138 protein-coding genes, 11 tRNA genes, 1 rRNA gene, 1 pseudogene and 2 riboswitches are annotated in these 164,630 nt (G+C 54.6%); of the genes and pseudogenes, 34 read left to right on the top strand and 117 right to left on the bottom strand.

The annotated features are described in order from the left end of the window. Positions 1–107 precede the first annotated feature (107 nt). From CJP46_RS32975 to CJP46_RS32945, 7 genes and pseudogenes are all read right to left on the bottom strand, one after another. Positions 108–455 (bottom strand): annotated as a pseudogene (locus CJP46_RS32975) (sigma-70 family RNA polymerase sigma factor); the annotation flags it as partial. A gap of 127 nt (positions 456–582) precedes the next feature. After that, positions 583–1,251, bottom strand: a complete 669-nt coding sequence (locus CJP46_RS32970) for a nitrite/sulfite reductase domain-containing protein (RefSeq protein WP_094599856.1) — start codon at positions 1,249–1,251, stop codon at positions 583–585. 54 nt (positions 1,252–1,305) lie between these two features. Further along, a complete protein-coding gene (locus CJP46_RS32965; RefSeq protein ID WP_094599855.1) occupies positions 1,306–2,199 on the bottom strand; it encodes a hypothetical protein in 894 nt (297 codons plus the stop codon). Next, positions 2,196–4,676 carry a heavy metal translocating P-type ATPase gene (locus tag CJP46_RS32960; RefSeq protein ID WP_094599854.1) on the bottom strand — a complete coding sequence of 827 codons (2,481 nt, stop codon included), beginning with the start codon at positions 4,674–4,676 and terminating at the stop codon, positions 2,196–2,198. The genes CJP46_RS32965 and CJP46_RS32960 overlap by 4 nt, the downstream gene beginning before the upstream one ends. A gap of 28 nt (positions 4,677–4,704) precedes the next feature. Next, the gene (locus CJP46_RS32955) at positions 4,705–4,905 is read right to left on the bottom strand and encodes a cation transporter (protein WP_094599853.1); all 201 of its coding nucleotides are present in this window, start codon (positions 4,903–4,905) and stop codon (positions 4,705–4,707) included. Between the two features lie 311 nt (positions 4,906–5,216). Next, entirely contained in the window at positions 5,217–5,552 is a 336-nt protein-coding gene (locus CJP46_RS32950) for a metal-sensitive transcriptional regulator (protein WP_179281432.1), read from the bottom strand. A 149-nt stretch (positions 5,553–5,701) separates the two neighbouring features. After that, entirely contained in the window at positions 5,702–6,775 is a 1,074-nt protein-coding gene (locus tag CJP46_RS32945) for a lactonase family protein (RefSeq protein WP_094599852.1), read from the bottom strand. Positions 6,776–7,160: 385 nt separating this feature from the next. On the opposite strand from CJP46_RS32945, the gene CJP46_RS32940 reads away from it, so the two are divergent. Next, on the top strand, positions 7,161–7,910 hold the full coding sequence (locus CJP46_RS32940; RefSeq protein ID WP_094599851.1) for an SDR family NAD(P)-dependent oxidoreductase: 750 nt from the start codon (positions 7,161–7,163) through the stop codon (positions 7,908–7,910). Between the two features lie 92 nt (positions 7,911–8,002). Then, positions 8,003–8,413 (top strand): GNAT family N-acetyltransferase, encoded by a 411-nt coding sequence (locus CJP46_RS32935; protein ID WP_094599850.1) that lies wholly within the window; start codon positions 8,003–8,005, stop codon positions 8,411–8,413. 41 nt (positions 8,414–8,454) lie between these two features. On the opposite strand, the gene CJP46_RS32930 is transcribed toward CJP46_RS32935, so the two are convergent. The 6 genes from CJP46_RS32930 to CJP46_RS32905 all read right to left on the bottom strand — a co-directional run bounded on the left by CJP46_RS32930 (position 8,455) and on the right by CJP46_RS32905 (position 16,167). Continuing rightward, positions 8,455–9,060, bottom strand: coding sequence for a pentapeptide repeat-containing protein (locus tag CJP46_RS32930; protein WP_094599849.1), 606 nt, complete (start codon positions 9,058–9,060; stop codon positions 8,455–8,457). Between the two features lie 412 nt (positions 9,061–9,472). Further along, positions 9,473–11,674, bottom strand: a complete 2,202-nt coding sequence (locus CJP46_RS32925) for an alpha-L-rhamnosidase-related protein (protein ID WP_094599848.1) — start codon at positions 11,672–11,674, stop codon at positions 9,473–9,475. 42 nt (positions 11,675–11,716) lie between these two features. Beyond that, on the bottom strand, positions 11,717–12,556 hold the full coding sequence (locus CJP46_RS32920; RefSeq protein WP_094599847.1) for a carbohydrate ABC transporter permease: 840 nt from the start codon (positions 12,554–12,556) through the stop codon (positions 11,717–11,719). 14 nt (positions 12,557–12,570) lie between these two features. Then, positions 12,571–13,467 carry a carbohydrate ABC transporter permease gene (locus tag CJP46_RS32915; protein ID WP_094599846.1) on the bottom strand — a complete coding sequence of 299 codons (897 nt, stop codon included), beginning with the start codon at positions 13,465–13,467 and terminating at the stop codon, positions 12,571–12,573. Positions 13,468–13,586: 119 nt separating this feature from the next. Continuing rightward, positions 13,587–14,912 carry an ABC transporter substrate-binding protein gene (locus CJP46_RS32910; protein WP_094599845.1) on the bottom strand — a complete coding sequence of 442 codons (1,326 nt, stop codon included), beginning with the start codon at positions 14,910–14,912 and terminating at the stop codon, positions 13,587–13,589. Positions 14,913–15,156: 244 nt separating this feature from the next. Next, positions 15,157–16,167, bottom strand: coding sequence for a LacI family DNA-binding transcriptional regulator (locus CJP46_RS32905; RefSeq protein ID WP_094599844.1), 1,011 nt, complete (start codon positions 16,165–16,167; stop codon positions 15,157–15,159). Positions 16,168–16,392: 225 nt separating this feature from the next. On the opposite strand from CJP46_RS32905, the gene CJP46_RS32900 reads away from it, so the two are divergent. From CJP46_RS32900 to CJP46_RS32865, 7 genes are all read left to right on the top strand, one after another. Then, positions 16,393–18,009 carry a response regulator transcription factor gene (locus tag CJP46_RS32900; RefSeq protein ID WP_094599843.1) on the top strand — a complete coding sequence of 539 codons (1,617 nt, stop codon included), beginning with the start codon at positions 16,393–16,395 and terminating at the stop codon, positions 18,007–18,009. Then, on the top strand, positions 18,006–19,805 hold the full coding sequence (locus CJP46_RS32895) for a cache domain-containing sensor histidine kinase (protein WP_094599842.1): 1,800 nt from the start codon (positions 18,006–18,008) through the stop codon (positions 19,803–19,805). Before CJP46_RS32900 ends, CJP46_RS32895 begins: the two co-directional genes overlap by 4 nt. 5 nt (positions 19,806–19,810) lie before the next feature. After that, entirely contained in the window at positions 19,811–20,794 is a 984-nt protein-coding gene (locus CJP46_RS32890; protein WP_094599841.1) for a substrate-binding domain-containing protein, read from the top strand. A gap of 29 nt (positions 20,795–20,823) precedes the next feature. After that, complete coding sequence (locus CJP46_RS32885; RefSeq protein WP_094599840.1) at positions 20,824–22,119, top strand: extracellular solute-binding protein; 1,296 nt, start codon at positions 20,824–20,826, stop codon at positions 22,117–22,119. A 691-nt stretch (positions 22,120–22,810) separates the two neighbouring features. Next, positions 22,811–24,193, top strand: a complete 1,383-nt coding sequence (locus CJP46_RS32875; protein WP_094599838.1) for an ABC transporter substrate-binding protein — start codon at positions 22,811–22,813, stop codon at positions 24,191–24,193. Positions 24,194–24,285: 92 nt separating this feature from the next. Further along, positions 24,286–25,188, top strand: coding sequence for a carbohydrate ABC transporter permease (locus CJP46_RS32870; RefSeq protein ID WP_094599837.1), 903 nt, complete (start codon positions 24,286–24,288; stop codon positions 25,186–25,188). 27 nt (positions 25,189–25,215) lie between these two features. After that, a complete protein-coding gene (locus CJP46_RS32865; RefSeq protein WP_094599836.1) occupies positions 25,216–26,061 on the top strand; it encodes a carbohydrate ABC transporter permease in 846 nt (281 codons plus the stop codon). Between the two features lie 156 nt (positions 26,062–26,217). On the opposite strand, the gene CJP46_RS32860 is transcribed toward CJP46_RS32865, so the two are convergent. Further along, the gene (locus CJP46_RS32860) at positions 26,218–27,918 is read right to left on the bottom strand and encodes a DUF4127 family protein (RefSeq protein ID WP_094599835.1); all 1,701 of its coding nucleotides are present in this window, start codon (positions 27,916–27,918) and stop codon (positions 26,218–26,220) included. Between the two features lie 468 nt (positions 27,919–28,386). Here CJP46_RS32860 and trhO point away from each other — a divergent pair, with 468 nt between their 5' ends. Next, entirely contained in the window at positions 28,387–29,289 is a 903-nt protein-coding gene (gene trhO, locus CJP46_RS32855) for an oxygen-dependent tRNA uridine(34) hydroxylase TrhO (protein WP_094599834.1), read from the top strand. Between the two features lie 190 nt (positions 29,290–29,479). Here the strand turns inward: trhO and CJP46_RS32850 are convergent, their stop codons facing one another. The 4 genes from CJP46_RS32850 to CJP46_RS32835 all read right to left on the bottom strand — a co-directional run bounded on the left by CJP46_RS32850 (position 29,480) and on the right by CJP46_RS32835 (position 37,657). After that, complete coding sequence (locus tag CJP46_RS32850) at positions 29,480–31,426, bottom strand: DUF2207 domain-containing protein (RefSeq protein WP_179281429.1); 1,947 nt, start codon at positions 31,424–31,426, stop codon at positions 29,480–29,482. Between the two features lie 369 nt (positions 31,427–31,795). After that, complete coding sequence (locus CJP46_RS32845; RefSeq protein WP_143813071.1) at positions 31,796–32,890, bottom strand: hypothetical protein; 1,095 nt, start codon at positions 32,888–32,890, stop codon at positions 31,796–31,798. A gap of 224 nt (positions 32,891–33,114) precedes the next feature. Next, complete coding sequence (locus CJP46_RS32840) at positions 33,115–36,441, bottom strand: DEAD/DEAH box helicase (protein WP_094599831.1); 3,327 nt, start codon at positions 36,439–36,441, stop codon at positions 33,115–33,117. A gap of 118 nt (positions 36,442–36,559) precedes the next feature. After that, positions 36,560–37,657, bottom strand: a complete 1,098-nt coding sequence (locus tag CJP46_RS32835) for an undecaprenyldiphospho-muramoylpentapeptide beta-N-acetylglucosaminyltransferase (RefSeq protein WP_094599830.1) — start codon at positions 37,655–37,657, stop codon at positions 36,560–36,562. Between the two features lie 272 nt (positions 37,658–37,929). Here CJP46_RS32835 and CJP46_RS37460 point away from each other — a divergent pair, with 272 nt between their 5' ends. Both CJP46_RS37460 and abc-f read left to right on the top strand, forming a co-directional pair. Next, positions 37,930–38,079 carry an RAxF-45 family protein gene (locus tag CJP46_RS37460; RefSeq protein ID WP_306431114.1) on the top strand — a complete coding sequence of 50 codons (150 nt, stop codon included), beginning with the start codon at positions 37,930–37,932 and terminating at the stop codon, positions 38,077–38,079. A gap of 90 nt (positions 38,080–38,169) precedes the next feature. After that, positions 38,170–40,143: a ribosomal protection-like ABC-F family protein gene (gene abc-f / locus CJP46_RS32830; protein WP_094599829.1), complete on the top strand. Its 1,974-nt coding sequence runs from the start codon at positions 38,170–38,172 to the stop codon at positions 40,141–40,143. Between the two features lie 226 nt (positions 40,144–40,369). Here abc-f and CJP46_RS32825 read toward each other — a convergent pair whose 3' ends face one another. The 3 genes from CJP46_RS32825 to pulA all read right to left on the bottom strand — a co-directional run bounded on the left by CJP46_RS32825 (position 40,370) and on the right by pulA (position 44,349). Continuing rightward, positions 40,370–41,002: a 50S ribosomal protein L25 gene (locus CJP46_RS32825; protein ID WP_094599828.1), complete on the bottom strand. Its 633-nt coding sequence runs from the start codon at positions 41,000–41,002 to the stop codon at positions 40,370–40,372. Positions 41,003–41,366: 364 nt separating this feature from the next. Continuing rightward, complete coding sequence (locus CJP46_RS32820) at positions 41,367–41,828, bottom strand: cupin domain-containing protein (protein WP_373558064.1); 462 nt, start codon at positions 41,826–41,828, stop codon at positions 41,367–41,369. A gap of 187 nt (positions 41,829–42,015) precedes the next feature. Beyond that, positions 42,016–44,349 carry a type I pullulanase gene (gene pulA, locus CJP46_RS32815; protein ID WP_094599826.1) on the bottom strand — a complete coding sequence of 778 codons (2,334 nt, stop codon included), beginning with the start codon at positions 44,347–44,349 and terminating at the stop codon, positions 42,016–42,018. 347 nt (positions 44,350–44,696) lie between these two features. Between pulA and CJP46_RS32810 the strand changes: the two genes are divergently transcribed. Then, a complete protein-coding gene (locus CJP46_RS32810) occupies positions 44,697–45,098 on the top strand; it encodes a GtrA family protein (protein ID WP_094599825.1) in 402 nt (133 codons plus the stop codon). Positions 45,099–45,303: 205 nt separating this feature from the next. On the opposite strand, the gene gcvH is transcribed toward CJP46_RS32810, so the two are convergent. From gcvH to CJP46_RS32790, 4 genes are all read right to left on the bottom strand, one after another. Further along, a complete protein-coding gene (gcvH, locus tag CJP46_RS32805; RefSeq protein WP_076169681.1) occupies positions 45,304–45,696 on the bottom strand; it encodes a glycine cleavage system protein GcvH in 393 nt (130 codons plus the stop codon). A 47-nt stretch (positions 45,697–45,743) separates the two neighbouring features. Further along, a complete protein-coding gene (gene sdaAA, locus CJP46_RS32800) occupies positions 45,744–46,664 on the bottom strand; it encodes an L-serine ammonia-lyase, iron-sulfur-dependent, subunit alpha (RefSeq protein WP_094599824.1) in 921 nt (306 codons plus the stop codon). Positions 46,665–46,672: 8 nt separating this feature from the next. Next, positions 46,673–47,347 (bottom strand): L-serine ammonia-lyase, iron-sulfur-dependent subunit beta, encoded by a 675-nt coding sequence (gene sdaAB, locus CJP46_RS32795; protein ID WP_094599823.1) that lies wholly within the window; start codon positions 47,345–47,347, stop codon positions 46,673–46,675. A gap of 219 nt (positions 47,348–47,566) precedes the next feature. Next, a riboswitch (glycine riboswitch) is annotated at positions 47,567–47,679 on the bottom strand. Positions 47,680–47,789: 110 nt separating this feature from the next. Then, on the bottom strand, positions 47,790–48,626 hold the full coding sequence (locus tag CJP46_RS32790) for an ROK family protein (protein ID WP_094599822.1): 837 nt from the start codon (positions 48,624–48,626) through the stop codon (positions 47,790–47,792). A gap of 266 nt (positions 48,627–48,892) precedes the next feature. Then, positions 48,893–48,989: riboswitch (glycine riboswitch) on the top strand. Between the two features lie 280 nt (positions 48,990–49,269). On the opposite strand from CJP46_RS32790, the gene gcvT reads away from it, so the two are divergent. The 3 genes from gcvT to gcvPB all read left to right on the top strand — a co-directional run bounded on the left by gcvT (position 49,270) and on the right by gcvPB (position 53,243). Continuing rightward, complete coding sequence (gene gcvT, locus CJP46_RS32785) at positions 49,270–50,376, top strand: glycine cleavage system aminomethyltransferase GcvT (RefSeq protein WP_094599821.1); 1,107 nt, start codon at positions 49,270–49,272, stop codon at positions 50,374–50,376. Positions 50,377–50,457: 81 nt separating this feature from the next. Next, positions 50,458–51,789 (top strand): aminomethyl-transferring glycine dehydrogenase subunit GcvPA, encoded by a 1,332-nt coding sequence (gcvPA, locus tag CJP46_RS32780; RefSeq protein ID WP_094599872.1) that lies wholly within the window; start codon positions 50,458–50,460, stop codon positions 51,787–51,789. Next, a complete protein-coding gene (gcvPB, locus tag CJP46_RS32775; protein ID WP_094599820.1) occupies positions 51,786–53,243 on the top strand; it encodes an aminomethyl-transferring glycine dehydrogenase subunit GcvPB in 1,458 nt (485 codons plus the stop codon). Before gcvPA ends, gcvPB begins: the two co-directional genes overlap by 4 nt. Before the next feature lie 150 nt (positions 53,244–53,393). Here the strand turns inward: gcvPB and ptsP are convergent, their stop codons facing one another. The 4 genes from ptsP to CJP46_RS32755 all read right to left on the bottom strand — a co-directional run bounded on the left by ptsP (position 53,394) and on the right by CJP46_RS32755 (position 57,529). Then, on the bottom strand, positions 53,394–55,103 hold the full coding sequence (ptsP, locus tag CJP46_RS32770; RefSeq protein WP_094599819.1) for a phosphoenolpyruvate--protein phosphotransferase: 1,710 nt from the start codon (positions 55,101–55,103) through the stop codon (positions 53,394–53,396). Beyond that, on the bottom strand, positions 55,096–55,371 hold the full coding sequence (locus tag CJP46_RS32765) for an HPr family phosphocarrier protein (protein WP_094599818.1): 276 nt from the start codon (positions 55,369–55,371) through the stop codon (positions 55,096–55,098). Before CJP46_RS32765 ends, ptsP begins: the two co-directional genes overlap by 8 nt. A 272-nt stretch (positions 55,372–55,643) precedes the next feature. After that, on the bottom strand, positions 55,644–56,498 hold the full coding sequence (gene glcT / locus CJP46_RS32760; RefSeq protein ID WP_094599817.1) for a glucose PTS transporter transcription antiterminator GlcT: 855 nt from the start codon (positions 56,496–56,498) through the stop codon (positions 55,644–55,646). A 101-nt stretch (positions 56,499–56,599) separates the two neighbouring features. Continuing rightward, positions 56,600–57,529, bottom strand: coding sequence for a LysR family transcriptional regulator (locus CJP46_RS32755; protein WP_094599816.1), 930 nt, complete (start codon positions 57,527–57,529; stop codon positions 56,600–56,602). A gap of 128 nt (positions 57,530–57,657) precedes the next feature. Between CJP46_RS32755 and CJP46_RS32750 the strand changes: the two genes are divergently transcribed. Then, positions 57,658–59,130, top strand: a complete 1,473-nt coding sequence (locus CJP46_RS32750; protein WP_094599815.1) for a carboxylesterase/lipase family protein — start codon at positions 57,658–57,660, stop codon at positions 59,128–59,130. Continuing rightward, the gene (locus CJP46_RS32745) at positions 59,127–59,894 is read left to right on the top strand and encodes a sulfite exporter TauE/SafE family protein (RefSeq protein WP_094599814.1); all 768 of its coding nucleotides are present in this window, start codon (positions 59,127–59,129) and stop codon (positions 59,892–59,894) included. Before CJP46_RS32750 ends, CJP46_RS32745 begins: the two co-directional genes overlap by 4 nt. 287 nt (positions 59,895–60,181) lie before the next feature. Here CJP46_RS32745 and CJP46_RS32740 read toward each other — a convergent pair whose 3' ends face one another. Continuing rightward, positions 60,182–61,717: a flotillin lipid rafts scaffold protein FloT gene (locus tag CJP46_RS32740; protein WP_256992642.1), complete on the bottom strand. Its 1,536-nt coding sequence runs from the start codon at positions 61,715–61,717 to the stop codon at positions 60,182–60,184. Then, the gene (locus tag CJP46_RS32735; protein WP_094599813.1) at positions 61,717–62,253 is read right to left on the bottom strand and encodes an NfeD family membrane protein; all 537 of its coding nucleotides are present in this window, start codon (positions 62,251–62,253) and stop codon (positions 61,717–61,719) included. Before CJP46_RS32735 ends, CJP46_RS32740 begins: the two co-directional genes overlap by 1 nt. A 289-nt stretch (positions 62,254–62,542) precedes the next feature. Between CJP46_RS32735 and CJP46_RS32730 the strand changes: the two genes are divergently transcribed. Further along, positions 62,543–63,118: a TetR/AcrR family transcriptional regulator gene (locus tag CJP46_RS32730; protein WP_094599812.1), complete on the top strand. Its 576-nt coding sequence runs from the start codon at positions 62,543–62,545 to the stop codon at positions 63,116–63,118. 86 nt (positions 63,119–63,204) lie between these two features. Next, positions 63,205–64,755 carry a serine hydrolase domain-containing protein gene (locus tag CJP46_RS32725; protein ID WP_179281427.1) on the top strand — a complete coding sequence of 517 codons (1,551 nt, stop codon included), beginning with the start codon at positions 63,205–63,207 and terminating at the stop codon, positions 64,753–64,755. A 206-nt stretch (positions 64,756–64,961) separates the two neighbouring features. On the opposite strand, the gene CJP46_RS32720 is transcribed toward CJP46_RS32725, so the two are convergent. The 4 genes from CJP46_RS32720 to CJP46_RS32705 form a co-directional block, all read right to left on the bottom strand. Next, a complete protein-coding gene (locus CJP46_RS32720; RefSeq protein ID WP_094599810.1) occupies positions 64,962–66,125 on the bottom strand; it encodes an iron-containing alcohol dehydrogenase in 1,164 nt (387 codons plus the stop codon). 137 nt (positions 66,126–66,262) lie between these two features. Then, a complete protein-coding gene (locus CJP46_RS32715) occupies positions 66,263–67,852 on the bottom strand; it encodes a UDP-glucose--hexose-1-phosphate uridylyltransferase (RefSeq protein ID WP_094599809.1) in 1,590 nt (529 codons plus the stop codon). Positions 67,853–67,864: 12 nt separating this feature from the next. Next, entirely contained in the window at positions 67,865–68,854 is a 990-nt protein-coding gene (gene galE, locus CJP46_RS32710; RefSeq protein ID WP_094599808.1) for a UDP-glucose 4-epimerase GalE, read from the bottom strand. Position 68,855: 1 nt separating this feature from the next. Beyond that, the gene (locus CJP46_RS32705; RefSeq protein ID WP_094599807.1) at positions 68,856–70,034 is read right to left on the bottom strand and encodes a galactokinase; all 1,179 of its coding nucleotides are present in this window, start codon (positions 70,032–70,034) and stop codon (positions 68,856–68,858) included. A gap of 173 nt (positions 70,035–70,207) precedes the next feature. Here CJP46_RS32705 and CJP46_RS32700 point away from each other — a divergent pair, with 173 nt between their 5' ends. Then, a complete protein-coding gene (locus tag CJP46_RS32700) occupies positions 70,208–71,104 on the top strand; it encodes an AraC family transcriptional regulator (RefSeq protein ID WP_094599806.1) in 897 nt (298 codons plus the stop codon). 296 nt (positions 71,105–71,400) lie between these two features. On the opposite strand, the gene mgrA is transcribed toward CJP46_RS32700, so the two are convergent. From mgrA to CJP46_RS32680, 4 genes are all read right to left on the bottom strand, one after another. Next, positions 71,401–72,405, bottom strand: a complete 1,005-nt coding sequence (gene mgrA / locus CJP46_RS32695; protein ID WP_094599805.1) for an L-glyceraldehyde 3-phosphate reductase — start codon at positions 72,403–72,405, stop codon at positions 71,401–71,403. A gap of 453 nt (positions 72,406–72,858) precedes the next feature. Beyond that, positions 72,859–73,602, bottom strand: coding sequence for an NAD-dependent protein deacylase (locus tag CJP46_RS32690; RefSeq protein WP_094599804.1), 744 nt, complete (start codon positions 73,600–73,602; stop codon positions 72,859–72,861). Positions 73,603–73,802: 200 nt separating this feature from the next. Beyond that, a complete protein-coding gene (locus CJP46_RS32685; protein ID WP_094599803.1) occupies positions 73,803–74,471 on the bottom strand; it encodes a bifunctional 2-keto-4-hydroxyglutarate aldolase/2-keto-3-deoxy-6-phosphogluconate aldolase in 669 nt (222 codons plus the stop codon). Between the two features lie 79 nt (positions 74,472–74,550). Continuing rightward, positions 74,551–75,519 (bottom strand): sugar kinase, encoded by a 969-nt coding sequence (locus tag CJP46_RS32680; protein ID WP_094599802.1) that lies wholly within the window; start codon positions 75,517–75,519, stop codon positions 74,551–74,553. A 359-nt stretch (positions 75,520–75,878) separates the two neighbouring features. On the opposite strand from CJP46_RS32680, the gene CJP46_RS32675 reads away from it, so the two are divergent. Both CJP46_RS32675 and ilvD read left to right on the top strand, forming a co-directional pair. Further along, positions 75,879–76,121 carry a KGG domain-containing protein gene (locus CJP46_RS32675; protein ID WP_094599801.1) on the top strand — a complete coding sequence of 81 codons (243 nt, stop codon included), beginning with the start codon at positions 75,879–75,881 and terminating at the stop codon, positions 76,119–76,121. Between the two features lie 254 nt (positions 76,122–76,375). After that, the gene (gene ilvD, locus CJP46_RS32670; RefSeq protein WP_179281426.1) at positions 76,376–78,061 is read left to right on the top strand and encodes a dihydroxy-acid dehydratase; all 1,686 of its coding nucleotides are present in this window, start codon (positions 76,376–76,378) and stop codon (positions 78,059–78,061) included. Positions 78,062–78,268: 207 nt separating this feature from the next. Here ilvD and CJP46_RS32665 read toward each other — a convergent pair whose 3' ends face one another. Next, positions 78,269–79,681 carry a polysaccharide deacetylase family protein gene (locus CJP46_RS32665; protein WP_094599800.1) on the bottom strand — a complete coding sequence of 471 codons (1,413 nt, stop codon included), beginning with the start codon at positions 79,679–79,681 and terminating at the stop codon, positions 78,269–78,271. Positions 79,682–79,878: 197 nt separating this feature from the next. Here CJP46_RS32665 and CJP46_RS32660 point away from each other — a divergent pair, with 197 nt between their 5' ends. Continuing rightward, complete coding sequence (locus tag CJP46_RS32660; RefSeq protein ID WP_094599799.1) at positions 79,879–81,033, top strand: AI-2E family transporter; 1,155 nt, start codon at positions 79,879–79,881, stop codon at positions 81,031–81,033. On the opposite strand, the gene CJP46_RS32655 is transcribed toward CJP46_RS32660, so the two are convergent. Beyond that, entirely contained in the window at positions 81,002–82,777 is a 1,776-nt protein-coding gene (locus CJP46_RS32655; RefSeq protein ID WP_306431113.1) for a peptidoglycan D,D-transpeptidase FtsI family protein, read from the bottom strand. The genes CJP46_RS32660 and CJP46_RS32655 overlap by 32 nt on opposite strands. A 204-nt stretch (positions 82,778–82,981) precedes the next feature. Then, positions 82,982–85,180, bottom strand: a complete 2,199-nt coding sequence (locus CJP46_RS32650) for a methyl-accepting chemotaxis protein (protein WP_256992641.1) — start codon at positions 85,178–85,180, stop codon at positions 82,982–82,984. A gap of 431 nt (positions 85,181–85,611) precedes the next feature. Between CJP46_RS32650 and CJP46_RS32645 the strand changes: the two genes are divergently transcribed. From CJP46_RS32645 to CJP46_RS32630, 4 genes are all read left to right on the top strand, one after another. Then, a complete protein-coding gene (locus CJP46_RS32645; RefSeq protein ID WP_094599797.1) occupies positions 85,612–86,811 on the top strand; it encodes an MFS transporter in 1,200 nt (399 codons plus the stop codon). Positions 86,812–86,911: 100 nt separating this feature from the next. Beyond that, a complete protein-coding gene (locus CJP46_RS32640) occupies positions 86,912–88,150 on the top strand; it encodes an aspartate aminotransferase family protein (protein WP_094599796.1) in 1,239 nt (412 codons plus the stop codon). Positions 88,151–88,192: 42 nt separating this feature from the next. Next, a complete protein-coding gene (locus CJP46_RS32635) occupies positions 88,193–89,230 on the top strand; it encodes a zinc-dependent alcohol dehydrogenase (RefSeq protein WP_094599795.1) in 1,038 nt (345 codons plus the stop codon). A gap of 45 nt (positions 89,231–89,275) precedes the next feature. Next, the gene (locus CJP46_RS32630) at positions 89,276–90,001 is read left to right on the top strand and encodes an HAD family hydrolase (protein ID WP_094599794.1); all 726 of its coding nucleotides are present in this window, start codon (positions 89,276–89,278) and stop codon (positions 89,999–90,001) included. 149 nt (positions 90,002–90,150) lie between these two features. Here the strand turns inward: CJP46_RS32630 and CJP46_RS32625 are convergent, their stop codons facing one another. From CJP46_RS32625 to cymR, 12 genes are all read right to left on the bottom strand, one after another. After that, entirely contained in the window at positions 90,151–90,753 is a 603-nt protein-coding gene (locus CJP46_RS32625) for a DUF1349 domain-containing protein (protein WP_094599793.1), read from the bottom strand. 168 nt (positions 90,754–90,921) lie between these two features. Beyond that, entirely contained in the window at positions 90,922–91,989 is a 1,068-nt protein-coding gene (gene mltG / locus CJP46_RS32620) for an endolytic transglycosylase MltG (RefSeq protein WP_179281425.1), read from the bottom strand. A 111-nt stretch (positions 91,990–92,100) separates the two neighbouring features. Next, positions 92,101–92,412: a DUF1292 domain-containing protein gene (locus CJP46_RS32615; RefSeq protein ID WP_094599792.1), complete on the bottom strand. Its 312-nt coding sequence runs from the start codon at positions 92,410–92,412 to the stop codon at positions 92,101–92,103. Next, positions 92,405–92,716 (bottom strand): DUF1292 domain-containing protein, encoded by a 312-nt coding sequence (locus CJP46_RS32610; protein ID WP_094599791.1) that lies wholly within the window; start codon positions 92,714–92,716, stop codon positions 92,405–92,407. Before CJP46_RS32610 ends, CJP46_RS32615 begins: the two co-directional genes overlap by 8 nt. A gap of 11 nt (positions 92,717–92,727) precedes the next feature. Then, positions 92,728–93,144, bottom strand: a complete 417-nt coding sequence (gene ruvX, locus CJP46_RS32605) for a Holliday junction resolvase RuvX (protein WP_094599790.1) — start codon at positions 93,142–93,144, stop codon at positions 92,728–92,730. A gap of 9 nt (positions 93,145–93,153) precedes the next feature. After that, a complete protein-coding gene (locus CJP46_RS32600) occupies positions 93,154–93,414 on the bottom strand; it encodes an IreB family regulatory phosphoprotein (protein ID WP_076169644.1) in 261 nt (86 codons plus the stop codon). 201 nt (positions 93,415–93,615) lie between these two features. Then, positions 93,616–96,240: an alanine--tRNA ligase gene (gene alaS / locus CJP46_RS32595; protein WP_094599789.1), complete on the bottom strand. Its 2,625-nt coding sequence runs from the start codon at positions 96,238–96,240 to the stop codon at positions 93,616–93,618. Positions 96,241–96,632: 392 nt separating this feature from the next. Further along, positions 96,633–97,664, bottom strand: coding sequence for an AI-2E family transporter (locus CJP46_RS32590; protein WP_373558067.1), 1,032 nt, complete (start codon positions 97,662–97,664; stop codon positions 96,633–96,635). Between the two features lie 414 nt (positions 97,665–98,078). After that, positions 98,079–98,285, bottom strand: a complete 207-nt coding sequence (locus tag CJP46_RS32585; protein WP_076169641.1) for a hypothetical protein — start codon at positions 98,283–98,285, stop codon at positions 98,079–98,081. Positions 98,286–98,298: 13 nt separating this feature from the next. Beyond that, on the bottom strand, positions 98,299–98,820 hold the full coding sequence (locus tag CJP46_RS32580) for a PRC-barrel domain-containing protein (protein ID WP_094599787.1): 522 nt from the start codon (positions 98,818–98,820) through the stop codon (positions 98,299–98,301). A gap of 156 nt (positions 98,821–98,976) precedes the next feature. After that, positions 98,977–100,119 (bottom strand): cysteine desulfurase family protein, encoded by a 1,143-nt coding sequence (locus CJP46_RS32575; protein ID WP_094599786.1) that lies wholly within the window; start codon positions 100,117–100,119, stop codon positions 98,977–98,979. A gap of 311 nt (positions 100,120–100,430) precedes the next feature. Then, on the bottom strand, positions 100,431–100,850 hold the full coding sequence (cymR, locus tag CJP46_RS32570) for a cysteine metabolism transcriptional regulator CymR (protein ID WP_094599785.1): 420 nt from the start codon (positions 100,848–100,850) through the stop codon (positions 100,431–100,433). Between the two features lie 308 nt (positions 100,851–101,158). Here cymR and mnmA point away from each other — a divergent pair, with 308 nt between their 5' ends. Next, positions 101,159–102,283, top strand: a complete 1,125-nt coding sequence (gene mnmA, locus CJP46_RS32565) for a tRNA 2-thiouridine(34) synthase MnmA (protein WP_143813070.1) — start codon at positions 101,159–101,161, stop codon at positions 102,281–102,283. 153 nt (positions 102,284–102,436) lie between these two features. Here mnmA and CJP46_RS32560 read toward each other — a convergent pair whose 3' ends face one another. From CJP46_RS32560 to CJP46_RS32425, 29 genes are all read right to left on the bottom strand, one after another. Next, positions 102,437–103,747: a replication-associated recombination protein A gene (locus tag CJP46_RS32560; protein ID WP_094599784.1), complete on the bottom strand. Its 1,311-nt coding sequence runs from the start codon at positions 103,745–103,747 to the stop codon at positions 102,437–102,439. A 119-nt stretch (positions 103,748–103,866) separates the two neighbouring features. Beyond that, complete coding sequence (locus CJP46_RS32555) at positions 103,867–104,430, bottom strand: GNAT family N-acetyltransferase (RefSeq protein WP_179281424.1); 564 nt, start codon at positions 104,428–104,430, stop codon at positions 103,867–103,869. A 155-nt stretch (positions 104,431–104,585) separates the two neighbouring features. Continuing rightward, complete coding sequence (locus tag CJP46_RS32550; RefSeq protein ID WP_256992640.1) at positions 104,586–104,909, bottom strand: DUF6092 family protein; 324 nt, start codon at positions 104,907–104,909, stop codon at positions 104,586–104,588. After that, on the bottom strand, positions 104,890–105,411 hold the full coding sequence (locus tag CJP46_RS32545; protein ID WP_094599782.1) for a nitroreductase family protein: 522 nt from the start codon (positions 105,409–105,411) through the stop codon (positions 104,890–104,892). The genes CJP46_RS32550 and CJP46_RS32545 overlap by 20 nt, the downstream gene beginning before the upstream one ends. A gap of 19 nt (positions 105,412–105,430) precedes the next feature. Then, the gene (locus CJP46_RS32540; RefSeq protein ID WP_256992639.1) at positions 105,431–106,303 is read right to left on the bottom strand and encodes an NADPH-dependent oxidoreductase; all 873 of its coding nucleotides are present in this window, start codon (positions 106,301–106,303) and stop codon (positions 105,431–105,433) included. A gap of 47 nt (positions 106,304–106,350) precedes the next feature. Then, positions 106,351–107,301: an aminopeptidase gene (locus tag CJP46_RS32535; RefSeq protein WP_094599781.1), complete on the bottom strand. Its 951-nt coding sequence runs from the start codon at positions 107,299–107,301 to the stop codon at positions 106,351–106,353. A gap of 45 nt (positions 107,302–107,346) precedes the next feature. Then, the gene (locus CJP46_RS32530) at positions 107,347–108,018 is read right to left on the bottom strand and encodes an AroM family protein (protein ID WP_094599780.1); all 672 of its coding nucleotides are present in this window, start codon (positions 108,016–108,018) and stop codon (positions 107,347–107,349) included. Between the two features lie 265 nt (positions 108,019–108,283). Beyond that, positions 108,284–109,219, bottom strand: coding sequence for a DUF1177 domain-containing protein (locus CJP46_RS32525; protein ID WP_094599779.1), 936 nt, complete (start codon positions 109,217–109,219; stop codon positions 108,284–108,286). Positions 109,220–109,271: 52 nt separating this feature from the next. Next, positions 109,272–110,330 (bottom strand): S-methyl thiohydantoin desulfurase family protein, encoded by a 1,059-nt coding sequence (locus CJP46_RS32520; protein ID WP_094599778.1) that lies wholly within the window; start codon positions 110,328–110,330, stop codon positions 109,272–109,274. A 13-nt stretch (positions 110,331–110,343) separates the two neighbouring features. After that, positions 110,344–111,954: an OPT/YSL family transporter gene (locus CJP46_RS32515; RefSeq protein WP_094599777.1), complete on the bottom strand. Its 1,611-nt coding sequence runs from the start codon at positions 111,952–111,954 to the stop codon at positions 110,344–110,346. A gap of 265 nt (positions 111,955–112,219) precedes the next feature. Further along, positions 112,220–112,870 carry an aspartate/glutamate racemase family protein gene (locus CJP46_RS32510; protein WP_094599776.1) on the bottom strand — a complete coding sequence of 217 codons (651 nt, stop codon included), beginning with the start codon at positions 112,868–112,870 and terminating at the stop codon, positions 112,220–112,222. A 148-nt stretch (positions 112,871–113,018) separates the two neighbouring features. Then, the gene (locus CJP46_RS32505) at positions 113,019–114,557 is read right to left on the bottom strand and encodes a PucR family transcriptional regulator (RefSeq protein ID WP_094599864.1); all 1,539 of its coding nucleotides are present in this window, start codon (positions 114,555–114,557) and stop codon (positions 113,019–113,021) included. Between the two features lie 267 nt (positions 114,558–114,824). Then, the gene (locus CJP46_RS32500) at positions 114,825–115,016 is read right to left on the bottom strand and encodes a hypothetical protein (protein WP_179281423.1); all 192 of its coding nucleotides are present in this window, start codon (positions 115,014–115,016) and stop codon (positions 114,825–114,827) included. A gap of 49 nt (positions 115,017–115,065) precedes the next feature. After that, complete coding sequence (locus tag CJP46_RS32495) at positions 115,066–115,380, bottom strand: CD3324 family protein (protein WP_094599774.1); 315 nt, start codon at positions 115,378–115,380, stop codon at positions 115,066–115,068. Between the two features lie 357 nt (positions 115,381–115,737). After that, positions 115,738–116,331 (bottom strand): TetR/AcrR family transcriptional regulator, encoded by a 594-nt coding sequence (locus CJP46_RS32490; protein ID WP_094599773.1) that lies wholly within the window; start codon positions 116,329–116,331, stop codon positions 115,738–115,740. 36 nt (positions 116,332–116,367) lie between these two features. After that, complete coding sequence (locus tag CJP46_RS32485; protein ID WP_094599772.1) at positions 116,368–117,303, bottom strand: SDR family oxidoreductase; 936 nt, start codon at positions 117,301–117,303, stop codon at positions 116,368–116,370. A 168-nt stretch (positions 117,304–117,471) separates the two neighbouring features. Further along, positions 117,472–119,637 (bottom strand): HelD family protein, encoded by a 2,166-nt coding sequence (locus tag CJP46_RS32480; RefSeq protein WP_094599771.1) that lies wholly within the window; start codon positions 119,635–119,637, stop codon positions 117,472–117,474. 210 nt (positions 119,638–119,847) lie between these two features. Further along, positions 119,848–120,432 (bottom strand): DUF5044 domain-containing protein, encoded by a 585-nt coding sequence (locus CJP46_RS32475; RefSeq protein WP_094599770.1) that lies wholly within the window; start codon positions 120,430–120,432, stop codon positions 119,848–119,850. Further along, complete coding sequence (locus tag CJP46_RS32470) at positions 120,429–120,917, bottom strand: hypothetical protein (protein WP_143813068.1); 489 nt, start codon at positions 120,915–120,917, stop codon at positions 120,429–120,431. Before CJP46_RS32470 ends, CJP46_RS32475 begins: the two co-directional genes overlap by 4 nt. 293 nt (positions 120,918–121,210) lie before the next feature. Continuing rightward, complete coding sequence (locus tag CJP46_RS32465) at positions 121,211–122,176, bottom strand: 3'-5' exoribonuclease YhaM family protein (RefSeq protein ID WP_094599768.1); 966 nt, start codon at positions 122,174–122,176, stop codon at positions 121,211–121,213. Positions 122,177–122,320: 144 nt separating this feature from the next. Continuing rightward, the gene (locus CJP46_RS32460; protein ID WP_094599863.1) at positions 122,321–123,580 is read right to left on the bottom strand and encodes an NCS2 family permease; all 1,260 of its coding nucleotides are present in this window, start codon (positions 123,578–123,580) and stop codon (positions 122,321–122,323) included. Positions 123,581–123,727: 147 nt separating this feature from the next. Continuing rightward, on the bottom strand, positions 123,728–124,483 hold the full coding sequence (locus tag CJP46_RS32455; RefSeq protein ID WP_094599767.1) for a tRNA threonylcarbamoyladenosine dehydratase: 756 nt from the start codon (positions 124,481–124,483) through the stop codon (positions 123,728–123,730). 23 nt (positions 124,484–124,506) lie between these two features. Continuing rightward, positions 124,507–126,294, bottom strand: a complete 1,788-nt coding sequence (gene aspS, locus CJP46_RS32450) for an aspartate--tRNA ligase (RefSeq protein ID WP_094599766.1) — start codon at positions 126,292–126,294, stop codon at positions 124,507–124,509. 30 nt (positions 126,295–126,324) lie between these two features. Further along, positions 126,325–127,590 (bottom strand): histidine--tRNA ligase, encoded by a 1,266-nt coding sequence (gene hisS, locus CJP46_RS32445; protein ID WP_094599765.1) that lies wholly within the window; start codon positions 127,588–127,590, stop codon positions 126,325–126,327. Between the two features lie 612 nt (positions 127,591–128,202). Next, entirely contained in the window at positions 128,203–128,661 is a 459-nt protein-coding gene (locus CJP46_RS32440) for a hypothetical protein (protein ID WP_094599764.1), read from the bottom strand. Between the two features lie 72 nt (positions 128,662–128,733). Then, positions 128,734–129,240, bottom strand: a complete 507-nt coding sequence (locus CJP46_RS32435) for a type 1 glutamine amidotransferase domain-containing protein (protein WP_094599763.1) — start codon at positions 129,238–129,240, stop codon at positions 128,734–128,736. A 584-nt stretch (positions 129,241–129,824) separates the two neighbouring features. Continuing rightward, positions 129,825–129,986 carry a hypothetical protein gene (locus CJP46_RS36750; RefSeq protein WP_179281422.1) on the bottom strand — a complete coding sequence of 54 codons (162 nt, stop codon included), beginning with the start codon at positions 129,984–129,986 and terminating at the stop codon, positions 129,825–129,827. A gap of 72 nt (positions 129,987–130,058) precedes the next feature. Then, on the bottom strand, positions 130,059–130,505 hold the full coding sequence (gene dtd / locus CJP46_RS32430) for a D-aminoacyl-tRNA deacylase (RefSeq protein ID WP_094599762.1): 447 nt from the start codon (positions 130,503–130,505) through the stop codon (positions 130,059–130,061). A 96-nt stretch (positions 130,506–130,601) separates the two neighbouring features. After that, entirely contained in the window at positions 130,602–132,779 is a 2,178-nt protein-coding gene (locus CJP46_RS32425; protein WP_094599761.1) for a RelA/SpoT family protein, read from the bottom strand. A 280-nt stretch (positions 132,780–133,059) separates the two neighbouring features. On the opposite strand from CJP46_RS32425, the gene uraA reads away from it, so the two are divergent. Next, complete coding sequence (gene uraA / locus CJP46_RS32420) at positions 133,060–134,382, top strand: uracil permease (protein WP_094599760.1); 1,323 nt, start codon at positions 133,060–133,062, stop codon at positions 134,380–134,382. Between the two features lie 151 nt (positions 134,383–134,533). Here the strand turns inward: uraA and CJP46_RS32415 are convergent, their stop codons facing one another. From CJP46_RS32415 to CJP46_RS32360, 12 genes are all read right to left on the bottom strand, one after another. Then, on the bottom strand, positions 134,534–136,114 hold the full coding sequence (locus CJP46_RS32415; protein ID WP_256992638.1) for an FAD-dependent oxidoreductase: 1,581 nt from the start codon (positions 136,112–136,114) through the stop codon (positions 134,534–134,536). A gap of 54 nt (positions 136,115–136,168) precedes the next feature. After that, positions 136,169–136,870 carry an N-acetylmannosamine-6-phosphate 2-epimerase gene (locus CJP46_RS32410; RefSeq protein WP_256992645.1) on the bottom strand — a complete coding sequence of 234 codons (702 nt, stop codon included), beginning with the start codon at positions 136,868–136,870 and terminating at the stop codon, positions 136,169–136,171. Positions 136,871–136,913: 43 nt separating this feature from the next. Then, positions 136,914–138,458 (bottom strand): DUF4127 family protein, encoded by a 1,545-nt coding sequence (locus tag CJP46_RS32405; RefSeq protein WP_094599758.1) that lies wholly within the window; start codon positions 138,456–138,458, stop codon positions 136,914–136,916. A 39-nt stretch (positions 138,459–138,497) separates the two neighbouring features. Further along, positions 138,498–139,256 carry a carbohydrate ABC transporter permease gene (locus CJP46_RS32400; protein ID WP_373558066.1) on the bottom strand — a complete coding sequence of 253 codons (759 nt, stop codon included), beginning with the start codon at positions 139,254–139,256 and terminating at the stop codon, positions 138,498–138,500. A gap of 86 nt (positions 139,257–139,342) precedes the next feature. Beyond that, positions 139,343–140,224, bottom strand: a complete 882-nt coding sequence (locus CJP46_RS32395; RefSeq protein ID WP_094599756.1) for a carbohydrate ABC transporter permease — start codon at positions 140,222–140,224, stop codon at positions 139,343–139,345. Between the two features lie 74 nt (positions 140,225–140,298). Next, entirely contained in the window at positions 140,299–141,618 is a 1,320-nt protein-coding gene (locus CJP46_RS32390) for an ABC transporter substrate-binding protein (protein ID WP_094599755.1), read from the bottom strand. Positions 141,619–141,935: 317 nt separating this feature from the next. Beyond that, positions 141,936–142,454: an adenine phosphoribosyltransferase gene (locus CJP46_RS32385; protein ID WP_094599861.1), complete on the bottom strand. Its 519-nt coding sequence runs from the start codon at positions 142,452–142,454 to the stop codon at positions 141,936–141,938. Positions 142,455–142,598: 144 nt separating this feature from the next. After that, positions 142,599–144,998 (bottom strand): single-stranded-DNA-specific exonuclease RecJ, encoded by a 2,400-nt coding sequence (recJ, locus tag CJP46_RS32380; RefSeq protein WP_094599754.1) that lies wholly within the window; start codon positions 144,996–144,998, stop codon positions 142,599–142,601. Positions 144,999–145,054: 56 nt separating this feature from the next. Then, positions 145,055–146,011 carry a cation diffusion facilitator family transporter gene (locus CJP46_RS32375; RefSeq protein WP_094599860.1) on the bottom strand — a complete coding sequence of 319 codons (957 nt, stop codon included), beginning with the start codon at positions 146,009–146,011 and terminating at the stop codon, positions 145,055–145,057. A gap of 187 nt (positions 146,012–146,198) precedes the next feature. Continuing rightward, positions 146,199–147,104, bottom strand: coding sequence for a protein translocase subunit SecF (gene secF / locus CJP46_RS32370; RefSeq protein WP_094599753.1), 906 nt, complete (start codon positions 147,102–147,104; stop codon positions 146,199–146,201). After that, positions 147,094–148,377, bottom strand: a complete 1,284-nt coding sequence (secD, locus tag CJP46_RS32365; RefSeq protein ID WP_094599752.1) for a protein translocase subunit SecD — start codon at positions 148,375–148,377, stop codon at positions 147,094–147,096. The genes secF and secD overlap by 11 nt, the downstream gene beginning before the upstream one ends. Before the next feature lie 141 nt (positions 148,378–148,518). After that, the gene (locus CJP46_RS32360) at positions 148,519–148,761 is read right to left on the bottom strand and encodes a post-transcriptional regulator (protein WP_373558065.1); all 243 of its coding nucleotides are present in this window, start codon (positions 148,759–148,761) and stop codon (positions 148,519–148,521) included. A gap of 276 nt (positions 148,762–149,037) precedes the next feature. Here CJP46_RS32360 and spoVB point away from each other — a divergent pair, with 276 nt between their 5' ends. Beyond that, positions 149,038–150,672, top strand: coding sequence for a stage V sporulation protein B (gene spoVB / locus CJP46_RS32355; RefSeq protein ID WP_094599859.1), 1,635 nt, complete (start codon positions 149,038–149,040; stop codon positions 150,670–150,672). A gap of 17 nt (positions 150,673–150,689) precedes the next feature. On the opposite strand, the gene CJP46_RS32350 is transcribed toward spoVB, so the two are convergent. After that, positions 150,690–151,550, bottom strand: a complete 861-nt coding sequence (locus CJP46_RS32350; protein WP_373558063.1) for a YetF domain-containing protein — start codon at positions 151,548–151,550, stop codon at positions 150,690–150,692. Between the two features lie 176 nt (positions 151,551–151,726). On the opposite strand from CJP46_RS32350, the gene CJP46_RS32345 reads away from it, so the two are divergent. Together CJP46_RS32345 and CJP46_RS32340 are read left to right on the top strand one after the other, a co-directional pair. Next, the gene (locus tag CJP46_RS32345) at positions 151,727–152,128 is read left to right on the top strand and encodes a TIGR04086 family membrane protein (protein WP_094599750.1); all 402 of its coding nucleotides are present in this window, start codon (positions 151,727–151,729) and stop codon (positions 152,126–152,128) included. A gap of 54 nt (positions 152,129–152,182) precedes the next feature. Continuing rightward, a complete protein-coding gene (locus CJP46_RS32340; RefSeq protein WP_094599749.1) occupies positions 152,183–153,013 on the top strand; it encodes a phosphatase PAP2 family protein in 831 nt (276 codons plus the stop codon). 208 nt (positions 153,014–153,221) lie between these two features. Here the strand turns inward: CJP46_RS32340 and yajC are convergent, their stop codons facing one another. From yajC to CJP46_RS32300, 8 genes are all read right to left on the bottom strand, one after another. Beyond that, the gene (gene yajC / locus CJP46_RS32335) at positions 153,222–153,566 is read right to left on the bottom strand and encodes a preprotein translocase subunit YajC (protein ID WP_094599748.1); all 345 of its coding nucleotides are present in this window, start codon (positions 153,564–153,566) and stop codon (positions 153,222–153,224) included. Positions 153,567–153,610: 44 nt separating this feature from the next. Next, a complete protein-coding gene (gene tgt / locus CJP46_RS32330) occupies positions 153,611–154,750 on the bottom strand; it encodes a tRNA guanosine(34) transglycosylase Tgt (RefSeq protein ID WP_094599747.1) in 1,140 nt (379 codons plus the stop codon). Positions 154,751–154,788: 38 nt separating this feature from the next. Continuing rightward, entirely contained in the window at positions 154,789–155,817 is a 1,029-nt protein-coding gene (gene queA / locus CJP46_RS32325; protein ID WP_094599746.1) for a tRNA preQ1(34) S-adenosylmethionine ribosyltransferase-isomerase QueA, read from the bottom strand. A 7-nt stretch (positions 155,818–155,824) separates the two neighbouring features. Further along, positions 155,825–157,945 (bottom strand): SpoIID/LytB domain-containing protein, encoded by a 2,121-nt coding sequence (locus CJP46_RS32320; protein WP_094599745.1) that lies wholly within the window; start codon positions 157,943–157,945, stop codon positions 155,825–155,827. A 71-nt stretch (positions 157,946–158,016) separates the two neighbouring features. Continuing rightward, the gene (gene ruvB / locus CJP46_RS32315; RefSeq protein WP_076176979.1) at positions 158,017–159,021 is read right to left on the bottom strand and encodes a Holliday junction branch migration DNA helicase RuvB; all 1,005 of its coding nucleotides are present in this window, start codon (positions 159,019–159,021) and stop codon (positions 158,017–158,019) included. A gap of 36 nt (positions 159,022–159,057) precedes the next feature. After that, positions 159,058–159,672, bottom strand: a complete 615-nt coding sequence (gene ruvA / locus CJP46_RS32310; RefSeq protein WP_094599744.1) for a Holliday junction branch migration protein RuvA — start codon at positions 159,670–159,672, stop codon at positions 159,058–159,060. Further along, positions 159,669–160,172, bottom strand: a complete 504-nt coding sequence (gene ruvC / locus CJP46_RS32305; RefSeq protein WP_094599743.1) for a crossover junction endodeoxyribonuclease RuvC — start codon at positions 160,170–160,172, stop codon at positions 159,669–159,671. The genes ruvA and ruvC overlap by 4 nt, the downstream gene beginning before the upstream one ends. A gap of 118 nt (positions 160,173–160,290) precedes the next feature. Further along, positions 160,291–161,184 (bottom strand): LysR family transcriptional regulator, encoded by an 894-nt coding sequence (locus CJP46_RS32300; RefSeq protein WP_094599742.1) that lies wholly within the window; start codon positions 161,182–161,184, stop codon positions 160,291–160,293. A 127-nt stretch (positions 161,185–161,311) separates the two neighbouring features. Here CJP46_RS32300 and CJP46_RS32295 point away from each other — a divergent pair, with 127 nt between their 5' ends. Then, positions 161,312–162,379, top strand: a complete 1,068-nt coding sequence (locus CJP46_RS32295) for a branched-chain amino acid aminotransferase (RefSeq protein ID WP_094599741.1) — start codon at positions 161,312–161,314, stop codon at positions 162,377–162,379. A 137-nt stretch (positions 162,380–162,516) separates the two neighbouring features. Here the strand turns inward: CJP46_RS32295 and CJP46_RS32290 are convergent, their stop codons facing one another. From CJP46_RS32290 to rrf, 13 genes are all read right to left on the bottom strand, one after another. Continuing rightward, complete coding sequence (locus CJP46_RS32290; RefSeq protein WP_256992637.1) at positions 162,517–163,185, bottom strand: BofC C-terminal domain-containing protein; 669 nt, start codon at positions 163,183–163,185, stop codon at positions 162,517–162,519. Positions 163,186–163,288: 103 nt separating this feature from the next. Then, a tRNA-Pro gene (locus CJP46_RS32285) sits at positions 163,289–163,362 on the bottom strand. Positions 163,363–163,385: 23 nt separating this feature from the next. Then, positions 163,386–163,465 (bottom strand) — tRNA-Leu (locus tag CJP46_RS32280). 17 nt (positions 163,466–163,482) lie between these two features. Then, positions 163,483–163,556 (bottom strand) — tRNA-Arg (locus tag CJP46_RS32275). A 17-nt stretch (positions 163,557–163,573) separates the two neighbouring features. Beyond that, positions 163,574–163,648: transfer RNA gene (locus CJP46_RS32270), tRNA-Gly, on the bottom strand. 17 nt (positions 163,649–163,665) lie between these two features. Next, positions 163,666–163,741 (bottom strand) — tRNA-Lys (locus CJP46_RS32265). A 153-nt stretch (positions 163,742–163,894) separates the two neighbouring features. Continuing rightward, a tRNA-Asp gene (locus tag CJP46_RS32260) sits at positions 163,895–163,971 on the bottom strand. A gap of 33 nt (positions 163,972–164,004) precedes the next feature. After that, positions 164,005–164,078 (bottom strand) — tRNA-Met (locus tag CJP46_RS32255). A 35-nt stretch (positions 164,079–164,113) separates the two neighbouring features. Then, positions 164,114–164,189: transfer RNA gene (locus CJP46_RS32250), tRNA-Val, on the bottom strand. Between the two features lie 51 nt (positions 164,190–164,240). After that, positions 164,241–164,312, bottom strand: a tRNA-Glu gene (locus CJP46_RS32245). 19 nt (positions 164,313–164,331) lie between these two features. Next, a tRNA-Ser gene (locus CJP46_RS32240) sits at positions 164,332–164,423 on the bottom strand. 5 nt (positions 164,424–164,428) lie between these two features. After that, positions 164,429–164,504, bottom strand: a tRNA-Asn gene (locus CJP46_RS32235). Positions 164,505–164,513: 9 nt separating this feature from the next. Further along, positions 164,514–164,630: ribosomal RNA gene (gene rrf, locus CJP46_RS32230) — 5S ribosomal RNA — on the bottom strand.

Genomic DNA, 164,630 nt, shown 5'->3' with positions numbered 1-164,630 from the left:
ACTTACCCAAAAAATCAAACAATTAACTATCTTGATATTCATGACAGTTTAATAGCAAAAAAATAAAACCCCCGTTTATTCGGGAGTTCTATATGCACCTCTATAGTCAGTAAGTTCTCATTTTCGATGCAGCGGGCAGCGAAAGTTGCCAGCTTCGTACCTTTATTCGCCTGAAAGCTCTCAATGGCTTTAATGAGCCCGATGGTACCGATCGAGATCAGATCCTCCAGATCCTCGCCGGTATTATCGAATTTCTTGACAATGTGCGCGACCAGCCGCAAGTTATGCTCGATCAGCATATTGCGGGCGTGGGCGTCTCCTTCCGCCATCAATTGAAGGTACTTACTTTCCTCTTTCTCTGTCAGCGGCTGCGGAAAGGCGTTGTTTTTGACGTACGATACCAGCAGCGTTAATTCTTTAATAAAAAGGGCGATAAAGCTGAAAAGTCCGGGCAAAGATGACACCTCCTGCTGAATGACTGGGCACCGCGAAAACATGGCTGCTGCTTCCTGTTGTTGGCCTGCGGTCTGTTCATTCTATGTGGGCGAAGGCCCATCTGTGCCTGTACGTAGAAAAGAAATCCTATCCTGCCGCTTTAGGCCCGCCTTGCTTTCCAGGCACTCGCCCGGCGGCATCCTCTGCGGCTTCGCGCAGCTTATCGAGGGTGAACCGCTGGACAAAGCGGCGGTAGGACTCCTTCCTTTTTCCATGCTCCCGAAACTGGGCAACGAGCCGCGTGACGGCCGGAATCAATTGTTCCGCCTGAAGGCCGGTCAGGAGCAGCGTGGCTAACCCGGCCTTGATCCCTTTCGGCTCACCCCCGACATAGAGATCGTAGCTGTCTTTCATCTTCACGACGGCGATGTCCTTAAGCAGCGGTTCACTGGTCCCAAGCGCGCAGCCGGCATATCCGATCCTCAGCGGGCTCGGTACCTCAATGCCCGTGGTCGCAAGATCCAAAGCTCTTGCGACCTCCAGTCCGGCGTCTTCCGCCCCGCGGCAGAATTGGCAGGCGATTAAGCTCTTGGTCACAAAACCTGCCGGATGAATCTGAAGCCCGGCGGCCTGGAGTTCTTCCTGAACCTCGGCCAGACGTTCTTCCTCTGCCGTCACGTACAGCTGTTTGAAGCCGGTCATTTCCACATCTATGATCTTTTCGGCAATGCTGCCGATCGCTGCGAGCTGCTTTGGGGAGAACACGGTTCCCCCGACCCCGAAGCCGGGGGTGACCGCAAATTTACGCTGACCCAACCTTCCTCACTCCTTATCGAATCGATTATTCTCCCGCGACCGGTCGTCTGCGGATCACGGCACGCTCACGACGAATGGGACGGTAATGACGCGTCCATCACGCTGGAACTGCCCCCATATTTTATAGACGCCGGCGTGCGGAAAGGTTGTCATAAACTCGGCCTTCGGCCCAGAGCCTTTCTCGTCCATCGGATGGACGTGCAGATACTGCTCCGCATCCTCGGACAGGATGACCACGTGTCCAACCGCACCCAGGTACGGCTGCAGGTCGGTGACCGGCTCGCCGGTTCCGGCATCTTCAATCGTGTACGTGAGCATCAGTTCCTGCCCTGCCGCAAGACGGTCAAAACCCAGGGTTACCTTTAGTCCGTCCACCGTTTTGACCCGTTCCACGTCCGGCTTCACGGGAGCAGCTGGCAGCGGTGCGCCTTTTACCTGGAGCCACGTCGTTTTGTTCATCGCGCCTCCGCCTTCCGGAACAAAGTCGGCGATCAGCTTGTAGTCACCGCCGGCCGGAAAGCGGTTGTTGACCTCAAACACACCGCCTCCCAAATACTCCGGATGAATATGGTGAAAGTAAGACAGATCCTTGCTGACGATAATGAGATGCTCTTTCTGCTCATGCGTCGTTTCGAAAGATTCAATGGCTTTCCCGCCATGCGTAAATGCCATGCGAATCTTCGTATCCACGCCGGCTGCCGGTTCTTGGCCGTCGGCGTAAGTCCAACTGACGTTCACGTCATTCGCTTGGATGTCTCCTGTTTGTCCGCCGCCGTGCTCATGCGCGGTTTCCCCTGCGCCGTTCGTCTTTGCCGACCCATGTGCCGAATGATGATCATGTGACATGTTCATATTATCTCCATCTCCTTTTATGGTTTTTGTTTCGGATTCGCAGGCTGTCAGCACCGCGAGCCCGAGCAGTACGGCGAGTCCAAATGAACGTTTCATGCGGCTTGCTCTCCTTTCGGATAACTCTGCAGCTTCATCCGCTGCAGTCTGAGCGCATTCAGGACGACCGAGACCGAGCTGAGCGCCATCGCCGCCCCGGCAACCCAGGGAGCGAGCAGCCCAAAGGCTGCGACCGGAATACCCAGGGTGTTGTAACCGAGCGCCCAGAATAGGTTTTGGCGGATGTTGCGCATCGTTTTCCGGCTCATTTCGATGGAATCGGCAATGCTGTTCAAATCTCCGCGCATCAACGTCACGTCCGCTGCTTCCATCGCGACGTCCGTTCCCGTTCCGATGGCCATGCCGATGTCGGCTTGCGCCAAGGCCGGTGCATCGTTGATGCCGTCGCCGACCATCGCCACTTTTTTGCCAAGCGACTGCAGCTTTTTGACTTCATCGGCTTTGCCTTCCGGCAGCACCTCGGCAAGCACTTCGCCAATGCCCGCCTGCCGGGCGATCGCTTGGGCCGTACGCTCATTGTCCCCGGTGATCATGACCACTTGAATCCCCATGCTTTTCAACCGGCCGACCGCCGCCTTAGAGCTATCCTTGATCGTATCCGCAACAGCGATCAGTCCTGCGTACCGGCCATCCACCGCGACCAGCATCGCGGTTTTGCCTTCCTCCTCCAGCTTCGTCATGCTTCCCTCGGCATCCCTGGCAAGGATGCCATGCTTCTCCATCAGCTTGCGGGTTCCGGCGAGCACCTCTCGGCCGTCCACGACGGCCCGGATTCCGTAACCTGGGATCGCCTCGAATTCCCCTGCTTCGGTGAGCGCAATGCCGCGGTCCTTAATGCCATCCACGATGGCCTCAGCGAGCGGATGCTCCGAAGGCTTCTCCGCCGAACCGGCCAAACGCAGAAACTCGCGCTCATCCATCGCCTCGGGCAGCACATCGGTCAGCTCCGGCTGCCCTTTGGTGACCGTACCCGTTTTGTCCAGGATGACCGTATTGATTCTATGCGTCGACTCGAGGTACTCGCCGCCCTTGAACAATACACCCAGCTCGGCGGCGCGACCCGAACCGGCCATGATCGACGTTGGCGTCGCGAGTCCGAGGGCGCATGGGCAGGCGATAACCAGAACCGCGATCGCCTTCTCCAGCGCGCTGGCAAAGTCGTTTGGGGCAACCCAGAAATACCAGACGACGAAAGTCAGGAGAGCAATGCCGACCACGATCGGGACGAAGATGCCGGAAATGACGTCGGCCACCCGCTGGATCGGCGCCTTCGAGCCCTGCGCTTCCTCCACCACTTTGATAATTTGCGCTAGGGCCGTCTCTTTGCCGACCTTCGTCGCTTGAATTTTCAGCCGTCCGTTTTTATTAACGGTCGCTCCGAATACGGAATCCCCGGCTTTTTTCTCAACCGGGATGCTCTCGCCTGTCAGCATCGATTCGTTGACGGCCGACGCCCCTTCGAGCACGAGTCCGTCAACCGGGATTTTTTCGCCCGGCTTCACGAGGACGATGTCCCCGGTCAGAACCTCTTCGACCGGTATCGTGAGCTCCCCGCCGTTTCTGATCACGACGGCGCTCTTCGCCTGCAGTCCCATCAGCGTCTTGATCGCTTCGGACGTCCGTCCTTTAGCGAGCAGCTCGAACAGCTTGCCCATAATGACCAGCGTGATCAGCACGGCGCTTGTTTCATAATACATTTCCGGACCATGATGAAGGCTTCCGCCTCGGGCGGCCCACTCAAACGTTAAGTAGAGGCTGTAAAAGTAGGCGGCCGACGTTCCCAAGCTGACCAAAACGTCCATGTTGGCGCTTTTGTTGCGGAGGGCGTTGAACGCCCCCTTATAGAACTGCCTTCCGATATAAAATTGCACCGGGGTGGCGAGTGCCAGCTGAAACCACGGATTCATGAACAGTTGCGGCATCCAGATCCAGGACAGGAAGGAAAAGTGACTGACCATGGACCACAGCAGCGGCAGGGACAGCAGCGCGGAGACCAGCAGCTTGCGCTTCTGCTGCGAAATCACCCGGCTGCGCTGCTCCGCCGGATCGGCGGTTTGCTCCCGCTTGGGGGACGCCTTGTAGCCCAGCTTGCCGATCCGGTTCTCCATGTCGAACGCAGTGACTTCCAGCGGGTTGAATTCCACTCTGGCCGTCTCCATCGCAAAATTGACATTGGCGCTCTTTACGCCAGGCATCTTGTTCAGCGTTTTTTCGATTTTGACCGCGCAGGCCGCGCAATACATCCCGGTAATGTCAAGATCCACCACTTCTTTGGCCGTATCGTACCCCAGCTTCTTGACGGCTTCCTCCATATGATCCGTACTGACCCGATTCGGATCGTACGTGACCGTGGCCCGCTCCATCGCAAAATTTACATTCGCCTCGGACACGCCATCCATTTTTTTCAGACCTTTCTCAATCCGGTTGGCGCATGCGGCACAAGTCATGCCCGTGATCTGTAAAGATGCCTGTTCCTGCTGCTCTAACTGCTCCTGTTCCCTACCGTAAGTTTCCATTGCATCGACACCCCGTTTCCTTTATTCGTTAGGCGACCTCATAACCTTGATCTTCAATCGCTTCCTTAATGGACTGAAGAGACAGCTTGCCGCTGTCGTACGCAACCGTTACCGTTCCGTCGGCCAGGTTGACCTTGGCGTTCGCCCCCAGCGCCTTCATCGCGCCCTCGATGGAATTGACGCAGTGCATGCAGGACATTCCGTTCACCAGTAAAGTAACTTGGTTCATATATCATCTCTCCTCGGATCGTTTTTATGGAGGATGGCATCTGGCACAAGCTTGAAGCATTACGATCACCATCTCCTTGTTTTGTAGTATACCCCCCTACCCTATAAATAGTCAATCATAATTTTACTATACCCCCCTAATCTATATTTTCGCCCATAAAAAAACGTCTATCGACGTACCTTCAAAGAAGACAGACCGCTTTAATGGTAATTTTTCTTGCAATATCAGGAAGCAATGGCTCTGGAGTTTATGCTTTCTGATATTATAAAAAAAAGGATTCTTCCGAATCCTTGGATCTTTGCCGTATTGGATTATCTCATCAACTTATTGATGGTGACGAGCAGTTCATCGATCACTTCATTTTCCCCGTCCTGAATGCGTTCGACCAGGCAGCTCTTCATATGGTGCTCCAGCAGAAGCTTGCCTACCCCGTTCAAGGCGGATTGGACCGAGGAGATCTGGTTCAGGACGTCGTCACAGTAAGCATCCTTCTCGATTAAGCCTTTTATGCCGCGGATCTGCCCCTCGATCCGGTTCAACCGGCTGATCAGGTTGTTTTTCGTTTTTGGGGAATGGTGGCTCTTCCGTACGCCTGTTCCGCAAGACTCATGCTTGACGGATTCTTCCATGGTCTCTTCCATACGCATCCATCCTTTCATACTGGCTATCTCTATTGTACCATCCCTTCCCCCGAATGATGAGTCCGGATCATGCATTCGATGCCCGGCCAGGCAAAAGACCTTTGCAGCCGGACATCTCAGCCCGCCCGGACCTTTATTTTAAGGGGAAAATAAATTTAATAGCGGACAGCCCACACGCAAACTGGCTTGGACACCTCTGCCGAATAGCCGGTGTAGGTCAATTTGCCGGTATCCTGATCGACGGTGAAGAGCGTCAGGTTATTCGTATCCCGGTTGGCCGCAATCACATGCTTCCCGCCCGGAACGATGGAAAAATGGCGCGGGTGCTGGCCTTCCGTCGACACGTGCTGTACCGTCGTCAGTCTGCCTGACTCCTGATCGACCCCATAGACGACAATGCTGTCATGTCCGCGGTTCGAGCCGTACAGGAACCGGCCGTCGGCAGAAATTGTAATTTCCGCGCAGCCGTTATCCCCTGTCCACTCCGCGGGCAGCGTCGGCACGGTCTCCAGCGTTTCGAGCGTTCCCTGATCCGCATCGTATTGAAAAGCCGTAACCGTCGAATTCAGTTCATTGATGACGTATGCGAATTTTCCGTTTGGATGGAAGGTCAGATGGCGCGGCCCTGCGCCTTTCTCCACCCGGACGTCGCTCACAGGGACGAGCTTGCCTTCGGCTTCGTCAATCCGGTATGTACGGATGAGATCCAGACCGAGGTCGCACGCGAGCAAATAGCGCTGATCCGGGCTGTAGAACGAGGAATGGAGATGTGGAGCCGTTCCGCTGTACTCACCCTGTCCGACATGCTGCTGAATGTCCAGCACGTTTCCCACCTTGCCGCCCGCGCCAAGCTCCACCAGGCTGATCGTCCCTTTGTGATAGCTGGTCAGCGTCAAATATTTGCGGTTTGCGCTCCGCTGGATGTGGCAGGCGGGACCGTTCAGCGCATAGGCCCGGCTGGCTTCGGTCAGCTTGCCTGCTGCCGGATCGATCGTATAAGCGACGGCATCGCTCGTCTTCGATCCGTCTTCGTCCGCGGTTTCGCTGATGGCGTACAGCAAGTTTCCCGCCTGATCCACGTTCAGGAACGTCGGATTTTTGTTGCCGTCCACCCGGTCAAGCAGCGTCAGCTCACCTTCCCCTTCATTCAATTCGTATACATAGATTCCGTCGGATGCCGCTTCGGCATAAGAACCGACGAACACCAGCATGCGATCGTTAGCTGTCATGGTCACTTCGCCTCTCTCTTTGTGTTTGTATAAATGATTGTATCATTGTTAGTGGAATACGGCAAAAGGGGCTTGGCCCTCATTTCACCCCTCCATAGGGGCACGGACGGATCATCGGATCCATGGTGTAATTATCCTCCGGAACGAACATAGTAATACGGTCGGCATTATTTGCCGGATGCGTACAACCGTATGTCCTGTAAGCACCGTCATCCACGCCATGCCGTATCACCGGCGGATTCGCTCAAGCGTCATGAGGTCATGATGATGCGAATGACATCATCCTTATACGTATGTAAACCCGGGATTCCGAGCCGCAGTAAAATATTCAGGCGCTGCCGGATGAAGCGCAGCAAACCCCAGCATCAGGAGGCTGATCACACCAATGAAATTAGCGGATCATACGATTCTCGTCAATGGAGGCGCCGCGGGCATCGGTAAGGGCGTCGTTACGGCTCTGGCCAAAGAGGGAGCAAAGGTCGCCTTCTTTGACAGCAGCGAAGAAAAGGGGCACGCAACGGAGAAGGAGTTCAGTGAAAGAGCGGAGTGCATGTTTGTTAAAGTCAATCTTCTCGATAAAGACGAGGTTGTTCAAGGCTTCAAGCAGGTCATCGGAAGGTTCAAAACGCTCCACGGACTCGTTAACTGCGCGCAGGCTTCAAGGAACGTGCCTTTTCTGGATACGACCGAGGAAGAGTTCAGACTGGCGCTGCACACGGGCTTCCTTCCTGCTTTTCATCTGATGAAATGGAGCTATCCCTATTTAAAAGAAACGCAGGGCTCGATCGTGAATTTTGCATCCGGGGCGGCACTCGAAGGCATGCCCACGCAAACCTCCTACGCGGCAGCCAAAGAAGCCCTGCGCGGCATTTCCCGCGTGGCGGCCAAAGAATGGGGACCGGATCAAATCAACGTCAACATCGTCTGCCCGATCGCAGCCTCGGAAGGCGTGCTGGAATGGAAAGAAAAGATGCCCGACGCCTATGAGAAAATGGTCAACAACATTCCGCTGCGGCGCCTTGGCGACTGCGAGCACGACATCGGGCGGGTCGTCGCTTTTCTGCTAAGCAGGGACGCTAAATTTATTACCGGGCAAACCATCATGGTCGACGGCGGCACCATGATGCTGCGGTAGCGCCAGCCTGATTCCTTGCCGACGGGTGTTCTTTATGGTCGTGACGCCTCCCTAAGCTTCAGATATACTTTGGGGAGCAAAGGAGTGAGATTATGAATTCGAACATTCAACTTGAACACGATGTCCCGGAAGCCGAGGAGTACAACGCGCTGCGGGAAAAGGCCGGACTCAGCCCCAAAGATATCGAAGCCTCCCGCAAAGGACTGCAGGGCTCCCTCTTCATCGTCACCCTCCGCCTGGATGGGAAACTGATCGGCATGGGCCGCGTCATCGGAGACGGAGGCTGCATGTACCACGTCGTGGACATTGCCGTTGATCCAGATTATCAAGGCCAAGGCCTCGGCAAGCGGATCATGGCCGACATTACCGATTACCTGGACCATAACGCTCCGCCTACCGCCTATGTCAGCCTGATCGCCGATGTGCCGGCCGACCGGCTGTACCGGCAGTTCGGCTTTGAGGATACGGCGCCGGCATCGGTCGGCATGTACAGGCGTTTCTAGGCCGCGGCGGCCATCGGCGGCTGTCGGTCGGAGCTAAGGCCTTAGTCCACCTTGGCGCCGTAGGCACGGGCTACGCCGACCGCCTGCTCAAGGTCGATCCGCACCCCGGTGAGATTGATCGACCGGAAGTCAAAGCGGTCCAGCTTCGCTCCCCGCAGATCCGCTCCGCTTAAAGTGGCCTTGGCCAGCCGGACGCCACTTAAATCCGCCTCACGGAGGTCCGCCTTTTGCAGGTTGCATTCGGACAAGTCCGCCTCCACGAAACGGATGCCCCGCAGCTGCTGCTTGACGAGATTGGCGTGGCGCAGATTCGTGTACGACCAATCCCCGCCCTGGATCGTAATGCCGTCCAGCGATGCACCCGAGAAGTCGCTGCCCGTCATTTTGCATTCCTCAAACTTGCTTACGAACAAATTGGCCCCCGCAAATCGGCAGTTCGTAAACGCCGACCGGGCATGAATCGAGGCGTTCAGCGTCGCTCCCCCGAAGTCGCATTCGATGAACCGGCAGCCGGTCGTCCAGACCTCATCCAGCGCCGCCCCGCGAAAGCTGCATTGTTGAAAGGTGCATCCCTTCAATTCCCCTTCCTTCAGATCGGCTTGGCCAAAGTTCACCTTAACGTATTCCTCATCTATGTACTGATACATTCGCTCTCATCCCCCGTTAAATTTCTCGTTTCGCTAACCCATGTTTCGTTTGGGCCGTTTATTATCTATCCTATCAAACGTATGTTCCTTTCTCAATTGTTGTGATCTGTAAGGCCGCGATAAAATGAGGATCGGCTTAGTCTATGAAGGTAAAATAGATGCACTTTTGCATCTAACCCAACATTCTTAGGAAGAAATCCAATAGAAAGCTCAACAAAACGAAAAACAGACGGCCCAGGTCCTAACCTGCGCCGTCTGTTCTCTCGCCTGCGTATGAGTTTGTTGGAATCAGCGCATGCTGATCCGTACTTTTATAAGGCCCCACCTAGACCCCGTTAAGGTCCATAAAGCCCCGCCAAGCCCCATTCGGGATACCTTCACCGTGCAGTGCACCAGAGAGCTGCCTCAGTGCCTATAGCGTCACCCGAATATGCGGCTCATCGCTGATCACCGTCTGGCCGGCCCATTCGAGGATGACTTTCAGCCCGCCGGGATTCGCGATGTCGGCATGCAGTTTACCCGCCTCGGAGCGAAGCTCCAGGTCGATGACCGCCTGGCCGATATGAAGCTGCTGAAGCGTCATCTTTTTCCCGTCCCAGACGGACGGAATCAGCGGCGCTACGTGCACGGTGTTCAGATGCGCATGCGGCTTGACGCCGAAGAAGTGCCCGATCAGCGGAACGGCCATCGCATACAGCGTCCAGGCCTGGACCGCGCAGCCGTAATCCGGCGACATCTCGTTCATCGAGCCCGGCAGCGCCATCGAGAACGTGCGCATCATCCGCCGGAGCAGATCAAGCGCCTCATCGGCAAAGCCGTATACCGCCTCCGCCACGGCGTGCACACCCGTGGAAATCGTCATCGTTTCGGTCCGGTATACCCCCGAGAGGTATGTGCCGTACGGACCGATGAACTCCTCGTTTCTCATGTTGCCGAGAGCACGGACCGCCTTCTCGCGCTCCGCGATCCCGGTTTCCATCGGCGTCACGATCACCCAGTTTTTGTTCAGCAGCCAGCCGCGGTCTTCCCGATCATCCTGCACCCGGTCCAGAATCCGGTTCAGAACGTCCCGGTAACCTTGGACGCCGTGCTTCTCCGCAACGGACACCAGATGGTCGACCTTGGGCACAATGTCGCTCTTCGGAGCGACCGCATCGGCGTACAGGCCGTCCTCCTCGGACCAATACACCCGGTTGATGGCTTTCTTCATCCGGTCAGCCAGTGCTTCGTACGCTTCCGCCCGCTGCCTTTCGCCCAGCGCCACGCTCATGCTGGAGAGAGCCCCGGCCGCCTGCGCCGAGTACACTGCGGAATCGATCAGTTCCATGTTCAGGCCGGAAATTTCAATGATTCCGTAGCCGGATGGGAACAGATCGCCGTCCGGGTCCATTTCATGCAGCAGCCAATCCATGCCCTGCACGCAAATATTGTAGTTCTCTCTCAGCATCTCCAGGTCTCCGGTCCAGGTGAACAGATCCCAGATCATGGCGATGAAATGGGCGGTTTCCTGCGTGTTCCCCGGATTGGCGACCACTCCCATCGTCGTAATTTCATGAACGATTCGTCCGTTGCCATTGGCTTCCTGCGAGATGCTGCGGAGGATATCCACCGTATCCCTGGCGAGCTGAAAATCCCCCACGGCGGCAAGTCCCTGCACGGTATAGGAGTTGTCGCAGCCAAACCACCACGGATAATGCGGCGAGCCTGCGGTCAAACCGCGCCCGATAAAATCGACCTTCTGCACGAGCCACTGCGTATTCCATTTCGTCCAGGAGAAGATCTCATTCAGTTCGTCTTCCCCCTCAATGGCCAGCTTGGACTTCCGGTCGATGCTCTCCAGAAGGCGCAGCTTTTCCTCAAACAGCTGTTCATGATCCTGCTTGAGGCGGTCGAACGTGGCGATGCATTCATCCCGGGATGTATAGGAGCCCGCGATAAAGGCGTGAAAAGCAAAGGTTTGGCCTGGTGCCAGCCTCAGGGAAGCGGTGAACGAAGCTCCTGAACCGCCGCCTGCCGTCAGCTCCGGGCCGAACAGGGAGCGGTCCGCATTTCTTTGCACCGATTCGATGCCGGGCATTTCCGCACCAACCATCACGTACCATTCGCTGCCGCTGTCTTTGGCGATAAAGGCCGATTCCGACACCGCCTCAAACCGGTCCTCCTCCCCGTCCTCAATACCGATTTGTTCCGAATACCACACCGGGCGAAGATCGGAGCGGAAAAGCATTTCCAGCTCCAGCACCGTTTCCTCTGCCGCGTAGTTCGCGATTTCGTACCGGATGACCATGCCCTTCTCCCCGTCCGGCGAAAACTGGACGCGCTTCATCGATACCGGGATATGCCCCAGGCCATGGTCGTAGCGGAATTCTGCGCCCCAAGGATGGTTGATGAACTCGTCCGCCTTGGACCAGACGGAAATGTTCCGGCGGTGATCGGTCAGCCGGAGCCAAAAGCCGTCCAGCAGCTTGATGGGATGAAGCCATACTCCTCCCATCTCGCCGGCGACGTGATGCCCGAAATCCGGGAAATAGCCGTCCTGCGTGCCGACCGCCTTGATATATTCTCCCGCCGTCAAATAAATCGGAAATGGATGCCTGCTGCTTTGCTTTATCATTCGAATCTCCTCTTCTTCTTGTGTAATGGTCTTTCGCGAAGACTATCCCTTCATCGCGGACGAGAGGGAAATCCCCTCGATGAAATACTTCTGCAGGAAGAAAAACACGATGATCGCCGGCAGCATGATCAGCACCGTGGCGGCCATCAGCATGTTCCATTCGACGTTATAGAGCCCCTTGAACATGGACAGCCCCAAGGCCAGCGTATATTTTTCGTTCGAATTCAAATAAATCAGCGGGCCCTGGAAGTCATTCCACACGCCCATAAACGTAAAAATCGATACCGCGATGAGCGGCGGTTTGCTGAGCGGAAGCATGATCCGCGTAAAAATGCTCCACCGGTTGGCCCCGTCCATATAAGCGGCTTCATCGAGGTCACGCGGAATTCCCCGCATGAACTGCCGGATCAAAAAGATGTTGAAGGCGCCCCCGCCAAAAAAGGACGGAACGATCAGCGGCAGGAACGTATCGACCCAGCCTGCCTCCTTGAACATGATGAACATCGGGATCATTGTCACCTGGCCGGGAAGCATCATCGTCGCCAGCAGCACGAGAAACAGCCAGCGCTTGCCCTTGAATTTGAAACGGGCGAAGCCGTAAGCGCATAGGGCCGAGGTAAACACAGTTCCGATCATGACCGGTATCAGGATCAGCACCGTATTTTTCAGGAACAGAAAAAACGGCACCGCGGTTACCGCATCCCGGTAGTTCCCCCATTTCCACGTTTTGGGGAAGAACGAATCCTGAAAGACCTCAGCCGGCGTTTTCAGCGAGGTGGATACTGTCCAGAGCAGCGGCACTAGTACGACCGCGGCGCCTGCGGCCAGCAGCAGCAGCGTCAGGATCCGGGACAAACTCCATTTTCGAATTGTCGTATGCATACGCCATCCCTCCTTTAATCCCGGTCGTCATCGCCGTTGTAGTACACCCACATGGAGGAACTGCGAATGACAATCAGCGTGAAGAACAGGATGATCGCAAATAAAATCCAGGATAAAGCCGAGGCATAGCCCATTTCGTAGTTCACGAACGCCTTGTTATATAAATAAAGGTTGTAGAACAGCGTAGAGTTGAGCGGCCCTCCGTTCGTCATGACAAAAGCCTGGGTGAAATACTGAAAGCCTCCGATAATTCCCATGATCAAATTGAAAAATATCGTGGGGGAAATCATCGGCATCGTCACGCTGAAAAAGCGGCGGATGCTTCCCGCCCCGTCCAGCTGCGCCGCCTCATGCAGCTCTTCGGGAACGCCCTGCAGCCCGGACAGGTAAATGATGATCGTGTTGCCGACGCCCCAGATGCCCATGACGATCAGCGCCCCAAGCGCATAGCTCGGATCCTGCAGCCAGGCCGGCCCCTGAATGCCGAACCACCCCAGCGCCCGGTTCAATATGCCGTATTCCGGATTGAAAATCATAATCCACATCATCGACACGGCTACGGCCGGAATGACCGACGGCATGAAATAGATCAGGCGAAACACCTTCATGCCCCGGGTCCGCATGTTCAACAGCAGCGCGATGAGAAGAGAGACAATCTGATACAAAGGGACGGAGACGAGGGCAAAGATGAAGGTGACTTTCAGGGACTGGTAGAACAGTTCATCGTGAAAAATCGCCTTGAAGTTGTCCAGGCCGACGAATTCGATCGATCCGATGCCGGTAATGATGTCCCATTTGCTGAAAGACAGGACAAACGAAAAGAGCATCGGACCCAGCGTAAACAGCACCAGGCCAAGAAACCAAGGAAGAATAAACAAGTATCCCGCCCTTTCCGACCGTGAATTCCGCATAAAGTAACCTCCTTGATGAGTACGGATGGCCGCCCGGTTCTGCTGCGGGCTGTTACATCCGATTGGTTCGACGAAGGAGGAAGCCATGAATCGGGGACTCATGGCTTCCTTTGCCTTCCTTACTTCGCGATCTTGCTGTCGACATTTTTGGCAGCCTCATCCAAGGCATCCTTCACCGTGGACTTCTTCAGCAGCACCTTTTCAACCGCCTTATTGAATTCCTCCGTAAAGGTCGGCGCATTCGCCGAACGCATGGAAATCGGCTTCTTGGCATAATCCATCATTTCGATGACCGGTTTGTCGACGACTTCCGTACTCTTCACCTGATCCAGCTCCGCTACGGTAGCCGGGAGCACCTGACCTTTTTCGGAGCGGGCTTTTTGCGCCTCGGTGCCGGACAGCCATTTCATCAGCTCATAAGCTTCCTTCTTGTGCTTGCCGTTTGCGTTCATCGCCCAGCCGGCGGCGGCAATAATGCTTGCTCGTTCTCCGTTTGCCCCTTTCGGGATCAATGCCGAACCGTACTGCACGTCGGATTTGTCGAGATCGCCCTTGACCCACCGTCCGGTAATCATCATGGCCAGCTTGTCGGTCATGAACATCGACGAGTCCCCGCCCAGCGTTTCGGTGTCCTGCGGTGTCGGGGATACGCGGTCGTCGCCCTGTGCCAGTGCCACGTATTTTTCCATGGCCGCCACCGTCTTGTCGCTGTTCATGAACCCTTCCGCTTTCGTGCCGTCTTCATTGCCGATGTCGGTTCCGTTCAACCACAGGTAAATGTAGATCGGATATTCCCATTTGGTTGCGTTAAAGCCGAATTCCTTGATTTTTCCGCCGCCGTCCTTTTGCGTCAGCTTCTTGGCCGCGCTGATCATGTCATCCCAGGTCCAGTCGTCGGTCGGATAAGAGATCTTGGCCGCGTCGAACATGCGCTTGTTGTACCATAAGGCGAGCGGGTTGAAGTCCTTCGGGAGATAGTACAGCTTGCCGTCGATTTTGCCCATGTTCAGCAGATCCGGCTGGAACATATCCGTCTTGAAGGAGCTGTCCTGGCTGATGTACTCATCCAGAGGCTCCACGACGCCCTTGTCAACATATTTAAAATAATCCCCTTCGCCGATCAAGAAGACGTCCGGCGCCTGCCCCGCCGCAAGCGAAGTCGTCAGCTTCGTGGCATATCCGTCTCCCGGAACCGGTTCAAACGTCACCTTGATATCCGGATGGGATGCATTGAATTCGTCGGCCAGCTTTTTCTCTACCGAATCGGCCGTCAGCTCTCCCCAGGTCGTAAATTTAAGCTCAACCACTTTGCCGGATCCACCGCCATCGGCAGAACCGCTCCCCTTCGCGCTGTCGTCCGCCTTGGAACCCGAGCCGGATGAGCAGGCGCTCAGAATGACGCTGAACATCAAAACGAACGCAAGACTTGCAGACCATTTTTTCATTGGTTAGACCTCCCTGTTTTTTTCACTAGAAACTGTGAAAGCCGCGCAACCCAATCCCTAAAAAATGAGTGCTGGTGCGGGTCCAAATCGATTTCGGAACCTCAAAAAAAATATTCACCTTTTCCTGCAGGCAGCCTCGTGGCAACCTTTTAGCATGAAGGTGAAAACCATTGATACCATTGACTCGAAATCGATTTCGATCTCCGTAAAAAAATATGAAAATTTGAAAGCGCTTCCGTGCAAATTATAGCACCACCGTCGTTTCCCTGTCAACCACATGAAATGGAATTTTTAGATGTCTTCCTGTGCCGCTATGCTCCAGCAGATGTATGACCTGTTCGAATGCCGTAAAGGCCATCCGCTTAAAATCTTGCCTTACCGTCGTCAGCTTGGGAGACGTGTAGCTGGACAGAACGATATCGTCAAACCCGATCACGGACAGCTGCTCCGGAATGCGGACATTCAGCTCGCGGCAGCGGTTCATGAAACCGATCGCCATCAGATCGCTTGCGAAGAATACGGCCGTCACGTCTGGATGCTCCTGAAGATACGACTTCGCCGAATCATAGGCATACTCCTCCGTGTAATCCCCGTTAACGACTAGCGCTGGATCGAATTCGATGCCGTTTGCTTTCAATGCCTGGCGGTATCCCTTCAAACGCTCGTTGCTGACCACGGCAAAATTATGCCCGTTGACCATGCCGATCCGGCGGTGTCCGAGATCGACCAGATGCTGGATAGCCGCCCGGGCCCCCCCGACGTTATCTGTCATCACCGAACTGGTGTGGCTTCCCGTAATATCGGCGTCAATGACGACGCACGGAAAGTCGCTGTCCACGATTTCCAGAAAATACGGATCGGTCGTCTTCAGTCCCGTTATGACCGCGCCCGATACCTTGTGTTCCTTGCAGAACTGCCAATACGACTTGTCCTGCTGCTCCGACAGGTTCCGCGTGTACAGCAGCACCTCGTAATTGTAATGCGACGCCGCTTCGAAAATCCCCGTCATCATCTGAAACAGCACGCCATCCTTGCCGCTCGAACCCTCGAAATTGGAGAAGATGAGCGCAATGGATTTCGTCACCTTTTGCTTCAGATTTTTAGCCAGCATGTTGGGGGAGTAATTCAGCTCCTCGACCGCTTTCAGCACCTTCTTCCGCGTCTCCTCGCTCACATCCGTATATCCGTTCAGCGCCTTGGAGACGACCGTCGTCGATACGTTGGCAAGCTTGGCTACATCCTTGATCGTTGCCATGTTTCTCTCACCTCCCGTCCCGTCTTAATATTTTCATATTAAAGCATAGTGCCGGGATCATGTCAAAATACGGGAATTCGGGCGTTCGATCTTTGGTGCTTAACATTCCCCATATCCACAAATCCGCTTTTACAGTATAATTATTCCAGAATTATTACGTTTTTATGAACAAGGATCCTGGGTCCGGAAGCCTTAAGGCATCGAACAAAAGACAGGGGGCATACCATGTACAAAGTATTCATCGTCGACGATGAAGCGGTTGTCCGCGACGGGCTGAAGCGAACGATCGGCTGGCAGGAGCTCGGCTTCGAACTGATCGGCGATTACGCCAACGGCCGCGAGGCGCTGGAGGCGATTGATCTGAACATGCCGGATCTCATCATTTCGGACATCTCTATGCCGTTTATGGACGGTCTTGCGCTGACGGCATCCGCCAGCGCCAAATATCCGCATATCAAAATCATTATCCTGACGGGTTACGACGAGTTCGAATACGCGCAGCAGGCCATTCGCCTCAAGGTCTCCGACTTCATTTTGAAACCGATTACAGCGCAGGAAATCCGCGGACTGCTTCTGAAGGTCAAGGCTGAGATGGACGAAGAGACGCGCAGGCGTGAGGATTTTAGCCGGCTTTACAGCCAGCTGAAACAGAGCCTGCCCCTTCTGAAGGAACGCTTCCTGGAGCGGCTTGTCGTCACCGGGGTGAAACCTGAGGAAACGCAGGAGCGCTTCCTCTATTTCGGCCTGACTCCACTAACTTCGCCGTGCCTGACCATGGTGGCCGATATCGACGATTTCGGTTCCCGTCAAATGCAGGGCGTGAGCGGACAGGACACGGAAATTCTCCGCTATGCCGCTTACAACTTGTTCGAGGAAATCGCTCTCCGCGAAGAACTGCTGCTTTTCCGCACGCGCAAGGAGCGTATCGCCCTTGTTGTCTCGGGAGGCGCCGAAGATACCGACTTGTACGAAAAGGCGTTCCGTGTCGCCGAAGAAGCCCGGTTTTACATCGACAAATATTTGAAATTCACCGTTTCCATCGGCGTCGGACAAGCCGTACAGACTGCGCAGCAGCTTCCCGCATCGTACAAAAGCGCCCTTTCTGCGTTAGATTACCGCTTTTTACTCGGCAAAAACCGGGTGATCAGCCTGCTGGACATGGAGGGCAGGCCAGCCCTTGCCGAGACGCTCCGCGCGGATTGGGACCGCCAATTGGCGTCCACTGTCAAAACCGGCTCCCTGGAGGAAATCCACCAGCTGATCCGGGAATTCGTCTGCGACCTGAAGCAGGGCATGGCACCGATGGATTCGTGCATTTTCCACATTCAGAAGGTCATCCTTTCCCTCATGAATACGATCCAGGAGCTGGGACTGCACGAGCAGCGTCCGATCCTGCTGACCGACGTATACCATTACAAAACGCTCGACGAAATCGAAGCCTGGCTTACGGAAACGGTCACCTCCGTCATGAACGCCGTTGCCGAAAACCGCAATCATTTTACCCATATGCAGATCTGTAGGGCCGTCGATTACATCGAGATGCATTATGCCGATGAAAACATCTCGCTGCAGCACCTGTGCCGCCACGTCCTGATGAGCACCAGCTATTTCAGTCTCGTCTTCAAGCAGCATACGGGCGAAACCTTCGTCGAGTACCTGACCCGCATCCGGATGGACAAAGCCAAGGAGCTGCTGACACATACCAGTCTCAAGTTTTACGAAATCGCCGGCCAGGTCGGCTACAACGACCCGAACTATTTCAGCATCCTGTTCAAGAAGCAAGCGGGCATGACCCCGCGGGAATTCCGTGACAGGCAGGCCAAGGAGAGCTCGCGGCCATGAACAGACAGCGCGCCTCCCTCCTTCCTTTTTTGCCGTTTAAAAGCATTCAGTCGAGCATCTTTTTCACCTTTTCCTGCCTGATCCTGATTACCGTCCTGGTCATCAGCCTGAACAGCTACAATCTGTCGGTCGACGCAATGGAGACCAATTCGGAGAGCTACGTCCAGGAAATCATCACGCAGGTCAACTCCAACATCCAGTCTTACATCGACAACATGGAAAACATTAGCCTCTTGGCCATGACCAACAAAGACGTCAAGTATTACATTTCCAACAACACGTTTATCAGCACGAGCGACCGGCGGCCGTACGAAAAGCGCATCTCCGACTTGTTCCAGGCCATCCTTTACTCGCGCAAGGACATCTCGGCCATCATGGTGTTCGGATACAATGGCCATTACGTGTCCGACCGCCGGATTACCCTCCTCAACCCGAGCACCAAGCTGGAAGACCAGTCCTGGTACAAGGAAGCCAAGAGCAAGGGCGGACAGTCTGTCATATCGCCGCCTCACGTGCAGAACATCATCCAGAACGAATACCGCTGGGTCGTCTCCCTCAGCCGCGAGTTGAAGAGCACGGACGGGATCCGGGGCGAGGGTATTTTTCTTGTGGACCTGAACCTGAGCATCATTAACGATATTTGCAGCAAAATCAACCTTGGCAAAAAGGGCTACGTGTTCATCGTCGACCAGAACGGGAACATCATTTACCACCCGCAGCAGCAGCTGATCTACAGCAACCTGCGTACCGAGCAGATCGCCAAGGTCACCGAGGCCAAGAGCGGCACCTCCTTTACGATCAACGACGACAAGGGCAAGCGCATCTATTCGGTGCATGACACGAACTTCGGCTGGAAAATCGTCGGCGTGGCCTATGCGGACGACCTGATCGCAAACGAAGGCACGATCCGCAGGTCCATCCTGCTGTACGCCATCATGGGCATCCTCTTCTCCCTGCTGCTGTCGCTCGTGCTGTCCTACCGCATGTCGAAGCCGATCCGCATCCTGCAGCGGGATATGAAAAAGGTCGAGCGCGGCAACTTCGACATCCGGACGAAGATCGACCAGCCGAACGAAATCGGCCAGCTCGGACGTTCTTTTAATTTGATGCTGGCCCAGATCAAGAACCTGATGCAGGAAATCATCCACAACCAGGAGAACAAGCGAAAAAGCGAGCTGATGCTGCTCCAGTCGCAGATCAACCCGCACTTCCTGTACAACACGCTCGATTCGATCGTTTGGATGGGCGAGCAGAAAAAGCATGAGGAGGTCGTCCTGATGACCTCGGCATTGGCCAAGCTGTTCCGCGCCAGCATTACGAAGGACAAGGAGCTGGTTCCGATCAAGGTGGAGGTCGAGCATATCACCAATTACCTGCTCATTCAGAAGATGAGGTACAACGAACAGTTGGAATACGACATCGACGTACCGGAGGAAGTCAAAGGCTTCCTGACGCTGAAAATTTTGCTGCAGCCCTTTGTGGAAAACGCCATTTACCACGGCATCCGCAACAAGCCCGAGCCGGGGAAAATCACTATCCGGGCCCGGGACCTAGGCCAGGTTATCCAATTTGAAGTGGAGGACGATGGGCTGGGCATGACGGAGGAGCAAATCCGGCGCATCTGGAACCCGCCGGAAGGCAAGACGTCTGGCCGGACCCGTTCCGGCGGCATTGGGATTGCCAACGTCAACGAGCGCGTAAAGCTGTACTTCGGCGATGCGTACGGCATCCAAATCCGCAGCGAGCTGGAAGAAGGCACCTGCGTCACCATCACCATCCCCAAAATGAAGGAGTAGCACCCATGCGCATACAACGTGCCACGCTGCTGTTGGCCATCATTTTTGTCATATCCTGCGTCTACATCATCCTGTACTTCAAGCTGTTTATTCCGACGCCCGCACAGGAGAGGAGCGTGGCGGTGATCCTCAAGGAGCACAACATCCGTTCCGAATTCTGGCAGACGGTGAGCGCCGGGGCCGAAGCGGCCGCCAAGGAGGCCGGAGCCAGCATCAGCGTCTCCGGCCCGCTCCAGGAGACGGACGCCGAGTCTCAGCTCCAGCTGCTGGACGACGTCCTTAAGCAAAAGCCCCAGGCCGTCGTGGTCGCCCCGATCAACGACGATCGTATCCTGGACGAGCTCAAGAAAATCCAGGAAGAGGACATTCCGCTCGTCATTATCGATACGCCCCTCAGCCTGAAATCGCCGCCGGCCTTCGTGTCGAACGACCATGTCACTGCCGGCGTTCAGGCCGGCAAAGTGGCGCTAGAGCAGACCGGCGGTTCGCTCCAGGCGGCGATCATCAGCGATTTCATGACGTCCGGCGTATCAGCCGAGCGGGAAAAGGGCATCCGCCAGGCGCTGGAGGCCCAGGCCTCCACCATCTACGGTACGTTTTACTCCTCCGATTCCGAGGAGCGTTCGTACCTGATCGCCAAGACGCTGATCCAAGACCATCGCGACATGAACGCTATCGTCGCGCTGAACGAATCCGCGGCCCTCGGTGCCGCCAAAGCGGTCAAGGAGGCCCATCAAACGGGGCTCGTCAAGCTGATTGGCTTCGACACGTCCGCCAGCGAAATCCGGCTGCTTGAGGAAGGCACCCTGAACGCGACCGTGGTGCAGCAGCCTTTTAACATCGGGTATTTAGGCGTGCAAACCGTGCTCGACCTCGTCAACGGCAAAAAGGTCAAACCGGAAACCTACACCAACTCGATCGTCGTCACGAAGGCCAACATGTATTCCCCGGAAAATCAGAAACTACTCTTTCCATTTATCGATAAATAAACAACACCCATCGAAAGGTGCGAGAGCCGATGACTTCCCGTTTCCTGACCCGGCTTGCCGGGATTTCCTTCTGCCTGCTGGGCATTCCGGCGCTTATCATCTCCTGCTCCGGCCTGAATGAATCCAGACCTGTGATGAAGCCGCAGGAGGAGCAGACGGCGCTTATCAATTTTGTCGCCTCGGAATACAGCTCGGAGACGCGTCCGCTGCTGGAAAACCTGGTGCAGGACTTCATGCTGAAAAACCCGTCGATCGTCATCAATTTGCAGGTGGCCAACTGGGACATCCTCGACGGCATCTATACCACGATGATCAGCAAAAACCAACCGCCGGACCTGCTGAACACGAACGTGTACACGCATTTTGCAAGCGACGGCCTGCTGAACGACATGGACGAAATCATTTCGCCGGAGCTGAAGCAGAAATTTTATCCGGACCTGATGAAGCTCGACCAGTGGGACGGCAAGCAGTATGCCATTCCGTACGTCTCCTCCACCCGGAATATGTATTACAATCGGGACCTGTTCGAAGCTGCTGGCATATCCAAGGCCCCGGCCACCTGGTCGGATCTGAAGAAGGATGCCCTCAAAATCAAAAACACCGGCAAGGCCCACGGCTTCGGCGTCGATTTGAGCGATAACGAAATCCAGGCCTATCTCTCCTACTTCTTCCTGGGAGCGGGCGGCGGATGGTTCCGTGACGGCAAATGGACGATCAATTCGCCGGAAAACGTCGAGGGCCTGGCCTTCCTGAAGGACTTGTACGATGAAGGGTTAACCGATCCCGAGCCGACCGTCACCACCCGGGACGAGAAGCAGCGCATCGTCGGAGACGGCAAGCTCGGCATGATGATTTCGGGCAACTATTTCGGCACCGTCATGCCGAGGGAGTTCCCGAATCTGAAATGGGGATCCGGTCCCATCCCCGTCAAGGACGGCCACAAGCCGCTCCTTTTCGGCGTGCATGACAACCTGGTCTCGTTCAAAACGGACCATACCAACAAGGAGGCGCTCTCCGCGTTCCTGGATTATCTGTACTCCAGCCCGGTGTACGAGGAAATCATCGCGCAGGAAGGCTTCCTGCCCGTGACGGAAGAGGTCGGGGCCAAGTTGTCGGCCAACGATTCCGTGGTGAAGCAGCGGCTGGCGGAGCTGCGGAAGTCCAGCTTTTATCCGATCCAGCAGCCGGAATGGCAGTCGATCATGGATACCGCGCGAAAAATGGGCGACGCAGTCCTGCACGACCATGTCTCGCCGAAAGAGGCGCTGGACGAGCTGCAGCATTACGCCGAGAAGGTACAGAAGGAGGTTCACGGGACGGAGTGAGCCGGGGGTGGCATGGGTGGCGGCACGGCCAAATGGCCCTTTAATGGTCACAAGGTGCGGCCCCTCCCATGCTTAATTAGGGCGCCCCACACAACCTGCCCAGCAAAGAGTGCAATCGTGCAACTCGTCCGATCAGAATAATGCACTCTTGCCACTAATTCCACCTTCCACGCTCCCCCACCACAAATAAGTGCGATAGTGCATCTAATTTCGCCTACTTGCCCCTTTTCAGTACAAATAGCTGCAATTCTGCATCTATTTCAGGCTAATTTCCGTTTTTCGGCTATTTCGCTCCAAATTAAGTGCACTTTTGCAGCTGTTTTCTGCTCAAACGAGCTGAACGCGAGGCGCGATCCCCTCCACATCGCTGCCATCATGCGGCCTGCAAGCTTCCCCTTAAACTTCACTTTCGCGCACTACCATTATTTTGGATACCCGGTTCGTCTCGCCCGCTTCCGACTCTTCCCTTCGGAACTTCCCTCCCGGCACTTTCCCCTCGATCCCCTTCCCGATCCTTCCCGAGTAGAAGATTGTTCCTCCTTTTCCCCCAGGAACAGAAAATAACAAAGAATTCATGGAAGATATTCGATAGAGCCGCTCTCCCCGAGTCTTTATGATGGTTCTAGGCGCTGTAATCCAACATAGACAACCACTATGGCGTTGCACAATCACTTAAGGAGGGTTAGCTTTTATGAAGTTCAAGAGACATTTGGCGGCACTCAGCCTAGCGGCTTTGATGATCGTCGCCCCGCTGGCCGGATGCGGCTCCAAGGACTCGTCCACTTCGACAAAAACCGAAGACGCGTCCTCCTCAACCGCCACCACAACGACCAACACCGATTCCAGCTCGACCACCACGACCGATGACAGCACCAAAAAACTGACCGGAGACTTTGAAATCCAATACTTCGTCGGCGGCTACGGCGACAAGTGGTGGAAAAAGGTCATCGCGGACTTTAAAGCGGCCAACCCCGATTTGAACGTAAAAGAAAGCGGCGGGCCAAAAATCAACGACCAAATGAAGCCCCGCTGGGTCGGCGGCAATCCGCCGGATTTCGTGTACATCGACGGACCGAACCTGAACGACCGCCAAATGGTGGAGGACGGCCAGCTTGAAGATCTGACGGATTGGATCAAGGATGCCACGAATATCGACGGCACCAAAATCAGCGACATTTTGGCGCAGCCGCCGCAGCTGTTTGACGGCAAAGTCTACGACATTCCGCTCGTTTTGAACTCCTGGGGCGTGTTCTGGGATAAAGCCCTCTTCCAGGAAAAAGGCTGGGAAGAGCCGAAAGACTGGCAATCTTTCATGGCCGTCAGCGACAAAATCAAAGCGGCGGGCGTCACTCCGTTCATCCATACCGGCAAATATCCGTACTACATCAACGGCGCAATTCTCTATCCGGCGATCGTCTCCGCCAACAACAACGACATCTCCATTCTGCAGGACATGGCCGATTCCAAAGTGGAAGCTTTTCAACAGCCGGCCGTGCTGACCGCGCTGAATAAAATCGTCGAGCTTCGCGACAAAGGCTTTATTGACAAAGCTTCCATCCAGATCAACCACACGGACTCGCAAATGCTGTTCCTGCAGCACAAAGACGCCTTCATCCCGAACGGCCTCTGGCTGCCTAACGAAATGGCCAAAGACGTACCGGGCGGGTTCTCCTTCGGCTTCATTCCTTCGGTGACGCAGGAGTCGGGCGGCAAAGTCGTCGCCAACACTTCCACCGCCAACGTGGCAATCGCCAAGAACGCCAAAAACAAGGATGCGGCCAAAGCGTTCCTGCAGTTCATCTTCTCCGAAGCCCAGGCTTCGCAATGGGCCGAGCTGAGCGGCGCTCCGTCCAACATCAAGGGCGACATCAGCAGCTCCAGCGCGCCGAGCCATGTAAAAGACGCAGCGCGGTATTTGACCGATTCCAACACGGTCGTCGTGCCGGCCATTACCTTTAACGCGGACGTGGATAAAGCCATGCAGGATGCCACGGATGCATTGACCATCGGCAAAATCACGCCGGAAGAGTGGGTACAACGCGTGGTGGACGTCGCCAAGAAAGTGAAAAAATAATGCGATAGACTGCATGGAACGCGGAGGATGACAGGGATGAACGCTCTCTGTCATCCTCCGTAAATTTTATGTGAAAGGCAGGGAGAACGAAGATGAAATTGGGGACGAACGCCTGGCAGCGCAACCTGTTTATCGCGACCTTTATCATTCCCACGTTTCTGTTCTTCTGCGTGTTTACGGTTTATCCCGTACTGCAGGCAATGTACTACTCGCTGTTTGACTGGTCCGGTTCCTCGGACAATAAAACGTTTATCGGACTGGACAATTTCAAGGACATGCTCCATGACCCCATCATCTGGATCGGGATGGGCAACGATTATTTTCTCGTCGCGGGCAAAATCATCGGCATCATGATTCTGGCAACGTTTTTTGCAGTCGCTTTGACCCGCTTCAAGTTTCGGCTCGCTAATTTTTTTCGCTCGATTTTTTTCATTCCGAACGTCATTTCCGTCGTCGTCATCGGCGTCCTATGGAATTTTATCTATAATCCGCAAATCGGCTTTCTGAATTCCTTCCTGTCCTTGTTTACCAAAGACAAAGTGGACATTACGTGGCTCGGCTTCACCAGCCATACGATCTGGATGCTGCTTCCGCCTGCCATCTGGGCCGGCATCGGCTTTTACATGATCCTCCTGATCGCCGCGATCCAGGGGATCCCGGAATCCTACTACGAAGCCTCAAGCCTGGAGGGCGCAGGCCAGTGGCATCAATTCCGCCATATCACGCTGCCGCTGATCTGGGAGCAGATGAAGGTATCCATCCTCAACATCATGATGACTACGCTCAACGGTTCTTTTGTCATCGTAATGATTATGACGAGCGGCGGGCCGGACAACACCACTCAGGTCATGGGATCCTACTTGTACCAAATGGCTTTCACGCAGTACCACTTTGGCTATGGTGCGGCCATCGGCGTGCTGATTCTGGTCTTATCGATGATCACGACGGTGGTCCTGCAACGGCTCATGCGCCAGGAAACGATCGAAATCAGCTGATTTAACAAGGCACAGGAGGAACGAATGATGAAATCAGGCCTTTCCAATCCGATTGTCAAAATTGTGTTTTACGCCATCTTGATCCTGTGGGGCGTATCGGTAATTTATCCGCTGCTGTGGACCCTGCTGGACTCGCTGAAAAACAACGATCAATTTTTCCGCAAAATGCCCTGGTCTCTGCCGGACTTTCCACTGCTGTGGAGCAACTTTAGCTATGTATGGCGGGAGTTCAGCTTCGGCGATTATTTCCTGAACTCCGTCGTGGTGACGATCGGTTCCACGCTGCTCGGTCTGCTGCTGTCGGCCACCACCGCCTATGTTCTGGCCCGCTACCCGTTCAGGGGAAGCACGGCACTGTTCCTGCTCTACATCGCGTCCATGATGATCCCGTTCAGCCTGGCGCTCATCCCGCTCTTTTTCCTGATGAATTCCATGCATCTGACGAATTCGTCTTTTGGGCTCATCCTTGTGTACGCGTCAACGCTGATTGCTTTCGGCATTTTCGTGCTGGTCGGTTTTTTCAAAAGTCTGCCCAAAGAGCTGGAAGAAGCCGCCGCCATAGACGGAGCTTCCTACTTCGGAATCTTCTTCCGGGTGATGCTGCCACTCTCACAGCCGGGGCTCATTACCGTGGGCATCGTCAACGTCCTGAACATCTGGAACGAGTACATTATCGGCACGATTATGGTCAACGATCCGAAGCACTACACTCTGCCCGTCGGCATCGCGATGATGCAGGCACAGATGCAGTACCGTACCGAATGGGGCCCCCTCTTCGCCGGTCTGCTCATCACCCTCGTCCCCGTCCTGATCATGTACATGTTCTTCCAGCGGCAGATCGCCAGTGGAATTACGGCTGGAGCCATCAAGTGATCCATCCAAGCTTAGGGCCCCGCATCCATAACATCCTGCCCCACCCCTTCCCCTTCGCTCATTGCCATGCAAAAAAAAGCCCGGGATCCTCCGGGCTTCTCTTATACCTTCACAGCAGAAAGCTTTAACTTGAATTTCAAGCACTCCGCTCCTGCCTTAGCACTCCTTCAGCGTCACTTCCGGCCCCAACGTAATCTCAAACGCCCGCCCCCAAATGAAATCCGGATTCTCGTAGTCCAGAGATGCGCACGCATACGTCGCATACGACCAACCGGACGGCATGATCTGCCGCACGCTCTGCGCTACGCCCAGCTCGAATGCCTTTCTGGCGGCGAGTGCCTTCGTGTTCGTCTGCATGCGTTCGCGGAGCATCTCGTCCAGGACCTGATAGTCGTCCGGAGAGTTAAACAGACGTAAGTTTTGGTCCGCATACGGCACGTTGGTGTATAGGCTGTGTGCCCGCGAGTACGTGCGAATTTCGGCGATCGTGATCTTTTTATAGTAATAGTCCTTAAGGAATCGCTTGAACAAAAGCGATCCATGTGCATTTACTGCTTCATGCAGCGCCGGCGCCCGCTTCTCCGTGCGAAGATACACGAATCGTGCCTGAGCCATGCCGAGGGCCATGCCGATTTTGTTGCCGGCCGTGTTCCACGCGCTGTAGCCGAGAAGCTGTCCGGTGGACACGTTGTCAAGCAGCGCTTCGGTCACGGTCGCATCGGCAGCCCCTCCCCCGACAAAATCAATCACGAGCGTCGGGACCCGGCCGGCGCTGTTCGCCTCCATCCGGCTCACGGCCGCACCGATCTCACTGGCGCTGGTAACCGCGACAATTTCGATGTCATAGGATGCCGCGTCAGAGAACTCCCCGCCGACGATGTCCACATGATGCCGGATATTATCGTGCACGCTCATATACTCGTAGGGATTGACGATGGTCGACCCGTCCGGCCCAAAATATGTGACGCCGTATTTCGGACGGGAACCGTACCGGTACAGCTCCTTCGCCATCCGGCCGAGCAGGGAGTATCCCAATGCGTCGGCATCAGGCAATATGATCGTTTTGTCCGGATTCTGGCCGTCAGTGCCGCCCAAATGCTCGTTCACAAAAGCTTCGAGGTAAGCAATTTCGTTAGCCTGTACCCCTTGGGTGTAGGAGTCATCCACCCCGACGGCAAGAAAATCCACGTATCCCTCGCGGACGAGCCGATCGATGATGTATCGGTTGGTCTTGAATTTATGCCTTCTGGCGTTGTAATACTGCTCCTTGTTAAAAAGGGCAGGATCCCCGAACGGGGTACCGTCGGGCTTCGTATCGTAACCTTCCAAAATGCCCTCGAACGTGGTTGCGACCGCCCGGGGTTGTTGGGCAAAAGCTCTGGCTTCATCGTATGCGGCCTGGGTCAGCCCTTCCACAAACACGGTGGTCGCCAGGCGCATGATCGTATCCAGCACATAGACCGGCTTACGCGGGTAGGCCCGCTTGACTTCGCGAATGACATCCAGCAGCTTGGTGATCTCGGAATCGTAATCAGGGTAGGATCCACCCGCGCTTGAACGAAGCCGCCTGCTGCCGATCAGTCCGCCGTAGGCCAGCATATCCGTCGAAATGATAAATCCGTCAGCTTGAGCGGCGTGTTCCTTAATAAAACGGCGGATATTCCTCGTCTTTCCGTAGGTCGGCGAAGAGGTGCTCACCAGTTGACCGTCTTCGGCCACGGCCTTGGCGTCGAGGCGATTTTTAATATCCTCCCGGCTCGGGACAATCAACTGAATCCCGGCGGATCTCCCCTGCACAATCACGTCATCCAAATTGGCAGGACGGTCGTCCAGCGGCACATAGAGCACTTTTTTCATAAAGAACATCTCCTTTGCATGCTTGATTTGTCGTATTACGTGGTGTTGCTGAATACGGATAAACTCAAGATGACTTGTCATGCTGAAGGATCACTTACTCCAAGGATAGCTGTATCGGATCTCCGGATATCCGACGCTGCCTCATCGTTCATTACAGGGAGGCAGCTTCCATCTTCGGCTGATTCGGATCCGTGAACCTATAATATCATATAACGTAACGATACGCAATATAATATTAGGTTTTTCTTTTCTCCAATCCAAAAAAGTTATCCTCGTTATATGAGCACGGCAGGCAGAATATTTTCCAATATTTCTCGATTTATTTTCATGTTCAAACTGTATGGATCCCTCGTTCAAAAGTACGCTAATAGGTAATCCTCCGGTCACTTACTATACTTTCAAGTTGACTATGTATGCCCTGTTCATCTACAATATATAAGGTAAATTTACAAGAACAGGTGAAGAGCAATGACAACGAAGCAAGACTACCGTATTTTGTTATATTATAAATTCGTCAACATCCCTGATCCTGAGCTGTTCACTGCTGAGCATCTGCAGTATTGCAAGGATTTGGGCGTCAAAGGCCGCATTTTGATCGCTGCCGAAGGCATCAACGGCACGCTGTCCGGTACTGTGGAACAAACCGAGAAGTATATGAACGATCTGAAAGCGAATCCGCTATTTGCCGACACTGTCTTCAAGATCGATGATTCGGAAGGCCACGCGTTTAAGAAAATTTTTGTCCGTCATAAGAAGGAACTCGTCACTTTCCGTTACGAGGAACCGCTTGATCCCAACGTGCTCAGCGGGCAGCGCCTGTCCCCGGAAGAGTTCCATGAACTGCTTCAGCAGGATGACGTCATCGTCCTGGACGGACGCAACAATTACGAGTACGAAATTGGACATTTCCGCGGTGCCATCCGTCCGGATGTCGATTCGTTCCGCGAATTCCCGGAGTGGATCCGCGACAATATGAGCCAGTTTAAGGACAAGAAAATCCTGACTTACTGCACAGGTGGCATCCGCTGCGAGAAGCTGACCGGCTTCATGATCAACGAAGGCTTCACGGACGTTGCCCAGCTTGAGGGCGGCATCGTTACTTACGGCAAGGATCCTAAAGTCAAAGGTCATCTGTGGGACGGCAAATGCTACGTCTTCGACGAGCGCATTTCGGTACCCATCAACCGCACGGACGAAGATGTCGTGATCGCTACATGTATCCACTGCGGAAAAACGCAGGACCGCTATATCAACTGCGCCAACCCTACCTGCAATAAGCAGCATGTTTGCTGCGAGGAGTGCGAAGAGATCCATCAGTCCTTCTGCTCCGACGAGTGCCGGGACGTCATCATGGCGGCCAAAACCAACTGATCGGGTCCATCCGATAGAACAAAAAGGCGGCAGGTTCCTCTACCCGGAGGAACTTGCCGCTTTTTCATACTCCGGGCCTGAAAACAGCCCGTCCCTCAATTCCAAGGAACGGGCTGCTCAACGGATTTACCCGGTAAGTTTAACTTCGCCAGTATTTTCAGGGCCGAGGCAGTCAGACGCTGCCCTGACGTTAGAACGCTCCGGTTCCCCCGCCTCCCCCTCCGCCGCCGTCGCTAAAGCTGGACGAGGAGCTGCCGCTGCTGCTGCCTCCGATGCCCATCGGCTTCAAAAGCAGGTGATTTTGCGTATAATTCAAGGATTCCAAAATCTCCGCGCTGAACAGGACAGGAACGACCGCGGCTGCGGCCAATGCGGCGTCTGCAGAGCCGGTCTGCTTTCGATGTTTGATGTACCGCGGAACGGTACCCAGCAGCGCGGCATACTCCGCAGCCTGCTCCGATCCGAGCGGCTCGCCTGCGTAGGATGTCTCTCCTTTTCCAAGCGTATTCCGAAGTGCCTTAAGGGCAAAACGGTAGCGATGCGTCTCCCAGGACAGTACATGAACGGGAATGCTCCACACGAACAGAGCGGAACAAACCGTCAGGATCAGGTAGTCACCCGAAATATCATGCACGATTTGGGAGCCCATGATAAAGCATGCGAGCAGATACAGAAAGATCCACAGCTTCTTCCGGAAGCGGATGGACGCCCAAACCGCTCCGGCACCAAGCAGCACCGCAGTCAGCACGATCATGAGCGTAGACGCCGCGTCGGTAAACAGCAGATACAGCAGAAGACCGTAATACACCGCAGCCGTCAGCGGAATAAACAGCTTGAGCAGCGGATTGGTCCGGACCTGACCCGAATATGGCTGGGTACGCGACAGCAGCCTGATCCACTTTCTCAGCCGGTCCGCATGCTTAACCGACTTTGCCCGGTACTGGCTGACGATTCTTGAGCTCTGCCGCTCCTTAAACGTAGGCCCTGCCAAGGAATCCAGCTTGAAAGTAAGACTGCCGTTGATTTCTTCGAACAGCCAACCGACAAGATGCTTCTCAGCCGGGTTGAGCTGATCCATCCGGCCCTTAAAGGTGAACAGCAGCGTAAATTCGGGAGCCGTCGGCTCTTCCTGGAAACGTTTTGAAGCAGGTACCTGCTTCACAGTCACGTAACCCTTCTGGCGCAGAGATAACAATCCGGCCATAAAGTCTTCCCTTTTTAACCGGCCTTTGCGCAGCATATACATGAGAAGCAGCGGATCTGCTTCATCGATGTCCTGCCGGGTGACGTCACCGCGCCGCAGCCAGGCCGAAATTTTTCTCCACGACAAGGCGTACAGCAGCGCACCAACGATGAAAACAACCATGCCGATTTGAATAACCGGGCGGATGGCGTTCATTCGATCGTCACGGGCAGCAAGCCGGTCCTGGTATTTCTGCTCGGCAGACAGCTGCTTTTGCAAAGAAACATGTTCCTCGGTAGCCGTCATTTGGGATAGCTGCTCGGTTGGAAAATAGACCACCATATGCGCTGTTCCGTCACTCGTCAAATCATCGTTTTCATAGTGGACCGCAGGCGGCCCTTCGCTCGTAATCTTTCCGCCCGAACGGTCATGCAAAAAGGCATGAACGTCTTCGTTCTTATAATCGCCGGGCATAAACAGATCGACGGACACCTGGTGAAGATCCTCTTGGTTATTTTTGAAGAAGCTCCATTCCAGTTTGCCCGTTTCGTCATACTTGACCGCCGCATGGTCAATCCGGTAGCGGTAATAGACCTGTTTCGTTTCATTCTGCGCGGCATCGTATATGTAATACGTATCATTGTCGTTGTCCCATTGGACATCCAGGCGCTGCAAGTTTTCGTAGGAGAAACTGCCCAGCTTCGGATTTTCCGGGGGTACATAGGCTTCAAAAAATTCAACCCCATTCTGGTCCGCCCGATCAATCGCACGCGTCATTCCGTTGAAACTGCCCTTAAAGGTATACGTAAACAGTTCTTCGACATACAAGTCCCCATCCGGCCCGAGGTAAGCCCTTGATTCCACGCGATCCATCGAGTAACTCTTCTTGTCACCGCAGCCGGTTATCCCAAGGACCAAGACAAGGATGCCCAGCAGTAGCCACCATTTCCTCATGCGCTCACTCCCATCTCCATACTTCATGCTCTCTCTACTGATCTATGTACAGATTAAAATGCCGCCTCCCTGTCAGTAAAAAACGATCTTCTTTAGGTTGCCGCAGCTGTCATAGACGTTTTCTATTATATTAACAAATGTCCCCTGGTGGTAAACAAGTGCATATGGTACCAATATATGAGCTTTTTCGCCATTTATTGTTGAAAAATAATTCTTCCGTCGCATACGAAAACCGTTTATTGACATGTATTTCATGAATGGACAGACGACTTCAGTTATGTTTTGCAGCTAAAAAAGACTGTCCCCGGATGATCCACCCGACACAAACGGTCGGTCACCCAGAGACAGCCTATGACATGAGCATGCCGGTTACAGAAGTTCGTCAACCGGTTCAAAACCGGTTCCGGGATCGTACGCTATCCGGTGAGGACAATGCGTCAACACCTCCAGGGATCGTTCACGTCCTGTATGATGGCCGGCAATAAATTTGCGGTCGATACGGATCGACAGCACCGTAAGGTATTCCTCCTGACCGGTCTTTCCGTTCATTTTAGTGTCTCTTGCCTGTACGACGACCGTATCCAGCGGGAGCAGGGCAAACAGCTCGCCTGCGATCCGGAGGACGGAGCCGCAGATGTAATCCAGCTCCAGATCATTGCGTTCGGGGGCGGATAGTTCAAGCGAAGCCACGCCTCCCTCCGTGCGGACTTTCGCCTCGCGCGGGATCACCTGCTGTGAATTGACATCCAGTTCCACCTCCACCTCGGAGCTGCTCCGGACGCTGAACTCGAGGCCGCTCCCCAGCATGGCCAATTCCTGCAGCGGGGCCATCTCTTCCAAAACCCGCAAATAGGCGGTGCGGTTGCCGTCCAGGATGTCATGGGCAAAATCGTTTGCTGCTTTCCATTGCAGATAGTCTTTGCGGTCCTCTTCCCGCGCCAGCTGAACTTGTCTTTCCAGCTCCTCCCGGATCATGGCGTCCTGCTTGAGGAGCTTCTGGATGCGGGTCGGCTGGAAAGCCGCCAAATTATGCGCGGCCAGCTTCTCCTTCGGTCCCTCCTCCCCTCTCGGGAACGGAGGAGCCATAGCGGCAATAATATCCCAGAATACCGGCTCCCCGTGCATTTGATGGATCGTCGCAATCCACTCCAGCTGATTGTCGTACCAATCGGCCTCAAACGATAATTTCTCCGCTTCGTCCAATGCAATCTGCCCCTGCTGCTGCAAATGTTGCCGGTTTATAAGTTCACTGCGCTTGAGACAAGCGCTGCTGTAGGTCGGTTGGCTAGAAAAAAGACGTGTTATGGAGCCGGCTGCCGCTGACGCAGCCGCACTTTCGTCACGAGGCATATATCCGCTTACCGGTGGCGCATCAGCGCCCTGTTCGCGGCTTCCCCCTGTATCCATGCTGTACAGATGAGGCCCTGAATTGGTTAGGATACCGTGATTGTATCGATTTCGCATACATTCTTCTCCTCATTCCCAAGTCCGTGATTGGTTTACAAGCAATAGGTCATTTATACTATAGCATAGAGGTAAATTTCGCCATTGCCGTTCATATTCCTGCATCCTCTTCATGAAAATTTACCGAAAAATAATGGAGACCCGGCGGATTCCACAGCCGAACAAGAAAAAACCGGCCCCTCCCGGGTCCGGCTCATGGTGCTTCCATGATATAAAATGACTTTCTATATAGCGAGCAGCTCGCGGATTTCCTGTTCGGTCAAGGTCGTGACCGTATCATCCGCCGACTCCATCACTTCGCGGATCAAATCCTTCTTCCGCTGCTGCAGCTCCAACATCTTTTCCTCTACCGTGCCCTTCGTAACCAGGCGAATGACTTGGACCACGTTTTTCTGTCCCATCCGGTGGGCGCGTCCCGCGGCCTGTTCCTCCACCGCCGGATTCCACCACAAATCGTACAGGATGACCGTGTCCGCTCCGGTCAAATTCAGACCCGTCCCTCCTGCTTTGAGCGAGATCAGGAACACGTCGTTCTCTCCCCGGTTAAACCGCGAACAGGTGTCCACCCTCTCCTTGGCCGGAGTCTGTCCGTCCAGATAAAAGACCGGAATCCCCCGCTTACCCAGTTCGCTGCGGATAATACGAAGCATGCTCGTAAACTGGGAAAAGATCAAGATCCGCCGCCCGCTGCTGAGGCATTCGTCGACCACGTCCAGCAGCTGGGAGAGCTTGCCGGCCGGACCTTTGTACCCGTCCACAAACAGCGAGGGGTGGCAGCATAGCTGACGGAGTCTCGTGATGCCGGCCAAAATTTTCATCCGGCTCTTCTGGAATCCTTCCATCTCCAGGTCACGCATCGTCTCTTCTTTGAATTCCTCGAGATAAGCGGCGTACAGCTTCTTCTGCTCAAGGCTCAGCTCCGAGTGCTGAACCGTCTCAATTCGTTCCGGCAGCTCGTCCAGCACATCGGCCCTTAACCGGCGCAAAATGAACGGCTGCACAATTCGGGAGATCTGACCCCGGGTCAGACCGCGGAAAGCTTTCTGCCCCGTAAAAAGGCCCGGGAATACCGCTTCGAAAATCGACCACAGCTCGTCGACCGCGTTTTCGATCGGGGTGCCCGTCAATGCAAACCTCCGCTCCGCACGGATTTCGCGCACTGCCTGGGCGGTCTGCGTCGCGTAGTTTTTGATCATCTGGGCTTCGTCAAGGAACAGGGTGCTGAAGCCCATTTCCTGGTACAGCCGGATATCTTTGCGAAGAGACGGATAGGACGTGATAATCACATCCGCTTGCTCCGCAGCAATGCCGTTTGGAGATTCCGTTTCTGCGCCTGCAGCCGCGATGCGAATCAGGGAATCGCTTCGCTCCTTCCGTGCACCCAAGGCCACGTGAACCTGAATGGACGGAGCGAATTTTTGGAATTCGCTCTCCCAGTTGTATACGAGCGATGCCGGAGAGACGATCAGGACTGGCAAATGTCCTCCGTCCCCATTCTTCTCCCTGCACTCGGACACAATGTAGGCAATGCTTTGCAGCGTTTTGCCAAGCCCCATATCGTCGGCCAGAATCCCGCCGAACCGGTAATTCCCCAGCGTCTTCAGCCACTGGAAGCCGTCCCGCTGGTAATCCCGGAGCACGGCGGCAAGCTCATCCGGCAATTCGAAGTCCATATGCTCGGGATGCGTCATATGATCAATCAGCTGCCGCAGCGCTTTCCCCATCTGGATCCCGTAAGCTCGCCCTTCCTTGTCACGGAGCTGCAGACCCTTGACCAGAGGAAGATGGATGCGGCTGCCGGTAATATCGCCTTTTTTCATGCCGAGCTCGTCATACAGCTCGCCGAAGGTTTGGAAGGCTTCCTTTTCCAAGGACACATAAGCACCGCCGGGAAGACGGTAATACTTACGTTTCTCGACCACGCTTAGCAGCAGCTTACGGATTTCCTTATCGCTCACGTGATCCAGCTCAAAATTGATCTCGAGCCAGTTGGTCGTATGGTCGGTGTCCGCATTGATTTTCGGAGGCTTGTTCGGATTGTGCATCAGCTGCTTGACGGCTGGAGTGGCGTATACTTGAACCCATTTTTCCAGCTTGGGCAGCAAGTGAAACAGGATATCATAGACACTGTCTTCTTCCGACAGATCCAGCACCATTTCGCGTCCGCTCTGCACAAAGTCCGTCTCTCTCAAGGCTGCGATAATCCGCCGTTCCTTCTCAGTATCCCGGACCAGAATAAAGTCTCCGTCTTTCCGGGCATCCGTATCGGCAAAAGCATCGATCACAACCCCGTCGTACACGAATTCCAGCCTCGCGGTCAGCTCGGTTTCATCCCGGTCCAAGTACAACTTGGCCACCAGGTCCGGCTGCACCAGCTGATCGCGGACGCTCGCGTCCATGCCGACCCTGCCGATGCGCCGCAGGCCGGGAACTACCTTCTCCATCAGTGCGTCCATCTGGTGGGGGGATACGTTAATCCGCTTATGGTCATAGCGGTATATCAAGGTTTTCATCTCTGATAAAAGGAGCAGGTCGCGAGCCGGCAGCTGGTAAATCATGCCGTCAACGGCCGCACAGCCGTATGCAGTCATCACGGCGACCCGCTTCAGTCCGTTGATTTCCAGGTGATAAGCCTCTCCGCTATCCATGCTGCCCACATGGAACGACAGCGGGATCTGGCCTTCGCCCAGCTGCATCGGCAGGGGTGGAGCATACTCGCGCTCCATCGCGGCCCCGGCCTTGACCAGCAAAGGCAGCAGCTCGCTCCAGCCAAGCGGCGGGATGGTCAGCATCCGCTGGCTGCCCGAGGCTGCGAAGCCAGGAATGGACCGGCCTGTTTCATCATACGCGAACTCGCTGCCGCAAATCCGGATCAGCATCTCGATGACCGCCCAGTCCTCAGTCCGGAACGTATGCTGCTTCGGACTGTATGTGAACAGCTTAGTAAAGGGCAGGCTTCTACCTTCCTCGATGTGAAGCAGAAACTGCCTAACATTTTGCACGACGTACAGCCGATTCGGCCCGACCTTCATCTCGATCCGGAATTTCGGTTCCGGTTGATACTCGTCCGTTACTTTGCAGATCCATTCCACAACCAGCGTTTCCTTGAGCGCGCTCGCTGCTTTTTGGCCGGTCTTCAGCCGTTCGCCTTCCGCCATCTGGTCAAACAGCTCGATCAGCCCGTTGGTGAGGCGCACGTCCCTGGAGGAAACCGCAGGCGTCGGAATGGGGACGACCTCCCCCCGCCGCTGCAGGCGGTCCGCCCCGCCCTTTTCTTCCTCCAGCAGATAGATCAAGACGGCGGCAATATGCTTGCAGTAAGGATAATATCCGCCGAAGCCCGCACAGTGACAGGTCGCGCTGAAATCCGCACCGTCGATATCGACCTCCACCCGGTAGATGTCCTCGTCCTGAACCACCGCTTCGATGTAGCGATTATCGTCATCGCGTTCCACGATCATGACCTGACCGTAGGCGCAATATTCCTCACCCCGTTTAAAGGCGGATGCGCCGCATAATGATCTGATTCTTTGCGAAGTAAATGCCAGCATGTCTTCCGTCCTTTCCGGCCCTGTCCTAAAATCTCGTGTACTCAATATACCATAGTTCCGGTCAGGAAAGCGAAAAATTAGGAACTCTTGTTCTCCATCAGTTCAGGTTAGATGGGGTTCATTTCCTCCGTGCAGACCATCCTTGCCGGCGCCTTACGGTTTCTTTGATCAGCTTGAACACTTCCGCAAGCGCGTCCGTCTTTTGGCTGTCGGCCATAGCCGATATGTAGGCATCCCGACTGGCATGCAATGCCCGAATCCGCTCAAGCAGCGTGACCGGGGACAGTCCCCTCTCTTCCAGCATTTCAGCATAACCCGCCTTTACGAACGAACGCGCGTTGAGGATCTGATCGCCCCGGCTCTGCTGCCGGGTCAACGGGATGAGCAGCATCGGCTTACGTAAGGAAAGAAACTCAAAGATCGAATTGGATCCGGCACGGGTAACCACCAAATCCGACATGGCCAGCACATCCGGCAGTTCTTCACGAATGTATTCGAATTGACGGTAGCCGGGAACCGTCAATTCCGGATCCAGCTGCCCTTTCCCGCATAAATGCACGACTTGAAAAACTTCCGTCAGCTCAGGCAGCGCCTGCCGCACCGCCCGGTTAATGCTCTGCGCGCCGAGGCTGCCGCCCATAACCAGCAGGACAGGCCGCCCCGGGGTGAAGCCGCACAGCGCCCGGCCGGCGGCGGCGCTGCCCCGTTTCAGCTCATCCCGGATGACGGCGCCTACATGTCGGCCCTTGCCCTTGCCGATATGAGCCGCTGCTTCCGGGAACGTCGTGCACACCGCTTCGGCCATCGGGATGGCAATCCGGTTCGCCAGTCCCGGTGTAATGTCCGACTCGTGAATAATGACCGGTACCCGGTTCAGCCAGGCCCCGATAACGACAGGCACGGATACGAACCCGCCTTTTGAGAACAGAATAGCCGGCTTCCGGCTGCGGATGAGACGGTATGCCTGATAGACGCCCTTAGCGATCCGGAACGGATCCTTGGCGTTTTGCCAGTCCAGATATCTGCGCAGCTTTCCCGTCGATATCGGAAAATACGCGACATCCGAAAGCGGTGACACAAGCTCCCGCTCGATCCCGTTGACCGAGCCTATGTATTCCACCGTCCAGCCTTCCTTGCGAAACAACGGGATCAGCGCCAGGTTGACGGTGACATGTCCGGCGGATCCCCCGCCGGTAAACATTATTTTTTTCTTCATGGGGCCCTCCACTCATTTCAACGACTGTTTCTTATTGTATTATAATGCCGGTCTGGAGATAAATGCCCGCCCCCTTTAACAAATGAGCCCCGTTAACACTAACACCGCCTCGGTGGCTCAGAAGTCCAATGGGATCACACATCCAAAGCCTGCTGGGGACCTATTCAGGGTTAGATGACCATTTTTAAAAATAGTTTTCATCCGCTGCTTGCTTTTGGCATCCATTGTGTATACAATGAAGCTAACTTTTTTTACAGGGAGGTGAGGTAGAAGTGGTACGTAATTTTGCAAACGACCGGATCAATCAACTGCCGATGGCTTTGTCCGGCATTTTTTACAGAGTTTCCGTTAACGGGATTCGTCTGTCCATTTTTAACAATCCGGTTGTTTTACAAAATTGCGAAATGCCGCTCCTACCTTAACTTCAACGGATAAGCGTTGAACGTTCAAGCCGCGGGGACATTTCCCTGCGGCTTTTTTCTGTAGATGCGGCATCTATGGAGGAAAATACGATGATGATTCAATGCAAAAACATACAAAAGTACCATGGTGCCCAGCTCGTTCTGTCCGATGTATCCTTTGAAATCCGCGAAGGGGAAAAAGCGGCGCTGATCGGCCGTAACGGCTGCGGAAAAACGACGCTGCTCCACTTGTTGAACGGCGGCGATAAGGCCGACAAAGGCGAGATCTCCATTTCGCGGGGAGCCAAGACCGGCTTCCTCGCCCAAATTCCCGAAGCCGGAAACGGCGAATCGGTGTACGACGTAATGCTGCGCGCTTTTGCCGCGCCGCTCGAATGGCAGCGGCGGATGCGCGAGCTGGAGGCGTTGATGTCGGGCCCTTCCGCTTCCGGCGGCAAAGAATCGGAGCAGTGGCTCGCTGAATACGGCAGGCTGCAGGAACGGTTCGAAGCGGCCGGCGGCTATGAAATGGAGGCGACCATTGACCGCATCGCCGGCGGCCTCGGCATCCCCGCGAGCCAGTACAGCCGCCCCTTCGCCTCCCTCTCCGGCGGAGAGAAGACGAAAATCGGGCTCGCCTCCCTGCTGCTTGAGCAGCCTGATGTGCTCCTGCTGGATGAACCGACCAACCATTTAGATATGGCGGCAATTGAATGGCTGGAGCAATTCCTGAAGGAATACCGCGGCACAGTGCTCACGATATCGCATGACCGTTATTTTCTCGACAAACTCGTGACCAAGGTGGTCGAGATTGAAGACGGGGAAGCTTTTACCTACCATACCGACTACAGCGGTTATCAGAAGGAAAAGGAAGCGCGGCTGCTGCAGCAGTTTGCCGATTACCAGGAGCAGCAGAAAAAAATCAAAAAGATGCAGGAAAGCATCAAACAACTGATCGAGTGGGGCAACCGTTCCAATCCGCCGAACGCCGGATTCCACCGCCGGGCCGCCTCCATGCAGAAGGCGCTCGACCGGATGGTGAAGCTGAAGCGTCCAGTGCTTGAACGCAAGACGATGGATTTGGCACTGCAGCAGGAAGACCGTTCCGGCAAGCAGGTGCTCGTGTTCGAGGAGTTGGCCAAATCATATGGCACGCGCACCTTGTTCAAAAGCGTAAACGAAACGCTGCGGTACGGGGAAACCGTGATGCTGCTCGGCGGCAACGGAAGCGGCAAAAGCACGCTGATCAAGCTGGTCCTTGGCCAGCTCGATCCGACGGAAGGCAGCGTGGCCGTCGGCTCGCGCGTCAGCATCGGCTACCTCGCACAGGAGGAAACGCCGGAGTCCGTCAAGCAGAACGTGCTGCAGTACTACCGGGAACAGGCCGGTATCGAGGAAGGTGAAGCCCGCGGCAGGCTGGCGCGCTTCCTGTTCTACGGGGCCGATGTATTCAAAGACATCCGCAGCCTCTCCGGCGGGGAGTGGACGCGGCTGCGCTTCGCCATCCTGATGGAGCAGAAGCCCAATCTGCTGATTCTGGATGAACCGACCAACCATCTGGACATTGACGCCAGGGAAGCGTTGGAAGAGGCACTGGAGGAGTTTCCTGGCACCATTTTCGGCGTGTCCCACGACCGGTATTTTATCAACAGACTGGCTAGAAAAATTTGGAGCCTGGATCACGAGCGTGTCCGCTCCTTCATCGGTAACTTTGAGGATTACAAACAGGAAATCCGCAAACAGAGCGAGGTCGAATTGGCAGCGCAGCAGCGGAAGGAAGAAGCCCACGGCTCGCGTGGCGCGGCAACCGGCATAACGGGCGAAGAGCCGGGATCCAAGCCGGCTGCTGCCCGCGCCAATGCCGGCGAGCGGCGTTCCCGGAAGAACGACGCCCCCGCTTTCGCTTCGCTTGAGCAATCGATCAAGGAGCTCGAAGCCCAGCTCGGACAGGTCGATGCCGACATGCTGAAGGAGAGCGCCGCATCCGATCTGGCGCGCCTGCAGGAGCTTCATGCAGAGCGGGAGCTGCTGCAGGCGAAGCTGGATGCGGCATATGAGCGGTGGATGGAGCTGCAGGACGCGTAAGCGAGCGAAGCTGAGACCCGCTTGGCAGGTGGGTTTGCGGCGAGGTCGCGGGCGGAAAGGTGCCCTGGGTTATGGGTGGGGCCGCGGCCTCACCGGCCACATACAGCTGCAGCTCTCGGTTTTTACGTTTTTGACCGCGCCCTCTCACACGCCGCACGCAACAAAAACCCCCTGATCATGAATGACCAGGGGGTTTTCCCTATAAGCATGTATATGAAAAGCCGTTCTATTCGTTGTTGTCTTCTGCAGCGGGTTCCGCCGCTTCTTCACCCTCCGCAGCCACGGATTCGTCCGCAGCCTTGGCCTCAGTCGCCATGCGAGATGCCGTTACGGAAGCGACCAGCTCTTCGGACGAAGCCACGAGCGCTACACCGGATGGCAGCTGGATATCTCCAGCCACCAGCTTGTCGCCGATTTCCATATGCGATACATCCACCGTAATCGAGGAAGGCAGGTTTGCAGGAAGCGCCTCGACTTCAAGCTCGGTCTCCTGATGCTGAAGCACGCCGCCCACCTTGGTGCCGGCAGCCGTACCTTGGAAATCGATCGGAACGCGAACCTTGATCGGCTTGTTGGCGGAGATATGCATGAAGTCCACATGCATCCACTCGCCAGCTTTGCGCTGATATTCCTTGATGATCACGTCAAGATCCGACGAGCCTTCCACCTTCAGCTTGAACACTTCAGACCGGCCAGTTCTGGCAACTTTGGCCAGCTCCTTCGCATCGACACTGATCGGCATGCTCTCGGTCTGCGTCCCGTAAACCACAGCCGGAATGCGTCCACTTTGTCTCAAGCTGCGCAAGCCCGAATGCTTCGTGTCGGTTCTTCGTTCTGCTGTAAGAGAATGAGATGTCATCTTTTACAACCTCCTCTGATATTTAATCTGTCTGCTGCAGTGCACAGGCATATCTATGTATTACCCATTTTTGGCGAAATCAAAACACTGCAGCTGGAAAACAGCCGACTCAAGCGAAGCAAAACGGAGTGTATCGCCCAGCCGCGATGCCTCCAAGAGCTGGAGCATTATATCTAAACAAAAACCTCTATCGACGCATCTTCAAGGTAGTCAGACCGCCTTTAGCGCTGGTTTATCTTGCGATATGAGGAAGCCCAGACTCCGAGCTTACACGTTCTTATATCATAAAAATCCCGCAGCGGTTATCGCAACCGTGCGGGACTTTGTGCTAATCGGCAAAGCGGACGTGCCGTTGCCGAACCTTTTATTTTCCGGATATCATCGTAAAATCGTCGAAATGAAAGCCGGGGGAAACAATGCACGAGACGAACACCGGCTCATCGCCCAGCGGTTTAGCCGCTTGCCATACATTGGCCGGAACGAGCGCCTGCGGCACCTCGCCTTTCTCGACGTCCATTCCCAGAATGATTTTTTTCTCTTCGCCCGGCTGTTCCCCATCGCCTCCGAGCAGCAGCTCGAGCGGGCTGCCGGAGTGCCACAGCCACAATTCATCGGAATAAACGCGGTGCCACGCGGAGGATTCCTCCGGATGCAGCAGGAAATAAATCGATGTGGCCGAAGGGCGCGAACCCGAATACTTGGGGTCCAGCACGTCTTTCGGGATTTCAAAGGACGCCTTCCATAGCTCCTTGTACCACCCGCCCTCGGGATGGGGCAGCATGTCAAAGGTTTTCACCAGAGGCGACAGCAGTTTCTCGGTCATCATAAGCCTTCTTTCTCTTTTATATATCACCCTATCCAAGGGAATCTCATTTTACTTTATAGGAATCACCCGTTTTTGTAAAATGCATGCATCCCCATCCCTGGATATAGCAAGAAGGTTCTGATGTTTCCGTCATACTGCCGCCCGAACCGCCACCTTACATAGACGAACTCCGCCCGATCCCCGAGCCTCAGCTGATCTTCTTCCAATCGTCCGTTCCGCTCCGGACAAGCACCTTCAGCTTGCTGTGATGCCAACCGAGCTTGATAAACCGGTCCTGGTCGCAGTCCTTCGCTTCCCACTCGTTCAGTCGCACGATATATCCGATTTCCTGCACGTTCAGAGGAACATATATCGTCGCCACCGCGCGTCCATCCTCCATCCGGTCAAAATCAACCCGGCGTTCCCGCATGCCGCTGCCCCATACCCACAAGTTCCAGCCGTCGTATTTGCGGTCCTGGCGCTCATAATGCAGCTCCACCGTCTTGAGCGGGCGCGGACGTCCGCCTTCCTCCTCATACAGAACCATGACCGACAGGCCGGGGACATTCACCGTTTCGTCGACGATCAGCTCCAGCGCCCCGTTCCGCGCCTGAAGATTTTTGACGGCGACCTTCCAGCCCGTAATGGAAAATGGAATGTCGACCTTTGCCTCCCGCACGTTTGCGTTGTAGATGACGATGATATTTTTCCACGTATCGCCGTTGGCATGATCCTTCAGCCGGTAAGCGACGACGTTGCTGTCGCAGCGCATAACCTCCAGATGCCGCTTGATTTGCTCCTTGTCCGTCATACGGAACGCCCGGTGGGCGCGACGAAGTGCGATCAGCCCCCGGTAATATTCGAACACCGGCAGGAATCGTGACTTGTTGCTCCAGCGGATGGCATTGATCGCATCCCCGCTCCGGTAGCTGTTGTGGTCACCGAACTTGCTGCGGAGCAGCTCGTCGCCCGCAGCGATGAGCGGAATGCCCTGCGAAGTCAGCACGATGCCGTTGGCCAGCAGCGCTCTCCGCACCATTTCGTTCTCCAACAGCCGGTCCCGGTCGATGCACCGGTAAGGGTCGACAGCCGCGACCGCTTCCTCAAGGCTCCCCCCTCCGGGCAGTTTACCGTTAACGATGTCGCGGATCAGGTCGTTTCCCAGTCCCTGCGTAACCAGCACTTTATCCCACAGGTTAAGGTTGTCGTGGACCGTGACGTAGTTGATCGTCTCCGTGGGCGATCCGGCGAAATCGTCGATCGCCCCCTGAACGCCGACCCATACCTCCTTTTCCATACCGGGCTGCCCCGTGGCGAAGCCCCTTCCCGCACCGTCGCTGTCTCCCTTGACGGCTCCCCGGAAGTTGTCGTTGAAAACGGCAAATTCTTTGCCCCTCTGGGATCCTTTCAAGGTTTGCTGCTTCAGCGGCGTTTCACCGCCTGTCCAAGGCTCTCCATAGATCAGCAGTCTCGGGTTCTCCCGGCGGAGCTCCTCGGTAATTTGCGCGATCGTGTCCGTGTCGATCAAACCCATCAGGTCAAAACGGAACCCGTCGATATGGTATTCTTCCGCCCAATAGCGCAGGGAATCCTTGATGTACTTGCGGACCATCGGGCGCTCGGTTGCGAGCTCATTGCCGACGCCGGAGCCGTTGCTGAACCGCCCTGATGCATCGGTCCGGTAAAAATAACCCGGCACAGTCTTCTCAAACAGGCTGTCCCCCGAGGAGTAGGTATGATTGTATACCACGTCCATCACGATCCGGATTCCTTTGCGGTGCATGGACATGATCATCTCCTTGCACTCCCGGATCCGGATTTCGGGGCTACGCGGGTCGGTCGCGTAGGAGCCTTCCGGCACGTTGTAATGCTGGGGATCATAACCCCAGTTGAATTTGGGTTCTGCTGAATCCGGATCATCAACCTCCAGCTCGTTCACCGTCGAAAAATCAAAGATCGGCAGCAGATGGACATGCGTCACGCCGAGCTCAACCAAATGATCGATGCCAAGCCGATTACCGGATGCGTCTGTCACGCCTGTCTCCGTAAACGCCTTGAACTTGCCTTTATACTGGAGCCCTGAATCCGGGCTGATCGAAAAATCCCTGACATGCAGTTCATAGAGTACCGAGTCTTCCACCCCGAGAAGATCAGGGCTTTCATCCTCCTCCCAGCCCTCCGGGCTCGCAGCCTTCACATCGACGATGGCCGTCCGCTGTCCATTGACGCTGACCGCCCGGGCGTACGGATCGACCACATACGATTCCTGCCCGTCCGGGTGCTCCACTTTGTACATATAATATTTTCCGGCCAAATCGCCGCTGAAACGAAGAAACCAAACACCGCCTTCGCCGCGTCTCATGCCGATTTCGAACCCTCCGGCGTGATCAATAAGCGCTCCGCCGTTATGAGTCCCTGCATCTTCGTACAAGGCGAGGGAAACCTTCGCCGCCGTCGGCGCCCAAACTTTGAATATACTTTCAAGATGCGTATAATGACATCCCAGGTCGCCGCCTTCATATATTTCCACGTTATTCATCATGATTCATCTCACCACCATGGTTTACCTGAATAAATGCCAAAAAAAATCGCTTTCACTACATCCTATGTTACTTTCTTGCCATTTGTAAGGGGTTCTATAAGCTTTTCCCTGCCCAAATTTCCCGGGCAGGTGTAACTGCATCCTTAAATCATTATATGCTTGTACGCTACCAGTAGCCCCATAGTTGCACGGCACTTTAAAATCATAGGATAATAGAAACAGGGCACATTCCTTTTAGGTTGCGGATGCATCCCATCATACTCGTAACGACAAATCGAATTCCGATCATTATGAATTAGCAAGCTGGAGGGAATTGTTATGAAAATATCCCGCGCTGCAGGTGCCGTATGAAAGCGCCGGTGCAGTTCATCCGTTTCGGCATCGTCGGCATCCTGAATACCGCCGTTGATTTCGTCGTATTTCTGATCGTGCAGCCTTTCCTAGGCAGCGTTCTCGGCCAGGTCGTTTCCTATGCCGCCGGGATGCTGAACAGTTATGTATGGAACCGCCGCTGGACCTTTCAGCGGACAACCCGCAGGGACCCCGCCGAGATGATCCGTTTTGCCGCGGTAAATATAGCTATCGCCGGTTTAACCGCCCTCCTGCTGCATGTGCTGGACGGCCGGATTCCGCTCATTGCCGCCAAGCTGGCCGTCACCGTACTCGGCGTCTTCGTCAATTACTTTATGAGCCGGAAGTGGGTCTTCCGCGATCAAGGACAAAACAGGGCCAGCACGACGCCGGAGTAACAGGAGCAGCTACCGGGTCTGCGGATCCGATTCGCAAGAAAAACGTCTATCGGCATACCTTCATAGAGGACAGACCGCGTTTAGCGGTAGTTTTTCTTGCGATTATAGAATGGGTTCAGCTCCGCTGAACATTTATAAATTCTATAATCTTAAAAACAAAGGGGCCGCGGCACGAAGTGCCCCAGCCCCTTTTCTTGTATGGTTATTACTCGTTCAAAAATTGCTCGTACTGCTCTGCCGTCAGCAGCGATTGCAGCTGCTCGTCCAAGTCTCCTTCAACCTCTACCTCGATCATCCAGCCTCCGTCGTACGGCTCGCTGTTGACCAGCTCCGGTTCACTTTCCAACGCATCGTTGATTTTGGTCACCTTGCCGCTCACCGGACTAAACAGATCCGAAACGGTTTTGACCGACTCGATCGTTCCGATGCTCTCTTCGGCCGCCACGTCGGCGCCGGCTTCCGGCAGCTCCACAAACACGATGTCCCCCAGCTGGTGCTGGGCGAAGTCGCTGATCCCGATGCGGACCACAGATCCGCCTGCCTTTTCCACCCATTCATGATCCTTGCTGTACCAACGGTTCTCCTTCACATTGCTCATCGATTTCGCGTCTCCTTTGATTTCAATTTTGGGATGCGGTACATCTTCTAGTCTTCCTTGGCAGGCGCTTTGGCTTCTTTGGCCTTTCTACGACGTTGTTCCACCAGTTCCTTGGTCAGCTTGCGGCCCGTTGGCGTCTGTGCGAGTCCGCCCTTACCTGTCTCGCGGTGCTTGGCCGGCATGGCGCTTCCAACTTCCAGCATGACGCCGATCACTTCATCGGCCGGGATGACGCTGCCCACGCCGGCAAGAGCCATGTCCGATGCCGCCAACGCGGTGACGGCCCCCAGTCCGTTGCGGACGATGCAGGGGATCTCCACCAGCCCGGCCACCGGATCACAGATCAGTCCAAGGCAGTTCTTCAGCGCCAGGCCTACGGCATGTACAGCCTGCTGGGCCGTGCCGCCGCGCAGCTCGACCATGGCGCCCGCGGCCATGCCGATCGCCGAACCGACTTCCGCCTGGCAGCCGCCTTCCGCCCCCGAGATCGAGGCGTTATTGGCTATAACATAACCTATGGCACCGGCGCAGAACAAGCCCTTGACCAAATGTTCGTCTTCCCAGCCGAAGCGTTCCTGGGCGCTGACGAACACCCCGGGGATGATTCCGCATGAGCCGGCCGTCGGCGTCGCGATAATGCGTCCCATCGAGGCGTTCACCTCCGATACCGCCAGCGCGTAGGCCATCGCCTCGGCCGCAGGACCGCCAAGCGATGTCTCCCCCTGCTGCATGTAATCGGACACCTTTTTGGCATCGCCGCCGGTGAGTCCGCTCCGCGACTTGGTGTTGCCGGTAAGCCCCTGGCGCACCGCTTCCTTCATCACGCCGTAGTATTCAGCCATTTGCCGGAACACTTCCTCGGGGGAAACGCCCGTTTCCCGAGCCTGATCCTCAAGCATAACCTCGGCAATCGTCTTGTTCTCCTGGCGGCAAATGTCCGCCAGCTGTTCGAGGGTCTCGAATCTCATATGACGTTTTATCTCCTTTTGGTCAAATCGATCATCGTTACTTCTTTGATGTGGGGCAGCTTGCAGATGTCCTGAATGGTGCTCTCCCCCGGAGCGGAGTCCAGCTCGAACACGGTCATCGCATCCCCGCTGCGTCCCTTGCGGTCCACATCCATATATCCGATATTATATCCGTCCCGGCTGAGCAGCGCGGTCATGTTGGCCAGAACTCCCTGACTGTCGGAATGCTTCACCGCCAGGGTCGGGTATTCCCCCGTAATCTGCACGTCAAATCCGTTCAGCGAGTATACCGCGATCGTCCCGCCGCCAATCGAGGCGGCTACGATTTCAGCTGTCCGACCGCCCCCGGTAAGCTGGATTTTGACCGAGTTCGGATGCGGTCCGTTGCCCCGGCCCTGCACCCATTCCAGAGTCATGCCAGCCTCTTCGGCCAGAACGTCCGCCTGCGGAATCCGCTGATCATCCGTTTCATAATCCATCAGCCCGGCGGTCAGTGCCAAATCGGTTCCATGCCCCCAATATGTCTCCGCAAAGGAACCGAACAGCGTCATCTTGGCTGTCTCCGGCTGGCAGCCCAGCAGCTGCCGCGCCACTCTGCCGATGCGTACCGCACCCGCGGTGTGCGAGCTGGAAGGTCCCACCATAGAGGGACCGATGATGGAAAATACATTTTTAAATCTCACTTGGTTCTACGCTCCCCGTTAGCTATTTTCGACGCGCTTGGCGATGGGTTTGAATCGTCCTTTTTGAAGTATTGCTGTAATGGTCCTTGCCCCTGACAATAGAAAAAAGGACAGCAAAAAAGGCATTAGCACCTTTTCTCTGTCCCTTGTACCTGAGAGTTTGTGCGGCAGTGTATGCCGCGTTCCCCTTGGGTGGCCGTATAGCTCTCTCCAGAGCCGCGTCCCGCGGCGGTTCCTTGTACCTGAGAGATTAGCTGCCTGCATGTGCCTACCTGCAGCTTGCTCCTTCGGTGCCGCCCTTATACGATGGGCGGTCTCTCCCGCGCGCGTTCATCCGCTGGATATTCATTTCGTTTCCAAGCGATCCGTCTTCTTTTCTAAACTCTGAACTAAGAATAAAGCAGAGCGAATACGGGTGTCAATACAACATATGCCGCCCCGCCTAAAACTCCATTCCCGTGCGCAAATATTCCATCGCTCCGAGCGCCACGATCCGCTTGCCGTCTTTCGGGAATGTGAAGGAGCAAGCTTTGAACATGTCCGGCAGCGTATGCTTCTCGGCCGTCCGCAAAGCGCTGTCCATATACCCCGGGTAAGTGGATGTGCTGCCGCCTATCACGAGAACGTCCGGGTTAAACAGATGCAGCACGTTGGTGATCGCCAGCCCGCAGTAAAAGCCGGCGCGTTCCAGCAATGCCAACGAATCGCCGTCTCCATCCCGGACCTTGGAGAGGAAGGCATCGATATCACAGCCGGCCGCAGCGAGAATTCCAATACCGCCCGCCAATTCGTCCACCTTGCGCGGTCCGGCTTCGGTTGCAATGACGGTGTATCCCAGCTCCCCGGCAAAACCGCCTGCGCCGGTATACATTCGCTGTTTGGAATAGACTCCGAGCGCCAGCCCCGAACCGGCCATGATGACCGCGACCGTATCCTTCTCCGGATAGTTCACCGACTCGGCAACCGTCGCCGCTTTCACGTCATTGATAAGCCGGCAGGTAAAGCGTCCCTTGGCAAAATCGTCTGCCGTCACCCCGCACAGCGCGCGGATATCGGAAAACTGCAGACGGCGATCTCCTTCAACGAGCCCCGGAAGCGCGATGCCCAATCCTTCCGGCTCGTACGGAAGTTTTGAAATAAAACGGTCAATCTCACCCGCCAGGTACTCCAGCGAACATTCCAGCCCGGTAGGGACCTTATGCTCGACAAGCTGTCCATCCACCTCGGCAACCATCAGCATTTTAGTGCATCCCATATCAACGCCTACAACGTTCTTCATAACAACGACTCCTCCCCAATAAATCCTGATTTGCGGCTTCCGGTGGGGGGCGGCTCGGGGACGATTAAATATCCCCGGATGCTCCCCACAGACCAAAACACTCAAAATCGAACATTATCAGTATATATTCATTGTAATATTCGTGAATAGGCGTTATGATAATGTTGTTGACACGGGTTTGTACTTTGAGTATTAATAATATATAGAACGAACTCGAACATTTGATTCGAGCTTTATGATGTCGTGAACAAACAATCGTATAGCGGATGATGGTAATGGGAGAGATTACTGCCGAGCAGTAACGCCGAAGGAGTAAGCCCGGACCCGGGTGAATCTCTCAGGCAAAAGGACGATTACCGGACGCATCTCTGGAGAGAATTCTGAACGTAAGAATCACCCAAGGGGAAACTTGCTGGTTGCCCGGGGTTGATGTGGAGCGCGAATTTCGCCTGTGAAGTCCCGGGCAGCTTCATTCACCGGAATCAGTAAGGTAACTCTCAGGTACCAAGGACAGAGCTTGAAAGAAAGTGTGCGCAGCGCATGCTTCTTCTTTCGCCCTGTCCTTTTTTGTGCTGCATGAATGAAATTGTCGTGATGAAAAGCCTGACTAATTCGTGGAAACACGTGAAAACCGAGGTGACTCATGTCCGAATTGAAAAGAACACCGCTTTTTCCCCTCTATGCGCAGATTCCCGGCGTCCGCTGCATCGATTTTGGCGGATGGGAGCTTCCCGTCCAGTTCAGCGGCATCCACAAAGAGCATGAGGCGGTCCGCGAGGCTGCCGGGCTCTTCGACGTTTCCCACATGGGCGAATTCAAGGTTGACGGACCGGGATCGGAGGACTTCCTCCAGCTCGTGACCGTCAATGACGTATCGGTTCTCGAGCCAGGTCAGGCGCAGTACAGCGCCATGTGCTATCCGGACGGAGGCGTGGTCGACGACCTGCTCGTCTATAAGCTCGGCGAGGAGTCCTACATGCTGGTCGTAAACGCATCCAACATCGACAAGGATTGGGCCTGGCTTCAGGAACACCGGCCGGCCGGCGTGAACATGGTGAACGAGTCCGACGGAACCGCGCTGCTGGCTCTTCAGGGGCCGAACGCCGAAGCGGTGCTGCAGCCGCTGGTCGATACCGATCTCCAGCAGCTTGCTCCATTTCATTTTATCCGGAATGTGAATCTGTTCGGTGCAAGCACCTTGATTTCCCGCACCGGTTATACCGGGGAAGACGGCTATGAGATCTATCTGGCCGCGCAGGATGCACCTGCGGTCTGGAGCGGATTGCTTCAGCAGGGCGAGAGTTCGGGTCTGATCCCGGCAGGGCTTGGCGCCCGCGACACGCTCCGCTTCGAAGCGAAGCTGCCGCTGTACGGACAAGAGCTGTCCAAGGACATCTCTCCGCTCGAAGGCGGCATCGGCTTCTTTGTCAAGCTGGGCAAAGCGGCCGATTTTATCGGTAAGGCGGCCCTGCAGCAGCAAAAAGAATCGGGTGTTCCGCGCAAGCTGGTCGGCATCGAAATGATCGACCGGGGTATCCCCCGCTCCCATTATCCCGTGTATGCGGGGGACGAGCAAATCGGCGAAGTGACTACGGGAACCCAGTCCCCGACACTGAAGCGCAATCTCGGTCTCGCGCTCGTGCAAAGCGGCTATTCCGCCCTCGGAACCGAAGTGGAAGTCGACGTCCGGGGCAAGCGGCTCAAAGCCAAGGTCGTAAGCGCCCCGTTTTACAAACGTCAACGCAAATAAAATAGCAGGCAACCGCAGCACGGTACGTTTTTCAACCTAACCTAAAGGAGCTGACTCCACTTGAAACACCGTTATCTGCCCATGACCGAACAGGACCAGCAGGAAATGCTGGCGACGATCGGGGTCTCTACCCTGGAGGACCTGTTCAAGGACATTCCTGAGGAAATCCGATTCAAAGGGGAGCTGCCGGTTTCCCCGGGACTGAATGAATATGCGCTGACGACGCACCTGTCGGAGCTTGCCGCAAAAAATGCCAATACCGACCAATATGCCAGCTTTCTAGGCGCGGGCATTTACGACCACCACATTCCTTCGGTCATCAACCATGTCGTGTCCCGTTCCGAATTTTACACGGCCTACACGCCGTATCAGCCCGAAATCAGCCAGGGCGAGCTGCAGGCGATCTTTGAGTTCCAGTCCTACATTTGCGAACTGACCGGCATGGCCGTCGCCAATGCCAGTATGTACGACGGGGCCACCGCCCTCGCCGAAGCCGGCTCTCTGTCCAGTGCCGCCACAAAGCGCAAGCAGCTGCTCGTGTCCAGAACGGTGCATCCGGAAGCCCGTGAGGTCGTCCGCACGTATGCCAAAGGGCTCGGTCTTGACGTCGTGGAGGTCTCTTCCGATAACGGCGTTACCAATCTGGTCGAGCTGGCTGAAGCCGTATCCGACCAAACGGCAGCCGTGCTCGTGCAGAGCCCGAACTTCTTCGGGGCGATCGAGGATTTGGCCGCTATCGGCGACCTCATCCATGCCAGCAAAGGGCTGATGGTCGTCAGCACCAACCCGATTTCCCTCGGCATTCTCGAAGCGCCGGGCAAGCTCGGGGCTGACATCGTTGTAGGGGACGCGCAGCCGCTCGGCATCCCTTCTTCCTTGGGCGGGCCAACCTGCGGATTCTTTGCCGTGTCGCAGGACCATATGCGCCGCATGCCCGGACGGATCGTGGGCCAGACGGTCGACCGTAACGGAAAGCGCGGCTTCGTCCTGACGCTTCAGGCCCGCGAGCAGCATATCCGCCGCGAGAAAGCGACGTCCAACATCTGCTCCAACCAGGCGCTGCTCGCCCTTTGCGCATCCGTGTACCTGTCGGTCATGGGCAAGCAGGGCATGATCGAGGTCAGTGAGCTGAATCTGCAGAAGAGTCATTACGCCGCGCGCCGGCTCGGAAGCGTTCCCGGGGTAAGCTTACCGTTCACATCCCCGTATTTTAACGAGTTTGTCATGAAGCTGCCGGAGGGAACCAGCGTGGCCGAGGTCAATTCGAAGCTGCTGCAGAAAGGCATCCTCGGCGGCTACGATCTCGGCAGAGCCTATACCGAGCTGGAAGGACATATGCTGATTGCCGTCACGGAACGACGCACCAAAGAACAGATCGACCAATTCGCTCTAGCGCTGGAGGGCTGCATATGATTCAGGAAAAAGCGTTGATTTTCGAGTTGAGCCATCCCGGACGGATCGCTTACTCTTTGCCGGAGTTTGATGTCCCTGTAGAGGAAACCGAAGAGCTGATTCCGAGCTCGATGCTGCGGTCGGAGCCGGCTGCATTGCCGGAAGTGTACGAAGTGGACGTCATCCGTCACTACACCGAGCTGTCCCGCCGCAATTTCGGGGTGGACAACGGATTCTATCCGCTCGGTTCCTGCACGATGAAATATAATCCGAAAGTGAATGAAGATGTCGCCCGTTATCCGGGCTTCGCCAAAATCCATCCGTACCAGCCGGAAGACAGCATCCAGGGCGCGCTTGAGCTGCTCTACCGCCTGCAGGAAGATTTGGCCGGTCTGACCGGCATGGACGCCGTGACCCTGCAGCCCGCCGCCGGCGCGCACGGCGAATGGACCGGTCTCATGATGATCCGCGCCTACCATGAAAGCCGCGGTGAGCAGCGCGACAAGGTGATCGTGCCGGATTCCTCGCATGGCACCAACCCAGCCAGCGCCACCGTCGCAGGGCTGAAGACGATCACGATCCCGTCGACGGACAAAGGCCTCGTCGACCTTGACGCCCTGCGTACCGCCGTCGGCAGCGACACTGCGGCGCTGATGCTCACCAACCCGAACACGCTCGGCCTGTTCGAGGAGCAAATCCAGGAAATTGCCGCCATCGTCCATGAGGCCGGAGGCCTGCTGTACTACGACGGAGCCAACTCCAACGCGATCATGGGCATCACCCGCCCGGGAGACATGGGCTTCGACGTCGTGCACCTGAATTTGCACAAAACGATGAGCACGCCGCACGGCGGCGGCGGTCCGGGTGCTGGTCCGGTCGGCGTGAAGAGCCGCCTGATTCCGTTCCTGCCCCGCCCGCTCGTATCGAAGACGGCAGAGGGCAAGTTCACGCTCGAAGGCGCCAGCGATCAGTCCATCGGGCGGGTCAAAGCGTACTACGGCAACTTCGGCATTCTCGTCCGTGCCTACACCTATATCCGCAGCTACGGCCCGGAAGGGCTTCGCCGCGTATCGGAGTGCGCCGTGCTGAACGCCAACTATATGATGAGCCGTCTCGCCCCTTATTTCGACATTCCGTATCCGGGCGTATGCAAGCATGAATTCGTCATGTCGGGCTCCCCTCTGAAGCAATACGGCATCCGTACGTTGGACGTGGCGAAACGCCTGCTCGATTTCGGCTATCACCCGCCGACCATTTACTTCCCGCTTAACGTGGAGGAGTGCATCATGATCGAGCCGACCGAAACGGAGAGCAAGGACACGCTCGACGCCTTTATCGACACGATGATCCGCATCGCGAAGGAAGCGGAAGAGCAGCCGGAGCTGCTGCTGAACGCACCGTACGACACGCCGGTAACCCGGCTGGACGAAACGACCGCGGCGCGCAAGCCGGTGCTGAACTGCGCTTGCAGCTAATCTTTGAATTGGAGAGCACCCTTTCAGGGTGTTCTTTTTTTGTATTCTCCTGCAAGTCGGGATATACATAAATGAAAAAGGCCGGCATTCCGAAGAATACAAGCCGAGCTAGGATAAAGATATGCGCGTTATGCTTGTAAAAACCGTGCGTTACCGGATGCTCTCCACCAGCTGCGTCACTTCCTCCGCCGTGCCCAGCTGCAGCGCCTGTTCGGCGAGCCGCTCCATGTCCGCCCGGGACAGCTTGGCGATCTGGCTGCGCGCCGGAAGAATGGACGAGGCACTCATGCTGAACTCGTCGAGCCCGAGGCCGAGCAGAACCGGGATCGCCACGGCGTCCCCGGCCATTTCGCCGCACATGCCGACCCATTTGTCCTCGCGGTGCGCGGCGTCAATGACCATTTTGATCAGACGAAGAATCGCCGGATTATATGGCTGATACAGGTAAGATACCTGTTCGTTCATCCGGTCGGCCGCCATCGTGTACTGGATCAGGTCATTGGTCCCAATGCTGAAGAAATCCACTTCCTTGGCGAATACGTCCGCCAGAACGGCCGTTGACGGAATTTCGACCATGATCCCGATCTGGATGTCTTCTGCGACGGTGATGCCCTCCGCCGCCAGCTTTTCCTTCTCTTCCAGAAGAACGGCCTTGGCTGCCCGGAACTCGGTTAGCGTGGCGATCATTGGGAACATGATGCGGAGGTTGCCGTGCACGCTGGCCCGAAGCAGAGCTCTCAGCTGGATCCGGAAGATGTCCTGGCGGTCCAGGCAGAGGCGAATCGCACGGAATCCGAGAAACGGATTCATTTCCTTCGGCAGATCCATATAAGGCAGCTCCTTATCGCCGCCGATGTCCAGCGTGCGCACAACCACCGGCTTGCCGTTCATCTGCTCCAGCACGTTTTTGTAGGCGTTGTACTGCACGTTTTCCGAAGGCAGCTTGTCGCGGCCCATGTAGAGAAACTCGGTCCGGTACAGCCCCACCGCTTCGCCGCCATTGTCAAGGACGCCCGCCACGTCGTTCGGCGTACCGATGTTGGCCGCCAGCTCCACGTTAACCCCGTCCTTCGAGACCGTCGGTTCCGTACGGAGCTTCTTCCACTCCTCCATCTGCTTGGCATATGCCTGCTGCTTCGCCGTATATTCGGCGATGACCTCATCCGCCGGACTGATGATGACGTTTCCTTCAATCCCGTCCACGATCACCAGCTCGCCGCTGTGCACCGATCCCAGCACGTTTTTCGTGCCGACCACCGCCGGAATTTCGAGCGAACGGGCCATGATGGCCGAGTGCGACGTCCTTCCGCCGATATTCGTCGTAAAGCCTTTCACGAACTTTCGGTTTAACCCGGCCGTGTCCGATGGAGTCAAATCCTCGGCGATCACAATAACTTCCTCGTCGATCTCCGATGGGCTCACGTATTGAAGGCCGAGCAGATGCTTCAGGATGCGCTTGGTCACGTCCCGCATATCCGCGGCGCGTTCCTGAAGATAAGCGCTTTTCATATTTTCGAACATCTGAATGAACTGCCCCGCCGTCTCATTCAGGGCATATTCCGCATTGACCGCTTCGCTCCGGATTTTGTCCTTCACGGGATCAATAAGTTCCGGGTCGCTTAAAATGAGCAAGTGCGACTCGAAAATTTCTGCTTTTTTCTCGCCCAATTCCGCCAGCGTCCGCGCTTTGATGGCTTCAAGCTCCACCCGCGACTTGGCCAGCGCATCATCCAGCTTGGCAAGCTCGGTCTGGACGTCATCCGCCTGCTTGCGGGTTACCGCGTAATCCGGGTGCTCCAAGATGAATGCGCGGGCGATCGCGATTCCCGCCGATGCCGCGATTCCCTTGATATTATTCATGAATCTCGCCCAGCCCTTCGCCGACCATGACCTTTTCAAGCGCTTCCAGCGCTGCGCGCTCATCGCCGCCTTCCGCGATCAGCGAAATGATATCGCCCTGTTCCAGGTCCAGGGACAGAACGCCCAAAATCGACTTAAGAGTGACCTTTTTACCGCCGGATTCGGCAAAGCATTCCGTCTCCTGGAATTTGGTTGCTGTATTGACAAGCGCTGTCGCCGGACGCGCATGAATTCCGTCTTCATCGATAATTTTAAACGTTTGCTGCATGATGATCATCCTGCTTTCTACTAATATTTTGTGGAATGCCAAAAAGGCATGAGTATCCGCTCGGGATCCTGGCTGTTTCTATCGCTAAGCGTTAGATTGCCCGAGTAATGGGCAAAACAACCAAGATCTACAGGTTTACTCATGCCTGATCGTATCAGTAACACGTATGCTTGTTCAATTGGGTTGATTACAGACAGTATTGTAGCACCCCTCCCACCAAGTTGCAAGCGCTTGATATCCGTTAGCGGGGTTAAGTTCTGCTCCGCCTTCGATCAGTCCACGCGTCCCTGCTTTTTGTGAACCAGACGCTGGAGATGGATGGTCAAATATCCGGCTTCCGCCGGATATACGGGCCGGCCGAGACGTTCCTCCATCACTTCGGTCAGCTTTTGGGCGAGACGGTACGTGTCCGGATATTCCCGCTTCATTAAGGCGTCCAGCGTGTCCGTTTCTTCCACGGCCTCGCCTCTGCGGATCCGCTCCAAGGCAAATCTGAGGTGCGTAATCAGGCGGGAATAGTCCAGCGAATCCCGGGGGGCCCGGAAGTCCATCTCCGTTTCCACGATGTGGACAAGATCACTGATCAGTTCGGAGTGCTTGCGCACTTCGGATATATGCTGGTTGGTCAGCGCGCCGTGGATATGCAGGGCGATGAATCCGGCTTCCTCTTCACCCAGATCCACGCCGAGTTTTTGATGAATCAGCCGGACGGCGAATTCCGCCATTCGAAACTCCTCGGGATACATTTCTTTCGTCTCGTACAAAAAGGGATTATGGATATGAATGCCCTGCTGCATGCGCTTGATCGCAAATGCGATGTGATCCGTCAGTGCGATATGGACATGCTCGTTCAAAGCCCCGGAACTGGTCTGGTCGGCATGCAGCAAAATTTCGTTGACGGCTTCAATCAGTTTCTCGTCTACCTGCGGCAGCAGCTGCTTGTACTGCTCCTGCTCCTCCGGTTTGGTCAAAATAAACATCTTTTCTACTTCCGCCAGCGGAATGGCCTGCCCCGTCTTCCGGTTAAATCCGATCCCCTTGCCGATGACCACTACCTCGCCGTGCTGGGGATGCTCGGCAATGATGACATTGTTATTTAACACCTTGCTCACTTGCAGACTGCTCACACTATGCACCTCATTTGCTGACGCCTGATAAGTTTATCATCTCTGACAGACAGCAAAAATATCAGAAATCGGCCGATTCGTCAAACGAATACTTGTCAAAATCATGCATTTCCTGGTCCCCCGCTTTGTTCCCCTCGACCAAAATTCTGATGATGCGATTCAGCCAATCTGGCAAAATAGGCAACGGCAAAATCGCGAAACGCCACAGCGGTATGCGTCAAATACCGTTCCAGTGGCCAAGACAAGGCAATCGAGCGTCTGCACCAGCTTTCTTTGAGCCGCAGCTGCACGACATCCGGCCCGGTCGAGCCGCCCCAAGTGATGGCCGGCAGAAAAGCAACACCCTGCCCGGCCCGGATCAGACCGCGAACCATGGCAGGATCGTCGCTTTCAAACCGGATGCGCGGGGTAAATCCGGCAAGGCGGCAAAACGCATCCGTCGTTTCGCGCAGCGATTTGCCCGGGGGCAGCGTGATGAAGCTTTCTCCCCTTAGCTCTTTCAAGCCGACATGCTTACGGTCAGCGAGCGGATGGTCTGCGGGAACCGCAACGAAAATTTCCTCCTCAAGCAAGGAAACCGACGTTGTTCCCGGCGGCAGTTCGGCCCCGTCGGAAAGGCAAAGGTCGAAGCTCGCCGCCCCTTCAAAAGTTGCGGAATGCTGCAGCAAATGGAAATCGGCGATCGGACAATCTTTGCGGAAATCGGCTAATAGGTCCGGCAGCAAATGCGAGGAGGCGCGAACGTCGAGCGTAACGGCGGGAAAAGCGGAGCCGCCGAGGTCCTGCAGCTGAAGTCTGCCGTCCTCAAGGGCTTGTAGGGCGATATCCACCTGATGCAAAAATAACTTGCCGTGCTCGTTCAACCGTATGCTTTTTCGCTCCCGTTCAAACAGCTTCAGGCCCAGCTCGGCTTCCAGCGAGGCGATCATTTTGCTGAGTGCCGGCTGCGAAATATGCAGGCTGCGGGCCGCCTGGGTCATATGCTGCATTCGGGCAGCAACCTGAAAATATTTTAACTGCAGCAGCTCCATTTCGGTTCCCTCTTTCTGTTTCAAACATAACCCATAAGTTATGATAAATATAATTCAATATATATTATAGTTCATGGAATAAACAAGATATAATAGTCACAAACCGATAGGGATAGGAGACGAACACCTTGATCGTACAAACAGCATCAGGCAAAGTTTCAGGAGTATCCTTAAGCGGGATTTATGTATTCCGGGGTATTCCCTATGCAGCCCCACCGACGGGCAAACGGAGATTCATGCCCCCGGCGCCTCCGCATTCATGGTCGGACGTGAAGAAATGCGATCGCTTCGGCCCTCACGCCCCCCAAAAAACCGATCCACTAGGCGGTGGCGAACGTATACAATCCGAGGATTGTTTGTATTTGAATGTGTGGACTTCGGGATCCGGTAATGAACCAAAGCCCGTATTGGTGTATATCCACGGCGGCGGATTCGTATCAGGCAGCGGTGCCGACTGCGATGGTTTGCGGCATGCGGCCGAGGATGGAATCGTCTATGTATCGATCAATTACCGCCTTGGAGCGTTAGGCTTCCTCTACCTGGGTGAGGTGCTCGGCGAGGAGTATGCGGCCTCGGGGAACAACGGCCTGCTCGATATTGCGGCTGCGCTGCAGTGGGTCCAGCATAACATTTCCGCATTTGGCGGCGATCCGGCCCGCGTGACCGTCATCGGAAATTCAGCCGGTGCCAAATGCACCGCTTCGCTCTATGCCATGGAAGCGGCACGCGGATTATTCCATCGCGCTACCCTTCAGAGCGGCGCCACCCAAGCGATTCGGGATCGGCGCACCGCAAACGTCACCACTATCCGGCTCCTCGAAGAGCTGGGGCTGTCCGGTGCAGATCCAAAACAGCTGCTGGAGATTCCGTTTGCGCGAATCATCGAAGCGCAGTCCGCTGTCGGACCGGATACGCCGCGCAGCCTGCACATGTTCGGTCCGGTGGCGGACGGACAGGTCATTCCCTTGGATCCTTTGGCGAACATTGCCGCCAGCGCCGGTCTGCCGCCGCTGCTGATCGGGACGAACGAAGACGAAGCGTCGATTTTCATCCGTGATGATTCCTCGCTTCAATCCCCCGGCATGGAACCGCTCGACAGACTTTTTGGACGGAATGCTCCCGCCGTATGGGATGCTTATCAGCTTTATGCCGGGACGATGTCCCCAGCCGATGCATGGCGCACCGCATTAACCGAGCATTTGTACACGATTGGAGCTTTGCAGTTTGCTGGGGCTTTGGCTTCCTCGGGAACCCCGGTATGGATGTACCGGCTTCGCGCAGGCGGCTCTCTCGGAGCGACGCACGGCTATGAGGGCAGCCTTGTTCATTGGGCGCCGGATTCGCAGCCTCCAGCTGCTCCTCCAGCCGATGATCCGTACGCGGTACCAGCCGAGCAATACCCGCTCGCAAGGAATATGCGGGAGGCCTGGATCGCGTTCATAAGAAACGGAGATCCCAATATCGAAGCGCTGCATGCATGGCCTGTCACTGGAACGAAACCGGCCATCATGGTTCTGGACACCGTCAGCCGCGTTTGCGAAGACCTGCCGAACCCGGCTGGAATCGGCGTTCCCCACCAGGTGTGGAGGATGGACCGATGAAGCTGATCGATATTTCTGTCGTTATGATTCTGCTAGGCCTGCTCCTGGGCTTCGTAGGTGCGGGCGGCTCCGGTTTTATCATCTCGATTTTGACCGTCGTGTTCGGTTATCCGATTCATATCGCGCTCGGAACCGCGCTGGCGGCAATGTTCTTCTCGTCCCTTTCCGGTTCGGTCAGCCATTACCGCGAAAGAAATATGCTGCTGAAATCGGGAGCCGTCGTCGGTTTGGCCGGTGCGGCGGGAGCGTGGATCAGCTCCGGCTGGTCATCGCTCATTCCGGAGGCTAATTTGGGCTTGATGACTTCCGGCATGCTGTTCGCCTCGGGGCTCGCCCTGTGGCTGCGGATGGCGGTCGTTTCGCGTCGGCCGATTGCGTCCGTGGAACAGGCTCCGCCCGCCGCCAAAGGACTGCGGTATTGGTCGTGCGCTCTGCTGATCGGCCTTGTTACCGGCATGCTGTCGGGTCTGTTCGGCATCGGCTCCACACCGTTCATCCAGTTGGGGCTCATGCTGCTGCTTGGCATGCCGATGCGCTATGCGGCGGGAACAACCATGATGGTCATCATTCCGATTGCGCTGGCGGGCGGAGCAGGCTACTTCACGATCGGGTACCTGGATTTCCGGCTGCTCATTGCGGTAGTGAGCGGAACGATGATCGGGTCTTACGTCGGAGCGAAGTTTACAAAACGCGTTCCTGCCGGTTGGCTGAAAACATGCATGGTCATCACACCGATGATGGGTGCGGCGATATTGCTGCTGTAGTGTGAATCGATGAACATGTCATCTTATAACCCTCGAAGCCGGTCCGCTGCTGCGGACCGGCTTCTTTTCTAAGTGTGTATGAAAATGATCGTCGGCAGCCCGGTTGACCGGTACCTGAAAGCCCCCAACAAAGTCAATCCAAACAAAAACGGCGGCTTCTCTCTGGTAAAGTACCCAAAAGCAAGCCGCCGTTTTTTTCATTGTCTGATCTATGGGGATACTCGGCTCTCTCTTCACATACCGACGAATCGGCATGCTGATCGCCGGTTATCCCGCATAAAGTTCCTTTATTCCTTCGTTGCCCCCGCTTCCAGGGTAACCAAATCCTGCTGAGCCGCCGCAGGCGCAGCAGCTGCGGCAGCCGGGGACGTTTTCGGTCCGGTCAAGCCTTTAATGAGGCTTTCCACGTCGATGCCGGACACGTTCTTGAGCATTTCCGGGGCTGTCGACATCAGCTCCGTGACGTAATTGCTCACGCGTGCCGCGCCCTCTCCCTTGCCGGTGTCCACCACCGTCAACTTGTCGATGGAAGCGATCGGCTCGGCAATTTTGCCCGCCAGATCAGGCAGCATTTTCACGATAATATCGAGGATGGCCGCTTCGCCGAACTTTTGGAAGGCTTCAGCCAGCTTCTCTTTCGCATCGGCCTCCGCGAGACCCCGCAGGCGGATGACTTCTGCCTCGGCGGTACCTTTGGCCCGTTCCGCGTCGGCAATGGCCTGGCCGTCCAGCCGCTTCTGCTCGGCCGATGCCTTGGCCTGGGTTTCGATGGAGTACTGCAGCGCTTCGGCCTCCAGCATTTTTCTCGCCTTGTCGGCTTCGGCCGCGACTTCGACCGCATACCGGTCGGCGTCCGCCTTCTTCTTCACTTCCGCATCGTACTGCTTCTGCCGCACCTGGATTTCCTTCTCCTGCAGGTCGATCTCTCGCTCCTTGCGGACCAGCTCGACCTTCATCTGCTCTTCCACCATCGTCTGCTTGGCACGCGCCTCCTGAATATGGTACGCCTGATCCGCTTCTGCCTTGGCAGTATCCTGATCCTTCTTGAAGGAAGCCACCTTCAGTTCCTTTTCCTTCGTCGCTTCGGCGATGTTCGTATCGCGCAGCAGCTCGGCCTTCTGCCCCTGTTCCTCGGCGTTCGCCTTCTGGATGCGGGCGTCACGCATCGCTTCCGCTTCGGCGATTTCCGCGTCCCGCTTCACCGCCGCTATCCGCGGTTTGCCGAGCGCATCGAGATAACCCTGCTTGTCGCGTACGTCCTTAATCGTAAAGGAGACGATCTGCAGGCCCATTTTCTTCAAATCCCTGGCCGCCACGCCCTGAACCTCCTGGGCAAACTTGTCGCGGTTCCGGTACACCTCTTCCACGGTCATCGAACCGAGAATGGCCCGCAAATGGCCTTCCAGCACTTCCTGCGCCTCGCCCTTCAGAGCCTCGATCGGCTTGCCGATGAACTGCTCCGCGGCGGTCGCGACATCTTCAATCGTACCGCCGACCTTGATAATCGCTACGCCGTCGGCAATGACGGGCACGCCCTGCTCCGTATACACTTCCGGCGTTGACACATCCAGCTTGTGGGAGAGCAGCGATATGAATTCCGACTGCTGGAAGACAGGCAGGATAAAAGCCCCTCCGCCCCGCACGATTTTGATTTTTCGTCCGGATTCGTCCTCCGATATGTTCTTGTTCCCCAGAAAAGATCCCGTCACGATCATGGCTTCATCCGGTCCCACCGTTTTGTAACGGGCCCAAAAAGCCAAGCCAAGCACAACGATTACCCCTATGACGATCAGCGGTATTACTAAGTATTCAGGCACTGACATCAAACCACATCTCCTTTTCTCTCTTCAAGTCCGGTCACGCGCAGGACGCCGTCCAGCACATCCACAACGACGACGCGGGTTCCGGCGGGCAGAGGAAGGTGCTCCAAACTGGAGGCGATGTGCAGGGTATTACCCGCTCCCAGCCTCACCATCACCTCGCCGTAGCCTTCCGGCGGAATCGGAATCGTAACTTCGCCGATGCGTCCTTCGAGCTCGCGGATGGAATATCCCGTGGAATTCTCGCTGTTCTCCATCGGCCTGACATACGCCACATAGACGACACCCGCCATAGCAATGGCACCGATCCCGGCGATGAGCGCGGTCAATCCCTGATGCAAACCGGTGTAACGCAGCAGCAAAATGCCTGCGCCTCCGAATACGGTCACCGCCGTCGCAATCACCATCGGCTTCAGCACGTCAACGGACAGAAAATCGAGAAATCCATCCAGCGCATTGCTCAAAATATCGCCGAGCACCACGCTGACCACCGCAAAAATAACTCCGCCTGCCAGGCAGCTCCAATAGAGCGTTTCCATCCACCGTTCCCCCCTGCATGTGTTCCAGACTGTCTATATAAGGGTATACGCTTGAAGTGCCTAAATTGTTTCAAAATTTCCCTTTTTCGTTAAGATCCCGGGAATTTTCCGTCAAAATCCTCCTTTTATCCCTTCTGGCTCACGGCCTCATCTCCTCCGGCGCCATTCCCGTCTTCTTCAGCCAGGTGACCAGCCCAAATCTTTGGATATGTTTGACAGTCCGGTCATCTGTATGATTTAATGTGAATGAATTTAAAAATATTCATTCTAAAGGTTGAGGGCTAATCCAATGGATATCAAATCAGACATATTTAAACACGGAAAGAATCTGTTCAGTACAAAGGGATTCAAAAAAACGAATATTAAAGAAATAGCCCAATCCGCCGGTATCGGCGTTGGAACTTTCTATAACTACTATTCATCCAAAGAGCGGCTGTTTTTGGAAATCTATATCGAGGAGAATGAGAACCTCAAGAAGCAGCTGATCGAATCGGTTGATTTGGATCAGGAGCCTGTGAAAGTCATTAATCAACTGATCATGAGAAATATCGAGGCTGTTCACACCAACCCGATTTTGAAAGAATGGTATAGCCGGGATTTCTATAAGGAGCTTGAACAATACTATAGAAATGAAGGCAGCAAAAATATCGATTCTTTTCGTGCTTTTTACATGGAATTATTTAAAAGCTGGAAGGCACAGGGAAAGATCAGAGAAGACATCGACGATGAGCTGCTGCCCGTTTTCCTTGATTCGCTGGTCTACATCGATACTCATAAGGAAGAAATCGGAATTCAATATTTCCCAAAAGTCACCCAATATTTAGCGGAATTTATTATGCAAGGACTAACAAATCATCATAAATGATTCAAGTTGGTCTTTTTTTTAGCTTGATGTGAATGAATTTAAAATTATTCATTTATGAAAACATGATCAAGAGAGGATGGGATATCATGAACATGAGAATGAGGATCATGGCCATCATCTTGTGCGGTTTGTCCATCTTCCCCCTATTCGTTTCAGCGCGAGGTGGGGAAAGCACAAAAGCAGAGCAATCCGGCAACTCAATCTTTTCCGAAGTAGATGCGTATATTGCTCGTGAAATGAAGCGGCAGCATCTTCCGGGGCTGGCTCTCGGGATTGTACAAGGCGATCGGATCCTTTTCCTTAAAGGGTATGGTCAAGCCGATTCTTCAGGTCGTCCTGTAACCCCTGAAACACCTTTCGGATTAGGCTCGATCGGCAAATCGATTACCGCTATGGCTGTTCTGCAGCTTGCCGAATCCGGAAAAATCGACCTGGACGCACCTATACAGCGCTATATCCCCACCAAGTATAGCGGTGCAAAGTCCATTACTGTACGTCAGTTACTCAATCAAACGAGCGGGTTCTCCCAAATCTCAACGTTTAGCAACACGCTGTCAAGTATCAGCGACCTCAATCAAGACGCCCTCGAGAAAAACGCCATGTCCTATGCGGAAAAGTTTTTGAAGCAATCCAACCAAACCGAACACCCTTACAGGTATTCGAACGCAAACTATGTACTGCTCGGCTATATTGTGCAGCAAGTATCCGGCCAGTCCTATGGCGACTATGTAAAGGAGCATATTTTCAGCCCACTGTCGATGCATAACAGCTTCGTTACTCTCGATGAAGCAGCTGAACACGGACTGGCTGCGCCCTACCGCCGGATATTCGGATACAACGTTGCCTACGACGGTCCCTATATTTTTATTCCAGGGGATGCGCCGGCAGGCTATCTCTATACGAGCGCGGAGGACATGAGCCATTACTTGATTGCCCAAATCAACGGCGGCCGATTTGAAAAGGATTCCGTCCTCTCTCCGGAAGGAATTCGGCTTATGCAGACCGAACCTGTTCCGGGAACGTACGCCATGGGTTGGATGACGGGCCGTATTAACGATATGCCGGTGATCGGTCAGCCGGGCGGCTCGATCGGCTTCCAAGCCCAAGCTTATATCGTTCCGGAACAACAACTGGGAGTTATCGTGTTCTCTAACGTACTTGACGCGATCGATTCCACGTTATTCAAATCACACATCATCACGACGACCCATATCGCTTCCGGGGTCATCAATATCATGAATGAACAACCAGCAGGTGGATCTTTTCTAAGCATGACGCAAAAATACTTGCTAGTTGATGGGATCATATTCATACTCAGCGTATGGTTGTTATACACTCTCGTTCGGTCTGCCAAGCGCTGCATTGGGCCGTTGAACGCTGACCAATCCCGTCATCATGGAATTTCAATCAAAGTGATATCAGGCATCGTTCTGAATTTTGCAGGTTTGTTTATCATCCTGATCTTGAGCATGACCCAGGTCGTGCCGGTTTGGCATATTGCCACCATTTATCAGCCGGACGTCATCTTTTGGGTGAAGACGATGACCGTGCTTATGGCACTGAAAGGAATCTTGGAAACGATTCGGTTGGTTCGGCTGAGCATTTTGGTACGGCGGAGCCGCCCGGTTAATCATTAAGGACTCGGTTCATCCCAACCGTCAATGAGGGATAAAAGGACAGGCTCCGGGGTGCAGCACCATCATTACCGTCAATGCCGGATACATGATGCCGCAACGGCAAAAGGGGCTTACCCGGGTCATATCGACCTTGGGAAAGCCCCTTAGCTATTTTTTCGCAGGTAGGAAAGTTCCTGCCTCACTCTCGCTGACGGTCCGCGCGCGGTTTACAGCGACATTTTGTAAATTTCGATGACGTCTTCCTTGTTCAACTTGCGGAAGTTGCCGAACGGACCGAAGCGGACCGATTTCTCGGCCATCACTTCAATTTGGCTGTCGTCGATGTCGTAATCGGCCAGACGAGCTGGCGCACCGATGGAGCTCCAGAATTCGCGAAGCGCCTGGATGCCCTCTTCCCCAACCTGCTCGTCGCTCTTGCCGGCCGGATCTACATTAAATACGTTGACGGCAAGGCGCTTGAAGCGGCCCGGATCCACGTTCAGGTTGTATTTCATCCAGTTCGGGAACAGAATAGCCAAACCGCCACCGTGCGGAATGTCATACACGGCCGACACGGCATGTTCAATATTGTGGGTCGCCCAGTCGCCGGACATACCCATGTTGAGCACCCCGTTCAGTGCCATCGTGCCGCAGTACATGATCGTGGAGCGATACTCGTAGTTCTCCAAATCGTTAATCAGCTTCGGCGCCGTTTCGATGACGGTACGAAGCACCGTTTCGCAGAAGCCGTCCTGAACCGGCGTATTGGTCTCCTGGTGGAAGTAATGCTCCAGCACGTGGGACATCATATCCACCATGCCGTAGACGGTTTGGTCCTTCGGCAGCGAGTACGTGTTCACCGGATCCAGAATGGAAAATGCCGGGAAAGCATGCGGGCTGCCCCAGCCCATCTTCTCTTTCGTTTCCTCGTTCGTAATGACCGAGCCACCGTTCATTTCCGAGCCCGTCGCAGCCATCGTCAGTACCGTGCCGAGCGGAAGGGCCGCCTGTGCTGCGGCTTTGCGTTCCACGAAGTCCCACATATCGCCGTCATATTTGGCGCCGACCGCAATCGCCTTGGAGCAGTCGAGCACGCTGCCGCCGCCAACCGCAAGAATCAGCTCGATGCCGTTCGCCCGGCACAGGTCTACCCCTTTATGTACAGTCGATAAACGCGGATTCGGCTCTACGCCGGCCAGTTCGGTCACCTCGGCGTCGATTTCCTTAAGCAGCGCAAGCACGTTGTCGTACAAGCCGGAGCGCTTGATGCTTCCGCCGCCGTAGACTAGCAGCACCTTTTTCCCGTATTTCGGAACTTCGGTCTTTAATTTATCCAGCTGACCCTGGCCGAAAATCAGCTTGGTCGGGTTATGAAATTCAAATGCTTTCATTGTCGGATTCGCCTCCATGATGTAATGAGTTGCCCTAAATATTATAACCCTCCGGCCGCAGAAGAAACAAACCGCCCTTCCCTTACAGGGAAAAAGCGGTTTGATTTGATTGGGGGTGCACCCCCAACTATAAGAAATTACGCCTCGGCATACCCCATCGCAGCGAGGAAGCGTCGGAACGCCAGCTGCCCGGCCTCCGTCCGTTTGTAGACGCCGGCATGGCCCAAAATTTCTACAAAAATGCGTCCAACCTCCTGTTGCACCCACTCCGAGGCCTCGGCTTTGTCCCGCTCCATGCCTTGTTCTTCCACCAGACGGATGATCCACGGTTTGTGCACCTGAAGCGGGTGGTTGTCGCCTTGAAGCAGCTCTTCGTACAGACCGCGATTTCCAGAGAGGATATCCGCGACCTGATCCAGCTCTTCTTTCAGTCGCCCCGGCAGAATCGCCAGGCCCATCACTTCGATCAGGCCGATGTTTTCCTTCTTGATATGGTGCATTTCGGCATGCGGATGGAAAATCCCCGCCGGATGCTCCTCGCTGGTCCGATTGTTGCGCAGCACCAAATCCATTTCGTAAGCGCCGTCCGGCGTCCGATGGACGATCGGAGTCACCGTGTTATGCGGCACCCGTTCTCCGTCCTCTTCCGTAAAAGCGTAAATCCCGGCTTCCGGATCGCTGTACTGCTTCCATGCTTCGTAGATGGAATCGGCGCATTCCAGCAGGACTGCGCTGTCCGCCGACGCAAGCCGCAGCACGGACATCGGCCATTTGACGATGCTGACCGTCACGTCCGGGAACTGCGGCTGGGCGAAGGATGCTTCCTTCGGCGCGTTCTGGATCGGGAACGTGTGGCGCCCGCCTTGGAAGTGGTCGTGGGTCAGAATGGACCCGCCCACGATCGGCAGATCGGCATTCGAGCCGATAAAATAATGCGGGAAGACGTCCACAAAAGCGAGCAGACGCCGCAAACTGTCCTTCGTCAGCTTCATCGGCACGTGATCGTGGTGGAACACGATGCAGTGCTCATTGTAGTACACATAAGGCGAATACTGAAAGAACCAGTTTTCGTTATTCATCTTGAGCGGAATGATCCGCAGGTTTTGGCGCGCGGGATGGTTGACCCGGCCGGCGTAGCCAACATTCTCGCGGCACAGCTGGCATTTTGGATAGACCGGCGGCGGCAGCAGCTTGGCCATGGCGATTTCCTTCGGACTTTTCTCCGGCTTGGACAGATTGATGGTCATCTCGATGTCGCCGTATTCCGACGTATACGTCCAGTATACGTTCTTGCTGACCCGGTCCATCCGGATGTAGTTCGAGTCAATCGACAGCCGGTAAAATCGGTCGGTCGCCGCTTCAATTCCTTGCTTCTGGGCCGTACGCTCAAATTCTGCGATCACTTCCGAAGGCCGCGCCATGAGCAGGCCCATAATCTTGGCGTCGAGCAGGTCGCGGTAAGTGTCGGTATTTTCCGACATCAGGCCGATCTCAAACGCATAATCCAGCAGCGTGTCGATCATCGGCTGCGGACTGTCCGCGGCTTCCGGCTCAGTTCCGCTAAGTGAGGGCTCGCTTACGCCGAACATATCCAGCAGCAGGTTGCGGCTGTAATCGGTGTCTTCAGCCTGAATGAGCCGGTGGTCCAGGGCGAAACGCACCAAGCGGTCGATCGCCTGCAAGGCTTGTTCTTTCAAGGGATTCGTGGTGTCGGTTTGTGGATTCAATGCGCTTCCCCCTTATTCTTTGCCATATCCGTCAGGATGGCTTTGATGCCAGCTCCAGGCGCTCTCGATAATGTCCTCCAGCTTAGTCCGCGAAGGGTTCCAACCGAGCACGGTGCGGGCTTTTTCCGACGAAGCGACGAGCACGGCGGGATCTCCGGCGCGGCGGGCTTGCACGACGACAGGAATGTCCAGTCCGGTGACCTTCTTGGCCGTCTCGATGACTTCTTTCACGGAGAAGCCTTCGCCAATGCCCAGGTTAAACACGTTGCTGGCCTCACCCTTACGCAAATAGTCGACCGCCCGCAAATGCGCGTCCGCCAGGTCGCTCACATGGATGTAATCGCGTACGCAGGATCCGTCGGCCGTCGGATAGTCGTCGCCAAAGACGGCGATGCTCTCGCGCTGCTTTAGCGCGGTTTGCAGCACGAGCGGAATGAGATGGCTTTCGGGACGGTGATCCTCGCCGATTTTGCCGCTGTCATGCGCCCCGGCCGCATTGAAGTAACGCAAAGCCACGTATTTGATGCCCAGCACCTGGTCGAACCAGGACATCATGCGCTCCATCATCAATTTGGTTTCCCCGTACACGTTCGTCGGCTGCGTGCGGTCGCTCTCGACAATCGGCACGCGTTCCGGTTCACCGTAAGTCGCTGCCGTGGAGGAAAAGACGATCCCGCGCACGTTCGCCGCGTCCATCGCTTCCAGCAGGCAAAGCGTGCCGTAGACGTTGTTGTCATAATACTTCACCGGCTTCTGCATGCTCTCGCCTACGAGGGAATTTGCTGCAAAATGGATGACTGCGTCGATCTCGTTCTCGGCAAACAGCTTCGCCAGCAGCTCCTTGTCCCGCAGATCCCCTTCGTAGAGCTTACCGCCGAGCAGCGCTCCACGGTGTCCGGTCTGCAAATTGTCAAGCACGACAACTTCCTCGCCGCGCTCCAGAAGAGCCGCTACCGTATGCGACCCGATATATCCTGCTCCACCCGTTACGAGAATAGCCATCTTAGTGATCCCCTTTCAGTTCTTTGACTCCGTCTCCTGCGCTGCACACATAGAAATCGGCCTTAAGGCCCGTTCTCGCCTGATACGCTTCGCCGACCTGCTGAATAAACCGCTCCACCGCATCTTCATGCACAAGCGACACGGTGCAGCCGCCAAAACCGGCTCCGGTCATCCGCGAGCCCAGCGTGCCTTCGATCCGCTGTGCTTCTTCAACCATGACGTCCAGCTCTTCGCAGCTGACCTCATACAGGTCACGCAGTGATGCATGCGAAGCGTTCATCAGCTGTCCAAAGGACTGCAGATCGTTCTGCTTCAGCGCTTCCACCGAGTCCAGCACCCGCTGGTTCTCTTCGACCACGTGCCGGGCGCGCCTTACGACTGTCTCATCGGCGATGGCATCCTTGAGCGATTCGAATTGATCCGGTGTCAGGCCGGCCAAATACTGAAGCGAAGGCATCTTCGCCTGCAGCTGGGCTAAGGCCGTTTCGCACTGCGAACGGCGCTCGTTGTAGGCCGAATCCACCAGGCCTCTGCGCTTGTTCGTATTGCCAATGACCATCTTGTAAGCCGCGGTGCGGAACGGAACATGCTTGTATTCCAGCGTGTCGCACATGAGCAGGATCGCATGGTCCTTCTTGCCGTTCGCGACGGCGAATTGGTCCATGATGCCGCAGTTGACGCCCACGTACTGGTTCTCGGCTTTTTGCGACAGGAGCGCGATCTGCACCGTGTCCGTACTGCAGCCTTCCATCGACTGCAGCGCATACGAAGTAACCACTTCGATCGAAGCGGAAGAAGACAATCCAGCACCGTTTGGAATATCGCCGTGATAGAGCAGGTCATACCCTTTCGTGACCGGACAGCCAATATTGGCGTTCTCGACCATGACGCCGACGGCATAGTCGACCCACTCGCCAGTTTTGCTGCTGCCGATTTCCTTAACGGCTAATTTGTACTCATAAGGCAAATTTGTGGAGGCCAGCTGAATCAAATCGTCCCCGCGTTCCCGTACGAGCAGCGTCGTGCCAAACTCCAGCGCCGCTGGAAGAACGTAACCTCCGTTATAATCGATATGCTCTCCGATCAGGTTGACCCGGCCCGGAGCATGAAACACCCGTACTTCCTGGTTGCTGTCACCGTATTTCGTCATGAATTGCTGCAATAAAGTTTCCGATTTCATAGAGATATGCACCCATCCTTTCCTTATGGTCCTGCTATTTCATTATAAAAGGACTTCCTGTTCACGTTAATGCAATTATGTTGACTCCATATGGATTTATGTGACCTTGGGGATTATAATGGTGTAAGAAAGACTGCAATTATTTTGAAGTCTGTGAAAGGATCGATGAATCCATGATTCCGCAGGAGACCTACTCCGTTGCTTCAAACCCCGTATATCATGACGACGGCCCGCTGCACGTGCTGTTCGCGGGAGAAAGCCAGACCAAGCCGGTGCATGCCGTCGGGCCGAAAATTTACGATTACTATCTGCTTCATTATGTAGAAGAGGGAAAAGGGACGTTTCGAACCGAGCAGCGGACCTATGAGCTCGGGGAAGGAAGCTGCTTTCTCATTCATCCCGGCCAACTGGTCAGCTATGCCTCCGACGCCGACGAACCCTGGCGTTACCGCTGGACTGCCTTTTCCGGCAGGGAAGCGCAGCAGCTCCTTGCGAACACCGGCTTCGATCCGCTGCATCCGGTGCTCTTTACCGACGGGAACACCATGATCCCCGGCTCCATCGAACGGATGCAGGATGCGTTCTATACGAAGCAAGAGAGCGCCGATCTGGCGTCGCTTGGCTATCTGTACCTCATCTTCTCCGAAGCGCAGAATATTTTGTCAAGCCATTCCCGGCTGACGGGAACGGAATCGCAGGTGCAGCGAACCGTCAAGCAGATGATCCACTATATGTCCGCACAATACGCCCATCCCGTCTCCATTGAGCAGATGTGCGACAGCCTCGGTTATAACCGCGCCTACCTGTCGCGGATATTCAAGAAGGAAACCGGCTGCTCGCCGGTAACCTATTTGCTTAAGCTCCGCATCGACAAGTCGCGCCAGCTGCTTCGCGAGCGGCCGGAGCTGTCGATCGAGCAGGTGGCCGCTTCCGTCGGGCTGACGGACGCCCTGTATTTCTCCCGCCAGTTCAAACGGCTGTGCGGGCAGTCTCCCACAGCGTACCGCACCGTGGTGACGGCTCCGGATCCCGTAGCGTCGGCCCGGCCGGATTCCCTGCGCGGATCCTAGGCGCCATGATACACAATAACCCGCCTGCCCTGCCCTTTGGCAGACAAGCGGGTTATTATGCGTTAGCTCCATGACAAGCGGGTATTCCCCTTAAGTTCAATGACAAGCGAGTTATATTATACTGCGTGTGTTCCATGACAAGACAGTTACTCCGCGTATGGTCAATGACGTGACAGTTATTGATCGTAAGCTTAATGATACACGGATATGAGAGTTATGGTTCGTAAGATCAACGATATGGACTTAAGTTTCCGTCAGCGGAACCAGCCTATCGTTTATGCGCAGGATAGACAGGATCAGGATTCGCTTTCCGTCTTCAAAATCGCTTCGATCCGGTCCAGCTCCTCCTTGCTGAATTCCTGGTTCTTCAGCGCAGCCACATTATCTTCGATCTGGCTGACGCGGCTGGCTCCGATAAGTGCCGAGGTGACGCGTCCTCCGCGAAGCACCCAGGCCAGCGCCAGTTGAGCCAGGCTTTGGCCGCGGGCGGCGGCAAGCTGGTTCAGCGCCCGAATCTTGCGAAGCACATCCGGCGTAATGTTGCTCTCGTTCAGGAAGACCGACGGACTCGCTGCGCGCGAATCTTCCGGAATGCCGTTCAGATATTTGTTCGTCAGCAGCCCTTGAGCCAGCGGAGTAAAAGCAATCGTGCCGATCCCCTGCTCGTCCAGCACGTCCTGCAGGCCGTTTTCGATCCAGCGATTCAACATGGAGTAGCTTGGCTGGTGGATCAGGAGCGGCGTTCCCAGCTGCTTCAGGATGGCGGCGGCCTCGGCCGTCTGCTCCGCAGTATAATTCGAAATGCCGACGTACAGCGCTTTGCCGGAGCGCACAATATGGTCAAGCGCCATCATCGTTTCTTCCAGCGGAGTGTCGGGGTCAAAGCGGTGCGAATAAAAAATGTCGACGTAATCCAGCCCCATTCGCTTTAAGCTCTGATCCAGGCTGGAGACGATATACTTGCGCGATCCCCACTCCCCGTAAGGTCCGGGCCACATGTAATATCCGGCTTTGGACGAGATAATCAGTTCATCCCGGTGGCTCTTAAGGTCTTGGGTCAGAATCCGGCCAAACGTCTCTTCCGCCGAACCGGGAGGAGGTCCGTAGTTATTGGCCAGATCGAAATGGGTAATCCCTAAATCAAACGAGCGGGTGACCATGTTCCGCGCATTGTCATACGTATTGATTCCGCCAAAATTATGCCAGAGTCCCAGCGATATGGCCGGGAGCTTCAGTCCCGTACGGCCACAGCGGTTATAAGTCATCTCTTCATAACGTGATTCGCTTGGTGTATATGCCATTGATATCCGCCCTTCTCTCTCACGGTTAATAGACTGCTAGAACCATCATAAATCCTCGGCAAGGCATTTGACAAGAAACCGATTACACGGGCTGGAGGTCCCGGCCGGTCCCCTTCCTAGTTGTACTATGGAATGCAGCTGTAACTGGGATTCCCCATTAATGGATTCAACCTGTAATATCGAAATCAAACTTGCGGGAAGCCCAATGGCGATAGGTTGAATGAGCAGACCCCTGGGTGTCTGTTCACGATACCCGTTTAACTTTGTGTTGATCCTGGGTGTCAATGCATTGAGCACTACCTGGTCTAGCCCTGTTCTGGTACCCGTCATCTTGTGCGCTGTATCTGGCCGGCTTACCGATAAATAACTGCGAGTGACATGAATCCGGCCCCTAACTACTTTGCACTTATTTGCAACCGCGTGGCATCATGCATCGATAACATCCTCCACCAACTAAATACCCAGTTTCCGCTCCACCTGCTCCATCACTTCGCCGATTTTTTCCGCGATCAGCAGATCCGCTTTGCGGTCATATGGAGTGGGGTCCATATTCAGGAGAACGGTGCGGTTTCCCTGAAAATAGGACACCAAGTCCGCCGCCGGCTGAACAGTCAGAGAGGTACCGCCAATGATGAGCAGATCCGCCCGGGAGATCGCCTCCACTGCACCGAAGAGCACCTGCTGGTCCAGCGGCTCCTCATAGAGAACGACATCCGGCTTGATGATGCCGCCGCAGCTTGGGCAGCGCGGAACGAGCTTGTTCGTCGCCATAATGTGCTCCAGGTCGTAGAATGCTTCGCAGCCCATGCAGTAGTTGCGGTGTACCGAACCGTGCAGCTCCAACACCTCTTTGCTTCCCGCCTTCTGATGCAGTCCGTCGATATTCTGGGTCACAACGGCCTTCAGCTTGCCGGCCTGTTCCAGCTTAGCCAGCACCTGGTGGCAGCCGTTCGGGACCGCATCGGGATGCAGCATTTTGCTGCGGTAAAAGTCGAAAAACACCTCGGGCAGCTTCATAAAAAAGGACCGGCTCAGCATTTGCTCGGGCGGATAAGGCAGGTGCTGCTCAGTCTGATACAGCCCGGCGGCGGAACGAAAGTCGGGAATGCCGCTTTCCGTGGACGTCCCCGCTCCCCCGAAAAAAACGATATTGCCGCTTTGTTCAATCCAAGAGGCAAGTGTATCTATTTTCTGCACGATATTGGTGCACCTCCACAAGTGATGGTCCTCTTTGATCCTATCCGCGGCTTATCGCTTCATAAGGAATAAAGGACCAGCCCGCCTCCACATTCGGGACGGCAGGCTGTATGCTGTAGTACCCTATACTAAGGGGTTTGATTCAAAAATATCCGGGCTTTGATTTTAGATATGATTCCGATCAAAAATTTCCGACCTGCTTACAGCTCCGACTTCGCCTTGCGGTATGCCTCCATGTACTGCTCCGCTTTTGTGCGAACATGGCTTAAATCCCCGGTCTTTACAGCCTCGTTCGTCAAGTCCGATCCGATGCCGACGGCCACCGCTCCGCCTTTGATCCAGTCGCCGAGATTAGACAGCGATACGCCGCCCGTCGGCATAAAATCTGCTTGAGGCAGCGGACCCTTCATCGTCTTGATGATGGACGGATCGTACAGGCTGCCAGGGAACAGCTTTACAATATCGACCCCGAGCTCGAGCGCCTGCTGAACTTCGGCGATCGTCATAACGCCAGGCAAAATCGGTACGCGGTACAAATTGCACAGCTTGACCGTTTCGGGATTCAGCGAAGGACCGACGACAAACTGGGCTCCCGCCATAATGGAAGCGCGCGCTGTCTGAGGTTCCAGTACCGTCCCCGCGCCGATGATGGCGAATTTGTCCGGGTCGCTCGTCTCCCAGCTGTACATCCGGCTGAGCTTCTCGATCGCATGCAGCGCTCCCGGCACGGTCAGCGTTACCTCGATCACCTTGATGCCTCCGGCGATCGCCGCCTCCGCCATATCAAAGACCTGATCGGCCGAATCTCCGCGCAGAACGGCAACGACGCCGCTATCGATAATTTTTTGCAAAAGCTGGATTTTTTTCACAATGACCGCTCCTTTGTGTTCATTATATGGAAAAGCCTGAAGGATGTCTATTTCCAGGATGCTCCTGAAAACTTTCCCGTTATCTTTCGATGTGCGCCTTATTCCCGAGCTTTGCCTCGACCTGCTCCCAAGTGGGAAGCGCTTCCCAATCGCCCATGGCCTGAATGACCATGGAGCCGTTTAAGTTCCCGAGACGGGTCGCTTCGACCGCGCTGTCGCCCTTCAATAGTCCGGCGATAAAACCGGCGCAGAAGCCGTCCCCCGCTCCAACGGTATCCAGTACATTATCCGCTTTGAAGTACGGAACCTCCGTAACGTTCCCCTGCTCCAGCACATAAGTCAGGTCGGGTCCGCCTTTTACGATCGATACGGCTTTAAGTTTGGAAAGGCTTGCAAAAATCTCCGCATCGTCATCCGTATCGTACAGCAGCTTCAGCTCGTCGAGGCCCGGTAAAAAGTAATCCGCCTTTTCGGCTAAACGCAGCAGCACTCCCCGCGCCTCTTCCAGGCTCCACAGCTTCAGCCTGAGGTTCGGGTCGAAGCTGATTTTGACGCCAGCTGCCGCAGCGATTTCCATAGCCGCTTCGACGCAGGCCAGTCCGGACGGGCTGATCGCTGCCGTAATGCCGGTCACGTGCAAAATTTTGGCCCCGGCAATATAGGAAGCATTCAGCTGATCCGGATGCATCCGGCTTGCGGCCGAACCTTTCCGGTAATAATACACTGATGAACGGCCCGCCGTATTTTCACGAATCATCATGCCTGTCGGCGCGTCACCGCCGCGTACCACCTGCGACACATCGACGCCTTCGCCGCGGATCGACTTGTAAATCATGTCCCCGAGGGGATCTTTTCCCAGCGCCCCAAACCAGCCGGACGTGTGACCCAGACGGGCGACGCCGATGGCCACATTGCTCTCCGCTCCGCCAAAGGATTTATGTAAGGTGGAAGCATACTCCAGGCCGCGGGAATCCTGCGCCGTGAACAGCCCCATGCTCTCTCCGAACGTGACTAGCTCGGGTGATCCAGGTAGGTTACTTTCCTGCATGTTTTCTTCCCCTTTCCGCTTACTTGGTCTGTCCCTATTGTCAGCGGAGGAAGAAGGGTTGTCAATATGTAACAATTTATGTTTTACTGGATGATCAACCCTTTATCGCCGCTGGATTCCCCCCAGTCCTCCTCCTGGAAAGGCCGTATCCAAGTAAGTTATTTACCAATGATTTCATAATTTCATTGTTTCACTCCAATTGGGCCGTGGTAAGTAAAGGATGCGCGCAACTAATATAGAGTGAGCTAAGGCTAACGGCATCCACGCCTTCTTCGAAAGGCGGGTACGGAGTTTTGGACCGTACACTTTAGTTCAATCTATATAAACCCAAAAAACTACTTTCCAAGGAGTGATTTGAAATGGCACGTAACAACGGTAAAATGAGCAGAGAAGAAGCAGGTCGTATGGGCGGGGAAGCAACGGCCAAAAATCATGACAAGGAATTTTATCAGGAAATCGGCCGCAAAGGCGGGGAATCCACTTCCAAAAGCCACGACCGTGAGTTCTATCAGGAGATCGGTCAAAAAGGCGGCGAAGCCACTTCCGAGTCCCACGACAAGGATTTCTATAAAGAAATCGGCCGCAAGGGCGGCAAAAACTGATCCCTGCCTGACGAGCAGACAACAACGGATGAACAATTGACATAATCCAAGAGGCACCTCCATTCCCAGTGAATGGAAGGTGCTTTTTCCTGTTTGCCTGCCTAGGCCTATAGTTCCCCGAATCTTTCGAACCATTGCTAGAAAAAGCTTTCATTTTGTGATAGACTCATTTAAAACCGTTTCGTTTTATACGGGCACTTTCATAGTTAACCGCGCTAAAGCGCGATACTTACAGTTAGGGGGAAAAAGACATCATGGCAGCTAATAAAATGCGCTCTGACATGATCAAGAAGGGTTTTGACCGCGCGCCTCACCGCAGCTTGCTCCGCGCGGCGGGCGTGAAAGAGGAGGATTTCGGCAAACCGTTTATCGCCGTGTGCAACTCATACATCGATATCGTTCCCGGCCACGTCCATCTTCAGGAATTCGGCAAATTGGTCAAGGAGGCCATCCGCGAAGCCGGCGGTGTACCTTTTGAGTTCAACACGATCGGCGTCGATGACGGCATCGCCATGGGGCACATCGGCATGCGCTACTCCCTGCCGAGCCGCGAAATTATCGCCGACTCGCTCGAAACCGTCGTCTCCGCTCACTGGTTTGACGGCATGGTCTGCATCCCGAACTGTGACAAAATTACGCCGGGCATGCTGATGGGCGCGCTGCGCGTCAACATCCCTACGATCTTTGTCAGCGGCGGTCCAATGAAGGCCGGCGTAGACAGCAAAGGACGCCGCCTGTCCCTGACATCCGTATTTGAAGGCGTCGGTGCCCACCAGGTCGGCAAAATAAGCGACGACGATCTGCTGGAACTCGAACAATATGGCTGTCCTACCTGCGGTTCCTGTTCGGGCATGTTTACCGCGAACTCGATGAACTGTCTGGCGGAAGCCCTTGGACTGGCTATGCCGGGCAACGGAACGATTTTGGCGGTCGCCGAAGAGCGTAGAGAATTCGTAAAACAATCCGCACGCCAGCTTATGGAACTCGTGAAGATGGATCTCAAGCCGCGTGACATCGTGACTAAGGAATCCATCGACAACGCCTTTGCGCTTGACATGGCGATGGGCGGCTCCACGAACACCGTGCTTCACACCCTGGCCCTCGCTCAGGAAGCCGGCATCGACTATCCACTGGAGCGGATCAATGAAGTGGCCAACCGCGTGCCGCATATCTCCAAGCTCGCTCCGGCTTCGGATTACTTCATCGAAGACGTTCATATAGCGGGCGGCGTAAGCGCCGTACTGAACGAGCTGCTCAAGAAGCCGGACGCATTGTTCGGCGACTGCATGACGGTTACCGGCAAGACGCTGGCCGAGAACGTGGCCGGCTGCGAAATCCAGGACAAGAACGTTATCCACCCAATCGACCAGCCATACTCCGAGCGCGGCGGACTTGCCGTACTGTACGGCAACCTGGCACCGGAAGGATCCATCATCAAAGTCGGTGCCGTGGATCCATCTGTCGGCGGCTATCATAAAGGGCCTGCCATTTGCTTTGACTCCCAGGAGGAGGCACTGGAAGGCATCGCGAACGGCAAGGTTAAAGAAGGCCATGTCGTCGTCATTCGTTACGAAGGACCTAAAGGCGGCCCGGGCATGCCTGAAATGCTGGCACCTACGTCCCAAATCGTCGGCATGGGCCTCGGAGCCAAAGTCGGCTTGATCACCGACGGACGCTTCTCCGGCGCATCTCGCGGAATCAGCATCGGCCACATTTCGCCGGAAGCGGCTGAAGGCGGTCCGATCGCTTTCGTCGAAGACGGAGACATCATCGAGCTCGATCTGAACAACCGCAAAATCGAGCTTCAAGTCAGTGACGAAGTGCTGGCCGAGCGCCGCTCCCATTGGAAAGGCTTTGAGCCGAAGGTGAAAACAGGCTATCTTGCCCGTTACTCCAAGCTCGTCACCAACGCCAGCCAAGGCGGCGTCATGAAAATCTAATTCATCCTGCATCTAGAGATGTATCAGAGGTGCTCCATAAAGTCGCTCCGGCTTGTGGGGCACCTTTTTTATATGAAGCCTGAAGCTCGAACGGGAAGGCTGTTTGTTTCATCCAGTTCCGATTCACATTAAAAAGGGCTGTCCCAGCTATGGTCTTTAGCCACAGCCGGGACAGCCCCGATCAATGTTCATATAAGTGCTGTTTGATTAGATGGCAGGCGGTGTGCTGCCAATGCCTTGCGATGAAGTAACCAGGTTCAGGTCAAGCATCTCGCCCTTCTTCTCCTCTTGCGGATCGGACGGCTCCTTCACCTGCGGCCGGCGATGAGATCCGCTCTCGGAAAACCGCCCGATCAGCACGTCGACCGGCATCACCAGCAGCTTCGGTACCATTTGCTCCGCATGATCTTTCAGCCGCTCCTCGCCGGACGGATTAATAATTCGCAGCAGGAACTTCAAGTACAGCTTCGTCGATTTGGCGAACAGACCGTCTTTTAAATCGACAATCTTGAAGCCGAAGTGCTTCGGCCCCCGGTTAATCATTGTGATTCCGTAAATAGCCTTCACCTGCTGCAGTTCCGGGTCGCTCAGGATGATCCGGGCCAGTTCCGGCAGCTGCTCTTCAGTCCCGCGAATCATCTGAATGGCCAGATGAACCATCGATCTGGACCTGACACCGAGCCGGAACAGCCTCTCGTTATCGAAGTGCAGTTCGATCACTTTATCTCCCTTGGACAGTGTCACGCCGTCTCCCATCTCCACCGTTTGTCCCTTATAAGTGCACAGCCGGTAATGCATGAACGGATCATAAGGACGGATCGTTTTCAGCCGAAACATGGCATGGAACAGCGTCTCCCACAGCAACCAGACTTTGACCGTAGCCCGCTTCAGCCGCGGTAGACTCCGCTCGGGCGCTTTCTCCTTCGCTTCGATCATCTCGTCGATACGGATCGCTTTCATGCCGCGGCGCTCCGCTTCCTCCAGCACCCGCTCCAAGGCGATCAGCATCTGCTGCGGCGCATCCGGATTGGCTCCGGCCGTCAGGCCGCAATCATGCAGCAGCATCACTTCTCCGGGCTGAAGCTTGTTCAGCATCCGCTCCGTCAGCCGGTCCGCACCGATGCGCTCCCGCCAATCGCCGAACATGGACGACCAAAGGACGATCTTGAACTGGCTCCGCTTGGCAAAATCGAACAAATTCACGATTCCCCATGGCGGACGGTAATAAGAACTGCGCTCTCCGGTAATCGTATGAATAACCTTATCGGTCTTCATAATCTGCTTCTTGACCGTCCCCGGCCGCATCAGCCAGTTCGATTTATGGACATAATTATGAATGCCGATCAGATGGCCTTCGTCATAGATCCGCTTGACGATTTCGGGATGTTTCTCCGCATGCGAACCGACGACGAAGAAGGTGGCCTTGGCATTGTACCTCTTCAGCAGGTCGAGCAGTTTCGGGGTGTATACCGAATCGGGACCGTCATCGAAGGTCAGCGCATATTCATGGTCCGTGATTCCTCTGCGGAATACGCGGAACCCGAAAATCCGGGTGATCAAGCCGGGAATAAACGCGTAAAACGATGAGATGTAAAATAACCAAAGCAGCAAAGTCTGCATGTCATATCCCCACTTTTCTCTGTATTGACTTTGACTTGCCGAAAGGCATGTGTGATTCATTATTTTGATTTTCATAGACACCCTATAAAAATCGCTACCTCTTATTTTATCACAGTGGCTCAAGAAATAGGCGTTTTTTTATAAATCATGTACAATGAAAAAATAAACTGTTTTTGAAAAGGAGAGATCCGCCCGCGATGCTTCCACTGTACAAAAAATACTGGCGAACCTTTGTGGATATCGGGTTCATCGTACTTACCGTATTCCTCATCATGTACATATTCAGCAAGCTGTACCAAATTGCCGCTCCCGTTTTTTTATCCTTCGTCGTCTTCTTTATGATCGAACCGCTGGCCAAGTTTTTGAACAAAAGGGGCATGCCCAAGCCGCTTGCTTCTGCCATATCTGTGCTGCTGTTCATTCTGGTGATCCTTGGGATCCTATTCGGGGTTGGACTGATCGTCGTCTCCCAGTTCGCCCAGGTCCAAGATAATTTGCCCAAGTACACGCAAATGATTCAAACGGAATTTACCAGGCTGACGCAATTTCTACAGGAAAAAATCGCTGCTCTGCCTCCGAACGTCACCGCTAAAATGAACGAATATTTTACGACGTTTACGGATTATGCCAGCGGCTGGGCAACCACTTTCTTTAAATATATGGTCGGACTGTTCAGTTCGTTCTCGTCCTTTATGGGCAACTTCGGCATCGCCATCATTCTGGCGTTCTTCCTCAGCACCGAAATCGGCAGCTGGAGAAAAGTGATGCGGGAAAAGTCGCCGAAGACGCTGAAGAACGCCTACACGTTCCTGAAGACATATGTTCTGAAAGCGATCGGATCCTACATCAAGGCCCAGCTGATCATGGTGCTCATCACCTTTGTGCTCGTGTATGCCGGGCTGCTGATTCTGCGCACAGGCAACGAGCTTGCGCTCGCCTTGGTTTGCGCCGTATTTGATATTCTGCCGCTCGTCGGGGTTCCGGTCGTCCTGATCCCATGGATCATCTACCTGTTCATCGTCGGCAATATCAGTCTTGCAATCGGCCTGTCGGTCCTGCTCGTCGTGGTGCTTCTCACCCGCCAGCTGCTTGAACCGCGAATCACTGGCAATTCGATCGGCGTATCATCGGCTTTCCTTATGCTCTCATTCATGATCATCTCCCTGTCGATCTTCGGAGTCGCGGGATTGATCTTGTCTCCCGTGCTGCTGATCCTGATCAAAGAGCTGCTTCAGCAGGGATATTTGCGGAGCTGGATCCGTCTTCCCAAGGAGGAGTTTGACGTCTCGCCGTTTGATATGACGACCCGCACGCCGGAATCTACGCCGGATGAGCCGCAAGCAGGTTCATAATGCGTCCGAACAGCACCGTCGCCTGGTTGCGGGAGGACGGCGACATATTTTGATACAGTACTGCAGCCGCGTATTTCGGTTCGTTTACGGGTCCGTACCCGATGAACCACTGATGATTACGCGGCTGCCCGTTTATGGTCACCTGGGCCGTTCCTGATTTGCCGGCAAGCCTCCATGTCGTGCCGCGGATCGACTGCCCCGTTCCTTCGGTGACCACCTTTTCCATCCAGCCGGTAATCAAATCCGCGGTGCCCGGCTGAAGGGATCCCTGGGATGAAGGAGCCAAATGGGGCTTAAGCTCCTTCATCAGCTGGCCGTTCGCATACGAAACGCTCTCCAGAATGCGTGGCGCATGGACTTGTCCTTGTTGAAGCAGCGTCACGATCATGTTGGCGGCCTGCAAAGGGGTCATCTGAACGTCGCGCTGCCCGATCCCGGTCTGGGCGCGGATCCCCCCGTCCCGATCGGCCGCATTCGGATCCGCGAAGATCTTGCCGCTATCCTCATGATCAAACGGACGAAGAAGAGGCAGGCCGAGAATATCTTTTTCCTCCCAGCCCACCGTTCTATCCAGGCCCAGCTTGTGGGCAGCCGATTTGATCTCGCCCGCGGACAACCGCTCCGCCAGTTCGGCGAATACGGCATTGCACGATTCGGCATAGGCCTCCCCCAGCGTGATCACGCCATGCTCTTTGGGGCAGGAGAGTCCATATTTACCGTATGCGCCAGTGCACGCAAAGGTTTCATCCGGAGAGGTGACACCCGCCTCCAGGGCCGCTGCCGCGATGACTGTTTTGAATATGGAGCCAGGCACGGATGCTTGTAAAGCGCGATTATTCCAGGCCCTCTGCTGCGGATGAACATCCATGGGATTGTAAAACGGCAGCGATACCATGGCCACCACATCAGCCGTATGCGCATCAAGAAGGACAACGGCCCCCTCCTTCATTCCAGACTCCTTGGCCAACTGCTCGATCTGCCGCTGCAGCGACAGATCGACGGTGGTGCGGAATTTTAGCGGATAATAGGCATTACCCGGCCCTTTAATCCGGATGCCCGTTCCCGGAATCGGCTGATCGCTTCCATCGACGGTATAATAGGCCGTCGTCGGCCCCATCCCGCGCAGAAGCGGCTCCAGCGTCTTTTCCAACCCTGCCGCCCCTTCCTGGAAGGCATACCCCGTATGGATCAGATGCTTCTGCCCGGGCTGCTCCGCCAGATAGCCGAGCCACTGCATCCCGCTCAAAGAATCCTCATACCGCTTCGTGTACGGAAGAACTTCGATTCCGCTGATTCCAGCCTGCGTTAAATGCCGTGCCTCGTTGTCCTTTAACGACAACGGATCGCCCTTGTGGGAATCCGGCCATACCAGCGGGACGCTCAAGTGATCCCATACCTTCAGAAAGGCGGCCTGATCCGTCTTAAGGATCCGGGTAACTGCATCCAGCTTGTCCTTTGCTTCTTGCCGGATGGATCCGGAGACTGGGAACAGCACCGCAGCGGACACCGTCTTCCCAGTCAATGGCTCCCCGTTCCTGTCGTAGAACTTGCCCCGTCCCGAGTCCAAAACGATGCCGCGCTCCCGCTGCAGCACGGACATTTCCTGCATTGTAAACCGGCTCCCGGGCAGCTCCGACACCCTCATCACCAGCTGAATATAGGCTAGTCTCAATATGAGTACCGTCATCATAAACGAAAGGATGACCAACACATAAAAAATGCGCTGCTTATGTTTTACGCTCAAGAAGATCCCCTCTTTATGCCTTTTCCACTCAGTATATCCTTCAGCCGGCCAGTCCAACCCGCCCAGCTCAGGCAGCGCAGCTCCTGAAAAATGAGAAAGCCAACGCTTATCCGAATGGATGCGTTGGCTTACCGAAAAGAAGACGTTTACTCAGTTGTCAAAACGTTCGTGCACGCGAATGATGTAAAGATTAAGCTTGCTCTTTTAGTTCAGTGTAAACCGGGACAACGATTCCTTCAGCTGAATCGACACGTTTTCCAGCTTGGCGGAAAGCTCAACGAGATGATCGCCCACGCTTTGCTGCTCATTGCTGAGCGAAGCGACTTCCTCGGATGTCGCGGAGGATTCCTCAGCAACCGCGCTGACGTTGCTCATTCCCTCCGAAAGGACGCTGTGCGAATCATGGAGTGCTGAAATCGATTCGGTTACGGATTGGAGGCGCTGCGTGAAATCGCCCATCTGTTCTTGAACGGATACAAAAATTTCGTTCGTTTCCTTCACTGCATTCATCTGATGCTGGAACAGCGGATAAGCGTCCGACAACGCTTCGACCGTTTCATTCATCTCCGTCATGATTTGACCGGTAATTTGCCCCACCATGTCAATCGATTGTCTGGACTGGTCCGCAAGCTGGCGAATTTCGTCCGCCACGACCATGAAGCCCCGTCCGGCTGCACCGGCACGCGCCGCTTCAATGGTGGCGTTCAGCGACAGAATATTCGTCTGCTTCGTAATGTTTTGCAGCACAACCAACACTTTGTTTACAGAGCTTGCTGTTTGCTTCAAGGCATCCACCTTGTGCATCAGCTCACGGGTCATTTCTTCCGTTTGGTGCGTTTTGTCCAGCAGTTCGTTCAGCTGTTTGGTTCCGTGCTGGCTGGATTGTTCGACATGACGCGCCGCACTGCCCATTTCCTCATTGGCCGTGATCACCAATCCCATCTGCTTGGCCATATGTTCGGTCATCTCATTTCCGCGCTCCGCCTCGGTAGCCAGGCTGCTCGCCCCGTTAGCGATTTCCTCGGTCGCGATCGCAATTTCTTTGGCTGAGATCGCCGTTTTCTTGGACGCATCCGTCAGCTCGCCAGCCGTTTCAAGCACGAGCTGGGCCGTCGTATTCGTCTGCTGGACGAGCTTCGTAATTTGATCCACCATCAAGTTGAAAGCCTGTCCCAACTGGCCGATTTCATCATTGGACTTATGCTGCGTCCGCACGTTCAGATTGCCCTTGGCACCCTCCAGCATCAAATCCTTCAGCCTGCTGAGCGGAGTGGCGATCATGCGGGCCATCCAGAACCCGATCAGAATGGCCACCACGATGGATCCTACAGCCAGTCCCACAGTCAAGAGGAGAATTCCTTTGGCATCCTTGACCAGCATTTCGACCGGAACGGTACCGACCAACTGCCAACCGGTCGTCTGGAGGGTATTGTAGACCGCGAGAATTTCGTTTCCATTGCTATCCTTTGTCTCTAACGTGTTGGCAGGTTCCGTCTGGCCCTGCATGAACGACAACGTGGATTTGGTTCCTGCATCGCTGTTCACCGTTGAGGCTACGACTTGGCCGTTCGCGTCACCTACCTGCAGCTTGCTGCCATCCCCGAGGCTGATTCCATTCAACTGGTTTTCGATGACGTCCGTCTTAAGCTCCACGATAATGACGTAAGCTCCACCGCGGGACAAGCTCTGCAGCGAGCGGACCAGTTCGAAGGAAACGCTTCCATCCTTACCTTTTGAAGAAGGGACCCATGATGTTTTGTTCGTTTTCTTCGCATCTTCAAACCAGCCGGCTTCACGAATCGTATTGATGTCCAGGCCACCGGAGCCGGTAGAGATAATGCGCTGTGACTCTTCGGGAGGAACCAGGTAAATTGCTTTGATCGAAGAATTGCTGTTCAGTTGGTTCGACAGCTTCTTGTTGATCTGATCCGTAAGCACGAAGTTTTGGTATTCGTCCTGCTTGTTCCGTGCAAGCTCGTCGATCACGTTTTGCATTTCCGGATCAAAAAACATCTGCATCGCCATATCTTCATACTGCTTCAAAATGATATCCAGCTTTTCCTGAGTTTGCTGGATCGTCTGGCTGTTTGCCAGCGCCGTATTGTTCTTGATAGTGCTTTTGGCTTTGCTATAGGATGTTAGACCTAAGGTCAGAACGATCGCCGCAATCGCCACGAAAAAGATCAGGAACAGCTTCACGCCCACCGATTTGAACGGATTAAAATTTTGCAGCTGGGCCCCGCTGATGCCCGGCAGGCCGGCGAACCGGGACGGCTTTTTCGGGTCCCCCGGATTTCCTGATGCGGCTGAAACCTTCTGCTTGCTGCCGCTTCGCTCCTTTGAGCTGGAGCTATGCTGTTTCTGTTTTTCTTCCCCCATATCTTTCTTTCGAATCCATCCCACTCTCACTCACCGCCGTTTTCAATTTCTTGCATTACGTCGTATGTAAGTTTAAAAAACGAATGCCTACTTTATTCTTCGACATTTTCCACCTCGAACCTTTGCTTTTTGGGCAATTTTTTTATAACTTTTTTCCTAAACTTCATAATCCCATTGAACTATGCATGGAAATGACGATCAAAGATCGTGGAACGGAGGCTGCCAGAGGCGGAAGACCTTATTTTTTGACGAAAAAACAGCCGGCATCGTTTTCCCGTTCATATGAGCATGGCACCATCTGGAGCATTGTTCTCCTCCTAATTACATATTTTTTACAATTGGATTATATTTTTACAAAATAATATATTTATTCGTTGGATAATATGGTATAAATTGTATTACATCAGCTGATAGATTTGGAGATCTCCAAGAAAGCGATAAAGGAGCGTGGATTTTTGCGGAGGTTGTTTGCCTTAAGCTGCGGACTTTACCTGCTGATCGGAATCACCAGCGTAGTGCTCGGCTCCATGCTGCCCGTCCTTCTGGCTCATTACCATAAGGATTACGGTGACGGCGGGACGCTGCTCTTCCTGCAGTTTCTCGGTTTTCTCGCCGGGGTTACGGCTTCGCCGTTCATGTCGGCCATGCTCGGCCGAAAGCGGATGCTCGCTGTTTCCTTGGCCTGCGTCACTGCAGCCTGCATCACGATGGGAAACCTTCCGCCCTGGACCTGGATCATTCTGATGACCCTGCTCGTCGGTTTCGGTTCCGGCATCATCGAGTCCTCAATCGGAGCGTTTACGATTGAATTTGCCGAAGAGCAGAAAGCGGTCGCCATGACCAAGCTCGACGTCTACTTCGGTCTCGGCGCGCTCCTCATTCCTGCGGCGGTCAGCCTGTTCCTTATGATGGACGCCTGGCCCCTCACCTTTTTTACAGTAGCCCTGGTATCGCTGACGCTGCTGATCCTGTGGCTGGCCATGCCGGAGGAGAGCTCCAAGCGGCTGGACAAGGCAGTATCCGCAGGTTCTTCGGAAAAAAGCCGTTACCGTGGAAGATACGTTGGGCTGCTGGCCGTATTCATCGTCTTTTTCTTTGTATATATGGGACTTGAGCTGGGGCTGATGAACTTTCTGCCCTCCATTCTGATCGAGAAGGTGCACGTGAAAGATTCACTCGCTTCCCTGGGCGTCACCATCCTGTGGATTGCCATGGTCATCGGGCGGCTGTTCGTGGGAAGGATCGCGGAATCGGTAAGGTATATTCCGTTTTTAGTCTGGAGCACGGCGGCTACTCTGGCCTTTACGGTCGCTTTCGCTCTATGGGCGAACGAATGGACCGCCTACCTGCTTATCCTTGGGGTCGGAGTCTCTATGTCCGGGCTGTTTTCCATCGCCCTGGTATACGCCAATGTGCTTATTCCGGGGATGACGGAGACAACCACCAGCATCCTGATCGCATCCGGCGGTATCGGCGGCGCCGTGCTGCAGTATCTGATCGGCTGGTCCATGGATCAATGGTCGGCAGGAATGGCCGTCTGGATGCTCGCCGGTTTCAGCCTGATCTTGCTGGTTTCCCTCATCCTCACCAGACAGCAGCAGTCGAGGGAACGTAAGCTGGGAGGCAGCCTGCTCGGGCACGGGAACGAGGGATGATGGATCCCCTTTCGGGGTGTATTGAGGTTCCGCACAGAAATTAATATTTCGTCTAACAAGGAATTATCGATCTCAAAACTAACTTTTGGAGGGAAGACGGATGCAAACCTTAACCACAAACCGTTTCAAGTATGGACAAGGGATAACGTTAGTCGATGATGCAGGCACGGAGTATTTGGATGGCGTTTCCGGAACGTTCAATCTTTCACTCGGCTACAACCATCCGCATGTCGTCGAAAAGGTTCAGGAACAGGTGGGACGCCTGACTCACATGTCTTCCACCTTTACCGAACCGTATGTGAACGAGGTTCTCGACCAATTGACCGAGCACGCCCCAAATGAGATCGATACCGGTTGGATGAGGGATATTACCGGCTCCACGGCTAACGAATGCGCGACCAAAATCGCACAAAAGTTTACGCAGGCCACCGACATCATCAGCCTGTTTTTGTCCCATCATGGTCAAACCCAGTTTGCTACCGCCATCTCCGGCAACGCATTCCGGCGAAAACACTTCCCCAACTCGACCATTGCAAACAGTGTGCACGTCCCCGCTCCATACTGTTTCCGCTGCCCGTTTAACGCCTCCCGTCCGAACTGCGGCTTCCAATGTATCGAATCGATCCATGATCATCTCGAATACGCAAGCTCCGGATCGGTCGCCTGCATCATTATCGAACCGATCCTCGGCAACGGAGGAAATATCGTTCCGCCCGAAGGATATTTTAAACTGCTGCGCAAGTTGTGCGACGAACATGGGCTTCTTCTGATCGCCGACGAAGTTCAGACCGGAATCGGCCGTACCGGCTACATGTTCGCCAGCGAACGGTTTGACATTCAGCCGGACATGATCACCCTGGCCAAGGGTCTGGGCGGCATCGGAGTCCCGGTGGCGGCCGTGCTGATGCAATCCCGCCTGGACGTGCTGGATAAGCATGAGCACTCCTTTACCTCGGGGAGCAACCTGATATCCGTCACGGCGGCCAAATCGACCTTGGAGGTCGTATCCGAGCCGGGCTTTTTGGATGAAGTCAAACTGAAAGGCGAAATTCTAGGTGATCTGCTGCATGAGCTTGAAACCAAATATGCCTGTATCGGTGAAGCACGCGGCGTCGGCCTGATGTGGGGACTGGAGATCGTGGACGACGATGGGGCCCCGGATGTCGGCAAGACGAACGCTGTGATCGAGCGTGCCTTTGCCGATCAGCGACTGATCCTTCGCGGATCCCGGTACGGTTTCGGAAACGTGGTCAAAGTCAGACCGTCCCTGACCGTAACGACGGACGAGATCGTAACGATCGTGGAAAGACTGGAAGCGGTTCTGGCCAGCGTCCGCTAATGTTCGCAAGGTCAATATCCATATTCAAGGAGGAAATCTGTGATGCAGGCATTGGTATACAAATCGGCATGGGACGTAACGCTTGAAGAACGGCCGGAGCCGTTCATTACGCAGGATCATCAGGTTCTCGTTCGCATTCGAGCCACCGGAGTGTGCGGAACCGACCTGGGCATTGTAAGCGGCAAATATCATGCGGTACCTTCCGTCATCCTGGGCCACGAATCGGCAGGAGATGTGGTCAGCGTCGGCAGGGGGGTCACCACGCTGAAGCCAGGCGACCGTGTCGTGATCGACCCGACTTATTACTGCGGGCATTGCGAGATGTGCCGAACCGGCAGACAGAATCATTGCATTCATAAATCCGTGACGGAGACCGGAGTCAGCGCCGACGGAACCTTTACCGATTATTACGTAACCGAAGACCGCTTCTTATATCCATTAAAAGATCATGTCAGCTACGAAGAGGCCACCCTGACGGAACCGCTGAGCTGCATTCTGACAGGGATCAACCAAATCCGTCTCCTTCCGAATTTCCGCACGGTCGTCCTCGGGGCCGGACCCATCGGCATTCTGTACAGCTATGCACTGGCATCCAAAGGCGTAACGGGAAGCATCGTAGACATCTCCAAGGAAAGGCTGGCCATAGCCCAGACGATCGCACCGGAACGCTGGAGAACTTACGATTCGTTCGAAACGGCCGTGGAGGAAACTTCTCCTGGTGGCCGGCAGGTGGATCTCATCGTCGATACGACCGGTGTGGTCGGAACGCAGGTGCTGCCGAGCCTGGCGAACGGCGGTTATCTTATGCTTGTCGGCCTGAGAGACGGCCTCAGCTCCTTTAATCCGAAAGAGGTCGTCGACCGCAGCCTCAAAATCATCGGCTCGATCGACTCCCTGGGCACCTTTTCCACCGCTCATTACATGATCGAACGCGAAATTATTCCCGCGAAAAATATCATAACCCACAGCTATCCATTGGCCCAATACCGGGAAGCCTTTCAAGCCCTGGGCTGCGATCTGGACGGTCGTTCGCTGTCCCCTTCTTCCCAGGCGATCAAGGTCATTCTGCAGTCGGTCTGAGCGATGTTGGTCCGAAAGCAATAACGAACAAAGGAGCGTTAGCCTATGACTTTGCAAAAGCAGGATTGGCAGGAGATGCCGGTAGAAGCCGTCATTTTCGACATGGACGGCGTGCTTGTGAACAGCGAACCGATATATTTTGAGATTGAGCGGAGCTCTTTCGCCCATTTCGGCGCTCCTGTGACGGAAGAGGAGCATCACGGCTACGTAGGGGTCACGCTGAAGTCCATGTGGAGGCAGGTGCTGGGGAAGCATAAGCTTTCCTTCCCCCTGGAAGAAGTGCTCATCTATCATCAGAACAACGTGCTGGACATCATGGCAGCGCATCCCGAACTGCAGCCGATTCCACACGTGATACCGTGGCTGAATTGGCTGCACAGCCGCCAGGTGCCGCTTGCGGTAGCTTCCTCCTCACCTCCGTCCCTGATCCGGATCATCATGGAGCGTACCGGACTGGGAACGTATTTCACCGTGCGGCTTTCCGGGGAAGAAGTGGAATCCGGCAAGCCGGCGCCCGATATTTTTCTTCATGCCGCCAAGCTGCTGGGAGCCGAGCCCTCATCGTGCCTGGTGATCGAGGATTCGCGCAATGGTGTCAAGGCTGCGAAAAGTGCAGGCATGCGATGCATCGGTTACCTTAACCCCGGATCCGGCCGGCAGGATTTGTCCCTAGCGGACCATGTCATCACCAGCTACCTCGATATAGACCCAATCCGGGATTCGCTGTCCATCGGACGACGCTCTCCGGTCCCCCTGGATCTGCAGAGGTAACGATGGCAACTGAAAATGGATAAATTCTATCCTCTAAAAAAGGCTGCTGACTCTGTCGTTCGGACAAGAGTCAACAGCCTTTTTTTTCATCAATGAAGCCTGCTCATTCCGTCGAAGGAGCAAGCTCTGCCGCCACGCAAGCCTAGTGATTACGACAGCGGGGGCTGCTCATGCACATCTGCATCCGGTTGGACCCTTGCCCATCGGGTAAAAGCTACCTTTAGCCCCCCACTCGTCGGAGCGCACAAATAGGGTCCCGCATGCCATTCATCCGGAGTGAGCCGGCATACGCGGACGGTTCTCCAAGCCTCACCTTCCGTTCGGGCTCTGATGATGACCGCATCCTTCAGGCGGGAAGCCCGGATCGTCACGATCCTCTCCATCCACTCGGGGACGGGAGCGAGCGACCAATCCGAATAGCCATGGGTCACAACGGCCCCGAGATGAGGGACCCCGTCGTTCATCTCGATTCCGGCTTTGATCCACTGCCGTCCATGGCTCCACAACATCAGCCCCGCCTGATCGTACAGATGATCGAAAGCGGTCAAACGAAAGGCCACTTCTACGGCCTCTTCGCCCTCCCAGGGCAACAGAAGCGAGTGGCCGTTGTCCCGCTCGAATCCATACATGGTCGTTTGCCAATAATCACTTCCCTGGCACGCTTCAACGACCATTTCCCCTTCCTTTTCTTCACAAGCAGCAGGTTCTGTCGACCAACGGCCGCTTGACCAAGGTATAACTTGTTTAGACATATCGGTGCCTCCCTTTCCCTAAACGAATTTCACTTTTTGAATGTTTTCCGCGTGAACCCACTTTACAGAAAAGCACCCCGGACCCGGCGGCAGAACTTGTCTCCGGCATTGTCTGGGGTGCTTTGCTGCACGCAGCCTACAAGGGATTAAGCGATACTTCCCCCGCAGCTACTGCTTCGCATTGCTGTTGCTTTTCTTGATGTTGTTCAAATGCTCCTGATACGTCTTCGCAAATAAATGCTCATGCGAGCCGTCTTTCTTGGTCACGTAATACAAATAATCGGAAGCTTCCGGCGATAATGCGGCTTCGATCGAAGCCATGCTCGGACTGCAAATCGGCCCTGGCGGCAGCCCCGGGTGCAAATACGTATTATAGGGACTATCCACCTTCAAGTCCTTATACAGCAGCCGTTCCTTCGGCTCCTTTAAAGCGTACTGCACCGTTGCGTCGATTTCCAGCTTCATCTCCTTGTGCAGCCGGTTGTAGATGACGCCCGCAACCAGCGGACGCTCCTTGTCAACCACAACCTCCCGTTCAACGAGCGAAGCAACCGTAAGCATCTCGTGAAGGGTAAGGCCTTGAGCCTTCAGCTTCTGCTCCAGATTGGGGATCTGGTCCAGTCTGCTCTGCATTTGCTCCAGCATTCGGGTCAAAATCTCTTCTTGCCCGGTCCCTTTTTTGAATTCGTAAGTATCCGGGAATAAGTACCCCTCCGCCTTATGCTTTAACGAAGTGCTCGCGGGAATTTCCTTAAAGGCCGGCACGTCCGACTGGGCTCCGGTATCCGCCAGCTTCACGAACGCGGCCGGATCGCTCTGGCTTGCGTCTCCCACCGTCTTCCCGATCTGCTCCAGCGTATAGCCTTCCGGAATCGTAATGCGGATCATTTCCGCCTTCACCACGTCACCGCTGTTCAGCTTGGCGATCAGTTGGTCGTAAGTTACCCCCGGCTTGGCTTCATAGGTCCCCGCCTGAAAGCGGGAGCCTTGGTTTTTCCATTTCAAGTAGATTTTAAAGAACATATCGTTTTTAATCAGTCCACTTTGTTCGAGAACTCCGGCAATTCGCGAGGTTCCCATCCCTTGCTCAATGGTAAACTTGACGGCATTCTGCGAAGCCTTCACCGGCTGCATGCCGTTCCAGACGTAATAGGCCCCGCCGGCAATGATCACAAGAACGATCACCAGCACAACCAGAGCCGTTTTGGCAGCTTTCAAACCGATCCAACCCTCCATAACCAAAAAAGTCCCCTCAAAGCAGCGCAATGCTCCGTTTAACGCATTCCGCTGGCTTTGCGGGGACTCCGGAGTTATCAATTTTGATACTTGATCAAACCATGCGCCCGATTAATCTTCGCTGTCCTCAGGAAAGGTCATTTCGTCGTACAGCTCGCTGATATTTTCCCATTCATCGTCGTCATCTATGGTGACAAGCCCAAGAGTTCCTTCAGGCGAGGAGACCACTTTCAGGATATCGAATTCTCCGCTTTGATCCCCTGGCTTTTGAAGCACAGCATAGCTCTGACCGTTGATTTCAAACTCAGCTGCAAGATCATAAACGGATGTAACTCCGTTCTCATCTTCCAGTTCCACAGTTGGACCAAAGGCTTCCTTCAGCTTGGAAGTCCATACGGCCTGATCTGCAGAGAAATCATTCATGTTCATTCCCTCCATCAAGTTCGGCGACCAGCGTATTGAACGTTTCCTCGACGATTTCCCATTCTTCGTCGTCCTCGATCATATACAGCTTCAGGTCATCTCCGTCCTCCTCATAACGGAAGGCATAGACTTCATCGGAATCATCATCTTCGGCGTCGAGCGGAACGACCATCATGTACTTGGAGTCCGATCCGTCGACCTCGAATTTCATAATGACCTCAAATTCCTCTTCATTGCCTTCGTCATCGGGAATATAAATAATTTCCGGTTCTTCTTCTTCCATACGATTACGGTCATTAGCCATTTGTATCACCCTCACCTTTTACTCTTAGAGTCCAAATAGTTTTGCAAAATCAAGCTGGCAGCCATTTTATCCACGACCTGCCTGCGTTTCTTCCGGCTGACGTCCGCTTCAAGCAGCGTCCTTTCGGCGGATACCGTCGTCAGCCGCTCATCCCACAGGTGAACCGGCAAGTTCAGCATGTCTTTCAGCTTATCCGCAAACTCTATGCAGATTTCGCCGCGCGGACCAATACTGCCGTTCATATTCTTAGGGAGGCCAACCACGATTTCTTCCACTTCCTGCTCACGGACCAGATCCGCGATCCGCTGCATTTCCGCCCCGTCGCGGCGGCGCTCGACCACTTCAAGTCCCTGGGCGGTCCAGCCGAACAAATCGCTCACGGCCACCCCGATTTTGCGGTCCCCGTAATCGAGTCCCATAATCCTCATAAAGCTCTCCTATCGGTGATTGGCTAGATAGAACCGGACCAGCTCTTCAATTAACTCATCACGCTCTTTTTTTCGAACCAAGCTTCTCGCGTTGTTTTGGCGTGGTATATAAGCGGGGTCTCCGGATATCAGGTAGCCGACGATCTGGTTAATCGGGTTATAGTCCTTCTCCACCAGCGCGTCGTATACCGTCAGAAGGATATCCTTTGCAGAGGCCTCCTTCTCATCACCCTTCACGTTAAACTTGACTGTCTTATCCATGGAATCCATTTGTGACACCTCGCTTCTTCAAAAACATGTCCATGCATGCTTTGACGAATTGAATCTTTAAGGTTCCCTACTTTTTCTATCATACCATACCGGGCCGCGCCGAAGGTAACTCCACGGAAATAAAAAACAAAAATTTTACAAAATCCCGGATAGCGCCGAGTCTTTACAATGTATTGGATGCTGAAGGCAATTATGCTATGCCTAAATCCCAGATCCAACCAATTGCTCTGCCAGCTTCAAAGCCTCTTCCAGCTTGCTGGCGTCCTTGCCGCCGGCCTGGGCCATATCGGGCCGTCCGCCGCCTCCGCCGCCGCAGACTGCAGCGATTTCCTTCACCAGTTTGCCTGCATGCAGCCCCGACTTCACGAGCTCCTGCGGAACGGAAACGACGAAGTTCACCTTCTCGTCCATGGCTGCGCCGAGCACCAGCACGGCGTTCGGGAGCTTGCCTTTCAGTTCATCGGCAATCGAGCGCAGGCCGTCCATGCTTCCTGCATTGACGCGGACTGCGAGCAGCTCTCTTCCATTCACCAGTTTCACCTGCTCAGTGAGTTGGCCGGCTTCGATCGTGCTCAGCTTGCTCTGAAGCGACTCGTTCTCGCGTCCCAGCTCTTTCAGCTGGCCGTGCAGCGCTTCGATCCTTCTTGGCACATCGTGCAGATTGGATTTGAGAAGCTCCGCGGACTGCTTGAGCAGTGACAGCTGACCTTCCAGGAATTCGTATGCCATGCGGCCGGTTACCGCCTCGATCCGGCGTACCCCCGAGCCGATACCGCTCTCGCTGACCAGCTTGAAGATTCCGATCTCGGACGTATTGTTCACGTGGCATCCACCGCACAGTTCCAAGCTGTAATCGCCGACCTGCACGACGCGGACGATATTGCCGTATTTTTCGCCGAACAGAGCCATGGCGCCCATCGCTTTGGCTTCGTCGAGCGATTTATATTCTATCGTTACATCAGTGCCTTTCCAAATTTGTTCGTTCACACGGTGTTCGATATCCGCCAGTTCTTCCGGCGTGATGCTGCCGAAATGCGAAAAATCGAAACGCAGGCGCTGCGGCTCTACGAGCGATCCGGCCTGGTTGACGTGGGTGCCGAGCACTTCCTTCAGCGCTTTGTGAAGGAGGTGAGTCGCCGTATGGTTCTTTTCGATGTCTCTGCGCTTGTCATGATCGACTTCCGCTTTGACCGTCTCCCCGACCTTGAGCTCGCCGGCTTCCACCGTCACCTGGTGCACATGCTGTCCATGTGGCGCCTTGAAGAGACCCTCCACTTTCACCGTCACCGATCCACCGCGAAGCAGACCCTGGTCGCTGACCTGGCCGCCGCTCTCGGCGTAGAACGGAGTGACGTCAAGCACCACTTGGGCGCTTTGTCCTTCCCCGGCGATATCCACCATCGCGTCATCCACAATGATCGTTACAATTTTCGACTCGGTTACCGTGTCATTATATCCAACAAATTCACTTTTAACCGTATAATCGGACAGGACGCCGCCCTGAACCTTCATGCCGCCGCTCTCCTGGCGGGCTGCACGCGCGCGGTCGCGCTGCTCCTGCATCGCCGCATCAAAGCCTTCGCGGTCGACGGTCAGTCCATGCTCAGCCGCATAGTCTTCCGTCAGGTCGAACGGGAAACCGTACGTATCGTACAGCTTGAATGCGTCGCTGCCGCCGATTTGCTTCGTGCCCTGCTCCAGCGCCTGTTTGCTGATTTCCTCGAGGATCGCCAGGCCGTCGGACAGCGTTTCATGGAAACGTTCTTCCTCCGTGGAAATCACCTTCTCGATGAATTCACGCTTCTCCACCACGTTCGGATAGTAGACGCCCATAATATCGCCGACGGTTTCCACCAGGCTGTACAGGAACGGACGGTCAAGACCCAGCACTTTGCCGTAGCGTACGGCACGGCGCAGCAGACGGCGGATGATGTAGCCGCGGCCTTCATTCGACGGAAGAACACCATCGGCTACCGCGAAGGTAACGGTACGCACATGGTCGGCAATGACCTTCAGCGCGATGTCGCTCTCTAAGCTGGCATTGTATTTAACACCGGCCAGCTCGGCCGTTTTTTGAATGATCGGCTGGAACAGGTCGGTGTCGAAGTTGGAATCGACGTTTTGCAGAATGGATGCAAAGCGTTCCAGTCCCGCTCCGGTATCGATGTTCTTGTTCGGAAGCGGCGTGTAGGAGCCGTCCTTGTTATGGTTGAACTGCGAGAACACGAGGTTCCACACTTCCAGGAAGCGTTCGTTCTCCCCGCCCGGATACATTTCCGGATCGGACAGGTCGCCGTAGGCTTCGCCGCGGTCATAGAAAATTTCCGTACAAGGACCGCATGGGCCTTCGCCGATGTCCCAGAAGTTATCCTCCAGCTTCACGATCCGCTCAGCCGGCAGGCCGATCTTTTCGTTCCACAGCTTAAAGGCTTCTTCGTCCTCCGGATATACCGTGACCGACAGGCGTTCAGGATCGAATCCGATCCATTCCTTGCTGGTCAGAAATTCCCAAGCCCATGTAATGGCCTCTTCCTTGAAGTAGTCGCCGATGGAGAAGTTGCCGAGCATTTCAAAAAACGTATGGTGCCGGCGGGTCTTACCTACATTTTCGATATCGTTGGTACGAATGCATTTCTGCGAGTTCGTGAGCCGGGGATTTTCGGGACTGATGCGTCCGTCAAAATACGGCTTCAGCGGGGCCATGCCCGCGTTGATCCACAGCAGGGAGGGATCGTTATGCGGCACGAGCGAAGCGCTCGGCTCGATCTGGTGTCCCTTGCTTGCAAAAAATTCAAGCCATTTGGAACGTATTTCACTTGCTTTCATATTAAACAGCCTCCAGCTCTCTCGTAAATTGCATGCAAATGGACGGTTTAAAACAGAAAAACGCCCCTGATCAGATCAGGGACGAATGAATTCGCGGTACCACCCTGGTTACCGCCTGAACGACTGCCGGTCGCCGAACGCCGGCTGCCAGCTTGAATCAGGCGATCGCCTTGTAAGGCCGTTAACGGGGCCACCCGGTGAATTTGTCACACTCCGAAATCAGCTTTCCGGTCAGTATCGCTTGGGGGCTCTTGCAGCCGTCACGCTAATCGTGAAGGAGCCCTTCTCTGAGCAAGGAGGAACTGCCGTACTTCATTTCATCGCCGTTTTGTCCGTTTTTGCATAGTAATGACTGAATTATATCCGAAAGCGCTGACGCTTGTCAAACCGCTCTACGTCGTCTTCCGCTTGATGTAATAGGCAAAGAAGTGCTGAATGATGACCTTGAGTACCGCGAATAAAGGCACCGCCAAAATCAATCCGACGATTCCCGCAATCTCCCCGCCGACCAACAAAGCGAAGATGATCAGCATCGGGTGCAGATGCAGCTTCTTCCCCACGACCTGAGGCGATACGATATTGCTCTCCAGCAGCTGGCACATCCAGTTCACGATGATGACCATCAGCACCATTTTCCAGGATATCGTCGAGGCCATGACCACAGCAGGCGCCGCTCCCAAAAACGGGCCGAGGTAGGGCACGATGTTGAATACCGCGACGATGCTCGCCATCAGCAGGGCATACGGCATGCCGACGATCATATATCCGATGTAAGCGAGGATGCCGACGATGAGGCACACCAGAAACTGCCCGCGGACGTAATTGCCGAGCGCCTCGTCGATTTCCTTCAGCAGTCTGACGGAAGCCTTGCGGTGGGTCCGCGGCAGCAGCGATACGACCGCCCGCTCGAATACGTCGAAATCTTTTAATATGTAGAAAATCAAAAACGGGATGATGAAAATGTTCAGCACGATATTAATGGTACTGCCGATATGATCCATGAAATTGGAGATTCCCTTGGCCAGCCGGTCCTCCCACTGCAGCAGCCACCGATCCACCCCCTCCTTGATCCCCATCGGGAACGCATGGTTATCCAGGTTGTTCATAATGTTCTGGGCATGCATCGTCATCTCCGGCAAATGCTCGTTCAGTTCTTCCATCTGCTCGATCAGCATCGGAATCAAATTGATCAGGATTACCGCAAGGCAGGTGAGAAAAACGGCGTAGATCAGCAGTACGGCGATTCCCCTTGGCATTTTCCGCGCAGCCAGCATGCATACCACCGGATTTAGCACGTAGGAAATGATCATCGCTACGACAAAGGGAGCCAGGATCGCTTTAAGGAATTGATAGAGATTTATGAACATCGGCCGAAGCTGCCAAATAAAATACAGAATAATTAGCCCGAGCAGGATCCAAATCATCCCCCGGAACCATTTGTTGGCCGTCAGTTTATCCACCCTTGTCTCCTCCTTCCGGACGTGCTGTCATGATAGTATATGTCCCGAAATTCGAAATTAACCTATCGGTTGCCATAGGAGAAGATTTGCGCGCAAACGCAAAGAAACCCGGATACCGGCGTCGCCATGCAGGCGATAACGGGTATGGGTTTCCAAGATGACGGCAATAAGACCGTGTATATCCCTTCCGCTTATCGATGCTATGTAACATTCAAATGATTGAAGCTGTCGGGGTGAATCACCCTTGTGGATCGTACAAAGCTAAGACAAACCACAATTAGCGGAAGAGGCGGCTTCATCACGCAGCCTTTATCAGAAAAATATTCGCATGAACCGAAAGGCCCCGCGGAACTGTTCTGACTGGTACATGCATAATCTTTAAGAGGAAGCGTGCAGATGAGGGAAATCCTGAGGAATCTCCTCAAAAAACAAATCGTCCAGCGAACTGAGCGTACCGTCTTCTTCTACCTGGTATACGGACATTTTCTCCCCGTTGACCGTCAGTTCGATAAAGCAGCCCCAGCAGTAAAATTGGTGGGAACCGATCTTGCCTATATCTTTGGAATTGCAGTTAGGACATCTCATATTCATTGATCACCTATCCGTTAACAGAATTAATGGCTTTTTCCAAACGCTGTTCGCTCATAGGCGGAACCATTACCGCATTCTCCCCTATGGACATTTCCGTGGTGCAGGGCAGCCATTTCCGCCCTTCGATCAAATCCGAAACAAATCCGTCGCTTATTTCGAGACCTAATATTGTATTTCCCATTTCCTGGTCAAAATAAACGTCCGTTACTTTACCAAGCATCGTACCGTCCTCGGTAAGCACGTCCAGATCCTTCAATTTATTTTTACCCAAAAGATAGGTGTATTGTATGTCGTCGGCATCCGTCTTGCGAACAGCCTGTTTATTACGAATCATCACAGCATCTTCGCCATAAGCGACGACGTCCTCCCAGGACACCGTCTTCGCCGCGCTGGAGAACAATCCTTTGCCTTCCAGCTCAAGACCTTGAATTTTCCAATCTTCGGTGATGATAAAATCGTATATTTTGCCGATCTCCTTGCCTTCTTCCACATCAAATACGGCAAGTCCGATCATCTCTTGGAATTTCATGGCCAGGATCCCACCTTACCCTCTTCAAATTGAAACAAATGCCTTCGCGTTACCGGAGTCAGCCAATCCAATGCGGCACCCGCAGGTCGATTTGTCTCGCGAACGGTATGGAGCACTCATCCCTCCCTCTCCATGCATGGAGAATCCCTACCTTACTTACGTAAGACGACGCAGAATGGTTCCAATTTTTTGGGCTGTGTACTCCATATCTTCAGTAGTATTACCCAAACCAAAGCTGAAACGAATCGCAGAACGCAAAACATTTTGAGGGAGCTGCATCGCCTGCAGCACATGGGACAGCTCCAGCGAGCCTGACGTACAGGCCGAGCCGCTGGCCGCAGCGATGCCCTCCATGTCCAGATTCATCAAGAGCGTTTCCGTGTCCGTCTGAGGAAAGCTGATGTTCACAATGTGGGGTAAACATGCCGTGGGGTGACCATTGACGACAAATGCGTCTTGGCCGATCTCGTTTTCCAACGTGCCGATCAGGGCTTGGCGCAAACGCAGGTCATGCTCTCTCCGCTGCTCCATCTGCCCGGAAGCAATCTCTACGGCTTTGCCGAAACCGGCAATTCCGGCCATATTTTCCGTTCCGGCGCGCCGCTTCTTCTCCTGAAGTCCGCCGTGGAGGCGCGGAGCGATGACCAGTCCTTTGCGGATGTACAGCGCTCCTACGCCTTGAGGGCCGTTGATTTTGTGCGCGGAAAAGCTCATCATGTCGACGGGAAGATCATGGCCGTTGATGGGCAGCGCTCCGAGTGCCTGAACGGCGTCCACATGAAAAAGAATGTCCCGGCTTCGGGCGATCCTCCCGATTTCTTCTATCGGCTGAATCGTTCCGACCTCGTTGTTTGCGTACATGATGCTGATCAGAATCGTGTCGTCCGACAATGCCGCCTCCAGGTCTTCAACCTGAACCCGTCCGGTATGGTCTACCGGCAAATAAGTGACCCGGAATCCTTCCTTCTCCAGCTCTTCACAAGCGTGGAGCACGGCATGATGCTCAATGGATGACGTAATAATGTGGTTACCTTTAGACTTGCGCATGAAAGCTGCGCCGAATAAAGCGAGGTTGTCACTTTCCGTGCCCCCGGCGGTAAAGACGATTTCATCAGGCAGGCAGCCGAGAAACTTGGCGATCCGGTCCCTTGCCCCGTTGACGGTGCGCTTGGCCGCACGGCCGAATGCGTGAACGCTGGATGCGTTGCCGTATTGACCGGTCATGACACGCATCATTTCTTCCGCTACTTCCGGATGCACGGGAGTGGAAGCCGCATGGTCCAAGTAGATTGAATTCATAATTACACCACCTTGATCTTCTGTCTTGTGTATGATGTCTTGTGACGCAGCAAACCCAGCAGGCATCGATGGCTTACCAGCAAATGCTGAGCTCCGTATCCCAGCTCGTATCGGGGTATATGGAAACGCAACAGCTGCAAGGATTCAAAACGGGGTTCAACAACCCGTTCCGTCAACAGTAAAAACCGATAACAGACTCGCGAAAGCGGGTCTGTTTTTATATGGAAAAGATTTACTTACAAAACTTTGGAAAAAAGCGCTCTCGCAAAGCCGAATGCCACTCGCTAATGCGAGTGGCTGCAGCCTTTTGCCTAAATATAGAACATATAGTTCTCAGACTTCTCTTGCTCGTGGTAGGAAATCAGGTCCGCGAGCGTCGTCGAATCCAGCACATTGGCGATTCCGTCACGGATCCGCAGCCAAAGATTACGTTTGGCCGGATCATCCTCTTCCGTAAAATCGACCGGCGAAATCGGTCCCTCAAGCACGCGTATAACGTCTCCAGCCGTAATTTCGGAAGCCTCACGCGATAAGATGTAACCGCCGTATGCACCGCGGATGCTCTTGACGAGTCCGGCGTTCCGGAGCGGAGCGATCAGCTGCTCCAAATAGTGCTCGGAAAGTTGGTTCTTCTCGGCAATACTCTTCAGGGATGTCGGCCCTTCGCCGTATTTGGCAGCAAGCTCCATCATGATTGTCAAGCCGTAACGGCCTTTTGTCGATATTTTCAAAGGTGGCACCTCTCTCAAGTGAAATTCATGGTTTTTAGCCCTTACTCATGTATCGTTTAAATGCTTTGGTTTAACATGTCGATGGTAAATCCTAATGAAGTCAGCTTATGTAAGCTTTTTCCATATCTGCGTAATCCGATCATTTCCCTAGCCTATGTTAACATATCCAGCTCCGTTTTGGTTTAAAAAACAATGACAAAACAAAGAAATGTTCGCGACCGGTGGACAACCGATGTGGTGTGATCTGTAGACAAATGTGTTAAAATAGAGGCTATGGGCACAATCTCATATGAAAATGGTGATGACTTTTGTCTACAGATAATCGAAATACGCGTGTCGTCGTCGGCATGTCCGGCGGTGTCGACTCATCCGTAACCGCGCTGCTTCTGAAGCAGCAGGGCTACGACGTCATCGGCATTTTTATGAAAAACTGGGATGACACCGATGAATTCGGCAACTGCACCGCAGAAGACGACGCTGAAGATGTCCGCCGCGTCTGCGAGCAGATCGACATCCCTTATTACACGGTGAACTTCGAAAAGGAATATTACGATAAAGTATTTTCCTATTTTCTCGATGAATATAAGTCGGGCCGCACACCAAATCCCGATGTCATGTGCAACCGGGAGATCAAATTCGGTGAATTCCTTGCGAAAGCGATGAATTTGGGCGCCCAATATGTAGCCACCGGCCACTATGCCCGCGTCGTCGAGCAGGACGGCGTCTATACGCTGCTGCGCGGCGTGGACAGCAACAAGGATCAGACCTACTTCCTGAACGCGCTCAATCAGCAGCAGCTGTCGAAGGCGATGTTCCCCATCGGACATCTGCCTAAGCCGGAGGTCCGCCGGATCGCGGAAGAAGCCGGGCTCTATACCGCCAAGAAGAAGGACAGCACCGGGGTATGCTTTATCGGAGAACGCAATTTCAAAGAGTTCTTGAGCCAATACCTGCCTGCCCAATCCGGCCAAATGGTCGATATCGCAACCGGCGAAGTCAAAGGCCGCCATGACGGTCTCATGTACTACACGCTCGGACAGCGCCAAGGCCTTGGCATCGGCGGTTCCGGTTCGGGCGAACCGTGGTTCGTCGCCGACAAGGATCTGGAGAAGAACATTCTGTACGTCGTACAGGGGGATCAGCATCCCAGCCTGTACTCCACCGGGCTCATCGCTTCAGGCGTGAACTGGATCGCGGGACAAGGGGCCGTGCCCAAAGAGCCCTTCCAATGTACCGCTAAGTTCCGCTACCGTCAGCCCGACCAGAAGGTTACGCTGGAATGGCAGCCGGACGGAAACGTCCACGTTACGTTTGCCGAGAAGCAAAAAGCCATTACGCCCGGCCAAGCCGTCGTGTTCTACCAGGACGATGTGTGCCTGGGCGGTGGAACGATCGATAAGGTCGAGAAGGTTCAATACGAAGCTGTCATCTAAACGCAAAGCATATATGCAAGCCGCCGGCTCTTTCGAGGACCGGCGGTTTTTTGCTTGCCGTCCTTAAAGATTCTCCCCGCCATCATTATTATCCTGCTGTAATCGCAAAACTAATCCCCAGGTATGCTCTGAGTTTTCCCGGGCACCGGCCGTTCAGGACGGATCCTTCCGGAGCTGCTGGTTATGCCGGATTTTCGCCTCGTTGCCCTGCTCCGACGCTTCATAGAATGCCCGGCCGGCGATCTCCTTCGGCAAGTAGTCCTGCTTCACGTAATGGCCGGGATAATTGTGCGGATATTTGTATCCTTCATGACCCAGCTTGACGGCGCCCTTATAGTGTGTGTCCCGCAAATGGAGCGGTACTTCCGCGGATTTGATCTCGTCCATGGCGGACATCGCATTCGAAATCGCCGTGTAGACCCTGTTGGATTTCGGGCTCTCCACCGCAAACAGGATCGCCTGCGCGATGTTCAGCTTTGCCTCCGGCCAGCCGTTGTTCCGGTAAGCGTCCAGCGCGCTGACGGCCTGAACCATCGCCTGCGGGTTTGCCAGCCCGATATCCTCGCTGCTGGCGGCAATCAGCCGGCGGATGAACACCATCGGGTCCATGCCCAGCTTCTCCACCGCGTAGAGGAACCAGAACAGCGCGGCATCGCTCGAGCCGCGAATGCTCTTATGAAACGCCGAAAGCACGTCATACTGGGTCGACTCATCCGCGCGCACGATCGGCCGGCGGATTGACTCCTCCGCCACTTCGAGCGTGATATGGACGGTTCCGTCCGCCTCGGGAGGCGTCGTCAACGCGGCCAATTCCAGCGCATTCAGCGCGCGCCGGATATCCCCGTTCGCCATCGTCGCAATATGATCGAGAGCTTCCTCGTCGACCTTCAGATTCATGAAGCCGAGTCCCTTGTCCGGATCCTGCAGCGCCCGCTTCATCGCCAGCATGGAATGCTCCTTGGTGAGCGGATGAAGCTGAAACAGCGTCGAGCGGCTCATCAAGGCCCCGTTCACGTAATGGAACGGATTCTCCGTCGTCGCACCGATAAAAATGATCGTCCCCTTCTCCACCGCCGGCAGCAGCGCATCCTGGCGCGAGCTGTTAAAGCGGTGGACCTCGTCCAGAAAGAGGATCGTTTTCGTGCCGTACATCGATTTATTGGTCTGGGCCTGGTCGATGACCTCGCGGACATCCTTGACGGAAGCGTCAACGGCATTCAGCCGGACGAAGTCCGCCTGCGTATGCTGCGAAATTATATGGGCGAGCGTCGTCTTACCGCATCCCGGCGGCCCGTACAAAAGGATGGAGGATACCTGGTCGGCTTCGATCGCCCGGCGCAGCAGCTTGCCCGGACCGACGATATGCTCCTGCCCGATATATTCATCCAGCGTGGTCGGTCGCATCCGGTCGGCCAGGAGCCGTGCTCCCGGATTCGATTCCTGCTGGAAAGAGAATAAGTCCATTCTATTCACGTCCTTGAAGTCTAAAATGCATGTCCCTGCGGAACATAGCTGTTCTTCTATCATACCATACCCGGCCGGGAGAGTTCATTTCCTTCTCTTCTGTGAGAACGGGGGCGAGCTCAAGACGGGTTCGGACGGCGGTATGCCTTTTCGTGAAAACGCAGGATCGACTTAAACAGTTCCTCACCACCGTCATGCGACTCGACGGGATGGGCGGGATCCAGGCTGAGGTACATCGCCCGATACGTTTCCGGTACCCAAATATACGAATGCACGTATGCCGCCTGTGTAAACCCCGCCTTTTCCCAAAAGGCGATTCTGCCGGCGTTTTCCTCCGATGGATCGGCTTCTGCTTCAATCACGATGCCTCTGCAGCGCTTGCTGCGGGCCCATTCCCGTAAGTCCTGCAGGCATGCGAGACCGGCGCCCCGTCCCCTGAGACTTCCCCGTACGGCAATGTAATCGATGACCAGCAGGTTTTCCTTGGCATCCATGCCGGTCAGGGCCATGGCTGCAGCGGCTTGTCCGTCGTTCCAGACGTGCAGTGCACACAGTCCCCTTTCAAACATGCGCATGACGATCGATTTCGTTTTCCGCCCATGCTCCGGAAAAGCCTCCTCATAGATCGGCTCCGCCTGCTGCCACATCGCTTCATTCCAATGTTCCGTCACCTGATGCTGCATCGTTCGCTGGTCTCCTTCATTATCGTTCATTTTCTATAAATAAGTTGTCATGCTTTTATTATAATGGCCCGCATGACGAAAAACACCGCAGAGCCGGCCAGCCGGACTGCGGTGTAGTATTAAATATCGGCTTTTCTTCGCTGTGGCGAAGGTATTCAAGCTTCGGGCTTCCCCTCGAGCGTGGCTTTTACCAGCACGGCGATCGCCCGGTCCAAAGCGCCGGCAAAGCCTTCGGGGTCCGTCATGGACAGCGGCCGGGATTCGCGGACCGCTTCCATGGCTTTGTCCACCGTTTCATCCCGAATCCCGGCGGCTTGCAGCAGCTCCAGCCCCTTCTCCAGCGTATCCGCCAGCCGCATTGGGCCGTAGGACTGGGGCTCGCGGTAGAGTGCATGGGCGCTGGTCAACACATAGGCCGCAAAATCCAGCAGCTGCTCCCGCATATCACCGGCCCTTAGGTTAGCTTCCGTAGCGTTCAAATGAAATCATCTCCTTCGGCGGCTTCGACGTTTTCGGACGCGGCGGCTTATCGGCGTAACCGAGGCTGATTAGAAGCTCCGGCCGGACTCCCTCAGGCAAACCGGCGATCGCGGCTATGGACGGTGCGTGGAACGAACGGACAGGACAGCTGGACGCGCCTAGGGATTGAGCGGTCAGCATAATGGCGGAAGCGGCGACGCCCAAATTAATAAACCGCAGCGTGTCCGCACTGTCTGCTCCGCCCCGCGCCAGCGCTTCCGCATGATTGCTGCAGAGAACGACCACTGCCGCCGGCCGTCCCGACAGTCCCTGCGCAAACCGCTTGATTCGCCGGATTTGGACCTCGTCCTGAACGATGACAAAATGCGATTCCTGAGCGTTGCTTGCCGACGGACTGTGGAGAATGGCTTCCTCGATCGCCTCCACGATATGCGGCGCGAGCCGCTCGTCGGCAAAAGAACGCGCACTGCGCCGTGCTTTGATGGTTTCCAGTACATTCATGGTGTTGTCCCCCTCTCGCCTAACGCAAGGCAAATCCTCTCTGCAGCAGAACTTCCCGCAAATTCTCTCTTAAGCTTGACGATGCCGCAATCGTCTCCGGTCTTGTGCAGCGCCTGGCCGTGTGCTCGCACCAGCCATAGTCCGCCCCCTCCTTTTCCGGCTCGCCGGCAATCGAGACCCGGCGGCCGTCGTACGAACGGCGTGCGATCATTTGCTCATCGTAAGCTTTCAGCCCATCGTCCAAAGCTGCGTCCGAATACTGCTCTTCATGAACCGTAACGCCCTTAGGCAAGCGGGGTTTAACCCCTCTGCGTACGCCTTCACGCTCATGGCCTACCGACAATCCGACCACGGCGAACATCCCTTCAGGAAGGCCAAGTTCTTTCGCCAGTTCCTCCGGGTGGTTGCGGACAGAACCGACCGGGACGGCGGCATAGCCGAGCGCTTCGGCAGCGACCAGGGCGTTCTGCATCGCCAGCGCGGCATCGACGGAAGACAGCAGGAACATCTCCAGCGTGTCCGCTTTAAAGACGTAGCCCTGCTGTTGGGTAACGTATTTGAGCCGATGGATGTCCGCGCAGAAGATCAGCATTACCGGCGCTTCCTGGATAAACGCCTGATGGCCGGACAAAGCCGAAATTCGCGATTTACGGTCCGCATCCCGGACAACGATGATGCTGTATGCCTGCAGGTTGGAGGAAGTAGGCGCGCTTCTGGCAGACGTCAGGATCGCATCGAGCGCGCCCGGCGGCACCTTCTCCGGCGTAAAACCCCGGACGGACTCATGGCTTGTCAGGACTCGGATCGTCCCGTTCAGCTGCGTTTCGTCCGGCAGGCTTCCCTCCAACTCGAAGCGGTTTGGTATCATGTTTCGGCTCATGTTTTGGCTCATGTTTCTCCCCCCCTAATGCGATGTGCATTCCGTAAAAACTAAAGGGTTCAGCCGTTCAATTCCCCGTTCTTCATGATTTGACGGCCGTCCAGATACACATCCGGCTTGCCGACGACGCAATCGATATGCACGCCTGCGGCTACGACGCCGCCGAACGTGTTGTTGCTGCCGAAGGCCACGTGAATGGTGCGGTATACCTTCTCGTCTTCCAGCACGACGCCGGTGATGCGGGCCTTCTCGTTCGTGCCGATGCCGAACTCCCCGAGCGAGCGGCCGTCCCCATCGCCGAGCATCTGCAGCAGCTTCTCACCCTCCGGTCCGCCTTCGGCCGCGATCAGACGGCCCTTTTCCACGGTCAGCACGATCGGGCCCGACAGCTTGCCAATGCCGGCAATGGAGCCGTCCACGACGATTTGACCTTCAGCCGTTCCTTCGACCGGAGCGATATAGGCTTCACCCGAAGGCAGGTTTCCGGATTGTCCCGGCTCCAGGTACATGCCCGTGCTGGGCACCCCGTCCCGTCCCTGGATGGAAAATTCCAGCGAACGACCGTCCTTTTCGATGCGCACCGTTTGGGCGCCTGTCAGCATTTCCGTCACTTTCTCGGTCAGCGCCTTGACCTGCGTATAATCGGCAGCAATGGCGCCTTCCAGGAACATGTCCTCGGTGATGCCCGGCATCGTGGCCAGACGCGCGCCGGCAGCTGCAGCCTGCTTGCGGGCCTGCGTATGCGTCAGCGAATGCTTCGTAATGCACACCACGACCTGTGCTTTGGCCATGGCGGCCGCGATCGCCTTAGGCGGCTCCTCCCCCGACTTTGCGCGCTCCTTCATGACCGCCAGCATCGACTCGGCACCAAGGCGCTTTCCAGCTTCGTGCAACGCTTCGGCCAGCTCCTTCCGGCTCTCATCGGTAACGACCAGGAAAGTCTCTCCGGATTTCAAGCCAAGGCAATCGGCCAACGTGTTCATACTGATTTCAACGATCTTTTCATTCATTGCGAAACAGCTTCCTTCCTTATGAAAAATAGGCTCTCGACCGGCTCAAATCATTTCCGATACGATTTTAGCCATAATAGCATTCGACAGGATGACCGGCAAGCCGGAGGCTTCGGCCACGATTCGGCGCGCTTCCTCCGTGTACCCCATGCAGTCCAGCAGGATCAGGTCTGTCTGGTCCATCAGCGCACGTGCGGCGGCTTCAAAATTTCCTTCATTAAAAATGTATGGCGAGGCAACGGCAAACACCGGATGAAGCCCATAGGGCTCAAACTTTGTCTTCATGCTGTCCTTCTGCTCTTCAAGCGGGACGATAACGCCCAAGCGTCTTGGGCCGACCATGGCTTTCACTGCCGGGGGAATAATATGATCCGGCTCGATCAAATAGGAAGATCGGGTCGCAAGTCCCGGAAAAACGCCTGTACATAGCAGTAAAATCTGCCGGATGCCCTGCTCTTCCATAGCATAAATTTTTTGCTGAAGGAGCGGCTGCATTTTGCTTCTTCCCATGACGACCGACTGCCCTGTCGTTAACCGCGAGGTGAGCGTATGATCCCCTTCCTCCGGCTTCAGCTTTGCGTCGATTTCTTCCTTGGTCATTCCGTCCAGCACTCCGGCCTGGACAATGTCCACCCGGCTTGGCAGATGCGCTTCTAAAATCGGCGTAACGTCCTTCCGCGGCGCCTGCCCGATCGTAATTACACCCAGTTTCGTCATACGGCTTGTCCTCCTCCAACATGATCAATATCGAATGAAGCTTCCCCATTTCACGCGGTCCGTGATCCTCTGTTATATCATGATTGAATCGTAACCGCCTGCCTGATAAGAAAAACGTCTAACGACGTGCCCTCAATGAAGCCAGACCGCATCTAGCGGAAGTTTTTCTTGCGATATAAGGAAGCACAGTCTTTCGAAGATGATACTTTGTTATATCTTCAAAAAGGGAAGACGGCCCTTGGCCTCTTCCCTTTTCCGTGATGACTCAGGCATTCCCCGCCGTTTGCAGCACCTTCATCGAACCGTACAGCTTGACGAACCGGTCATATTCTTCCGAATCATAAAACGCGCACGTACCGTTCGTTACCTCCTTGGCGACTTCCACCGCAAAGCGAACGGCGGCGGCAATGTCGATCTCGTGGCTGGCCCCCGTGCCGCAGCCCGGCACGACCGACTGCGCCGTGACAGCTACCCCAACGACCGGTGCCGAGGTGGCTACGGCAGGCTGCAGGATCGAATTGATGTGGTACAAGTCGTTGCCGTAAGGCGTAATGTCCTGCATGGTGATCGGAAACGTCACCGGCAGCAGTCCTGTCGTCATTTCCATAATGCGCAGCAGGTCCTCGCTCACCCGCAAAATATAACCTTCCTTAACGGTCGGCGAAATGGCGAAGCCTTTATGGTTGATCACGCGGTTGCCCTTCGTCGTGTCGATCGAGAGGACAGCATCCATCTCCGGCAGCACCTCATGGGCGTTCATCGCACCGATATCGACCGGCGAGTCCATAAAATCAACCGGCTCATGCGGACGGGTTGGAGCATCCGGGCAAATATGCGTCGTCACGATGACGTCGCCTTTTAGGCGGTCTCCCTTCACCTGCATATCCGCCAGCTTAAGCGCGGAAGCAACCGCCGCTACGGCCCCGTCGGCATCGGAGACGAGTCCCGTCCGGCTCGGACGGGCGCCGATGCCGCCAAGCCGTCCGACGATGCCAAGGGTCGGAACGGAACCGCCCCTCGACTTGCCCTCGGTTCCCGGAATGACGATTTTAATAAAATCGGTGCTTCCTTTTTCACCCGTTACTTTTTGTACGTGGGTGGAAACCTCCGAATAATCGGCGAACAGTGCTTTGACCTTCTCTCCCGTTACATAGCCATCATCCATCGCATCCAGCGAAATCATCGTTTGTTTGAGTGTCATACGTCCATTACCTCCATATTCTGTCTGTTGTGCAGGTGTCTTCTCCGTAACATTAGAACAAATAGTCCAAAACCGGCTTCTTGATAATGTCTTCCACCGGCAGCATCAACTTCTTGTTGCGCATCGTGCTGCTGAGCAGCAGCTTCTCCTTCGGCACGACAATCACGGCGAGCTGTTGTCCCTTCTCCAAAGCGGCGGTGACGATCGGCCTGGCTGACTTGGCGTCCAGGGTCATGATCAGGTCCGGGAATGTCGCGAAGCGTTCCCCGTCCTTTTCCAGCGTCATATATTCATTCCAGAACGTCATTTCGAACCCGTCGATCCATACCGTCCCGACATCGAATCCGCCCGTCGTCTCGATTTCGAAATCCGTCACTTCTCCGGCTGCAACGATCCGGCCGCCTAGCTTGCCGACAACCGCCTCGATGGCCGCTTCGCCTTTGGCGCCGAGCAGCGCCTGCCCGACCACGATGGCCTGCGAAATGGCCCCTGGGGCGCCGTTCTGCTTCGCATAGGCTGCGGTCACCGGATTTCTCGCCACAGCGACCAGGCCGCCCGCTTCAACGGACGCTTTGCGGACCATCGACGCCGCTTTGCCTAGGGAGCCCGAGATGCTGAACTCCAAATAATTGTCGCCTTTGCCGCCGATGGCCGTCTGGTGGGATACGTAATCTTCCACTTCGGTCAAATTCAGCGCGCCCATCGTTCCTGTCGGATGCGCCCTGCCGTTGCAGGCGAAGTCGACCAGCGGAATTCCCGTGATGACTGATTGCAGCCATCCGTTGACCGTTGTGCCGGCTCCGTTCTCGTTGGTGTGAATGGCCGAGATCGGCTGACCGAGCAAGCCGGCCAGCATGTCCAGCGCTTTGGAGTAGTGAATGGGCTTCAGATACTTATCCTTTGCCCCAGGGGCACCGACCAGCGATACGGTAACAAGCGTGTCGTCATCGGCGAACTCGTCGATGGTCCGCAGCTCAGGCTGCCCCAGCTCGAGCGCGAGCCGGCCGATCTGAAGGCCTTCCTCGATCCAGCCACCCCCGCCGCCGCCTAGTACCGCGCCGCCATAAACGGCGCTCTCCATCATTTTTTCATCCAAAGGTATACGTGCCATTGGTAATTCGCACCTACTTTCTGATTTTGAATATCGAGTTAAAGAAGCTGTACAGTGCGTCCCCTGCGATAAAACCGGCCGCCAGGATACTCATCGGCGTCTCGGCTTCCTTGCCTTTTACCTTCAAGACGACGATCCGGATCAGCAGACCCGCCAGGACAGCCCAGCAGGCGTTCGGTGTCGCAATGAGCAGGCCTGTAGCGAACATGACGCCGATCTGGCGTTTGGCGCCGCCGACGAGCTGTAGAATTGCGCCCGGAATGGCCCAAAGCAGCAGCTTCATCGCCACGTCGCCCGAGGTTCCCGCTTGAATCGTCGATACGTAGACCGTATCGATCGGCGGAACGAGCTTTTGCGAGAAATAGGAATTATACGTCAGTGCAACAACGATGACGGCCACGCCGAAAGCGATCATGCCTGTCATATACTGCTGTTTTCTGCCCCGTTTTTCAAATTCGGGATCTTCCCCGTTGCCGCGCAAAATGTACCCGGTTTTCAGGTCGTATCCCATGTCCGCAAACGCCGGGCCTGTAGCGGCGCTAAATCCGGCCAGCAGAGCCAGCGCGACCGGCGGAAAGCCGATCAGCATGCCGAACAAGAGCGTAATGAACGCGACGGCAAAGGCCGGGAACCAGCCGGAATGCATGGCCGCGATGCCGACGATAATTTCGTGCACAAACGCGGCAAAGGCCGCAAAGAACAGAAAACCTATCAGCATGCCGAGGGACATCTTCGTCATCAGGCCACCGATGATGGCAATGATGAGTGCAATGATCAGGTAAGCGACAAAGCCCAGTCCCAAGGAACGTCTCGCTTCACGCTCCGTGCGAGTGTACTTCGAGTCGTCGGCTTCTCCCTCCGCTCTTTTCGGCCGCTTGAAAATCAGGATCGCGGCTTGAACGAGGGCGACGATTCCTGCGCCGATCATGACGCCGTGGGCGATATACAGGGCTTCCACGTCAATGTTGAACCACGGAATGGAATATTGGCGGATCAGAAGACCGATGCCGAACATGCTGAGCGCCCAAATGTTGCCGATAAAGGCGACGCCGAAGGCCGACATCGAAATGTGGAAATAGGAACCGATGAGACCTAGCACCGTCCCGACGCCCAGCAGTCCGGCACGCTTGCCGCCCTTATCGCCGGCAATGATCGATTCGGCTGTCGCCACGCCTGGTGCCCACGTTCCCGATGCCGGGAACAGCTTCGAGTCGAACAGCTTGTACAACAGCGCCGCATCCACGAACATGGCCATGGCCGCGCCGATCAGCATCGGTACGATGAGTTTTGTCTCCCCCATCACGAACGGAATGCCGATCGGAATAAACAAACTGTTGGCCGCCCCGAACGTTGCCGAGGATATCGAGGTCTGGACCATGTTTTGCCGGTGCACCGACTTGTATTTTTTAAAGACCGCGATCGGAATCCTCGCGATGAGCATCGCCACCAGCGCACCGATGATGGCCGTATTTGGCGTAACACCAAGCGTGGTAACGATCTGTATCCCGACGATAGCACCCAGGATGCCGGTAACGATGTTGAGTATTAAGCCGAAGGGCTCAAAAATGCTGGGGTGCTTTTCTTTGCCGCCTGCTTGTTCTGCTTCGTGTTTTACTTCGCTCATGATAACGCCTCCAATATATATGAATTTCACTCGTTAGATAGATTGAACTAAAGTACATTCATTAGTACATTCGTTTCTTTAGTTCAATCTATATTGCAGGCCGATTGACTAGGATATGTTCATGCCATGCCACAAGCGGTGTTGCTTTTTGGGTCCGGACGATCATCGGAGGGGAAGGAAATATTCCTGCTGCCCGATCTGCATTGAGAAAAGAGATTCGATTGCGTCGCTTTCGGGGTAATACAGCACTGGTGAATCCGAGCGGTCAGGAAGCCGAAATAATCTGTTTATAGTAGTTGGCGGCCATCAGGCCTTCCGCTTCTACGATATCAATGACGGGAACCTGCAGCTCCTTCCGGATCACATCGGCAAACGAGATGGTAGAGAACCCTGTGCAAGCGAATACAATTGCTTTTGCTCCCTTCTCCACCAGAGAATGTGCCCCTTCCAGTGCCTTCTGCCTTCCCGCTTCCGTTAGCAAATCCGTCGTGTTCATCACGCCTTCAGGCCGGCAGTATCCCACGATCAGCTCATCCAGCAAAACGTTCATGACCGGCGGAATCCCTTCGGTGATCCCCATTAATCCGACGGGCTCGCCTAGCGAGAGAGCGACCAGAGCGGCCGAACTTCCGGCCCCGATGACGGGGATCGATACGCGGCTGCGCAGCTCACTGACGCCCGGGTCGGCGGCGCAGCTGACAATCAGCAGGCGGCAGCCTTCCTGCTCCATTTGGATGCCCAGCTCTACAATTTTCGGAAGGGCCAATTCCTCCGACGCATCATCGTAAATGCCAAGCGGTTGATCGGGAATGCTTCTGCTCATGACAGGGACATCAAATTGCTCGCGAATCATGTTTCCGTGCGCTTGCAGCACTTCATTATCTTTTGCCGTAAATACACGAATTAATCCTATCAAGTCAATCACCCCTTCGTTACTTTAAACTATTGATGTTAAAATATATTACATTAGATTTTATGCCTTTCACTACGATGGGACAATGTACTCACCCACCAAAACTAAAAACGACCCTTTGTGCTCCTGGCACAAGGGTCGCTCTGATCGACTAATGATTTAATAAATAAAATGTCGTACATAAGTACAGTTCGAATCGGCACCTTGGGTTATTCAAATCAAGGTCCATAATCGATTTGATCCGGTCCATCCGGTAGTTTACCGAATTTCGGTGAATAAACATCCGCCGGGACGTTTCGTTCAGGCTGCCGCCTGTCGCCAAATAATGATAAAGCGTCCTGACGTAATTTGTGCCGTGGGTCCTGTCGTGTTCAGCGAGCACGCCTACTTTTTCCTCGACGAACCGGTTTAGGCCGGCGGGGTCGGTCGACTCCTGGAGCAGCTGGATCATCTCCACTTCCGTGTAGGTGAACATCCTGCGCTCCTGGTTCAGCCGGTACCCGATCGACACCGCCGTTCGGGCTTCGCCATAGCTTCGGTGCGCCTCGACGAGAGAGCCGGGACGGCCGATGCCCATCCGCACTCCTTCCCACGAGCTCACCTGCCCGGAGAGGGCATCGCACCATGGCAGCGGCACATCCTTGTCCACGGTCCGGTACTCCTGCCCCGAAGACTTGGCGGAGGGCAGAAACAGCACGATTCTGCCCCCGTGGATTTGGAGCTGGGAACGGACTTTCCGAGCTGCGGACTCCTTGCGTATGAACGACTGAATATTGGTGACGACTGCGCTGTCCTCATTGTAAAAAGGCTCGTCCGCCTCAACGACGGCCACTTCCCACAGCCACTCGGGAGAAAGTCCAAGCTGCCGCCCCCTGGACGCCGTCACCCGCTCGTCGGACACCGTATTCAAAATGAGCTCTTCGAAAAATGTACCCCGCAGCCGGTTTTCCGTATCCTTGGCGATTTTGTTCCTCATCAGCTCCAGCGAGAAAACAAGCCGCGCCTGCTCGATCAGCATGAGATCCAGCTCATCCAGCTTCCGCTTCTCTACCACGAACTTGCCGAGCATTTTGTTGTCGACGCTGACCTCCCACTGATGATGTTTCCCCGAAGACCGGTAAGGATACCCTTCCGGCGACGAGGCCAGCACCTCACCGGCTTTGCCTATGATCCAGATCGGCGAATCGATCAGCTCGGACACATTGTCGGCGACGACTTGAATGCCTTTATTATTCAAAACCAGACGGGTCAACGCCTTATTGACCTCTTCGGCTCGCCTTAGCAGCACTGCCTGCCGGTCCAAAATTTGATCCATAACGTGATATGTTATGTCAATGTAAGCCATGCCGATGGGAAGCTGAATGATCGGGATATCGTAAAGATTGCTCTTGTCGATCATTTCCTGCGGGATGTGGGGAATGAAGCGTTCCGGCTTAATGGCCACCCCCGCCCCATTCACTTTAGCAAGCTGTTCGATCATTTCGACCAGCAGCTCCGGTTCGTTCCGGGTCGAATAGCCTGTCGTCAGCACCATCTCGCCTTCCCGTAACCAATTTCCGATATCGGGAACCTCCCAAATATCGATATACTGCACGATACGGTCCAGGCCGCGTTCACCGCTGATCAGCTGCGCATGCTCCATAACCTGCAGCTTCAGCATCTCCCTGACCGTCAAACCTTTCGGACTCATAGCCTTCACCTCGCGGTTCACGGATATCTGGGTGCAGTATGTCCTCATGTTTTTCGTAACCGCTTGAATATGCCCCCACTTCATTGTACCTTACTGCTTAGCTCGGATGCCATCGCTTTATAGCCGCAGCCAAAAGAAGGAAAGAGCTTACTCTCGGACATAAACAGCAAAAAACCGTTCAGCATCAGAACGGTTTCTTTAGAAACGGCCCGCCTGCTGAGCCATTTCGAACATATGAAAAAGGGGATTTAACGCTGCGCGCTCCCGTTACCGCTGCCGCACTCTGGAGCGGAACAAACGCGAGAGGATACCTGGCGATGGACTGTTCCAACCGCCATACTGCTGCACCGTGCTTTCCACAGGCCTTTCCTGTTCACGCAGCATCCGGCTCCTTCGTTTGTGCAGATCCGCGTGCTTGTATTCGATCAATTTCTCGTGTACATATTGTTGTTCCATCATATTTTTCTCCTCCGATCTATATTACGCATAGATGGGGAGGTGTTATAGCCTACTGGCGTGCTGACACTTTTTGTTTCGTGGCATCCGCGGCGTGTTCCGACCGTTTCTTAAAAATCACCTTACGGATGCTCTCCTGAGACAGGTGGAAAGCCTGTTTCAAGTATTCGATTGAATGACCTTGGCAATGAAGATCAAAGATCTCTTCGTTTCTGCGTTCGATCATTTGCCGTGTCCCGCTGTTTACACCCCATCCGACGCGTTCGTTGCTTCTCTTCGGGATGTAAATCAGCTCGCCCTCAATATGTTTCTGAAGTTCCTTCAGTAAACTAGGGGGAAGCACATCCCTCCCGTTTTTGTAATTCACGATAAACGTCCTCCTTAAACTTCAACAGATGTCCTTTTCCGACGGTTGTTGCAAACCCGCTAAATGCTTTGAACATGCTGTTTTCGCCTCCTTTCAAGTTATGTACTCATATATTTTAATAAACGGTATAAGGGGGACCGATCGGCCCCCCGATACTGCGGGGCTTCGCTTACGCGAAGACCACCTCGTATTGTGTGATCAAATTGCATCAGCCTCCTTTCGTATAGAATCGTCGGCCGTCCGACACCTTTATTAACTCATATTTTAGGAAATCCAGCAAGTGAAAGAACGGATATAAATATTCTTTACCTCTCCACTTATTCAAGGATATTTCCCAAACCTGGGCCTGCTCCGTGCTTACCGGAGCAGAATTCCCATCAGCAGGCCGCATTCCTGCCGCCAATAATCCGGCTGTCCCGGTACCTCCTGCAGCACTAATCCTGTCAGCAAAGACAGGTAGAGAAACAGCAGCCGGCGGGGATCTCCTTCGCGGAATTCGCCTGTTTCCTGGCCCTTGACCAAAATCGGAACCAACTTCTCGATCGTATCCTCTGGCGAATACCGTCCGATCATTTCCTTCGCCCGCTCCGGAACATCGCTGGAGGTTTGGGCCTGGTGGATGAGCAGAAAGGCATCCTTATTGTCACCTTCCAGCATAGCTTCAGTCAGGGCGCGGATTTGCTCAGCGGGGCTGCCCGGCATGCGCCCCAGCTCATGCATCGAGTGCTGCGCCTCCTCCATCGCCTCCTGCACGAGTTCGGTAAACAGCTCTTCCTTGGAGCTGAAGTAGCGGTAAGTTAGCCCTTGGCTGATTCCAGCTTCGGCGGCAATCATGCTCATTTTCGTTCCGTTGATCCCGTGGCGGGCGAACACCTTGAGCGCCGCCTTCTTGATCTGTTCCCTGCGTTCATCGTGAATTTGTTCCAACTGCTGCTCGTTCAGCGGTGCCACGTTTGGCGCCCTCCTTTTTGTCAGTCATACCTGCTTTTATTGTATCCGTCGTAAACCCGATCCGGCAAGGAGTCCGGTCTGCTCTTCACTCACCTGCCACAGACGGCTCGCGCCCGCTTCATCCCGCGCAGCTTCGGAAGGGGTCTGCAGCTTCATGTCCGCGTAATATCCGCCGCTCTTCAGCAGAAACTCCGATGTTTCGGCGAGCCATACGAGCGTCTGCGCCCCTTGTTCAGGCGTTCGGGAAAAAGGCTTCATGCAGGCCATCGTCAGCCGGGCCAGCCCTCCGTTGTCCTGGTTGAAGTTGGTCGCCACCAGGCCGGGATCAAAGCAGTGCGACGTAACTCCCGTCCCCTTGAGCCGTCTGGCCAGCTCGGCGGTGAACAAAATGTTCGCTAGCTTGCTCTGGGCATACCGGAGATTCGCTCCTCCAAGAAGCGCCTTTGATCCGCTATACAGGCGGTCACCGTTCAAATCGGTGAAGTCAATGCCCTTTCTCGCCATTTTGTGACCATGGGAGGAGGTTGTTATAATTCGGGCATCGCCGCTCTCTTTCAGCCGATCCAAGAGCAGGTTGGTCAGGAGAAACGGACCCAGATGGTTGACCGCCCAGGTCATTTCCAGACCCTCCTCGGACAGCTTCTTCTTGACAAACATCGTTCCCGCGTTATTGATAAGGCGGTCGATCCGCAGAACGCGGTCCAATATTTCGGCCGCTGCCCGGCGGATATCCCGCTGGGATGACATATCCGCAATGAAGCAGTCTACCTGGGCTTCTCCGTTCGTTATCTTACCCAGCTCTGCCGACAACTCAGCAGCTTTGCTGCGGCTCCGTGCCACGATGCCCAGCTTCGCCCCTTTCAGCACCAATGCCTTTGCTGTCGAGTAACCAATGCCGCTGGTGGCTCCCGTGATCACGATATATTTGCCTTCAAGCGTCCGGCTATTGTTGAACCCTACCGTATTGTTCATATTCGATCGACCGCCTTTTCTCACGATTTATGAATGAACCATTCATTCATTTGTTTACACTATATAATTCCTCCTAGGAAATGTCAATCATATTTTTTAAAATTGGTCAACAAACCGGTATCCAAAAAAGAAGACCGTCCCTTGAGAAAGGGACGGTCTCGTTCAATGCTATTTCCACCCGCTTGTGACGATATCCTCCTGCGGGTTGTTCAAATATGGCGGTACCGCATCCTGATGCATGATCCACAGCTCGTGCAGCGCGCGCGTACAGCCTACGTACATCAGCTTGGCATCCCAAGCCTGATTGCCGTAATGGGCAAGATCCGCATCGGCCACGATGACCGCGTCGAATTCCAGTCCTTTGGATAAATACACGGGGAGAACCGACAAACCGCCTTCATACGCCTTTTTGCCCCCGTCGATCAAATGCAGGTCGGGCATTCCTGGGGCGAGCTGCTCATACAGCCGGCTGGCGTCGGTAAGCGTCCGCGTTAGGATGGCAACGGTCCGGTATTCGCCTCCGGCCAGTTTCTGCAGCCCTTCCTGAAGGGAGCGGACCCTTCCGTCGTCCCCTGTGTGGTAAGGAAGGATACGCACCGGATTACCGCTGCGGAAAACGGGTACCGCAAGTAAATCGCTCTTCACGCCATTTTCCAGGATGCCGTTGGCGAATTCGATGATTTCCATCGTCGAGCGGTAGCTTCGCGTCAGGGCAAAGTAGGCGGTGTTCTCCGGAGCGAACAGCGAGCTCATTTCCTCCCAGCTGTGGACGCCACGGTAGGCATGAATCCCTTGAGATAAATCACCCAGGATCGTGAAGGAGTGGCCCCGCACGAACAAGTCCAGCACCGCCACCTGAAACGGGGAGAAATCCTGGGCTTCATCGATGACGATATGGTCGAAGCGCTGCTCTCCCGTAATGTCGTTCAGCAGGGAGTGCATGTAGAGGAGCGCCGGAAGGTCCTCCTCCCGGATGACATCCTTTTTCAAGTCGGACTGGGTGGATTTCAGCACCGCGGCAGGGATGCCGCTCAGCGCTTCCTCCGGCCAGCCGCCGGCGGTTTTGACCGCTTTGAACATCTGCTTGTACAGCAGGAGCGGCTCGTATTTCGGCCATTTGTTCGCATAGGACTTTTCACGCTGCGCCGCCTTCTTCTTCCGGTCCTTGAGCGCTGCCGCCGAAGGCGACTTCTTCAGCTCCATTTCGATCCAGCGGTGGATTCTGGCCATAACCCTTTCTTTTCGTTTCGCCAGCGGGTACGGCTTATATTCCTCATCGAACCAATGCAGGATCATTTCTCTAGGCAGGACCGCCCCTTCCCAAGGCATAAAATCGCCGGAAGGCACCGAGCTCGACTCCATGGATGACAAGCAGCCACGGATCATCTGCATGAATCTGAGCGATCCCTTGAACCGTCCCGGCACGTCATCGCTGATTTCCGGCATGCCCCCCGGCGTTTCGAACCAATACCGCAGCGTTTCTTCGTTATCGGCCAGCGGGAGGTCAAGCCCCAGCAACTGCATGGCCCAGTCCGCGAACGTGCTCTGCTGGATGTCTCCGACCCCGAGCTCGGGCAGCACGTCGGAGATGTAATCCAGGAACATGTGGTTCGGGGCAAAAATGATCATTTTATCCGCCGACACCTGGTCCTTGTACTGGTACAGCAGAAAAGCCAGACGATGGAGCGCCACGGTTGTTTTACCGCTTCCCGCCACCCCCTGGATGATGAGCGCCGTGTTCCGCGCAGCCCGGATGATCCGGTCCTGCTCCGCCTGGATCGTCGATACGATGTCCCGCAGGCGGTTGTCCTTGTTCTCGCCCAGCCGGTATACGAGAAACTCGTCGGACACGGCGGGCTGGTCGCTCTCGCGGTTGTATGTATCGGCTACCCTCTCCAAAATCTGCTTGCGGATCACTACGTTCCGCTTCAAATACACCAGCCCTTCGATAATTCCTTCAGGCGCTTCGTACGAAGCCGATTCGTCCCCGCCCGTAAACGAATAGAACAGGCTGGCTACCGGCGCCCGCCAGTCAATGACCATCGGCTGATCGCCGACTTCCGCTTGGTCCACGCCGATTTTCCCGATGTAGAGCGGCTTTCGCTCCCCGCTTCCTTCCTGAAAGTCCAGCCTCCCGAAATAAGGCTCCTGAAGGCTTTTGGCCAACGCCTGACGTTTTTCCTCCCGGCCCGCTTCCAATACCTGTTCCGTAAAATCATGCCCGGTATATACCGGAATGCCGCGCAGCCTCTCGAGCTGGCGGTCGATCTCGGCGATCGTTGCATTCAGCCTACTCTCTTCCTCTTGATAGGCACTTTGAAAATCGGTCTCCACTTTCAGTTACCTCCTAAAAGTATTAAGGAGCGGGTTAACCGCTCCTGCTCTTGTAAGCCAATGCTTAAGGTTATCCATAAGCCGCGCTTAAAAAGGATACTCAGTATATCATACTTAAGAGGCATTTTACCATAGAGGATTTCTAATCCACGGGAAAAGAATGACGAAGGCTCATTTACCCGAGGGAAGCCCTGCGAACCTTTGCGAAGGTCACTGCAGCTTCTGTTCGTACCTGGCCATTCCTTCGCGGTCCAGTCCTTTGATGGATTGCCATAAGAACGTCCGGCCCTCCGTTTTCCACACAAACAGGAACATGCGGTCATCCGATATGCTCTGCCGCTCTGTTCCCGACGTCGCTGTATTGCTGCTGCGGTCCTCCGTCACCATGTCCAATTCCACGCTCACGATGTTGGGATCGTTGACATAACCGAAAAATTTGGCCAGCCCGCCATCCGTTCCGGAGCTCGAAACATCCCAGCTGTAGGCCAGCGGTTTCTCCGGATTTTTGGGTACGCCGGCGACACCACCGCCCGGGTACCACTTGAAACGCCTCCGTTTCACCGTATCTGCAGAAAACCACTGCTTGTAGGTGCCCAAATACACGAGCGTATCCTTGTCCGCCTGAACTTTTCTCACGACCGTCGACGGCCCATAATGATAGCTTCGCTCGGAAAGTTCGTGGGCGCGTTGAGCCGAAAAGCTGCCGCCGCTCAAACCGGATACCCACAGCAGCGCGATGAACAATATCAGAACCGCACCCCATTCAAGCACACCGCCCATCTTGCTGAGCTTCATTCGGCACTCTCCCCCTTCTTCAGGAGAATGGGCAGCTCGCCCTGCCGGTCGTACCATTCATAGCGGAGGGTCAGCTTGTTCGTCCCCGCGGGCAGCGGGTCAAAATAGATCCATCCATGCTCGCCCCACGGCACCTCACTGCTGCTCGAACCGTGCTGGACCAGTTCCTTCCCGGACGCATCCAGCAGTTTGACGGAGGCCGTTGGGAAGGACCAGCCATCCTTTTCCTGCTTGCGCAAAGCGTAGCGGATGGCCGCCCGCTTGGAGGTCGTATACAGCTCCTTTACGGTGAACGTATCTCCATCCATGTTCAGTTTCCGGTTTACCGGGTACGCCGTAACCTTGCCGTCATTCTTTAAGTCCGCGATCATAAGCCGGCTGCCGTCCCTCCAAGGGAGCCAGTCGACTAGTTGGAACAGCAGCAGCGCGGCAAAAACGAAAATAAGCAGCCTTCGTGCGATCATTCCCACCATTACAGTTCTCAAGGGCATGCTCCTTTATGTCATAAGGAATCTCAAAAGCCTCTGTGCTTGTGAAAATTTTACCATAAATCGGTAAATTCGCAATCCATTTCCCTGAGCAGCGTTTCCGCCCCTCCGCTCCAATCTCCCCAGACCGTGAAGGATCTAAACAAAGAATGCGTTATTTTGCCGCCGAAAATTAAAAAACAGCCAGGGCGATTTAGCTCACACTGACTGTTTTAACATTTCCCCATTATTGATGAAATCAGGAGAGAACAACGAATAAAGTCCGGGAAACATATGAAGATGCCAAGAACTTAAGCCTTGCCGTATTTCGAACGGTAAAACGCCTTATTCTCCAGCGCCCGTACCGGTATGGTCCATTCATCCGTGCTCTGCATCGTATCGATGGCGTCCTCGGCGGCTTGCAGCTTGGCATCCATCTGGTCGATGAGATGCAGGGCGAGCGCCTCCGGAATTTGCGGCTGCACCGGGCTGCCCCACTCGGCCAAATTATGATGGGCCAGAATGATGTGCTGCAGCAGCACGACTTTTTCCGCGTTCAGGTCCATGCCGTGAAGCACCGCCGCCTCCGTGATCCAGCTGACCGCAAGCGGTATATGACCGATCAGCTTCCCGGTAAAGCTGTATTCGCTGACGATGCCAAGCTCCGCAGTCAGTTCTTCCGTCTTGGCGATATCGTGCAAAATAATGCCCGCCACGAGCAGATCCCGATTCAAAAACGGCCGCTGCATGCACACGAACTCGGCCAGCTCCAGCATCCGCACCACATGGTAGGCCAGACCGGCGTAGAACGCGTGGTGCATGCCTTTGGCAGCCGGATAATGCATGAGCTTATCCCCGACTTTGCCGTAGCAGTGCTCGATAATGTTGCGGAGCTCCGGATCCTGGATGCTTGCTGCCGCCGCCTTGATCGTATAGACCAGGTCTGCCGGCTGCACGGGAGCTGAGCGTACGAAATCGGTGATGTTGTACCCGTCCTCGTCCTTGGCCGGCCGGAGCTGCGTTACTTTAAATTGCAGCCGCTCCCGGTACAGCTGGACGATGCCGCGGACTTTGACCAGCATCGGGGCGAAGAACGTCTCCTTGTCCGTCGAGGAGGTATCCCACAATTTCGCCGTGATTTCCCCGCTCGTATCCGATAAAATCATATCCAAGTAATCCTTGGGCGGCGTGGCGTTCGTCTGCTTGACCTGCAGCGATTTCAACAGATAGAAGCCCGTAATTTCCTGCCCTTCGGTAAAAGATTGAATAAGTGTCATAGCTTTAAATCCTCCTAATAATTCACTGAAAAACGGTACAGGGCAGCTTCGCGCTGTCCCTATCCATTACCCCAAACCGGAAAGATCCACCCGCCTTTGGGCAGGCCTCCTTTCACGCGAACCTCCGCTTGCGCGATTACTGCTTTAGAGGAACGCGTGCAGCACGAAGTTCGCCACAAACAGCGCCGCGATGCCGTACAGCACGGGCGACACCTCCCTGCCTCTGCCCTGGGCCAGCTTAACCACCGGATAAGCGATAAAGCCGAATGCCATGCCGTCCACAATGCTGTACGTAAAAGGAATCATGACCATAATCAGAAACGCCGGGAACGCTTCGGTCAGATCCGAAAACTCCATCTCTTTGACATTCTGGACCATCAGTCCGCCGATCACGATCAGAACGGGCGCAATGGCACTGTCCGGTATGTAGCTCAGAAGCGGGATGAAGAAAAAGGTCGCCCCGAACAGCAGGCCGGATACGAGCGCCGACAGTCCGGTTCTCCCGCCGGCGGCAATCCCCGCCGAGGTTTCCGCCGCCGCCACCACGGGACTGCTGCCGAATATTCCGGCGAAGATGTTTGTTACGGACAGCGCGCGCAAGCTGCCTTTAAAATGCTCCGGCCGGCCGATCATCTGGGTTTGCGCCGCGATCAGTCCGATATTTTCAAAGACAACGATCAGGAGCAGCAGAAAGACCGCGATCCAGAACACCAGGCTGCCGATACCCGTCGCTGACAGATGCCCGAACAGCTCCCCGTACTGGCGGAAGGTATGTCCTGATTCGAGCTGTACCGGCTTGACGGCACCGAGCAGATACGCCAGCCCTGTCCCCACCAGAATGCTGATGAGCAGTCCACCCTGCACGCCCCGGATAAACAGAATCAGCGCAAGCAACAGCGTAAAGCAGGACACGATGACGGCCGGATCGCTGAAATGCCCGATGGTGACAAACGTGGTCTGGTGGGCGATCACGATTTGACTTTTCTGCAGCCCGATAAACGTAAGAAACAGCCCGATTCCTACCGTAATGCCGTGCTTCAGATTGTGGGGGATGGCCTCACTTACGATCCGGTACAGGGACGTAAAGGATACGATCGAGAATAACACGCCCGTGACCGAGACGACCATCAGCGCTTCCTGCCAGGACAGCTTCATAGAATGTACCAGGGTATACGTGAAAAAGGCGTTAATCCCCATACCCGGGACGACCACAATCGGCGACTTGCCGCCAAAAGCCATCAGGAGACAGCCCACGACCGACGTCAGCAGCGTTCCCACCATGGCGGCTTTCAGTGGCATCCCTGCATCGTGCAAAATATTCGCGTTAACCATCACAATATATACGACGGAAAAATACGAAACAGCACCAGCAATCCATTCTTTCTTCCAGCTGTCCCCTGGCATCAGCCCCAGACTGCGGTGCCAAAAACTAGATTTCAACAATAATCCTCCTGTTCACAAACGGTGTCCAACTCATTTATTTATACCATATTTGTAAAATAAAAAGCGCGAGCGCCGTTATACGGCCTCGCGCGCCATAAGTCGATTGAGTTATACCTGGATCCCTGCTCCTGCCAGCAGATCCTTCACCGCCACGCTCACCATGATCAGGCCGACGACCGGCGGCACGTAGGCGTTGCTGGCCGGCGGCTGTTTCGCCTTGCGGATTTCCGGCGCGTTCTCCGGAACGATCTTCTGCGTGACGTCCACGCGCGGCTTCATCGGCTCTTCGGTCGAGAAGACGACCTTGACGCCTTTTTTGATGCCGTCCTTGCGCAGCTTGGTTCGGATAACCCGGGCGATCGGATCCATCGTCGTCTTGGAAATATCGGCGACCTGGAACTTGGTCGGATCCATTTTATTGGCCGCGCCCATACTGGAAAGGATCGGGATTTTTCGGTTCAGGCACTCTTTGATGAGATGGATTTTGTAGGACACGGTATCCGATGCGTCCAGCACATAATCCAGATCATACTTGAACAGCTCCTGGTAGGTTTCTTCGGTATAAAACATGTTGAGGGCAATCGCGTCGATGTCCGGATTGATCAGTTTGACGCGCTCCACCATCAGATCGGCCTTTTTCTGGCCGATGGTCGTGGTCAGCGCATGAATCTGACGGTTGATGTTGGTAATATCGACCACGTCTTTGTCGATCAGAATAATGCGGCCGACCCCGGTGCGGGCCAGGGCTTCCACCGCAATGGATCCCACCCCGCCGATGCCGAGGACCGCCACCGTGCTGTTCTTCATGACTTCCAGGCCTTCCGGCCCGATGGCCAGCTCCGTACGTGAAAATTGATTAAGCATATCGTCAGGTGGCCTCCCTTAGCTTAAGAATGAACTTTCTTTTCTTCTCCCGGCTTTTTCGCGAGCTTGATGTGAAGCTGTTCAAGCTGCCCTTGGTCGACCGGCGACGGCGCATCCATGAGCAGATCGGTCGCACTTGCCGTTTTCGGGAAAGCGATCGTTTCGCGCAGGTTGCTGCGTCCGGAGAGCAGCATGATGAGCCGGTCCAGACCAAACGCGATGCCGCCGTGAGGTGGCGTGCCGTATTCAAAGGCATCCAGCAGGTGGCCGAATTTGTCTTTTGCATCTTCAGGCGACAATCCGAGGGCCGCGAACATTTTTTCCTGCATATCGCGCTTGTAGATCCGCATCGAACCGCCGCCGACTTCGTAACCGTTCAGCACGATATCGTAAGCCTGGGCCAGGATTTGACCCGGAACGGTTTCAAACAGATGCTGGTCTTCGTCGCGCGGACGGGTGAACGGATGGTGCAGAGCAACGTAACGTTTCTCTTCTTCATCCCACTCCAGCAGCGGGAAGTCGACCACCCAGGCAAATTTGAACTCATTTTCGTTGATCAGGCCGAGCTGCTTGCCGATCTTCAGGCGGAGTGCGCCAAGCACGTCGGCTACGACCTTTTTATTGTCGGCGGAGAAGAGCAGCAGGTCGCCTTCTTCGGCTCCGGTGCGCTCTCTCAGCGCTTCGATCTCTTCAGGCGTAAAGAACTTCACGATCGGCCCTTTGAATTCGCCTTCCTTGACTTGAATCCAGGCCAAGCCTTTGGCTCCGTAACGGGCCGCGAATGGACCCAGATCGTCGATTTCCTTGCGGCTCCAAGTGCCGCAGCCTTTGGCGTTTAGCACTTTGACCTCTCCGCCTTTTTCGACGACCGAAGCAAACACTTTGACGCCGCTAGACGCTACCAGGTCGCTGACTTGAATCAGTTCCAGCCCAAACCGCAGGTCCGGTTTGTCAGAGCCGTATTTGTCCATCGCTTCGGCATAAGTCAGGCGCTGGAAAGGCAAAGGAATGTCTACGTTAACCGTTTCTTTGAACAGGCGGGCCATCAGCTGCTCCATCATGCCCAGGAGTTCGTCCTGGTTCATAAAGGACGTCTCGATGTCCACCTGCGTGAACTCCGGCTGACGGTCAGCGCGCAGGTCTTCGTCCCGGAAGCAGCGGGCGATTTGGAAATAACGCTCCAGGCCGCCAACCATCAGCAGCTGCTTATATTGCTGAGGGGATTGAGGCAAAGCGAAGAACTCGCCTTCATGCACCCGGCTTGGCACGAGATAATCGCGTGCGCCTTCCGGGGAGCTTTTCGTCAGGATCGGCGTCTCGACTTCGATGAAGCCTTCCCCGTCCAGGAAGTCGCGGAATATCTTCGAAGCTTTGGAGCGGAGCAGCAGCGTTTTTTGCATTTCCGGACGGCGCAGGTCCAGGTAACGGTATTTGAGACGAAGCGACTCATCTACTTCCACGCCGTCTTCGATGAAGAACGGAGGCGTTTTGGCACCGTTCAGCACTTCGATCTCGGTAATCTGCACCTCGATTTGACCGGTCGGCAGGTTCGGGTTGACCGTTTCAGCGTCGCGCTGCACGACTTTGCCGGTGACGGACAGCACATATTCGCTGCGCACTTTGTCGGCAATGGCCAGCGCTTCGCCGGAGTAAGCAGGGTTGAATACGATTTGCACGATGCCGCTGCGGTCGCGCAGGTCGATAAACAAGACGCCCCCGAGGTCGCGGCGGGTTTGCACCCAGCCACTCAATGTTACCGTTTCTCCAATGTTCGCGGTGGTCAGAATACCGCATTGATGGGTCCTATGCATGATTTGTCATTCCCCTTTGAATTGGTTTATTTATTCAGCCTTATCGGCAGATTTACGGATTGCCAAATGCAGCTCGCTGAGCTTTACCGTCTGCTGCTCGCCGGTCTCCATCGACTTCAGGGCGATTTCCCCGCGCGACAGCTCGTCGTCGCCGAGAATCGCGGTATAGCGCGCGTTCAGGCGGTCGGCGGACTTCATCTGGGCCTTCATCTTGCGGCCCAGGTAATCGCGCTCTGCAGCAAAGCCTTCCTTGCGCAGCAGGAACAGCTGCTTGGTGATTTCGCGGTCGGCCGCTTCGCCGAGCGCCACCAGGTACACGTCCAGCGGCTTGACGGCATGGAGATCGATCTCCTGCTTGTCGAGGATCAGCAGGATCCGCTCCAAGCCGATGCCGAAGCCGATTCCCGGCTGGTCCGGTCCGCCGATTTCGCCGACGAGGCCGTTATAGCGTCCACCGCCGCCGATCGTATCGATCGCGCCGATGCCCTGCGCCTTGTATTCAAAGGCGGTGTGGGTGTAATAATCGAGGCCGCGCACCAGCCGGTGATTGACCTTATAGTCGACCTCCATCGCTGTGAGGTACGCCTTCACCTGCTCGAAATGCGTGGTGCACTCCTCGTCCAGGCTGTCAAGGATCGACGGCGCATCGATGAATTTGTCCTGGTCGATTTTGCAGTCCAGCACCCGCATCGGGTTGCGCTCCATCCGAGACTGGCAGTCCTTGCACAAAGTGTCTTTCATCGGCGTCAGAAAAGCGAGCAGCTTCTCGCGGTACGCCGCCCGGCTGGCGGGATTGCCCACGGAGTTGATCTCCACGGTCACGCCCTGCAGGCCGAGGTCTTTGCAGAACTGGTATCCGAGCGATACCACTTCAGCATCGATGGCCGGATCCAGCGCCCCGAACGCCTCGATGCCGAACTGGTGGAACTGGCGGTAACGCCCCGCCTGAGGACGCTCGTAGCGGAACATCGGGCCGATGTAGTAGAGCTTGGTGACATCGGGTTCACCGTACAGCTTGTTTTCCACGTAAGAACGGACCACGCCGGCGGTGCCCTCTGGGCGCAGCGTCATGCTGCGGTCGCCTTTGTCCTTAAACGTGTACATCTCTTTCTCGACGATATCCGTCGTTTCGCCGACGCCGCGCTCAAACAGTTCGGTCTGCTCGAACATCGGCGTGCGGATTTCTCGGTAATTGAACCGCCGGCACAAATCTCTGGCTTTTTCTTCGACAAACTGCCATTTCTCCACCGTGCCCGGCAAAAAATCCTGCGTGCCCGTCGGTTTTTGGTAAGCCATAGCAACCCCTCTTTTCATAGATCATTTGTGGCTAAATAAAAAAATCCCTCACCCCTGCGCTTGAACAAGCCAACAGGGACGAGAGATCGTTATTCATTGATTCCCGTGGTACCACCCACATTCCGGATACCTCTTGATGTATCCGCTCCAAACGATTAACGCCCGTTCAGCGCAGCACGTCTACTCATACCCTGGAACACATATATCCTGTTCCACAAGCCATTTTCGCCGCCTGTTCTCGGGGAAGTCATTCATCCGGTCATCCATAGAATCCTTTCAGCCTAAGGGATTCCTCTCTGCATGGTGGGGCGCGGACTACTTGGTCCCGTCATCAAATCGATTTTAGATTATTTTTAGATTGTAATGAACCGCTGCACTAAAGTCAAGAGCCCTTGTCACAAATTGGATGCAGCTGTCAGTTTACAGATATTTCTGCAAAGAAAAAACCTACAATCAATATTGTAGGTTCAACAAGGTAATATATTAAAAAAGGGGGTCATGCTGTTATTATAGACAACCAATATTAAGGAAATATGAATCTAATATTACAGTTATATTACATAAAAGAAAGCGCTTTACCTAGCGCTCTCTTTTGATCGTTTGATAGGGAAATCAGTCGAAAATTTCCACATAACCTCCGCTTGCCCGCAGTTTATTGACAACATCCTGATACACATCGTCAGACACTTTGGCAGCGAGGACGTACTCCAAATCCCGGTAATCCTCATCGCCCGGAGATACGTCTACCGCTCCGGAGAGCATGTCGCCGCCCTCATCCGCACGGCGCTCGCGGTCCTCCTCGGACAGCTCGTCCGGATCCCGGTCATCCACCACAGGAATCCCTGCGGCCGGATAAGCGGTAGGCACGCCTACCGCACCTGACGTCCCAGCGGCATTGGCGCTGCCGCTTAAATTGACGGGAGCGATCGGGAGCAGGATACGGCGGTCACTGCCGATGCCCTCTCCGAGCCGGCTTACCTCCAGGTGCTCCGTTTGGAAGCCAATCAGTTTCGTCTTTGCGCTTTCCGCGTCATCCTCGGATTTGAAGTACGCTTGAATTTGCTTCGTCATGATACATTACCTCCATCTCTATTTATAAATCATGAATCACAAAGCGAAAGCTTCCAAGGCACTCCCGGAGCTTTACAGCACGTTCAGCAGTTCCCGGACAAAGGCCGGTTCGTCTTTGGGAGTCCGTGAAGTGATGAAGTTGCCGTCCAGAACGACTTCCTCATCCTTGAATTCCGCGCCGGCGTTTACCATGTCATCCTGCAGCGGCGGGTACGAGGTGATTGTTCTGCCTTTCAGCAGGTCGGCGCTGGCTAAAATTTGCGGGCCGTGGCAAATCGCGGCGATCGGCTTACCGGCGCTGTTCAAATCCTTCACGAATTTCAGCACGTCCTCGTTCAGCCGCAGGTTCTCCGGCGAAGAGCCTCCAGGAATGACGACGGCGTCGTAATCCGCCGCATTCGCGTCCGCGATAGCTTTTTCCGCCGTATAGGAGGCTTCGCCGTTTTTGCCGGTCAGCTTCTCACCCTGCTGGAGGCCGATAATATCCGTGTCATGGCCTGCTTTGTTAACTTCATCGTATGGAACTTTCATTTCCGAATCTTCAAATGCGTTCGCTAGCAAAAATGCAACCTTGCTCATGGATATCGTTCTCCTTTCATGGATAAGTGGTCCACGCCTTGTTATTACCCGAAACGCGCCCGTTTATAACATGCGCCTGAGGTTCCATCGGGAGGAGAGAGATCGAAATTTCCGGCTTGGCGCCGGGCGAGGTTTTTCTCCAGGTTAGTATATATAGACTTCATTCAGTGCAGCTTAGGATGGATAAACTAAAATAACTGCGAAAGTGCATCTATTTTCGCCAATTGAAGCCGTATTGGTTCAATGAAGTGCAATAATGCATCTATTTCGGCTGTTTTCCTGAAATTCGGTCCGATTCGGCTGAAATAAGTGCACTTATGCTCTTATTTGCCCTGAGGCCAGTGTTTCCTTTAAAAATAAGTGCACTTTTGCAGTTAATTCAATCAGTCCAGTCCCTTTTCACCTAACTTAAAGTCACTCCTCAGCGATAAAATAGTTCACATAAATCTGAAATATCTCAAACAAAAGCAATAAATAGCTCAAGCAAAACCTGATATAGAGATATAACCAAATAAAAAAGAACCCTCTTTTTACAACAAAAGAGGGTTCTTCTACTTCTATTACTTGCAATAATAACCGGCCGACTAACGGATGATCTGCTGCCGGCCGATTCCCTTCGTGTACAAGGTCCATAAGGGAAAAGGGATTTCTCGTACGGCCTGCATCGTCTTGGCGGCCTCGTGCAGCGAGGCAACCGGCGCAAGCGGCAGCGACTGCAGCGTTTGGGTTTGAACGGATTGGCGCATAATGGCTGAACTCCTTATGTGAGTATATAAATGGCGGATGCTCATCCCTATTTTGCCCGATTTTTACCGTTTCTATGCCCCTTTGCTGTCAATAATCAACGTGACGGGTCCCCAGTTTGTAAAGGTGACGTCCATCATCGCCCCAAACCGGCCGGTGGCGACCTCAAGCCCTTTGTCTCTGAGCTCGCGGTTAAAGCATTCGTACAATCCTTCCGCCGCATCCGGCTTGGCCGCGGCCATGAAGTTCGGGCGTTTGCCCTTGCGGCAGTCGCCGTACAGGGTGAACTGCGACACGGACAGTATGCCCCCGCCAACTTCCATGACGCTGTGGTTCATTTTCCCCTCATCATCTTCAAAAATGCGCAGTCCGGCAACTTTATCGGCCAAGTATTTTGCATCTTTCTCCGTATCCTCATGGGTGACGCCGACGAGCACCATCAGCCCCTGGCTGATCGCCCCCGTGACCTCTCCCTCTACCGTAACCTGCGCTTCCTTGCAGCGCTGTATAACCACTTTCATGCTGTCTCTCTACGCTCCTTCGCTTGTTCCCGCTCCATTAGCCACCCAAGTTCTTGCTGAGGGATCCAGTATGCGACGTGCACATCCCCTAGGATTTTACTGAATGATCCGGTGGACGGTGTATACATCCTTTACGCGCTTGATCCGTTCCACGACTGACTGCAGATGATCGGTGTTGCGGATCAGGATCGTCATGTGGATGAGCGCCATCTTGTTTTTGTCTGAGCGCCCGGTCACCGCGGAAATGTTCGTTTTGCTTTCCGATACCGCCTGGAGCACTTCGTTCAGGAGCCCGTTCCGGTCATGGCCCGTAATTTCGATATCGACGCTGTAATTCGCCTCGATCTCGGTTTCCCATTCGACTTCGATCACGCGTGCGGCTTCTTCGCCTTCACCCGACGTCGGAATGTTCGGGCAGTCTACGCGGTGCACGGACACGCCGCGTCCGCGGGTTACGTAACCGACAATGTCATCGCCAGGCACCGGATTGCAGCAGCGGGCAAAGCGGACGAGCAGGTTGTCGATGCCTTTGACCCGGACGCCGTTGGTCGGACGCGATCTTTTGTCGGCCGGCTTGATTTCCTTCTTCTCGGTCGTAAGCTCAAGCAGACTGGCTTCTTCCTGCTCCTTGCGGAGCCGTTCCGTCAGGCGCGTACAGATCTGCGGAGCGGTAATCCCGCCAAAACCGACGCCCGACAGCATGTCTTCGATATCGTTAAACGAAAACTTCTTCGCGACTTCCAGCAGCTTATCGTCCGTCATCCATTCGGTAATTTCAAGGCCCCGGCTTTTCAGCTCGCGCTCAACCATCTCGCGGCCCTTTTCCACGTTCTCTTCCCGTTTTTCCTTCTTGAACCATTGCTTGATCTTGCTTCGCGCATGGGATGATTGGGCGATCTTCAGCCAGTCCCCGCTCGGTCCGTACGAATGCTTGGACGTCAAGATCTCGACGATATCTCCGGTTTTGAGGCGATGGTCCAGCGGTACGATCCGTCCGTTGACCTTGGCGCCGATCGTCCGGTTCCCGACCTCGGTATGAATTCGGTAGGCAAAATCAAGCGGCACCGAGCCGGAAGGCAGCTCAATGACCTCTCCTTTCGGCGTAAAAACAAAAACAAGATCCGAGAAAAAGTCCATTTTGAGCGATTCTACAAATTCCGAAGCATCCTTGGCCTCATGCTGCAGCTCCAAAATTTCACGGAAAAAGGTCATTTTGTTCTCAAAGTTGCCGCCGACGGCCGTCGTCCCTTCCTTATAGGCCCAATGCGCCGCGATCCCGTACTCAGCGGTCCGGTGCATTTCCCAGGTCCGGATCTGGACCTCGGTCGGCTCGCCGTTAGGCCCCACTACGGTCGTATGCAGCGACTGATACATGTTCGCCTTCGGCATGGCGATATAGTCCTTAAACCGGCCAGGCATCGGCTTCCACAGCGTATGGATAATTCCTAGGGTGGCATAACAGTCTTTAATGTTATCCACAATAATACGAATAGCGAGCAAATCGTAGATTTCGTTGAACTGCTTGTTTTTGGTCGTCATTTTGTTAAAGACGCTGTAAATATGCTTCGGCCGTCCCGACAGATCGCCTTCAATGCCCATCTCCTCCAGCTTTTCGCGGATGCGGACGATGACGTTTTCGACGAATTGCTCGCGCTCGGCCCGCTTCTTGTGGATCAGGTTAGCGATGCGGTAATACTGCTGCGGATTGAGGTAACGGAGGGACAAGTCCTCCATTTCGCTCTTGATGGCCGAAATCCCGAGGCGGTCGGCGATCGGACAGAAAATTTCCAGCGTCTCATAGGCGATCCGCCGCTGGCTCTCCTCGGACTGGTATTTCAAAGTCCGCATGTTGTGCAGGCGGTCGGCCAGCTTGATGACAATGACACGAATATCCTGCGCCATGGCGATAAACATTTTGCGGTAATTCTCGTTCTGCTGTTCTTCCTTGGAACGGAACTGGATTCGCTCCAGCTTGGTCAGTCCATCGACAAGCATGGCACAGGTAGCGCCAAATCGGGTACGGATATCCTCGAGCGATACGGTCGTGTCCTCGACTACGTCATGAAGAAGCGCGGCGACGATGGAGGTCGTATCCATCATCATGTTCACGACAATATCTGCAACCGCAAGCGGATGCAGGATATAAGGCTCGCCTGATTTGCGCACCTGGCCGTGATGGGCCTGTTCCGCAAATTCATAGGCTTCCCTGATGCGGTCCAAATCCGGCTCTTTTATATAGGCTCCAGCCTTTTCAAGTAATCGCTCTATGCCCATTCTAGTCGTTTCCGTTTCCCTTCTATATAAAATAGAACCCGCGTGATAATCCATCTTTGCAGGTTCTGTCATGTAATGATTTTATATAATTATGACGCTTGAACGGCTTTACGTCAACATTTCCTGCCAGGAACAGGAAGCCTGGGAACAACAAACGAGTTTTTTGGCCAAATTGCGCCCCGGGAGTGAAAAAAAAGATTGAAAAATGTCATAAATCTAGATAAATTAGATTGAATGAATTTATTGGTATGGACGAAATCACGTAATGGGAGTGAACGAATTGCAACGCGAAATTCAAGTCAATGAAAGGCTTCCTCTGGGCCCGGGCTTTCTGCTCAGCCTGCAGCACCTGTTCGCCATGTTCGGAAGCACGGTGCTCGTGCCGAACCTGTTCGGCGTAGATCCTGGCATGATCCTGCTGATGAACGGCATCGGCACCTTGCTGTACATCCTGATCTGCCGGGCCAAGATACCGGCGTATCTGGGCTCCAGCTTTGCTTTCATTTCTCCGGTGCTGGTCGTGCTCGGCGACAATCCGAAGGAAAATTACCCGCTGGCGTTGGGCGCCTTTATCATTACGGGCATCATCTTCGTCATCGTGGGCCTGATCGTCCATTTCGCGGGTACGAGCTGGATCGACGTCGTGTTCCCGCCAGCCGCCATGGGCGCGATCGTCGCCACGATCGGACTGGAGCTGGTGCCGACCGCGGCAGGCATGGCCGGTCTACTTCCGACGGCAGACGAGACTTCCGGTTTGATGACCTATGACACGAACAGCATCATTTTGTCCATGACGACACTTGGCGTAACCGTCATCGGCGCGGTCCTGTTCCGCGGGTTTCCAAAGATCATCCACATTCTGATCGGCATCGTCGTCGGATACGTCCTCTCCTTCTTCATGCCGGGCATGGTCAATAAAGATGCAATCGCCAGCGCCCACTTCTTCACGATGCCAACGGTCATTACGCCAAGCTGGAACTGGGCTGCCATCGCGACAATTATCCCGGTATCCCTGGTCGTCATCGTCGAGCACATCGGCCACCTTCTAGTAACGAGCAACATCGTGGGCAAAGACTTGTCGAAGGATCCGGGACTAAACCGCTCGCTGCTGGGCAACGGCATCTCGACCATCCTCTCCGGCTTTGTCGGCTCCACGCCGAACACGACGTACGGGGAAAATATCGGCGTCATGGCGCTGACCAAAGTGTATTCGGTCTTCGTCATCGGCGGCGCAGCCGTCATCGCGATCCTGCTGTCCTTCTCGGGCACGGTCTCTTCGGTCATCGCGAACATTCCGACGCCGGTCATGGGCGGCGTATCCCTGCTGCTGTTCGGCGTCATCGCAGCTTCCGGTCTGCGGATCTTCGTCGAGCAAAAGGTCGATTTCTCCAAGCCGACCAACATGATCCTGGCGACGCTGGTTCTGGTCGTCGGCATCAGCGGCGTGCAGCTCAACCTTGGCCCCGTTCAATTGAAAGGCATGGCGCTCGCCACGATCGTGGGCATCGTGCTCAGCCTGTTCTTCAAGCTGATTGAGGTTACCGGGCTGTCCAACGAACCGGGCGGCAAGGAGCAGGAACTGGTGGAGAAAATTCCGGATTGAGTGACAAGGGATCGGAAGACACAATGAATCGGAACAACAGTTGAATCGCAATCCCTCAAATGAAAAACATACGTAACGTAAGAAAAGCCGGACAAGCATCTCAACGATGCCGTCCGGCTTTCTTGTATTTCCATGGCTGCAATCATGGCACCTACAGTTCCAGTGTCTCTTCCGGCCAATGAAGCTCAACCCCGTATCGCTCCAGCATCGCCTGGTAATCGCACAAATGAGGCGAGGAAGCCCTCACTTCACGCGGAGGTATGCCGTGCATTACCGCGTAAGCAGCCAACAGTCCCGCGGATTCGCCGATGTTCCATTCCGTCGGATGCAGCCGGTAGCAGCCATTGGCGATCTGCGTCATGCCGATATTTTTGCATGCCGGAAGCAGGTTGGTCATCCGCACCGGAATCAGCGATCCGAGAGGAATTTCATAAGGATAGTTCGGAATGAAGAAAGCCCGCTGGTTCACGGTCGTCGGATGCAGGTCCAAATAATAACTTCCGACGCCGACGCTGTCCACGTACCGCTTGATACCCTTCTCCCCGCGAAGCTCCTGGCTGACATCATGCTCTGTGATCGTGTACTGCGCGCGAATCCGCCGCGACTCCCGGATATAAGGAGACTTCGCCAAGCCGTCTTCCGTGCCGAGTACGTCGCCGCGCAGCCGGAGGCCCGGATACCCGTACCCCCCGTCAAGCCGGGGAGCCTCGGTCTGCAGCCAGTATACGAGCGACAGCGTTAGCTCGCGGGCTGCTTCCAGATGCCGGGCGCGTTCCGGCTCCGGTACGCCGATCACCGGCCCAAGATAATAATCGTTCATCGGCCAGTTAAGCAGCGTCACCTCGCCGTCGCTCAGCGGCACGCGCCACAGGGAGGGGTCCACGATCCGCCGGTAATCCCACAGCGACATGATCCCCTGGTCGTTCGGAAACATCGTAAACCGCCGCAATTTGGACGTGTCCTCGGCTTCGTTCGAATACCAGCTTAAGATCGGATATGTGGAAAATGAGGGCTTGTATTCATGCCAGAAATCGTAACTATCCGGCTTTGGGATCGTAAAATTGCCGCCTGGGATGTATTCCACCGCCGCCACATGGGTGATGGACTGCATATCAAGCGGATCGGCTTGCTCCAGCGCGTGCGGCTCGTTCGTTTCGCTGCGCGCCTCGGCTCCGCTCACATATTCCGCACCGGCCAGGGGCAGCAGCTCTCCGGTTTCGGTAGCGTCCAGGAAATATGCGCCTTTCAGCTTATGCCTGGTTTGCCCATCCACCTTCTCGACCGTTACCGACATCACTTGGTCGCCTGCTGTCTCGCTGTGAACAGGACGCGTGTTAAGCAGCACCTGGATCCGGCGGGTGTTCACGTACGGGGCCAGCATATCCTCCAGCACTTGCAGGGCGACCTTCGGTTCATGCGCCACCCTGCTGACCCAGGCGTTCCCCGGATTGAGCTCCGGATCGTTCAACGCCTGCTCGTTGAGCGGGTAGTTGCGTTTATAATATTCCCTGACCCGGTTTCTGAACTCCCGGTAAGATGCCGTGCATCCGAAACTTTCAATCCAGCGGTGCTCATCGGGCGGAACCGCCTGCGAAGTCAGCTGCCCTCCCAGCCAATCGGTCTCCTCCGTTACGATCACCTTCATCCCGGCTTTAGCCGCCGCCAAGGCGGCCGACGTTCCGCCGAGTCCTCCGCCGATGATAATCACATCTGCCACGAGCTCTTGTATCAACGTTATCCGCGCTCCTTTCCTTATTAGCCAGCGATATTCAGTGGACTGCCAGCCTCATGCTCTCAGCGACTGGGCCGCCTTCCTTGCCGCGTTCGAGAAGCGCCGCGTGATCTGCTGCGGCCTGGAAATGGCCCCACCGACCACGACAGCATGCGCGCCGAGCTTGAGTGCCTCCTCGACCTGATAAGGCTCGTGAATCCGGCCTTCGGCAATCAATGGAATACTCAACCGGGCCGCTGCTTCTTCAATCAGCTCCAGATCCGGACCTTCCAGCTGCGGCGAATAATCCGTATAACCCGACAGCGTCGTCGATACGCAGCTGACGCCGAGGGAAGCGGCATGAATGGCCTCATCCAGCGTTGAAACATCCGCCATGCTGGCAACGCCCGCCTGCTTCATCCGCCGGATCAAATCCTCCAGCCGGACCCCGCCGGGCCGATTACGGCCCGTAGCATCAAAGGCGATCATGTCCGCCCCGGCATCAAGCAGCTCCTCCACTTCCTTGAGCGTAGGCGTAATGTAAACGTCCGATCCCGCATACTCCCGCTTGATGATCCCGATCACCGGGATCGAAACCGCGGACTTGATGGCCCTGACGTCATCCGCCCCGTTGGCCCGGATCGCCGACGCCCCCCCTTCTTCGGCGGCCACGGCCATTCGGGCCATAATGTGCGCACCATGCAGCGGCTCATCCGGCAGCGCCTGGCAGGATGCGATCAGGCAGTAACGCAAAGATTGCAGTATAGGCTCCAGTATGTCCACCCTCTCTCATCTTTTTTGTGACTCTTCAAGGCCACTGTTATCTATATATCGGCGGCCTCACGTGAAAACGCGCTTGTAATCCAACTTCGAACGTACGGTTCCAGGGCATGCAGCAGTCCGTGATCTCCACATACCCTTTATCGCTGTTTATACGCTGATTCAGCGTTTCTCCAAGCCGCTCCTTGACCAGCCTGGACACTTCGCCTCGCTGGCCGTCCAGCTCGAATATGCTGAGCCCCATTTGCTCAACCAGACCAGCGTTCAGCTCCATCCGGACGCCCGCGCAGTAGCATACATCCTCGGCGTACCGCAGTGCCAGAAAGTCGAGATGCTTCTCCGTCCTGCCATAGTGCAGATACAGCGTGGATTGCGCAATGACCGTGCCCAGCGAGTTGGAGCTGGTATTCCATCCGGCATAACCCGCCAGGTTAAACAGCATTCCTTTTTGTCTAAGCAGCTTTACCAGCTTCAAGTCGCCGCCGTTCGCATACCCGATATCCGCCACGGCAGCCGGCTTACCCTGAACCCGCATCACGAAATCCCCGTATTCCACCAGTTCGATGATGTTCCGGTTGATGTCATAGCCGAAGAAAGGGTGCTCCTGGGACACGGCTTCAACCATCGTCTCTCCCGGCGTATTCACGAGCAGCACCAAATCGGCCTCACTGCAGCCTGAAGCTATCAAACCACCCGCCGCCATGATTTGATATTTCAGCGTCTCAAAGAAGTACCTGTCCTCGTAGAGCGGCGTGACGAAGCTGCCCTGAACCGCCGCAAGCCGCGGATAGATGAGCGGGGTGCTCCCCTTGATTTCGTTCACCATTCGAGCCAACAGAGTGCAGCCGACCTCATCGGCTCCGGGATACATGTACGCCCGCAGCTCCAAATCCAGCTTGGAGATCAGCGCCCTGACATTCTGCTGATCCTTGGCTGTATAACCATATGGCGCCGAATCGTCCTGCGGAAAAATCATAAAGTCAATGCCGCCGTCTGCGATCACATCCATCACATGGCCGATCGCCTCGATGTTCACCGCCCTGCGGTCCAAATAATCCTGAAGCACATCCGCTGGCAGCCGCGCATCGATCTCAGCCAGCTCGGCATTTTCTTCCGCAGCGGCCAGCCCCAGCTCCTGCCGGTGAGTGATGAAGCCTTTGCGGAAGATTTCCCTCCCCCAGTCGCCATAGTAGTCTGGCTCCTCATCGGCGTTCGAATACTGCGGGCAGCGCATGATCAGCTGAAAGGCGAACATCCGCAACTTTGGATTTCGCGCTTTCAGCCGCCGGAGCCGGTTCACCCGATCGGCAAGCTCTCCCGGCTTCAGGTAATGCAGCCGTGACGGGATGATGCCGCCGTACAGCAGCGTGTCCACGGCTATGATTGCGCCGTCGGCGTCAGCAGCCTCCTGTTCCAGCCAGGCCCACAACCTCTCGATATCGCCCGGGCGCTTTTTAAGACCCATCATTTCCAGCGGCGGCCGGACCATTTCAAACTCCGTTCCCTGCGCCAGCATATATGGAAATTCATAGTTGCAAGGACGCTCGTCAAGCGGGACGAACACCAGTTTGTGACTCTTCTCCATTTTTGCAAGCTTCCTTTCCTAACGTAAATTAGCCGCAAATCACCCTTTGATCGCGCCGGCCATACCTTCCATGTAGTAACGCTGGGTAAACAGGAACACGATAATAATCGGCAGCACCGAGATCATCGTTCCCGCTGCGATCCATCCGAAATTGTAGGAGAATTGGCCGTTCAGGAACGTCAGCGCCGCAGCGAGCGGATACTTCTGCGGATCGTCCAGCACGACGATCGGCCACAGGAAGTTGTTCCAGAACGCCATCATTTCCAGCAGCGAAATGACCGCAATCGCCGGTTTCACCAAGGGTAGGATCAACTGCAACCAGATCCGGAACTCGGAGGCACCGTCCATTTTTCCCGAATCACGCACGTCCGAAGGAATCCCGAGAAACGTCTGGCGCATCAAGAAGATGTTGAATACCGATACAGCCGAAGGCAGTACCACGCCCAGAAAAGATCCGGTCAGATGCAAAGACTGAATCGTCAGGTAATGCACGATCATCGCCGTCGAAGACGGGATAATCATCGTCGCCACCAACAGGGTAAATACGAAATCCCTTCCTTTGAAGCGAAAGGTCGCCAGCGGATATGCGGTCAGGCTGGAGAGAATAACGTTGGTCACAACCCCGAGCACCGTAATCACGACCGTATTATAGATATACTTCGGAAAGTTCATAAACTGCCAAACCTTCACGTAATTATCGAAGTCAATGAACGTCGGCAGGATCGCCGGCGGGTTGGCGAACACGTTTTTGCCCGGCATCAAAGACACGCTGAGCAGCCAAAGAAACGGTCCCATCATAAACAGAGCCAGCGCGACTAACAAAATATAGACGATCGTCAGCCGGATTCCTGTTTTCACTTGCTTCATCCCACGATTCGCTATCATCAGTATGGATTGACACCGCCTTTCCGGTTGAATCGGAACACAAGCACGCTGAATACGGCGATAATGACGCTGACGATGAGCCCCAATGCCGAGGCGTACCCGAAGTTAAACTGTTCCAGACCTTTTTGGAAAATATAGACGCTCGATGTCAGCGTTGACGTACCCGGTCCCCCTTTGGTCAAAATATAGATCTCGTCAAAGACGCGGATCGCCCCCATCAGGGAGATCAGGGTACAGAATAAAATGTGGGGTCTCAGCAGCGGAATCGTGATGTTCAAGATCAGGCGCAGCCTGCTGGCTCCGTCTACCCGCGCCGCTTCGTACAGATCCGAAGGAATGCCTTGGAGTCCGGCAAGGTACAGCATCATGTAATAGCCTAGGCCTTTCCACATCGTAATGAACATGAGCACGAACAATGCCGTGCTGCTGGTAGCGAGCCAGGAAACCTGGTCGCTGATGATTCCCACCTTGATCAGAAGAAAGTTGACAACCCCGTTGTTGCTCAGGAGCCAGCTCCAGATCAGCGCCACGGCAACCATGGAAGTCACGACCGGAATATAATAAGCGGTCCGGAAAAACTTCACGCCCGGAATTTTCCCATTGACCAGAATCGCCATCAGGATGGACAAAATCTGGATGATCGGCACGACGATCACATATAGCAGCGAATTCCACAGCGAAATGAGGAAGTTGTGGTCTTTAAATGCGTTCACAAAGTTATCGACACCGACATAATGCGTTTCGGAAATAACCGAGTAGTCCGTAAAGGACAGCGGGATACCATAAATAATAGGCCAAAATACGAATACAGCGATAACCAGAAGTCCCGGGGCCATAAAAGCCCATGCCGTGAATGACTCCGACCGCATCCATTTGTACACTCTGTGATCACCACCTAACTAGAATGTACGGGAGGAACTCTGTCCCCCCGTACGCCTTCCGCCAACCGGCCCAATTATTTCTTGAGCACCTCGTTGACTTCCTTTTCCATTGCATCCACCGTCGCCTTGACATCGGCCCCGTTCAGGAAAACTTTCTGCAGGCCTCGGGCGATGGCGGAGTTGATATCCCCAGCGTTCGGCACGCCGACCATATAATCGACCGCCTTATCTAAGCTGTTGGCCGAAGCGATCTTGGCTTCTGCTTCCAGCGACTTGTCGGTTTCCGTAAAGAACGGATCCTTGATCGATTCCTTGGTGGACGGCAATGTGTTGGCCGCTTTGGAGAACGACGTCTGATTTTCGGCATTCGTCACGAAGACGGCGAACTCGACCGCTTCCTTCTGATGCTTCGATTTGGCCGGAACGACCAGGTCCATGGAGTTGGACAGGCGAAGGTCGGCTTTTCCGGTCGGCAGCGGTACGGCAATCGTGTTTTTATAAACGTCCGGAGCCGAAGTCTTCAGGAAGTTAATGAAGGTCGGACCGGCAAGTTCGAAGGCCACCTGCTCCCCGGAGTAATATTGGATCTGTTTTGTAAACGGAACGTCCTCTTTCATGATGACGCCGTCAGCGATATTTTTCTGGATCGTTTCGATCATGCTGGTCATCTCAGGTGTGTTAAAGGCCGCAGCGGTCTTGTCGTCATTCAGAATCGGAATGCCGTTTACCGGAAGCAGCTTTGAAGCAAACTGCTGCGAGTATCCGAGCTTACCGGTCTTCGCCTTCACTTGGCGTGCCCAGTCGCCCAACTCCTCCATCGTTTTCGGCGGATTCGCCGGATCCAGGCCGGCTTCCTTCACGATTTTCGTGTTCATGAAGAGGACCTCGGTGCCTGTGTACCAAGGAAGAGCATAGGCCTTGCCGTCGATAACGGTGGAGTTGAAGATGCCGTCGAAATAAGCTCCCTTCTCTTCATCCGTCAGGAATCCGTTCAAATCGAGCACGGCTCCTTTGGAGCCCATCTGGCTGGCAAATTCGGTGTTCAGGTTAACGACGTCCGGGCTGTTGCCGCTGGCGATGCTGGTCAGCAGCTTGTTGGTCACCGCGTCATAAGGGTAGTCCTTCCAATCGATCGTGACACCCGGATGACTGCTCTGGTAATCGGCAATGAGCTTATTGAAGTAGTCCGTGAATGTAGGCTGCAGCGCGATGGTCCAAAACTCCAGCTTGACCGGATCGCTGCTCTTTGTTTCGGTGGTCGGCTGCGGTTCGGACGATTGCGGAGTGTCCGCCTTATTCCCTCCTCCACAAGCGTTGAGTACGACCGACAACAGCATGACAGACAGCAAAGTCAGAACAAAACCTCTACTTCTACCTCTTCCCTGTTTCCTCATCAACAATGGCCTCCCCTTTGATCATAAAAGATGATTCCAAGCATGTGTTTCCTGCTTTAGGCAGATTATAGCAAACCACGCAAAAATAAAAAAGATATTTTTCATATTTATTAAAAAAGGTGGAGTTATTTTCCCGAAATGAATTTTCAGATTTCTCCTTCTTAAGGGTCGTCATCCTTATATTGTGAAAAGGCATTGCATAAATAGCAGAGGCAGCAGTGAGATGTTCAACTGACAAAACAAAAAAAGAGCTGTCTGAAGTCAATTCGACTTCAGACAGCTCTTCATTTATTTCCCGGGAAACGAACTCCCGCGTTTTAATCTTCGTAGGACATAAGGGAGAATACTTCCACACCCGGCAATTTGCCGCGCCCGTTCAGAGCAATCAGCTCGATCATGAACGCCGCCCCAACCACGTTACCGCCCAGTTGGTTGACCAGACTTACGGAGGTGGAGATGGTTCCGCCTGTGGCAAGCAGATCGTCAGCGATCAGGACGTTCTGGCCTTTCTTGATTGCGTCGGTGTGCATGGCCAGCTTATCCTTGCCATATTCGAGATCATAACCGACTTCAATCGTTTCGTAAGGCAGCTTGCCGCTCTTGCGGATTGGCGCGAACCCGACGCCCAACGCATAAGCAAGCGGCGCCCCGACGACGAAGCCCCGGGCTTCCGGACCGGCAATGACATCGATGTTCAGGTGCGACACCATGGCCTTGATGTCATTGATGGCCTTTTTGTACATTTCCCCATTTTGGAGCAGGGTGGTAATATCTTTAAAACTGATTCCAGCCATCGGGAAGTCCGGAATCACCCGGATATAATCTTTGTAATTCAACATAATCTCTCCTTCTAGAGTTTTACGAAGTAAAACTGACTCCGTAAGCGTTGCTTAGTTTTACGAAGTAAAACAGACTTCGTAAGTGTTGCTAGACGTTACAAAATCATACAGTTCTCGTAAGCATTCATACGATCGTCCCGGTCACGAAGCTCCCCGCATGCGGGAAATGAACCAACTCGTGACCTGCGGAGTGCTGGCATACAGCAGATGCTGCTCCATTTCCGCCAGGTTTCCTAGCGCTAGGAAATGACGGGATGTAGCCAAATCACGCTTGGGCGGTTTAGGTATAAAACGGATAAGGCCTTCCTGCCTGTCTATAAATGACAGCTCCTCAAACACATCCATCATCTTCGATACCATGCGGATGCTGCACGACGCCTGCTCACAGAGCATCGATAAGGCGGCTTCTTCTCTGACGGGCTCGGCTGCGATTCTCGACAACAATATATACAGCTTCTTGAACTGATCCCTGTCCGGCACAGCGAGTTTCTCTCTCTTATGTACCTGATGAAGCAGAAATACGTTGGACAGTTTCGGAAATGAAAACAGAACCGCATCCAGCTGTTCGGGCGTCTCCGGCGCGTTCAGCATGAACAGCGTCGTCACGTCGTCCTGGCCGGACCGCTCCTCGTTCGGATGATACGCTAAAATTCCAGCATTCTTATCATATACCCAAAGGGTGGATTCATTCAAACGGATTTTTGCCGGATCCAGAATCTCCCGTTCCAGGACCGCCGCCACCTGTGTTGGCCGCAGTCTGAAATGCGATCCGATCATTTGGTTGACCCGGTCAATCTCATGCCAAGGATCCTGAGCCCCGCGCAGGTCGAACACCTGCGGCTGCGTAAGCTTCAGATCCTGCAGCATCAGCTGGGGTCTTCGCGAACCGTTCCATTCATTGACGCTCAATTCCCCGAGCAAATCGAGTTCCGCACCTTCTGCCAGCACTTCGGCCAATTCGCCTTTACCAAACGCGACCACTTCCAGGCGGACACCGTCCTGCTGAACGACCAGCTTGAGATGCTTGCTGTCACGTCCCATCTTCCGGGTCTCAAGCAGCCTGCAGCCCCTGAAAATAAACTTGGGCACGGGATTGGCCATGCCGAAGGGCGACAGCATTTCCATTTCATCGATCACCGGCAAAGGAACGTCCGACAGCCGCCACTCTCCGTCCGATGCCGCAACGGGAATAAAATCGGATTCGGTCAGAACCCCTGCGGCGTATTCATTCAGCGCCTGCTCGAAGGCATCCAGCTGATCCCTGTGCAGGCTCATCCCTGCTGCGGATGGATGGCCGCCGTAATGGTCCATCAGCGATTTGCAGGAGGTCAGTGCACCATAGATGTCCAGTCCGGGAATGGAACGTGCCGAGCCTTTGCACATGCCGGTGTCCGGATCGATGCCCAAGATAATGACCGGACGATAATAACGTTCCAAAATTTTGGAAGCGACAATGCCGACGACGCCCACGTTCCAGCCCTCTCCTGCCAGCACGATCACATCAGGCACCCGGCTACTGCCGATCTTGGCCTGAAGCTGGCTGGTCGCCTCCTGGACGATATCGTCCACCACCTGCTGCCGCTCCTTATTGAGTTCATCCAACGCATGGGACAATCTTAAAGCCTCATCTTCATCTTCCGTCGTCAGGAGGGCAACGGCCGATCCTGCATGGTCCAGCCTGCCGCTGGCATTAATGCGCGGAGCCATACCAAAGGCGACATTAATGGACGTGACGTTCCGCATCGTAATGCCCCCGACTTCCATCAGCGCGCGGATTCCCGGAAACGAGGAGCTGCGCATCTGCTGCAAGCCGCGGCTGACCAGGATGCGGTTCTCGCCGCTGAGCGGCATTAAGTCCGCAATGGTGCCGATGGCCACGATTTCCGTCCATTCTACCGGCGGGTGGCCGAGCATCGCCTGGGTCAGCTTGTAAGCCACCCCGACCCCGGCCAAGCCTTTAAAAGGATACGGGCAGTTCGGCTGCTTCGGGTTGATCAGCGCATACGCGTCAGGAAGTACTTCCGGAGGCTCGTGGTGGTCGGTGACGATCACGTCCATCCCGAGCGAGTTGGCATAAGCAATCTGCTCGACGGCGCTGATGCCGGTATCGACCGTGATGATCAGGCTGACGCCCTGCTGTTGTGCCCAATCCAGCGCATGGTTGTGCAGCCCGTACCCTTCATTGGAGCGGTGCGGAATATAGATGTCGTAAGATGCTCCAAGATAGCGCATGAAATGGATCATCAGTGAAGTGCTGGACACGCCGTCAGCGTCGTAATCCCCATAAATCAATATATGTTCTCCGGCCTCGACCGCTTTTTGAATCCGCGGAACGGCCTCCTTCATGCCGAGCATCAAAAACGGATCATGCAGGGCCTCCAGGCTCCCGCTTAAAAACATGGCGGCTTCCTCCGCATCGCTAATTCCTCTGGCTGCCAGCAGCGAGCCTACCAGAGGAGAAACCGACAGCTCCTGCGCCAACCGGCCCGCCTTCTCCGGATCCGCTTCGGAAGTCCGCCATTCATATTTCGAATCAAACAATCGTCTTCACCTTTCTTTCCCCGCCCCGTCTTCTGTTCGTATAGGTCATGAGCAGGCTACTGGAGCAGTGTCGGCTGCTCATTATCCGTCAGATGATGGTTCGACTTGTACGGATAGCCGGGATCATAAGGCACGACCAGGATATTAACAATGCTGACATGCAAAAAACGGTGCATCAGAAGCTTTTTGGCCCGGTCGGCGATCTCGGCGCCTTCCTGGACCGTAATCCGCGGATTGACGCTGATCTTTAAATCGATCGTAATGTAGTGCCCCTGCTCCGATGCTTTCAGGTCGTCGACCGTAATGACGCCGTGAACCCGCTGTACCGTATCGATAAAATTAATTGCATCCTCCTGCTCGGTCTCCTGCACCAGTTGTCCGTACACGGAGCTGACGATAAGCCGGTATCCTCTGCGCAGCAGCAGCGCCGCGACGATCAGAGCCGAGATGGAATCCATATACTGCAGCATGGACCACTTAAAGGCACTGCCGGTCATCGACAAAATGACGCCGATCAATACCGTGATGGACGAATACAGACTGAAGCGGTGGTTGTCGGCATACACCGTGTGCATGCCGTCGCCTTGTTTCTTGGATTGGCGGTACTGGTACTGAAAGAGAGCTTCTTTGACCGCAAGCGAGACGAGTATCGCAATCAGCGTAAACTGTCCGGGTGCGTGAACACGGCCTGCGGCCAAATCCCGTACTGCTGCTACAGCAATTTGCAATCCGCCCATCAGCACAAGAACCGAAAACAAAATCGCCAGAATCGGCTCTGTTCTCCCGGACCGCAGATCACTCGGCAGCGTGCTCCGCATCTTCGATGAAGTCCGCCATGGAATGCGCCGGGCCAGCGCACCGGCTGCGTCCGATGCGGAATATAGCGCATCACCCAGCAGTGCCTTGCTCCCTGTAAAATATCCGACCACGCCTTTAAACAAGGCCAGTGACAGTTCACCGACAATTCCCGTCCAGACGACGGTGCCCGATGGATTTGAACGCTCTATACTCATGAAAGCCTCCCCCCCGGCAATCTGAATACCGATTCTGATCTGTTGCTGGATCGCCTGCAATCCTTCTTAGCGCAAGCATCCATTGAAATAGACATGACATTCGCGACAAATAAGTATAAATAAGTACCAGTGGAAAAGCCGCGCCCAATCAGACGCGGCTTTCCTTCATTACATTCACTCCCTGGCTTTACGCCTTGGAAGGTTTGGCTGGTTTGGCACTGGTTTTTTGTTTGCTTTTGAATACGAGCCACAGCGGGCTGGCGATAAAGATCGAAGAATAGGCTCCGAACAACAGCCCGATAACCATCGCGAGCGAGAACATCTTGATCGATTCCCCGCCAAACAGGAACAGGAAGAATGCCGCAATAAACACCGTCAGCGCCGTATACAAGGAGCGCATCAGCATCTGGCTCACGCTCTTGTTCATAATGGCTTTCAAATCTTCTTTGGTCTTCTGCTTGCCGAACCGCAGGTTCTCGCGGATCCGGTCAAAAATAACGATCGTATCGTTGATCGAATAACCGATGATGGTCAATACCGCCACGATAAACGTCAGACTGACTTCCAGGCGGAAGATCGAGAAGACGGCCACGACCATAAAGGCGTCATGGAGCAGCGCCACGATGGCCGCCAAGGCGAACCGCCATTCAAACCGGATGCTCACGTAAATGATAATCCCGATACAGGAAATCAAAACGGAATAGATAGCGTTTCGCCCGAGCTCCTTGGCCATTTCCGTATCAACCGTGTTAATTTCAAACGACGCCGTTTTATCCAGCTCCTGGATCGCCGACTTCAGCTGTTCGCTCTGGTCCTCGCTAAGTTCTTTCGTAAAGCGGATACTGACCCGCTTATCCCCTGGCGCTACCGTCGCCCCATCGGTGAGGCCGATCTTGTCCAACAGCGGCTGAACTTCGGCCGTCGTCACGTTCTTTGACAGCTTGACGTCGACGTTGGAACCTGCCTGAAAATCAACGCCATAGTTTAATCCAAAAGCGGAAAGGGTAATAATTCCCGCAATCGTCAAGACGATGGAAAAGATGAACGCATACTTGCTCATCTTCATAAAATCGTAATCTTTTTTAAAGTGCACGAATATCACTCTCCTTTACCCCGAACTGCTTCGGCTTCTTCAGCACGCCGGCTTTAACCAAGAGGTTGAGCAGGTAATGGGTGAAGTACACATTCGTGAGAATACTGAGTACGATTTCCACGATCAGTACCAGCGCAAAGCCTTTGACGGCGCCCGTACCGAAGGCAAACATAACCGCTCCGACGATAATGGTCGTAATGTTGGAATCGAGAATCGTACGGAAGGACGACTTGTTTCCTGCTTTGACCGAAGACATGACGCTCTTGCCGTTCCGCATTTCCTCCCTGATCCGTTCATTCGTAATGATGTTGGCGTCAACCGCCATACCGATACCGAGAATAAACGCCGCGATCCCCGGTAGGGTCAGCGTAAAGTCGGCCCAGACGAAGACGAGAATGAGCAGCCAGGTGTGGGCGATCAGTCCGAAGCTGGCGATGACACCCGGCAGGCGATACATGCCGATCATGAAGATCAGAATCAGAATGGAGGCGATGATGCCTGCTTCAATCGTTTTATGCAAAGACTGCTTGCCCAGCGTTGCGCCCACGCTCTGAGAGTACTTCTCCGTCAGCTTCAAAGGCAGCGCCCCGAGGTTGATCGTATCGCGAATCTGGTTGGCTTCATCCATCGTGTAATTGCCCGTGATCGAAGCTTTGCCGTCCGTCAGCTCCTGGTTTACGGTTGGAGCGGATAAAAGGGTATCATCCAGGAAAATAGCGAGCTCTTTGCCGACCAAACGCTTGGTCACATCGGCAAATTTCTTTTTATCTTTGACTTTGATATCGATTTGCGGTTGGTTCAGCTGGTTATAACCCACCTGTGCACCGTTTTCCACGAAATCGCTTCCGAGGAGTTCGGTTTTACAATAGACATCTTTCGGGTCAACCGTGCCGTCTTTCCCCGCTTCAGGCGTTTTACATCCATCCGCACTGCGGAAGGTCAGTGACGCCGGCTCCTTCATTTTCTTGCGGACCTCGGCTTCGTTCGTCACGCCTGCGATTTTCAGACGGATCCGGTTCGTGCCCTCAGTGGTAACTTCAGGCTCGCTGGTTCCGAGCGCGTTGGCGCGTTTCTCCAAACTTTCCGCCGTCCGTATGAGGGACTCTCTCGTAACCTTCTGTCCCTGTTCGAGCGGCTGGGCCTCATACAGAATCTCAAAGCCCCCTTTAAGATCGAGACCGAGTCGTACGTTGTCGAGCAGCGCAGGGCTTGTCCCAGCCATGACCGCAATCGATACGAGCACGACGATGATGAAAGTGACAATTCTTTTCATGCCGTTCCTAGTTCCCCTTTCGTTCTCAATATTCCTATTATAGCCATGCGCCAAAAGGCAGTCAATTTATCAATATTTGTCGTTTTCCGATTTTACAGTATCCCTCATCTCTTTTAACACAAACAGAAAAAAAGATCCCTTTCAATCGAAAGTGGATCCTTTATATGCGGATATGGTCATAAAATTCATAAACGTCATCACTTTCAAAGAGAGTATATCGTTGACCAGCATGTAGAGCGGCGGAATCCCTTCTTTCTCGTATTTGACGCTGACGCAGTTCCAAATATCCTTGCTGGTTACATGCTCATAGCCGACGAGTCTGAATTCCTCCGCCTTGCTGCGACAGAGTGTTTCAATCGCTTCCTCCAGCTGCCTGTCGTTCATTTCCTCTGAGCTCACTCTACGGCCTCCTCTCCAATTGCCTCTTTCCACGATCCTGTTCCGGATGTCCTGTAGTCCATTGTAGCACTGATTTGTACTGTATTCGACCCCACTGCCCTTCTTTCCTTCTTTTGTCCAAATGTTACCGGAAAGGATGAATGAGTTGGGACAGGTTCAGCATATTCATAAAACAAGGTCTGACATTACCAAAAGTGGCAGCACAGCTTCGACACGGGAAGAGGGAGTGGACAATTGAACAAGCATCCTAAAAATCCAGGCATCAAAAAGCAAACCTTTATCCAAGGCACGATGATTTTGCTTGCCGCCGGCATAGTGAACCGCATTCTCGGGTTTATACCGCGCATCGCCCTGCCCCGGATCATCGGCGCCGAAGGGGTAGGGATTTACCAGCTGGGCTATCCATTTTTCCTGGTGATTATGACGCTGATTACAGGGGGCGTTCCGCTGGCGATCGCCAAGTTGGTATCGGAAGCGGAAACCGAGGGCAAACCGCAAAATTCAAAATATGTCCTACGGGTCAGCCTTGGCTTAACGGTGGGACTCAGCGTGCTGTTTATGGCCCTGTGCCTGTGGCTCGCTCCTTGGATCACAAGCACCATCATAACGGATTCCCGGGTGTACTACACCTTTGTCAGCATGACTCCTATGCTGGTCATCGTTGCCATTTCCTCGGTCTACCGCGGTTATTTCCAGGGAAGGCAGAACATGATTCCGTCCGCGACCTCTTCGATTATCGAGACCGTATTCCGGATCGTGTGCACGCTGTGGTTCGCTTATCTGCTATTGCCAAAAGGGATAGCCTATGCCGCGGCAGGTGCCATGCTTGGCGTGATGGCAGGGGAATTTTTCGGTCTGCTTGCCCTGCTGTGGCAGTTCCACAGGGACGAGAAATGGCTGTTGTCCAGACAAGCTAAAAGAGAGAAAGCCAACCAAGATGACAAAGCCGGCAAGGGAAACAATGCCGACAACCGTGTCAGCCGCGGATTGTTTGCACGCATGATTGGCATTACCGTACCGGTCACCGCCGGACGGTTGGTCGGCTCCTTCTCTTACCTGCTTGAATCGATTATTACGGCCCAGAGCCTCGCGCTCGCCGGATTCGTCACCGCCGTAGCAACCGCCCAGTATGGCGCACTGCAAGGGATGGTCATCCCGCTGCTGCTGCTTCCAGGCGTACTGACCTCATCCCTGGCGGTCTCGCTCGTGCCTTCGCTGTCCGAGGCTGCCGCCCGCAAAGACAAGCTTACCATCCACAAACGCTTAAACCAGACGATCCGGCTTGCGCTCGTGACCGGTGCCCCTTTCGCCGTCATTATGTATGTCCTGGCAGAGCCGCTGTGCCTGCTGCTGTACAACAATGCGGACATCTCCAATATGCTGCGCACGATGGCGCCGTTTGCGCTGTTTCTGTACGTTCAGGCACCGCTTCAGGCCACCCTGCAGGCGCTGGACCGGCCAAGCCGCGCTCTGCTTAACACCTTGGTCGGAGCCGTCCTCAAACTGTTCCTGATCTGGTACCTGTCCTCTCAGCCGGAGTATGGAATTTACGGGGCCGTCATCGCCATTATCATCAACAGCATCGTAGTCACGTTCCTGCACGGGTTCAGCGTCAGCCGGCTGCTCGCCTACCGTTTCCGGATGCTCGATCTGCTGAAGCTGGCGGGAGCCATGATCATCATGACAGGCATTACCCAATACGGCTATCTGCATCTGCCATTGGGAGGCATCGTTTGGATTCGCTTTTTGGCAGCCACGTTCTTAGGCATGATCGGTTTCCTGGCAGCCGTGTTTGCCTTGAAGCTGGTTTCCCTTAGAGATCTGTCCCGAATGCCCTATCTTGAAAAATGGTTCAAGCATGCCGATTCGAAAAATCCCAAGACTCCGGCCGCCTGACCTGCCTGGGATCCACCTCATTTGCGGTCGATGTAAAGCCGGCCTTTATGGTCAATGGAGCAGAGAAACACGTCTTTAAAATCTTTGATTCCCCGCTGCTGTATTTGATTCTTCAGCCAAAACCGGTTTTTGTTCAGCCGCTCCAAATTGTCGTCCTGCACCTTCCCATCCATAATCAGCGGGATCGGCAGCACGCCATAGGTAAATTTCCCGCTGGGAACAAGGATCTTTTTGCTGCGGTTTCTCGCAGAAAGCCGGGACGGATCGGCATAGGGAGTTTCGTAGACCTGACTCGGTTTGCTCTCCATCCCCAAAGAACGTGGATAGGTTGCAGTATTCCTTGCGGAGGTTGATGGATTGCCGTTACGATTCGGCTTTTCCTGGGGACCGGACAGATCGTACCTTTCTTTTTTATCGGACCTTTTGGATTTGGGAATGACGGTCAACTGCCCGGAGTTCTCCAGAATCGCAAATTCCACGTCCGCTACGTTTTCAATATTTCGACCACGCAGCTGGAGGAGCAAATCATCCAGATTATACCGATGCCTCCGCATTTCTTCACGGTTGAGCTTGCCTCCCGAAACGAGGATAGCCGGCTTTCCTTCGAATAGCAGTCGAATTTTCCGGCTCTTCAAACTTAAGAACGCAATCGTAATCTGAATCAAGACAAGTGTAGCCATCGGAAAGAGCCCGTCCGAGATCGGCCGCGACATATCTTCCAGCACAAAAACGCCGATTTCGGCGATCATGATCGAGATGACCAGGTCAAAAATGGACAGCTTCCCGATCTCCCGTTTGCCCATAATCCGGAGGGTCAGATAGATGACGAAGTACATCAGGACGGTTCGGAAAATAGGAATCAGTATATCGGATATCACGGTCACCTGCTCCTTTCAGTGCCATTCATCATGCCAATTAAGGATATTTTGACCTTTCGGCAACACGGTCATTCAGAAGCGGAAGCGATAAATTATTGGAAAAATTACTTGTACTACTGGGGCAAGCCGTCACATAAATTTACATTAAATTGTGGAACTATGAAGGGGGTTCTCTTATGCATTTGATCCGTCGCCTGTTCTCTTTTCGGATCTCCAATCCCACATTGTCGGGACTGTTTTATTCCTTTTTTTGGATGATGGTCGGGGCGCTTTTTCTTTCTTTCCTTTTGTGGTCAAGCGGCATGAAAGAGCAGAGCTTATCCCATTACATCTACGTGGTTCATGCTGTCGCCGCGGCATTTGGAGGTCTTGTATCCGGGAAGCGTTCAGGGAGACGGGGTTGGTACCAGGGAGGATTTACCGGCATTTTATACGGTCTCATGATCATCATCATCGGATTTCTGGCGCTAGACAGCCACCTTCGTCTTGGAGATCTGCTGCTGATCGCGGCCGTTGTCGCTTCGGGAGCCATCGGGGGCATGTTCGGGGTGAATTTGAAAAACAATCGTAACTTTTGATCTCTTCACATGTGCTACACTTAATGCACTTCATGAAGAGGAGGACGTCCCTACGTGTTGTATGACTCCATGAACTATATTTCGGCAGCAACGCTCGTTATGGCGATCGGGCTGATCTGGCTGGGCACCCTGCGCAACCCTCTGCGGGCCGGATGGTTGCTGATCCGGGAGTTTGGAATCAACCGCAAATTTTTGAGTCTATTCGCTTTGATGGCTGCGATTCTGCTGTTCAACAGCTACGAACTGAAAATCGAAGCAGGCATGCATTTAAAGCAGGACTTCACCCCATGGGTTTTCGGAATTGAGGGGCATTTCGTCCAGCACTGGCAGCAGTTCTTTCACAGCCCATACATTACGCCCGTATCTGTGTTTTTTTACGTGGTTGTGTTCCAATCATTACTCATCGCTTTGCTCGGAATCTTTGCTGCGGACGGGAACAAAACATTTCTCATGGCTGCCTGTATTGCCGTCATCATCAATTATACAGTGGCGATCCCGTTTTACCTCTTCTTTCCCGTGAACGAGGTTTGGTCCTTTCCGCCGTCTGGCGTGTCGTTCTACATGCTTGAGGTCTTTCCGAAATTCGAACAGGCGTACAGGCCCTTGTCCGGAATCAACAACTGCTTTCCAAGCCTGCACACTTCGATTTCCATCACCATGCTGGTGCTCGGAATCCGTTCGGGAAATCGCCGTCTGGCCCTCATGACGCTCATCAGCGCCGTCATCATCATTTTCAGCATTTTCTATCTCGGCATCCATTGGCTGACGGATTCGGTCGCCGGTACCCTGCTCGGTTTGCTTGCCTCTTCCGTCGGCATCTTCTGGGGACGGAGGCTTGCGCATCCGAAGCAGCGACAATTAAACCATATCGTGTCCGATGTGTAAGAAAAACGTCTACTCATTCAGCTCCGCTGAAATCATCTTAAAACAAAAGGCTGCACCCTTGTCCCGTAGACAAGCCGTGCAGCCTTTTGGCATCCGTAAGTATGAACATCGGCGAAAGCAGCAGAGTGACCTGCTGCTTTCGTTATGTGATGTGCCTGGTCTTACTGGAGATGTTGCCATCGATGTTGGACCGCGCATCCGGATCGTTTTAGGACGATTTCTCGGATTCACCGGCGCCCGAGCTAACCGCGTGGCTGATAGAACCACGATCGAAGGTCAGCTTCGTCACGTCGTTTACCCGCAGTACCACGATATCGTCGGTAATTTCCATAATCGTTCCGTGCAGGCCGCCGATCGTTACAACCTTATCCCCTTTCTTCAATGCGCCCAGCATGGAAGTGCGGGTTTTCTGTTTCTTTTGCTGCGGACGGATCAACAGGAAATAGAAAATCGCGAACATCAGAACGAGCGGCAGAATCAATCCCACGAGACCTCCGCCTCCAGAACCGCCGGTACCAGCTGCTAACTCAATGGATTCAAAATTGTTGAACATATGCTTTTCCCCCCTTTCAATAATCACTGCAGTTCAGCTGAAACTTAAAACCCTTTATCATTGTCATAAAGCCCGTATTGTTCAAAAAACTCATCGCGAAAATCAAGCAGCCTGTCCTCCATGATGGCCTGACGCACTTGTTTCATCAGATTGATGAGGAAATGCAGGTTGTGGTAAGTGGTCAAACGGAGTCCGAAGGTTTCATCCGCTTTGATCAAATGCCGCAGATAGGCTCTTGAATAGTTCCGGCAAGTATAGCAGTCACATGCTGGGTCAAGCGGGCCAAAATCTCTGGCGTATTGCGCATTGCGAACGACTAGCCGTCCCTGGCTGGTCATGGTCGTTCCGTTCCGGGCGATCCGTGTCGGCAGGACGCAGTCAAACATGTCCACACCCCGAATGGAGCCTTCGATCAGTGCATCCGGTGAACCCACGCCCATCAAATAGCGGGGCTTGTTGTCCGGAAGCAGCGGAACGGTATAGTCCAGCACTTCGTACATCAGCTGCTTGGACTCTCCTACGCTGAGTCCACCAATAGCATACCCCGGGAAATCCATGGAAGTCAAATCACGAGCGCTCTGTTTGCGCAAGTCTTCATACATACCACCTTGAACGATAGCAAACAGCCCCTGATCATGCGGTCTGGCATGGCTGTTCAGGCAGCGCTCGGCCCAGCGGGTCGTGCGTTCCAAGGACTTCTTGACATAATCGTATTCGGCCGGATAAGGCGGGCATTCATCAAAGGCCATCATGATGTCCGAACCAAGCGCGTTCTGGATTTCCATGGCCACCTCCGGCGACAGAAACAGCTTGTCTCCGTTTAGATGGGAACGGAAATGCACACCTTCCTCGGTAATTTTGCGCATCTCGCTCAAGCTGAACACCTGAAATCCGCCGCTATCCGTCAGAATCGGACGGTCCCAGTTCATGAAGCGGTGCAGTCCACCGGCTTCGCGGATAATGTCATGACCCGGGCGCAGGAACAGATGATACGTGTTGCTCAAAATGATTTGCGCGTTCATCGCCTTCAGCTCTTCCGGACTCATCGTCTTGACCGTGGCCAGCGTTCCTACCGGCATAAAGGTCGGTGTCTCGATCACGCCGTGCGGCGTATGCACCCGCCCCAGCCGGGCTCCGGATTGCTTGCACGTTTTAATATGTTCATAAGTAATTGCTGCTGCCATTGTTTAATACCATCCTCTTATATGCCGATCAACCGGTCTTAATAGATAAACATCGCATCACCGAAGCTGAAGAAACGGTACCTTTCCTTCACGGCCTCCGTGTATGCGTTCAAAATATGCTCCCGTCCAGCCAGCGCGCTGACCAGCATGACCAGCGTCGACTTCGGCAGGTGGAAATTGGTGATCAAAGCGTTCACGACTTTAAATGTATATCCCGGGTATATAAAAATATCGGTCCAACCGCTGCAGGCTTCGAGCAGGCCGCCTTCAAAGCGGGTCCCGATCGTCTCAAGCGTCCGGCAGGAGGTGGTCCCTACTGCAACGATTCTTCCCCCGCGGGCTTTGGCCGCGTTCAGGATGTCCGCTGTCTCCTGGGTCACCGAGTAATATTCCGCATGCATGACATGGTCCTCCACCCGCTCAACCGACATCGGCCGGAAAGTGCCTAAACCGACATGAAGCGTAATGAAAGTGACCGTCACGCCTTTGGCACGGATTTGATCCAGCAGTTCCTCGGTAAAATGAAGCCCTGCGGTCGGGGCTGCGGCGGAACCCTCATGCTTGGAATAGACCGTCTGGTAGCGCTCCTTGTCGTCGAGCTTCTCCTTGATATAAGGCGGGAGCGGCATTTGGCCAAGCCGGTCGAGGATCTCCTGAAAAATCCCTTGGTAGGTAAAGGTCAGCTTCCGCTCACCCATCTCCCCTTCATCCTCAATCACAGCCTGAAGCTCGTCGCCGAACCGGATCACGCTGCCCTTTTTCAGCTTTTTCCCAGGCTTTACGAGCGCCTCCCAAGTGTCTCCCTGCAAATTTTTCAGGAGAAGCACCTCGGCTTTGGCACCCGTTTCTTCTTTCACGCCGAACAATCTCGCCGGAATGACCCGGGTATCGTTAAGAACCAGCGTATCGCCGGGCTGCAGCTCGTCTACGATGTCTTTGAAGGTTCGGTGGGCGATCGATCCATCCTGCTTGTTTAACGTTAATAGACGGGATGCCGTCCGTTCCTGTAAAGGGGTTTGTGCGATTAATTCTTCTGGTAAATCAAAATCATATAAGTCTACATTCATCTGGTCGTCATTCCTTAACAATAGTTACATTCTGATAATAGTGTTTCAAAATGTCCTGGTACCCATACCCGGCGTCCGCCATTCCTTTAGCTCCCCACTGGGAGAGTCCAAGGCCATGGCCGTTGCCGCGTCCCACAAAGAAAAACGCTTCCCCGGCTTCGATCCGGCGCGCCTTCGAATCCCCGTTCATAACGATCGTGCCTTTTCCGGCGATGGAAGAGGTTCCTGAAGCGGAAATGACCGACGTGTCGGATGCGCCGGAAACCTTCGTCGTTGTCCCGTTTGCGCTTAGTACAGTATAGCTTCCTGTAGGTACAATATCAAACAATGTGCTTGGCAGACCGTTCAAAGCCGAACGGAACATATCCGGGTATTTGACGTCCAGAATCTGCCCGTTGGCCTTAATTTGAATAGCCCGTCCGGACGGCCCCCGCTTGGTGACCTCAAGCGTACTGATCGTGGATGGAGCCGCCGTCGACGTTTTTCCTTTCAACGTGCTGACCAGCTCGGCCGATGTATACGGTCCCCGAACCCAGTCGTAGGTTCCTGATTCCTTCACCTTCTCCAAAACGACGGCGGTATCGCCGGGATTCATCTGAGCGGCTGGCTCAACGTTCGATTGAATGAGCGGAAGCGGGCGCACGTTGGTGCTCTTGGTCGTCACCGTGACTTTCGCAAGTCCGGCAGCCGTTGCCGTTCCCAGTTCCTTGACATTGTCTTCTCTGACATAACCCGTAATTCCATTGCTGAGAAGAACGTGGTACCAGGCTTTAGCCCCGTTTTGCGCGGCGACGTCTTCCTTACTGTCCACGGTGGCGAAAGCATCTCCCCCGCTGTTCCATACCTCGGTCGGGTCGGCCGTTGCCCCCCCGGAATTGGAAGAGAATACAGCCTCGACGACTTTGCCGTTCTGCATCAGCACTTCGCCCTGTGTAGCATCTACGGCACCAATGACGCTTGGCGCCTCGGATGAAATTCCGTTATAAGCCTGGCTGAGCGTCGTATCGACGACATCGGCCACCTTGAACTTTTCGCTGCTGCCGATCTGGAAAGACGCATAGCTGCGCGCAGCCACAGCCTGGGCTTTGAGCGATTCCTCCGGCCAGGATGAAGGCACTTCGCCGCCAACGACCGCATAGAGATATTGTTCAAAAGGCAGCTCGTTCACGAGCGCCAACTGGCCGTTCACCATGCTGATCTCCATGCTGCCCCGGTATGTACGCCCCGATCTTTCCGACACTTTGATTTGGTCTCCGCTGCTGTTGATCCAGCCTTTGGCATCGTTCCCGCTGACCTCGATGTGTTTCACCGCGGCGGAGCTTCCCGGGCTGCTCCCCGCATCGCTGCGGATGATCAGCGCTGGCTGCGATGCATCCACCTCCGACAGGGTGGCCGCCGTAAGCTTCGTGCTTACCGCGCTGCGCACCGCCGCCAGTCCGGATGCGTCTGCCGCCTCGCCGACCCATACGGCGTAACTGCCGCCGGCTCCGCCCGGCTGAACCGCCACGAACGCATCGACGCCGGCTGCCTGGATTTGCTGCGCTGCAGCCGCCGCTTCAGCCTCCGATGCATAAGCCCCTGCCGACAAGTGATTGCCGCCTGTCACGACCGGAGTCTGCCCGTTCAACTGTCCCGCAGCCGTCTTGGCTGTCCGCGTAGCCGCATCTTTGGCTGCCTGCTGGCTTGCATACATGCCGGTATACACCTGGTATACGGTGCCGGTGCCTGTCGATGCGGCGAATATGACCGGCTTGTCGGCCGTCGCGTTCAATTTCTTATAAGCATCCTCTGCCGTTTTGGCATCCGAGGTGGCGAGTACTTTCACGCGGAATCCATCCACGCTGAATTTTGCCATCTCGTTAGCGCCAAAGGACACAAGAGCCGAAGCCCCCGAAGAAGCCGATAACCCTGCAGACCATGACTGTCCCGATGACAGCGTGACGACAGGCGTCGTTGATTTATAAGTACTGCCGAGGTCAAGGAACAAGCCCACGCGGATTTGATCCGGGCTCGTACCCTCGGCGGCTGACGTCACCGCCGGCAGCTGCAGGACACCTGTTGCCAGCACGGCAGCCAAAAGCCCCTTGCTCCCCCAAGAGCAAGCTTTCGTTCTCCACCAATTTCCCACTCGTCATTCTCCTCCCGCTTCTGTCTGAAAAATGTGTTCGAACCATTTTAAACCAGTCAGCCTAGCACAAATTACTGGTCGGTCGGCATCGGCAGACCCAAATGCTGATATCCCGCAGCCGTCACCATTCTTCCCCGTGGTGTCCGCTGAAGAAATCCGATCTGCAGCAAGTATGGCTCATATACGTCTTCGATCGTCTGGCTCTCCTCGCCGATGGTGGCCGCAATCGTATCGAGGCCGACCGGACCGCCCCGGAAGCTCGTGATCATGGCATGCAGCATTTTATAATCGATCTGGTCCAATCCTTTCGGATCGACCTGCAGCATCTTCAGCGACTCTTCCGCGATGGCCGGCGTAATCATGCCGTCTCCGCGGACCTGGGCAAAATCCCTTACCCGGCGCAGCAGGCGGTTCGCAATCCGCGGCGTCCCCCTGGATCTAAGGGCGATCTCGTCGGCTGCATCCCCAATAATTTCGATGCCGAGAATGTCGGCACCCCTGGAGACGATGTAGCTGAGCTCGTCCACCGTATAAAACTCGAGGCGGCTGACGACGCCAAAGCGGTCCCGCAGCGGTGCGGACAGCAGCCCGGCCCGTGTTGTCGCTCCGATCAAGGTGAACGGAGGCAGATCCAGCCGCACAGACCTTGCACTCGGCCCTTTACCGATCATGATGTCCAGCGCGAAATCCTCCATCGCCGGATACAGCACTTCCTCCACCGTCCGGTGCAGACGGTGGATTTCGTCGATGAACAGCACGTCCCCTTCCTGGAGATTCGTCAGCAGCGCCGCCAGGTCTCCTGGCCGCTCAATCGCCGGCCCCGACGTCGTCCGCAGGTTCACGCCCAGTTCATTGGCTATGATATTGGCCAGCGTCGTCTTGCCGAGTCCCGGAGGCCCGTACAGCAGGACGTGATCCAGCGCTTCATTGCGCATTTTGGCTGCTTCGATATAAATCTTCAGGTTTTCCTTCACCTGGTTCTGCCCGATATATTCTGCAAGATAACGCGGACGCAGGCTAAGCTCCACCGCCTGGTCCTCCATCATCAGGTTTGCCGATATGATACGGTCATCCATTGCTATCGCTCCTCTTGTAACGCCCGCTTACCATAACTATCCCGCATAGAGCTGCTTGAGCGCCCGTTTCATTAAAATGTCCACCGAATCCCCAAACGCCGTGTCATCCTTGATCTTGTGCCATACCCGGTCCAGCTCCACGTCGGTATAACCGAGCGCCTTGAGGCCCTCCCTCGCTTCGGACCAAGCCGATCCATCGCCTTCAACCGGTTCAGGCACCGCAAACAACCCAGTCGCCAGGGCAGCCGTACCGAAGCCGTCCAGCTTGTCCTTCAGGTCCAGAATCATGCGCTGAGCGGTCTTCTTGCCGATCCCCGGCAGCTTGGTCAAGAACGTAATGTTCTCCTGATAAATGGCCGTCACCACATGATCCGGCGTGCCCCCGCCGAGAATGCCCAAAGCCACCTTTGGGCCGATCCCCGACACATCGATCAGCTTGCGGAACAACTGCTGCTCCTCACGCGTCGGAAAGCCGAACAGCAGAATAGCGTCTTCCCTTACATGGTGGTGGGTGTACACCGTGACCGGACCATCCGTCTTGGCAAAGACAAAAGGGTTCGGGCAAAATACCCGGTACCCTACTCCCTGCACGTCAAGCACAATGTACTCATTCTCCAGATGGACCACGGGTCCTCTCAAAAAATCGATCATTTTCTCAATACCTCATTTATTCTGGAATTTAACGTGTACGAATGGGCGTGGCAGATCGCCACGGCCAGCGCGTCGGCCACATCGTCCGGCTTGGGCACCGCCTGCAGCTTCAGAAACATGCGAACCATTTCCTGCACCTGTTTCTTCTCCGCTTTGCCGTATCCCACGATCGCTTGCTTCACCTGCATCGGGGTGTACTCGGCGATAGGCAGCCCCCGCTGCGTCGCCGCCAGAATCAGGACGCCTCGCGCCTGACTGACGGACATAGCCGTCGTGACGTTTCTATTAAAAAACAATTTCTCGAAAGCTACGGCTTCCGGCTGATACTTATCAATAAGCTGAAGCATCGCCTCATAGACGTGCAGCAGCCTTTCCTCATCAGGTGTATGGGCTTCCGTCTGAATCGATCCATATTGAACCGGAGTTACCTTGCTGCCGTTTTTATCGACAAATCCGAATCCGACGATCGCAATCCCCGGGTCAATTCCTAAAATTCGCAAGTCGTTTCTCTCCCTTGGCATAAAGCGAACATATGTATTCGTTCACTTCATTATAATGTAAAACTTCATACCAAGTCTATGATTCTACCAAAAGAGGTATGCCTGCATCCGGGCCTGACTAAACAGACCCTGTCTCTGAGGAATTGAAGGTCCGGACGAGTTCGTTAATAAAAGCAAGCATCGCCGTGCTCAAATACGTCTGCTTCCGGTATACGATGCCAACCTTTTTCTGGGGGACGGGATCAACGACCGGGATGGTGCGGATCGACGGATCGGATCCTTGCATGAGGTAGGACTTCGGGAGAATGGTCGCGCCGACCCCGAGCCGGACCATCTGCAGCATGGAGTCCATCGTCGACAGCTCAAACGCCGGTTGAAGCTGCACCCCCGCTTGAATGCTGTAGCTGTCCACCATTTGACGAACCAGAAACTTTTCCGGAAAAAGAATCAGCGGCACCTCTGTCAACTGGTCCAGTTTTACGGCTTCCAGGGCCGCCAGCGGATGCTGCTCCGCCACAGCTAGGCACAGTTCTTCGGTATAGAGCTCTTTGCTGACCAGCTGCTCATCCTCCAGCGGGAGAAAAACAACGCCCAGATCCAGCTTGTTGGCCAGCAGACCGGCCCTCGTTTCCTCCGTCGCCAGCTCTAATACCGAGATCGAAATGCCCGGCAGCTTCTGGTGAAAAGAAATCAGCGTCCTTGTCAGCAGATGGTTGCCTGAGCAGCCGATCGTCAGCCTCCCCCGCTGCATCCCTTTCAGTTCGTTGATTTCCGACTGCGCCTGTTCCAGCTCATGAAAAATGTTCAGCGCGTGATCCCTTAGCGTTTGTCCCGCTTCGGTCAAATAATTTCGCTTTCCGATCCTTTGAAAAAGGGGGGTTCCCACCCTTTCCTCGAGCAGACGGATTTGCTGGCTGAGCGTCGGTTGGCTAATACCCAACTGGACGGCCGCTTTCGTAAAATGAAGCTCATCGCATACGGCAAGAAAATATTCGAGCAGGCGGAAATCCATAAGCGTCCCCCTTTACCTAAACAATAGCTAATAACTATTATTTTAATTGATAACATTGAATTGACCAATTATTTTTTATTCCCTATAGTGAGAATAATAAATTTTTACAGATGAGGTGAGCGCGGTAATGAAACAAGAGATAAGTATCCGGTTAACGACCGAGCCAAAGACACAGCCGGACAGCGGGGAGCTTGGCTTCGGCAAATATTTTACGGACCATATGTTTCTGATGGATTATACGCTGGACCAAGGATGGCATGATCCGCGAATCATTCCTTATGCCCCGCTGCAGATGGACCCGGCTGCGATGGTATTCCATTACGGGCAGGCGGTGTTCGAAGGTCTGAAAGCATACCACACTTCATCCGGCGAGATCCTTCTGTTCCGGCCGGACAAAAACATGAAGCGGCTGAACCGCTCCAACGAACGTTTGGGCATTCCCGAAGTGTCGGAGGACTTTGTCATTGAAGCGATCCGCACCCTCATTCATGTCGATCGTGCCTGGATCCCTTCGGCTCCGGGAACATCACTCTACATCCGCCCTTTTATCATCGCCAATGAAGCTTGTCTCGGCGTCAGAGAATCCCACACCTATCAGCTGATCATCATTCTTTCGCCTGTAGGCGCTTACTACGCGGGCGGGCTTGCCCCGGTTAAAATTAATGTGGAGAGTTCCTATACCCGTGCCGTGCAGGGCGGAATCGGGCATGCGAAGGCGGCTGGCAATTACGCCGCAAGCATCAAGGCCCAAAGCAATGCCAAAAATGGCGGTTACTCTCAGGTGCTGTGGCTCGATGCGCTGGAAAAGAAGTACATCGAAGAGGTCGGCAGCATGAATATCTTTTTCAAAATCGGCGGAAAAGCGATCACCCCGGCCATTAACGGCAGCATACTGGAAGGTGTGACTCGCGCCTCGGTTCTGGAACTGCTAGGCAGCTGGAACATCCCCGTGGAAGAGCGGAAAATATCGATTGAGGAAATTTTTGAAGCGAATGCCAGGGGCGAATTGGAAGAAGTATTCGGTACGGGTACTGCAGCTGTCATTTCCCCTGTCGGCGAGTTATATTGGAATGACCGGCAAATCCTCATTAACGACCGCCAAATCGGTCCATTGTCGCAAAAGCTGTATGACACCCTCACAGGGATTCAGACCGGCCGTCTTCCAGATCCATTGAAATGGACGATGACCGTGTAAATCCGGGTTCATAACAAAAAATGCAAAAAAGCTTTCCCGTTTGCCTCATTTGCAGGCAGGAAAGCTTTTTTATGTTGGGTTCCGTTACATTTTCCGAAAATGCCTTACAAAAAACAGGACGCGGTACAGTAAGATGTTTACCCCTTCCGGGCGTAGTCGCTGAACGTGGACAGCACACTGTTATACTCGTCAATGTCCTGTACCCGAATGCCGTCATATAGCTGCTTCACCGCTCCGTCCGGCAGGGAGGATTCCATGGAGTTGATGTCCAATTGGAAAAAGGTTCTAATGACCTTTTCATGTGTCGGCGGACCCTCGAACAAGGTCAGATTCCCATCCTTGTCGAGGCTGATGTAAGCCTGTTCCTTGCAGGTCGGGGAAAGGTCCGAAATGGTTTCCTGAAACAGGATTTCCCCCTTTTCGATAAACTCGCCTTTCCAGCTTGGATGCTCATTCATAAGGTTGTAGATTTCATCGCTGTTCAGTCCTCCGAGCACCTGCTCTTCCTCACCGCATATATAAACCTGGCGAACGGTCACTTCGTTGGTGCCTTTGGTTTGATTCAGCGTCTTCCAAAATTCCGAATTATCTACGGTGTCATCGGAACCTTCCGTTTGCTCATAATATTGAAGCGTTTCAATGGCCACCGGCGGTTTCGTGCTGAGCAGGCTCTGCACTTGATGCGGCAAATAAGATCCCAGCCAGACCAAGACAACCATTAACGAAGAGAGCCCCAGCGTCAACGCCCTGCGTCTCCATCGTCTCCATTGCTTTTGTATTTTCTTTTTGATTCGCGCTGCATTCACGGTAATCCCCTTCTATTCTCTATCTTTTTTTCTTTATTGTGACCGGGGAAATACCAAATTATACAGCAAAAAACCACCGAATGATTTTCGGTGGTTGATTCAATCGGGACGACACGATTTGAACATGCGACCCCCTGGTCCCAAACCAGGTGCTCTACCAAGCTGAGCTACGTCCCGTTATCTATATGAAAATGTTAAAATGCCGGTGAAGGGACTCGAACCCCCACGGTTTCCCTCACGATTTTGAGTCGCGCGCGTCTGCCAATTCCGCCACACCGGCTCGGTATATCATAAGTACGCGCCCTAAGAGATTCGAACTCCTGACCTTTTGATTCGTAGTCAAACGCTCTATCCAGCTGAGCTAAGGGCGCCGGTAAGGCAAAAAAAATGGAGCGGACGACGGGAATCGAACCCGCGACCCTCGCCTTGGCAAGGCGATGCTCTACCGCTGAGCCACGTCCGCAAAACCAAAAATAAAACTGGTGAGCCATGAAGGACTCGAACCTTCGACACCCTGATTAAAAGTCAGGTGCTCTACCAACTGAGCTAATGGCTCTCAATACAACGGAATTTTCATTCCTGAGCAAAGTAAAATGGCGGAACCGACGGGATACTCTCTCTTCGTTCGAGACTGCGATGCAGCGCTAACGAAGTGAATGCTTCGACGAACCCGTTATTTCGGATTCTCATCCCTTGAAGCAATTTAAAATGGCGGAACCGACGGGATTCGAACCCGCGATCTCCTGCGTGACAGGCAGGCATGTTAGGCCTCTACACCACGGTTCCACGGCCTTTTGAATCTCCATATTAAGGAGATAATTGCGGGGGCAGGACTTGAACCTGCGACCTTCGGGTTATGAGCCCGACGAGCTACCGGACTGCTCCACCCCGCGTCATTAAAAAATCATTTATTTTCTTTTGAAAATCATGGTGGAGGCTGAGGGGATCGAACCCCCGACCCTCTGCTTGTAAGGCAGATGCTCTCCCAGCTGAGCTAAGCCTCCATAATCATTTGTAACTTACAATGGATTCTCATCCCGATGCTAATAAGAAAGTGACCCGTATGGGATTCGAACCCATGTTACCTCCGTGAAAGGGAGGTGTCTTAACCCCTTGACCAACGGGCCGTGCTATTCAAATCCAAGCTGGCGGAGAGAGAGGGATTCGAACCCTCGAGACGCTTTTGGCGCCTACACGATTTCCAATCGTGCTCCTTCGGCCAACTCGGACACCTCTCCATAAATGGCTCCCCGAACAGGACTCGAACCTGTGACAACTCGATTAACAGTCGAGTGCTCTACCAACTGAGCTATCAGGGAATATGTATCGCTTGGCAACGTCCTACTCTCCCAGGACCCTTCGGTCCAAGTACCATCGGCGCTGGAGGGCTTAACGGTCGTGTTCGGGATGGGTACGCGTGGAACCCCTCCGCTATCGCCACCAAA

It is taken from the genome of Paenibacillus sp. XY044 (assembly GCF_002257645.1).
Classification (GTDB): domain Bacteria; phylum Bacillota; class Bacilli; order Paenibacillales; family Paenibacillaceae; genus Paenibacillus_AQ.
Note: the sequence above shows the minus strand (reverse complement) of the source record. Positions and strands in the feature narration are given on the sequence as shown.

Coding starts and splice junctions, on each gene's coding strand:
- CJP46_RS32965 (WP_094599855.1), bottom strand. CDS start 2,199: ATGAAACGTTCATTTGGACTCGCCGTACTGCTCGGGCTCGCGGTGCTG.
- CJP46_RS32960 (WP_094599854.1), bottom strand. CDS start 4,676: ATGGAAACTTACGGTAGGGAACAGGAGCAGTTAGAGCAGCAGGAACAG.
- CJP46_RS32955 (WP_094599853.1), bottom strand. CDS start 4,905: ATGAACCAAGTTACTTTACTGGTGAACGGAATGTCCTGCATGCACTGC.
- CJP46_RS32950 (WP_179281432.1), bottom strand. CDS start 5,552: ATGCGTATGGAAGAGACCATGGAAGAATCCGTCAAGCATGAGTCTTGC.
- CJP46_RS32945 (WP_094599852.1), bottom strand. CDS start 6,775: ATGACAGCTAACGATCGCATGCTGGTGTTCGTCGGTTCTTATGCCGAA.
- CJP46_RS32940 (WP_094599851.1), top strand. CDS start 7,161: ATGAAATTAGCGGATCATACGATTCTCGTCAATGGAGGCGCCGCGGGC.
- CJP46_RS32935 (WP_094599850.1), top strand. CDS start 8,003: ATGAATTCGAACATTCAACTTGAACACGATGTCCCGGAAGCCGAGGAG.
- CJP46_RS32930 (WP_094599849.1), bottom strand. CDS start 9,060: ATGTATCAGTACATAGATGAGGAATACGTTAAGGTGAACTTTGGCCAA.
- CJP46_RS32925 (WP_094599848.1), bottom strand. CDS start 11,674: ATGATAAAGCAAAGCAGCAGGCATCCATTTCCGATTTATTTGACGGCG.
- CJP46_RS32920 (WP_094599847.1), bottom strand. CDS start 12,556: ATGCATACGACAATTCGAAAATGGAGTTTGTCCCGGATCCTGACGCTG.
- CJP46_RS32915 (WP_094599846.1), bottom strand. CDS start 13,467: ATGCGGAATTCACGGTCGGAAAGGGCGGGATACTTGTTTATTCTTCCT.
- CJP46_RS32910 (WP_094599845.1), bottom strand. CDS start 14,912: ATGAAAAAATGGTCTGCAAGTCTTGCGTTCGTTTTGATGTTCAGCGTC.
- CJP46_RS32905 (WP_094599844.1), bottom strand. CDS start 16,167: ATGGCAACGATCAAGGATGTAGCCAAGCTTGCCAACGTATCGACGACG.
- CJP46_RS32900 (WP_094599843.1), top strand. CDS start 16,393: ATGTACAAAGTATTCATCGTCGACGATGAAGCGGTTGTCCGCGACGGG.
- CJP46_RS32895 (WP_094599842.1), top strand. CDS start 18,006: ATGAACAGACAGCGCGCCTCCCTCCTTCCTTTTTTGCCGTTTAAAAGC.
- CJP46_RS32890 (WP_094599841.1), top strand. CDS start 19,811: ATGCGCATACAACGTGCCACGCTGCTGTTGGCCATCATTTTTGTCATA.
- CJP46_RS32885 (WP_094599840.1), top strand. CDS start 20,824: ATGACTTCCCGTTTCCTGACCCGGCTTGCCGGGATTTCCTTCTGCCTG.
- CJP46_RS32875 (WP_094599838.1), top strand. CDS start 22,811: ATGAAGTTCAAGAGACATTTGGCGGCACTCAGCCTAGCGGCTTTGATG.
- CJP46_RS32870 (WP_094599837.1), top strand. CDS start 24,286: ATGAAATTGGGGACGAACGCCTGGCAGCGCAACCTGTTTATCGCGACC.
- CJP46_RS32865 (WP_094599836.1), top strand. CDS start 25,216: ATGAAATCAGGCCTTTCCAATCCGATTGTCAAAATTGTGTTTTACGCC.
- CJP46_RS32860 (WP_094599835.1), bottom strand. CDS start 27,918: ATGAAAAAAGTGCTCTATGTGCCGCTGGACGACCGTCCTGCCAATTTG.
- trhO (WP_094599834.1), top strand. CDS start 28,387: ATGACAACGAAGCAAGACTACCGTATTTTGTTATATTATAAATTCGTC.
- CJP46_RS32850 (WP_179281429.1), bottom strand. CDS start 31,426: ATGAGGAAATGGTGGCTACTGCTGGGCATCCTTGTCTTGGTCCTTGGG.
- CJP46_RS32845 (WP_143813071.1), bottom strand. CDS start 32,890: ATGCGAAATCGATACAATCACGGTATCCTAACCAATTCAGGGCCTCAT.
- CJP46_RS32840 (WP_094599831.1), bottom strand. CDS start 36,441: ATGCTGGCATTTACTTCGCAAAGAATCAGATCATTATGCGGCGCATCC.
- CJP46_RS32835 (WP_094599830.1), bottom strand. CDS start 37,657: ATGAAGAAAAAAATAATGTTTACCGGCGGGGGATCCGCCGGACATGTC.
- abc-f (WP_094599829.1), top strand. CDS start 38,170: ATGATGATTCAATGCAAAAACATACAAAAGTACCATGGTGCCCAGCTC.
- CJP46_RS32825 (WP_094599828.1), bottom strand. CDS start 41,002: ATGACATCTCATTCTCTTACAGCAGAACGAAGAACCGACACGAAGCAT.
- CJP46_RS32820 (WP_373558064.1), bottom strand. CDS start 41,828: ATGATGACCGAGAAACTGCTGTCGCCTCTGGTGAAAACCTTTGACATG.
- pulA (WP_094599826.1), bottom strand. CDS start 44,349: ATGATGAATAACGTGGAAATATATGAAGGCGGCGACCTGGGATGTCAT.
- CJP46_RS32810 (WP_094599825.1), top strand. CDS start 44,697: ATGAAAGCGCCGGTGCAGTTCATCCGTTTCGGCATCGTCGGCATCCTG.
- gcvH (WP_076169681.1), bottom strand. CDS start 45,696: ATGAGCAATGTGAAGGAGAACCGTTGGTACAGCAAGGATCATGAATGG.
- sdaAA (WP_094599824.1), bottom strand. CDS start 46,664: ATGAGATTCGAGACCCTCGAACAGCTGGCGGACATTTGCCGCCAGGAG.
- CJP46_RS32790 (WP_094599822.1), bottom strand. CDS start 48,626: ATGAAGAACGTTGTAGGCGTTGATATGGGATGCACTAAAATGCTGATG.
- gcvT (WP_094599821.1), top strand. CDS start 49,270: ATGTCCGAATTGAAAAGAACACCGCTTTTTCCCCTCTATGCGCAGATT.
- gcvPA (WP_094599872.1), top strand. CDS start 50,458: ATGACCGAACAGGACCAGCAGGAAATGCTGGCGACGATCGGGGTCTCT.
- gcvPB (WP_094599820.1), top strand. CDS start 51,786: ATGATTCAGGAAAAAGCGTTGATTTTCGAGTTGAGCCATCCCGGACGG.
- ptsP (WP_094599819.1), bottom strand. CDS start 55,103: ATGAATAATATCAAGGGAATCGCGGCATCGGCGGGAATCGCGATCGCC.
- CJP46_RS32765 (WP_094599818.1), bottom strand. CDS start 55,371: ATGCAGCAAACGTTTAAAATTATCGATGAAGACGGAATTCATGCGCGT.
- CJP46_RS32755 (WP_094599816.1), bottom strand. CDS start 57,529: ATGGAGCTGCTGCAGTTAAAATATTTTCAGGTTGCTGCCCGAATGCAG.
- CJP46_RS32745 (WP_094599814.1), top strand. CDS start 59,127: ATGAAGCTGATCGATATTTCTGTCGTTATGATTCTGCTAGGCCTGCTC.
- CJP46_RS32740 (WP_256992642.1), bottom strand. CDS start 61,717: ATGTCAGTGCCTGAATACTTAGTAATACCGCTGATCGTCATAGGGGTA.
- CJP46_RS32735 (WP_094599813.1), bottom strand. CDS start 62,253: ATGGAAACGCTCTATTGGAGCTGCCTGGCAGGCGGAGTTATTTTTGCG.
- CJP46_RS32730 (WP_094599812.1), top strand. CDS start 62,543: ATGGATATCAAATCAGACATATTTAAACACGGAAAGAATCTGTTCAGT.
- CJP46_RS32725 (WP_179281427.1), top strand. CDS start 63,205: ATGAACATGAGAATGAGGATCATGGCCATCATCTTGTGCGGTTTGTCC.
- CJP46_RS32720 (WP_094599810.1), bottom strand. CDS start 66,125: ATGAAAGCATTTGAATTTCATAACCCGACCAAGCTGATTTTCGGCCAG.
- galE (WP_094599808.1), bottom strand. CDS start 68,854: ATGGCTATTCTCGTAACGGGTGGAGCAGGATATATCGGGTCGCATACG.
- CJP46_RS32705 (WP_094599807.1), bottom strand. CDS start 70,034: ATGAAATCGGAAACTTTATTGCAGCAATTCATGACGAAATACGGTGAC.
- CJP46_RS32700 (WP_094599806.1), top strand. CDS start 70,208: ATGATTCCGCAGGAGACCTACTCCGTTGCTTCAAACCCCGTATATCAT.
- mgrA (WP_094599805.1), bottom strand. CDS start 72,405: ATGGCATATACACCAAGCGAATCACGTTATGAAGAGATGACTTATAAC.
- CJP46_RS32680 (WP_094599802.1), bottom strand. CDS start 75,519: ATGCAGGAAAGTAACCTACCTGGATCACCCGAGCTAGTCACGTTCGGA.
- CJP46_RS32675 (WP_094599801.1), top strand. CDS start 75,879: ATGGCACGTAACAACGGTAAAATGAGCAGAGAAGAAGCAGGTCGTATG.
- ilvD (WP_179281426.1), top strand. CDS start 76,376: ATGGCAGCTAATAAAATGCGCTCTGACATGATCAAGAAGGGTTTTGAC.
- CJP46_RS32665 (WP_094599800.1), bottom strand. CDS start 79,681: ATGCAGACTTTGCTGCTTTGGTTATTTTACATCTCATCGTTTTACGCG.
- CJP46_RS32660 (WP_094599799.1), top strand. CDS start 79,879: ATGCTTCCACTGTACAAAAAATACTGGCGAACCTTTGTGGATATCGGG.
- CJP46_RS32640 (WP_094599796.1), top strand. CDS start 86,912: ATGCAAACCTTAACCACAAACCGTTTCAAGTATGGACAAGGGATAACG.
- CJP46_RS32635 (WP_094599795.1), top strand. CDS start 88,193: ATGCAGGCATTGGTATACAAATCGGCATGGGACGTAACGCTTGAAGAA.
- CJP46_RS32630 (WP_094599794.1), top strand. CDS start 89,276: ATGACTTTGCAAAAGCAGGATTGGCAGGAGATGCCGGTAGAAGCCGTC.
- CJP46_RS32625 (WP_094599793.1), bottom strand. CDS start 90,753: ATGTCTAAACAAGTTATACCTTGGTCAAGCGGCCGTTGGTCGACAGAA.
- mltG (WP_179281425.1), bottom strand. CDS start 91,989: ATGGAGGGTTGGATCGGTTTGAAAGCTGCCAAAACGGCTCTGGTTGTG.
- CJP46_RS32615 (WP_094599792.1), bottom strand. CDS start 92,412: ATGAATGATTTCTCTGCAGATCAGGCCGTATGGACTTCCAAGCTGAAG.
- CJP46_RS32610 (WP_094599791.1), bottom strand. CDS start 92,716: ATGGCTAATGACCGTAATCGTATGGAAGAAGAAGAACCGGAAATTATT.
- ruvX (WP_094599790.1), bottom strand. CDS start 93,144: ATGAGGATTATGGGACTCGATTACGGGGACCGCAAAATCGGGGTGGCC.
- CJP46_RS32600 (WP_076169644.1), bottom strand. CDS start 93,414: ATGGATTCCATGGATAAGACAGTCAAGTTTAACGTGAAGGGTGATGAG.
- alaS (WP_094599789.1), bottom strand. CDS start 96,240: ATGAAAGCAAGTGAAATACGTTCCAAATGGCTTGAATTTTTTGCAAGC.
- CJP46_RS32590 (WP_373558067.1), bottom strand. CDS start 97,664: ATGATTTGGATCCTGCTCGGGCTAATTATTCTGTATTTTATTTGGCAG.
- CJP46_RS32585 (WP_076169641.1), bottom strand. CDS start 98,285: ATGAGATGTCCTAACTGCAATTCCAAAGATATAGGCAAGATCGGTTCC.
- CJP46_RS32580 (WP_094599787.1), bottom strand. CDS start 98,820: ATGAAATTCCAAGAGATGATCGGACTTGCCGTATTTGATGTGGAAGAA.
- CJP46_RS32575 (WP_094599786.1), bottom strand. CDS start 100,119: ATGAATTCAATCTACTTGGACCATGCGGCTTCCACTCCCGTGCATCCG.
- CJP46_RS32560 (WP_094599784.1), bottom strand. CDS start 103,747: ATGGACTTATTCTCTTTCCAGCAGGAATCGAATCCGGGAGCACGGCTC.
- CJP46_RS32555 (WP_179281424.1), bottom strand. CDS start 104,430: ATGCAGCATCAGGTGACGGAACATTGGAATGAAGCGATGTGGCAGCAG.
- CJP46_RS32545 (WP_094599782.1), bottom strand. CDS start 105,411: ATGAATGTACTGGAAACCATCAAAGCACGGCGCAGTGCGCGTTCTTTT.
- CJP46_RS32540 (WP_256992639.1), bottom strand. CDS start 106,303: ATGAGCCAAAACATGAGCCGAAACATGATACCAAACCGCTTCGAGTTG.
- CJP46_RS32535 (WP_094599781.1), bottom strand. CDS start 107,301: ATGAATGAAAAGATCGTTGAAATCAGTATGAACACGTTGGCCGATTGC.
- CJP46_RS32530 (WP_094599780.1), bottom strand. CDS start 108,018: ATGACGAAACTGGGTGTAATTACGATCGGGCAGGCGCCGCGGAAGGAC.
- CJP46_RS32525 (WP_094599779.1), bottom strand. CDS start 109,219: ATGACACTCAAACAAACGATGATTTCGCTGGATGCGATGGATGATGGC.
- CJP46_RS32520 (WP_094599778.1), bottom strand. CDS start 110,330: ATGGCACGTATACCTTTGGATGAAAAAATGATGGAGAGCGCCGTTTAT.
- CJP46_RS32515 (WP_094599777.1), bottom strand. CDS start 111,954: ATGAGCGAAGTAAAACACGAAGCAGAACAAGCAGGCGGCAAAGAAAAG.
- CJP46_RS32505 (WP_094599864.1), bottom strand. CDS start 114,557: ATGAGTCCGAAAGGTTTGACGGTCAGGGAGATGCTGAAGCTGCAGGTT.
- CJP46_RS32500 (WP_179281423.1), bottom strand. CDS start 115,016: ATGATGGAACAACAATATGTACACGAGAAATTGATCGAATACAAGCAC.
- CJP46_RS32485 (WP_094599772.1), bottom strand. CDS start 117,303: ATGAACAATACGGTAGGGTTCAACAATAGCCGGACGCTTGAAGGCAAA.
- CJP46_RS32475 (WP_094599770.1), bottom strand. CDS start 120,432: ATGAAGCTCAGCAAGATGGGCGGTGTGCTTGAATGGGGTGCGGTTCTG.
- CJP46_RS32465 (WP_094599768.1), bottom strand. CDS start 122,176: ATGACACTTATTCAATCTTTTACCGAAGGGCAGGAAATTACGGGCTTC.
- CJP46_RS32460 (WP_094599863.1), bottom strand. CDS start 123,580: ATGCCAGGGGACAGCTGGAAGAAAGAATGGATTGCTGGTGCTGTTTCG.
- CJP46_RS32455 (WP_094599767.1), bottom strand. CDS start 124,483: ATGCTTAATCAATTTTCACGTACGGAGCTGGCCATCGGGCCGGAAGGC.
- aspS (WP_094599766.1), bottom strand. CDS start 126,294: ATGCATAGGACCCATCAATGCGGTATTCTGACCACCGCGAACATTGGA.
- hisS (WP_094599765.1), bottom strand. CDS start 127,590: ATGGCTTACCAAAAACCGACGGGCACGCAGGATTTTTTGCCGGGCACG.
- CJP46_RS32440 (WP_094599764.1), bottom strand. CDS start 128,661: ATGACGAAGCAAATTCAAGCGTACTTCAAATCCGAGGATGACGCGGAA.
- CJP46_RS32435 (WP_094599763.1), bottom strand. CDS start 129,240: ATGAGCAAGGTTGCATTTTTGCTAGCGAACGCATTTGAAGATTCGGAA.
- CJP46_RS36750 (WP_179281422.1), bottom strand. CDS start 129,986: ATGCGCCAATCCGTTCAAACCCAAACGCTGCAGTCGCTGCCGCTTGCG.
- dtd (WP_094599762.1), bottom strand. CDS start 130,505: ATGAAAGTGGTTATACAGCGCTGCAAGGAAGCGCAGGTTACGGTAGAG.
- CJP46_RS32425 (WP_094599761.1), bottom strand. CDS start 132,779: ATGGGCATAGAGCGATTACTTGAAAAGGCTGGAGCCTATATAAAAGAG.
- CJP46_RS32405 (WP_094599758.1), bottom strand. CDS start 138,458: ATGGAGAAGAGTCACAAACTGGTGTTCGTCCCGCTTGACGAGCGTCCT.
- CJP46_RS32400 (WP_373558066.1), bottom strand. CDS start 139,256: ATGATGGGACCGTTTCTTTGGCTGCTCAGCGTGTCTTTGATGCCGGGC.
- CJP46_RS32390 (WP_094599755.1), bottom strand. CDS start 141,618: ATGAGGAAACAGGGAAGAGGTAGAAGTAGAGGTTTTGTTCTGACTTTG.
- CJP46_RS32375 (WP_094599860.1), bottom strand. CDS start 146,011: ATGAGTATAGAGCGTTCAAATCCATCGGGCACCGTCGTCTGGACGGGA.
- secD (WP_094599752.1), bottom strand. CDS start 148,377: ATGAAAAGAATTGTCACTTTCATCATCGTCGTGCTCGTATCGATTGCG.
- CJP46_RS32360 (WP_373558065.1), bottom strand. CDS start 148,761: ATGAACGACAGGCAGCTGGAGGAAGCGATTGAAACACTCTGTCGCAGC.
- CJP46_RS32345 (WP_094599750.1), top strand. CDS start 151,727: ATGCATTTGATCCGTCGCCTGTTCTCTTTTCGGATCTCCAATCCCACA.
- yajC (WP_094599748.1), bottom strand. CDS start 153,566: ATGTTCAACAATTTTGAATCCATTGAGTTAGCAGCTGGTACCGGCGGT.
- tgt (WP_094599747.1), bottom strand. CDS start 154,750: ATGGCAGCAGCAATTACTTATGAACATATTAAAACGTGCAAGCAATCC.
- queA (WP_094599746.1), bottom strand. CDS start 155,817: ATGAATGTAGACTTATATGATTTTGATTTACCAGAAGAATTAATCGCA.
- ruvB (WP_076176979.1), bottom strand. CDS start 159,021: ATGGATGACCGTATCATATCGGCAAACCTGATGATGGAGGACCAGGCG.
- ruvA (WP_094599744.1), bottom strand. CDS start 159,672: ATGATCGATTTTTTGAGAGGACCCGTGGTCCATCTGGAGAATGAGTAC.
- CJP46_RS32300 (WP_094599742.1), bottom strand. CDS start 161,184: ATGGATTTCCGCCTGCTCGAATATTTTCTTGCCGTATGCGATGAGCTT.
- CJP46_RS32295 (WP_094599741.1), top strand. CDS start 161,312: ATGAAACAAGAGATAAGTATCCGGTTAACGACCGAGCCAAAGACACAG.